This window comes from Gillisia lutea (assembly GCF_021568705.1).
Taxonomy (GTDB): Bacteria; Bacteroidota; Bacteroidia; order Flavobacteriales; family Flavobacteriaceae; genus Gillisia; species Gillisia lutea.
This window is the reverse complement of sequence record NZ_JAKGTH010000007.1, coordinates 230687-461372: the sequence shown is the minus strand read 5'-3', so window position 1 is coordinate 461372 and position 230686 is coordinate 230687. Positions and strand designations below refer to the sequence as shown.

At 36.6% G+C, this 230686-nt stretch carries 196 protein-coding genes, 1 tRNA gene, 1 other RNA gene and 1 pseudogene (2 of these 199 cut by a window edge); 104 read left to right on the top strand and 95 right to left on the bottom strand.

Translation table 11 applies throughout. The features are described 5' to 3' along the window. A protein-coding gene (locus tag L1I30_RS06405; protein WP_236133437.1) for a TonB-dependent receptor crosses the window boundary here: on the bottom strand, positions 1-1501 show its 5' portion. 980 nt of this gene lie to the left of the window's left edge; 1501 of the gene's 2481 nt are visible here — the first part of the coding sequence; the start codon lies at positions 1499-1501; the stop codon falls past the left edge of the window. A gap of 258 nt (positions 1502-1759) precedes the next feature. Here L1I30_RS06405 and L1I30_RS06400 point away from each other — a divergent pair, with 258 nt between their 5' ends. Next, positions 1760-2554, top strand: coding sequence for a Cof-type HAD-IIB family hydrolase (locus L1I30_RS06400; RefSeq protein WP_236133436.1), 795 nt, complete (start codon positions 1760-1762; stop codon positions 2552-2554). A gap of 40 nt (positions 2555-2594) precedes the next feature. Here L1I30_RS06400 and L1I30_RS06395 read toward each other — a convergent pair whose 3' ends face one another. Beyond that, entirely contained in the window at positions 2595-3533 is a 939-nt protein-coding gene (locus tag L1I30_RS06395) for a L,D-transpeptidase (protein WP_236133435.1), read from the bottom strand. Positions 3534-3867: 334 nt separating this feature from the next. On the opposite strand from L1I30_RS06395, the gene L1I30_RS06390 reads away from it, so the two are divergent. Continuing rightward, complete coding sequence (locus tag L1I30_RS06390; RefSeq protein WP_236133434.1) at positions 3868-4059, top strand: cold-shock protein; 192 nt, start codon at positions 3868-3870, stop codon at positions 4057-4059. A gap of 209 nt (positions 4060-4268) precedes the next feature. Next, on the top strand, positions 4269-4841 hold the full coding sequence (locus L1I30_RS06385; RefSeq protein ID WP_236133433.1) for a hypothetical protein: 573 nt from the start codon (positions 4269-4271) through the stop codon (positions 4839-4841). Positions 4842-4850: 9 nt separating this feature from the next. Here L1I30_RS06385 and L1I30_RS06380 read toward each other — a convergent pair whose 3' ends face one another. Continuing rightward, positions 4851-6374 (bottom strand): GH3 family acyl-acid amido synthetase, encoded by a 1524-nt coding sequence (locus tag L1I30_RS06380; RefSeq protein WP_236133432.1) that lies wholly within the window; start codon positions 6372-6374, stop codon positions 4851-4853. 112 nt (positions 6375-6486) lie between these two features. Then, positions 6487-8040: an NAD(P)/FAD-dependent oxidoreductase gene (locus tag L1I30_RS06375; protein WP_236133431.1), complete on the bottom strand. Its 1554-nt coding sequence runs from the start codon at positions 8038-8040 to the stop codon at positions 6487-6489. Positions 8041-8233: 193 nt separating this feature from the next. Between L1I30_RS06375 and L1I30_RS06370 the strand changes: the two genes are divergently transcribed. The 9 genes from L1I30_RS06370 (at position 8234) to L1I30_RS06330 (ending at position 16902) form a co-directional block, all read left to right on the top strand. Continuing rightward, on the top strand, positions 8234-8809 hold the full coding sequence (locus L1I30_RS06370; protein ID WP_236133430.1) for a carboxymuconolactone decarboxylase family protein: 576 nt from the start codon (positions 8234-8236) through the stop codon (positions 8807-8809). Positions 8810-8823: 14 nt separating this feature from the next. Continuing rightward, positions 8824-9690, top strand: a complete 867-nt coding sequence (locus tag L1I30_RS06365; protein ID WP_236133429.1) for a histidine kinase — start codon at positions 8824-8826, stop codon at positions 9688-9690. Continuing rightward, on the top strand, positions 9690-10049 hold the full coding sequence (locus tag L1I30_RS06360; RefSeq protein ID WP_236133428.1) for a response regulator: 360 nt from the start codon (positions 9690-9692) through the stop codon (positions 10047-10049). The genes L1I30_RS06365 and L1I30_RS06360 overlap by 1 nt, the downstream gene beginning before the upstream one ends. A gap of 42 nt (positions 10050-10091) precedes the next feature. Further along, positions 10092-10328, top strand: a complete 237-nt coding sequence (locus L1I30_RS06355; protein ID WP_236133427.1) for a DUF3820 family protein — start codon at positions 10092-10094, stop codon at positions 10326-10328. A 124-nt stretch (positions 10329-10452) separates the two neighbouring features. Further along, positions 10453-12096, top strand: coding sequence for a CTP synthase (gene pyrG / locus L1I30_RS06350; protein WP_236133426.1), 1644 nt, complete (start codon positions 10453-10455; stop codon positions 12094-12096). 63 nt (positions 12097-12159) lie between these two features. Beyond that, positions 12160-14016, top strand: coding sequence for a membrane protein insertase YidC (gene yidC, locus L1I30_RS06345; protein ID WP_236133425.1), 1857 nt, complete (start codon positions 12160-12162; stop codon positions 14014-14016). 199 nt (positions 14017-14215) lie between these two features. Beyond that, on the top strand, positions 14216-14626 hold the full coding sequence (locus tag L1I30_RS06340) for a lipocalin family protein (protein ID WP_236133424.1): 411 nt from the start codon (positions 14216-14218) through the stop codon (positions 14624-14626). Between the two features lie 133 nt (positions 14627-14759). Beyond that, positions 14760-15947, top strand: a complete 1188-nt coding sequence (gene mnmA / locus L1I30_RS06335; protein WP_236133423.1) for a tRNA 2-thiouridine(34) synthase MnmA — start codon at positions 14760-14762, stop codon at positions 15945-15947. Positions 15948-15960: 13 nt separating this feature from the next. Beyond that, on the top strand, positions 15961-16902 hold the full coding sequence (locus L1I30_RS06330) for an NAD(P)H-dependent flavin oxidoreductase (protein ID WP_236133422.1): 942 nt from the start codon (positions 15961-15963) through the stop codon (positions 16900-16902). On the opposite strand, the gene L1I30_RS06325 is transcribed toward L1I30_RS06330, so the two are convergent. The 4 genes from L1I30_RS06325 to guaA all read right to left on the bottom strand — a co-directional run bounded on the left by L1I30_RS06325 (position 16899) and on the right by guaA (position 21418). Then, positions 16899-17453, bottom strand: coding sequence for a DUF922 domain-containing protein (locus tag L1I30_RS06325; protein WP_236133421.1), 555 nt, complete (start codon positions 17451-17453; stop codon positions 16899-16901). The two genes, L1I30_RS06330 and L1I30_RS06325, sit on opposite strands and share 4 nt — an antisense overlap. A 4-nt stretch (positions 17454-17457) precedes the next feature. Beyond that, on the bottom strand, positions 17458-17859 hold the full coding sequence (locus L1I30_RS06320) for an OsmC family protein (protein WP_236133420.1): 402 nt from the start codon (positions 17857-17859) through the stop codon (positions 17458-17460). Positions 17860-17865: 6 nt separating this feature from the next. Beyond that, on the bottom strand, positions 17866-19818 hold the full coding sequence (locus L1I30_RS06315) for a LysM peptidoglycan-binding domain-containing protein (RefSeq protein WP_236133419.1): 1953 nt from the start codon (positions 19816-19818) through the stop codon (positions 17866-17868). Between the two features lie 67 nt (positions 19819-19885). Next, a complete protein-coding gene (gene guaA, locus L1I30_RS06310; RefSeq protein ID WP_236133418.1) occupies positions 19886-21418 on the bottom strand; it encodes a glutamine-hydrolyzing GMP synthase in 1533 nt (510 codons plus the stop codon). A gap of 80 nt (positions 21419-21498) precedes the next feature. On the opposite strand from guaA, the gene L1I30_RS06305 reads away from it, so the two are divergent. Then, on the top strand, positions 21499-22224 hold the full coding sequence (locus L1I30_RS06305; RefSeq protein WP_236133417.1) for an SIMPL domain-containing protein: 726 nt from the start codon (positions 21499-21501) through the stop codon (positions 22222-22224). Positions 22225-22238: 14 nt separating this feature from the next. Beyond that, complete coding sequence (locus L1I30_RS06300) at positions 22239-22784, top strand: pyridoxamine 5'-phosphate oxidase family protein (protein ID WP_236133416.1); 546 nt, start codon at positions 22239-22241, stop codon at positions 22782-22784. 73 nt (positions 22785-22857) lie between these two features. Here L1I30_RS06300 and L1I30_RS06295 read toward each other — a convergent pair. The 3 genes from L1I30_RS06295 to L1I30_RS06285 all read right to left on the bottom strand — a co-directional run bounded on the left by L1I30_RS06295 (position 22858) and on the right by L1I30_RS06285 (position 25006). Continuing rightward, positions 22858-22933 (bottom strand) — tRNA-His (locus L1I30_RS06295). Between the two features lie 59 nt (positions 22934-22992). After that, a complete protein-coding gene (gene bshB1, locus L1I30_RS06290) occupies positions 22993-23709 on the bottom strand; it encodes a bacillithiol biosynthesis deacetylase BshB1 (RefSeq protein WP_236133415.1) in 717 nt (238 codons plus the stop codon). Positions 23710-23833: 124 nt separating this feature from the next. After that, entirely contained in the window at positions 23834-25006 is a 1173-nt protein-coding gene (locus L1I30_RS06285) for a trans-sulfuration enzyme family protein (RefSeq protein ID WP_236133414.1), read from the bottom strand. 230 nt (positions 25007-25236) lie between these two features. Here L1I30_RS06285 and L1I30_RS06280 point away from each other — a divergent pair, with 230 nt between their 5' ends. From L1I30_RS06280 to L1I30_RS06255, 6 genes are all read left to right on the top strand, one after another. Then, positions 25237-26289, top strand: a complete 1053-nt coding sequence (locus tag L1I30_RS06280) for an NAD(P)-dependent alcohol dehydrogenase (protein WP_236133413.1) — start codon at positions 25237-25239, stop codon at positions 26287-26289. A 77-nt stretch (positions 26290-26366) separates the two neighbouring features. Then, positions 26367-26744 carry a PH domain-containing protein gene (locus tag L1I30_RS06275; RefSeq protein ID WP_236133412.1) on the top strand — a complete coding sequence of 126 codons (378 nt, stop codon included), beginning with the start codon at positions 26367-26369 and terminating at the stop codon, positions 26742-26744. Between the two features lie 81 nt (positions 26745-26825). Further along, positions 26826-28064 (top strand): imidazolonepropionase, encoded by a 1239-nt coding sequence (hutI, locus tag L1I30_RS06270; protein ID WP_236133587.1) that lies wholly within the window; start codon positions 26826-26828, stop codon positions 28062-28064. Next, complete coding sequence (locus L1I30_RS06265) at positions 28064-29059, top strand: formimidoylglutamase (RefSeq protein WP_236133411.1); 996 nt, start codon at positions 28064-28066, stop codon at positions 29057-29059. Before hutI ends, L1I30_RS06265 begins: the two co-directional genes overlap by 1 nt. Positions 29060-29065: 6 nt before the next feature. Beyond that, the gene (locus L1I30_RS06260) at positions 29066-29518 is read left to right on the top strand and encodes a GNAT family N-acetyltransferase (protein ID WP_236133410.1); all 453 of its coding nucleotides are present in this window, start codon (positions 29066-29068) and stop codon (positions 29516-29518) included. Positions 29519-29709: 191 nt separating this feature from the next. After that, positions 29710-30498, top strand: coding sequence for an alpha/beta fold hydrolase (locus L1I30_RS06255; protein WP_236133409.1), 789 nt, complete (start codon positions 29710-29712; stop codon positions 30496-30498). 68 nt (positions 30499-30566) lie between these two features. Here L1I30_RS06255 and L1I30_RS06250 read toward each other — a convergent pair whose 3' ends face one another. From L1I30_RS06250 to glyA, 3 genes are all read right to left on the bottom strand, one after another. Beyond that, a complete protein-coding gene (locus tag L1I30_RS06250) occupies positions 30567-30992 on the bottom strand; it encodes a response regulator (RefSeq protein ID WP_236133408.1) in 426 nt (141 codons plus the stop codon). Then, entirely contained in the window at positions 30985-33420 is a 2436-nt protein-coding gene (locus L1I30_RS06245) for a PAS domain S-box protein (protein ID WP_236133407.1), read from the bottom strand. The genes L1I30_RS06250 and L1I30_RS06245 overlap by 8 nt, the downstream gene beginning before the upstream one ends. A 211-nt stretch (positions 33421-33631) precedes the next feature. Continuing rightward, on the bottom strand, positions 33632-34903 hold the full coding sequence (glyA, locus tag L1I30_RS06240) for a serine hydroxymethyltransferase (RefSeq protein ID WP_236133406.1): 1272 nt from the start codon (positions 34901-34903) through the stop codon (positions 33632-33634). A gap of 109 nt (positions 34904-35012) precedes the next feature. On the opposite strand from glyA, the gene fahA reads away from it, so the two are divergent. Then, positions 35013-36302: a fumarylacetoacetase gene (gene fahA / locus L1I30_RS06235; RefSeq protein ID WP_236133405.1), complete on the top strand. Its 1290-nt coding sequence runs from the start codon at positions 35013-35015 to the stop codon at positions 36300-36302. Between the two features lie 67 nt (positions 36303-36369). Here fahA and ytxJ read toward each other — a convergent pair whose 3' ends face one another. Next, on the bottom strand, positions 36370-36810 hold the full coding sequence (gene ytxJ / locus L1I30_RS06230) for a bacillithiol system redox-active protein YtxJ (protein ID WP_308444050.1): 441 nt from the start codon (positions 36808-36810) through the stop codon (positions 36370-36372). Between the two features lie 193 nt (positions 36811-37003). On the opposite strand from ytxJ, the gene clpB reads away from it, so the two are divergent. Next, positions 37004-39607 carry an ATP-dependent chaperone ClpB gene (clpB, locus tag L1I30_RS06225; RefSeq protein ID WP_236133404.1) on the top strand — a complete coding sequence of 868 codons (2604 nt, stop codon included), beginning with the start codon at positions 37004-37006 and terminating at the stop codon, positions 39605-39607. Between the two features lie 66 nt (positions 39608-39673). Here clpB and L1I30_RS06220 read toward each other — a convergent pair whose 3' ends face one another. Beyond that, positions 39674-39859, bottom strand: coding sequence for a CsbD family protein (locus L1I30_RS06220; RefSeq protein WP_236133403.1), 186 nt, complete (start codon positions 39857-39859; stop codon positions 39674-39676). 118 nt (positions 39860-39977) lie between these two features. On the opposite strand from L1I30_RS06220, the gene L1I30_RS06215 reads away from it, so the two are divergent. The 4 genes from L1I30_RS06215 to L1I30_RS06200 all read left to right on the top strand — a co-directional run bounded on the left by L1I30_RS06215 (position 39978) and on the right by L1I30_RS06200 (position 43414). Next, a complete protein-coding gene (locus tag L1I30_RS06215; RefSeq protein WP_236133402.1) occupies positions 39978-41078 on the top strand; it encodes an esterase-like activity of phytase family protein in 1101 nt (366 codons plus the stop codon). A gap of 32 nt (positions 41079-41110) precedes the next feature. Then, entirely contained in the window at positions 41111-41647 is a 537-nt protein-coding gene (locus L1I30_RS06210; RefSeq protein ID WP_236133401.1) for a SixA phosphatase family protein, read from the top strand. A 69-nt stretch (positions 41648-41716) separates the two neighbouring features. Further along, complete coding sequence (locus L1I30_RS06205; protein ID WP_236133400.1) at positions 41717-42958, top strand: DEAD/DEAH box helicase; 1242 nt, start codon at positions 41717-41719, stop codon at positions 42956-42958. A 66-nt stretch (positions 42959-43024) separates the two neighbouring features. Then, positions 43025-43414, top strand: a complete 390-nt coding sequence (locus tag L1I30_RS06200; RefSeq protein WP_236133399.1) for a hypothetical protein — start codon at positions 43025-43027, stop codon at positions 43412-43414. A 100-nt stretch (positions 43415-43514) separates the two neighbouring features. Here the strand turns inward: L1I30_RS06200 and ettA are convergent, their stop codons facing one another. The 3 genes from ettA to L1I30_RS06185 form a co-directional block, all read right to left on the bottom strand. Continuing rightward, on the bottom strand, positions 43515-45206 hold the full coding sequence (gene ettA, locus L1I30_RS06195) for an energy-dependent translational throttle protein EttA (protein WP_236133398.1): 1692 nt from the start codon (positions 45204-45206) through the stop codon (positions 43515-43517). 115 nt (positions 45207-45321) lie between these two features. Continuing rightward, positions 45322-45798 (bottom strand): DinB family protein, encoded by a 477-nt coding sequence (locus tag L1I30_RS06190; protein WP_236133397.1) that lies wholly within the window; start codon positions 45796-45798, stop codon positions 45322-45324. Next, positions 45795-45974, bottom strand: a complete 180-nt coding sequence (locus L1I30_RS06185; RefSeq protein ID WP_236133396.1) for a CAL67264 family membrane protein — start codon at positions 45972-45974, stop codon at positions 45795-45797. The genes L1I30_RS06190 and L1I30_RS06185 overlap by 4 nt, the downstream gene beginning before the upstream one ends. A gap of 269 nt (positions 45975-46243) precedes the next feature. Between L1I30_RS06185 and L1I30_RS06180 the strand changes: the two genes are divergently transcribed. From L1I30_RS06180 to L1I30_RS06170, 3 genes are read left to right on the top strand one after another with little or no spacing between them, the layout of a single operon-like run. Further along, on the top strand, positions 46244-47872 hold the full coding sequence (locus tag L1I30_RS06180; protein ID WP_236133395.1) for an acyl-CoA carboxylase subunit beta: 1629 nt from the start codon (positions 46244-46246) through the stop codon (positions 47870-47872). A 3-nt stretch (positions 47873-47875) separates the two neighbouring features. Beyond that, entirely contained in the window at positions 47876-48769 is an 894-nt protein-coding gene (locus L1I30_RS06175; protein ID WP_236133394.1) for a hypothetical protein, read from the top strand. An 8-nt stretch (positions 48770-48777) separates the two neighbouring features. After that, positions 48778-50415 (top strand): M1 family metallopeptidase, encoded by a 1638-nt coding sequence (locus tag L1I30_RS06170; protein WP_236133393.1) that lies wholly within the window; start codon positions 48778-48780, stop codon positions 50413-50415. 68 nt (positions 50416-50483) lie between these two features. Here L1I30_RS06170 and L1I30_RS06165 read toward each other — a convergent pair whose 3' ends face one another. The 6 genes from L1I30_RS06165 to holA form a co-directional block, all read right to left on the bottom strand. Then, complete coding sequence (locus tag L1I30_RS06165; protein ID WP_236133392.1) at positions 50484-51581, bottom strand: AMP-binding protein; 1098 nt, start codon at positions 51579-51581, stop codon at positions 50484-50486. A gap of 65 nt (positions 51582-51646) precedes the next feature. Further along, positions 51647-52588 carry a CPBP family intramembrane glutamic endopeptidase gene (locus tag L1I30_RS06160; RefSeq protein WP_236133391.1) on the bottom strand — a complete coding sequence of 314 codons (942 nt, stop codon included), beginning with the start codon at positions 52586-52588 and terminating at the stop codon, positions 51647-51649. An 8-nt stretch (positions 52589-52596) separates the two neighbouring features. Then, positions 52597-53634 (bottom strand): o-succinylbenzoate synthase, encoded by a 1038-nt coding sequence (locus L1I30_RS06155; RefSeq protein WP_236133390.1) that lies wholly within the window; start codon positions 53632-53634, stop codon positions 52597-52599. 21 nt (positions 53635-53655) lie between these two features. Continuing rightward, positions 53656-54336: a metal-dependent hydrolase gene (locus tag L1I30_RS06150; protein WP_236133389.1), complete on the bottom strand. Its 681-nt coding sequence runs from the start codon at positions 54334-54336 to the stop codon at positions 53656-53658. A gap of 85 nt (positions 54337-54421) precedes the next feature. Further along, positions 54422-55324 (bottom strand): 1,4-dihydroxy-2-naphthoate octaprenyltransferase, encoded by a 903-nt coding sequence (gene menA, locus L1I30_RS06145; RefSeq protein ID WP_236133388.1) that lies wholly within the window; start codon positions 55322-55324, stop codon positions 54422-54424. A gap of 5 nt (positions 55325-55329) precedes the next feature. Next, complete coding sequence (gene holA, locus L1I30_RS06140; protein WP_236133387.1) at positions 55330-56334, bottom strand: DNA polymerase III subunit delta; 1005 nt, start codon at positions 56332-56334, stop codon at positions 55330-55332. A gap of 127 nt (positions 56335-56461) precedes the next feature. Here holA and L1I30_RS06135 point away from each other — a divergent pair, with 127 nt between their 5' ends. The 3 genes from L1I30_RS06135 to L1I30_RS06125 all read left to right on the top strand — a co-directional run bounded on the left by L1I30_RS06135 (position 56462) and on the right by L1I30_RS06125 (position 58872). After that, entirely contained in the window at positions 56462-56908 is a 447-nt protein-coding gene (locus L1I30_RS06135) for a type I restriction enzyme HsdR N-terminal domain-containing protein (protein ID WP_236133386.1), read from the top strand. A 55-nt stretch (positions 56909-56963) separates the two neighbouring features. After that, positions 56964-57956 (top strand): glycosyltransferase family 2 protein, encoded by a 993-nt coding sequence (locus L1I30_RS06130; protein ID WP_236133385.1) that lies wholly within the window; start codon positions 56964-56966, stop codon positions 57954-57956. A gap of 82 nt (positions 57957-58038) precedes the next feature. Then, the gene (locus L1I30_RS06125) at positions 58039-58872 is read left to right on the top strand and encodes an OmpA/MotB family protein (RefSeq protein WP_236133384.1); all 834 of its coding nucleotides are present in this window, start codon (positions 58039-58041) and stop codon (positions 58870-58872) included. 97 nt (positions 58873-58969) lie between these two features. Here L1I30_RS06125 and L1I30_RS06120 read toward each other — a convergent pair whose 3' ends face one another. Continuing rightward, positions 58970-59590, bottom strand: a complete 621-nt coding sequence (locus L1I30_RS06120; RefSeq protein WP_236133383.1) for an L-threonylcarbamoyladenylate synthase — start codon at positions 59588-59590, stop codon at positions 58970-58972. Positions 59591-59689: 99 nt separating this feature from the next. Beyond that, positions 59690-62014 carry an ATP-dependent helicase gene (locus tag L1I30_RS06115; protein WP_236133382.1) on the bottom strand — a complete coding sequence of 775 codons (2325 nt, stop codon included), beginning with the start codon at positions 62012-62014 and terminating at the stop codon, positions 59690-59692. 167 nt (positions 62015-62181) lie between these two features. Between L1I30_RS06115 and L1I30_RS06110 the strand changes: the two genes are divergently transcribed. From L1I30_RS06110 to L1I30_RS06095, 4 genes are read left to right on the top strand one after another with little or no spacing between them, the layout of a single operon-like run. Beyond that, on the top strand, positions 62182-62721 hold the full coding sequence (locus L1I30_RS06110; protein ID WP_236133381.1) for a DsrE family protein: 540 nt from the start codon (positions 62182-62184) through the stop codon (positions 62719-62721). 12 nt (positions 62722-62733) lie between these two features. Continuing rightward, positions 62734-64014, top strand: coding sequence for an amidohydrolase (locus L1I30_RS06105; protein WP_236133380.1), 1281 nt, complete (start codon positions 62734-62736; stop codon positions 64012-64014). 1 nt (position 64015) lies between these two features. Next, on the top strand, positions 64016-65635 hold the full coding sequence (locus tag L1I30_RS06100) for an FMN-binding glutamate synthase family protein (RefSeq protein WP_236133379.1): 1620 nt from the start codon (positions 64016-64018) through the stop codon (positions 65633-65635). A 6-nt stretch (positions 65636-65641) separates the two neighbouring features. Next, a complete protein-coding gene (locus tag L1I30_RS06095; protein WP_236133378.1) occupies positions 65642-66163 on the top strand; it encodes a DUF7935 family protein in 522 nt (173 codons plus the stop codon). Here L1I30_RS06095 and L1I30_RS06090 read toward each other — a convergent pair whose 3' ends face one another. From L1I30_RS06090 to L1I30_RS06080, 3 genes are read right to left on the bottom strand one after another with little or no spacing between them, the layout of a single operon-like run. After that, the gene (locus L1I30_RS06090; protein ID WP_236133377.1) at positions 66164-67087 is read right to left on the bottom strand and encodes a patatin-like phospholipase family protein; all 924 of its coding nucleotides are present in this window, start codon (positions 67085-67087) and stop codon (positions 66164-66166) included. Continuing rightward, complete coding sequence (locus L1I30_RS06085; RefSeq protein WP_236133376.1) at positions 67087-67989, bottom strand: patatin-like phospholipase family protein; 903 nt, start codon at positions 67987-67989, stop codon at positions 67087-67089. Before L1I30_RS06085 ends, L1I30_RS06090 begins: the two co-directional genes overlap by 1 nt. Then, positions 67990-70110 carry a M1 family metallopeptidase gene (locus L1I30_RS06080; protein WP_236133375.1) on the bottom strand — a complete coding sequence of 707 codons (2121 nt, stop codon included), beginning with the start codon at positions 70108-70110 and terminating at the stop codon, positions 67990-67992. It abuts the gene before it with no gap. Between the two features lie 167 nt (positions 70111-70277). Between L1I30_RS06080 and recG the strand changes: the two genes are divergently transcribed. Together recG and pheT are read left to right on the top strand one after the other, a co-directional pair. After that, positions 70278-72383 carry an ATP-dependent DNA helicase RecG gene (recG, locus tag L1I30_RS06075; protein ID WP_236133374.1) on the top strand — a complete coding sequence of 702 codons (2106 nt, stop codon included), beginning with the start codon at positions 70278-70280 and terminating at the stop codon, positions 72381-72383. Positions 72384-72517: 134 nt separating this feature from the next. Next, positions 72518-74944: a phenylalanine--tRNA ligase subunit beta gene (gene pheT / locus L1I30_RS06070; RefSeq protein WP_236133373.1), complete on the top strand. Its 2427-nt coding sequence runs from the start codon at positions 72518-72520 to the stop codon at positions 74942-74944. Positions 74945-75028: 84 nt separating this feature from the next. Here the strand turns inward: pheT and L1I30_RS06065 are convergent, their stop codons facing one another. Continuing rightward, a complete protein-coding gene (locus tag L1I30_RS06065; protein ID WP_236133372.1) occupies positions 75029-75604 on the bottom strand; it encodes a fasciclin domain-containing protein in 576 nt (191 codons plus the stop codon). Between the two features lie 188 nt (positions 75605-75792). Between L1I30_RS06065 and L1I30_RS06060 the strand changes: the two genes are divergently transcribed. The 3 genes from L1I30_RS06060 (at position 75793) to L1I30_RS06050 (ending at position 77020) form a co-directional block, all read left to right on the top strand. Continuing rightward, positions 75793-76518 carry a hypothetical protein gene (locus L1I30_RS06060; protein WP_236133371.1) on the top strand — a complete coding sequence of 242 codons (726 nt, stop codon included), beginning with the start codon at positions 75793-75795 and terminating at the stop codon, positions 76516-76518. A 75-nt stretch (positions 76519-76593) separates the two neighbouring features. After that, a complete protein-coding gene (locus tag L1I30_RS06055; protein ID WP_236133370.1) occupies positions 76594-76839 on the top strand; it encodes a DUF2007 domain-containing protein in 246 nt (81 codons plus the stop codon). Beyond that, positions 76829-77020: a hypothetical protein gene (locus L1I30_RS06050; protein WP_236133369.1), complete on the top strand. Its 192-nt coding sequence runs from the start codon at positions 76829-76831 to the stop codon at positions 77018-77020. The genes L1I30_RS06055 and L1I30_RS06050 overlap by 11 nt, the downstream gene beginning before the upstream one ends. Before the next feature lie 74 nt (positions 77021-77094). Here the strand turns inward: L1I30_RS06050 and L1I30_RS06045 are convergent, their stop codons facing one another. Beyond that, entirely contained in the window at positions 77095-78726 is a 1632-nt protein-coding gene (locus tag L1I30_RS06045; protein ID WP_236133368.1) for an ABC-F family ATP-binding cassette domain-containing protein, read from the bottom strand. Positions 78727-78906: 180 nt separating this feature from the next. Here L1I30_RS06045 and L1I30_RS06040 point away from each other — a divergent pair, with 180 nt between their 5' ends. After that, positions 78907-80328 carry a TlpA family protein disulfide reductase gene (locus L1I30_RS06040; protein WP_236133367.1) on the top strand — a complete coding sequence of 474 codons (1422 nt, stop codon included), beginning with the start codon at positions 78907-78909 and terminating at the stop codon, positions 80326-80328. Positions 80329-80405: 77 nt separating this feature from the next. Here the strand turns inward: L1I30_RS06040 and fsa are convergent, their stop codons facing one another. The 3 genes from fsa to ffs form a co-directional block, all read right to left on the bottom strand. Further along, positions 80406-81059 carry a fructose-6-phosphate aldolase gene (gene fsa / locus L1I30_RS06035; RefSeq protein WP_236133366.1) on the bottom strand — a complete coding sequence of 218 codons (654 nt, stop codon included), beginning with the start codon at positions 81057-81059 and terminating at the stop codon, positions 80406-80408. 54 nt (positions 81060-81113) lie between these two features. Then, positions 81114-81932: an SDR family oxidoreductase gene (locus L1I30_RS06030; protein ID WP_236133365.1), complete on the bottom strand. Its 819-nt coding sequence runs from the start codon at positions 81930-81932 to the stop codon at positions 81114-81116. Between the two features lie 41 nt (positions 81933-81973). Continuing rightward, positions 81974-82072: signal recognition particle sRNA small type (gene ffs / locus L1I30_RS06025), an RNA gene on the bottom strand. Between the two features lie 87 nt (positions 82073-82159). On the opposite strand from ffs, the gene L1I30_RS06020 reads away from it, so the two are divergent. Then, a complete protein-coding gene (locus tag L1I30_RS06020; RefSeq protein WP_236133364.1) occupies positions 82160-83215 on the top strand; it encodes a glutaminyl-peptide cyclotransferase in 1056 nt (351 codons plus the stop codon). Further along, positions 83212-83616, top strand: coding sequence for an acyl-CoA thioesterase (locus L1I30_RS06015; RefSeq protein WP_236133363.1), 405 nt, complete (start codon positions 83212-83214; stop codon positions 83614-83616). Before L1I30_RS06020 ends, L1I30_RS06015 begins: the two co-directional genes overlap by 4 nt. A 16-nt stretch (positions 83617-83632) precedes the next feature. Here the strand turns inward: L1I30_RS06015 and hemL are convergent, their stop codons facing one another. The 4 genes from hemL to L1I30_RS05995 are packed head-to-tail and all read right to left on the bottom strand — an operon-like array spanning position 83633 to position 87082. After that, entirely contained in the window at positions 83633-84919 is a 1287-nt protein-coding gene (gene hemL / locus L1I30_RS06010; RefSeq protein WP_236133362.1) for a glutamate-1-semialdehyde 2,1-aminomutase, read from the bottom strand. Between the two features lie 16 nt (positions 84920-84935). Next, positions 84936-85760 (bottom strand): glucosaminidase domain-containing protein, encoded by an 825-nt coding sequence (locus L1I30_RS06005; RefSeq protein WP_236133361.1) that lies wholly within the window; start codon positions 85758-85760, stop codon positions 84936-84938. Further along, positions 85750-86700, bottom strand: coding sequence for a 1-aminocyclopropane-1-carboxylate deaminase/D-cysteine desulfhydrase (locus L1I30_RS06000; protein WP_236133360.1), 951 nt, complete (start codon positions 86698-86700; stop codon positions 85750-85752). Before L1I30_RS06000 ends, L1I30_RS06005 begins: the two co-directional genes overlap by 11 nt. 52 nt (positions 86701-86752) lie before the next feature. Further along, positions 86753-87082 (bottom strand): hypothetical protein, encoded by a 330-nt coding sequence (locus L1I30_RS05995; RefSeq protein WP_308444049.1) that lies wholly within the window; start codon positions 87080-87082, stop codon positions 86753-86755. Positions 87083-87125: 43 nt separating this feature from the next. Here L1I30_RS05995 and L1I30_RS05990 point away from each other — a divergent pair, with 43 nt between their 5' ends. The 7 genes from L1I30_RS05990 to L1I30_RS05960 all read left to right on the top strand — a co-directional run bounded on the left by L1I30_RS05990 (position 87126) and on the right by L1I30_RS05960 (position 94225). Continuing rightward, positions 87126-87293, top strand: a complete 168-nt coding sequence (locus tag L1I30_RS05990; RefSeq protein ID WP_236133358.1) for a C1orf53 family protein — start codon at positions 87126-87128, stop codon at positions 87291-87293. A gap of 53 nt (positions 87294-87346) precedes the next feature. Further along, positions 87347-89389, top strand: a complete 2043-nt coding sequence (hutU, locus tag L1I30_RS05985; RefSeq protein ID WP_236133357.1) for a urocanate hydratase — start codon at positions 87347-87349, stop codon at positions 89387-89389. A gap of 26 nt (positions 89390-89415) precedes the next feature. Beyond that, complete coding sequence (locus L1I30_RS05980) at positions 89416-89961, top strand: DUF4136 domain-containing protein (RefSeq protein ID WP_236133356.1); 546 nt, start codon at positions 89416-89418, stop codon at positions 89959-89961. Between the two features lie 146 nt (positions 89962-90107). Continuing rightward, positions 90108-91868 (top strand): aromatic amino acid hydroxylase, encoded by a 1761-nt coding sequence (locus tag L1I30_RS05975; RefSeq protein ID WP_236133355.1) that lies wholly within the window; start codon positions 90108-90110, stop codon positions 91866-91868. A 26-nt stretch (positions 91869-91894) separates the two neighbouring features. Further along, positions 91895-93025, top strand: a complete 1131-nt coding sequence (locus tag L1I30_RS05970; RefSeq protein ID WP_236133354.1) for an amidohydrolase — start codon at positions 91895-91897, stop codon at positions 93023-93025. A gap of 106 nt (positions 93026-93131) precedes the next feature. Beyond that, positions 93132-93701 (top strand): hypothetical protein, encoded by a 570-nt coding sequence (locus L1I30_RS05965; protein WP_236133353.1) that lies wholly within the window; start codon positions 93132-93134, stop codon positions 93699-93701. A gap of 32 nt (positions 93702-93733) precedes the next feature. After that, a complete protein-coding gene (locus L1I30_RS05960; protein WP_236133352.1) occupies positions 93734-94225 on the top strand; it encodes a GNAT family N-acetyltransferase in 492 nt (163 codons plus the stop codon). Here the strand turns inward: L1I30_RS05960 and L1I30_RS05955 are convergent, their stop codons facing one another. From L1I30_RS05955 to alaS, 3 genes are all read right to left on the bottom strand, one after another. Beyond that, complete coding sequence (locus tag L1I30_RS05955) at positions 94226-94840, bottom strand: DUF4230 domain-containing protein (protein WP_236133351.1); 615 nt, start codon at positions 94838-94840, stop codon at positions 94226-94228. Between the two features lie 375 nt (positions 94841-95215). Next, positions 95216-96172, bottom strand: coding sequence for a GSCFA domain-containing protein (locus L1I30_RS05950; protein WP_236133350.1), 957 nt, complete (start codon positions 96170-96172; stop codon positions 95216-95218). 54 nt (positions 96173-96226) lie between these two features. Further along, positions 96227-98842: an alanine--tRNA ligase gene (gene alaS / locus L1I30_RS05945; protein ID WP_236133349.1), complete on the bottom strand. Its 2616-nt coding sequence runs from the start codon at positions 98840-98842 to the stop codon at positions 96227-96229. Between the two features lie 131 nt (positions 98843-98973). Between alaS and L1I30_RS05940 the strand changes: the two genes are divergently transcribed. The 5 genes from L1I30_RS05940 to L1I30_RS05920 are packed head-to-tail and all read left to right on the top strand — an operon-like array spanning position 98974 to position 102129. Beyond that, on the top strand, positions 98974-99951 hold the full coding sequence (locus L1I30_RS05940) for a M23 family metallopeptidase (protein ID WP_236133348.1): 978 nt from the start codon (positions 98974-98976) through the stop codon (positions 99949-99951). Then, a complete protein-coding gene (locus tag L1I30_RS05935; RefSeq protein ID WP_236133347.1) occupies positions 99951-100280 on the top strand; it encodes a MerR family transcriptional regulator in 330 nt (109 codons plus the stop codon). Before L1I30_RS05940 ends, L1I30_RS05935 begins: the two co-directional genes overlap by 1 nt. A gap of 1 nt (position 100281) precedes the next feature. After that, positions 100282-100878: a LemA family protein gene (locus L1I30_RS05930; protein ID WP_236133346.1), complete on the top strand. Its 597-nt coding sequence runs from the start codon at positions 100282-100284 to the stop codon at positions 100876-100878. 9 nt (positions 100879-100887) lie between these two features. Continuing rightward, positions 100888-101328: a TPM domain-containing protein gene (locus L1I30_RS05925; protein ID WP_236133345.1), complete on the top strand. Its 441-nt coding sequence runs from the start codon at positions 100888-100890 to the stop codon at positions 101326-101328. Beyond that, positions 101329-102129 (top strand): TPM domain-containing protein, encoded by an 801-nt coding sequence (locus L1I30_RS05920; protein WP_236133344.1) that lies wholly within the window; start codon positions 101329-101331, stop codon positions 102127-102129. A 120-nt stretch (positions 102130-102249) separates the two neighbouring features. Here the strand turns inward: L1I30_RS05920 and der are convergent, their stop codons facing one another. Next, complete coding sequence (gene der / locus L1I30_RS05915; protein ID WP_236133343.1) at positions 102250-103554, bottom strand: ribosome biogenesis GTPase Der; 1305 nt, start codon at positions 103552-103554, stop codon at positions 102250-102252. Positions 103555-103734: 180 nt separating this feature from the next. After that, on the bottom strand, positions 103735-105087 hold the full coding sequence (locus tag L1I30_RS05910) for an AGE family epimerase/isomerase (protein ID WP_236133342.1): 1353 nt from the start codon (positions 105085-105087) through the stop codon (positions 103735-103737). Between the two features lie 140 nt (positions 105088-105227). On the opposite strand from L1I30_RS05910, the gene L1I30_RS05905 reads away from it, so the two are divergent. The 6 genes from L1I30_RS05905 (at position 105228) to L1I30_RS05880 (ending at position 114219) form a co-directional block, all read left to right on the top strand. Beyond that, complete coding sequence (locus tag L1I30_RS05905; RefSeq protein WP_236133341.1) at positions 105228-107708, top strand: glycoside hydrolase family 9 protein; 2481 nt, start codon at positions 105228-105230, stop codon at positions 107706-107708. 15 nt (positions 107709-107723) lie between these two features. Further along, entirely contained in the window at positions 107724-108716 is a 993-nt protein-coding gene (locus L1I30_RS05900; protein WP_236133340.1) for a glycosyl hydrolase, read from the top strand. Next, positions 108694-110670: a glycoside hydrolase gene (locus L1I30_RS05895; RefSeq protein ID WP_236133339.1), complete on the top strand. Its 1977-nt coding sequence runs from the start codon at positions 108694-108696 to the stop codon at positions 110668-110670. The genes L1I30_RS05900 and L1I30_RS05895 overlap by 23 nt, the downstream gene beginning before the upstream one ends. An 81-nt stretch (positions 110671-110751) precedes the next feature. Further along, positions 110752-111831: an SGNH/GDSL hydrolase family protein gene (locus L1I30_RS05890; RefSeq protein WP_236133338.1), complete on the top strand. Its 1080-nt coding sequence runs from the start codon at positions 110752-110754 to the stop codon at positions 111829-111831. Between the two features lie 8 nt (positions 111832-111839). Further along, positions 111840-112838, top strand: coding sequence for an L-glyceraldehyde 3-phosphate reductase (mgrA, locus tag L1I30_RS05885; RefSeq protein ID WP_236133337.1), 999 nt, complete (start codon positions 111840-111842; stop codon positions 112836-112838). 1 nt (position 112839) lies between these two features. Next, a complete protein-coding gene (locus L1I30_RS05880) occupies positions 112840-114219 on the top strand; it encodes a sialate O-acetylesterase (protein ID WP_236133336.1) in 1380 nt (459 codons plus the stop codon). Between the two features lie 73 nt (positions 114220-114292). Here the strand turns inward: L1I30_RS05880 and L1I30_RS05875 are convergent, their stop codons facing one another. From L1I30_RS05875 to L1I30_RS05840, 8 genes are read right to left on the bottom strand one after another with little or no spacing between them, the layout of a single operon-like run. Further along, positions 114293-115264, bottom strand: coding sequence for a type I phosphomannose isomerase catalytic subunit (locus tag L1I30_RS05875; protein ID WP_236133335.1), 972 nt, complete (start codon positions 115262-115264; stop codon positions 114293-114295). 43 nt (positions 115265-115307) lie between these two features. Beyond that, positions 115308-117626 (bottom strand): beta-glucosidase BglX, encoded by a 2319-nt coding sequence (gene bglX / locus L1I30_RS05870; protein WP_236133334.1) that lies wholly within the window; start codon positions 117624-117626, stop codon positions 115308-115310. 1 nt (position 117627) lies between these two features. Next, on the bottom strand, positions 117628-118920 hold the full coding sequence (locus L1I30_RS05865) for a glycoside hydrolase 5 family protein (protein ID WP_236133333.1): 1293 nt from the start codon (positions 118918-118920) through the stop codon (positions 117628-117630). 21 nt (positions 118921-118941) lie between these two features. Then, positions 118942-120195, bottom strand: coding sequence for a glycoside hydrolase family 26 protein (locus tag L1I30_RS05860; protein WP_236133332.1), 1254 nt, complete (start codon positions 120193-120195; stop codon positions 118942-118944). Next, positions 120192-121385 carry an AGE family epimerase/isomerase gene (locus L1I30_RS05855; protein WP_236133331.1) on the bottom strand — a complete coding sequence of 398 codons (1194 nt, stop codon included), beginning with the start codon at positions 121383-121385 and terminating at the stop codon, positions 120192-120194. Before L1I30_RS05855 ends, L1I30_RS05860 begins: the two co-directional genes overlap by 4 nt. Next, the gene (locus L1I30_RS05850) at positions 121385-122572 is read right to left on the bottom strand and encodes a glycoside hydrolase family 130 protein (protein WP_236133330.1); all 1188 of its coding nucleotides are present in this window, start codon (positions 122570-122572) and stop codon (positions 121385-121387) included. Before L1I30_RS05850 ends, L1I30_RS05855 begins: the two co-directional genes overlap by 1 nt. A gap of 11 nt (positions 122573-122583) precedes the next feature. Next, positions 122584-124422: a sodium:solute symporter family protein gene (locus tag L1I30_RS05845; RefSeq protein ID WP_236133329.1), complete on the bottom strand. Its 1839-nt coding sequence runs from the start codon at positions 124420-124422 to the stop codon at positions 122584-122586. 15 nt (positions 124423-124437) lie between these two features. Further along, positions 124438-125565 carry a glycoside hydrolase family 26 protein gene (locus L1I30_RS05840; RefSeq protein WP_236133328.1) on the bottom strand — a complete coding sequence of 376 codons (1128 nt, stop codon included), beginning with the start codon at positions 125563-125565 and terminating at the stop codon, positions 124438-124440. Between the two features lie 209 nt (positions 125566-125774). Between L1I30_RS05840 and L1I30_RS05835 the strand changes: the two genes are divergently transcribed. The 6 genes from L1I30_RS05835 to L1I30_RS05810 all read left to right on the top strand — a co-directional run bounded on the left by L1I30_RS05835 (position 125775) and on the right by L1I30_RS05810 (position 135131). Beyond that, complete coding sequence (locus tag L1I30_RS05835; RefSeq protein WP_236133327.1) at positions 125775-126647, top strand: AraC family transcriptional regulator; 873 nt, start codon at positions 125775-125777, stop codon at positions 126645-126647. A gap of 11 nt (positions 126648-126658) precedes the next feature. Further along, on the top strand, positions 126659-127657 hold the full coding sequence (locus L1I30_RS05830; RefSeq protein WP_236133326.1) for a glycoside hydrolase family 5 protein: 999 nt from the start codon (positions 126659-126661) through the stop codon (positions 127655-127657). Between the two features lie 296 nt (positions 127658-127953). Next, the gene (locus L1I30_RS05825) at positions 127954-131118 is read left to right on the top strand and encodes a SusC/RagA family TonB-linked outer membrane protein (protein WP_236133325.1); all 3165 of its coding nucleotides are present in this window, start codon (positions 127954-127956) and stop codon (positions 131116-131118) included. A gap of 3 nt (positions 131119-131121) precedes the next feature. Then, positions 131122-132717 (top strand): RagB/SusD family nutrient uptake outer membrane protein, encoded by a 1596-nt coding sequence (locus tag L1I30_RS05820; protein ID WP_236133324.1) that lies wholly within the window; start codon positions 131122-131124, stop codon positions 132715-132717. 12 nt (positions 132718-132729) lie between these two features. Continuing rightward, positions 132730-133800 carry an IPT/TIG domain-containing protein gene (locus L1I30_RS05815; RefSeq protein ID WP_236133323.1) on the top strand — a complete coding sequence of 357 codons (1071 nt, stop codon included), beginning with the start codon at positions 132730-132732 and terminating at the stop codon, positions 133798-133800. A gap of 119 nt (positions 133801-133919) precedes the next feature. Continuing rightward, positions 133920-135131, top strand: a complete 1212-nt coding sequence (locus L1I30_RS05810) for a glycoside hydrolase family 27 protein (protein WP_236133322.1) — start codon at positions 133920-133922, stop codon at positions 135129-135131. A gap of 373 nt (positions 135132-135504) precedes the next feature. Here the strand turns inward: L1I30_RS05810 and L1I30_RS05805 are convergent, their stop codons facing one another. The 4 genes and pseudogenes from L1I30_RS05805 to L1I30_RS05790 all read right to left on the bottom strand — a co-directional run bounded on the left by L1I30_RS05805 (position 135505) and on the right by L1I30_RS05790 (position 139712). Further along, on the bottom strand, positions 135505-135720 hold the full coding sequence (locus L1I30_RS05805) for a hypothetical protein (protein ID WP_236133321.1): 216 nt from the start codon (positions 135718-135720) through the stop codon (positions 135505-135507). A gap of 122 nt (positions 135721-135842) precedes the next feature. Further along, positions 135843-137471: an ArnT family glycosyltransferase gene (locus tag L1I30_RS05800; RefSeq protein WP_236133320.1), complete on the bottom strand. Its 1629-nt coding sequence runs from the start codon at positions 137469-137471 to the stop codon at positions 135843-135845. Positions 137472-137595: 124 nt separating this feature from the next. Beyond that, positions 137596-138018, bottom strand: a pseudogene (locus L1I30_RS05795) (glycosyltransferase family protein); the annotation flags it as partial. Between the two features lie 116 nt (positions 138019-138134). Next, entirely contained in the window at positions 138135-139712 is a 1578-nt protein-coding gene (locus tag L1I30_RS05790) for an NADP-dependent glyceraldehyde-3-phosphate dehydrogenase (RefSeq protein WP_236133319.1), read from the bottom strand. 372 nt (positions 139713-140084) lie between these two features. On the opposite strand from L1I30_RS05790, the gene L1I30_RS05785 reads away from it, so the two are divergent. Beyond that, on the top strand, positions 140085-141317 hold the full coding sequence (locus L1I30_RS05785; RefSeq protein WP_236133318.1) for an exonuclease SbcCD subunit D C-terminal domain-containing protein: 1233 nt from the start codon (positions 140085-140087) through the stop codon (positions 141315-141317). Then, complete coding sequence (locus L1I30_RS05780) at positions 141314-144346, top strand: AAA family ATPase (protein WP_236133317.1); 3033 nt, start codon at positions 141314-141316, stop codon at positions 144344-144346. Before L1I30_RS05785 ends, L1I30_RS05780 begins: the two co-directional genes overlap by 4 nt. A 112-nt stretch (positions 144347-144458) precedes the next feature. On the opposite strand, the gene L1I30_RS05775 is transcribed toward L1I30_RS05780, so the two are convergent. Continuing rightward, complete coding sequence (locus L1I30_RS05775) at positions 144459-144857, bottom strand: hypothetical protein (RefSeq protein ID WP_236133316.1); 399 nt, start codon at positions 144855-144857, stop codon at positions 144459-144461. Between the two features lie 576 nt (positions 144858-145433). Between L1I30_RS05775 and L1I30_RS05770 the strand changes: the two genes are divergently transcribed. The 4 genes from L1I30_RS05770 to L1I30_RS05755 all read left to right on the top strand — a co-directional run bounded on the left by L1I30_RS05770 (position 145434) and on the right by L1I30_RS05755 (position 149374). After that, positions 145434-146228 carry a HipA family kinase gene (locus tag L1I30_RS05770; RefSeq protein WP_236133315.1) on the top strand — a complete coding sequence of 265 codons (795 nt, stop codon included), beginning with the start codon at positions 145434-145436 and terminating at the stop codon, positions 146226-146228. Next, positions 146206-146589 (top strand): DUF3037 domain-containing protein, encoded by a 384-nt coding sequence (locus L1I30_RS05765; protein WP_236133314.1) that lies wholly within the window; start codon positions 146206-146208, stop codon positions 146587-146589. Before L1I30_RS05770 ends, L1I30_RS05765 begins: the two co-directional genes overlap by 23 nt. 19 nt (positions 146590-146608) lie before the next feature. Further along, positions 146609-147181 (top strand): pentapeptide repeat-containing protein, encoded by a 573-nt coding sequence (locus L1I30_RS05760; RefSeq protein ID WP_236133313.1) that lies wholly within the window; start codon positions 146609-146611, stop codon positions 147179-147181. A 147-nt stretch (positions 147182-147328) separates the two neighbouring features. Then, positions 147329-149374: an LTA synthase family protein gene (locus L1I30_RS05755; RefSeq protein ID WP_236133312.1), complete on the top strand. Its 2046-nt coding sequence runs from the start codon at positions 147329-147331 to the stop codon at positions 149372-149374. Here the strand turns inward: L1I30_RS05755 and L1I30_RS05750 are convergent, their stop codons facing one another. The 5 genes from L1I30_RS05750 to L1I30_RS05730 form a co-directional block, all read right to left on the bottom strand. Then, entirely contained in the window at positions 149375-150529 is a 1155-nt protein-coding gene (locus L1I30_RS05750; protein ID WP_236133311.1) for a hypothetical protein, read from the bottom strand. Between the two features lie 2 nt (positions 150530-150531). Continuing rightward, positions 150532-151815: a YaiO family outer membrane beta-barrel protein gene (locus L1I30_RS05745; protein WP_236133310.1), complete on the bottom strand. Its 1284-nt coding sequence runs from the start codon at positions 151813-151815 to the stop codon at positions 150532-150534. Positions 151816-152018: 203 nt separating this feature from the next. Continuing rightward, a complete protein-coding gene (locus tag L1I30_RS05740; RefSeq protein ID WP_236133309.1) occupies positions 152019-152693 on the bottom strand; it encodes an ABC transporter ATP-binding protein in 675 nt (224 codons plus the stop codon). An 18-nt stretch (positions 152694-152711) separates the two neighbouring features. Then, positions 152712-153974: an ABC transporter permease gene (locus L1I30_RS05735; RefSeq protein ID WP_236133308.1), complete on the bottom strand. Its 1263-nt coding sequence runs from the start codon at positions 153972-153974 to the stop codon at positions 152712-152714. After that, a complete protein-coding gene (locus L1I30_RS05730) occupies positions 153971-155074 on the bottom strand; it encodes an efflux RND transporter periplasmic adaptor subunit (protein ID WP_236133307.1) in 1104 nt (367 codons plus the stop codon). The genes L1I30_RS05735 and L1I30_RS05730 overlap by 4 nt, the downstream gene beginning before the upstream one ends. A gap of 95 nt (positions 155075-155169) precedes the next feature. On the opposite strand from L1I30_RS05730, the gene L1I30_RS05725 reads away from it, so the two are divergent. From L1I30_RS05725 to L1I30_RS05710, 4 genes are all read left to right on the top strand, one after another. Next, the gene (locus L1I30_RS05725) at positions 155170-155556 is read left to right on the top strand and encodes a hypothetical protein (protein ID WP_236133306.1); all 387 of its coding nucleotides are present in this window, start codon (positions 155170-155172) and stop codon (positions 155554-155556) included. Between the two features lie 17 nt (positions 155557-155573). Next, entirely contained in the window at positions 155574-157976 is a 2403-nt protein-coding gene (gene ppsA / locus L1I30_RS05720) for a phosphoenolpyruvate synthase (protein WP_236133305.1), read from the top strand. Positions 157977-158470: 494 nt separating this feature from the next. After that, positions 158471-158863, top strand: a complete 393-nt coding sequence (locus tag L1I30_RS05715; RefSeq protein WP_236133304.1) for a DUF302 domain-containing protein — start codon at positions 158471-158473, stop codon at positions 158861-158863. A 92-nt stretch (positions 158864-158955) separates the two neighbouring features. After that, complete coding sequence (locus tag L1I30_RS05710) at positions 158956-159456, top strand: nicotinate-nucleotide adenylyltransferase (protein ID WP_236133303.1); 501 nt, start codon at positions 158956-158958, stop codon at positions 159454-159456. A gap of 107 nt (positions 159457-159563) precedes the next feature. On the opposite strand, the gene L1I30_RS05705 is transcribed toward L1I30_RS05710, so the two are convergent. The 9 genes from L1I30_RS05705 to L1I30_RS05665 form a co-directional block, all read right to left on the bottom strand. Further along, on the bottom strand, positions 159564-159944 hold the full coding sequence (locus L1I30_RS05705; RefSeq protein ID WP_236133302.1) for a hypothetical protein: 381 nt from the start codon (positions 159942-159944) through the stop codon (positions 159564-159566). Positions 159945-160068: 124 nt separating this feature from the next. Next, on the bottom strand, positions 160069-160374 hold the full coding sequence (locus tag L1I30_RS05700; RefSeq protein ID WP_236133301.1) for a hypothetical protein: 306 nt from the start codon (positions 160372-160374) through the stop codon (positions 160069-160071). Position 160375: 1 nt separating this feature from the next. Next, positions 160376-163567 carry an efflux RND transporter permease subunit gene (locus L1I30_RS05695; protein ID WP_236133300.1) on the bottom strand — a complete coding sequence of 1064 codons (3192 nt, stop codon included), beginning with the start codon at positions 163565-163567 and terminating at the stop codon, positions 160376-160378. 90 nt (positions 163568-163657) lie between these two features. Further along, entirely contained in the window at positions 163658-164731 is a 1074-nt protein-coding gene (locus L1I30_RS05690) for an efflux RND transporter periplasmic adaptor subunit (protein ID WP_236133299.1), read from the bottom strand. 13 nt (positions 164732-164744) lie between these two features. Then, positions 164745-166052, bottom strand: coding sequence for a TolC family protein (locus L1I30_RS05685; RefSeq protein ID WP_236133298.1), 1308 nt, complete (start codon positions 166050-166052; stop codon positions 164745-164747). Between the two features lie 90 nt (positions 166053-166142). Then, complete coding sequence (locus L1I30_RS05680; RefSeq protein ID WP_236133297.1) at positions 166143-167048, bottom strand: hypothetical protein; 906 nt, start codon at positions 167046-167048, stop codon at positions 166143-166145. A 56-nt stretch (positions 167049-167104) separates the two neighbouring features. Further along, positions 167105-167764, bottom strand: coding sequence for a DUF6799 domain-containing protein (locus L1I30_RS05675; RefSeq protein WP_236133296.1), 660 nt, complete (start codon positions 167762-167764; stop codon positions 167105-167107). Positions 167765-167894: 130 nt separating this feature from the next. Further along, a complete protein-coding gene (locus L1I30_RS05670; RefSeq protein ID WP_236133295.1) occupies positions 167895-169106 on the bottom strand; it encodes a metallophosphoesterase in 1212 nt (403 codons plus the stop codon). Positions 169107-169124: 18 nt separating this feature from the next. Next, positions 169125-169724: a CDP-alcohol phosphatidyltransferase family protein gene (locus L1I30_RS05665; RefSeq protein WP_236133294.1), complete on the bottom strand. Its 600-nt coding sequence runs from the start codon at positions 169722-169724 to the stop codon at positions 169125-169127. A 224-nt stretch (positions 169725-169948) separates the two neighbouring features. On the opposite strand from L1I30_RS05665, the gene L1I30_RS05660 reads away from it, so the two are divergent. From L1I30_RS05660 to L1I30_RS05650, 3 genes are all read left to right on the top strand, one after another. Beyond that, complete coding sequence (locus L1I30_RS05660) at positions 169949-170347, top strand: hypothetical protein (protein WP_236133293.1); 399 nt, start codon at positions 169949-169951, stop codon at positions 170345-170347. Between the two features lie 72 nt (positions 170348-170419). Then, a complete protein-coding gene (locus L1I30_RS05655; RefSeq protein ID WP_236133292.1) occupies positions 170420-174757 on the top strand; it encodes a CusA/CzcA family heavy metal efflux RND transporter in 4338 nt (1445 codons plus the stop codon). 10 nt (positions 174758-174767) lie between these two features. Then, positions 174768-175916 (top strand): efflux RND transporter periplasmic adaptor subunit, encoded by a 1149-nt coding sequence (locus tag L1I30_RS05650; RefSeq protein ID WP_236133291.1) that lies wholly within the window; start codon positions 174768-174770, stop codon positions 175914-175916. Between the two features lie 69 nt (positions 175917-175985). On the opposite strand, the gene L1I30_RS05645 is transcribed toward L1I30_RS05650, so the two are convergent. The 3 genes from L1I30_RS05645 to L1I30_RS05635 all read right to left on the bottom strand — a co-directional run bounded on the left by L1I30_RS05645 (position 175986) and on the right by L1I30_RS05635 (position 179402). After that, the gene (locus tag L1I30_RS05645; RefSeq protein WP_236133290.1) at positions 175986-177233 is read right to left on the bottom strand and encodes an NAD(P)/FAD-dependent oxidoreductase; all 1248 of its coding nucleotides are present in this window, start codon (positions 177231-177233) and stop codon (positions 175986-175988) included. 66 nt (positions 177234-177299) lie between these two features. Then, positions 177300-177965 carry a peroxiredoxin gene (locus tag L1I30_RS05640; protein ID WP_236133289.1) on the bottom strand — a complete coding sequence of 222 codons (666 nt, stop codon included), beginning with the start codon at positions 177963-177965 and terminating at the stop codon, positions 177300-177302. A 15-nt stretch (positions 177966-177980) separates the two neighbouring features. After that, a complete protein-coding gene (locus tag L1I30_RS05635) occupies positions 177981-179402 on the bottom strand; it encodes an MBL fold metallo-hydrolase (RefSeq protein ID WP_236133288.1) in 1422 nt (473 codons plus the stop codon). A 317-nt stretch (positions 179403-179719) separates the two neighbouring features. Between L1I30_RS05635 and L1I30_RS05630 the strand changes: the two genes are divergently transcribed. Next, complete coding sequence (locus L1I30_RS05630; protein ID WP_236133287.1) at positions 179720-182359, top strand: cation-translocating P-type ATPase; 2640 nt, start codon at positions 179720-179722, stop codon at positions 182357-182359. Between the two features lie 17 nt (positions 182360-182376). Further along, entirely contained in the window at positions 182377-184101 is a 1725-nt protein-coding gene (locus L1I30_RS05625; RefSeq protein WP_236133286.1) for an adenosylcobalamin-dependent ribonucleoside-diphosphate reductase, read from the top strand. Here the strand turns inward: L1I30_RS05625 and L1I30_RS05620 are convergent. The 3 genes from L1I30_RS05620 to L1I30_RS05610 form a co-directional block, all read right to left on the bottom strand. Then, a complete protein-coding gene (locus tag L1I30_RS05620; RefSeq protein WP_236133285.1) occupies positions 184098-184859 on the bottom strand; it encodes an SDR family NAD(P)-dependent oxidoreductase in 762 nt (253 codons plus the stop codon). The genes L1I30_RS05625 and L1I30_RS05620 overlap by 4 nt on opposite strands. A gap of 112 nt (positions 184860-184971) precedes the next feature. Beyond that, positions 184972-185925: a 1-phosphofructokinase family hexose kinase gene (locus L1I30_RS05615; RefSeq protein WP_236133284.1), complete on the bottom strand. Its 954-nt coding sequence runs from the start codon at positions 185923-185925 to the stop codon at positions 184972-184974. Between the two features lie 33 nt (positions 185926-185958). Continuing rightward, on the bottom strand, positions 185959-186813 hold the full coding sequence (locus L1I30_RS05610; protein ID WP_236133283.1) for an OmpA/MotB family protein: 855 nt from the start codon (positions 186811-186813) through the stop codon (positions 185959-185961). A 275-nt stretch (positions 186814-187088) separates the two neighbouring features. On the opposite strand from L1I30_RS05610, the gene L1I30_RS05605 reads away from it, so the two are divergent. Further along, a complete protein-coding gene (locus L1I30_RS05605) occupies positions 187089-187298 on the top strand; it encodes a dodecin family protein (protein ID WP_236133282.1) in 210 nt (69 codons plus the stop codon). A gap of 99 nt (positions 187299-187397) precedes the next feature. Here L1I30_RS05605 and L1I30_RS05600 read toward each other — a convergent pair whose 3' ends face one another. From L1I30_RS05600 to L1I30_RS05590, 3 genes are read right to left on the bottom strand one after another with little or no spacing between them, the layout of a single operon-like run. Continuing rightward, positions 187398-188030 carry a phosphoribosyltransferase gene (locus L1I30_RS05600; protein ID WP_236133281.1) on the bottom strand — a complete coding sequence of 211 codons (633 nt, stop codon included), beginning with the start codon at positions 188028-188030 and terminating at the stop codon, positions 187398-187400. Positions 188031-188037: 7 nt separating this feature from the next. Beyond that, entirely contained in the window at positions 188038-188688 is a 651-nt protein-coding gene (locus L1I30_RS05595) for a dienelactone hydrolase family protein (protein ID WP_236133280.1), read from the bottom strand. Positions 188689-188713: 25 nt separating this feature from the next. Next, positions 188714-189874: a hypothetical protein gene (locus L1I30_RS05590; RefSeq protein ID WP_236133279.1), complete on the bottom strand. Its 1161-nt coding sequence runs from the start codon at positions 189872-189874 to the stop codon at positions 188714-188716. Positions 189875-190111: 237 nt separating this feature from the next. Between L1I30_RS05590 and L1I30_RS05585 the strand changes: the two genes are divergently transcribed. Genes L1I30_RS05585 through L1I30_RS05570 form a run of 4 tightly spaced genes read left to right on the top strand, consistent with a single transcriptional unit; the run spans position 190112 to position 192187 of the window. Continuing rightward, positions 190112-190558 carry a hypothetical protein gene (locus tag L1I30_RS05585; RefSeq protein ID WP_236133278.1) on the top strand — a complete coding sequence of 149 codons (447 nt, stop codon included), beginning with the start codon at positions 190112-190114 and terminating at the stop codon, positions 190556-190558. A 46-nt stretch (positions 190559-190604) separates the two neighbouring features. Next, the gene (locus tag L1I30_RS05580) at positions 190605-190970 is read left to right on the top strand and encodes an arsenate reductase family protein (protein ID WP_236133277.1); all 366 of its coding nucleotides are present in this window, start codon (positions 190605-190607) and stop codon (positions 190968-190970) included. A gap of 47 nt (positions 190971-191017) precedes the next feature. Further along, positions 191018-191527, top strand: coding sequence for a hypothetical protein (locus tag L1I30_RS05575; protein WP_236133276.1), 510 nt, complete (start codon positions 191018-191020; stop codon positions 191525-191527). A gap of 24 nt (positions 191528-191551) precedes the next feature. Next, entirely contained in the window at positions 191552-192187 is a 636-nt protein-coding gene (locus L1I30_RS05570; protein WP_236133275.1) for a hypothetical protein, read from the top strand. A 53-nt stretch (positions 192188-192240) separates the two neighbouring features. On the opposite strand, the gene L1I30_RS05565 is transcribed toward L1I30_RS05570, so the two are convergent. From L1I30_RS05565 to L1I30_RS05550, 4 genes are read right to left on the bottom strand one after another with little or no spacing between them, the layout of a single operon-like run. Further along, entirely contained in the window at positions 192241-192690 is a 450-nt protein-coding gene (locus L1I30_RS05565; protein WP_236133274.1) for a DUF2267 domain-containing protein, read from the bottom strand. Between the two features lie 2 nt (positions 192691-192692). Next, a complete protein-coding gene (locus L1I30_RS05560) occupies positions 192693-194975 on the bottom strand; it encodes a glycosyltransferase (RefSeq protein WP_236133273.1) in 2283 nt (760 codons plus the stop codon). Position 194976: 1 nt separating this feature from the next. Then, positions 194977-196017 carry a glycoside hydrolase family 130 protein gene (locus tag L1I30_RS05555; RefSeq protein WP_236133272.1) on the bottom strand — a complete coding sequence of 347 codons (1041 nt, stop codon included), beginning with the start codon at positions 196015-196017 and terminating at the stop codon, positions 194977-194979. Between the two features lie 58 nt (positions 196018-196075). Continuing rightward, on the bottom strand, positions 196076-196498 hold the full coding sequence (locus L1I30_RS05550; RefSeq protein ID WP_236133271.1) for a hypothetical protein: 423 nt from the start codon (positions 196496-196498) through the stop codon (positions 196076-196078). 152 nt (positions 196499-196650) lie between these two features. Between L1I30_RS05550 and L1I30_RS05545 the strand changes: the two genes are divergently transcribed. Next, a complete protein-coding gene (locus L1I30_RS05545) occupies positions 196651-197484 on the top strand; it encodes a universal stress protein (protein WP_236133270.1) in 834 nt (277 codons plus the stop codon). 54 nt (positions 197485-197538) lie between these two features. Here L1I30_RS05545 and deoD read toward each other — a convergent pair whose 3' ends face one another. Then, complete coding sequence (gene deoD / locus L1I30_RS05540) at positions 197539-198240, bottom strand: purine-nucleoside phosphorylase (RefSeq protein WP_236133269.1); 702 nt, start codon at positions 198238-198240, stop codon at positions 197539-197541. Positions 198241-198274: 34 nt separating this feature from the next. Further along, entirely contained in the window at positions 198275-199114 is an 840-nt protein-coding gene (locus L1I30_RS05535) for an RsiV family protein (protein ID WP_236133268.1), read from the bottom strand. Positions 199115-199269: 155 nt separating this feature from the next. Between L1I30_RS05535 and L1I30_RS05525 the strand changes: the two genes are divergently transcribed. From L1I30_RS05525 to L1I30_RS05495, 7 genes are all read left to right on the top strand, one after another. Beyond that, entirely contained in the window at positions 199270-201144 is a 1875-nt protein-coding gene (locus L1I30_RS05525) for a sensor histidine kinase (RefSeq protein WP_262911026.1), read from the top strand. 11 nt (positions 201145-201155) lie between these two features. After that, positions 201156-202214, top strand: a complete 1059-nt coding sequence (locus L1I30_RS05520; RefSeq protein WP_236133267.1) for a response regulator — start codon at positions 201156-201158, stop codon at positions 202212-202214. 75 nt (positions 202215-202289) lie between these two features. Continuing rightward, entirely contained in the window at positions 202290-203111 is an 822-nt protein-coding gene (locus L1I30_RS05515; protein ID WP_236133266.1) for a universal stress protein, read from the top strand. A 118-nt stretch (positions 203112-203229) separates the two neighbouring features. Further along, positions 203230-204081, top strand: coding sequence for a universal stress protein (locus tag L1I30_RS05510; RefSeq protein ID WP_236133265.1), 852 nt, complete (start codon positions 203230-203232; stop codon positions 204079-204081). A gap of 12 nt (positions 204082-204093) precedes the next feature. Continuing rightward, positions 204094-204501 (top strand): hypothetical protein, encoded by a 408-nt coding sequence (locus tag L1I30_RS05505; protein ID WP_236133264.1) that lies wholly within the window; start codon positions 204094-204096, stop codon positions 204499-204501. 209 nt (positions 204502-204710) lie between these two features. Further along, positions 204711-205742, top strand: a complete 1032-nt coding sequence (locus L1I30_RS05500; RefSeq protein ID WP_236133263.1) for a c-type cytochrome — start codon at positions 204711-204713, stop codon at positions 205740-205742. Next, positions 205739-207088 (top strand): OprD family outer membrane porin, encoded by a 1350-nt coding sequence (locus L1I30_RS05495; protein ID WP_236133262.1) that lies wholly within the window; start codon positions 205739-205741, stop codon positions 207086-207088. The genes L1I30_RS05500 and L1I30_RS05495 overlap by 4 nt, the downstream gene beginning before the upstream one ends. Before the next feature lie 13 nt (positions 207089-207101). Here the strand turns inward: L1I30_RS05495 and L1I30_RS05490 are convergent, their stop codons facing one another. Both L1I30_RS05490 and serA read right to left on the bottom strand, forming a co-directional pair. Then, on the bottom strand, positions 207102-207938 hold the full coding sequence (locus tag L1I30_RS05490) for an alpha/beta hydrolase (RefSeq protein ID WP_236133261.1): 837 nt from the start codon (positions 207936-207938) through the stop codon (positions 207102-207104). Positions 207939-208062: 124 nt separating this feature from the next. Continuing rightward, positions 208063-209955 (bottom strand): phosphoglycerate dehydrogenase, encoded by a 1893-nt coding sequence (gene serA, locus L1I30_RS05485; RefSeq protein WP_236133260.1) that lies wholly within the window; start codon positions 209953-209955, stop codon positions 208063-208065. 315 nt (positions 209956-210270) lie between these two features. Here serA and L1I30_RS05480 point away from each other — a divergent pair, with 315 nt between their 5' ends. Continuing rightward, the gene (locus L1I30_RS05480; protein WP_236133259.1) at positions 210271-210432 is read left to right on the top strand and encodes a hypothetical protein; all 162 of its coding nucleotides are present in this window, start codon (positions 210271-210273) and stop codon (positions 210430-210432) included. A gap of 39 nt (positions 210433-210471) precedes the next feature. Here the strand turns inward: L1I30_RS05480 and L1I30_RS05475 are convergent, their stop codons facing one another. Then, positions 210472-211137 (bottom strand): NUDIX hydrolase, encoded by a 666-nt coding sequence (locus L1I30_RS05475; RefSeq protein ID WP_373314920.1) that lies wholly within the window; start codon positions 211135-211137, stop codon positions 210472-210474. Positions 211138-211391: 254 nt separating this feature from the next. Between L1I30_RS05475 and xylE the strand changes: the two genes are divergently transcribed. The 4 genes from xylE to L1I30_RS05455 all read left to right on the top strand — a co-directional run bounded on the left by xylE (position 211392) and on the right by L1I30_RS05455 (position 217636). Then, entirely contained in the window at positions 211392-212999 is a 1608-nt protein-coding gene (gene xylE / locus L1I30_RS05470) for a D-xylose transporter XylE (protein WP_236133257.1), read from the top strand. A 22-nt stretch (positions 213000-213021) separates the two neighbouring features. Next, positions 213022-214512 (top strand): xylulokinase, encoded by a 1491-nt coding sequence (locus tag L1I30_RS05465; RefSeq protein WP_236133256.1) that lies wholly within the window; start codon positions 213022-213024, stop codon positions 214510-214512. A gap of 2 nt (positions 214513-214514) precedes the next feature. Further along, positions 214515-215834 (top strand): xylose isomerase, encoded by a 1320-nt coding sequence (gene xylA, locus L1I30_RS05460; protein ID WP_236133255.1) that lies wholly within the window; start codon positions 214515-214517, stop codon positions 215832-215834. Positions 215835-215947: 113 nt separating this feature from the next. After that, positions 215948-217636, top strand: a complete 1689-nt coding sequence (locus tag L1I30_RS05455) for a glycoside hydrolase family 43 protein (protein WP_236133254.1) — start codon at positions 215948-215950, stop codon at positions 217634-217636. A gap of 73 nt (positions 217637-217709) precedes the next feature. Here L1I30_RS05455 and L1I30_RS05450 read toward each other — a convergent pair whose 3' ends face one another. Beyond that, complete coding sequence (locus tag L1I30_RS05450; protein ID WP_236133253.1) at positions 217710-219635, bottom strand: sialate O-acetylesterase; 1926 nt, start codon at positions 219633-219635, stop codon at positions 217710-217712. A gap of 5 nt (positions 219636-219640) precedes the next feature. Continuing rightward, positions 219641-220753, bottom strand: coding sequence for a glycoside hydrolase family 43 protein (locus L1I30_RS05445; protein WP_236133252.1), 1113 nt, complete (start codon positions 220751-220753; stop codon positions 219641-219643). Between the two features lie 266 nt (positions 220754-221019). Between L1I30_RS05445 and L1I30_RS05440 the strand changes: the two genes are divergently transcribed. The 3 genes from L1I30_RS05440 (at position 221020) to L1I30_RS05430 (ending at position 227403) form a co-directional block, all read left to right on the top strand. Next, on the top strand, positions 221020-224094 hold the full coding sequence (locus tag L1I30_RS05440; protein ID WP_236133251.1) for a SusC/RagA family TonB-linked outer membrane protein: 3075 nt from the start codon (positions 221020-221022) through the stop codon (positions 224092-224094). A 10-nt stretch (positions 224095-224104) separates the two neighbouring features. Continuing rightward, positions 224105-226048 (top strand): RagB/SusD family nutrient uptake outer membrane protein, encoded by a 1944-nt coding sequence (locus tag L1I30_RS05435; RefSeq protein ID WP_236133250.1) that lies wholly within the window; start codon positions 224105-224107, stop codon positions 226046-226048. 320 nt (positions 226049-226368) lie between these two features. Next, positions 226369-227403, top strand: a complete 1035-nt coding sequence (locus tag L1I30_RS05430) for a LacI family DNA-binding transcriptional regulator (RefSeq protein ID WP_236133249.1) — start codon at positions 226369-226371, stop codon at positions 227401-227403. Positions 227404-227411: 8 nt separating this feature from the next. Here the strand turns inward: L1I30_RS05430 and L1I30_RS05425 are convergent, their stop codons facing one another. The 4 genes in view from L1I30_RS05425 to L1I30_RS05410 are tightly spaced (each overlapping or abutting the next) and all read right to left on the bottom strand, a layout consistent with a single transcriptional unit that may run on beyond the window. Further along, positions 227412-228698, bottom strand: a complete 1287-nt coding sequence (locus L1I30_RS05425; protein ID WP_236133248.1) for a TRAP transporter large permease — start codon at positions 228696-228698, stop codon at positions 227412-227414. Further along, complete coding sequence (locus L1I30_RS05420) at positions 228698-229177, bottom strand: TRAP transporter small permease (RefSeq protein ID WP_236133247.1); 480 nt, start codon at positions 229175-229177, stop codon at positions 228698-228700. Before L1I30_RS05420 ends, L1I30_RS05425 begins: the two co-directional genes overlap by 1 nt. Further along, on the bottom strand, positions 229174-230148 hold the full coding sequence (locus L1I30_RS05415; protein WP_236133246.1) for a TRAP transporter substrate-binding protein: 975 nt from the start codon (positions 230146-230148) through the stop codon (positions 229174-229176). Before L1I30_RS05415 ends, L1I30_RS05420 begins: the two co-directional genes overlap by 4 nt. Beyond that, on the bottom strand, positions 230145-230686 hold the 3' portion of the coding sequence (locus tag L1I30_RS05410; RefSeq protein WP_236133245.1) for a bifunctional 4-hydroxy-2-oxoglutarate aldolase/2-dehydro-3-deoxy-phosphogluconate aldolase. It continues 130 nt past the right edge of the window; the window shows 542 of its 672 coding nt (coding positions 131-672); the start codon falls outside the window, past its right edge; the stop codon is at positions 230145-230147. The genes L1I30_RS05415 and L1I30_RS05410 overlap by 4 nt, the downstream gene beginning before the upstream one ends.

The window sequence follows — 230686 nt, the reverse complement described above, 5'->3', positions numbered from 1 at the left end:
TTACATTTTGAAGGCTGGCATTCCCGATGTAAATATTTCCGTTCCCTACATAAGCTGAGCTATTATCGATAGTCTTTCTATGAAAATAATCTACTCCTACTACCATACGGTTACGCAATCCTGCAATTTTAAAATCTCCTGTGAAATTTTGTTGTAGATCTGTAGTAAGTGTAGTAGAGTTTTGATCACTGGTATATCTACTGAACACTACTCCTTCATCTAAATTGGTTAATTCCCCTTCTACTTCATCTCTACCTTGATAGAATCTGGTAGTCTCGTATAGGTACGAATAGTAACCTTTAGTTTTTGCAACACCTCGAGAAAGCACAGTTTGAGAGTTCCAAGAATCAGAAAGCTTATAATTCATCTGGCCCTGTAAGTTAAAGGTAGGATTTTCAAGTACCTGATCGTTGCTAGTATACGAACGTTTATTATCGTAGCCCAATTCATCTATATTATGCACTCTTAAAGGAGCTCCCCTATCTACGAACAGCATGGTTGGGTTTGTACTTTTACCTGAGTAAATTTCAGTATTTATAAGAAAAGAAAGTCTATCATTTACCGTGTAGCTTAACGAAGGAGCAAAGAAAAATGATTTTTTGAATCCTGCATCCTGATAGCTGTTTTCGGTGTGGTATGCGGTATTTACTCGAAGAGCGATATTTCCTTGCTCGTCAAGAGGCGTGTTAACATCGGCTGTAATTCGATTTAATCCATAACTCCCCGCAGTATAAGACAAGGTTCCTCCAAAGTAATTATATGGTTTTTTTGTAGTGATATTAATTAAACCTCCGTAAGAAATTAAACTACTCCCGTACAAAGTTCCTGAAGGACCTTTTACAACCTCTATACGCTCAATATTGGCTGGATCGGGACTGGAATTTGTGATTCCCGGTAAACCATTCACTAAAGTAGGCTGAACTGGAAAACCACGTAGAGAGAAATATCCGGCTCCATCGCCCCCTCTACCTGTAGATTCCCAAAGCTTGGTTAGTCCAGGCGCATTTTTAATAGCATCATCAAAATTAGTTACCACCTGCTGTTCCAAAAGTTCAGCTGTAATTGTATTATAAACCTGTGGATTTTCTATGTTGCTTAATGGCAACTTAGCTACATGCTCGCTGGCAGCTCTGGTAAAGGTATTGGGGTTTCCATTTGCTTTTACCACGACCTCATCCAAGCTTTCTTGTCGGGTCTTAAGCACAATCGATTTCAAATCGTTTACTTTATTCTCTGTAATAACTATGCTCCTTTCTAAAGATTGGTAACCTACATACGAGACCTTTAAAATATAATTTCCAACCGGTATATTACTTAATTGAAATTCCCCTCTAAAATTGGACTCCGTTCCTAAGGATGTCCCCTCTAATTCCAAATTAACATCAGAAATAGGATTACCTACCGTATTTACAATAGTTCCTGTTAATGCTCCTGTTGACTGGGAATAACCCAATTGAAATAGCACTAAACATAAGCTTAATAAAAAGTATTTTTTATACATTTTGATTTTATATTTATTTAGACTGTGTTTAAATAGTGTTCAAAAGTATCAATAAAATCTCTTTTCAAGAACTCTATTTAGAATTAATTTAAATAAAATTAATATCGACATATATAACCTATCGAATGTCAGCACTTTATAATGTGATTTTTTTTTAAAAGGTTATAAGCTCAGACTATTTCATAAGAACTAAAAACAATTTTAATTTAACATCGACTCCATTTGAAACAGCTATATTTGACGTTTCAAATTTGAGATATGATAAAACTTATAGTTACCGACATGGATGGAACTTTGCTGAATGATGCACACGAGATCCACCCCGATTTTTGGAATATTGAAGAAGCGCTCTCTAAGAAAGGTATCATGTTCTCGGTTGCCAGTGGTAGACAGTTTTATAACCTGGAATCAAAGTTTGAAAGGATCAAAGACCGTATGATGTTCTTCGCTGAAAACGGTACCTACGTCGTTCATAAAGGAAAAGAAGTATTTGTAAATTCTTTGGATAGAGAAGCGGCAATGGGCTTTATAACTATAGGTCGACAATTACAACATACAGAACTTGTGCTTTGCGGAAAGAATTCGGCATACATAGAAACGAAGGATACCAAATTTTACACCGAAATAAAGAAATATTATGAGCGATTGGAAGTTGTGGAAGATATTACCAGCGTTGAAGACACTATTCTTAAAGTAACAGTTTGCAATTTCAACGGAGTTGAAGAAAATACGCTGCCACACTATAAAGAATATTCTGAAACCTATAAAGTTGCTGTGGCTGCCCACACCTTTTTAGATATTACCTCGTTGAATGCTAATAAGGGAAATGCTATTAGTGGCGTTCAAAAGGAGCTGAATATCTCTCCGGAAGAGACTTTGGTATTTGGAGATTATTTGAATGATCTTGAAATGATGAGGAATGCTAAATACAGCTACGCCATGAAAAATGCACATCCTGAAATTATTAGCAATAGCAGCTTTGTGACAAATTTTAGCAATAATGAAAATGGAGTTCTTAAAACTATTGAGGAATTAGGGATTCTAGATCAATAGATTTGGGGTAATAAAATCGTAAGCATTCTTAATTATAGCTTTATTGAATTAGAGAAAGTTCGTCTTCTTCTATCAAATCCTCCACTTTATTATTAGGATCTTCATTGTATTTTGCGACATACGATTTCAGAGTTTCAATTTCTTCTTCTGAAATATTATTGGAATCAGCATTTGTAGCTAGCTGCCTCCATGGATATGGATTTTTGTAATCATATTCTCCAAAAACCATGAAGGGTGTTCCATTTTTAGTTATGGCATGCCCGGAAAGTTCCCATTGCGTAGCCCAATCGTAAATATATTGTGCATCTTCCATATAAAGTCTTACACAGGCATGACTGGCAGGATAACCTGGTAGACTATACTGATGTACTCCTACTCCTTCAAAATTCATAAAATTAAAATAATAAGGGAGCAACCAGGAATCATTTACAGTACTTACCTTTTTCTTAGCCTTGTAATTGGCATAATGAAGTCCGTTAGGCGTAGGCGTAGATTTCTTTCCTGAACTCACTGGTCCCCATTTAACTAACTTTCCACGTTCATATAAAGCAAAACCCTGTACTCTTTGAGAAATTAGCAACGTTTTGGGCAGAGAATCTAAGATGGATAATTTTTCAGGAAATGGTGAATATTTTATAAGGTCTAGATCCAATGTATCGGGAATAACCACGGGAGACCCAATTCGTAGCCTTTTTGAATCCATTCTGTTAAGCGCAAAAATAAGCTTCTTTTGATTGTCTGTATAGCTATTCTGAAAACTGTCTATAGCTGCCTTATTACTTAAGGAATCTAACTTATAGTTTACAATTAATTTGGGTTTCTTATTCACTTTTTTGGCAGAAACAGTATCCTTTTGGGAAGCTTTAGGTGTTATAACTTCAGCTTCTGGCGACTTTTTCTCACAAGAGAATAGAACCATAAAAATTACTAGATATATTGATGCGTTTTTATATTTACTTAAGAAAGTAGTTGTTTTCAATGTAGATGGATGGTTAAGTTCGAATAATTAATTTAAATTATTGGTTGTACAAGTATTTAATTGAAAAGCGAAACTATAATTATCTATTATTTATACTGGTTAATGAATTCAGAAACATTTAATAAAATTAACTTAAAAGAGTATGAAAACATTCATCCTTATATCCATTATTATGTAGTAAATATTATTTAAGAGAAAATAATATTCAGCTTTAATATGATTTGAAAAATATTTACAAAAATTAATATTTCATTAAAATATTTTAAATAAACACTTTATATAATTATAAAGTCATTAATTATCATTACATTTGCACAAATTAAATTTATATATAATGAATAGAGGAACTGTCAAATTTTTTAATGACTCTAAAGGATTTGGATTTATCACAGAAGAAGAATCAAACAAAGAATACTTTGTACACGCTAATGGTCTAGTTGACGAAATTAGAGAGAATGATGAAGTAACTTTTGATCTTGAAGAAGGAAGAAAAGGATTAAATGCAGTAAACGTTAGACAAGCTTAAGCTTAGTTTATATAGTTACTATACTTATGAAAGTTGGAGCCTCGCACACTGTGTGAGGCTTTTTTATGTTTTAATGTTGTCGATTTTCATGAAGAGTATCGCTAAAGTGTGCACGGTTAGATTACTTAATTCTGGAAAAATAACGTTAATCTACTGTTATAGCTGGCAGATATCTTTTTCTAATTATTGGTTTTAGCTATCTTCATCATATGATTGATCAACCAAATTTTGAATTTAAAAATAAGAGCATACCTTCATCCATTCTAAAGGAAGCTAAAATAGCTCTTTCCTATTACCCCGAGTTAATACATACTCCAATCGAGTTTAAATTTAAAAAGAACATTAAAAGATCCTTCATGCAGGCTCAGCCGGCTTTTAAGGATCTTTTGAAAGGGAAAAAGCAGCGATCCTATTTTATAATGATTAGTGAAAGTATCCATATTGAAGATCAGGAATTCAATATGCAGGAAATCCCATCAGACGTATTGATTGGATGGTTGGGACACGAACTAGGACATATTATGGATTACCGGGAACGCAGCGGCTGGGATCTTATAAAATTTGGAATTCGTTATATCCTCTCTTCCACGCATATAAAAGAAGCTGAAAGAGCGGCAGATACGTTTGCGGTAAATCATGGAATGGGCGACTATATTCTTGCTACCAAAGATTTTATTTTAAGTCACGCTCATTTATCGACTGCTTATAAAGAACGCATTAAACGTTTGTATCTATCCCCTGCAGAGATATTAGAGCTCGTAGATGATTTGAATACTAAATAAAATAAGTTTTTACTTTTGTGTAGCGATAAAATCTTCCCATTCTGCAAATTTCTCCTCATTCATAACTCGTTCCATTTTTACCTGCCCACCTTTTTTCTTGTTCAAAGCATTCCATTCGTTAAAGAGGTTAGGATCTATAGTCTTTACCTTCACTCCTTTTAGAGCTTTGGAACGTGCTACTTTATAGTTTTTATTTGCTGCTTTTAACGACTCGTCCAGAGCTTCAGCCAGATCATCATCATTTAGCTTAGAGGTAGTTCCAAGATACCAGGAATGAAAGAACTCTCCATCTATTCTCACTGCAGCAAGTGTAAATTCAGGGATTTGAATATCAAATCTCTCTTCCAGCTCCTGGACTGCATCATTCATTTTGTTCACTGAAAGTTGTGAGCCAACTACATTCAGAAAAAATTTAGTCCTACCTGTTATTTTAATCTCATGCTTCTCGAGGTCGGTAAATTTAATGGTATCACCAATGAGATATCTCCAAGCTCCTGAAACCGTACTTATTAATAAAATATAATCCACTTCCTCTTTTACTTCTGAAAGTGGTACTACCTCGGCATCATCTGTAATAGATCCATCTTCATTAACATATTCTGCCTTCAAGGGAACAAATTCAAAATAAATCCCATTATCCATTACCAGCTTCATCGCATGAGTATCCGGCCTTTGTTGATATGCCAAAAACCCTTCAGAAGCTAAATATGTATCAATTACAGTAATTGGGTGCGCTAATAATGCATTAAAACTTTTTGAATAAGGCTCAAAAGCTACGCCACCAGAGGTATAGACCTGTAAATTGGGCCATATCTCATGGATATTTTCTGCATTGTGATATTCTATAACTTTTTTAAGCATAAGTTCCATCCAGGACGGAATACCGGAAAGAGCACCTATATCCCAATTCTTGGCATTTTCTGCAATACGTTGTATTCTATCATCCCATTCTTCAATTTTTGCAATATCTTCTCCCGGTTTATAATAACCACGAAACCAGAATGGAATATTACTCGCTGAAATACCGCTTATCTCTCCTTCCTGATGATCACCTTCTGTTTGTAGATCGGTAGAACTGCCGAGCATCATAATTTCTTTCTCGAAGAAATCTGCCGGTAAATCAAAATTACTTAAGGCGCTAACTTGTTTGATACCCGATTGGCGAATGGCATCAACCATATCTTCTGTTACAGGGATGCGCTTACTTGTTTTTCCCGTAGTACCAGAACTAAGTGCAAAATATGGAGGTTTTCCAGGCCATGTAACATCTTCCTTTCCTTCATGCATCTTAGACCACCATTGCTCATTGATCTTATTATAGTCGAAATAAGGCACTTTAGCTGAAAATTCTTTTTTTGGATCGTCAGATTCCAAGATATGCTCAAAATCGTAATTTTTACCAAATTCAGTATTTTTTGCTGTATTCAATAATTTTTTAAGGACTCCCAATTGTGCTTCTTCTGCATTTGGCTCCGAAACCATCTTATCTCTTAATTCAATAATCCCCTTTATTAATGAACCTATAATTGCCATATTTTTGCCGTTATTTTTAAGTATCTCGAAAGATAGCCAAAAGACAAAAACCTGAGTTTAGAGGGCTTTTAAATTATAAATTATTTAACCTTTATATCTATAGAATGCTCATTTATGATAATAATGCCACGCAACTCTCTATACATTTTTCACCATCAATAGCTGCTGAAATTATTCCACCGGCATAACCGGCACCTTCTCCACAAGGAAATAAGCCTTTAATTTGAATGTGCTCCAAGGTTTTTGGATCTCTTGGAATTCTTACAGGAGACGAGGTTCGAGATTCGGGAGCGTGAACCACGGCTTCATTCGTTAAATATCCATGCATTGTCTTGCCAAATTCTTTGAATCCTTGTTGAAGTGTGTTATGAATAAACCTTGGAAATACCTCTTTAAGATCGGCAGAGGTTACACCAGGCTTATAAGAAGTCTCAGGTAAATTGGCAGAGATCTTACCCTGGGTAAAATCCATCAAACGTTGGGCGGGAACTCTCTGGGTTTCTCCCCCTATTCTCCACGCAGTTTGCTCTATGCTTTTCTGAAAATACATTCCGGCTAGAGGCGAACTACCATATTGCTGAAAATCGGGAAGTCGAAGCTCCACCACAATTCCCGAATTTGCAGTGCCTTGATCTCGTTTGCTAGGTGACCAACCATTGGTTACAACTTCCCCGGGGCTCGTGGCGCAGGGTGCTATAACTCCTCCCGGGCACATACAAAAGGAATACATCCCCCTCCCATTTATTTGTTTTACAATACTATATGGAGATGGAGGTAGAAAATCCCCCCTATCATCACATTTATATTGAATTTTATCTATCAATTGTTGGGGGTGTTCTACTCTAACACCTAGAGCAAAAGGCTTTGCTTCAATTTTAACATTCTTGTTATGTAAGAGTTCAAATATATCTCTGGCAGAATGGCCAGTGGCCAGAATAATATTTTTAGTTTTAAAAAGCTCCCCTTTTAAGGTTTTAATACCTGCAATTTGATTGTTTTCAATCAAAATATCTGTCACACGGGTTTCAAATAGTACTTCTCCTCCGTATTCTATTATTTTTTCACGGATACTTGCTATAATAGCAGGCAGTTTATTAGTACCAATATGAGGATGAGCATCCACTAATATCTCCCTGGTTGCCCCGAAGGCTACTAGTAATTTAAGTATCCTGTTTACATCCCCCCTCTTCTTAGATCGTGTATAGAGTTTCCCATCACTGTAAGTTCCGGCACCGCCCTCTCCAAAGCAATAATTAGAATCTTCATTTACAATATGCTCTATATTCAAGGCTTTTAGGTCTCTTCTACGGGTTCTAACATCTTTTCCTCTTTCAATTAGCACCGGCTTTTTACCTAATTCTATGCATCGCAAAGCCGCAAACAAACCAGCTGGCCCTGCCCCTATTATAAAGATTTCTTCTTCTGTAGCTACATTTCGATAAATAGGAAGTTCAATAGGTTCGGACTTAAAATTCTCCTTTACATACACGTCAACCTGTAGATTCACTTTAACAGCCTTTTGTCTGGCATCTATGGATCTTTTTACGATTTCCACATGTGAAATATCAGCTTTTGGAATATCTGAATTTCGTGAAACTTCTCTTAAAAGCCATTCTTTCTTAGACGCTGCCTCGGGAGTGACCCGTAATTGAAAACGATATTTCATTTCTTTTTATTCTGGGATCAAAATTAACCTTTTCAAAATTTAATTTTATGAAATAATAGCAAGATCTTATAGTAGTATTGAAAAAACTGAGTTAAAATTAGAAACGCATCTTTAAAAAAGTATTTATTTTGTAAGTCAAAACTTGTATATTACAAGTTGATAAACAAACTCAGTCCCAAACACCCTTTATAATATGATGGATACAACTACCAGATTCCCTATGGTTTCCTATGACGATGCTACACCTGAAGTGCAAACAATTTACGATGACACTAAAAAAACCCTACAACTACCCTTTGTTCTAAACTGGTTTAAATGTCAGGGAGATAATGCTACATTACTCAAAGGAAACTGGTCTAAACTTAAAAACACGTTGATGGAAGGTGAAGTCCCCAATGTTTTGAAACAATTGATCATTTATAATGTCTCAAAAGAAAGAGGTTGTAACTACTGCTCTCACGCCCATGGTATTTTTGCGGATAGTATGAGTGCTATGATTAGTGAAGAAGAAGGTTTTAAAGCTACTGAAAGCATGAATTCCCCTTCTATGCCGGTAAGTTACAGAACCGCAGTAACCGTGATTACAAAAGCAGCATTGAATCATAATGAAATTACCGATAAAGATTTTAAAGAATTAGAAGACGCCGGGTTTAGCCGTAAAGAAATTCAGGAACTAATGGCTCAGGCCGATCTTGTTAATATGCTAAATACCATTGCTGATGTATCGGGAATAAAAATTGATAATGAGCTTTTGGAAACTTTAGATTAATCTGAGTTTTTTAGATGAGCCCCATCACAAAAAATCAATCTCAACTCTATCGAATAACTTACGAAGCTTATTCAAAATTTGCGAATGCAATAAATAGATGTAAAACTTTAAATGAGGTTGGAGAAATTTCCAAATCTCATTTAAAGTATCTACTTAATTTTCATATCATCCGATTATCCATTCAACAGGACGATCGTTTTTTTGTTTACAGCATTCACGGAAATGAAGCTCGTGAGCAATTGATTTCAGAAGATGAATTACTTCAGCATGAGTTTGAGCTGCTTCAAAATGGCATTCCATTTAAAACCTCTGAGCTTCCTGAGAAATATCTAATTGCAAATCCTTCCAGCAAGAATTTTAAAAATCCGGAAATGTGGGGCTGGTTACTTAATAAAAACAGCCGCAGCGTTATTGTAACTTTGATAACCGATGAAAACAAACCCTTCGCCATTGGGGATGTTGATATTTTGAAACTGGCCGTAGACTGCTTCGAGGCGAAGTTCCATGAAATATATCTGGCAATTCAGCTGGACAAAAAAAACAAATCGCTCTCGGATGCCTTATATACTATTCAGGAGAAGAATGAGGAGATACAGAAAATAGTAACAAATCAGCAACAGGTTATTGAAGCCAGAACAAGGGAAATTGTTGATAAAAACAAAAAACTCTTGCAAATTTCAGCAATGAATGCGCATAATGTTAGAGAGCCTTTATCACGAATTCAAGGACTAATTCAATTATTTGATTTTATAGATGACAAAGAAATGCGATTTGATATTATCCCAAAAATAACAAGCTCTGCCGAAGAGATGGATAAAGTTTTACAAGAAGTTATACAAATGGCAACTAATGAATTGGCCCAACTAAAAGCCGCAGAGTAATGAATTCAATTTTACTAATAGACGATCAACCCATCACCAATTTCATCACCAAGAAATTGCTGAGTTTAAAGGGTATAGAAATTCCTATTATAGATTTTACCAACCCTTTAGAAGCTTTGGAAAACGTAAAAAATAGTAAAGAATCTTTTATATTTTTAGACCTTAATATGCCAGAGATGACAGGATGGGAATTCTTAGATGAAGTGAAAAAACTTAATCTTAATCATAAAATTGTTATTCTAACTTCCAGTACAAGCGATCTGGACCTTGAAAAGGCGAGAGATTATCCTTGCGTGGTAGAATATGTTATAAAGCCTCTTTCTATAGATAAATTAAATGCTCTAAATAGCTTTTTTTAAGCCTAACCCATAATTTCCAGCATATAACCTGCCTTCCCTCCAATGGAATTACTACCAGATCCAAAAGCTTTAATAGCACTTGCTCACGCCAAAATGTACTTTGGAAAATATAAGGACAGATACCTTTCTGAAATACCTGAATATTATTTGATATGGTACCGCCAAAAAGGTTTTCCTGAAGGAAAATTAGGTGAACAGCTGGCACAAGTGACCGAATTAAAGGTGAATGGCATGGAACATATTCTTCGTAGTATTCGCATGAAATACCCTAAGTACTAAGCATTTCCGTTTTTAATTTCAATCTTTTCTAGTTCAAAATATTAGGTTTAAAATTGAAGGTGTTTTTATATTCTTCTTTGTAATTTAGCGCCCTGAATAAAACAACGCAACAAACACTTTTAAAATGGCCGAAACCAAGTATATTTTTGTTACCGGTGGCGTATCTTCTTCCTTAGGAAAAGGTATTATAGCTGCCTCTCTGGCAAAATTACTACAAGCCCGTGGGTTTAAAACCACTATTCAGAAATTAGATCCTTACATAAATGTAGACCCAGGAACGCTTAATCCTTACGAGCATGGAGAATGCTATGTTACAGAAGATGGTGCAGAGACAGATTTAGATCTGGGACATTACGAGCGATTTTTAAACGTAAATACTTCTCAGGCTAATAATGTTACCACAGGTAGAATTTACCAGAGTGTTATAGAAAAAGAGCGTCGAGGAGAATTCTTAGGAAAAACAGTACAAGTCGTTCCGCACATTACCAATGAAATTAAGGAGCGCATCCAAATACTTGGAAAAAGTGGTGAATACGATATAGTTATCACCGAAATTGGTGGAACGGTAGGTGATATAGAATCCTTACCATATATAGAAGCTGTACGACAGTTGAAATGGGAATTGGGGGACGATAATGCTTTAGTTATCCACTTAACTCTAGTGCCATATCTAGCCGCAGCCGGGGAGTTAAAAACAAAACCTACTCAGCATAGTGTTAAGACCTTAATGGAAAGTGGTATTAAAGCAGATATTTTGGTTTGTAGAACAGAGCATGAATTATCTGATGATATTCGACGAAAACTTGCCATTTTTTGTAATGTTCGTCAGGAAGCCGTTATACAGTCCATAGATGCATCAACCATTTACGATGTGCCAAATTTAATGCTGGAAGAAGGTTTAGATACTGTTGTTCTTAAAAAACTCATCCTTCCAGACAACACTATACCCGATCTTAAACAGTGGAATCAATTCCTGCAACGCCATAAAAACCCTAAATATGAAGTTCGCATAGGGTTGATAGGGAAATATGTAGAGCTTCAGGATTCCTACAAATCTATATTGGAAGCTTTTATCCATGCGGGTGCAGAAAATGAAGTAAAAGTAATTGTCGAGAGCATTCATTCTGAATTTATAAATGAAAACACCATTCAAAATAAAATTGCGCATTTGGATGGAGTTTTAGTTGCCCCAGGTTTTGGGGAAAGAGGAATAGAAGGTAAGATCGATGCAGTTAGATATGCTCGTGAAAACAAAATTCCCTTCTTCGGTATATGTCTTGGAATGCAAATGGCCGTGATAGAGTTTGCTCGAAATGTACTGCAACTTAAAAATGCAAATTCCACCGAGATGGATCCTCAAACCAATCATCCTGTAATCGATATTATGGAAGAGCAAAAGAATATCACCCATTTGGGAGGTACTATGCGTCTGGGAGCGTGGGAATGTAAATTGGAAGAGAATTCTATTGTAAGAGAGGTTTACAAAACTGATACTATTACAGAAAGACATCGCCATCGCTATGAATACAACAACAAATACAAGACCGAAATGGAAAAAGCCGGTCTAAAAAGTACCGGGATCAATCCGGATACCGGCCTTGTAGAAATTGTAGAACTGGAGAATCATCCTTGGTATGTAGGGGTACAATATCACCCAGAATATAAGAGTACTGTAGCAAATCCACATCCGTTATTTGTGGCGTTCATTAAAGCAGCGGTAACTTATTCGAAAGAAAAAAACAATGCCAAATTGACACAAAAACAATAAATGGTCGTTTTTTTGCCTAATTAAACAATATCTCTACGACACGTAGTTCATTTATATCAAAATATGGAAGAAAAAAAATTTGACGTCCAATCCCTTATCGGATTTTTTCTAATTGGTGGAATCCTATTATGGATGTTGTACAACAACTCTTTTGACGACAATAATAAAGAGGAACCAAAAGACAATATAGAACAAGTAGAATCAACGCCTGTTGATACTAATACTCAGGAAGCCCCTTCACAAAATGCACTTACCGATTCTACAGCTATTGCCGAAGCCAAAAAAAACCTAGGTGCTTTTGGATATTCAGCCACTTTAGATGCTGCTTCAGGGAAAACTACTACCATTTCTAACGATGTTCTTGAGCTTAAATTAGAAAATAAGGGGGGATATATCTCAGAGGCTAGACTTACTCAGTTTAAGACTTTCGATTCAATTCCCGTTTATATCATAAAAGACGGAAACGCTTCCTTCAATTTAAGATTCACCACAAATGATGGGCGAGTTTTAAATACCGAGAACATGTACTTTCAACCTAACGTAACAAGGAGTGGGGAAAATCAAGTACTTTCTATGAAATTAAAGGTGTCGGAAACTGAATTTCTGGAATATAGATATGTATTGAAACCAGGCGAATATATGCTTGATTTCAGTATTCGTTCCCAAGGTTTAAACCGAGTGATTAGTAGCTCGGAGCCGGTAAATCTTGACTGGAAATTGAAAGGTTACCGCCATTCAAAAAGTATTTCTTATGAAAACCGATATACAGAACTTTCATGGGAATATGACGGTGGCGAAGACGATTACCTAGGTCAAGGTGATTTAAAAGATGATGAAGCTGAAGATGTGACCTGGATTGCTTTTAAACAGCACTTCTTTAGCTCTATTTTACTTACTGACACTCCTTTTACCTCCGCAAAATTCATTTCTAAGAATTTGGTGCAAGACGAGGATGTAGATACACTTTACACCAAAGATTTTGCTGCTTCGATGCCTTTAGAATTGAAAGGTGGGGAATTGAATTATAATATGAACTGGTACTACGGACCAACAGATTATAAAATATTAAATGATTACGACCGTAACCTAGATGAAGTAGTACCGTTAGGATGGGGAATTTTTGGATGGATCAATAAATTCATCTTTATTCCTTTCTTCGCTTTTCTTGCTAGTTTCCTACCTAGTTATGGTATTGCTATTATCGTAATGACAATTATTGTTAGAATTGTTCTATCTCCCGTTACTTATAAATCTTATTTAGCGCAGGCAAAAATGAAGATTCTTCGTCCTGAAATGAACGAGATCAACGAGAAGTACAAGGATAACCCAATGAAAAAGCAGCAGGAAACTATGAAGTTGCAAAGTAAAGCAGGTGCCAGGCCGTTAAGTGGATGTTTACCAGCGCTAATGCAAATTCCTGTGTTCTATGCCCTTTTCCAATTTTTCCCAAGTGCATTCCAGTTACGCCAAAAAGGATTTTTGTGGGCAGATGATTTATCCAGTTATGATACTATTGCTGAATTACCATTTAAAATTCCTTTCTATGGTGACCACGTAAGTTTATTCCCTATCCTAGCCTCTATTGCTATCTTTGTTTATATGATGATGACAACAGGGCAAACCATGCAGCAAAATCAGCAGCCGGGAATGCCTAACATGAAATTTATTATGTATCTGTCTCCATTAATGATGTTGTTCTTCTTCAACAACTACGCGAGTGGATTATCTCTATACTATTTTATCTCGAACCTGATTACTATTGGTATCATGCTCGTAATTAAATATGTAATAGTTGATGAAGATAAAATTCATGCAAAAATTCAGGAGAACAAGAAAAAGCCTCGTAAACAAGGTAAGTTCGCCAAGAAAATGCAGGAAATGATGGAACAAGCTGAACAGCAGAAAAACGCTAAAAAATAGGTTCCCAATTAATTTTTTAAAAAGCCCGTTCTATTAGATCGGGCTTTTTAATTTACCTAAACAATATTTTATATTTAAAGGAGTTCTAAATTTTGGGGATCCGAAAGTTTTGAATTGATATTGGTTAAAGCTTTCCAAAACTGCAGTTCAAAACATTTAGGTTTCCTTATATTTACAAACCAAATCTTAATAATTAACCATGAAAAAGTATTTAGTATTATTTTTTAGTATCGCTGTATTAGCAGCATGTAGCAATGATGATGATAATGTTTCTGAAGAGAATGACCCAATCTTGGGAGTATGGTATGTTTCTGAATTGAACGCCAATGGAGCATTCACTCTAAGCGAGTGTAATAAAGAGTCTTTCATCAACTTTATGGCTGACAAATCTGCCAATTCTGAATTCTACGCAGAGTCTGATGGATCTTGCGAATTAGAAGATTCCGATTCTAGTGTTTGGAGTAACGAAGGAGATTCAACCTACAAATTTGTTATTCCGTTTGAAGGAATTGGAGCTCAAACAGGAAAAGTAGAATTTAATGGAGATGGTTCTTTCACATTCTCTCCTGTAGCATTACCAGGAAGTACAGTGGTATTTGAAAAGAGATAATTTTCAATTAGAGCTTAAAGTATATATAGGGTGGTTTTTACCACCCTATTTTATTTCGTAATTTTGCACCCGGCTTAGCGACCATTTCAAAATATAATGAAATAGCTATGCTATTTAGACGGAAGGAAGAATTATGAAAAAAGTAGTAGTTGGTTTATCGGGAGGTGTAGATTCTAGCGTAACCGCATATTTATTACAACAACAGGGATATGAAGTAATAGGCTTGTTCATGAAGAACTGGCATGATGATACTGTTACTATCTCCGACGAATGTCCTTGGCTGGACGACAGCAACGACGCCATGATGGTTGCCGAGAAATTGGGCATTCCATTTCAAACAGTAGACCTTAGCGAACAATACAAAGAGCGTATTGTAGATTATATGTTCCGCGAGTATGAAAAAGGCAGAACCCCAAATCCTGATGTACTTTGCAACCGGGAAATAAAGTTTGATGTTTTTATGAAGATCGCTCTTTCTTTAGAAGCCGACTATGTTGCTACAGGACACTATTGCCGTAAAGGAGAACTTGAAAAAGGCGGGAAAACCATCTATCAGTTACTAGCAGGAAAAGATGACAATAAAGATCAGTCTTATTTTCTATGTCAGTTAACCCAGGAACAACTATCTAAAACTCTTTTCCCTATTGGTGAATTACAAAAATCGGAAGTTCGTGCAATTGCTGCCGAGCAAAATTTAATTACCGCCAATAAAAAAGATTCTCAAGGACTCTGTTTTATAGGAAAAGTTAGATTACCAGATTTTCTTCAACAAAAATTAAAGCCGAAAGAAGGAGTAATTGTAGAAATTGAAGCTGATAAAGGTTTTTATCTTAATGAAACTCCCTCCTTCAATTCTAAATTAGAAGAACTTACGCATCTCTCTAAGAAATTCACCTATGAATTAAATGATGGAAAAGTTGTGGGACAACATCAAGGTGCGCATTATTTTACGAAAGGGCAACGTAAAGGCTTAGGTGTAGGCGGAACTCCGGAACCTTTATTTGTAATAGAAACCGATGTTAACGACAATATAATATATACCGGACAAGGAAAGGCTCACCCAGGACTTTACCGCAGAGCACTTATAGTGGCGCAAGATGAAATTCATTGGGTACGCACCGATCTTGCACTTCAATCGGGAGAAGAAATGAAGGTAATGGCGAGAATACGTTACCGTCAAGCTTTAGAACCTGCCACCTTATATCAAACTGAACATGGAATGTACGTTGAGTTTGAAAATCCGCAATCCGCTATTGCAGAAGGACAGTTCGTAGCCTGGTACCAGGAAGACGAATTATTAGGCTCAGGAGTTATTTCATAGAAAAAATTAAAATATGACCAATAGAATTACCAAGCTCTTTAATATTAAACACCCTATTATACAGGCTGGAATGATCTGGGCAAGTGGCTGGCGTCTGGCAAGTGCCGTTAGTAACGAAGGTGGTTTGGGAATTATTGGTGCCGGTTCTATGTATCCGGAGATCCTGAGAGAGAATATTCAAAAATGCCAGAAAGCGACCTCTAAGCCATTTGGAGTGAACGTACCAATGTTATATCCAAACCTGGAAGAGATCATGCAGATCATTATTGAAGAAGGCGTAAAGATTGTTTTTACCTCTGCAGGAAATCCAAAAATTTGGACAAAGCATTTACAGGACCATGGAATAACCGTGGTGCATGTGGTGAGTAGTGTAAAATTTGCTTTGAAATCTCAGGAAGCAGGGGTTGATGCTGTTGTTGCTGAGGGTTTTGAAGCCGGAGGACATAACGGAAGAGACGAAACTACAACTTTCACCCTTATCCCAATGGTTAAAGAACAATTGCAAATTCCGCTTATAGCTGCCGGGGGAATAGCAACAGGTAGAGGAATGCTTGCTGCTATGGTTCTTGGTGCAGATGCTGTACAGGTGGGTTCCAGATTTGTTGCCTGTGAAGAAGCTTCTTCTCATATAAATTTCAAGAATATGGTTGTAGAGGCAAAAGAGGGTGATACGCAACTTACTTTAAAAGAACTCGCCCCTGTAAGATTATTAAAAAACAAGTTCTTTGAGGACATTCAAAAATTATATACTACCAATCCTTCTAAAGAAGAACTTATCGCGCTATTAGGGCGTGCCAGAGCCAAAAAAGGAATGTTTGAAGGTGATCTGGTAGAAGGTGAGTTGGAAATTGGACAGATTGCAGGATTGATTCATGATATTAAACCTGCCGCTCAAATTGTAAGAGATATGCTGAAAGAATTTGAAGCAGCAAAAGTAGAGGTAGCCTCTTTTTAAGATTTGTAGGCTTCCAATTTCTTAAGTTCAAATTCAATATATTTTTCCCAGCGTGCTTCAACTCCTGTGTTGACACTGTGATTGGTATCTTCATCAAATTTCAACTGCATTTCTGTACGCTCCTGATCCACAACTTGATATAGATCCTTAAGCAGTTTACTGACTTCTTTTGGAGCTATTCCCGTTAAGGAAATTTCTTTCAGTTTTTTACGAAGATTACGAGCATGAATCTCAGAAATGTCAAAATGCGCCTGTTCATGCTTTAACAGGTATTCCGATTCCGATCCTTTGACAACCCATGAATTATCCACCACAAAGTAATTAATTACTTCATATTGTAGATCAATCTTATTATTACGAGCCGAAATTTTCCAAGAATAGGTTATTCCTGAATTTGTGGTAGCATGAAATTTTGAATCTTTTTGCGGCGTTCCTTGAAAATCTTCCCAAGTTAGTTTGCCATCTTTTTCCCAAACTATCTTGTTTAGGTCCATTTGCGCATACATGCTTAAATTCCCCAACATAAGAATCAACAGGAAAAAACTCTTCATCTTTCTACTTATAAATAAAACGGATGTTCTTTATAATATCGGGATGTATACTTTGAATAACAGGACATGTTCTGCCCGCATTTTCTAAAATTGTACGCTCCTTTTCATTAAGAGTGGAGCTCATATACATATCTACATCAATTTGAGAAATCCTTCTCGGGTCAGCCTTCATGTGCTTGGTTACTTCAGCATACACTCCAGTTATATCTACTTGCATGTCTCGGGCTTTAATTCCCATTATTGTAAGCATACAGCTTGCCATTGCGGTAGCAACAGTATCTGTAGGAGAAAAAGCTTCTCCTTTTCCCTGATTATCTAAGGGAGCATCTGTAATAATTATGGTCTTACTTTGTAGATGTTCGCATTCTGTGCGCAAATCTCCTTTATAGGTAACTTTTGATGTCATAGATATTTATTTAGCAACACTTAACGTTAGATCGTTATTGTATTGCATTATGTAAACAGCATCATTATAAAATCCGCCATTTGGTTTCATTTTATATAGAAACTTATTTTCAACATATTCAGTAAGGAAATTGGCCTCAACCGATTTTTCCAAGCTTCCCGCTGCTCCCAATCGCAACAACACATCTAAAGTTAGATCGTATCCTCTAACGGTGTATTTGTTAGGAATGTAGCCATACTTTTCTTTATATGCATCTATAAAATTATCTCTTCCGCTCTCATCGAATTCCTTATATTCTGAAGGAAAATGAAATTTAAGTCGGCCTAAATGTTCGTTTGAAAGCACATCACTCTCGAATGAATTATTCTTATCGGTAGTAAACAAAGTAATTTGGTTAGCCCGAGCCATTCTATTTAGCGCCGAGGTAACACTACTTAGTAAGGCCACACTTCCCGATTCTAAAATTACCCAGTTCTCTTTCCCTTTAACCAGGGAATTTCCTAAAGTTCCCTCATTAATACTATGCGCTCCGGGACTTACAATTTTCGCCTGTGGTAAAGCATCCATCAGCATGCTTTTAATTTTACCGGAAGAGGCATCAGCAATAATTATTACATTTTTTCCTGTAGAATGTTCCTGAAGATAGGTTATCATTGCGTCTCTTAACATATCATCACTTGGTCTGGCCTGATATAAGTTAGGCAAAGATCTCAATTCTCTGTTTGACATAGGAGAGATTACGGGGACATTTAAATTTGAAAGTCTTGCCGCAGCTTCTTCTGAAGTCGCCTGTAATAAAGGTCCAATTACCGCATCAACATCATTAAAATTATTAGAATTGATGGTCCCCGCAACTTTCGATGCTTGCTGCTGTGTATCAAAAATTCTCAAATTTGTTGATATTCCCAATTTCTTAGCTTTTTCAACAGCCATCATTGCCCCGCTATAGAAATCTAAAGAGATTCTCATTACGCGATCCTTTTCTAGTACTTCCTTAGAATTTGAAATTGAATCTTTTCTAAGGCTATTCAAATTATAAGGCAACATCAATACAATATTCTTAGTATTGAAATTGGTAAGTCTATTTTCTAGAGTGGCGTTGATTACGTCAACTTCTTCTCTTTCTATAGGTTCTTCTGCTATATCGTTAAGTTCTCTTCCTCTGGCATCTTTGGTAGGAACTTTCAATATCATTCCAGACTTAAGTCCATCTTTAAGAGCAGGATTCAAAGCCATAAGTGAATCTTTTTCTACCTGAAATCTCCTGGTTAAACTAAATAGCGTTTCTTGTGGTTGTACTTCATAAAACCTAAAAGCATCAGTAGTAATTATTACCGGTTCATCCAAAACATCTGTCCCTACTCTTAACATGATACCAGGTTGTAATACATTTACTGTAGGATTTAAATCTTCCAGTTCTTTCACGGTCATACCATACTTTCTGGCAATACCATATTTGGTTTCCTTCGGAAGAATTATATGCTCTCTTGTCTTTTTATCTTGAACAACTGTTCTGCTAGGACTTGAAACCGGAGCTTTTGGTTGCTCTACCCTCACATCAACATTAGCAAATACAGGGATTTGTATTATTTCACCCTTTTGAAGTTCCTTTGAATAAAGTTGTTTGTTATACTTCTTTATTTCCTCTATATCTACATTATACTCTTTAGAAAGACTATAAAGCGTTTCTTTTCTGTCAACTTTGTGAGACTGGAAACTTACCGGCGCATTGGTATCTGCCATTTTCTCCTCTACTGGAATTACCAACTTTGCCCCCACTTCTATCCCATTCTTTGCGTCTGGATTGTATTTGAAGATAGCCTCCTGGCTAATACTGTATTTTTGTGCGATCCTAAAAACATTCTCTCCCGGAGCTACTGTGTGGTATTTAAAGGCCTGACCAAATGCCGCTGTTGAAAGCACTTGGAAAAACAAGCATATAACAATTAAATATTTCATCTGTTTCAATGTATTTATTTTTAAGGATGCTTCCTACAGCATTAAGAAGGCCGGTTTAATTTAAAAACTATTCCCACTCTATAGTTGCAGGCGGCTTAGAGCTTATATCGTACACTACTCTATTAACGCCTTTTACTCTATTTATTATAGTATTTGATGTCTTTTGAAGGAAATCGTACGGTAAATTCACCCAATCTGCCGTCATTCCGTCTGTAGATTCTACTGCTCTTAAAGCTACTACTTTTTCATACGTTCTTTCATCTCCCATTACTCCTACCGAGTTTACCGGCAGTAAAATAGCTCCTGCTTGCCAAACTTTATCGTAAAGTTTCCATTCTTTAAGCCCATTTATAAAGATAGCATCCACCTCTTGAAGAATTCTAACTTTTTCTGCGGTTACATCTCCCAAAATTCGAATTGCAAGGCCGGGCCCCGGAAAAGGATGTCTTCCTAATAGCTCTTGTGCAATCCCCAATTCAGCTCCTACTCTTCTCACCTCATCTTTAAAGATCATTCGTAAAGGCTCCACGATCTTCAACTTCATAAAGTCTGGCAAACCACCAACGTTATGATGTGATTTTATAGTTGCTGAAGGTCCGCCGTTAACAGAAACCGATTCAATAACATCAGGATAAATGGTTCCTTGAGCAAGATATTTTACATCTTTAATTAAATGCGCTTCATCATCAAACACCTCAATAAACGCATTTCCAATCTTCTTTCTTTTGGCCTCAGGCTCTGAAACTCCAGCAAGAGCTTCCAAGAAGCGTGCCGAAGCATCTACTCCTTTTACGTTCAAGCCCATATGTTTATACTGATCTAATACGCTTTCAAATTCATCTTTACGCAAAAGACCATTGTTCACGAAGATACAGTACAGGTTTTTTCCTATTGCTTTATGAAGTAACACTGCCGCGACTGAAGAATCTACTCCTCCACTCAATCCAAGTACAACCTTATCGTCTCCAATTTTTTCACGAAGCTCATTTACCGTCATATCCACGAAAGCTTCCGGAGTCCAGGTTTGCGCTACACCGGCTATTTTAACAAGGAAATTTTCCAATAACTGTTTCCCGTCGGTAGAATGATATACTTCAGGATGGAACTGAATAGCAAAGGTCTCTTCTCCTTCAATTCTGTAAGCTGCATTCAATACATCTGTAGTACTCGCAAGTCTTACTCCGTTACTTGGTAATTCCTTAATAGTATCACTATGGCTCATCCAAACCTGAGAATTCTCTGTGATATCCTCAAATAAAACTTCAGCATCTTTAATAACCGAAAGATTGGCACGGCCATATTCCCTGGTTTCTGAAGCTTCTACTTTCCCTCCATGGAAATGAGCCAAGTACTGAGCTCCGTAACACACGGCTAATAACGGCAGTTTTCCTCTAATTTCAGATAGATCCGGATGAGGAGCATCTTCTCCTCTTACCGAAAACGGACTTCCAGAAAGGATGACGGCTTTAAAATCGGAAAGATCTTTTGGGGGGTTGTTATATGGGTGAATTTCGCAGTAAATATTGAGCTCTCTAACTCTTCTTGCAATAAGTTGCGTATACTGCGATCCAAAGTCTAAAATAAGTACGTTCTGTTGCATGCGCAAAAGTAAGAATTTGAACTAATATGGGCATAGCCGTTTTATAATTTTATATCTTTAATAAAATTTGAAATTCTGCCATGAAATATATAAGTGCTATTATTTTTTCGATCGCTATTGTACTTGCTGCCTATTTTTTAGGAAATGCTTACATAGAAAGAGCTACTCCAAAAGGTTCCATCTCGGTCACGGGCTCGGGAAGTGAGAATTTCACATCCGATCTTATTGTATGGGAAGGACAATTTAATGCTGTTAATCCAGATTTAAAACAAGCTTATGAAGACCTAGATGCCGATAAAGAAACCGTTCGTGGCTATTTAAGCGAAAAAGGCATTGCTCCCGAAAATATCGTTTTCAACTCAGTCCAAACAAATGAACAGCGCGATAATCAATATCAAAATGGAAATTACGTTGGGAGCATTTTTAGGGCATACGAGCTGGTTCAATCGGTGAAAATCGAATCTACAAATGTGGAACTTATAGAAAATGTATCTCGTGAGATCACTGAATTATTAAATAGCGGAGTACAATTCAATTCTACCCCACCCCGATATTACTATACTAAAATAGCCGATCTCAAAATTGAAATGATCTCGAAAGCTACTGAAGATGCCAGGGTAAGAGCCGAGAAAATTGCTGAAAACAGCGGAGGGTCTTTAGGAGAATTGCATAGCGCTAATATGGGAGTTTTCCAGATAACGGGACAAAATAGCGGTGAAGATTATAGCTGGAGCGGAGCTTATAATACACAGGATAAAAAGAAAACGGCATCAATAACCATGCGGTTGGAATATGAAATAAAATAGGAAGTGATTTAATTATGTTGAACGATATTTTCAAAGAAATATGGCAGGAATTGAAAGATGCCTCAGAAATAAAAGGACACCCCTTTCGCTTTTGCAGTCTGGCAACAGCCGAAGACAGAACTGGGATCCGACAACGAACCTTGGTTTTAAGATCTATAAGCGATAAGGGAAATCTACTTTTCTATACCGATGAACGATCAGATAAGGTAAAGGAGATTACCACCAACCCCCAGGGAAATATTCTATTTTATAATTCTGAAAAGCAACTACAGGTAAGCTTAAGCGGTAGCCTTCAAATAAACACCAATAGTATTGAATGGGAAAGACATAAGGCTAAAATTGAAGGAAAAGCAGTAAATGATTACAACAGTAAATTACCACCCGGAAAACCTATAAAGAATCCTGTTCGCATTAATAGAGTTGAAAAGCTAAATTTCGCATTACTCGAATTTATACCAACTACGATTGAATATTTAAAATTAAAATCGGACGCCAATCATTTACGTGCAAGATTTGAAATGGAAGAAGAAGCTTGGAGCAAGACCTTTTTAATTCCTTAACTCCCACTCCTACTACATCTCATCTAAATCTAAAGCATAAAAAAACTCCTTAGTTTCCTAAGGAGTTTAAAAAGGGTGGAAGACCGGGTTCGAACCGGCGACCTCCTGAACCACAATCAGGCACTCTAACCAGCTGAGCTACAACCACCATTTGTTAGCGGATGCAAATGTATATTTTTTCTATTATTCAACAAAGAAAAAAATGAAATTAAATTAGATCAAATATGGAATCTACTGCTGCATAGCGCTCTACATTGAAACCTTCTGCATGATCTTTTCCTATTAATCGCCCTAAATCCCTAGCACGATAGTTTATACTGTCTAAAAAGTTGTTGCTGGAGATAGGAGTTACCGGCTCTTTACTACTCTCATCATAAAATTGAGTGCGATATGCTTTCACGGCATTCATCTTAACATCTATATATCCGGAAATATCTACTACAATGTCGGGTTGCAAGTTTTTCCATTGTATATAATGATACACATGCTTAGGCCTCCATGCTTCCTGCGCTTCGCCATCATATTCAGTCTCAATTCTTATTAGTCCGCTTAAAAAACAAGCGTCACTCACCAGCTTAGAGCCTTTTCCATGATCGATGTGCCTATCATCTATGGCATTGCAAAATACAATCTCGGGCTTATATTTTCTTAAGATCTTAATGATCTCCATTTGATGTTTCTCATCATTTTGAAAGAAACCATCCTTAAATGCCAAATTTTCCCGAATGCTTAATCCTAAAATTTTAGCAGCATCTGCAGCTTCTTTATCTCTTATTTCGGCAGAACCTCTCGTTCCCAGTTCTCCTCTTGTTAAATCTAATACTCCTACTTTTTTACCTCTGGCAACCTCTTTTGCAATAGTCCCGGAGCAACTTAGTTCTACATCATCCGGATGGGCACCAATGGCCAAAATATCTAATTTCATATATAAATGTTTTTCATTTCGTTGAAATGAACTTTAAAATAATAATTTTTATAAAATCTCATTGAACAGGAAGTCGTTAACGGTTCCCTAAACTTTCAGAAGCTTAAATCTACTCGGTTTTCCATTAAGATAGTGTCACCTCTTTTGCTTTTAAAGCTTTTAAAGCCTGTTCTATATCGGCTCTTAAATCTTCCCTTTCCTCTATTCCTACTGAAAAACGGAGCAAACCATCCCTTATCCCCTGCTTCTCTCTTTCTTCAGGAGTTAATAATGCATGCGAGGTAAGAGTTGGAGATAAAATTGTAGATTCTACTCCTGCTAAGCTCATAGAGGGTTTTATCAGTTTTAATTCTTTCTGAAATTGAGATGCATCTAAACCTTCTTTTAATTCAAATGAAAGCATTCCACCGAATCCATGCATTTGAGATTTTGCCAAAGCATAGTCAGGGTGCGACTTTAATCCTGGATAATACACCTGAGAAACATCCTCATGCGCTTCCAGAAACCTTGCCAGCTTCTTAGCATTTTTATTTTGAGCTTTCACTCTTAATCCCATCGTTTTAAGACTTCTTTCCAACAACCAAACAGTATAATCACTAAGACTTCCTCCAAAATTCTTGGCAAGCTGAAAAATGCTATCTATATGTTTTTCGGAAGCTATCACCGCACCAGCTAGAATATCACTATGACCTCCCATATATTTTGTTGCTGAATGTATAACCACATCTATTCCAAAATCGATAGGGTTTTGATTAACGGGCGAAGCAAAGGTGTTGTCTATCATACTCACCAAATTATGGGTTTTGGCTATCTCTGCAACCGCTTTAATATCGGTAATGGTAAGTAAAGGGTTAGAAGGGGTTTCAATATAAATCACCTTAGTGTTCTCTTTTATTTGAGCAACAAAACTTTTTGGTTTTAGATCTTCGGTAAAAGAATATTCTATTCCAAATTTTTCAAATTCTTCCACAACCAAATTACTTGTTCCTCCATATAAAGTGTTTTGAAGCACCACATGATCTCCACTTTTCAAAAATGCCAATAAAGCAGTGCTTATAGCTGCCATACCGCTCCCAAAAATCAAAGCTGCTTCCCCATGTTCTAGTGCAGCTATCTTCTTTGCTAAGCCAACTTGATTGGGAGTATTGAAATAGCGCGGGTATCGCTTTACCTCAACATCTTCAAAAGCATAAGAAGTAGACATATACAAAGGTGAAATTGCTCCTTTATACTGAGTGTCCTTCAGCTCTCCAATATGGGTGCAAATAGTGTTAATTCCAGGGTGACTTTTACTCATAATATAGATGACTTAATTGATATAATATTGCGACAAGTTAAAAATAATAAATATAAAAAATACGTGCTTAAAAGTTCATTGTAATAAGAAGTCTCATTAAAGTAAAATCTCTCATAACTTCATATTATGAGCCGTTGTCTCCAAGGAACGTTAAACTTCCTTTAAAGTCTGCAAACCTCCCTATTCCCCCCTCTAATTTCATTAATTTTAATCTCCAAAAAAATAAAACTATGACAGAAGTAAAAGCATATGCTGCAACATCTAGTACTGCAGATCTTGCTCCATTAGATATTAAAAGAAGAGACACTACTACCCAAGACGTAGAAATAGATATTTTATATTGCGGAGTATGCCACAGCGATATACATACCGCCAGAAATGATTGGAAAGGCTCTAAGTACCCAGTAGTACCGGGTCATGAAATTATTGGTCGCGTACTAAGTGTGGGAGACAACGTGAGTAAATTCAAAGAAGGAGACCTTGTAGGAGTTGGTTGTATGGTAGACTCCTGCCAAACTTGTAACTCCTGTAAAGAAGATCTGGAACAATACTGCGAGAATGGAGCCACCTTTACGTATAACAGTCCAGATAAACACCTAGGCGGTCAAACCTATGGGGGATATTCTGAAAAGGTGGTCGTTGATGAAAAATTCGTTTTAAAAGTACCGGAGAATATAGATCTTAAAGCAGCTGCCCCACTTTTATGTGCAGGTATAACAACCTGGTCTCCCTTAAGACATTGGAAAGTAAAAAAAGGAGATAAAGTTGGTGTAATTGGTTTGGGCGGACTCGGCCATATGGGTGTTAAATTTGCTCACGCTCTTGGTGCGCATGTAGTAATGATAACCACCTCCCCTTCAAAAACTTCTGATGCGAAAGAACTGGGCGCAGATGAAGTGTTAATTTCTAAAGACAGCGAGCAGATGAAGGCGCATGCTAATTCCTTCGATTTTCTTTTGAATACCATTCCTGTGGGGCACGATACAAATCCTTACATAGGTCTGCTAAAAAGAGATGCTTCAATGGTAATGGTAGGCGCTATTGAACCTTTAGACCCCATTCATGGCGGCGGATTAATTGCAGGGCGTAAGCGTATTGCCGGCTCTATAATTGGCGGTATTAAGGAAACTCAGGAAATGCTGGATTTTTGTGGGGAACACAATATTGTTTCAGATATTGAAATGATTAAGATGCAGGATATCAACAATGCATACGAGCGCATTATAAAATCGGATGTTAAATACCGTTTCGTGATCGACATGAAGTCTTTAAAAGAAAGTTAGTCCGTGATACAGCATTTTAAATCAACAGGGAGGGCTTAAAATCCCTCCTTTTTTTATTCATGAAAAATTAAAACATTATGGGAATATTCTCCTCACTTTTGGGAAACGCTGGTACTATAGAAAAATCGGTACTGGAAACTCAATATTCAAAACTTCTTATCCCTTCTGAAACTATTGAAGTTGGCTTTAAGCTTATAAGAGATACTTTTATTTTCACTAATAAACGCCTGATTCTTATTGATGTTCAAGGTCTAACCGGCAGAAAGACCGAATATTTTTCGGTGATCTACAAAAGCATTTCAAGATTTAGCGTAGAAACTGCAGGTAGTTTTGATCTGGATGCCGAACTGAAGATTTGGATTTCGGGCGAGCAAAACCCGTCTATTTCAAAACGTTTCAACAAAAACGTGGATATTTATGAGGTGCAAACAATATTAGCCCAATACACCCTATAATTGAAAAAATCAGGTTAAAATTTATTCATGGATTTCGGAGATTCCTCCATTAAAACCTCTTCAGTTTTTTATCTTTACCCTATGAAATTACTGTTTATAAATATTAAGGAGCTATTACAGGTTAGGGAAACCAGCATAGAAAAACTTTCAGGTAAAGAGATGAAATCATTGCCAAGCTTGAACAACGCCTGGTTATTGGTTGACAATAAAACAATTATTGACTATGGCAGTATGGATAACTTACCTGAACTGGAAGTGGATGAAACAATTGATGCTACCGGAAAAATGATAATGCCAACCTGGTGCGACTCGCATACACATTTAGTTTATGCCGGAAACCGAGAACTGGAATTTGGGCAACGCATTAAAGGAATGACCTATGAGGAAATTGCCAGTAAAGGTGGTGGAATTTTGAACTCTGCTAAAACCTTACAAGAAACTTCAGAAGAGGTTATCTACGAACAATCGGTAGTGCGATTAGAAGAGGTGATGAGATTAGGAACCGGGGCGATAGAAATCAAATCGGGTTACGGACTTACAAAAGAAGCTGAATTAAAAATGCTTCGGGTTATAAAAAAATTAAAGGAAAATTACACCCTTCCAATAAAAGCCACTTTTTTAGGGGCTCATGCTTTGCCATCAGAATATAAAGAAAAGAAAGTAGAATACATTGACTATGTTATCAATGAGATTCTGCCAGAAGTTGCTGCTCAGGGTCTTGCAGAATATATTGATATTTTTTGCGAAAAAGGTTATTTTACGGTAGAAGACACCCAGAAACTTTTAGCCGCAGGAAAGAAATACGGATTAAAACCAAAAATTCACGTAAATCAATTCAATGCAATTGGTGGCGTGCAGACTGGTATTGAAAATGATGCCCTTAGTGTAGACCATTTGGAAGAAATGCGACCGGAAGATATCAATTCCCTCAAGAACTCAACAACAATGCCTGTGGCATTACCGGGCTGTTCCTTATTTTTAAGTATTCCCTATACACCGGGCAGAAAAATGATAGATGCAGGTTTACCGCTTGCACTTGCCACCGATTTTAACCCGGGAAGTTGCCCAAGTGGAAATATGAACCTTGTTGTATCATTAGCCTGTATAAAAATGAACCTTACCCCAGAAGAAGCCATTAATGCAGCAACTATAAATGGAGCTTATGCGATGGAGCTTAGCAAAACCCATGGTTCCATTACTAAAGGAAAAATTGCTAACCTGATAGTTACTAAACCCATTCCCTCTTATACTTACCTGCCATATTCCTTTGGCAGTAACAATATAGATTCGGTTTACATCAATGGAAAAAAATTAAAATAATGGAAGGCATCAAACTATATACTTCACGAAGTATAGCATCGTATATATCTACCCGGGAAGGGGAAACAAAATTTGGAGAGAAAGTGAATTTCATCTCAAATTTGGAAGAACTAAAATCCTCTAAAGCTAAATATGTACTTTTTGGAATTCCTGAAGATATAGGGGTTCGTGCAAATCTAGGAAGACCTGGAGCGGCTAATGCCTGGAAATCCTGCTTAAAATCACTATTAAATGTACAGGCAAACCAGTACACTAAACCCGAAAAGTTAGTACTGTTGGGAGAAGTGGATTGTAATGAATTAATGAATAAAGCCAGTAATATTGCCATTGAAGACCCCAATTATATAGCTAAATTAGGAGATCTTGTAAAGCAACTGGATACTACTGTAAGTCAGTTAATACAATTTATTATAAGCGCAGGTAAAATACCGATTATTATTGGGGGGGGACATAATAATGCCTACGGAAATATTAAAGGTGCCTCTTTGGCTCTAAAAAAGCCATTAAATGTTCTAAATATTGATGCTCATACCGATCTAAGAACTACCGAATATCGCCATAGTGGTAATGGATTTAGCTTTGCTCGAAACGAAAAGTTACTGGGCAAATATCGTGTCTTTGGACTTCATCAAAATTATACTCCACAGTACATCTTTGAAAACATGAATACCTCGGCAAACGATAATTATAGATTATTTGAGCATCTTATTTTAAAATCATCTGAGCAAATTGTAAAAGCGTTTAGAGAAGAGCTGGAATTGGTTGCTAATGAAGATTTTGGAATGGAACTGGATTGTGATGCCATAAAAGGTTTCCCGAGCAGCGCGCAAACCCCTAGCGGATTTGCCATTAACATGGTGAGAAATTTTATTAGAATTGCTTCAGAAGAGGAACATTTAAAATATTTGCATATTTGCGAGGCGGCCCCTACCGAACAATCGGAAATAAAAGTAGGAAAAACACTTAGTTATTTAATTACAGATTTTATTCATTAAAGAATTATGAAGATCATTTCATACGATCCCGCTTACAGGGAAGACTTTAAAGACCTTAACTTGGCATGGCTTAAAAAATACTTTTATGTGGAGCCCCATGATGAAGAAGTATTAGGAAACCCGGAGAAATACATTTTAAGTTCGGGAGGAAACATTTTTTTTGCTAAGGAAGCAGATACTATTTTAGGGACCGTTGCTCTTATGTATATGGAAGACGGCGTTTTTGAACTTACAAAAATGGCTGTCACCCCAGTAGCACAAGGCAAAAAAATAGGCCAACAATTAATGGAACATACCATTCAATACGCAAAGCAGCAGGGCTATACTTCGCTTGTTTTATTTTCTAACAGGAAATTGGAAAATGCTATTTATATCTATTCCAAGTTTGGATTTAAAGAAATTCCTATAGAAGCAAGTCCTTATTCTAGAGGCGATATTAAAATGGAGTTGAAGTTATAAATTGATATATAAAGGCAGTTGAATAAGAATAGATTTTCTGTCTTTTTCAATTTAAAGGTTAGAGTTCTATTGGTTATATTTATTCACTTCATTACTATTTATTTATAGCATTGAAGTCTATCAAACTGCTAGCAGGCTTTTTAATTCTGAGATTTCAAAAAATGGTGTATTTTTACCAGCTGAAATAAAAATTGCTAAACTACACCACATACAAGCATTCTACCAGTAAAGAATGGGTCACTTTTGTTCATGGAGCAGGAGGAAGTTCTTCTATTTGGTTTAAACAGATACGAGCTTTTAAAAGTAAATATAATGTACTCATTCTGGATCTAAGAGGCCACGGAAACAGCAAACCTGTACTAAAGGATGCTTTCAATCCAAAATATACTTTTGATGCCGTAACTCAGGACATTGTAGATGTTATCAATTATTTAGAAATAACGAAATCTCATTTTGTAGGCATTTCATTAGGGACAATCCTTATTCGAAACCTGGCCGAATTACATCCAACACGTGTGGAAAGCATGATTATGGGTGGGGCAATTATGAAATTGAATTTTCGATCTCAGTTGCTTATCAAGCTGGGAGTCCTCTTCAAATCGGTTGTTCCTTACATGTTACTTTATAAATTCTTCGCATTTATAATTATGCCTCGTAAAAATCATAAACAATCTCGATTGCTATTTGTAAGGGAAGCCAAAAAACTCTACCAGAAAGAATTTATACGATGGTTTAAGCTCACATCAGAGATCAATCCATTACTAAGTTTTTTCAGAGCTAAGGACATCCAAATTCCCACGTTATATGTAATGGGTGAAGAAGATTATCTCTTTCTTCCCGCTATAAAAAAGATTGTTGCTACTCATAGCTTTTCCAATCTTCATGTTGTAACCAATTCCGGCCATGTAGTGAATGTAGAGCAACCTGAAACTTTTAATAGAACTTCTCTAAATTTCCTGAACAGTTTAAACCAATTTTAAAAAGGTTCCATAAAAAAACTCCCATCTTAGAGGATGGAAGTTTTACACTATTTTAGGTATTTACTCAATTACTTTTGCTCAACCTTGCTCTTTTCTTCAAGAGCTACTATAATTTCTTTGATAGCATCTGGAGTTACGGGCTTAATTATATAATCGGAAATCTCACTAATTTTCTTGGCCCTGTCCAAATCTACAGGATCTACCGAGGAGCTTACCATATAAAGAGTTATCTGCTTGGTTAGTCTGGGTTTAAGATTCACATATTCTTCAAGAAATTCCCATCCATCCATCACCGGCATATTGATATCCACAAAGATAACATCTGGTACATTTTCGTTATCTGCTATATTATCAGACAAGAATTGGAGTGCCAATTCTCCATCAGAAAACACCAATATCTTCTTAGCTAATTTTTGCGCGTTAATACTTCTGGTAACGGTAAACTGATAAACTTCATCATCATCAATGATACATACAATAAATGGCTTACTCATAATTGCTATTCTGTTTATTAAATGTTATTTTAAATATTGTTCCTTTATCTACTTCGCTTTCAGCACTAATACGGCCTCCCATAGCTTCCACCTGTGTTTTAGTAATAAATAAGCCTACTCCTTTCGCCTCGGAATGCCTATGGAATGTTTTATTTAAACCAAACAGTTTTTTTCTATGCCTCTTCATATCTATTCCTAAACCATTATCACTTACTAAAAGGCTAATTTCCTCCTCTTTTCGCTTTGTTTCAAAATGAATCTCGGGGATTCTTTCAGGCGATCTGTATTTTAATGCATTTGAAAATAAATTAAGCATAATGCTTTCCATATAGGATTTAGAATATTCTATGCTTTCAGCTTCTGTAAAATTAAAAGTGATCTTTGCGTTGGTTTCCATAATATTCCCAACAAAAGTCTCATTAATCTTTTTGAAGATATCCTGAAATTTAACCATTTCTACCTTCTGACTTTTATCTTCCTGAATTTTTAAAGCTTCAATAAGCTCATTTAATGTTGAAGTAAGATGATTTATCACCGTTTCAAATTTTGTGAACAACATCTCCTTATCTTCTACACTAGTACTTTCCTGATAAAAATGCATGAGTGAATTTAAATTGCTCACCGGAGACCTTAAATTATGAGAAGTTATATGGGCAAAGTTGAGCAATTGTGAATTCTGCTTTTGAAGCTGATTGGTTAATATCTCCAGATCATACTTGGCCGAATTGAGATCGGAAATATCTGATGCTATACCCAAATACCCGGTAATGGTTCCATACTCATCCTTAATGGCGGTAAACACTAGTTGAACAGGAAAAGTCTCTCCATTCTTTTTAACGAATAGCCACTCTTTTGATTCATGCTTTCCCTGCTTTGCAAACTCTACAAGTGCATCAAAACCATTAATAGGTTTTTTATATAGTTTTGATAATTCTTTTCCTCTCGCACACAATTCCTCCTGAGTATGGAAGATGGTTGGCTTTTCTATTCCTATTACCTCTTCCTCTTTATAACCCAACAAAAATTCGGCTCCCTTATTAAAATGAGTAATAACTCCATGAACATCTGTTTCAATAATAGATACAGAGGCCGAATTAAATACAGCCCTAATATTTGCTTCTGCCTTTTTCAGCAAAGTAACATCGGTAGCCATTCCACATAGAGCATAAATGTTATTGTACTCATCAAATAATGCAAATTTATTGATGAGTAAGACCGACTCTCCATCAGCACCTGGAGCCACCACCTCGTATGTTGTAGATTTTCCTGAACTAAAAATTTCGGGATCTTCTGCCGTCAGTTTATCTGCAAGTTCTTCCGGGAACAAATCGTAAGCGGTTTTATCCTCCAGCTTCTCATCACCATTTATGTATTTTGAAGTGAAAGTATTATTAGCCATTAAATAATTCCCCTGTTTATCTTTCACAAATATTGTAGACGCAGCATTATTGATCACCCCCTTTAAAAGCTGTTCACTTTTCCATAGTGTAAGTTCCTTCTCTTTTAGCTTTTCAACACTTTGTGTGAGCTCGGATGTTCTTAAACTCACAATATTCTCCAGATTATTATAACTTTTTTTCAATTCGTTCTCGGCAAACGTCCTTTTCTGATCAAGATTGTTAAGTAATTGGGCGGTATCCCAAATTAGAAATAAGCCCACCACAATCCCGGAAATTACAAATAATGCGATACCGGAATCTACGCTCACCAGCATAAATCTGTGAGCTACCACTCTTATAAAACCAAGAGCCAAAAGCGTTAGTAAGAATGTCGGAAATATTCTTCTCGCCATTTTATTCCCAATCCTATTACCTGTAAAGAGGCCTGCAACCAGAACTTTCGGGTTTAATAGAGAGGCCGCTGCCGAAAAGAAGAACAAGGCTAAAGATGTATGTATAGCCATGGATGATAATACTGCTATTTTATCTAAAGGAGATATTCTATATAAATATCCAGTAATACCAATAAAAGCTATAAGAGATACCATATGCAGCATGAACTGTCCAGCTTTAACCGATCTTTTACTAAGAAGAAGTAAAAAAGCAACACTTAATAAAACGAAAGAAAGCGCTGTAGTCAAGGCCATTCTGCCGGGAGAAGAATTTACATTCTCTATATAACTAGTATCTTCTATAAATAATTCGTCTATGCCTAAATTAAAATTAAAAACATCCTGAGATAGCGTACTTAAGCTAAATATTAAAAGGAGTAGCGATACATACCTGGCAATTTTTGAAAGTTTTTTAACAGCCAGAAAAAGGATCATACTGCTAATTATAAATGAAATAGCAGTGTTTGCCACCATACTGGTATAACCTGGAAGTACCGTTTTTAAAATAGAAATATTAAAAAACCAGCCAAACAAAACTAATACCCCAAGCACAAATGTTAAAACGCTGATTTTTAGTAGAACACTCTTAAACTTCATTATGGTAATTAAAATATCTTAAAAAAGAGTTAAAACTAAAAAAATATATTCATAATTAAAGATGTTTTTTAGAGAAAATTTAAAATATACTCAACAAAACACAGCAATCTTAAATTTTCCAAAACAATTTAAAATCCTCATTTTGTAAGTTTTCAAATAAAAAAAAACCGCTTAAAAGCGGTTTTTTTTTTATTTGAAACAATAGGTAATCTTAATTGAAAAGTGGTCTACCTTTCATTAATTTTATAACTTGTGTTTTCACTTCTTCTATCTTTTCTTCATCTTCAAAATTACAGATAACCGTATCTATAAAATCAACAATTGTAGGCATATCTTCCTCTTTTAATCCTCTGGTTGTAACTGCAGGAGTTCCAATTCTTATACCTGAGGTAACAAATGGGGACTTATCATCAAAAGGAACCATATTTTTGTTTACAGTAATTTCTGCTTTCCCTAATGCTTCTTCAGCCTGTTTTCCCGTAATATTCTTATTTCTGAGATCTATAAGCATCATGTGATTATCGGTTCCACCGGAAATAACATTATAATCTTTATCTATAAAAGCACTGGCAAGCGCCTTTGCATTTTTCTTTACCTGTACCGTATAATACAAGAACTCATCCGTCAGTGCTTCTCCAAAGGCTACCGCTTTTGCTGCGATTATATGCTCTAAAGGCCCTCCTTGATTCCCCGGAAATACTCCACTATCTAATAAAGAGGACATTTTTCTCAGGCTACCATTTTTTAAAGTAATTCCAAAAGGGTTATCAAAATCTTTCCCCATCATTATTACGCCACCTCTGGGCCCCCTTAGGGTTTTATGAGTTGTTGTTGTTACTACATGACAATGAGGTAAAGGATCACTCAATAATCCTTTTGCTATTAACCCGGCAGGGTGGGCAATATCAGCAAATAAAATCGCACCCACACTATCGGCTATTTCTCTAAATCTTTTATAATCTATCTCTCTTGAATAAGCAGAAGCACCTGCTATAATCATTTTTGGTTTTTCTTTTTCAGCAATCTCAGCAATAACATCATAATCTAACATGCCGGTCTTTTCATCTACACCATAAAAAACAGGCTCATACAATCTACCCGAAAAATTTACTGGAGACCCATGAGTTAAATGCCCACCATGAGAGAGATCAAACCCTAAGAATTTATCTCCCGGTTGCAAACAGGCGTGAAATACTGCCGTATTAGCTTGTGAACCTGAATGGGGCTGAACATTGGCATACTCTGCATTAAATAGCTCTTTCAAGCGTTCTATAGCAAGGTTTTCAACCTCATCTACCACTTCACAGCCACCGTAATAACGTTTTCCGGGGTATCCCTCAGCATATTTATTTGTAAGTACCGATCCTGCTGCTTCCATCACTTGATCACTTACAAAATTCTCACTTGCAATTAGTTCTAAACCGTTTGTTTGCCGGTTTCTTTCGGCTTCTATTAAATCAAAAATTTCCGTGTCTCTTTGCATGTTAAATTTTTACGTTAAATTATCCTCAAAAGTAATAATTCCAATCGGTTAATTGCTGGAAAATAATATATTTGAAAACATTACTTTTAAGAATTATAAAAAAAACTATATGCCTATTACAGCAAATGATCCTAAAAGAAAAACGTGGCTGGATACGTCTAAGGATACAGATTTCCCAATTCAGAACATTCCGTTCGGGGTATTTCTTACCAGAGACGATATCATTACCATAGGTACAAGAATTGGAGATTATGCCATTGATCTTGGCGCACTTCACCAATTGGGATACTTTGAAGGAATACCATTAACAGACGATATATTTTTACAGGATACCTTAAACGATTTTATCTCCGACGGAAAAAAGACGTGGCGTCTGGTGAGAAATAGAATAGCAGAGGTATTCGATGCTAATAACTCTAAGTTAAAGAATAACGAAGATCATCGTAAGATAGTGCTTTTTACGCTTGATGAAATAGAAATGCAACTCCCTGTACAAGTAGGAGATTACACCGATTTTTATTCAAGTAAAGAACATGCAACAAATGTAGGAACCATGTTTAGGGATCCCGATAATGCGTTATTACCTAACTGGCTGCATATTCCTGTTGGATATCATGGAAGGAGCTCTTCAATTATTCCAAGTGGAATCCCGGTTCACCGCCCGCAAGGACAAACTCTTCCGGCAGGTGCAACAGAACCGGTCTTCGGCCCTTCAAAATTAGTAGACTTTGAATTGGAAATGGCTTTTATAACTACCGATGCGAATGCCTTAGGTGAACCTATACCAATTGAAGAGGCTGAAGATTATATCTTCGGACTTGTCTTGTTCAATGATTGGAGTGCCAGAGATATTCAAAAATGGGAATATGTTCCCTTGGGTCCGTTCTTAGCTAAGAATTTTGCTTCATCAATCTCTCCATGGATTGTGACTTTGGATGCTTTAGAACCTTTCAGAACTAAGGGGCCAGAGCCTGAAAAAGAGCTACTTCCCTATTTACAATTTAAAGGAAAGAAGAGTTTCGACATCCATTTAGAAGTAGCTATTAAGCCTGAAAGCGCAGAGGAGACCACCATTACTCATTCCAATTTCAAATATATGTATTGGAATATGAGTCAGCAACTGGCACATCATACTATTAATGGTTGCCCTGTGAACTCTGGAGATATGATGGGATCAGGGACAATTTCGGGACCAACTCCAGACTCATATGGCTCTATGCTTGAACTTTCATGGAGAGGTGAGAAACCTGTAAAATTAAAGGATGGATCAGAACGAAAATTCATTCAGGATAACGACACTGTAATAATGCGAGGGCATTGTGAAAACAAGGAAATAAGAATTGGTTTTGGAGAAGTGAGTACGAAATTGCTACCGGTATACGAACCAAAGAAAAAATAACATAACATTCATAAATTAAAAAGCCTCCAAAAAATTTTGGAGGCTTTTTAATTTTATACTAATTTATTTATGCAACTAAGTCCTTTAATTTTTCTGATGAAATTTCATTGTGTGAAGCATCATAGATCGCTTTTCCTTCTCTGATCACTATTAATTGAGGACTCTCATGAGGCACATTAAACTTAGAAGCAATTTTATTTGAAATCTCTCTATAATTAAGCAAATCAAGAAAATACAGCTTCACCTCATCTCCCTTTAAACTGTAAGATTGCTCAAACTGTCTTAACACCATTCTGCTAATCCCGCAACGTGTAGAATGTTTTAAAATTGCTACAGGATGTTTAAAGGATATTTCTTCTATCTCATCCAGGGCTTCCATAGTGGTCAATTGATTCCAGGGCACCCTTACCACCTCTTCTCTATCTGCTTCTTTTTCGCTTTTAAATATTTTATCAAAAAGTCCCATATCATTTTTATTAAGGCTGTAAAAGTAAGCTTTCGATTTCATAATTACCTACCCTCAAATATTAAAGTTTTTCTAAGATATACCTTACCTCCTTTATAAATGATTAACTTTATAACACTCCAAATTTACACAGGTCAAAAAGTCATCATTTACTGCGTTTGCCATGCCATTTTGACACTTCCCTCGCTCAGGTATATAATTTGACTATACAGTTTTGTACTAAATATTCGATCATATGAACTTTAATAATTTTACCATAAAATCACAGGAGGCTATACAGCAAGCGCAACAGCTCGCTCAGGAATTGGGTCATCAACAAATAGAGAACGAACATATTTTCAAGGCTATAACTATGGTCGACGAAAATGTAACACCTTTTTTATTAAAGAAGCTGAATATAAACACAGCGCTCTTCACCCAGATTTTAGATAAAACTTTGGAAAGCTTCCCTAAAGTTAGCGGAGGCGAGATCATGCTTTCTCGTGAAGCTTCTAAAACAGTAAACGAAGCAGCTTCCGAAGCAAAAAAAATGAATGATGAGTATGTTGCCATTGAACATCTCATTCTCGCTATTTTTAAGTCTTCTAGTAAAGTAGCGCAAATCTTAAAAGATCAAGGGGCGACAGAAAAAGGTTTAAAACAAGCTATAACTGAACTTAGAAAAGGAGACAGAGTAACTTCTCAAAGCGCAGAGGAAACCTATAACTCCTTGAATAAATACGCTAAAAATCTTAACAAATTAGCTGAAGAGGGGAAACTCGATCCGGTTATTGGGAGAGATGAGGAAATTAGAAGAGTGCTCCAAATTCTCTCTAGACGAACCAAAAATAACCCTATGCTTGTGGGAGAACCAGGAGTAGGAAAAACCGCTATTGCTGAAGGTCTAGCCCATAGAATTATAGATGGAGATATCCCTGAGAACCTAAAGAACAAGCAGATATTTTCTTTAGACATGGGAGCACTTATTGCAGGTGCTAAATATAAAGGAGAATTCGAAGAGCGACTAAAAGCTGTAATTAAAGAAGTTACAGAAAGTGAAGGAGACATCGTACTTTTTATAGACGAGATCCATACGCTGGTAGGAGCCGGGGGCGGACAAGGAGCTATGGATGCCGCAAATATCTTGAAGCCAGCTCTGGCTCGAGGAGAATTGAGAGCCATTGGAGCTACTACTCTAGATGAATACCAAAAATATTTTGAAAAAGATAAGGCTCTGGAAAGACGCTTTCAAAAAGTAATTGTAGATGAACCTGATACAGAAAGCGCTATTTCCATTTTAAGAGGAATTAAAGAAAAGTATGAAACCCATCATAAAGTAAGAATCAAAGATGAGGCTATTATAGGAGCTGTGGAATTATCTCAACGTTATATCACCAACCGATTCTTGCCAGATAAGGCTATTGACCTTATGGATGAAGCGGCATCAAAACTAAGAATGGAGATCAATTCTAAACCTGAAGAATTAGATGTTTTAGACAGAAAGGTTACTCAGCTGGAAATTGAGATCGAAGCCATAAAAAGAGAGAATGACGAAACTAAATTGAAATCACTAAGTGCTGATCTCGCCAATCTTAAAGAGGAACGTAATGAACTGAACGCTCGCTGGAAGAACGAAAAAGAAGTGGTAGATAATATACAAACCGCAAAATCGGATATTGAGTATTTTAAACTGGAAGCCGAAAGAGCCGAAAGAGAAGGCGATTATGGAAAAGTTGCCGAGATTCGTTATGGAAAAATAAAGGAGGCGCAAGAACGCTTAGAAGTTTTACAGAAACAATTAGATGAGAATCAGGATAGCTCTTCCCTTATTAAAGAGGAAGTGACTTATGAGGATATTGCAGAAGTTGTAGCTAAATGGACCGGAGTACCGGTTACTAAAATGCTGCAAAGCGATCGTGAAAAGTTATTGAAACTGGAAGATGAACTTCACAAACGAGTGGTAGGTCAGGAAGAAGCTATAGAAGCGGTAAGCGACGCTGTAAGAAGAAGCCGCGCCGGCCTTCAGGATCAAAAGAAACCTATTGGAACCTTCCTTTTTTTAGGAACCACAGGAGTAGGTAAAACAGAGCTTGCAAAAGCTCTTGCTGAATACCTTTTTGATGATGAATCTTCAATGACCAGAATCGATATGAGTGAATATCAGGAAAGACATGCTGTAAGCCGCTTGGTTGGTGCACCTCCGGGATATGTGGGTTATGATGAAGGCGGTCAGCTTACAGAAGCCGTGAGACGAAAACCCTATTCTGTAGTACTACTTGATGAGATCGAAAAAGCACATCCCGATACGTTCAACATCCTCCTCCAAGTGTTGGATGAAGGTCGATTAACCGATAACAAAGGTCGATTAGCGGATTTCAAGAACACTATTATTATTATGACCTCCAATATGGGAGCTCAGATTATCCAGGAAAAGTTTGAAACTATTAAAGATGTTCATACCGCCATGGAAGGTGCAAAAACTGAAGTACTTGGATTATTGAAACAAACGGTAAGACCGGAGTTCATCAATCGAATAGATGATATTGTGATGTTCACTCCCCTTTCGGAAAAAGACATTCGTAAGATCGTGGAGCTGCAACTTAAAGGGGTTAAAAAAATGCTTTCTCAACAAGGCATTGTAATGGATGCTACGCAAGAAGCCATAAGTTATTTAGCATTGAGAGGATTCGATCCCCAATTTGGAGCACGTCCGGTAAAAAGAGTGGTTCAAAGAGAAGTATTAAACAAGCTTTCTAAAGAGATCCTCTCTGGTGCCATTAATACCGAAAGCATCATATTACTTGATGAATTTGATGACACCTTAGTGTTCAGGAATCAGGAACAGGTGGTAGAAAGTTAATGTCATAAACTTAAATAAAAAAGGCTCCATAAATTATGGAGCCTTTTTTATATTAGATGATTTCAACTACCATCGGTCAATTTCATCTTTTATTTCTTCTTTAGTCTTTCCGGTCTTTTCCTGAAGTCTTCCAACCATTTCATCAAATTTTCCTTCAGAATAAGTTACATCATCATCGGTTAATTTTCCATATTTCTGCTTAAAATCACCTTTGATCTGCTTCCATTTTCCTTCTAATTGATCATTATTCATAATTTTGATTTTTATTGGTTTATAATAATTTAAAAGTACCAGCTTACCCTTTCAAAATCTCTCAAAGAACTCCTATTTTTCTCTTAAGGATTTGTTATTTTTACCTTTTATCCTTTCAATGAAAAAAATAGTATCGCTCCTCTGCCTTAGTTGTTTGTTAATCTCTTGCAGCGCTTCTAAAAACATTAGCAACTCCAAAGTTAAAATCACTTTTCTGGATGATTATATAATTCCTGAAGATCTTGAAATTAAAAATACCAGAGTTGGCGGATTATCAGGAATAGATTTTTACAACGACACCTATTATATAATATGTGATCATCCTTCTAACCCCAGATTCTATACTGCATCCATATTTATAAATAAAAACAAGCTCGACACCGTTATTATATCCAATGTTGTAAAGCTTGATAGAACTAATGAAACCCTCAAAAACAACACGATGGATATGGAAGCTATTAGGTTCCATACTTCCAGAAATAACTTCTTAATTACTAGTGAGGGTTCTATTTCGAACGGAAAAGATCCCGGGATTTATGAGATCACGAAAGAAGGAAAATATCTCTCCCACTACTCTCTTCCAGATTATTTCAAAGCAGCAGGCACACAAAAACCCAGAAATAACGGAGTTTTTGAGGGATTAAGCATTAGCTATAACAATTCAGGATTTTGGTCAGGAATGGAATTACCATTGGTAGAAGATGGACCTAAACCAAAACTCTTTCCTACCCGCTCCTATATAAGGATCACAGAATTTAAAGATGCTACCAAAGAGGCTGAATTTCAATTTGCAATGAAATTAGGCGGCATCAAAAAAATTCCCTGGAAATATTTTGCGGTTAACGGACTTACTGAGTTACTGGAATATGCCCCAAAACAGTTTATTGTATTAGAAAGAGCTTTTTCGGCAGGACATGGAAGTAATGGGAACACAGTGAGATTATTTGATGTAAATGCAAATAAAGCTACTAATACCCTGACTTACAACAACCTAAGGAAAGAGGATATCAGACTGGCAGAAAAACAACTGATATTTGACTTTAAGTCGATAAAGAAGCAGCTAAAAGAACAGATAATTGATAATATTGAAGGGATGACCTTTGGCCCTGATCTGCCTAACGGAAATAAAAGTTTACTTTTAATTTCAGATAATAACTTTAACAGCATGGGTAAACAGATCTCTCAACTTATTCTTTTAGAAGTTGAATTCAAAAAATAAAATCATTTTTATACTAATAAAACTTTGCCAAGATGAAATATCTATTGCTCCTACTATTCCCTCTCCTCACTATTTGTGGCCAGAATTCCAACGAGAATCAGCAGGCAACTTTAAATCAGGATGAAACTTCAGGAATCACTACATATTATCTTATTCGTCATGCCGAAAAAGATAGAAGTGATGCGAAAGAAAAAGATCCCGTTTTAAATGCAGAAGGGTTAAAAAGAGCTGAAAATTGGGCCAACGTCCTTAAAGATATTCCTTTAGATCTTATTTATAGTACCAATTATAAAAGAACAAAGGCTACTGCTGCACCTACTGCGAAGTTAAAGCTGTTAGAGATAAAACTATATGATCCGAAAAAGTTATACAACTCAGATTTCAAGAAAGCAACTAAAGGAAAAAACGTACTGGTAGTTGGGCACAGCGACACCACTCCCGCCTTTGTAAATGCCATTTTGGGTAGCAAAAAATATCTGGATTTCGATGATTCAGAAAACGGCGCTCTATTTATTATCACTGTAAATGCCGATGGAAATACCACTAGTCAGGTTCTCTATATCAATTAATAGGCATAAACGAAAGTGAATTCTATTTTCACTTAAAATATGGGTATCTTTGCGGCTTAATCTCTGTTTATGTTATTTGAAGATCTACCCTTATCACAACCAATTCAGGAAGGAATTGCAGCAATTGGACATACCAATCCTACTCCTATTCAGGAAAAAGTAATTCCTGAAGTACTTCGTAGAAATGACGTAATAGCCTGCGCACAAACGGGAACCGGAAAAACAGGAGCTTTTGCCATCCCTCTTTTAAATCTTTTAAATAAAAAAATAGGAGATTCTACAGATTTTAAAGATCCTAGCGTATTGATTGTAAGCCCTACCAGAGAGTTGGCTGTTCAGATAGATCAAAATATTCAAGCCTACGCAAAATTTACGAATGTAAAATCTGGAGTTGTATTTGGTGGTGCTTCTATGCAACCCCAAATAAACTTATTAAAAAGCGGATTGAACATTTTGGTGGCTACCCCTGGAAGATTGTTAGATCTTCGCAAGCAAGGCTATATCAATTTAGAATTAATTTCGGTTCTGGTATTAGATGAAGCTGATCTTATGTTAGATATGGGATTTATAGATGAAGTTCAAAAGATTATAAGACTGTCTCCAAATTTGGAACAACGCCTCATGTTCTCTGCAACTATTCCTCCAAAAGTGCAGGATCTTGCTAAAACCTTATTACAAAATCCTGAAAAAATAGAACTTACCACCAACTCTTCTGCAGCACCTTCTATCGCTCAGAAGTTGTACATGGTACCAAAACCGGATAAGACAGAATTACTGCTCTATGTTATGCGAAATGTGGTAAAAGATAAATCAGTATTAATCTTTAGACGTACCAAATTCGGGGTGGAGAAAGCACTTCAGTCTTTGCTGAAAAATGGATTTAAAGCCGAAGAACTTCACGGAGATAAGAGCCAGACCGATAGAACCACTGCTTTGTCGCATTTTAAGAATAAAGAAGTAAATATACTGGTAGCCACAGATCTAGCTGCCCGCGGTTTAGATATAGATGCTTTAGATTTTGTGATCAACTTTGATATCCCAAATATGCCAGAGGTCTATGTGCATAGAATTGGACGAACCGGTAGAGCTGGAAGCGTAGGAAACTCCATCTCTTTTTGCAGCGCCGATGAAAAGAACTACATAAGATTCATTGAAACGTTAATTGGAGAAAAGATCCCCGTAGAAGAGAACAACCCTTATCCATTAGAGAAAAATGCAGAACCTGTAGTTCATAAGAAAAAAGGAAGTAAGCATAAAAAAGGAAGAAAAGGAAGCGGTTCTAAAGCCAACAAAAAACGCTGGTATAAATAAAATACCTTTTTAAGGTAAAATATTCAGCATATGCTTTCTTTGATTTTAATATTAATTTGAAGTATTATGAAAAAACTCCTTCTAATTTTAGCCCTAATAGGAACAGTATTATCCTGTACCGATGATGATATTTCAACAGATCCGGAATTAAGCGGAAATTTCTATCTCACTGATATCAGTTGTTTTTGTGGATTTAATCCTGAGATAGATTTTAAGGATTTTAAACTCCAATTCAGTTCGACAAATAACTCCTTTACACTCATTAATCCTACAGAAGATTATTTTTATATTGGAAGCTCGGGAACCTATAATTATGAGCTTGACGATACTATTTTGAAGGTTGAAGGTGCCGCCTCCTACATTTATAGCTTTGAAGGAAATAAGCTAACCTTAACACTTCTGGACGACCCTATGGTTGCAGATGATGAACTTGTCTTAACTTATCAAAAAGAATAAGGTTTTCTTCCTTTAAAATTTTATTTTCATTCATTTCAAAAAACAAAAAACTCCGAAGAAATAATCTTCGGAGTTTTTTTTATGTTTAAAAGTCAACTTGTTAACGAGTTAATTTCTTGTATTTAATACGCTTCGGCATTAAATCGCCACCTAAACGTTTTTTCTTATTTTCTTCATATTCAGAAAAACTACCTTCAAAGAAATATACTTGAGAATCTCCTTCAAAAGCAAGAATATGCGTACATATTCTATCCAAGAACCATCTATCGTGAGAGATCACAACCGCACAGCCAGCAAAGTTCTCCAAACCTTCTTCCAGTGCACGCAGGGTGTTCACGTCAAGGTCGTTGGTTGGCTCATCCAGTAATAATACGTTTCCTTCTTCTTTCAATGTCATGGCAAGGTGTAAACGGTTACGTTCCCCTCCAGAAAGCATACTCACTTTTTTATTCTGTTCTCCTCCCCCAAAGTTAAAGCGGCTTAAATAGGCTCTGGAATTTACTTGTCTTCCTCCCATATTTATAAGCTCTTGCCCGTCGCTGAAGTTTTGCCATATAGTCTTTTCAGGATCCATGTTTGAGTGACTCTGATCTACATAAGCGATCTTTACCGTATCTCCAACTTCGAAGTTTCCCTGATCGGGCTGCTCTTCTCCCATGATCATTTTAAAAATAGTGGTCTTTCCGGCACCGTTCGGTCCAATTACACCTACTATACCTGCTTGTGGCAAATTGAAGTTCAGATTTTCGTATAATAACTTGTCTCCAAAAGCTTTGCTTACTCCTTTGGCTTCAATAACATTTGTTCCCAAACGCGGACCATTAGGAATATAAATCTCCAGCTTTTCATCCATTTGCTTTTGATCCTGACTTAATAACTTATCATAGTTATTTAAACGTGCTTTCTGCTTACTTTGTCTTCCTTTAGGCGACATGCGAGACCATTCTAATTCTCGTTCTAAGGTCTTTTGACGTTTGCTCGCCTGCTTTTGCTCCTGTGCTAAACGTTTCGATTTTTGATCTAACCAGGAAGAATAGTTCCCTTTCCATGGAATACCTTCGCCTCTATCTAGTTCAAGGATCCAACCAGCAACATTATCAAGAAAATATCTATCGTGGGTAACTGCAATTACAGTCCCTTTATATTCAGATAAATGATGTTCTAACCAGTGTACAGATTCTGCATCCAAGTGGTTGGTTGGCTCATCCAATAGCAACACATCTGGTTCTTGTAATAATAATCGGCATAAAGCAACACGCCTTCTTTCCCCTCCAGACAACACTCCAATTTTCTTATTAGGTTCGGGAGTACGTAACGCATCCATTGCGATCTCTAGCTTGGTATCTAATTCCCATGCATTCGATGCATCTATTTGATCTTGCAAAGCTGCTTGCTTATCCATCAGCTTTTGCATCTTATCGGCATCCTCATAAACTTCAGGAAGACCAAACATATCGTTAATCTTATTGTATTCATCTAGAACAGCAACGGTTTCTGCAACCCCTTCTTTTACAACTTCAAGCACTGTCTTCTCGTCATCAAGTTGTGGTTCCTGCTCAAGGATTCCTACGCTATACCCGGGAGAAAATACCACATCTCCCTGATAGTTCTTTTCCATTCCGGCAATAATCCTCATCAAGGTAGATTTCCCCGATCCGTTCAAACCTAAGATCCCGATCTTAGCACCGTAGAAAAAGCTTAAGTAAATATTTTTAAGTACCGGGGTATTTGCTCCCGGATAGGTTTTTGTAACTCCCGACATGGAGAAAATTACCTTATTATCATCTGCCATTATAAGTGTATTTAATATTATTTGAATCTCGACATCTCTTGATACCGAACTTAATTTTTTTCGCTTTGCAAATATCATAATTTTAAAAATCATCTGCACTGCCATATCTAATTATTTATGAGTGATGTAAACCCAAACTTCTAAGCACAATTAAAAGTTGCCCTGTATGATAGGCATTATGTTCAATTACCAATAGTATCTCTCGCATTAAAGTATGATCTGTATCCTTTTTCAGCTTTTTGGTTAGCATGGTTTCAGGATCTAAGACTAGCTTTTGAAACCGTTCTCTTTCACTTTTAAAAGACAATACCAAATCTTCCCATTCCTTAGTTGAAGCGGGAGCCGATTTTAAAGGCCAATAATCTTGAGGCCATTTGTGAGGTTGATATTTCGTAGCAATACAATATTCTAAAATGTCTTTTTGAGCAAACTGCATATGATAAAATAGCTCATAAAAAGAATAAGGCAACTCCTTTGGGCGTATTCCAAGTTGAGAAAATGGAATCTCTTTTAACATCTCGTCTACCGTTAGAAATGCTTCCCCACCTGCTATATGCCTTGCCAATTGCTTTTTTATTTCTATATCTCTCATACTCGTCCTTTTAAAGCATTAAACACCCAGGACATAATAAAGAAACCTATGCCGGCAGTAGAAAATCCAATAGCATAATCGGGATATTTCAACACCCCTAATAGTACCAATGCGATTCCCACCAACAGGGTAAAAAAAGAAGCCCAGCCAAAAATGGTATTTTTATTCATTCCCATACAAATAAGTATTTATCGGGCGCCTGCTGCAATGGCAGCACTGGGCTTTTCGCTATATGCCCTTGCGTTTTACTGCAGGGCGATGCCGCTACAATCCCTTGCGCAGTCTTAACAAATATCGCACATTTAAATGATTTAATTCTCTTATAAAATTGCTTCGTTTTTGTATTTTAGCCAGAATACTGAGGCTTAAATAATTCTTTGATGCTATTTAAGCCATATTTTTAAAATATCGGCATTAAACCCGAACAATCCATAAAATTGCTACTATGAATATCAACTTCAATAAAAATGAAGATCATAACAAATTATTACTCTCCAGCCTTAAGCATAAGCTTGCCAAGATAAAACTGGGAGGCGGTGAAAAACGCATTGCAAAACATCACGAGAAAGGAAAAATGACTGCTCGCGAACGCATAGATTATCTTTTAGATGATTCACAAAAAGCAATTGAAGTAGGAGCCTTCGTGGGAGATGAAATGTATGAAGAACATGGAGGTTGCCCAAGTGGTGGTGTAGTTGTAAAGATTGGACATGTAGCAGGAAAGCAATGTATTGTAGTGGCAAATGATGCTACTGTAAAAGCAGGAGCCTGGTTTCCTATTACTGCGAAAAAGAACTTGAGAGCGCAAGAGATCGCTATAGAAAATAGATTGCCTATAATTTACCTAGTAGATAGTGCGGGGGTTTATCTTCCTCTACAAGATGAAATATTCCCAGATAAAGAACATTTTGGAAGGATTTTCAGAAACAATGCCGTAATGAGTAGCATGGGAATAACCCAGATATCTGCTGTTATGGGAAGTTGTGTTGCCGGGGGTGCATACTTACCTATTATGAGCGATGAAGCCCTTATAGTTGATAAAACGGGAAGTATATTTCTGGCAGGAAGTTACCTTGTAAAAGCTGCCATTGGTGAATCTATAGATAACGAGACCTTAGGAGGTGCTACTACTCATTGTGAAATAAGCGGCGTTACCGATTATAAAGCCAAAGACGATAAAGATGCCTTAGATACCATTAAGAATATCATGGATAAAATTGGTGACTATGATAAGGCAGGTTACAATAGAAAAGAAGCAAAGAAACCAAAAGCTGACCCCCAAGAGATCTATGGAATCCTTCCAAAAAAGAGAAGTGATCAATATGATATGCATGAGATCATCAACCGCCTGGTAGACAATTCGGAATTTGATGAATATAAAGAAGGTTACGGACAAACAATAATTACCGGCTATGCAAGAATTGATGGTTGGGCTGTGGGAATTGTAGCCAATCAGCGGAAAATTGTAAAAACAAAAAAAGGTGAAATGCAATTTGGAGGAGTGATCTATTCCGATTCTGCCGATAAGGCCACAAGATTCATTGCTAACTGTAATCAGAAAAAAATTCCCTTAGTGTTTTTACAAGACGTCACCGGATTTATGGTAGGTAGTAAAAGTGAACATGGGGGCATCATAAAAGATGGTGCAAAAATGGTAAGTGCCGTGAGTAACTCGGTAGTCCCAAAATTTACCATCATTATTGGAAATTCTTATGGTGCTGGTAATTATGCAATGTGTGGAAAAGCTTACGACCCCCGATTGATAGCCGCCTGGCCAAGTGCCGAACTTGCAGTTATGGGAGGAACTCAAGCCGCAAAAGTACTGGCTCAAATTGAAACTGCATCTATGGCTAAAAAAGGAGAAACAGTAGATAAAGCTAAGGAGAAAGAAGTTTTTGATAAGATAAAAGCCAGATATGATAAACAAACTTCCCCTTACTACGCAGCAGCAAGACTGTGGACAGATGCAATTATAGATCCCTTAGATACCCGAAAATGGATCTCTACCGGAATTGAAGCTGCTAACCACGCTCCCATTACAAAGGATTTTAATCTGGGAGTAATACAAACCTAATCTATGCGGTACATTATACTTATTTTCATTTTACTGTTTGGATTTAATATGTTCTCTCAGGACACCTCAGCAGTAAATGGGATTTCCAAAACTTATATTAATATTAAAACCTATAAGGAAAAAGGAGAAACTCTAACCAAACAGGACAGCCTCAATTTTATGATTGAGGGAAAAGACACTTTGGTATTGGTAACTCAAGAGTTTATAAAACAGCTTAGAAAGGGAAATGGTAAAGAGGTTCGCGTGAAATATGAACCCAAAGATTCTACCTTCCTTGAAACTTATAAGAATATTGTTTTTGGTAAAAAAGACAACTCAAAATCTACATTAAAAATATGGAAAGATAAGATAAGAATCTATTTTGATGCATCCGTACCTAAAAAACATACTATAGCTTTAATGGATTTTGCAGAAGGACTCTCTGCAGCGGTAGATTCATTAAATATTAAACAGGTTGACACTAGAGAAGAATCCAATTATCTGGTTTATTATATAAACAATGAAAATGATGAAGATTTTGAGCCAAGAATAAATAATGAGAACTCCGGATATTACGTCTCTTGGAATGGCAAGCAACAGTTAACTCAGGCCTCTCTTAAAGTGAACACTTTAAATATAAAAAGTGGAACTTATCAAATTGCACATTTAAAATTCAACTTCTTTAGAACATTAGGTTACTTTGGTGACAATGTCTCCTTAACCTGTCAAAGTTATCTATCAAAATGTCCCGTTATAAGAAGTCTCACCCCTATAGACATGGAAGTTCTGAAATATCATTATACCTATGGAATTTGTAAAGGAACTAATCGAGAAGACTTTGAAGCAATTCATACCAACATGAAAAAAACCTTAAAAACTCATCCCAACGCACAATTATTTATCGTGCATACTCTCTAAGCTTATTTATGAAATATTTATTTATCTTAACAGTAATTTCAACTCTTAGCCTGCATTCAGGCTTTGCGCAAGTCCTTAGCAACAAACAACAGAATTATACAAAAGCCGATACCTTAAGAGGCTCTTTACGGCCAGAGCGTAATTTTGATGTGCTAAAATATCACCTAAAATTAAAAGTAGAGCCCGAAAAAAGATTTATATCAGGTTCGAATACCATCACTTTTACGCCTGAAGAAAATCTTTCTATCATGCAAATCGACCTTTTCGAGAATATGAATATTGATTCTATTATTCATAAAAATCAAAAACTAAAATACTCGAGAGCTTACAATGCAGTCTTTATCAAATTTGAACAAGCTTTAAAAGCTTCCGAAAAAGATTCTATTCAGTTCTATTATTCAGGAAATCCTATAGTTGCTAAAAATGCACCATGGGATGGAGGTTTTGTTTTTGATAAAGATGAGGATGGAAATCACTTCATCGCTGTAGCGGTTCAAGGTACTGGAGCAAGTTTATGGTACCCGAATAAGGATCACCAAAGTGATGAGCCAGAAGAGGTACTAACTGAAATTGCTGTTCCCAACGGACTCATGAATGTTTCCAACGGTCGATTTGTAGGACAAAAAGATTTGGGAGATGGTTATACCCAGTGGAGCTGGAAGGTTGTTAACCCAATCAATAATTACGATATTATCTTGAATATTGCTAACTATAGCCACTTTCACGACACCTACAAAGATCTGGACCTCGATTATTACGTGCTTCCCTATAATTTAGAAAAAGCTAAAAAGCAGTTTGAAGAAGTTAAACCTATGATGGATTGCTTTTATGAGAAATTTGGAGAATATCCTTTTAAAGAAGATGGCTATAAATTAGTTGAGGCACCTCATTTGGGAATGGAGCATCAAAGTGCCGTAGCTTACGGAAATCAGTATCAAATGGGATATTTAGGAAGGGATCTTTCAGGGACCGGGGCTGGATTGAAATGGGATTTTATAATTATTCATGAATCGGGACACGAATGGTATGGGAATAGTATAACCGCTAAGGATATTGCCGATATGTGGCTACATGAGGGCTTCACCTCTTATTCTGAAGCTGTATATATTGAATGTAACTGGGGAAAAGAGGAAGCCCTGAAGTATTTACAAGGAACTCGTAAGAATATCAGAAATACCTCGCCAATAATAGGTGATTACGGAGTAAATTCAGAAGGCTCTGGAGATATGTATCCAAAAGGAGCTAATTTGCTCAATAACATTAGAAGTATTTTTAATGATGATGACCTGTGGTGGAAAACTTTAAAGGATTATACCGAAACTTATAAACATCAGACCATAGATACTCAAACTGCTGAATCCTTCTTCGATAAAGCTACGAGGGTAAACTTACAACCTATATTCGATCAGTATTTGCGATACTCCAACCTGCCTGTGCTCCAGTTTAAACAGGAAGGAAAAAAGCTTTTTTATAGATGGCAGGCTGATGTGAAGGATTTTAAAATGCCGGTAGATGTATTCATCAATAATAAAGAAGTGCGCATAAACCCTACCACACAATGGAAGAAATTCGATAAAAAATTAAGTAAAGAGGATATTCAAGTACATGAACCTGAATTTTACATACTCACTCAGTTTCTGAACTAACAACACCTTACCAAAAACTAAAAAAGGCGATAATTATTTATTATCGCCTTTTTTATGCTTGAGACACTCTATTTAACTTTACTCTTTACAGTGTGTTCTCTATGAATTTTACCATTGGGGGTCTCCTCGAATTTTTGAATGAGATAGACTTTTTTAGGAACTTCATATTTATCCAAAGATTTTACAGAGGTTACTTTTTGTTTTAATTCTTCCAATAGTTCTTCCGAAAAATCGGCTTCTACAAACAACACCAATTTTTCACCTAACGCATCATCCGGCATTCCGGTTACAAAAAAACGATGTTCAATTACCTTATTTAATTTTTTTTCAATTTCTTCAGGAAAGAGTTTAATACCACCAGAATTTATAACATTATCATATCTTCCCTTCCAAATAAATTTTTTGTAGGTAAGTATTTCTACCACATCATTAGTAACAATGGTTTCATCGGCTACCATAGGAGCTTTTATCACCAAGCAACCTCGTTCATCTTTTGAAATATGAACTTTTGGTAATACCTTAAACGGCGTAGGTTTCTTTTTCTTTTTTTTAGGATTAAGTCTTTTGGCTGCTATGTGTGAAACTGTTTCGGTCATCCCAAAAGTTTCATACACCTTAGTTTTCATCCCTTGCACCATTTCCTGTAAATTTGGAGCCACAGCTCCCCCACCAACGATCAATTTCTTGATAAGGTGCAACCTTCCAATAGAATTATCCAGCTGAAAAGGAGTCATTGCACAAAAATCATAAGTTTTAAAAACCTGGTCTAAAGGATTTGAAGAGGGTGGTACCAGATCCAGTTCCCAGCCTAATACCATGGCACGAACCAGCATCATTTTACCTGCAATGTAATTTGCAGGCAGGCACATAAGAGCGGTTGATTTCTCCGGTAGTTCAAAGAATTTTGCAGTTGCCAGAGCAGAATTTATCATATGCTCTTTCTTTACCTTAATGCGTTTAGGTTTCCCGGTAGAACCGGAAGTACTGACTTCCAAAAAAGGCGAGGGTTTAAGCCAATCTAAAAGAAAGTCTCCTATACTTCCCTCGTAAGGTTCCCCTTCTTTTATAAGATTATAAGCAACTTGCTTTAAATCGGAATTAGTGAAATGTAACTTGTTTAATTTAAAGTTATGATGTGTTTCAGGAATTCGATTTTTGTCGTTCATATTATAAAAAATATAGCCGTTTTTTTTTACTGAATTCCTAAATTTAACAAATTACTGCTTCATTCCTATGAATCGGACAAATGATTTAACATTCTAGGCTTTTCTACCCTTCCAAAAAGTTTTTGTTTCCAATTGCTCCAGCCATATTTTTTCCCCATTATATAAAGGAAGATAGGATAAACTATAAATACCGGGATTATCACGTTCCAGCCTGCTGTGGGTTCAGAAATATCTTTTAGTATTGAATTTGTTTGAAAAGCAGTCCAGTCTGCCGTTACAAGTAATGCTGTAATTAAATTATTACCGGCGTGAAAGCCCAGAGCCAATTCCATACCTTCATCCATAAGAGTCATAACTCCTAACATGAATCCTGTGCCTATATAATAGATCATTATTATATTTCCCAGCTTGGTAACTTCAGGGTTGAAAAAGTGCAGACTTCCAAATATTACTGAAGTTAAAATAAGTGGTAGCCATTTATTTTTAACGAATACCCCAATCCCTTGCATTAGATAGCCTCGAAACAGATATTCCTCAAAACTGGTTTGTAAAGGCACCATTACGATAGCTATAACTACTAAGATGAGAAATGGTACCAGTTGAAAATTAAATAGGTAATTTTCCGGGTTAGCCAAATAATCTAATAAAGTTGTAGCAATAGCAAAGATTGCTACCAATCCAAATGCAAAGAAAAAGCGGCGCCAATCTATTTTTTTTCTAGTAGTAGTTAGACCTTTTATTGGCTGGTTATGTAACACCTTACTCACAAAGAATACACCGCCCAAGCCCACTGCAAAAGTTAATAACATTAAAAAGAGAGAAAGATTGGAATCTAATACTTGCATCATTTCGGTCTCTGTGAGTTTACTTACGCCTATTCCCTCCTTTAAAAACAAAGCTACTCCAAAAGGAATTTGCCCAAGTATTACGGCAATAAAAATTATTATAACTCCAATAATATAGCGCCAAAACTGGTATTGATAATTGAATGCCTGCTTAATAAACATAAAAACTGTTATAAATTGAAATTCCAGGAAATTTCAGGGTTGTATCTAATAGTGCCATTTTTTACTTCTAATGGACTTTCAAAGTTATTCGTATAAAGTGAACCTGTTCCTAAACCTTGTGGCATAGGCGAATTTTTAGTGTACGCCCACTGGCTAATAGCATTAAGGCCCACATTGCTCTCTAACGCACTGGTCACCCACCATCCAATATTATTGTCTTCAGCAATGTCTAACCATTGCTGAGTGCCTTTATAACCACCTATTAAACTTGGTTTAAAGATCACATATTGCGGATTTATATTTTGTAATAACTCTTTTTTCTTTTTCACATCAGCAATACCAATCAACTCTTCATCCAGAGCTACAGGCACTGGAGTTTTAATGCATAATTCAGCCATTAATTCTGTCTGTCCTGGTTTAATTGGTTGTTCAATGCTATGTAATTGATATTCACTTAAACGTTTCAATTTTTCTAATGCTTCGGAAGGTGAAAATGCACCATTGGCATCTACCCGAAGTTCTATTTCATCCGATGAGAACTCAGATCGAATGTATTTAAGAAGATCTAATTCAGTTTGAAAATCGATAGCACCAATTTTCATCTTTATACACTTAAAACCACTTTCAATTTTTTCTACTATTTGAGAGCGCATGAATTCTTTCTCTCCCATCCATACCAATCCGTTTATAGAAATTTCAGCCTTACCAGAGGTAAAATTAGAAGGGTGTAATATAAACGGATCTTGTGCTTGTAAGGATCTAAAAGCCATTTCTACTCCAAACTGAATGGAGGGAAATTCACTCAACTCTTCCCAAAGAAAATCACTACCAAGATGGATATTTTCACAAACCCACTTTAATTTCTCCTCATAATTCGGTCGGTCATCTATACTAAGACTTCGCAAAATACCGCATTCTCCAATTCCAATATTTCCATGCTCTTTAAGTATCAGGAACCAGGTTTCTTTAGTATTAAGAACGCCCCGTGAAGTTCCACTGGGGCGCTTAAACTGTAGAATATATTTTTTATAGGTAGCTTGAAGCATCTTTATATTTCAGGAAATCTATTAAAGTTCTATGCTTTCTCCAATTTCTAATAACATGAGATCTTTTCCTTTTTCATAGAATTTGCGTTTTGCTTCTTCATGATCTATTTCTATATAACCAAAGGTATCGTAATGGCAACCCAAAATCTTATCACATTCTATAAAGTCGCTGGCTATAATAGCATCACCTACTCCCATTGTAAAATTATCGCCAATTGGCAAAACTGCCAGATCCAGCTTGGTTTGTAAAGGAATAAGTTTCATATCCATTGTAAGGGCAGTATCCCCGGCAATATAGATATTCTTGTGCTCACTTTCAATTACAAAACCTCCAGGCTGACCACCATAACTTCCGTCAGGAAAAGATGAAGTATGAATGGCATTCACATATTTTAAACTTCCAAATTCAAAATCCCAGCTTCCTCCATGATTCATAGGATGTACTTCTAAACCTTTAGCTTCATAATAGTTAGCAATCTCAAAATTACTTACTATTACCGCGCCGGTATTTTTCGCTATGGCTTCCGCATCTAAAATATGATCCTGGTGTGCATGTGTAAGCAAGATATAATCGGCTTTAAGATCATAAATATCTATTTTATCCTTAGAAAGATCGTTTCCGCTTATAAAAGGATCTACTATAATATTGATATCTCCAATTTTAATTCCTAGTGAATTTTGTCCGTAAAAAGTGATTTTCATAATCTGATATTTTAATGGAGTATAAAATTAAACATTGTGAAAATATTATAAGTTCAGGGGAGTATATAGTTTTGTTAAAACTAGCTTATATAAGCAAGCCTAATCCGAACAGAATAGAAATAAAAAAGGTTGTAAGTGCTAAGACTTTTAATTCAGGATCGAGTAATATAGGTTCCTTATTTTGGTCCACCCTTTTTAGATGAAGGAGCAAGGGAATAAATGCTAAAACATATATAAAATCATTAAAACTTTCTAAGGTGAGTACCGTATATATAAGTAAAAATAAAATGGCTCCAATTATAAGAGTATAGTGGTAATTCTTTGCTCGAACCGGGCCTAATTTTACAACGAATGTTATTTTCCCTGCCTTTTCATCAGGTATGCGATCCCTCATATTATTCAGGTTTAGAACACCTGCGCTTAGAAATCCTATAGCACATGCCGGAAGGATAACTACCCAATTCCAGTCAAGGGAATATAGGAAATAAGACCCGTACACTCCTACTAAACCAAAGAACAGGAAAACAAAGAGATCCCCCAACCCCCTATAACCATAGGCATTATTACCGACCGTATATTTAATTGCAGCTGTTATTGCTGCAATTCCCAGCAAAACATAGAGAATTGCATAACCAAAATTATTCTTTCCGAAGGAAGCATAGATAAGTAACAGTGCTAATATTAAAGTTGCAACTGCTGTTATTACAATACCTTGCTTCATTTCCTTATGGGAAATCAACCCACTTTGAATAGCTCGCATAGGGCCAATTCTATCCTCATTATCTGTGCCTTTAACACCATCTCCATAATCGTTTGCAAAGTTGGAAAGGATTTGTAAACCTAAAGTTGTGGCCATAGCTAAACTGAATATAACAATACTGAAATACCCATCTCTCACCGCTATGGTAGTGCCAACCACAATGCCGGAAATTGATAATGGTAAGGTTCTTAATCGGGCTGCACTTACCCAGGTTCTAAAATTCCCCATCTTTATTAATGCATTATTTTTACTACAAGTTCCTTCAGCAGGTCTCCCTGAGACACGTTAGCAGCCCCTACTCCTTTACCTTTAACATCAGCCTCTCTTAAAAGCCCTATTATCTGACTAACTTTTTTCATGGGATAATTTCTGGCAGCCACTACATAATCATTAACAAAATATGGGTTTATCTTCAAGTACTTAGCAACATTAGGCTTAGATTTATCAGCGAGACCATGATATTGCATTATTTGAGAAAAATAGGCAAAAAGCAACGAAACCGTTACTACCATAGGATTATCCTTAGGATTTTGGGAAAAGTAATTAATGATGTGATGCACCTTTAATTCGTCCCTCACCCCAATAGCTTTTCTAAGTTCAAAGTTATTGAAATCTTTACTTATCCCTATGTTCTCTTCTATTAGTTCGGGTGTAATATCGGTTCCTTTAGGAGAGATCAATTGTAATTTTTTCAATTCATTATCTATCTTACTCAAATCTATTCCTAAAAATTCAACCAACATTTGGGATGCTTTTGGTGAAATAGTGTAGCCTCGTGATTTCATGGATTTCTGAATCCAATCTGCTACCTGATTATCGTACAAGCGTTTGCTTTCAAACATCAACCCGGTTTTAGCAACTGCCTTGTAAAGTTTTTTACGTTTATCTATTTTCTTGTATTTATAACAAAAAACCACCACTGTAGTAGGCTGAGGATTTTCAGCATATTGTTCAAACTTATCAATACTTCTTACAAGGTCCTGAGCTTCTTTAACTATTATCAGCTGTCGTTCAGCCATCATTGGATACCGCTTAGCATTGCTTACAATATCATCAACACTGGTATCTCGCCCATATAATACCATTTGATTGAATCCTCTTTCCTCCTCTGGCATTAAGTTATCCTCAATATAGTCGGCAATCTTGTCGATATAATATGGTTCATCTCCCATTAAAAAATAAATGGGTTTAATCTGTCCATTTTTTATATCGGTAACTATTTTAATTGCTTCATCCATATATGTAACGGCAGTTGTTTGATATTCTTAATAAGTTAGGGCTGGTTTTGAATTAAAAGCTTACCAATAGCAGCCAATAAGTGATCTAAACTTGAAATATCCCCGGGTTATTCGTTAATTTGAACCTATGCAGAAACTGAATTTCCCCAATTACTCATTTCGGTTCAAAAATAGCGAAAATAAAATAGCTGTTTTTGATGAAATCAGGAAAAAGTTTGTCATTCTTACGCCAGAAGAATGGGTGCGTATACATACCGTCCAATTTTTAATGGACATAAAGCAGTTTCCTAAAAGTCTTATTAATGTTGAAAAACAGCTTATGGTAGGCAAAATGCTGAAACGTTATGATATTGTAGTATATACTTCTACAGGTAATATTCACGTAATAGTTGAATGCAAAGCGCCCAACATAAAAATAACTCAAACAACTTTTGATCAGATAGCTCGTTATAACAAAAGTCTAAATGCAAAATACCTTATGGTAACAAATGGCATCGATCATTATTTTTGCAAAATGGATTATGAAGAGGAAAAATATAGTTTCCTACCAGATCTCCCTTCCTACACTAATTAAGGAGCACAGAAAAGTAAAACGGCAGTAATAGCCTTACAGAATTATTGAAATTTAAATGAAAATAGCAGTAGTTATATTAAACTGGAATGGAGTGGAACTTCTTAAACAGTTCTTACCAACAGTTTTAGATTATTCGGCACATGCTAAGGTGTACGTAGCAGATAATGCTTCCACAGATACATCTGTAGAATATGTTACACACAATCATCCAGAAGTTGCCATAATTCAAAACAAAGTAAACGGAGGCTTCGCCAAAGGTTATAACGATGCACTTTCCCATTTAACCGAAGATATCCTAATATTATTGAATAGTGATGTACAGGTAACTCCTTATTGGCTGGAACCTATTAAGGAAATCTTTGAGAATGAAACAGATGTAGCAGCAGTACAACCTAAGATCCTGGATTTTAAAAACCCTGAATGTTTTGAATATGCCGGGGCAGCTGGTGGATTTATAGACAAATTTGGGTATCCATATTGTAGAGGGAGAATTTTTGATAGTATTGAAAAAGATGAGGGCCAATATGATGATGAAGTTGATATTTTTTGGGCTAGTGGAGCGTGTTTAGCTATAAGAAATACAGTATACAGAGAAGCAGGAGGATTAGATGAAGATTATTTTGCACATCAGGAAGAAATCGATCTTTGCTGGCGCATACATAATTTGGGATACCGAATAAAATACACCTATAAATCGGTAATTTATCATGTTGGAGGAGCAACGTTAAGTACTTATAACCCAAAAAAGACCTATTATAATTTTAGAAACAGTCTTTATAATCTCGTAAAAAATGTTCCCTCAAACCAAGTGCTCTTTGTGGTGATTTGCCGTATGATCTTGGATGGAATTGCCTCTCTTAAATTTTTGTTAAATATTGATTATGAACATTTTAAATCTGTATTTAAAGCGCACATAGATTTTTATAAAGAACTCCCAAAACTTCTTAAAAAGCGAAAAAAAATAGCGAATAAGGTGGATTATTTTTCAAAATTTTCCGTTGTTTGTACTCACTATTTAACAGGAGTAAAAAAATATTCCGAATTATAATTTTTTGAAGGTACTAACCATTCATTTGGCATTAATTTTGGTAGCTTTGGAAAATTCTAACAATTAACAATTAAAACAAATTATGAAGAAAATCATGCTTTTATCGGCCACAGCGGCACTTTTGCTTTCTTCTTGTGTTTCACAGAAGAAATACTCTGAATTAGAAACTTTACAAAAAGAGACTAAAGATCAATTAAATACTGCAACCGTTAAATTGAACTCTTGTTTAGACGAGAAAGAAAGATTTAACGAACAAATTAAGGTTTTAAACAACCAGAATGCAGCATTGCTTAACAACGTTGGAAACTTAGCTACTCTTTCTACAAAAGAAGCTGCTAACTTAGAGAAATCTTTAGAGAGCATTAAAGAGAAAGACATGAAGATCCAACGCATGCAAGATGCCATCACCAAAAAAGATTCTGTAACGCTTGCTTTAGTTACAAGTTTAAAAGGTGCATTAGGAAATCTTAATGATGAGGATATCCAAATCAACGTTGAGAAAGGTGTTGTTTATGTTTCTATCTCAGACAAATTATTATTTGACAGCGGACGTTATAACGTAAGTGCTCGTGCTAAACAAGTACTTGGTAAAGTTGCTACTGTTGTAAAGAACAAACCAGAGATCGAATTTATGGTAGAAGGTCATACTGATGATCAGGCTATTAAAACTGCGGTTCTTGAAGACAACTGGGATCTTAGCGTGAAACGTGCTACTTCAGTTGTAAGAGTTCTTCAAAATGAATTTGGTGTGCCACCAGAAAGAATGACTGCCGCTGGTAGAAGTTACTACATTCCGCTTGCAACCAATGCGACTGCTGAAGGACGTGCTCAAAACAGAAGAACGCGTATCGTTATCTTACCTAAATTAGATCAGTTCTACAACCTGATTGAAAGCGGTATGAAAGAAGCTAAATAATTTTAAGCTTATACATAATAGGAAAGCCTCGCAATAGCGAGGCTTTTTTTATTTCTGAACGCATTTAAAAATTGCTCAAAAGCTTTAACTATAGGAATTACATAATATCTATGGTTCCTTTGCCTTCTCTAATAACTTCGGGTATACCTGAAGTCATATCTATTACTGTTGATGGAATATTATCGCCATAACCGCCATCCACTACAATATCCACTAATTTATCCCACTTCTCGAGAATAAGTTCCGGATCGGTAGTATACTCGATCACCTCATCCTCATCTCTAATAGATGTAGACACCACGGGGTTTCCAAGCTCCCTTACTATGGCCTGACAAATACTATTATCAGGCACCCTGATTCCTACTGTTTTCTTTTTCTTAAAAACACTTGGTAAATTGTTACTTCCGGGAAGTATAAAAGTATAGGGTCCGGGTAAACAACGTTTTAATATTTTAAAAGTTTGATTATCAATTTGCTTTACATAATCGGAAAGATTGCTAAGATCTTCACAAATAAACGAGAAATTAGCTTTTTCCAACTTCACACCTTTTATCTGTGCAATTTTTTCCAAAGCAGAGGTATTGGTTATATCGCAGCCTAGTCCATAAACCGTATCGGTAGGATAAATTACCAAGCCCCCCCGTCTTAGTACATCAACAACTTTTTTTATATCTCTCGGATTAGGATTCTCTTCATAAATTCTAATTAAATCTGCCATATTTATAAAATTTAAAACCTCTGAAAATTTACAATATTTCAGAGGTTCTATCTACTTTTTATAATTAAATTAATGTTTGTTATGTTTACCACTCACTCTTTATGAGAGAACCTTCAGCTTAGCGAATCTCAATAAGAGTTTTTTTAATCCGCCATTCTCAAAATTTATTTCAGCTTTTTTATCCTGTCCCACACCCTCTATTTGAATCACTTCACCTTTCCCAAACCGAATATGCTCTACTTTATTCCCTACCATTAAAGCTACGGTGTCTTTTATTGAAGCAGTTTCTGAAGCGCCTGAAGCGGGTCGCAACTTCCTAAGTTTCCGAAGTTGCTCTTCACTTGGCTTATGCGCCGGTGGTGGTGTTCCTCGTGAAGGCTTTGTTTGCCTGTATTTACTTTTATCTACCTCTCCAAAAATATCTGCATCAATAAGGGGCTTATATTTATAATCGTCCTGCGGGATCATATAGTCCATATATTGAGTATCTATCTCTTCAATAAATCTACTCGGCTCTGCATCTACCAGTTTTCCCCAACGATATCTAGACTGAGTATACGTTAAATAAGCTTGTTTCTCGGCCCTGGTTAATGCCACATAAAATAACCTTCTTTCTTCCTCAAGCTCAGACCTGGTATTCATACTCATTCCCGAAGGAAATAGATCTTCTTCCATCCCAACAATGTATACGTAAGGAAATTCCAGCCCTTTCGCTAAATGTATGGTCATTAATGCCACTCTATCCTCATCTCCTGTATCTTTATCTGAATCGGTCGCTAAGGCCACATCTTCTAAGAACTCAGCTAAAGAACCGGTAGTATCGGCCAGTTCTTTCTGTCCTTCCACAAAATCCCGTATCCCGTTCATTAGCTCTTCGATATTCTCTATTCTGGCCACCCCTTCAGGAGTTGAATCTTTTTTAAGCTCTTGGATTAAACCTGTTTTTTTTGCTACGGTATCGGCTACGGTAAAAGCATCAGCATTCTCACTTAAAATGGTAAAACTTTTAATCATGTTCACGAAGTTCGTAAGCTTCGCCCTTGTTCCGCTATTTATCTTAAGGTCTAAATGATCTAAATGCTCAATCACCTCAAAAATAGACTTGCCATATTGATTTGCTGTAATAGTAAGCTTATCTATCGTGGTTTGCCCAATTCCCCTCGCCGGATAATTTATTACTCGCTTTAAAGCTTCTTCATCATTTTGATTGATAAGCAATCTTAAATAATAAAGCACATCTTTAATTTCTTTACGCTGATAGAACGATAAGCCTCCATAGATCCTGTAAGGAATATCTCTTTTTCTTAACGCATCTTCCATGGCCCTACTTTGGGCATTGGTTCTATAAAGAATAGCAAAATCTCCGTTAGATAGCTGCTGTTGCATTCTGTTCTCAAAAATGGAACTCGCTACATATCTTCCTTCATCCCCATCAGTAAGCAGCCTGTTTACAATAATCTTTGGTCCATCATCATTTGCCGTCCAAACCACTTTCTCTAGTTTGGTCTTGTTTTTATCGATTATTGAGTTGGCGGCATTTACAATATTTTTGGTAGATCGGTAATTTTGCTCCAAACGGTACATTTGCACATTGTCGTAATCCTTCTGGAAGTTCAGAATATTGTTAATATTCGCTCCTCTAAATGCATAAATACTCTGCGCATCGTCCCCTACCACGCATATATTCTGAAATTTATCAGAAAGCGCTTTTACAATTAAATACTGAGAGTGATTGGTATCCTGATACTCATCTACCAGAATGTATCGGAATCTATTCTGATATTTTTGAAGTACTTCCGGAAAACGATTCAACAATTCATTCGTCTTCAGCAATAAATCATCAAAATCCATTGCTCCGGCTTTAAAGCATCTATCAACATAATTTTTATAGATCTCTCCCAAACGCGGTTTCTTAGACATGGCATCAGCCTCCATCAATTCGGCATTCTGGAAATATGCCTTTACCGTAATAAGGCTGTTTTTATAAGATGAAATACGGGAATATACCTGTTTGTATTTGTATACATCTTTATCCAGTCCCATTTCTTTAATAATGGTAGAGATAAGTCGTTGCGAATCCTGAGTGTCGTAAATGGTAAAGTTTGACGGATAACCTAATTTATCGGCTTCCATTCTCAACATCTTTGCAAAGATGGAATGAAAAGTTCCCATCCATAAATTCTTGGCTTCACTGTTTCCAACAATTTGAGCAATACGTTTCTTCATTTCACGTGCTGCCTTATTGGTAAATGTGAGCGATAAGATATTGAAGGCATCTACCCCCAAACTCATCAGGTATGCAATTCTATAGGTAAGTACTCGTGTTTTACCGGATCCAGCTCCCGCAATCACAATCATTGCTCCGTCTTTTTGGAGTACCGGCGCCCTTTGCGCATCGTTTAATTCAGCTAAATATGATTCCAATTTCCCTCTTTCTTTTAAGGCGTGAATTTAACCAAAAACCATGTAAACTAAAACCCGATTCAGTCTTACTTTTAAACAAATCGGTTCCAGGTTATGTCATGCCTAATATTTTAAATATCTTTAGCTCAATAACAGCCTAGGTTATACTGTAAATGAACGTTACTATCATGAAAAACATCTTTTTTCTACTTTCTTTATTACTGTCTCAATTACTTTATTCTCAAAATACTACACAGGAAAGCCCCATCCAGGCATATGGCTCTTTTTATGAAGTTGAACAAACCGATTTTAAAACAGATACATCGCATCCACTAAAAGTGGTTTTTGAGGTTGGTCGAAGTTTTGACGACGCTTCAAAACCCAATCCTCTTATAGAAACCGCTGCCCGTTATATCAACATGCATTATAATGCCGGTGTAGCTTTAAAAAACCTTGAGGTAGCTTTAGTTATTCATGGAAGTGCTTCTAAGGATATTTTAAAAGATGAAAAATATGCTCAAAAAAATGATGGTATAAAAACAAATTCCAATACAGCCTTAATAACAGCTCTGGCTGAAAAAGGAGTTAAAATTATTCTTTGTGGTCAAACCGCAGCCTATCATAACATTACAAAAACTGAGACTTTACCGGAAGTTGAATTTGCACTTTCAGCAATGACAGCATTAGTGCAGTTACAAAATGATGGATACAGGCTAATTAGCTTCTAATTAAACTTAATTATGAAAAAACTATTTCTAGCTATTTTCAGCTTATTTTCTATAGCATTATGTGCTCAGGAAATAGATACCGATATCAACTCTGCTGCTGAAAAAATTGAAGATCAGGTGATAAAATGGAGAAGAGATTTCCATGAGCACCCCGAACTATCTAACAGAGAGTTTAAAACCGCTGAAAAAATTGCGGCTCATTTAAAAAGTTTAGGCTTAGAGGTACAAACGGAAGTTGCAAAAACAGGTGTCGTTGCAATTTTGAAAGGAAACCAAGCGGGAAAAGTAGTGGCACTTCGGGCAGACATTGATGCTCTTCCCGTTACCGAGCGAAATGATCTGCCTTTTAAATCGATGGTTACTTCAGAATTCCTAGGAACTAAAACCGGCGTAATGCATGCCTGTGGGCATGATACACATACTGCGATTTTAATGGGAGTCGCTGAAATTCTATCTCAGCATAAGGATAAGATAAAAGGAACGGTAAAATTCATTTTTCAACCTGCAGAGGAAGGTCCGCCTCCGGGAGAAGACGGTGGGGCATCACTAATGATTAAAGAAGGAGTGCTTACAAATCCTGAAGTAGATGCCATCTTTGGCTTACATATTAACTCAGGAACGCCTGTAGGAACAATTCGATACAAACCGGAAGGTACCATGGCAGCGGTAGAGCGTTTTGTAATTAATGTTGAAGGCAAACAAACTCACGGTTCTGCCCCTTGGAGTGGTGTAGATCCAATCCTTATTTCGGCTAAAATTATTGATGGCCTCCAAACCATTATTAGCCGTGAGGCGAAATTAGTAGATGCTGCTGCAGTTATTACAGTAGGTAAAATAACCAGTGGAGTACGCTTCAATATTATTCCTGAAACAGCTGAAATGATTGGTACAATTCGCACGCTAGATCCGGAGATGAAAGAAATGATACTTCGAAGAATGCGCGAAATGGTACCTGCTATAGCTTCAGCTTACGGTGGGAAAGCCACTGTAGAAATTCAGAATAACACTGCTATCACTTACAATGATCCTGAACTTACCCAACAAATGCTTCCAACCTTACAAGCTATAGCAGGGAAAGATCATGTAGAACTGGTAAAAGCCACTACCGGTGGAGAAGATTTCTCATTTTTTCAGGAAAAGATTCCTGGTTTCTATTTCTTTTTAGGCGGACAAGCATTAAATAGCAAAGAAGCTGCACCTCATCATACTCCCGATTTCTATATTGATGAAAGCGGACTGGTATTAGGAGTAAAAGTGATGTCTCAATTAGCACTAAATTATTTAAACCAATAAAATGGAGCAAGTGTTGAATATATTAAGCATGATCCCTTGGTGGGGATGGATCCTCATTCTTCTTCTTATAATAGCCATTCGAGATATTTTCTTCAATAAAAGGCATATTATAACCCATAATTTTCCAATTGTGGGACATATAAGATACGCCCTGGAAAGTATAGGACCCGAATTAAGACAATATATAGTTGCGAGTGATAGAGAAGAACTTCCTTTTAACCGCAATGAACGGGGTTGGATCTATGCTTCAGCAAAAAATCAAAATAATTATGAGGGCTTTGGAACCGATGAGGATATCTATAAAACCAATTATATCTTCATTAACAACTCCATGCTTGCCTATAAATTAGATAAATCACATTACAATTACGAAAACCCTTATTTTATTGCATGTGCAAAGGTAATGGGGCAATTCACCAATAGGAAAAGACCATTCCGTCCGGCATCTATTATCAATGTCTCTGCTATGAGTTTTGGATCGTTATCTGCAAAGGCCATAGAATCTTTGAATGTAGGTTGTAAACAAGCAAATGCTTATCATAATACCGGAGAAGGCGGATTATCACAATATCATAAAAAGGGAGCAGATGTGATCTTTCATTTTGGAACAGGATATTTTGGAGTGAGAGATGACGATGGGAATTTCTCGCTGAAAAAAATGGTAAAATTGGTAAAAGAAAATCCGCAGATTAGAGCTATTGAAGTAAAATTATCTCAAGGTGCCAAGCCCGGGAAAGGCGGGGTACTTCCAGCGTCAAAGATCACTAAAGAGATCGCCGCAATTAGACATGTTCCTTTAGGAAAAGATATTCTATCCCCACCAACACATTCGGCCTTCAGCGATATCCCGGAGTTGGTAGATTTTGTGGAGGAAATTGCAAATGCCACAGGCTTACCTGTTGGAATTAAATCGGCTGTAGGCCAGATAAAGCAATGGGAAGAATTGGCAACCATCATGAAAGATACCAACCGCGGGCCCGATTTTATTACCGTTGATGGTGGTGAAGGTGGCACAGGTGCCGCACCTCCAAGTTTCGCAGATCATGTTTCTCTACCTTTCATTAATGCCTTTACCGATGTATATAGAGTATTTGAAGATAAGGGAATAACCAACAGGATTGTTTTTATTGCCAGTGGAAAATTAGGTTTTCCTGCAAAGGCCGCGATGGCATTTGCCATGGGAGCAGATTGTATAAATGTGGCCCGGGAAGCTATGATAAGCATAGGATGTATTCAGGCACAATCTTGCCATAATAACACCTGTCCTACTGGAATAGCAACACAAAATAAATGGCTGCAAAGCGGAATAAACATTGAAGATAAAGCAGAAAGAGTAAACTATTATTTTACAAAATTCAAGAAAGAATTCTTAGAGATCACTCATGCATGCGGATATGAACACCCGGCTCAATTTGCAATGGATGATGTTGACATTAACCTTAGTGATAAAAATATCACAAAAACTTTAGCTTCCACTTTTGGATATATAAAAACCAAAGTACCTTTCACCTCTGTTGAAGACATCAAAAATTGCCCGCATTTAGGAGGAACCTATGGTGCCGAAAAGAAAGTTAAAACCAAAGAAGTAGAAACCGAAGATACTTCAGTTTCAAAACAATAATATATTATGAATGACTTAAATTTAGTGCAGCTTTTATTTTTTATTCTACCGGCCGTAATTACCGGAGGAGTAGCGTTCTATTTCTTTAAGACCTATACCGATAATGAAAATAAGAAGCGCCTGCATCAGCTAAGATTAGAGAATCAGAAAACTTCACTCCCACTTCGCTTACAGGCTTTTGAGCGAATGACCTTGTTCTTGGAGAGAATCTCCTTGGGAAAGTTATTGATTCGCATAAAGCCGGAAGACTTTTCAAAAGAAGAATACGAACAACTTTTAATACTTAATATCGAACAGGAATTTGAACATAATTTGGCGCAGCAAATCTATTTTTCAAATGAATGTTGGAATTTCATCAGAACTTCCAAAAATGCAACTATTGCAATAATTAGAAAGACAGCGGCTAAAAAAGAAATTGAAACCGCCTCTAACCTACGTGAGGTAATACTAACAAATTTAATGGAGCAAACAGCGCCTACCGAAGCCGCCTTAGATTATATTAAGAAAGAAGTGAAAAGCTTTATTTAATTATAAAAGAGTTTTAAATGAAAGGTTTTGCTCTCCCTTTTTTTGAAGTCCTCTATCCATAGCATAATCAAAACCTTGTTGCCACCAGGCAGTCATCGCTTTTTTGTTGAACACGAGTGAATTCTCTGTGAGTTGTACAGGAGTATAATAGGTATTGAGCTTAACATCTTTATTCATGGCGGCAAGTTTCCCTTCTACCACATCATGATACTCTACCTGATCTAATAAAAATCCAAAAAGGTTAATCATCAAGGAAAAAGGATTCTTACCCAGCACCTTATTATATTCCATATTTTCAGCTTCCAGAATAATTGCATCCACCTCGGTAGCTCCCCGCTTGATGGCTTCCCTAATAGGCACCACGCAGCCTAATCCACCATCGGCATACTCGTAGCCATTTTTGGTAGCAAGACTCATAAATGGGATATAATTACAACTTATCCAGATCCAATCGCAGAAATCTTCATATGAAAAATCTCTAATCGATTTATATTCTACCCTGTTTTTAGAAAGGTTTGAAACTGTTACCACTACATCCTTAGCATTAAGCTTTACAGAATTGAAATTCTCTTCTGTAAAATGACGCTTAATATGTTTCCTTAAATTCTTGCTTTCTCCAAAAGTCCGTTTCTTTTTCACGAACTGCCAGAACATATTGAAATAGTTAATGGTAACATATTCGCGGCCATCTTTCTTTTTTACCACAAAAGGATTCAGGCTGAATATTTTACGCTGGTTAACATTGGTATAAATATCATAGATCTTTTTGATATTACCATCTGCCAAATGAGGAATTAGCAGGCTCCCGGTAGAAGTACCCAAAAAAAGATCATACTTTTTCCCTTCTTCTTCCATTAAATATTGTGCCACTCCTCCGGCAAAAGCGCCTTTACTTCCTCCTCCTGATATTACCAGTGCTCGCATTAAGGTTCTATTTGATTAAGTTCTTCATTTTTATATTTTGCAAAGCTATAACCGCTTTCCCACCATTTTTCCATCTTCACCTTATCAAAAATAAGTGAATTGGTGGTTAATACCGTAGGGGTGTAATAGAAATTAATGATCACATCCTTGTTTGCCGCAGCAAATTTTCCAATTCTAATATTTTGAGTTTCTATTCTATCTAGCATGAAACTGAATAAATTAGTGATTAAAGAAAAAACATTTTTAGAAGGCATCCTGTTAAAATAGGTGACTTCCGTTTGTAGTATTATAGCATCAATTTCAGTAGCCCCTCTTTTAATAGCTTCTTCTATGGGTACCATAGAGCCTAAGCCACCATCAGCATATTCACATCCATTTTTAAGCACCAAACTCATAAAAGGCGTGTAATTACAAGAAATCCATATCCATTCACAAAAATCTTCGTAGTTATAGTCCTTGATAGATTTATACTCCACTTCATTCAAAGATAGATTAGAAACGGTTACCACAATATCTTTAGGTCCGGCTTTTAATTCTTCAAATTCTTCTTTGGTTATAGTTTCTTTGATAAGCCTTTTAAGATGTAGGCTTTCGCCAAAGGTTTTTTTTCCTCTTAAAAAATTACGTAGCACTTTTAAGTGGTTGATCGTGATTTGATCGTGACCATGTTTCCTCTTAATATCAAATGGTCTATTGCTAAAAATACTGTGCTGGTTAACCGAAGTATAAACCTCCTTTATCTTTTGGGTTTTATTAAGAGCTAGATGAGAGATCAACAAACTACCGGTGGAAGTACCAAGGTAGAGATCATATTCATTTCCCTGTGCCTCTTGTAAGTATTGTGCTACGCCACCTGCAAAAGCGCCTTTACTTCCCCCACCTGAAATTACCAATGCTCGCATTTATATGTTGAGCTTTTTGTTTAAATACTCACGGTTCAAACCGCTTAATTCTTCTTTTAAAGCTACATATTTTCTACGATATTCTTCGTTTTCGAGCAATCTATCTAATAATTTTCTACAAAAATCTCTATACCTGTAAGTGTGATGCGAGGTGCTTTGTGCTAGGTCCAATAAATTTTCATCGGTAAAGACGTCTAATTGGTAGAGGTATCCAAAGGCATTTTGCCTTACATAAAAAGGCATATAAGGTCGGGTGTATTCTGAAAGTTCTTTGAAATACACTGGTTTTTCATCGGGTTTATAGTTTGGGTCAACAAGCGCAAGGGATAGCCAAAGCATTCTAAAGCTCTTATCAGGAAAGCCTTGTATACTTTCAGTTTCATTCAACACTTCTTGAGTATCTTCGGGAAATTGTGTCCAAATCTTTTGTAATGCCGCCTCTTGCGTAATATATGAATCATCAAAAAGAAGTCCTTTAAAATCTTCTTTTAATTCTTTGGGAATTATTTGCATACTTACAGCTATAGCCTGTCTAACATACACATTACCACTTTCAAAAACTTTTTTATATAGAGAAATCGTTTCTGGCCCTGTGTTTCCAGAAATCTGATACACCGCTTCCTGACCTATATAATCGTTAACAGGAAAATTAAAAGCTTTCGATAAAGCTTCTTTTTTATTTGTAAATGGAATTTCTCTCAGCGCTGCCAATTCCATATAATCTTTTATAAACTGAGATTTCTTTAAGGAGTTCAAAGCCTGAATTCCTTGGAATGCCGATTGTTTCAACCAGTTATTTGCAAAATCAGTAAGATCCATTCCAGAGCTCTTTTCAATTTCCGAAATAAATTTAGCGGTAGAAACATTGGAATAGGCATATTTTCTAAGGTAATTTCTCACCCCTTCTTTAAAAGCCTTCTCTCCTACGCGTTCTTTTAATATATGCAATGCCCAGGCCCCTTTTTGATAATAAGTAAGAGAACTTGATTTTGCACGTAGTAAGGCTTCACCTTGCCCACTGTCGCTCATTTCCTTTAACTGCTCAGCCGACTGATAAAGTTTCCAGTAGTAATAATCATCTCCAAAAATCTCTCTCTCAGCCAGTAATGCGTAATAGGTGGCAAAACCTTCATGAAGCCAATGATGCTCGCCAGTTTTCTCGGTAACAAGATCCCCAAACCATTGATGTGCCAGCTCATGAGCATTTACATTCACGTAATTTTGATCTTTAAAAGAGATCGAATCTATCATCAAGGCGCTGGAGAAAATAGTCATTCCCGTATTCTCCATTCCACTATATAAAAAATCCTGAACAGGAATCTGTTTGTAATTCTGCCAAGGATAAGCATACCCTATCTCTTGCTCCAGAAAATCGAAGATCCTTTTTGAGTGTCTATATGTAGGTTCTACCAGCAGGGAATCTTTTGGCAGATAATATAATTCCAAGGGAATACCTGAGGTAGCTACCAATTCTTTTTTCTCGTAAATTCCTGCAGCAACTGCTACAAGATAACTACTCATGGGTTTATCCATTTTATAAACCCACTTGGTAATAGAATCGTTAATCGCTATTTTCTCTTCCAATTCTCCATTGGCAATAACATTAAAGCCCGATTTAAATTTAAGTCCGATCTCAAAAACGGCTTTTTCACGCATATCATCAAAACTCGGTAACCAATAAGAAGTGTATTTTCCTTGGCCCTGAGTAAAAACCTGAGAAGGTGCATTTATTTCCTTCTCCAAGTTCCAATTTATAAAATACATGGCTTGCCTGGGAGCTGCCGAATACTTTAGTTCTAAACTATATTTTTGCGCTGCTTTAAAATTACTCTTCAGCCAAAGTCGCTTCTTATCGTTTCTAAATCTTATGGATTTCCCGTTGATGCTCACGTTTTCAAACTCCATATCCTTGGCGTCTAAAAATATTGAATCGGTATCCTTTAAAATCTTAAATTCATAAGTAACAACTCCGGTAACTTTTTCATCTTTTGGAAGTATTGAAATATCCGTTTTCACTTTTTCAAAATCGACTTTATTGATCTGATCGAGTTTTGGATCTATCTGACTATAACTGCTTAAAGAATAAAACAGTGTAGAGAGTAGCAGAAAAAGGTACTTCATAAAGATGAGTTGTTAATGCTAGCAAATTACGAAATACCCGCTTTACTACATAGAAATATTAGACTTATAAGGTACTACTCGCACTTTTTCAGAAATTGTTTTCATTCTTTAAAAGAAATAATATCCCTAAAAGTAAAGTTTAAATTGGGATTTAATATCTTCGTTTTATGAATGCAAATCTTCTGCAAACTCCCATCGATTATTTAAAAGGTGTTGGCCCGAATAGAGCAGAACTTCTTCGGAAGGAAATGGGCATTCACACCTACCAGGATCTCATCAATTTCTTTCCTAATCGATATCTTGATAAAACTCGTTTTTATAAAGTTAAAGAACTTTTACCCAGCAATGCCGAAGTGCAAATTATAGGTAAAATAGTTGGCTTTAAGACGGTAGAACAAAAAAGAGGAAAGCGACTGGTAGCCGACTTTATTGATGATACCGGCCGTATGGAGCTGGTTTGGTTTAGAGGCCATAAGTGGATTAGGGAGAACTTAAAGGTCAATACACCTTATGTGATTTTTGGAAAGACCAATAACTACGGAGGCATCTTTAGCATGGCACATCCAGACATGGAGCTTCTGGAAGAGCATGAAAAAAGCTTACGAACGGCGATGCAGCCTATTTATCCTTCTTCTGAAAAACTGACAAATAAAGGTATTACCAATAGAGTTGTAAATAAGTTGATGCAGCAGCTCTTTATTGAAACCAGAGGTAGATTTTTTGATACGTTAAGTGAAGATATTAAAGGGAATCTTTCCCTAATTTCCAGAGCCGATGCTTTGTTCAATGTGCATTTTCCTAAAAGTCAGGAACTGTTAGCAAAAGCGCAATTCCGACTGAAATTTGAGGAATTATTTTATATCCAGATGCAGCTTCTCATCAAAAATATGATGCAGAAGCAGAAAATAAAAGGTTTTGTTTTTGACAAGATAGGACACTATTTTGATGATTTTTATAAGAACCACCTCCCTTTTGAACTTACAGGAGCACAAAAAAGAGTAATTAAAGAAATACGCAGCGACCTGGGCAGCGGAGCGCAACTTAACAGACTTCTACAAGGAGATGTAGGTTCTGGAAAAACCATCGTTGCCTTAATGTGTATGCTTATTGCTTTAGACAATGATTTTCAGGCTTGCCTTATGGCACCTACAGAAATTCTGGCTACACAGCATTTTCAGGGTCTAAAAGAACTTTGCGAAGGTCTCGACATCAATATTGCACTTCTTACCGGTTCAGTGAAAACTGCTCGCCGTCGCGTGATACACGAACAGCTGGAAGATGGAACACTGAATATCCTTATTGGAACCCACGCCCTTCTGGAAGATAAGGTGAAATTCCAGAATCTTGGTCTGGCCATTATAGACGAGCAACACAGGTTTGGAGTAGCACAGCGCGCTAAATTATGGCATAAGAATCATCTCCCCCCGCATATTCTGGTAATGACCGCCACTCCCATTCCTCGAACTCTGGCTATGAGTTTGTATGGAGATCTCGATGTTTCAGTGATAGATGAACTTCCACCGGGGAGACAACCTATAAAAACCGTACATCGGTATGACAGCAATCGGCTAAAAGTATTTCGTTTCATAAAAGATGAAATTCAAAAAGGAAGACAGATATATATCGTGTATCCGCTAATACAGGAATCTGAAAAAATGGATTATAAAGATCTGATGGATGGTTACGAAAGTATTGCGCGCGAATTCCCAATGCCAGATTACCAGATATCTATCGTTCACGGGCAGATGAAACCAGCCGATAAAGATTATGAAATGGAGCGCTTTGTAAAGGGAGAAACACAGATAATGGTTGCGACTACGGTAATTGAAGTAGGGGTAAATGTTCCCAATGCCAGTGTAATGATTATTGAAAGTGCCGAACGATTCGGTCTATCTCAACTTCACCAGCTAAGAGGAAGAGTTGGCCGAGGAGCAGAACAGAGTTATTGTATTTTAATGACCTCGCATAAACTATCGGAAGAAGGTAAGACTAGGTTACAAACCATGACCGCTACCAATGATGGCTTTGAGATCGCGGAGGTAGACTTAAAACTTCGCGGGCCCGGAGATCTTATGGGAACTCAACAAAGTGGGATATTGAATCTAAAGATAGCCGATATTGTAAAGGATAATCAGATCCTGAAGGTAGCGCGGGATTTTGCTAAAAGAGTACTTAGTGAAGATCCCGAGCTGAAAATGGAGAAGAATAAGATGATCAGGTATACCTATCAACAACTTGCCAAGCATAAAAATATTTGGAATTACATCAGTTAATTTTTCATCACAATCAATTCTTCGTCCACTGATTTCGATGTTTTTCAGCATTTATACAAAATACCGAAAAACGAATTTCAAATTATGTCAAAACCATCCGTAATGCTATCTTTGCAGCTTGTAAAAACGATTCGATGAAAATTTCATATAACTGGCTTAAGCAATTTATAAAACTCCCTAATAATCCTGAAGAAACAGGAGTACTCCTTACCGATCTTGGATTGGAAGTAGAAGGAATTCATAATTTTCAAAGTGTAAAGGGTGGCTTAAAAGGAATAGTAACCGGGCACGTACTTAGCTGTGTTCAACATCCTAATGCTGATAGACTTAAACTTTGTAAGATTGATGTTGGAAACGGAAAGGTTTTGCAAATTGTTTGTGGAGCACCTAATATTGCTGAAGGTCAGAAAGTGCCTGTAGCTACAATAGGTACTACCCTTTATGATGAAAAAGGAGAATCTTGGGAGATCAAAAAAGGAAAGATACGCGGGGAAGCCAGCCATGGGATGGTATGTTCGGAAAGCGAATTGGGACTTGGAAGCAGCCACGATGGTATTATGGTATTAAAAGATGATCTTGCTCCCGGAACTCCGGCAGCCGAGATCTTCAATATTGAAGACGACCAGGTATTTGAAATAGGCCTTACTCCTAATCGGGCCGATGCTATGAGCCACTGGGGAGTTGCTAGAGACCTAAAAGCAGGATACCAACAAGAAGACCTAAGTTTAGAACTTATTACTCCTTCGGTAAGCAGTTTTCATGTAGACAGCAGAAGCAATAGAATTCCAATTCATGTAGAAGATTCCAACCTTGCACCTAGATATTGTGGAGTGACCATGAATGGAATTAAAGTGGAAGAATCTCCAAAATGGCTTCAAAACAGATTGAAGGCTATTGGAATTAATCCTAAAAACAATATTGTAGATATCACAAACTATGTGATGCATGAATTAGGACAACCATTACACGCTTTTGATGCCGATAAAATAAACGGAAATGAAATTCATGTAAAGACCCTTCCGGCAGGAACGAAATTCACCACTTTAGATGAGGTAGAACGCGAATTGCACGAAGAAGATTTAATGATATGTGATACCGAAAAACCTTTATGTATTGCAGGGGTTTTTGGCGGAATTACTAGCGGAGTATCTCAAGGAACTACCAAATTATTTATAGAGAGTGCTTACTTCAATCCTGTAAGCATTAGAAAGACAGCAAAAAGACACGCTTTAAATACCGATGCTTCTTTTAGATTTGAAAGAGGGATCGACCCATCCATTACTGAGTATGCTTTAAAAAGAGCGGCTTTACTTATCAAGGAAATTGCAGGAGGAGAAATAACCAGTGATATAGATGACCTTTATTTCAAAAAAATTGAGGATTTCCAAGTGTTCTTAACCTTCGAGAAGGTAAACAAACTTATTGGGCAAAACCTTGAAGAAGAAACTATAAAATCTATACTTGCCTCTTTAGAGATACGTGTAAACAATGTCACTGAAAGCGGAATGGGACTGACCATTCCTTCTTACAGAGTTGATGTGCAGAGGGAAGCTGATGTAATTGAAGAGATCTTACGTGTGTACGGATACAATAATATTGAATTTGGCACTAAAATAAATGCTTCTGTTTCTAATTCTTCAAGATTTGAAGATTATAAACTGCAAAATCATATTGCCAATCAGCTGGTAGGTCAGGGTTTCTTTGAGACCATGGCAAATTCATTAACTACTCCGGTTTACACTAAACTAAGTGAGCAGTTAAATGAGGACTATAATGTTGAAATGCTTAACCCGTTAAGTCAGGATCTTTCAGTGATGAGACAATCCTTATTGTTCTCCGGATTGGAAGCAGTAAGTTATAACATCAATAGAAAGCAGGCAGATCTTAAATTATTTGAATTCGGAAAGACCTATCATAATTATTCCAGTGGCCGTGTAGAAGACAAGCACCTAAGCTTGTTCGTTACCGGAAATAGAAGTGCGGAAGCATGGAACAGTGCACAACACACGGGGAATTTCTTTTATATTAAGGGAATAATAGAACGTATTTTTGAACGACTTGGAATTAACAATCTGAAATCGGGAGATATAAAATCGGATGTATTTTCTGAAGGTATATCAATAAGCTCTGGGAAATCTAAGCTTGTAGAATTTGGAGTCGTGAAGAAATCTGTATTGAAACATTTTAGCATTCAACAAGAAGTTTTGTATGCCGATTTCAATTGGGATCTGGTTATTGAAACCGCCAAACTTCAAAAGACGAAGTTTACTCCAATTCCAAAATTTCCGGCCGTACGTAGAGATTTCGCTTTGCTTTTAGATGCTTCAATTAACTATCAACAAGTACAAGATATAGCGCTTCAAACAGATAAGAAACTGCTAAAAGCTGTGAATTTATTCGATGTGTATGAAGGTAAAAATCTACCAGAAGGTAAAAAGAGTTATGCGGTGAGTTTTAAATTCCAAGATGAAAATAACACCTTGACCGACAAGCAAATCGATAAAATAATGAGCAAGCTACAACACCGCTTTGAAAAGGAGTTGAATGCAGAATTGAGATAAGAGATTTCAATTTATAAAAATAAAAAGGTCATTTTCAACTAATTGAAAATGACCTTTTCTAATTTAAAGGGGGCAAAAAAAGAATTATTTAGTAGGTAGTAACACAGTATCTATAACATGTATCACCCCGTTCGACTGGTTTACATCACCAATAGTAACCGTTGCAACATTTCCTGCTGCATCCATTAATTTCAATTTTTTACCATCCATCATTGCTTTTAACTCAACACCTTGAACAGTTTTAAAAGTAGCAGTTCCCTTCGCATTTTTAATAGCTGCCATAATATCTGCAGCTTTAAAGTTACCAGCAACAACATGATAGGTTAGCACGGCTTGCAAGGTTTCCTTATTTTCAGGCTTCAATAAATTTTCAATAGTTCCTGCAGGTAACTCGTTAAAAGCTGCATTTACCGGTGCAAATACTGTAAAAGGTCCTTCACTTTGCAAAACCTCTACAAGATCGGCTGCTTTAACCGCGGCAACCAAAGTAGTGTGATCTTTAGAGTTCACCGCATTTTCAACGATATTCTTGCTTGGGTACATAGCAGCTCCACCAACCATTGTAGTAGCTTCTTTAGACATTGTTTGAGCTTGTACATTTCCACCCATTGTAAATGCTGCAAAAATTACAGTAAGTGATAAAAATTTCAAATTTTTCATAATAGTTTAATATTTAGTTCTGCTTAATAAACGGCTTAAAAGAAACCGCGGTTTTAAAAATTAGGTGATTTGGGAGTTATTTAACAGATAATAATGCGATGAAAAATGTCTATATAATAGAGAAATTTTAACAAAAATGCTGGTTGTTAGTTCACTATCAATTAATTAAATTAGTAAAAGATAAGACCATGAAGATGAAGCTAGCACGAACCCATATCCCCAAGAAAATAGTAAGAGCCCGAAATAAGCGCACTTCTGAAGAAGCTATTTTGAATGCTGTTCAGGAAATCCTTGCAGAAGATTTTATAAAAGATGAAATAATAGCGGCTACATTGGCTAATGGCCAACAAGATTTTCAGAATAATTTTAATGTAGATTTATTAGAAACCGGGAAGATCTTTCATCTTTCAGATATTGAAAAGATGTGCATAGAATACAGGTTGAGATTTTTGGACAGTAATTATTATAAAGCAGCACTACCCTATGAAGCAATCTCCAAAATCAAGGCGCTAGAAAAAGAGCATGATCTGGAAATTAAAAGATTTAAGATAATGGCCCCAGCGAAAGCCTTTAAATTGAAAAATGCAGACGATCCTCTTCTCTTCGCGCCTATGGGAAATAATTATCACTATCTGATACATTCCTGGGGACGAGACTTACATCCATTTAGAAAACTACTGATGTGGCCTTTTAGACAACTGGAAAATTTTATTTTCTTTTTGTTGATGATAAGTCTGCTTCTTACCAGCCTTGTACCGGAAGGCTTATTTAGTTACAAACAAACCACCTCAGAGTTTTTCATGATTCTCTTCTTCATGTTCAAATGGGTAGCAGGAATGTCAATTTTCTACGGTTTTAAAAAAGGAAAGAATTTTAGTGCCGATAGCTGGCAAAGCACATATTATAATGCTTAGAAAGTTAAACTCTTTAAAAAATACTCAAACTATTTCTAACTTCTATGTACCTTAATAGTGTTAAAACAGCTACCAATGACAAAAGAAAGTTATGAACGGGTTTACACGGGGCCGGAGACCAATGTGCAATACTTATTGGAACTATTCAAGAAAGCAGGATTTTCCTCCAGAGTTAGAAATGATTTTGACTCCGGACTTAGAGCCGGATTTGGTGGTGGTTTGCCGGGACAGGTTCAATTATTTGTGGAAAAGCCACATGTAGAAGAGGCAATTCAGTTAGCTAGAGTTACATTTCCTGAAGATTATAGCGATGCAGAATAACACGCCACGAAAGATAAATATATGGAATTTAGTACTGGGAATACTCTTTCTAGGCTACGGTTCTTACAAATTGTATATGGTAACAACAGGAGCTCCAGACAGCACGTTTGGAATACTATTAGCCGTAGCTTTTATTATTTTTGGTATTTACGACCTTTATAAATATTTCAAAGGATTATAAAAAAAGCCCCCTTACCTAATGATAAGGGGGCTTTTTTTGAATACTATAGTTATAGAATCTAACTTTGCATATCATTATTTTTTAGAGGGATACATGCTAGTTCTTAATTCCTTGATTTTAGGATCTTCCATATACTCATCGAATGTCATATATCTATCTATAACACCAGATGGGGTTAATTCAATTACTCGGTTAGCGACAGTTTCTGCAAACTCATGATCGTGAGTAGTGAACATTACAGTTCCTTTAAAATTCTTCAGTGAATTATTGAAAGCGGTAATAGATTCAAGATCCAAGTGGTTAGTAGGCTCATCTAACATAACAACATTGGCACGCATCATCATCATGCGACTTAACATACATCTTACCTTTTCTCCTCCAGATAAAACTTTTGAAGTTTTTAAAGCTTCTTCCCCACTAAAAATCATTTTTCCAAGAAATCCTCGAATGTATACTTCTTCGCGTTCCTCTTCTGTTTTAGCCCATTGTCTCAACCAATCAACCAAGGTAAGGTCGTTATTAAAGAACTCTGAATTGTCTAAAGGCAAATACGATTGTGAAGTTGTAATACCCCAAGAAAATTTACCGGCAACAGGTTTCTGCTTGTTATTGATGATTTCATAGAACGCTGTGGTAGCTCGTGAATCTCTAGAATAGACCACGACTTTATCACCCTTTTTAAGGTTGATATCTACCCCTTTAAACAGGGTTTCTCCTTCAATAGAAGCTTCCAGTCCTTCAACATTTAAGATCTGATCTCCAGCTTCACGCTCTCTTTCAAAAATAATTGCCGGATATCTTCTGCTTGAAGGTTTAATTCCTTCAATGTTTAATTTGTCGATCATCTTTTTACGAGAAGTCGCTTGCTTAGATTTTGCCACGTTCGCACTAAAGCGCATAATAAATTCCTGCAATTCCTTCTTCTTTTCCTCTGCTTTCTTATTTTGCTGAGAACGTTGTCTTGCTGCTAATTGAGAAGATTCGTACCAAAAAGTATAGTTCCCGCTAAAGTGATTGATCTTACCAAAATCGATGTCAGAAATATGCGTACACACGGCATCAAGGAAGTGACGGTCGTGAGAAACCACTATCACTGTATTGTCATAATTTGCCAAAAAGTTTTCCAACCATAAAATTGTTTCGTAATCCAGGTCGTTAGTTGGCTCATCCATAATTAGCACATCTGGACTCCCAAAAAGCGCCTGTGCCAATAACACCCTTACTTTCTGTTTACCATCCAGATCCTTCATTAAAGAATAATGTAGATCGGCACTTATCCCAAGATTTGATAACATAGCAGCTGCATCGCTGTCGGCATTCCAGCCATTCATTTCTTCAAATTCCACCTGTAACACCCCTACGCGCTCTCCATCGGCATCATTGAAATCTTCCTTAGCATATATCTCGTCCATCTCCTTCTTGATCTTGAATAAGGGTTGATTACCCATTATTACAGTTTCAAGAACCGTATGCTCGTCATATAAATTGTGATTTTGTTCCAAAACCGACATTCTTTTTCCCGGTTCCAGAAAAACCCGCCCACTTGTTGGCTCGGTTTTCCCCGAAAGAATGTTTAAAAAAGTAGATTTTCCGGCCCCGTTAGCACCTATAATTCCGTAACAATTCCCCTGTGTAAAGGAAGTGTTTACCTCGTCAAATAGAACTCGTTTACCAAACTGTACCGAAAGATTTGAAACTGATAACATATAAATTATTTTTCTTGTGTAAAATTTCTGCAAAAATAGCTAATATTGCCCGGTTGGTGAAACATTAACGTTTTAATTATTTGTTTTAACGCTCGATTAACATATAGCACAATTACCAACATATATATTTGTTCAAATCTCTGAATTCCAGAGAGGAAAACGTTATTTTGATTACCCTGAATGAAATACAAGATTATACTTCTATCGCTGTTTTTAGTCGGCCTTACTGCATGCAATGAGGAGAAAGATGATTCGGAGGATATTTACGTAAGTGGACAAATTGCAAACCCCAGCAGTAAGTATGTGATAATTTCCAAAGATGATATTGATCTGGATACGCTACTCCTTAACTCTTCCAACCAATTTCACGGGGTACTTAAGAATCCTGGAGCCGGACTGTTTGTTTTTAAGCATGCTCCGGAAAATCAAATTATGTATATGGAACCCGGGGATAGTATTCTGGTTTGGGTAAATACCTTAGCTTTTGATGAATCTATAAATTTTAGTGGAAAAGGTGCCGAGAAAAGTAATTTCCTAACCAATATGTATTTGCTTAATCAGCAAAATAATGATCTAATACTTTCCTACTACAAGTTAGAACCTTCCAAATTCGCAGCGAAAACCGATTCCATAAAAGCTTCAAGATTAGAAGAGTTAAAACAATTGGAAGAAAAAAACGATTTTAGCGATGACTTCTATGAGTTAGCACATTCTAGTATTAATTATGAATATTATGATCTTAGAGAACGTTACGCATTTTTAATTCGAAAGTATTCCAGAGAATATGTAGATAACATTCCTACAGATTTTCATGCCTACCGAAAGGATATTTCATTTAATGATCAAAAATTAGCCGATTATTATGTCTACTTAAACCTGATAGACGACTACCTTAGAAACAAAGCTTTAGACTATTGCGATAAAAACGATATTACCGATAAGAGTTGTTACAACCTTAATGATTACAACAACATTAAAAGAAGGATCATTTTAATAGATTCTTTAATTCAAAATAAAAATATACGTAACACCTTTTTAGATAGACTGGCTGCCCAGGGAATAATCTATTCTCAAAATAAAGAAGACATTCAGGCCATATTAAATTTATTGGAAGAGATTAAATACACCGGCAATCTGGAAGAGAGCATTCAGGATCTGGCAAGAATTCAAACAGAATATTTACCCGGAAACTCATTAGGCGATCGAAAATACCTGAATATGAAGGGAGAGACAGTACTGCTAAGGAATATTTCCAGAAAACCCATGATCTCCTATCGCTGGTCAACAGCATCACAGGCACATCACAAATGGCAGCACGAGATAATAGATGATCTCAGATTTAAATACCCTGAAATTGATTTTATAGGAATTAACCTTGATAAAAATCAGTTCGAAAATTGGACAACGGCTATTGAAAACTATTCTTACGACCCGAAGTTTGAATATAAAGCTACCCTACTTAGAGTGGATCAAAAATTACTTAAGAATTATTTGAATAAATTGATCTTCATGGATGCCTCAGGGAAGATCATAAAAGGAGACGTTAGACTTGACAGTCCGGACCTGGAAACTAAGATCTTAGAATTTCTGAGTCAGCAATAAACTTTAGACATATTATAATTAAAAAGGGGGCTGAAATAAATTCAGTCCCCTTTTTCTATAGTATCATTCAGGATTCTTTAGTTTCCTTTATTATAATCTTCTAAGAATTTAGCCAAACCACTATCTGTAAGCGGGTGTTTTAATAAGCTTTCGATAGATGACAGTGGTCCCGTCATTACATCGGCTCCTATTTTAGCACATTCCAAAATATGCATACTGTGTCTTACTGAAGCTGCAAGAATTTCAGTTTCAAAACCATAATTATCATAAATTAATCTAATATCAGCGATAAGGTTTAATCCATCTGTAGAGATATCATCCAGTCTTCCAATAAATGGAGAAACATATGTGGCACCGGCTTTAGCAGCTAGTAAGGCTTGTCCTGCAGAAAAAACTAATGTACAGTTAGTACGAATTCCTTTATCACTAAAATATTTAATAGCTTTGATACCTTCTTTTATCATTGGCACCTTCACTACAATTTGATCATGAAGTTTTGCAAGCTCTTCTCCTTCTTTAATAATTCCATCAAAATCTGTAGCAATTACTTCGGCGCTTACATCACCATCTACAATCTCACAGATTTTTTTGTAGTGATTAATAATGTTTTCCCTTCCAGTAATTCCTTCTTTAGCCATTAAAGACGGATTGGTAGTTACCCCGTCTAAAACTCCAAGATCTTGAGCCTCCTTAATTTGATCTAGGTTTGCAGTATCAATAAAAAATTTCATAATGTTGTTGTGTTTATTCTTTTGTTGGTTGTTTTTAATAAGACTTGCACAAAATTACAATTTATAATGTTTAAGCAACATTTTCTCGTAAACTTTATCTGGTAAAATACGCTTTAGGGCAATAGAGAACTTTTGGAGTGGCTCTCCCACTTTATAATGGCCTCTAGGTTCTTTGGTTTGGATAATCTTGTAAATTGCCTTGGCCATCTCCTGCGGGTCTTTCCCTCCCGATACATGCACATTCATAAGATCTAATGTATTCTTATAAGCTCTTTTATAAGGAGAATCTTCCAAAACCGGAGCATGATATCTTCCAGCAGCTATGTTGGTAGCAAAGTCTCCTGGCGCCACATTGGTCATTTTAATATTGAAGTCTTTTAACTCCATTCTAAAAGCTTCAGTAGTCAATTCTAAAGCACCCTTAGTAGCCGAATAAATACCGCGATATGGCAACCCCATATACCCTGCGATACTGGTAACATTTATTATTAATCCGCCACCCTGCTTACGCATAGTTGGCAATACCGCCTTTGTAACATTTAAAGGACCGAAGTAATTGGTATCAAACGCTTTTTTGATCTCCTCATCGGGAGTTTCTTCAATAGGGCCGGTAATTCCAACTCCAGCGTTATTGATAAGAATATCGATCTTACCTTCCTTTTTTACAATTTCCTGAATAGCAGAAACAATTGTTTCTTTCTTGGTAACATCAAGCGCTACAAGTGGAAATGAGTTTGTTGAATTATTTTGAGGGTTTCTACTTGTTCCATATACCTTAAAATTTCTCTGCAAAAGAAATTCTCCGATAGATTTTCCGATTCCTGAGGAACCGCCGGTAATTAGAACAACTTGTGGGGAAGCATCTGTTTTCATAGATCACAAAGATGCGATAAAATTTAAATATCAGATACAAAAAATGGCAAGCTACCCACATCACACCGCTACGACCGCTTACCCTTGCTGCGTTCCCGCCCTGGGGGAGTCAGCAGGAGCTGGTTGTGTGGGACTTGCCGGTGCAAATATACAATCTTTGATACATTTAGCAAGTATTTTTTGGCTTGAATTAATTAAATTAGCCTCTATTAAAACTCGCATTTTTCATGAAAAAACTTAACTTCCTATTACTCATTATTTTAAATACGCTTCTTATTTCCTGCGGAAGTAATTCAGATAAAAAAACAAGCGATTTTTCTTTAAAAATTTCTAATTCTAAGGACTCTTTTCAGCTTGGAGATACCATAAAACTCAATATAGAGAATGCAAAAGATCGAAAGATAGACGCTATAAAATTCAAAATAGATGAAATCACTTCTGAAGTAAAAAACGGAGAAACCCAAACTGAATTCATTCTACAAGATCAAAAATTAGGAAATCAAGTTATTGAAGCCTTAGTTTATTCAGAAGAAAAAGTAGATACGCTTCTTATTCCTGTAAAGATACATAATGATGTAGCGCCAGAATTTTACACCTATAAGATTGTGAACACCTACCCTCACGATATAAATGCCTACACCCAAGGTCTGGAATTCTTAAATGATACTTTATATGAAAGCACGGGTCAATATGGAAACTCATCCTTGAGAAAAACAGACTTTAAGACCGGTGAAGTACTTCAAAAAGTAGACTTAACAAAAGATTATTTTGGAGAAGGACTTTCCATTTTAAACAACAAGATCTATCAGCTTACCTGGCAGGAAGGTGAAGGTTTAATATATAACCTTGATAAGCTTGAAAAAACGGGTAGTTTTAAATTCAATCAGAGTAAAGAAGGTTGGGGTTTATGTAACAATGGCAAGCAATTTTACAAAAGTGATGGCACCGAGAAGATCTGGATCTTAAATGCCACAACACTTGCCGAGGAAAATTACATTCAGCCAACTACCAATAAATCGATCTCTACTCAATTAAATGAGCTGGAATGGGTGGAAGGAAAGATCTATGCCAATACCTATCAAAAAGACGGTGTAGCTATCATAAACCCAACAAATGGCGCTATTGAAGGGTTGATTGATTTTAGAGGATTAAGAGAGCAAGTGACCCAACACCCAAAACTGGATGTTTTAAATGGAATTGCATACAATCCTACTACCAAAAAATTATATGTTACAGGAAAGAATTGGGATAAACTATTTGAAATAGAAATAGTTAAAAAATGAGTTTTACTCCCGAAATATTCGAACAAAGTATCAAGGTAAGCAAAGAGGATCTTGATGAAAATGAGCATGTAAATAATGTGAGATATGTGCAATGGATACAGGATATCGCTAAAGCACATTGGGAAACTCGTGCTGATGCAGTTATACAGGAGAATTATTTTTGGGTGGTAATTCGGCACGAAATAGACTATAAGCAACAAGCTTTTTTAGATGATGAACTACTCATACAAACCTTTGTTGCGGAACATACTCATGTAACTTCCCAGCGTATGGTGAATATATTAAATAAAAAAACCAGAAAAGTTTTGATACAGGCAAAATCTACCTGGTGCTTGATGGATTCAAAAACCAAAAAACCCGTAAAGATCTCGGAAGAACTGTTACGGGTTTTCTATAAATAAGAATTCACTTTTTCTTCTACAATGTTTTAGCGACTGCTTCTACAGCTTTTATAGTATTATCAAGATCGTGATAAGTTAAAGCTTCAGTAATAAACCAAGTTTCAAAAGCACTTGGTGCTATGTAGATTCCGTTGTCCAACATTCCGTGGAAGAACTTTTTAAAGGTATCATTATTAGCATTGGCTGCACTTGTAAAATCTGTTACCGGTTCTTCAGAAAAATGAACAGAGATCATAGATCCTAATCTGTTAATAGTATGAGGAATATTATTAGCAACCAACACTTTTTCCATACCTTGATGTAAATAAGCCGTTTTCTCCTCGATACTTTTGAAGATCTCTCTTTGCTCATCAAGTTCGGTAAGCATTGCCAATCCCGCAGCCATTGCCAGAGGATTACCGCTTAGCGTTCCTGCCTGATAAACCGGACCAATTGGGGCCAAATAATTCATGATTTCCTTTCTTGCAGCAAAAGCGCCAACAGGAAGTCCCCCTCCAATAACTTTACCAAAAGTAACTATATCAGCAGCTATGCCCATACGCTCCTGTACGCCTCCGGGAGCAAGCCTGAAGCCCGTCATCACCTCATCAAAAACCAACAAGATGTCATTTTGATCACACAAGCTTCTAAGTCCGCCTAAAAATCCTTCGGCGGGAGGAATACATCCCATATTTCCGGCGACAGGTTCTAAAATAATACAGGCAATCTCGCCTTTGTTTGCTTCAATGAGGGCAGCTACATTCTCTAAATTATTATAATCTGCAAGTAAAGTATCCTTTGCGGTACCCTTTGTCACTCCGGGACTATTAGGACTTCCAAAAGTAACTGCACCACTCCCCGCCTGTATAAGAAAGGAATCGCTATGCCCGTGATAACAACCTGCAAATTTGATGATCTTTTCTTTTCCTGTAAATCCTCTCGCCAGTCTAACAGCGCTCATACAAGCTTCTGTCCCAGAATTCACGAATCTGATCTTGTCGATATTCGGCACCATTTTCACTGCTAATTCTGCGATCTTGGTCTCTATTTCTGTTGGCGTACCAAATGAAGTTCCTTTTTTTGCTTTCTCTACCACAGCATCAACCACTGGCTTATGAGCATGCCCTAGTATCATTGGCCCCCAGGAATTGATATAATCTATAAACTTATTACCATCGGCATCATATAAATAAGCGCCTTCGGCCTTTTCGATAAAGATAGGATCTCCTCCCACCGCATTAAATGCTCTTACAGGAGAATTTACTCCTCCCGGTATTACTTTTTTTGCAGCTGTAAACAGCTCGCTACTTCTCTTATAATTCATATAAATATATACTTCTTTATTGTGCAGGAGTTACTACCAGTTCCTGACCAATACTAATGGTATTTCCCTGAATATTATTGTAACGTTGCAACATTTCTACTGTAGTATTAAATCGTTTAGAAATAGAGTACAGCGTATCCCCTTTTTGAACGGTATACGTGTTACCTCCATCTCTGGCAGCAATTGTTCTACTACTTCTATTACTTTTTCTTTTTCCCAGAGTTTCTTCATCAAACTTATAAAGACTATATCGCTCTATGAGATCTATTAGTTTATCTGGGTATTTTCTATCTGTAGCATAACCCGCTGCTCTTAAGCCTTTAGCCCATCCCTCATAATCATCAGTATCCAAATCAAAAAGGCCTGCGTATCGCCTGCGCTCACTCAAGAAAAGAGAATGATCACGATAAGAATATTTAGCATTGTTATACTTTCTAAAACATTCTTGAGATCTGTCATCATCATGATATACTTTATCTCCTTCCCAATCGTGACATTTAATTCCGAAGTGATTATTAGCATTACGGGATAAGGTGCCTCTTCCCGCTCCAGATTCAAGAATTCCCTGAGCCAAGGTAATACTTGCCGGAATCTTATATAAACGCATTTCCTCTTTTGCTATTTCTGCAAAATCAGCAATATATTCTTCTACAATATCGGCATAAGACCCGGAAGGGGTGGATTTCTTAACTGTATTATTAACTTTAGCTGGAACATCATTCCTGCTAGAAATGCTGCGTTCAGTTTTCGCCTTCTTTCTGGAAGCGATCTTTTTTTTACTTCCGCAAGAGGCAGTAAAGATTACTGTAATAACAAGAATAATTAGATGCTTATAATTCATTCCAAAAATCGATTAAAGGCTGGTTCCTTTTAGTTAATTGAGCATTCATTCCGGGAATACCCTGAAGCCCTCCGGTATGGATGGCTAAAATACGAGAATTTTGAGGAAATGCAGATTTTTCGATCATATCAAAAAGACCATAAAACATTTTTCCCGTATAAATAGGATCCAACGGGATTTGATAGGTTTTATAAAAAGTGTTGATGAATTGTATAAGCTCTTCAGAAACCTTGCCATAGCCACCAAAATGATACTTTGAAATGAGTTCCCAATTAGAACTTGAAGTATTCATAGCAATTTCATCTTTTAAAAAATCACCTTTTAAGGCTGAAAAACCAAGTATTTTTTGAGTTTCAGAAGTACTATTGATTATTCCAGAAATTGTTCCTCCCGTTCCTACCGAAACGCCAACAAAATCAAACTCTTTATCTTCTTCAGATAAAATTTCCTCACAGCCTTTTATAGCCAACAAATTGGTGCCTCCTTCCGGGATGAGATAAAATTCACCAAATTCCTTTTTTAGTTTTTCAATAAGTTCGGGACTTGTTTTCTCTTTATAAGAAGTTCTTGAAATAAATTTCAATTTCATACCACAGGAAACTGCAAAGCGTAAAGTGGCATTCTCTTTCAAGGTCTTTTCAAGATTAACTGCAAGCTCCTCCCCTCTTATTAATCCAATTGTTTCAAAGTTATAAGCTTTTCCTGCAGCTGCCAGAGCCGCAATGTGGTTAGAGAATGCCCCTCCGAATGTGAGTAAAGTTTTTGCGTCAACCTCTTGCGCTTTCTTTAAATTATATTTCAGCTTTCTGAACTTGTTCCCGGAAACCTCAGGATGTAAAAGATCTTCACGCTTAATATATAATTGAATTCCAGATTCCTCAAATTTCTTCACCAAGTAATTAGGAGAATATTGAAGACTGAAATCGATCGCTTTGCTCATGCTGCAAATATTCAAAAATTAGCAGGAGAAAGCGAAATACATACTTGCTTATTTATTTTAAAATCTTATGAATGTATTTATAAAAATTCCATGACCTTCGATTTTTACAATATTCCAAATTGCCCTCATTTGCATAAGCCTCCCTTTCAAAAGAAATATTTCTATATGCTAAAAATCGATGTTTGTATTGATATAACCTGTAGAAGTACTCCAACCCATACCAGATGTAGAAACCCACAATTAATAATTCCTGTTGTTGTTTTAAATGAATACGTTCATGATTAAGGAAAACAGGATCATTTTTAAGAGAAGGATGTTTTAAAACTATAAAAGGCCAGAGGCTTACTCCATTATAACCTTTTGCAAGTAAATATTTGTTCACCAATACAATCATTGGTTGAAGATAAGAATTGTATTTTTGCTATATGAGCACTTTTAATAAAAAGATCCCTTTGGAAGATGGTGATTATTACCTAACCCCTGAAGGATACAAATGTTTCACAGAGCAATACCATCTAAAGCGAGGCTATTGTTGTGAGAGCGGTTGCCGCCACTGCCCTTACGGTTATAACAAGAAAACAAATACTATATAATTTCAGATTACTGAAAGCTTTCATTAATCTTCTATAAAACACATAATACCTCTATGGATTTTAAAGAACAGATCTCACAAGGGATTCCTGATAAACTCCCAGCTGTTAAAACCTACGACCTATCAATCAATCACGCTCCCAGGCGAAAAGAAATTCTAAATTCTGAAGAAAAAAAGCTAGCACTACGAAATGCGCTTCGTTATTTTAAAGCGAAACATCATGCATCTTTGCTTCCTGAATTTAAAGAAGAATTAGATAAGTTTGGCAGGATCTATATGCATAGATTTCGACCTGATTATAAAATGTATGCCAGACCCGTAGAAGAATATCCGGGGAAATGTACCCAAGCAAAAGCTATTATGCTCATGATTCAGAATAATCTGGATCCAGCAGTAGCACAACATCCACATGAGCTAATTACCTATGGCGGGAATGGAGCGGTATTTCAGAACTGGGCACAATACCTCTTGGTGATGCAATATCTTTCTATGATGGAAGAAGACCAAACATTGGTAATATATAGTGGTCATCCTATGGGGTTATTTCCTTCCAATACCAATGCACCCCGTGTGGTCGTGACCAACGGAATGATGATTCCTAATTATTCTAAACCAGATGATTGGGAGAAATACAATGCTTTAGGAGTTACCCAATATGGACAAATGACGGCAGGTAGCTATATGTACATCGGTCCGCAAGGAATTGTGCACGGAACCACTATTACTGTCCTAAATGCAGGGAGAAAAATAGCGTCCAATAAAGAAAGTTTGGAAGGAAAACTCTTTGTAACCTCCGGACTTGGAGGCATGAGTGGTGCGCAACCCAAAGCCGGAAATATCGCCGGATGTATTACAGTATGTGCTGAAGTCAATTTGAAAGCAGTTCAAACCAGACATTCTCAAGGCTGGGTAGATGAAGTAGTAAGTGATCTAGAGAAACTGGCAGAACGAGTTACACAAGCCAAAGAATCCAAAGAAACCGTTTCTATAGCCTTTCATGGGAATATTGTAGAGGTTTGGGAATATTTTGACAGAAAGAATATTTACATAGACTTAGGAAGCGATCAAACATCTTTACACAACCCCTGGGCAGGAGGTTATTATCCTGTAGGACTTAGTTTTGAAGAAGCCAATGTAATGATGGCTAAAGAGCCAGAAAAATTTAAGGACAAAGTTCAGGAAAGTTTACGCCGACAAACAGATGCTATAAATAAACATACGCTAAAAGGAACCTATTTCTTTGATTATGGCAATGCCTTTCTTTTAGAAGCCTCGCGGGCAGGAGCTAAAATTCACTTAAACAATAAACAGGAGTTTGTATCGGCAAATAGCTTAGACCAAGAGCAAGATAAAAACGCGTGTTTTGCCTACCCTTCTTATGTACAAGATATTATGGGCCCTATGTGTTTTGACTTTGGTTTTGGCCCTTTTAGATGGGTGTGTGCATCCGGAAAAGAAGAAGATCTCAAGAAAACCGATGCCATTGCCACAAAAGTACTGGAAGAACTGAAAGCTGAAGCTCCCGAAGAAATCCAATCTCAACTTCAAGATAATATACAATGGATAAAGAGTGCCATGGAGAATAAACTGGTGGTAGGATCTAAAGCAAGAATATTATATGCCGATGCTATCGGAAGAATAGAAATTGCAAAAGCCTTTAATGATGCCATTGCTAAAGGTGAACTAGGCACGGTTGTTTTAGGTCGTGACCATCATGATGTATCCGGAACCGATTCCCCTTTTAGAGAGACCTCCAATATTTATGATGGTAGTCAATTCACTGCAGATATGGCTATTCAAAATGTGATTGGAGATAGCTTTAGAGGAGCCACCTGGGTAAGCATTCACAACGGTGGTGGAGTTGGCTGGGGAGAGGTTATAAATGGGGGATTTGGTATGGTTCTTGATGGTTCTAAGGGGTCGGAAACTCGCTTAAAATCAATGTTATACTGGGATGTGAACAATGGTTTAGCAAGACGTTCCTGGGCTCGAAATAAAGAAGCTATTTTCTCTGTTGAGCGCGCTATGGAACAAGAGCCTAAACTAAAGATCACTCTACCAAATTTAGTTGAAGATTCGCTGTTTTTAGACCTATAGACCACAAACCTTAAAACTTTAATTCTATGAAATTTCTAAAAATTACCAGTGCGCTGATTTTATTTCTTGCTGTTATGACCTCTTGCAGCACGGTGAGAGTAGCTTCCGATTACGATCAGCAAGCAGATTTCACGAAATACAGTTCTTTTGCTTTCTTCAAACCCGGAATAGATAAAGCAGAAATATCCGACCTTGATAAAAAAAGAATTTTACGAGCTATAGAGAATGAGATGCTAGCCAAAGGCTTCACAAAATCAGAAGACCCGGATCTTTTAGTAAGCATTTTCACCAAGACCAATGAAAATATCAATATCTATCAGAATAACCGATTTGGATATGGATATGGTTGGGGATGGTATCCTTGGTATTGGGGTGCGGGTGCTAATACTATAAGCACTACCAGTGAAGGTACTTTATACATAGATCTTATTGATGCAGAGGGAAAAGAACTTGTATGGCAAGGTATGGGAACAGCAGCCCTTGCAAAAGAAGTGAACCGCAAACAGGAGCGTATCAACGAGATAGTTAAAAAGATCTTAGAGAAATACCCCCCCGGCGCAGAAAAGAAATAATTAAAAGAGCACCTTCCCCACAAGGTGCTTTTTTTTAAATCTAATTAGTAAAATAAACTAGCACAACACATTAAAACCCTTTCTTCAGTTTTCCACATTTCGATTGCTATTTTGTATCTTTATAAACCTGTTAATACCGCTACACTATGTTGGAAAAAATAGAATCGAATGAAATTTTGGATAGGCTTCCGGCCCATTTAAAACAATTTATAAAACCGCAAGATTATTCAGAGTACACAGCCATCAATCAGGCAGTATGGCGCTATGTTATGCGCAAGAATGTAGATTACCTAAGCAAGGTTGCACATAGCTCTTACTTAGAGGGTTTAAAGCAAACAGGTATATCTATAGAAAGTATTCCAAACATGTATGGAATGAATAGGATTCTGAAGGAGATTGGCTGGGCTGCAGTTGCTGTAGATGGTTTTATCCCTCCTGCAGCTTTCATGGAATTTCAAGCTTATAACGTACTTGTAATTGCAAGTGATATCCGTCAGTTAGAACATATTGAATATACACCTGCGCCTGATATTATTCATGAAGGGGCAGGTCATGCTCCTATTATTGCTAATCCCGAATATGCCGAATATTTACGAAGATTTGGAGAAATTGGCTGTAAAGCAATTTCCAGCGCCAAAGATTATGAAATGTATGAAGCAATTAGACACCTATCTATCATAAAAGAGGCTGAAAACACCCCTGAAGAAGAAATTAAAAAAGCAGAAGAAAAGGTAGCGTATCTTCAAAATAATATGGGAGCCCCTAGTGAAATGGCACAAATAAGAAATTTACACTGGTGGACCGTAGAGTATGGTCTTATAGGAACTCTTGAAGACCCTAAAATATATGGTGCAGGTTTGCTTTCATCAATTGGTGAGAGCGCTTGGTGCATGACCGATAGCGTTAAAAAGATCTCGTATTCTATAGAGGCTGCGAAGCAGGAATTTGACATTACAAAACCCCAGCCGCAATTATATGTAACCCCAGATTTTGCTTACCTAAGTCAGGTTTTGGAAGAATTCGCAAATACTATGGCGCTTAGAAAGGGCGGGCTCGAAGGAATTCAAAAGCTAATTAATTCTAAAAGCCTTGGTACCATAGAGCTTAGTACCGGAATACAAATTTCAGGACATTTCACCAAGGTGATAGAACACAATAATAAAGCGGCATATTTTCAAACTACTGGAAAAACAGCGCTTTCATATAGAGAGAAAGAACTAGTAGGACACGGGACACATAACCATCCAAATGGATTTGGCTCTGCCTTAGGAAAATTAAAAGGAATCAATCTGGCTATTGAAGATATGAGTCCGCGTGATTTAAGAGCTTATGATATTTATGAAGGTGAAAATATTCGTTTTGAATTTGAGGGTGGTGTCGTTGTTCAAGGAGAAATAATAACAGGCACAAGAAATCTTCAAGGAAAGATCATATTAATAAGCTTAAAAAATTGCACAGTAACCTATAACGATGAAATACTATTCCAACCAGAATGGGGTAATTATGATCTTGCTGTAGGAAAAAATATTATCTCTGCATTTGCAGGACCGGCCGATCCACTATCTTTCGATCTAATAACTCACACTCCCTCTAGTACCACCATTAAGAGCAAGAAGACGCCGGAGCGCTTAGAACTGGAAACTTTATATAAATCGGTTAGAAATAGCCGAGAGGGTAAGGACACCAAATTTTCTTTACAAGCAGCTTTTGATCTTGTTAAGAAATATCATTCTAAAGACTGGCTTTTATCTATAGAGATCTATGAATTAGTTAAAGATACAGACGAAAATTTAACTAAGGAAGTAAAAGCTCATTTAGAAGAATTAAAATTGCGCCGACCAGATGTAGCTCATTTAATAGATGGAGGCTTACAACTTTTAGAACATCCCGTTGTTGAAAACCATTAAATTCTTTTTTTAAGCAACACGGTTCTATGCTTTCAAAAATTCAAAATTTAAGAAAGGAACTTCATCAATATCCGGAGCTTTCCGGAGAGGAAATGAATACTGCAAAGCGAATAAAAGATTTCATCATAAAAAATCATAACACCCAAATTATTGAAAATCTTGGGGGAAATGGTGTTGCCGCAGTTTATAACTTTTCCAATAATGGTTTAACCATTATAATTAGGTGCGAGTTGGATGCTTTGCCTATTCAAGAAGAAAACATTTTTAAGCACAGGTCTAAGATTTCGGGAGTATCACATAAATGTGGTCATGACGGCCATATGGCTATAGTTGCCGGGTTGATATTCTGGGTTAAAAAGCAAAACTTTCAAACAGGAAGACTTATCCTTCTATTTCAGCCTGCTGAAGAAAATGGTAAAGGCGCACAGGCTGTGCTCAACGATGAAAAATTTAAAACATTCAAGCCAGACTATATCTTTGCCCTTCACAATATTCCCGGGGAACCTTTACATTCAATTATAACAACACCCAATAATTTTTCTGCCACTGTTCAAAGTTTGATCATTTCTTTAAATGGAAAAGAATGCCACGCTTCAGAACCTGAAAAGGGAATTAATCCTGCTTTAGGAATAGCAGAACTCGTAAAGCAAATTACATCGCTAAATGTAATGAATACCGATGATCCCAATTTTTCCGTTCTAACACCAGTTCATATAAATATGGGGCAGAAATTTTATGGCATTTCTCCCGGAACAGGGGAACTACATTATACTTTGAGAACCTGGAGCGTTCCTGTCATGAATAAATTGTATGATGAACTTTCTAGAATCGTTGGGAAAATATGTAAAGATTTTTATTTAGAATATAAATTTGAAACGCTCGAATATTTTCCAACCACGATAAATTCCCCTTTCTGCAATAAACTTATCACAGAGGCTGCAAAAGTGAATAATTTTACTCTTCTTGAAAAACCGACTTCGTTTAGATTTGGAGAAGATTTTGGTTGGTTTTCCCAAAAATACAAATCGGCTATGTTTGGAATTGGCGCAGGAATAAATTCACCGGCGCTGCATCATTCCAACTATGATTTTCCCGAAGATATTATCGATACAGGAATGAAAATGTTTGAAACAATAATTAGCAAATTACTTAAATAGCAAAGTCGATCTTCAGTAACTTAATTTAATCCATTAATTTAAACAACATTCTCCCAAAAATCCTTTCAAATTATCTTAACTTTCCATGTATATAGCAAAGTAGAACATGGATGCTAACAATCAAAATAAAGGATCCTTTACCTCTAATCTTAAAGACCATAATTCTCTAAGAGAAATAAAAATGTGGTTCGATTCTTATAACGATCTTTTTTCTGATTTTGATCCTAATCCGTATTCCAATCGAGTACTCTCTGATGATTTCCTTTTCCAATTAAAAAAGGTTACCAAAACATCTACAAAAGAATCTATTAGATTAAATTTTCTCTTTCCTGATAAGCTACGAAATAACAATGATGAACAAAATATTGCTGAGCGCCTCCAAACTTTTTTTAATCTGAATAAGAACCTTTTAATACAACAACGCAAAAGAAGTATCAACAAAGGGATTAGGCTGTCTTCAATAGGCATTATTTTAATGATAATTGCCGGGTACATTTCCTTCCTTAATCCTAATAGCTTCTATATTCATTTAATTCTTATACTATTTGAACCGGCAGGATGGTTTTTGCTATGGATGGGACTGGAAAGAGTACTTAATTCTTCCGGAAAGACTAAAAAAGAACTTAGTTTTTATTCAAAAATGGCTGATACAACCATTGAATTTAGCAGTTACTAATTTTAAAAAAAAATGAATTTAAATCTATTCCATTGAAAACAGATCGATTAAATATAGAACTATATACAAAAAATGATGAACTCGAAGCATTGCAAATGTTCAGGGAGAAAGATATTTTTAAATACATACCACATCTAAACAATAAGAAAGATAAAGAGTATTTGGACTTTTTAAGCTTAAAAGAAAAGCAAATTTCTGATGGTTCAGGTTTTTACTGGACCTTAAGAAGCAAGTTTAATAATGACTTTATTGGCGCAGTGAACCTCACTCCAATTATGGATACCGGTGAAATGCAAATTGGATGGGTTATAAAAAGTGAATTTCGTAAAAAAGGATTTGCTTTGGAGGCTGCACAGCAAATAATGAATTTCGCTGTAAACAGTACCGATTACCATCCCATTTACGCTTTATTCAACAAACAAAACATAGCTTCCAAAAAGATTCTTGAGAAGTTAAACTTTACACTCTTTGAAGTATTGTCATCTAAAGAAGAAACAGTTATTAAGTACGTTTATAAAAGTTAATTACAACTTAATAGCTTCCATAGCTGAGTTGCTCTCAATAGTATTCCCATTATACTCTAAAGTCCAGCCCATAGAATTAGTGAGGATATAGATTTTCTGAAGTTCACTTACCAACCTGTTTTGAGCGTTTGATTTTAATGAGGACTTTTCAATTTTCTCTTTAAGTGAAGCCTGAATACGTTTCTGAATTTTATTATAATCTTCGGCCTCGAATTGATTTAAATAATCCTGAGTAACATCATAATATTGAATATTAGGATTAATTGAAATCTCTTCCTTAGGAATGTAAGTAATACGAACAGTTTTTTTCTTAGCATCTACCTCTGTTTTCAGCTTACTAAGGTCGTAAGCTACACTAACCTTCGCATTTACCACTATCAAGGCCTTTTTTCGGGCTGAAAAAATATCTAAATAAAACCGTTTAGAGTCTTTGTATGAAAAAACCTGTGCAAAAGTGCCTTCTATAACCACTAATTTACCAACATTTTTGAGCTGCTTTTCAATAAGCTGGGTGCTTTCTTCTAACTGGTCACGCTCACTTTCCCGAGATTGATAATAGGTATAACCAAAAAACAGCAGCAGAAGTACTGCTATTAAAAGTAAGGCTCTTTTCATCGTAAAGTTTTGAACTAAGGTACAAAGGCGAAGAGGAAGTGAGAGTTAGGAAAATCTTAAAAATGTAAATGGACGGCCCCACCCGTCCATTTACTTAAATTCTAAAATCTACCCCAACAAATTTTAGAAATTTGTAATTGACTTAAAATAATAAACGATTAAACCCTTAATATCTCAGTTTCAATTCCATTATAAATGTACAAAAAATATGTTTTCAACATATGAATTTTGAACATTAATTTATTCTTACCAGAATGTTAATCAATTATTTAAGATGCAATAACCAAAATAAAATTAACGTTTTCACGTATGATTTACCAATTAAAAAACTATTCTAATACGAATCCTATATTATAGAAAATATAAGATTTTTAGTTAAAATTGAATATGAGAGTATTCGTTTTGGAGTTTTTCAATTTTTATTTGAAGATCATCTAAAAATTTTTGATGAGCTGTAGAAGTTTCATTGAAAGCTTTGTGTGAGAGTCCACGTTGAATGGTTTCAACTTTTTTAAGAGTATTGGTGGCCGTTTGAGAAAACCAGATTTCAATAAATTTCTCCCATATGTAATTAATGGCAACAACATTGGGATGAAGCAAATCTTCTGCATAAAATCTATAATCCCGTAAATCGTCCATCATTATTTCATAAGATGGGAAATAATGTAGGTGCTTTACATTTCCTTCGGTATTTACCACTTGGTGAATAGCTGCAATGAGATGTGCTTTACTTAACTGGTTTTCCACTATCCCATCTTTGAGATGTCTTACGGGAGAGACTGTAAAAATAACAGTTATTTCAGGATTTAGTTTCTGCACTGCTTCTAGTAACAAATTTAAAGAAGTGATGATTTGATCTATTTTCAACAGCTTCTTGTTAAAATGTTTTTGCGGAAACTTATGGCAATTCGCAACAGATTCGTTATTCTCAATAAGCTCATAATACCAGGCTGTTCCTAAAGTAATTATAAGATGAGAAGCAGTTTTCAAATATTTTAAAGCGTTTCCCAAATTGGCATTTAAACACTCTAATAATTGGTTCTTATCTGAATTGCTCAGCTCGGAATGTGCGTCAAAACAGTGCCATCGCTCGTTATGAAAAAAGATATCATCTTCAGTATACCTTTCTTCATTAACAGCCTTCAGAATAAACTTTGAAATAGCCAAAGGATGATACAGAATACCGAAGGGATTTCTACGATTTCGCAACTTATAATAATCCAGTTTCTCCCCTATATTCTCCACAAAGCAAGAACCCAAAAGCAAGATATCTGACTGATATCCTATTTTTGGGCTTTTTTCCTGTAATGGTATTTGAGTTCTAAATTCCATCTTTTAAACCTGATTAAAATTTCCTGCTAAAATCTGGAGAAGTTACCTATTCTATTATTGAATATATTGTTTTGCATTTTCCAGGGCTTCTTCAATTCCGCCAGGATTCTTTCCACCAGCTGTGGCATAAAAAGCCTGTCCGCCTCCTCCACCTTGAATATATTTTCCAAGTTCTCTTACTACTTTTCCGGCATTAAGGTCTTTATTAGCAACAAGTTCTTTAGAAATATAACAAGATAAAATCGCTTTCCCTTCCTGCTCTGTAGCAAATAATAAGAATAGATTATCAGCCGTTTCCCCAAGTTGAAAAGATAGATCCTTTAAACCCCCAGCATCAAGATCTACTTTCTTTGCTAGAAATTGAATCCCGTTAATGCTCGTGATCTCAGCCTTTAATTCTTCCTTTAGATTCTTAGCCTTATCTTTCAATAAAATTTCCAATTGCTTCTTTAGACCAGCATTCTCATCTTGCAAGTTTTGAATAGATCTAACCGGATCTTTAGCGTTTTTCAATTCAGCTTTAACAGCATCCAGAGTAGTAATTTGGTCATCAAAAAATGCCTTTACAGCATCTCCGGTAATCGCTTCTATACGGCGTATTCCGGCGGCTACAGCTCCTTCAGAGACAATTTTAAAATACCATATCTCTCCTGTGTTTTTTACATGTGTTCCACCGCAAAGTTCCTTAGAGTCTCCAAATTGAATAGCGCGTACCTTATCTCCGTATTTTTCTCCAAATAATGCCATTACTCCCTGGTCTAATGCATCCTGAAATGCCAAACTACGTTGCTCATTTATAGCAATTTGATCTCCAATCTTAGTATTAACAAATGCTTCAACTTGATTTAACTCTTCGGATGTAAGCTTGCTGAAATGGGAAAAATCAAATCTTAAGTACTCACTATTTACCATAGACCCCTTTTGTTCTACATGAGTGCCCAAGATACTTCTTAGGGCCTGATGTAATAAATGGGTAGCCGAATGATTGGCTTGTGTTTGTTTGCGTTTATCCGCATTTACTACAGCCTTGAAAGCTACCGACAGGTCCTGCGGCAAAGTTTTAGAAAAGTGTATGATAAGGTTATTTTCCTTTTTGGTATTAAGGATTTTGATCTTTTCACCACTTTCAGAAATTAGCACCCCTTTATCTCCTACCTGTCCACCACCTTCAGGGTAAAATGGGGTTTTATCTAATACCAACTGGTACATTTCACCTTCTTTCTTACCTTCAACTTTTCTGTATCTGGTAATTTTAACGGCGGCTTCTAAATGATCGTAACCTATAAAGTTCTCAGCTTCTTCCTCCCCAATTACTTGCCAGTCTCCGGCAGTAATTACGGAAGCTGCTCTGGATCTGTCTTTTTGTTGTTGAAGTTCGGCATTGAATTCTTTTTCATTCAAATCTAAACCGCGCTCCCGTAAAATAAGAGCGGTAAGATCTATAGGAAACCCAAATGTATCATACAACTCAAAAGCCTTTTGGCCTGAAATGGTATTGCCCTGAGCTTTTTCAATAATATTTTCAAGTAGAACAAGTCCTTGATCTAAAGTACGTAAGAATGACTGTTCTTCTTCTTTGATAACATTTTCGCAAAGGTTTTGCTGAGCTTTTAGCTCCGGGAAAGCTTCTCCCATTTGCTGACTAAGAGTTGCAACAAGTTTATAAATAAACGGTTCTTTTGTATCTAAAAATGTAAAACCGTATCTAATAGCTCTCCTTAAGATCCTTCTAATAACATAACCTGCACCCGTATTCGAAGGCAATTGCCCATCGGCAATACTAAAGGCAACGGCTCTAACATGATCGGCAATTACACGAATGGCAATATCAGTCTTTTCAGAAACACCATATTTTGAATTGGTAACTTTTTCAATTTGGCTGATAAGCGGTGTAAATACATCGGTATCGTAATTAGATTTTTTATCCTGTAACACCATACAAAGACGCTCAAAGCCCATTCCTGTATCTACATGCTGCGCTGGAAGTTTTTCTAAAGAACCATCGGCTTTACGGTTGTATTCCATAAATACGAGATTCCATATTTCTACTACCTGAGGATGATCGGCATTTACCAGATCTCTACCCGAAATTTTTGCTTTTTCTTCTTCCGTACGTAAATCCACATGAATTTCAGAACTTGGTCCGCACGGACCTTGATCCCCCATTTCCCAGAAGTTATCTTTCTTATTTCCGAAGATGATCTTATTTTCAGGAACAATCTTTTTCCAAAGATCATAAGCTTCCTGATCCATTCCCAACTTATCGCTATCGGTACTTCCTTCAAAAACCGAAACGTAAAGAATATCTTTATCTATCTTAAAAACCTCTGTTAGAAGTTCCCATGCCCAGTGAATAGCTTCAGTTTTAAAATAATCTCCAAAGCTCCAATTCCCTAACATCTCGAACATGGTATGATGGTAGGTATCCATTCCCACTTCTTCCAAATCGTTATGTTTTCCGCTTACTCGCAAACATTTTTGAGTATCTGTAGCTCGGGAAAATTTTGGCACGGTATTTCCAAGAAAATATTCCTTAAATTGGTTCATTCCAGCATTGGTAAACATCAAGGTTGGATCGTCCTTTATCACCATAGGTGCAGACGGAACAATAGTATGTGATTTTGATTTGAAAAATTCTAGGAATTGTGAACGGATCTCTTGAGATTTCATATAGCCAAAAAAGGTCTAAAAATTATTAAATTATGTGGGTGAGAAAACAATTTTTATATTTGTTCGTTTCTCAGTACCAGTTGCAAGATTTTTGCAGCATTATACCCGCAAAAATAGCATATTTTTAATTTATGTCGAAGGTTAAATATTATTACGATAGTGACACGCTTTCTTATAAAAAGATAGAGCGTAAAAAAGGTAGAAAATTAGGTATTGCTTTTGTAAGTGTACTTGGTGCTTTTCTTGCCGGATTCATCCTGTTATTGATCTATTTGAACCTGCCGCAAATAGAGACTCCCAAGGAAATGGCCCTAAAAAGGGAACTTCAGAACATGCAGTTGCAGTATGCTATTCTCAACAAAAAAATGGATCAAATCCAGAATGTACTTGCCAATGTAGAAGATAGAGATAATAACATATATAGATTATACTTTGAATCAAACCCTATTCCCGAAGAACAAAGAAAAGCGGGTTTTGGAGGTATAAACCGCTATAAGAATCTTGAAGGTTATGATAACTCTAAATTGATTGTTGAGACCAACAAAAGAATGGATATTTTGAGTAAGCAAATTGTTGTACAATCCAGATCACTAGACGAGATAACCGATCTAGCAAAAGAAAAGGAAAGTTTATTGGCAGCAATACCAGCTATTCAACCTGTAAAAAACGAAAATTTGAAGAGAATCGCCTCTGGTTACGGGTGGAGGAGTGACCCTTTTACCAAGGTGAAAAAATTCCATTATGGAATGGATTTCACAGCACCTAGAGGTACTCCTGTATATGCAACGGGAGATGGCCGTGTTGAAAGAGCTGATAACCGTTCTACAGGATATGGTAATCATATTAGAATAGATCACGGCTATGGCTATACAAGTTTATTTGGCCATTTATACAAATACAATGTTCGTGTAGGCCAGAAAGTAAAAAGAGGAGATGTTATTGGGTTTGTGGGAAGCACCGGAAGATCGGAAGCACCACATTTACATTACGAAATTTTTAAGGATGGGGAGCGCATTAACCCTATCAATTTCTACTATGGAAATCTTTCTCCTGAGGAATTTGATCTTGTCTTAACCAAAGCACAACAAGAAAACCAATCATTAGATTAATGCATATCAACCTACCCGAGAAACGATATTATGCAATAGGCGAAGTAGCTGAAGCATTTGGGGTTAACACCTCCCTGATCCGGTTTTGGGAAAAGGAATTCGACGTTTTGCAACCTAAAAAAAATGCAAAAGGAAATAGATTGTTCACCCCTCAGGATATCAAGAATTTGGAACTAATCTTCCATCTTGTAAAAGAACGCGGTTTCACCCTTGAAGGAGCAAAAATCCATTTAAAAGAGGAAAAGAAGAAAACTCTCACTAACTTTGAAATAATTCGAAAACTGCAAAGTGTAAAAGCAGAACTAACTAACATTAAAAACCAACTATAATATGAAAAAGTGGCTCATTCCGTTAATTGTAATTGTTGTATTAGGTGTTATTGCCTATTCCAGTTTGAAAGGATTCAATAATAAAGCGGTCGTTAAACAAGAAGATGCAAAACTCTCATGGTCTAACGTCGAAAGTTCCTACCAGAGAAGGAATGATCTAATTGGAAACTTAGTTAAAACTGTGCAAGGAGCTGCAGATTTTGAAAGAGGAACTCTAACAGATGTTATTGAAGCAAGAGCGAAAGCAACCCAGGTAACTGTAGATCCGGCAAATATCACTCCGGAGCAAATGGCGCAATTTCAACAAGCACAAAGCGGAGTTTCCGGAGCCTTATCCAGATTATTGGTAAGTGTAGAAAGATATCCTGATTTAAAGGCTAATCAAAACTTCCTTCAGTTACAATCTCAATTAGAAGGAACTGAGAATAGGATTAATGTTGCCAGAGATCGTTATAACGAGTCGGTTACAGATTATAATAAATACATAAGGATATTTCCTAATACTATTTTTGCAGGTTGGTTTGGATTCGATCCAATGGTGAGATATGAAGCAGATGCAGGATCGGAAAATGCTCCTGATGTAGATTTTGATTTTTAAAAAACAATTATGAGTAAAGTGGAAGATTTTCTTACCGCAAAGGAAGAAGAACAAGTTGTAGATGCTATAAGAATTGCTGAAAAAGAAACTTCAGGAGAAATTAGAGTACATATAGAAAATTCACATGGATCTACAGATATCTTTGAACGTTCTATGGAAGTTTTCCACCTGTTGAAAATGGACAATACGCAACAAAAGAACGGAGTTCTTATCTATGTTGCCGTCGCCGATAGAGACTTTGTTATCTATGGGGACAAAGGTATAAACGATGTAGTTCCTTCCGATTTTTGGGAAAGCACCAAAGATGCAATTGTTGCCCAATTCAAAAATGGCAATTTTAAACAGGGATTAATAGATGGGATTCTTCGAGCCGGAACTGAACTACGAAAACATTTTCCATGGAGCGAGGACGATGTAGATGAACTTTCCAATAATATATCAAAAGGATAAATGCTAAAATTAAGACCACGTTTTTCAATTACATTAATTTTCATCTTAGCCTTCTGTCTAACAGGTTATGCACAACGGGATATTCCCGAAAAACCCAGTTTAGCTACCAGTGTATATGATGAAGCCGATATACTTTCGTCTTCTGAAGAACAAATGTTAGAAAGAAAACTGATTAATTACGCCGATACTACTTCCACTCAAATAGTAATAGCCACCATAGAATCCTTAAATGGAGAATATATTGGCTTATATGCTCCAAAATGGGCACACGAATGGGGTATTGGTCAAGCCAAAGAAGATAATGGTCTACTAATCCTCATTTCTAAATCGGATAGAAAAATATGGATCACTACCGGTTATGGTTTAGAAGAATACTTGACCGATGCTACTACCAAAGATATTATTGAAAATATTATTCTACCGGAATTCAGAAATAATGATTATTACGCCGGCTTGGATAAGGGTACTTCAGCCATTTTTGAAGTATTAAATGGAACCTTTAGCGGCTCCAGACCGAAATCTAACGGGTCGGGAGGAATTCCTATTCAGCTTATTATCTTGGGAATCATATTTATAATATTCATGATCTCCCTGAGTAAGAAAAATAGGCATGGCAACAATGGTGGTCGTGGTAAAGGCAGCACTCCTTCTCTCTTAGATGTAATTATTTTGAGTAGCTTAGGTCGTGGAGGCTTTGGCGGTGGCGGAAGCTCTGGCGGTGGCTTCGGTGGCGGAGGCGGATTTGGCGGCGGCTTCGGTGGCGGTGGCTTTGGCGGTGGAGGTGCCGGAGGAAGTTGGTAACACCTCTTTTTATTTCCATTGCTAAAATGAAAAAATCAAAAAGATCCCATCAATATTAAACTTGATGGGATCTTTTTTTATTCTAAAAATTGAGTAAACTACTTACTCTCTTATCTATTTTTATTTCTTTCTGAAATATACCGAAATTGGAACTCCTGTAAAGTCAAATTCCTCTCTAAGTTTATTTTCTAAATACCGCTTATAAGGCTCCCTAACATATTGCGGAAGGTTACAGAAAAATGCGAATTGAGGTTGCGGTGTTGGCAACTGCATACAAAACTTGATTTTCACATACTTCCCTTTCCAGGCAGGTGGAGGATAGCTCTCAATAATTGGCAGCATAACATCATTCAGTTCGCTTGTTTTGATCTTCTTGCTTCGGTTCTTAAAAACCTCAACAGCAGTTTCAATAGCCTTAAAAATACGTTGCTTATTAAGCACAGAAATAAATACCATTGGCACATCTGTAAACGGCTCTATTTCTCTTCTTATTTTTTGTTCATACTCTTTTAGAGTGTTGGTCTCTTTATCTACGAGATCCCATTTGTTCACAAGAATAACTATCCCTTTTCTGTTACGTTGCGCCAGCCAGAAGATATTTTGAACCTGCCCATCGAACCCACGAGTAGCATCTAAAACAATTAGACACACATCACAATTCTCAATAGCACGTACCGATCTCATTACTGAATAAAATTCAAGATCTTCTTTTACCTTAGATTTTCTTCTAATCCCCGCAGTATCTACAAGGTTAAATTCAAATCCAAATCGGTTATATTTAGTATCTATAGAATCACGAGTGGTCCCGGCTACATCTGTAACTATATATCTATCTTCTCCAATTAATGCATTGATAAAAGAAGATTTTCCTGCGTTTGGACGTCCTACTACTGCAAAACGAGGCAATTCAGTTTCTTCTTCATATTCTACTTCAGGAAGAATTTCAACCAGCTTATCTAATAACTCTCCTGTTCCACTACCGTTGGTACTGGCAATTGGAAAATAATTACCTAAACCAAGATTATAGAATTCTACAGCATTTTCCAAACGCTTAGAATTATCAACTTTATTCACAACTAAGAGAACGGGTTTCTTTTGTTTACGCAGTAAATTAGCTACATCCTCATCCATCCCTGTAATACCAGCTTCCACATCTACCATGAAAATGATAGCATCTGCTTCATCAATTGCCAATTCTACCTGCTTATCGATCTCAGATTCGAACACATCATCGCTTCCCAGAACATACCCACCGGTATCAATAAGAGAAAAATTCTTCCCATTCCATTCCGATTTTCCGTAGTGTCTGTCACGAGTTACCCCACTAACTGAATCAACAATTGCCTCCCGGCGTTGGATTAGTCTATTAAAAAAAGTGGATTTCCCTACATTTGGCCTTCCCACGATGGCTACAATATTGCCCATATTAACTTCAATCTTTTATTAAGTTGCAAAATTAGTGCTTTTTACATTAATAACAGTATGAAAGTCTACTTCTCCTTAAAGGCTTAATTATAGAGGCTTAACCCTTAATATTCAATTATCAAATAGCAACATCAACCTTAAACCCATAAGGTCTTCATCAACTAAATCGCAATCTTGTTTTTAAATTTGTTGTTTTAGTTGATTTATACAGTTGGTCAATGCTCTAAAATTATGATAAGCGGCTTTCCATATATGCCCTTTTAAAGCTGTTTTAATTTCCGGTTGTTTATCTAATCCCCATTCATACCATCCACCATTAACATCATCCATAAAATAGGTTTTAGTGTACACCCAAAGCTTATCAAAATAAGATCTGTATCTTATACTGTCTTGAGGAAAATAATGATCCATAATTAACAAACTGTTCAAGCCTTCTGCCTGCGCCCACCAGTTCTTCTCATCATTAACAATACTTATTTCCTCTTCTCCACTGAAGTAATATCCACCATCATAAAATCCACCTAATTTAGTATCCCATCCTGTTTTTAAAGCATGATCTACCATTTTCTTACCTACATGCAGTGTTGTGGTATCGTTTTCCCAGCCAAGTGCATGAGACGCCTCTAACATTAAATACGCAGTTTCTACATCGTGCCCAAAAGAAACATGATCTAAGTAATATTGTCCTTTAATTTTTTCCTTTGAGGAATCTTTAAAGGAAACGGGAGTCCAGTCTCTTTCAAAGAATAAAGTCATATATCCTTTATCGGTTACAATGGTATCTCTAATAATAAGTAATAGTTCTTCCAAACGCTGAGCTAGTAATTCGTCCGGCCATACTTCATATAAAGTTGTAAATGCTTCCAATAAATGAATAGAGCTATTTTGATCTTTATAACCTACTTCTGAAGCAGATGAAAATTCTGGGCTTCTAACTATTGGAGTCCCATCTAGTTCCAAAGATTGGAAATAGCCTTTATACTCTGGATCATGACTGTGTTCTTCCAGCCAGTAAAACGTTTTTTTGGCGAGATCAAGAGCTTCTTCATTTCCCGATGCTGCAGCATAAGCTGCTAAACCATAAATAGCAAATGAATTACCGTAAGCTGTTTTTTCTTCTCCTTTTTTATGAATAGGTGCTCCTTGTTTAGTGACCAAATTATAAAATCCGCCATTCTCTTTGTCCCACATTACATCTCTAAGAAACACAAATCCGTGATTGGCATACTGTAAATAAAGTTTTGCTTTTTCCGGATATAATTGTGCTGCCTTTGCATTAGCCCAAATATGCCTTGCCTGAGTTACAATCATTTTATCATGTCGCTCTCCTACTTTAAAATTATAGGTGATATCACTATAATAACCACCATCTTCATTATCTAAAGCTAAAGGATACCATTTATCCATGAGATCATCTGTTGCGGCTGTTTCCATTTCAGCTATAATCTTCTCATTTTTAATCTGTAATGACGGTTGTGAAAATGCGTACGACACTAAAAACAAGAATGCCCATACAATTGATTTACGTTGCATAAATTTCATATTTAATAGAATAAATATATAATAATAGCCTGATTTTAAATGATGTTGAAAAAATGATATAGTAAATAGATAAAATAGTATTAAGCCTTGTTTGAGGCATTAGCATAATTTTATTAGTTAATTTCTACCATATGAAGTCATATTTATATCTGCTGTTTTTTCTCTTAGTTTTAAACATACAAGGACAAAACAGAAAAGATTCCACCGAAGTTTTCACTATTAACGATCAAGAATATTTAGAAATGCGAGGTGCAAATGTGATGCTTGCTCACGATTTCTATCCTGAAAGTCATCAAGGAGGAGTAGGAATAATACAGAATGGTATTCGAGTAGCCACCAATGGCGACCTAAGATTGGAACCAACACCAGGACAATGGCAGCCTGTTCCAAAAGTAGGCGAACGCCAAGTAGACTGGGACACTCAAGAAATTAGCGTTAAAATGGCCTACCCAGATATTTCAAAAAAAACTGGGTTTAATCCAATTATATATCCAGATTTGGAACTTTCGTACACGCTTAAAGTTGTTCCCCAAGGAAAATCTTTCAAAATTATTGTAGATCTAGACCAACCTCTTCCCGAAGAGTGGGTGGGTAAAATAGGAATGAACATTGAATTATTTCCTGGGGATCTATTTGGCAAGTCCTATTATATGGACAATTCCTTTGGAATTTTTAACAATCAGGCCAATGGGCCCGGGTTTTACGATCAAGATGATGAATTTCAACTAACTCCAATGGCTTCAGGAAAAGAGTTAGTGATTGTACCTGAAAATGAAAAACAAACCTTAAGCATTAAAAACCTTCAAAACAATAATCTAGAACTAATTGATGGTCGTGCAAAACACAGCAATGGCTGGTTTGTAGTAAGGTCGCTTGTTCCTGCTAGTGCCACTAAAAATGCCATTGAATGGCTTGTTACTCCTCACACAGTAGAGAATTTCACATACAGCCCAGTAGTGCAGGTTTCTCAGGTAGGGTATCATCCACACCAAGAAAAAATAGCAGTAATTGAAACTGATAAGAATGATAATGATTTACAATCAGCAGTACTGCTACGTATTAATAATAAAGGTGGCTTCACCGAAGTACTTTCTCAAACCCCTAAAGATTGGGGAGATTTCCTTAGGTATAAATATTATCAATTTGACTTTTCTGAAGTTAAGACTCCGGGAATGTATATCGTTAAATATGGGGCATTCAGTACCCGACCATTTCAAATTAACAAAGATGTTTATAAGAGAGATGTTTGGCAACCAACTTTAGAATATTTCTTACCCGTTCAAATGTGCCACATGCGAATAAATGATCGTTATAAGGTGTGGCATGGCCTATGCCATATGGACGACGCAAGAATGGCTCCCGTAAATTACAATCACTTTGATGGTTATTTACAAGGAGCTGAAACCTTAACTCAATTCAAACCCGGAGAGCATGTCCCCGGAATTAATATTGGAGGTTGGCATGACGCCGGAGATTATGATCTTAGGGTAGAATCTCAAGCTTCAACTGTAGAAGGTCTTTCCCATATTTACGAAATATTTGATATACAGTATGATAATACTAGTATTAATCAAGATACAAGAGTGGTAGAAATACTTCAACCAGATGGAAAACCTGATATCTTACAACAAATTGAGCATGGTGCCTTATCAATTGTTGGAGCATATAAATCTATGGGGAGATTCTATCGAGGAATTATAGTACCTACCAAAAGGCAATATGTTCTTCTTGGAGATCCGGTAAATCACAGTGATAACGAAATTTTCTCCAATAAGTTAGAAGACGAAAACATTGCAATGGGCCAACCTGGAGCTCCCGATGATCGATGGGTTTTTACTGAGAACAACCCTTATAGAGAAGTAAATACCGCAGCCGCGCTCGCTGCAGCCGCTAGAAGTTTAAAAACTTATAATAGCTCATTAGCCGATGAGTGCTTGAAAATTGCCGAAGAAATTTGGAATATTACTCAAACCGAGTCCCCTCTTCAAAAAATCAGTCTTGCGGTAGAACTTTTAAGAACTACCAAAGAAAAGAAGTATGCCGATTTCCTAGTAAAGAACACCGATCAAATAGCTTCAAAAATTGATGAAACCGGTTGGGTAGTTGGTCCTGCCCTTCCTTTAATAAAGGACTCTAAATTTAATTCAAAAATACGCGCAGCTGTCAAAGGATATTTAGCCAAGGTAAACGAGCTAGAAAAGAAAACTCCTTATGGAATGCCTTATGAACCGGACATTTGGGGAGCAGGATGGGGTATTCAAAATTTTGGGGTCCGTCAGTATTATTTCCATACCAGCTATCCAGATATTTTTCCAAAGAAGTATATGCTAAGTGCAATGAACTTCATTTTAGGAGTACATCCTGGAGTTAATACTTCTTCATTTGCTTCAGGAGTAGGATCCAGATCATTAATTCAAGCTTATGGTGTTAATCGTGGAGAAGCTTCTTTCATTCCCGGGGGAATAGGTTCTGGAACTGCATTAATTCGCCCGGATTTTCCTGAACTTTTGGAATGGCCTTATTTATGGCAACAAACCGAGTACGTTTTGGGAGGAGGAACCACAGACTATCTATTCTTAGTATTAGCAGCCGATAAATTATTAAATCAATAAAAATCAACTTCTTAAATGAAATATTTACTCTTACTATTTATAGGCTTTACAACAACTTCGGGCTTTAGTCAGCAGCTTCCGGTAAACAAGAACGCAAGTCCAGAGGCAGCAGCACTATTAAGTTATATATCATCTCTAGGTAAGGACATTCTGTCCGGACAACATAGTTATAACGAGCATCCCAGTCAATTCTATAATGAAGCTCAGGAATTAGGCGGTAAATACCCTGCTGTTTGGGGAACCGATTTTTACTGGAATGGTGAAAATGATCCCGGAGATCGAATTGTAAATGCTGCTATAGAAAAACATAAAGAAGGTAGTATTATCACATTAATGTGGCATGTAGGAAAACCTACTGACGATGCTCCATTTGATTGGAAGACTAGTGTCCAAGACGATTTAACCGATGAGGAATGGAAAGAATTGGTCACTCCTGGCACCGAGATCAATATAAGATGGATTTCACAAATAGATCAAGTTGCAGAGCATCTTAAAAAATTACAAGCAGCAAACGTCCCTGTACTTTGGAGACCTTATCATGAAATGAATGGAGTTTGGTTTTGGTGGGGAAACAAAAAAGGCGAAGAGGGATATATCAAACTTTGGAAAATGATGTACCAAAGGTACGTAAACCATCATAAACTCAATAACCTGATTTGGGTTTGGAATGCCAATGCACCAAGAGATATTCCGGAAGATGAAGCTTTCGATTATAAGGATTTCTACCCGGGTAGTGAATGCGTAGATATTCTAGCTACAGATGTGTATCATTATGATTACGAACAAAAGGATTATGAGCAATTACTGGAACTCGCCAATGGAAAAGCAATTGCCCTTGGAGAAGTAGGACAACTTCCTAAAACCAACATCTTAGAAGTACAACCAAAATGGTCTTGGTTCATGGTATGGTCTAATTGGCTTCATACCGCTAATACCCCAGAAAGAGTTAAAGAAGTTTATGAATATAAAAACACAATTACAAGAGATGAGCTTGACATTAAAAAATAATCCTAGAAGACAGCTAAAGTTTGGCCTTTCTTTTTTCCTTCTCTGCCTTTTGTGTCCATTGACTAATTATGCTCAGACAGAATTTTCAACCTGGGGAAATATTACAGGGATACGAGTAGACAACCAATTGATGGAGTTCAACACCAATTTAGTGGTTATAGATAAAGAGAATAAAGAAAGGAAGACCCGAAGAGAAGGCCAGAAAAACGACTTTCAACGGCAAGATTCCAAAAAGATCTTTAGCTATGAAATGGGAAAATTGGACTGGAAAAATAGCATTCAGTCTTTTGAGAATGGAAGATCTGAAATATCCATTGAATTTTCTTCGGAGGTCGACACGCTTATAAATGGCGCATATTTTAGAATTAGTTTACCGGAAATTTATAATGCGGCTACAAAATTTAAGATCACCACCCCTGAAGAGCTTTCCTTTAAAGATATAGCTGCCAAAGTAAAGGATATTGCATACAAAGCTCCTGCAACGGCTATTCGAATTGAAACTCCAACCAGACAATTGGATATTACATTTGAACACCCTACAGAGATCTTTATTAAAGCTTTGGATTCCTTGAACCCTCAATTTGAAATTAACTTTTTGATGGCTGCAGAAAATATTCCTGCCGGTAAAACATTCAGTAATAAATTCAGTATAAAAGCTTCAGGAGAAATTGATAAATCTCCAGCGAATCTAAAAATTTTCCCAGAACAAGAAGGGAATCCCTTTGATGGCATTGGAGGAAATTTTCGCTTACAAAATCCGAATGCCGATCCACAAGTAATAGATTACAGCTTAAAGAACTTAAGAGTTGCCTGGTCTAGGGTTGAAATGCCCTGGCGACAATGGCATCCAGATCTAGAGAAAGATCCTGCTTTAGAAGCAAAAAAAGGAAATTTAGATCCAAAAGTTAAAGCAGCTATGGAAATGGCACAGCGACTTGATAAAATGGGAATTCCCGTTATACTAGCAGGTTGGTTTGGACCAGATTGGGCCATTATAGGGGAACGTGCAAGAGGTGTTAATCTAGATGGCTCGAGAGGAAACCCTTTAGACCTTAGCAAGAAGAAAGAAATTTACAGTTCCATTACATCTTACATTAAATATTTAGAAGAAAACTATGGAGTGAAAGTGGCTATGTTCTCTTTTAATGAAGCCGATCTGGGTATCGATATAAGGCAGACCCCTGAAGAGCACAATGAATTCATAAAAGAATTAGGTGCTTATTTTAAATCTCAAGGTTTAGATACCAAATTTTTATTAGGTGATACTGCCGATGCGAATGGCTGGCCTTTTGCCACTCCGGGGTCCAGAGATCCTGAGAGTAAAGCATATATTGGAGGGGTTTCTTTTCATTCCTGGCGAGCATGGACAGATGAAAATCTGTTAGAATGGGCGGCTATCACCAATCGGGTGAAAGCTCCCCTTTTTATTGGAGAAGGAAGCATAGATGCACAAGCTTGGGGATATCCGCAAATATTTGAAGAACCCACCTATGCATTAGATGAAATTGAAGTTTACATTAAAATCCTAAACGTTGCACAACCTCTTACCATTTTACAGTGGCAACTAACTTCAGATTATTCGGTTCTTTCGGGAGGGGGAGTTTTTGGTAACACAAAAGAGAAGTTACACCCAACCCAACGTTTTTTCAATTTAAAACAACTGGGAGAAACTGAGAAAGGCTTATTTGCAATTCCAATTACCTCCAATAAAGAAGGGCTTACCTGCGCTGCATTTGGAGATTCTAAAAAAGGAAGTTATGCCATTCATATAGTAAATAAAGGTGCTACCAGAAAAGTGGAGTTAAGTGGTTTGCCTAAGAATATAAACACAATGGAGGTGTTTCTAACCAATCAGGAAAATTCATATAAAAAGATCAAAACCCTTAATGTGACAAATGGTCAATTGAGTTTTCAACTGGAAGGCGCCAGTTATGTTAGCTTAACAACAAAATAAATCTAGAAATTAAAACGAGATTCATAACTTTATGCTTCTCGTTTTTTATTTCATATCATCCATATTAAAAAATAATACAAAATGTCATATAAACTCCTTGTCTTATTTGCGCTCACGTTAATCTTCGGATGCAAAAATGCTGAAACAAAACAAACTAAGAAGTTCACTGCTGGAGATTCTTCCTACGTTTATTCGGGAAGGATTGAAAAAATGGGAGATTCTGCAGTGGCCTTGATCAACTCTGCAGCAGCGGTTAAAGCCTTAGTAAAGGGAGACAGTTGTATTATAGATATTCAAAGTGGAGCCGATGCACATTTATATGCTGCAGTGGAATTAAATGGAAAATACTTAGGGAGATATAAAATTGATAGCATCCCGCTTAAGTTCGATCTAGTTGATAGCATGGAGAACAATGCCTTAGCAATCTATAAAATAACCGAAGCTTCTAATGGCCCTATATTCTTTAAAGGGATTACTGCTGAAAATATTTCAAAACCAACAGAAGAAAACAAGCCCAAAATTGAGTTTATTGGAAATAGTATTACTTGTGGAATGGGTGCCGAAATAAAAGACATTCCGTGTGGAGAAGGAGAATGGTATGACCAACATAACGCCTATCTAGCTTACGGGCCAAGAGTAGCAAGAGCTTTAAATACCGATTTTGAACTTAACTGTGTCTCCGGAATGGGAATGTATCGTAATTGGAATGATGAAGATATGCCGGTGATGCCGGATGTATACGAGAATTTATATTTAAATATTGATAGCATTAAAAAAGCAGATTTTAAAGATGTTCCTGATATTGTAAGCATTGCATTAGGCACAAACGATCTATCCTTAGGAGATGGCGAAAAAGAGCGAAGTAGTTTCAGCAAAGAGAAATTCACACAAAATTATATTGGCTTTGTAGAAGGAATATTTAAACGTTATCCAGATACTAAAATAGTGCTATTAACTAGTCCTATGATTGGTGGTGAGAATAATATGACATTATTGGAATGTTTAAAAGATGTGCAGACCCATTTTAATGAAAAAAATATCTCGATATTTGAATTTGAAGCCATGACAGCACATGGTTGTACCGGACATCCCGATGTTGATGATCATCAAAAAATGGCCGATCAACTTATTCCCTTTTTTAAAAAATTAATGACAAAGTAATTACGAGAATGAAAGAATATACAGCCTCACAAGATAGATATCAAACTATGCAATACCGCCGTTGCGGAAAAAGCGGAATCATGCTTCCACTTATTTCCCTTGGGCTATGGCATAATTTCGGACATCAAGATGATTTCGAAAATGCAAGAAATATTTTAAGAACCGCCTTTAATAATGGGATCACTCATTTTGATCTGGCCAATAATTACGGCCCTCCATATGGTTCTGCTGAAGAGAATTTCGGGAAGATATTCAAAGAAGATTTTAAAAACTATAGAGATGAGCTTATAATATCCACAAAAGCAGGATGGGATATGTGGCCCGGACCTTACGGAAACTTTGGATCTAGAAAATATCTTATTGCAAGTTTAGATCAGTCATTAAAAAGAATGGGGCTTGAATATGTTGATATTTTTTATCACCATAGACCAGATCCCGATACTCCCTTGGAAGAAACCATGAGAGCATTGGACCACATTGTACGTCAGGGAAAAGCCTTATATGTTGGTATCTCCCAATATTCAGCAGAAGACACTGCTTTGGCTGCCGATATACTAAAGAGTTTAGGCACACCATTCTTGATACATCAGCCTCGATACAACATGATGGACCGCTGGGTGGAAAACGGTCTTCTCGACACTTTGGAGCAGGTGGGAGTTGGAAGCATTGTCTTCTCCCCTCTTCAACAGGGAATCTTAACATATAAGTATTTAAATGGAATTCCAAAAGACTCGAGGGCTGCTACTGAAGGAAGTTATTTAAATGAATCTCAAATCACCCCACAGATTATAAAACAAGTAAAAGAACTCAATGAAATAGCTCAAAAAAGAAATCAGAGCTTAGCACAAATGGCTGTAGCATGGCTGCTAAAGGACAGTAGAGTTACTTCTGTGCTAGTGGGAGTTAGTAAGGTCTCACAGTTAGAGGATAATGTTGCCTCTTTAAAGAATTTAGATTTCTCTGAAGACGAACTTAAAAAAATAGAAGAAATACTTAAATCAGACTAATATGAAATTATTCCGCTCACTTACGCTTTTACTATTTCTTATGCTTACTACACAATGTTTTTCAAATGTTAGTCTCCCATCCATCTTTTCAGATAACATGGTTTTACAACGCAATGCTGATGTAAAGATTTGGGGATGGGCAAAACCCGGGGAAGAAATAAAAATAAAAGTGAGTTGGGATGAAAAAGAGTTAACTACCAAACCATTAAAAACTTCTTACTGGGAAATCATTTTAAGCACTCCTGATATTCGAGGGGCTCAAGAAATTACGATTTCCGGTTACAACGAAGTCAAGCTTAAGAATGTGTTATTAGGTGAAGTTTGGCTGGTTTCCGGGCAATCCAACATGGAATGGAGTGCTAATTCAGGAATTGATAATGCGGAAGAAGAAATTGCCAATGCACGTAACAACCAGATAAGGTTTTATACCGTTGCTAATAAAACAGCTGAGTGTCCGCAACAGGATTTAGATGGAAACTGGGAAGCCAGCACCCCTCAAACGATGAAATATTTCAGCGCGATCGCTTATTTCTTCGGAAGAAAAATGAATGAAGAATTAAATGTTCCCATCGGGCTAATTAATTCGACTTGGGGAGGAACCCCTGCTGAAGTTTGGATGCCGGAAGAGATCATCAAAAATAATGAAACCTTAAGTAAGGCTGCTAAACTTATTCCAGATGTAGAATGGGGACCTCGAAAACCCGCCAGCATTTATAACGCTATGATAGCTCCTATTATCCCATTTAAAATAAAAGGAATCCTGTGGTATCAGGGAGAGAGCAATACCGACAATGCCGATTATTATGAAACCATATTTTCTTCTCTTATAAACAGTTGGAGAGAAAAATGGAATGAAGATTTACCATTCTATTATGCTCAAATAGCACCTTATGATTATGGTGAAGGATTTTCAGGAGTAAAAGTGAGAGATGCACAGCGACGCGTATTAAAACTACCTAATACCGGAATGGTAATGACTAGTGATATTGGAAATATCAAGAACATTCACCCAAGCAATAAAATAGATGTGGGCCTTAGGTTTGCGAACCTTGCTTTAACTGAAAGCTACGGAAAGAAATTGCATCCATATGCTCCACTTTTTGAGCGAGCAGAAGCGGATGGTAAAAACCTGAAGATCTATTTTAAATATAATGAAAGATTATATCTAGATAAGCAAAATACTAATTCTCAATTTGAGATAGCGGGAACCGACAGAAAATTCTATCCGGCAAAAGTTTCTATTAAAAATGATGTGGTGGTCTTAAGATCTTCTAAAGTGAAAAAGCCAATGTATGTGAGATATTCATGGGGAAACACCAGCACTTCCAACATATTTAACCACGTGGGGCTACCTGCTTCCAGTTTTACTACAGAATATTAATTTTACTTTGTTTCCAAAAAAACTCCTGTGCTCTCCACAGGAGTTTTTTGTTATGAATACAATGTTCTATAAATTATTTCACATACACTTCTAAAAGCTCACAACCAGGAGAAGAGATTAACACTTCTTTATTTTCAGCAGGAATAAGTATGCTCTGTCCTTGCTTTATAGCTTCAGCATGTCCGTTTACTGTAATTGCCGCATTCCCATCCACACACATATAAATTATAAAAGAATCGGTATTGCTATAATCCTTTTTTAGATTTCCTTTTACAGGCAAGTAATTAGTTGTGAAATACTCACAACTTGCAATATTGGAAGACTCATTTTCAACTTTATCATAGTTCAACTTAAAATCATCTTTCTTCTCAAAATCTATTGCATCCAGTGCAAGATCGGTATGTAATTCACGCGCATTTCCATCATTATCTGTTCTATCCCAGTCATATATTCTATAGGTAATATCAGAAGTTTGCTGAATTTCTGCCAAGAGCACACCGGCACCTATGGCATGTACTTTTCCGGTATTTATGAAAAAACTATCACCTTTATTTACATCTTCAAAATTAAGAACTTCAGTGATCTTGTTCTCTTCAAGATGCTTTATATAATCTTCTTTGCTAATTGTCTCTTTAAAACCAACGTTGATATTAGCATTTTCATCAGCCTGCATTATATACCACATTTCGGTTTTCCCAAAAGAATTATGGCGCTTTTTAGCCAGCTCATCTCCAGGATGTAATTGTACAGACAAGGCAGTTTTAGCATCGATATATTTGATTAACAAAGGGAAATCTTTTCCAAACTTTTTATAGATCTTTTCTCCTAAAAATTTGCCCTTATATGTAGCAATAAGTTCGTTTAAATTAGTTCCTTTTAATGAACCGTTTTCAACTACCGAAATATCTCCACTCACTCCAGATATTTCCCAGCTCTCCCCAAGATTTTCCTGATTAGAATCTTTATTGAGTATTTCCCTTAATTTATTACCACCCCATATTTTTTCTTTTAAGATAGGAGTGAATTTTAATGGGTAGTTAAGCATTGCGTTGATTTTTAAATTAGCTCATAAAATTAAACATTTATAGTTATAATTTTGAATCTAACAACGTAAATGAATCTTGTAATTGTGCATCAGAGCTTCCACCAACAAAAACCTTAAAATCACCAGGCTCAACAACATACTCGCCTTCAGCATTATAAAAACCTAAGGTTTCCTTATTCAGAATAAATTGAATAGTTTTTGTTTCTCCTTTTTTCAGGGCAGCAAGTTCAAAGCCCTTCAGTTCTCTTACCGGTCTTACCAGACTTCCATAAAGGTCTCTAATATAAAGTTGCACAACCTCTTTCCCATCATAATTACCAGTATTAGTAACATTTACTGAAACTTTAACCTCTTCAGAAACTCCATAGTTTTTTTTATCCAGTTTCAAATTGCTATAACTGAAATTTGTATAGCTCAATCCATATCCGAAAGGATACAAAGGAGTGCTTTTTACATCTGAATAATGAGACCAAAACACCATATTTGCTCCCGGCTCTGGATCTATCGGTCTCCCGGTATTTTTATGATTATAATAAACAGGAATCTGACCAACATTACGAGGAAAGGACATAGGAAGTTTCCCGCTAGGGTTATAATCTCCATATAAAACCTGTGCAATAGCATTCCCACTTTCAGTTCCCAATTGCCAAGCTTCAACTATAGCCGGAATATGATTGGCTGCCCATTCTATTGCTAATGGTCTACCATTGTTTAAAACCAATACCACATTAGGATTAACTTCATACATTTTTTCCATTAGCTCTTGCTGTACACCCGGAAGATCCAAATTTGTTCGACTTCTCCCCTCTCCACTCTGGAAACCGTGTTCTCCCAGAACCAACACCACTACATCTGCTTTTTTAGCTGCTTCTATGGCTGCTGGAAATCCGCTTTTATCTGAAGTATTGAAATTAAGCTCATTTATAAATGTGGGAGCCTGTGTTAATAGATCGGCACCTTTTTCAAAAATCAACTTATTATCTGTATATTTTTTCATTCCTTCAAGAACAGAAACTGCTGTATTATCATCAGAAGCAATTCTCCAGCTCCCTAAAGGACTATTATCATCGGAAGCCAAGGCACCAATTAATGCTATCGTTTGCCCCTTTTTCTTTAAAGGCAATAAACTGTTTTCATTTTTAAGAAGTACGATAGATTTTTTTGCCATATCCAGCACTGCTTCATGATTTTCTTTACTTCCAACTACTACTTTCTCTCTAGCTTTGTCACAATATTTATAAGGATCATCAAATAAACCTAGCTCAAATTTAACTCGCAAGATCCTTCTAACTGCATCATCTATTACCTCTTCGCTAACAGTTCCGTCTTTTACCAAACCTACTAAATGCTTAATATAAACACCAGATTCCATATCCATATCCACACCTGCTTTTGCAGCTAATTCTGCGGCCTGATTATCATCTTTAGCGTATCCATGAATGGTCAACTCTGCTATAGAAGCCCAATCGGAGATCACAAAACCTTTAAAGTCCCATTTATCCTTTAATATGTCTCTTAGTAAAAGTTTACTGCCAGTTACCGGCACTCCATTAAGCTCGTTGAAACCATTCATAAACGATCTTACCCCAGCTTCTTTAGCAGCCTTAAAAGGTGGTAAAACAATATTATAAAGGGTAGCTGTACCAATATCTACTTTATTATATTCCCTACCTGCTTCTGCAAACCCATAAGCGGCAAAGTGCTTGGCAGTGGCAGCAATGGTATTTATTTTTGAAAGATCATCCCCTTGAAAACCTTGCACTCTTGCCATGGCAATTTTGCTTCCTAAAAATGGATCTTCCCCTCCACCTTCCATAACACGACCCCATCTTGGGTCTCTAGATACATCCACCATAGGAGCAAATGTCCAGTTAATTCCGGATGCGGACGCCTCTGCTGCTCCAACCTCAGCCGATCGTTTTATAGCTTCCATATCCCAGCTGGCAGATTCAGCCAAGGGAATAGGACTTAAGGTTTTATACCCATGAATAACATCAAAACCAATAATTAACGGAATTCCCAGTCGGCTCTCTTCTACAGCAATTTTTTGTACTGCCCTAACTTCTTTGGCGCCGCGAACCGTAAGCATAGAACCCACCCAACCTTTTCGTAGATGTTCCATTTTAGTTTCAGCATCACCTCCTTTTGGAGTTGGTCCCGTTACATCCCACGAACCATTATATTGATTCATTTGGCCAACCTTTTCTTCAAGAGTCATTAACTGCAGTAATGAATCTACTTTTGCTGTAATGGTATCATTTCCTGTATTTTTAACTGACATATTCCTGTTGGTATTTATATTGAAACCAGTAATTGTGAAAATAGACACAACTAAAACGGGAAGAAAAATATATTTTTTCATTCTATCTTTTATTTACAATATCGTTATACTCTTTAATAAGCTTCAAAGTTGACGTATCTTTTGAAAACACTGAATTTAAACCTTGAGGTTCTTGTGGAGGATCTGCCGTAAAATCGTCTCCAGTTTCCCACTTTCCTTTTACTTCATCGGTTTTAGCAATTCCAGCATACCCCCAAAAGTTAACTCCAGCCAGTACACCTTGCTGCTTGTAGCTATCTTCCAATCGTTGAAATAAGGCCTTATAGAATGTATTTCTGTTTTCTACAGAGGCATTTAAAGATAAACTTTCTTTTTCCCGCGGGAAACCAAATTCAGAGAGCACTATTGGTTTTTTAAGGCTTTCAGCAACTTCAATATGTTCATCTATATATTGATATGCTTTCTCTATGGATGTTTTTGTAGAACCCGCTTCATCATCAATAGAATACCACTGCCAGTTCTTAGGCCACATGTGCATGGTTAAATAATCGATATTAGGGTTTGCATGCAACATTTTATAGGTCTCAATTTCCTGCAGATAACTGGCTTTCCCTTCTGCTCCTGTAGAAATTAGAGTATTTGGATCTAGTGTTTCTAACAGATCTACTACTTCATCTAACCAATCTTTAAAAGGTTCACGGTCGTCTTCTGTGAAAATTCGGGGCTCATTTGCAACCTGCCAAGACATAATAGTATTATCCTTGATGTATTTTTTTCCATTATATGAATTTGTTCTCCCTACAATAAATTTCACGTGATCTTTAAAAGCTTCACGACAAGGAGTACAGGTATGGAATTGCTGGGTATAATTGAAATAATCTTCCCAGCTATATTTCTCTAAAAAAGGATTTGCAACTTCTCCATATCCGTTCCAGTTCAGATAAGCAGACATTCCACCAGACCAGATCCAGTTATTATTTAAATAAAGAACCGCATACATATCTCTCTTTGCCATTTCAGCAAGTAAAAAATCCAGACCATCTAAAAGATCCTGATTATATTCCCCTTGTCTAGGCTGTAAAGCCGGTTTTACTTGAAAATCCTCATTTCCTCCCTCAGCTCCCACCAAAATCCGCAGGTTATCAATTCCCAAAGCTTTCATTTCATCCAATTCCTGAATTAAACGGGAGCGATCTCCAATATTCTTTGCGGCTATTAAAGGCCCGTACCAATAATTTGCTCCTACAAAGTAATAAGGTCGATCTCCTTTATAAAATTTCCCCTCCTTTACCGTTATTGGCTTTACAGTACTACAAGAAGCAAATAACAGCAATAAGACAATTTTTATAAAGTGTATTTTTTTTAGGTATCGCATGGGTTTATAGTTTTTAATGTTTTACTGAATGCTATACATTGAAGGCATATCATTTAATAAATAGGTTTCCTCTTTTTCTACAAAGTTCAGAAAGTCTGATTCTCCAGGCATTCCTGGAGTGGGTACGGTATAGGAATCTGAATAATTCTGCCAGAACATCATAAACCCAACCTGAACATCACTATCGGTTAAAACATTATAAAGATTTTTTGAATAGAAATTTGGAGGCAAGGTACTTGATGAAGGAGTTACAAAATATCCAGTTTCACTTAAAGCTGCTATTTTCACCTTTTCTATAGCTATATCTGACACTACTTTTAATTTCTGATTGGCAAGATTCAAACGTGCCCCATCCTGACTAGCCAGATCGCCATAATTATCCATACCTACTATGTCTACATATTCATCACCGGGATACCTTTCAAGGTATCCGGCCTCTGTTGTATAGCTGTTATCTGGAGAAAAGGCATATAAGATATTGTGTACATTTAATTCATCTCGTAAATATTCAACTGTAAACCTCCACACGGTTTTAAACTCTTCTGGAGTACTGTAGGGAGCTCCCCACCAGAAGAAATCTTTGTCGAACTCATGAAAAGGACGAAAAATAAGAGGAGAAAGACTTCCATCCTGCCCTATAAGACCTTTCGCTATTTCTGCTACTTTTTGAAGTTTCTCCTTGTAATACTCATGATTTTCTCCTCCTGGTAAAATACTTTTGAAAGCATTCCCTTTTTGAAACTCTGTCATTTCTGAAGTATAAAATGAATTCCCTTCAAAAGGCTCACGAAAATGCCAACAGAAGATGTTAAGCATTCCATTATTATACGCCTTAATAGCATTATTACGAATACCGCTCTCTTGTTGGTAGAACCAATTATTTGAAGAACCATCATTTTGGTCGTCGGTAATGAACATAAAGTCCGATCCTAACATTCCTGGATCACTGCCGGTTGTCTTTTTCATATCAGAATCTCCTGCTATATCATTATAAAAAGCCGAAAAAGCATCTTGCTGCCCCACTACAAAATGAGAATCAGATAAGGTCTTTAAATTATAGAAAAGCGCCACTGTTTCATCTGTAGCGGCAGCATCCACCATATAACTTCTGGCTTCTTCCGGTTGTAGAATAAAACCTTGTGGAGTTTCTTCCGGAGTTTCAGTAGGAGTTTCTTCTTTTGGAGGTGTTTCCGGATTAAAACCTTCTTCATCTTTACTACAACCAATTAGAAGACTAAGGCTCATTAAAACAGAGAGGAAGGTAATTTTTTTCATAATTGTGATTTAAGTAATACAATGCATGCACGTGAATTATGGTAAGGGCATTTCCACATTCCTAATTTATTTTCATTTTTGTAGGGAATATAATTCTCATCAACTCTAAAGAACCATTCTCCATTTTTATGATCTATAATATGCTCTGTGGTAAATTCCCAAATATCCAGTAAAGCGTTTGCGTATTTATTGTTTTTGGAAAGTTTATAAGCATAAAAAAGTCCCACCATGGCTTCTGCCTGCGGCCACCAGTGCCTATCGGTATCTACCTCTCCTGAAAGGCGATCCTCCTCGTTTAGAACTCCTTTTCCTTTGATATAAGCTTTGGCCAAAAAACTATCAGCTATGGGAATAGCCACAGCTTCAGTTTGCTTTAAAAGTTCTTGATTCCCTGTAACTTTAGCTGCCTCTATAATTAGCCATAACGCTTCTATATCATGTCCGAAAGAAATGATATCACTTTGTAAGTTCCAATCGTCATCAAAGAACAATTCAAAATTATAATCGGAGTTCAGGAATTTCTCAAGAAATAACTCCACAAGATTTTCTAAAGCTGCTTTAAGTCTCACTTCAGGATAGATCTTATAAAGTGTGGTATAAGCTTCCAATACATGTAAATGTGTATTCATAGTTTTAGAAGCATTCTTATCTTTATTGCTAAGGCGCATATCGTTAATTGGCGACCAATCTTCTTGAAAGGCCTCAATATATCCTCCCTTTTGCTTATCAAGCGCATATTTTTCAATCAGTTCAAAAAGGGAAATAGCCCATTTTTTAGCCTCTTCATTTTTAGAATACAAATAGTATTCTGAAAGACTATAAATAGTAAATGCCTGAGCATATACTTGCTTCTTTTTATTTACCGGTTGTCCTTTAAAATCCAATTCCCAATAAACCCCTCCGTATCTTTTGTCTCTGAAATTATCTTTTAAATAGGTATAGGACCGTTCCAGCATGGGTACTAAATTGAAATTTTCTGAATAATTGGCTATTGCAGAAAACGACCATAGAATCCTGGAATTCAAAATTATTCCCTTATTAGCATTTACTACAAGATTATTGTAATGATCCCTTTGTCCCACAAAGCCTCCATTTTCTGAATCTACTGCGTTTAGTTCCCAGTACTGGGTGATCACACTGAGTTCTTGCTCCAGTTCTTTATAGAAAATTGTGGGAATTACTTTGCTCATTATAAGCTGTTATTTTTTTCGATTTGCTTAATAATTGTATCAACAGAACCCCTTGATGTGAACTGATCTTTGGGAGTATTCTTAGTGTAATCCAAAAGCTTTTCAACAGTAGACACAGCTACATGTGTTCTAGTATCTGATGAAGCATAATAGATATATACTTTACCATCATCATCCTTTATCCATGCACTACAGAAAAGCACGTTTGGAACATCCCCCACAGTTTCTTCATAATTAGGAGCCATAAAATACCCTGCCGGTTGATAGATCACTTTTGAAATATCATTTAGATCGGTCATAAACAGATAAAGGGTATATCTTAATCCGCCCGCGGTGTTTCTAACCCCGTGAGCAAGATGCAACCATCCTTCTTCCGTTTTAATAGGAGCCGGTCCAAGGCCATTCTTCATTTCATAGATAGTGTGATATACTTTTTCATTGATTATCTTTTCATCTTCCAAAACAGGATTGGTCATATCCTTAACATATCCTAAACCAATTCCTCCACCTTGCCCTACTTCAATAAATCCATCCTGTGGTCTTGTATATAAGGCATATTTACCATTTACAAATTCTTCATGAAGCACAACGTTACGCTGCTGCCCGGAAGTTGAAATAAGATCTGGTAAGCGCTCCCAATTCAGAAGGTCCTTAGTTCTTACTATTCCCGCATTTGCTACCGCTGCGGTGGTATCATGAGGATTGTTCATGTCCTTTCTTTCCGTACAAAAAATACCATATATCCAACCATCCTCGTGCACGGTAAGCCTCATATCATACACATTGGTATCAGGCACTTCGGTTTGAGGTAATTGTATAGGCTTTTCCCAAAATTGAAAATTATCTACTCCGTTAGGACTCTCCGCCATTGCAAAAAATGACTTTCTATCATTCCCTTCTACTCTTACGGCAAGCACATATTTCCCTTTCCATTTAATTGATCCTGGATTAAATGTGGCATTAATCCCAATACGTTCCAAACCTAAGGGATTTGTCTTTGGGTTTAGATCATACCGCCAGTTTAAAGGCACATGAGCCGCAGTAACTACCGGATTTTCATATCGGTTATACACTCCATTTGAATATTCAAGAGGCTTGTTAGTTCTTTTTAGTAATTCCCTATGATTCTTTGCAAGGCAGTCGTAATTAGGGATACTATGCAATGTGTTCTTTTCTTTAAAGTCCATATTGTAATGAATTAATGATTGTCGTATTGTGATTCTTTTTTAATCTTATCCCACCAGTTCTTCTTTAAAATGACCAAACAAATAATAAGTATCACTGTTGAAATCATAACCGGGATATTTTGATGTAAAATGAGGTAAAGCGGTATCACCACTAATAAAGTCTGAGCCAAAACACCAATAACTACGTTGAACATATCTCGGGTAAAAGCATCATTCTTCTTGAAATCTGGATCTTCTTGTAAAAGCCTTTTATGTATTGGCTTCCAAAAACCCCATGGTCTAGTGTTCTTATAGAAATCCATAAGTACCTTTTCGTTTGTGGGCGGTGCAGAATAAGTTCCTACAATACTTCCTACTATTGAGATCAATAAGATGATTGGGAAATAGTACAGATCTAAAGTGTCTATGAAAAGCGGAAAAATTAGCGCAGGTATTATCCCCGAGAGCATACCCCAGAAATATCCTTCCCCATTAAACCTCCACCAGTGCCATTTTAATACATTAGATACTACGTAGCTTCCGTATAATGCTGACACTATCCACTGTAATATTGAATTAACATCCATTACAAAGAATCCTAATACTATACTTATTAGCACTACGGTAATTCCACTTGCATAATTCATCCTCTTAATTTTTGAAGATGTAGCTTCCGGATTGTAATGTTTAAGGTAAATATCGTTCACTAAATATGCTTGGGCAGCGTTTAAAGTACCTGCAAACGTGGACATAAATGCGGCTAAAAGCCCAGCTAATAACAATCCTAATAATCCAGCAGGAACAAACTGCTCTATTGCAGCGGGAAGAATCTTCTCAAAATCTATTATCCCTCCGGTGCTCAAATTCAATTTATCATAAAATAGGATGGCTAATACAGAAAAGCCACCAACCATTAAATATCTTGTAGGAATTAAAGCTGCTATAGAGAATGCACTCATTTTAGCTGCTTCAATAGGAGATTTTGTGGAAAGTATCTTTTGCATATCATAATTAGGCGCAGGACCCGCAATACTTGATAAGATTCCTTTAAAAACCATCAGCATGAAAAATATACCAAATAAGGAATATCCATCAGAGGCAATTTTAGAATTGACTTCATCAACGATTCCCGTCCAATCCATATTCAAGTTCCAATCAAAAAATGGATTGAGCCAGCCTTCCGGTATATTTAGCGTGTTTTCACCCATGGCTTGCCAAGCGATGACCGCAATAGCAATAGATGACACAGTCATGATGGTATATTGCAGCAAATCTGTCCATACAATCCCAGACATCCCTCCTAAAACGGAATAAAAGACAGCAAATAATGTAAAAATAATACCATAGAAGTGCGGAATATAGGCAACCGGAATATCAAAAGGAATATAGGCTCCTACTATTTCCCAAGGAATGAAGATTTCAACAAACTTCCCTAAACCAATAAAACCATACGCCAAAAATCCTAAGCAACTTAAAATTGCAAAAACTACGATAATGGTATGAGACCATTTCCCTCCTTTACCATTATCAAAACGGAATAATATCCATTCTGCTCCCGTAGTTACATTGGAACGTCTAAGCCAAGTAGACAAATACACCATTAAGAATACCTGATTAAAAACCGGCCATAACCATGGGATCCAGATACTTTTAAACCCATAAACGAAAGTAAGCGTAACCAACCACATGGTTCCTGAAATATCAAACATCCCTGAAGCATTTGACAAGCCTAGCATGTACCATGGCAGATCCTTCCCTCCCATCAAATAATCATCCTTACTTTTCTGAGCTTTTTTCCTTAGAGCAAGACCAATTATAATGGTCCCAATTAAATAAAGTAAAACAATTGCAATGTCTAAGCCTTGTAGCATATTATGGTTAGGATTTTAGTAAGAGATCTTTTTAACCTCATTTAAAAATAAAATTTCTTCTAGCTGTTCAAATTCTTTAAAATCATTGGCACTAGCCTCCTGTTTGTAAGTAGAAAAATAATGAGATACTCGGGCGTTTCTCCAAAGGAGAACCCAGGCAATACCGCTATCCTTTATTCCAGGATATAAGCCTTCCGACCACCATTTAGGATTTGAGCCTGCCTTTACATTCCCACTTTCGGTAAGAGCATAGGGTTTTTTAGCCAGTTGAGCTTTTCGTTTTATAATTTCAAGATTATTTTTAAGGGTATTAGTGAATGCTTCATCACCACTGTGATTGTAAATATCAACACCTAAAATATCTACATACTCATCCCCGGGATAGTATAAATCGAAGTCTTGTTCAGAATTTAAGGTATTAGGAGAAAATGCATAAAGTACGTTATGCACATTATTAGATTTTAACAAGCTTAAGGTTTGTCGCCATAACTCTTTGTATTCCTCCGGAGTACAATTTCCTGCACCCCACCAAAACCAACCTCCATTCATTTCATGATAAGGTCTAAAAACCACAGGAATAGCATTGTTATTTTTATCCTTTAAAGAATTTAAAAACTGAGATAATCTACGTATCCATAACTCGTATTTTTCTCGTTCACTTCCTCCTTTTAAAATCTCTGCAACCGCAGGCGTACTATCCCAAGAATCTTTATTAGTTACAGGATTATCTAAATGCCAACTGAAGGTAATAATCGCACCTTTTTTATGCATTTTAACAATATGATCTTTCATCAGCGAAAAAGAGACAGTATCCAAATTGGTGGAATTCCCTAACTCTATATGGCCTAAATCAAAACCTTGAACAGCTGGAAACCTACCCGAAACCTCCTTAATATCACTTCTTAATTTCTTAGAATTTTCGTTATGCTTCCACCCAATTCCGTAAGCCGTGGCATCTTGATGACCAAAGGCAATACCTTTTTTTGCGATATTTTGTATTCGAAGGTATAAAGCTTTTGTTTGATTACTTGCATTATCATCAGCAAGCTTAATGTCTTTAAAATTAGCTGTCGAGAGCGATTTACAAGCCTGCATTAGAAATAATATTGATAAAATTGCCGATATTTTGATAAAATACTTCATATAAAAAGACAAAATTTGCACATCGTTGATAAAATATTTTAATATTAACTAAATCTTATTTTATATTTAACCTATGAAATTTGTTAAATACATTTTTTTGAGTGTGAAAATTTAAAGAATTCCAAAAATACCACGCTGCATTTTATTAAATTAATATGATTTTATCATTTGTTGATAAGATATTTTCTAAACACTAATTTATTATTACCATGTACAAAGATATTCATCGAGAAATCACCCCATTAGCCCCGGAAGATAGCTTTTTAGTTTTCGACAGGATGAAGGACGATTTTGACTTCCCTATTCATTTTCACCCTGAATTCGAACTAAATTTTGTTTTAAATGGAAAAGGGGTACGAAGAGTGATTGGAGATAGCATGGAAGAAATAGGCGATATAGAACTAGTATTAGTAGGGCCAAATTTGCAACATGGTTGGGAGTTACATAATTGTACGCAAACTAAAATTCACGAAGTAACCATTCAGTTTCATAATGATCTATTCGACGCAAAATTATTAGGGAGGAGAATTATGAAACCTATAAAGGACATGTTTGAAAGATCTACTCATGGAATTTTATTCTCCCGAAAAATATCAGAAGAGATAAAACCAAAAATATTGAGACTTTCAAAGATTGACAGCATCGATTATTTTATGGAATTAATCTCTATCCTTCATGATCTTGCAAATTCAAGAAACCAACGCCTGCTCTCCACCTACACCTCTAATAACAAGAATTTTGAGAATAGCGATAAAATAAAAATCATCTACGAGTATATTCAGGAAAATTACCAGAACAAAATTTCACTTTCTGAAATTTCAAATCTTGTGAATATGAGTCCTGTATCTTTTAACCGCTTTATAAAAAAACGGACCGGTAAAACATTTATAGAATATGTAAATGACACTCGTATTGGATATGCCGCAAGATGGTTAATTGAAAAAGAATTCAGCATTGCTGAAATTGCCTTTAAATGTGGCTTTAACAATATCGCCAATTTCAACAGGGTATTTAAAAAGAATAAGAACTGCACTCCTAGTCAGTACCGTGATGAGTTCAGCGGAATTAAGAGAGTACTTTAAATATTGACAGAATGAAAAAATCCTCTTCTTTTCTCTTTATCATCATTTTAAGTTTTTTGTCAACTCTAAAAATAAGCGCTCAGGAAATCATCACGAAGACACCTTCTCCGGTAACCATCAACGGTCAGCTAAATATAGAAGGAAGGTATTTGCTAAATGAAAAAGGAGAACAGACCCAACTAAGAGGGATGTCTCTCTTCTGGAGTCAGTGGCAACCGCAATTCTACAACTACAAGACTTTAGCACTTTTAAAAAATACATGGAATATAGATGTAGTTAGGGCTGCAATGGCTGTTGAAAATAACGGGTATTTAATAAATCCTGATCTAGAAAAACAAAAAATAACAAGAGTGATCGATGCAGCCATCGAGTTGGGTCTTTATGTGATTGTAGACTGGCATGATCATCACGCTGAAGATCATACAGAGCAAGCCAAGCTCTTTTTTAGCGAAATTGCTCAGCAATATGCCGGCTATCCTAATATTATCTATGAAATTTACAATGAACCTTTACAGGTATCTTGGACAGAAACGCTGAAGCCGTATCACGAAGAGCTTATTGCCACCATTCGCAAATACGATCCCGATAATATCATTGTTTGTGGTACTCCAAATTGGTCCCAAAGAGTAGACCTAGCCGCTTTGGATCCTATTAGTGGAACTAATATAGCATATACCTTGCATTATTATGCAGCTACTCATAAACAGGAACTAAGAGATATTGCGCAAATTGCAATTGATAAGGATCTCGCTTTATTTGTAACCGAATTTGGTACCTCACCTGCATCTGGCGACGGAATGATTGACAAAGAGGAATCAAACAAATGGTGGGATTTTCTGGATAAAAATAAACTCTCCTGGTGCAATTGGTCTCTCGCATCAAAAAATGAATCTTCAGCCGCATTTCTTCCTGGTACTAAACCTTGTCAAATCTCAAAAGACAGCCATTTATCAAATTCAGGAAGACTAGTAAAAACCAAGTTATTCGAAGTCTGTAAAATGAATAATTAATAGTAAGTGTAAAGATTTTAATATTGCTCATTATTTATGAAATTGGCAATAATGATTATTACAATCCTATTCATTTTAGGTATAAATTAAATTAAACACCCCTTTTTTTTCAAAATAACATCGAGTTCGAAAAAATATCATTAATAAATGATAAAATAAGATTAACAAAAACTTAACCTTATTAATATTTTTGGATATAACAATAACTTACTCTCATATTTACTATAAACAAGAAGTTATTGATGAATCTCACAATTCATAATTGTTTTGACCAATCTCTAAAACATTCATTTATTATGCACAAAATTCTAGGTAAAAGCAAATCCGGTATTTACCGCTACAACAAGATCTTCTTTCTACTGATCTTTGGTTGTATAGCTCAGATGAGCTATGGACAGAAAGTAGTTACTGGAAAGGTTTCCGATGTTAGTGGACTTCCGTTGTTAGGAGTCAATGTAATCGAAAAAAATACTACTAACGGAACCACTACAGATTTCGATGGGAATTTTGAAATCCGAACGGGCAATGATGCCGTAATTGTTTTCAGTTTTGTAGGTTTTATAACAAAAGAAGTAAGCGTAAAAGGCTTAAAAACACTGAATATTCAATTAGAGGAGAACACTGAGAATCTCGATGAAATTGTATTAATTGGTTATGGAACCCAATCTAGGCAAGATGTAAATGGCTCGGTCTCCAGTATTGATGCAAAAGAAATTGAAGATATTCCGCAGGTGAGTATCGATCAGTTAATGCAAGGGCGTGCGGCTGGGGTTACTATAACCCAAAATTCTGGACAACCCGGAAGTTCGGTTTCCGTAAAAATACGAGGTGTAACTTCAATTACAGGTTCCAACGAACCCCTGTATGTAATTGATGGTGTGCCTGTTTCTGGAGATGCCAATAACACCAGTACCAGTGGGAGAAGCCCTGTAGGTTCTGGGGGACAACAAGATACAGGAGTGAGCCCTTTGGCAGCATTAAACCCTAATGATATAGCTTCAGTAGATATCTTAAAAGATGCCTCTGCTACTGCAATATATGGTTCACGTGGAGCCAACGGGGTTGTAATAATTACTACTAAAAAAGGTAGAAAAGGAGAAGGTAAACTATCTTATAATTCTTATCTGGCAATTCAAGAGCCAACAGAACTTATAAAAATGATGGACTTGCCAACTTATGCAAGGCTCCAAAATCTATTCTCTGACCTTACAGGAACTGAACCTAGAATAGAGTTCGCAAATATTGAACTGTTAGGTTCTGGAACAAACTGGCAAAAAGAAATATTTGATCGTGCTATCATGCAAAACCATCAGTTGTCTTTTTCCGGTGGGAAAGAAAATGTAGATTATTTCATTTCTGGAGGATATCTGGATCAAGAAGGTACAGTAATTGGCTCCGGATTTGACAGGATAAGTTTAAGAACCAACGTAAACGCACAGGTTAAAGATTGGGTGAAAGTTGGAATTAGCTTAACAGGCAGTAGAACTAAAGATGATGTTACCATAAACGGAAATCGCGACGGGGTAGTAAGTTTAGGTTTACTTCAAACACCAGATGTGGCTGTTTATAACCCTGATGGCTCTTTTGCAGGACCTATTGATGATGATGGTTTAGGATCTTTAAATCCGGTGGCATTGGCTTTAAGCATCAAAAACAAATTGACAAGAAATAAGCTTTTAGGAAATGTGTTTGTAGAATTTGATCTGGCTGAAGGATTAAGTTATAGAACTGAATTTGGAGGGGACTTCAATTTCAATAAAAATCACAGATTTACTCCAACTTATGCCTGGGGACGTTATGTTAACGAGCAAAATGTTTTGAACATAAGAGAGGAAAACAGTGTTTTCTGGATTATTAAGAACTTTATTAATTATCACAAGAATTTTAACAACAAGCATGATCTTACCCTTTTGTTAGGACATGAAGCACAGGAATCTACTTGGGAAGGTACAATTGCAACTGCTAGAGGTTTCCTGACCAACGATATTCAGACCTTGAACTTAGGGGATGCTGAATTTGCAGCTAATGATGCATACAAAGGGAGTCAGGCACTGCAATCCTTCTTTGCAAGGGTATTATATAGTTTTGATAACAAATACGGCATAACAGCTTCATTTAGAGCCGATGGATCGTCTAAATTCGATCCGCTTGGAGATAATCAATGGGGTTATTTTCCATCAGTATCTGCTTCTTGGAAAGTATCTAACGAAGACTTCATGAGCAATTTTAATGCTCTTCAGGATATCCGACTTAAAGTTGGTTACGGGGAAACAGGAAATCAAAATATACCAAATTACCGATATGGTGCTACCTTAACAACCTTTAATACAGGCTTAGGAACCGGATTTGGTTTATCTAACATCGCCAATCCAGATCTAAAATGGGAATCGGCCATACAAACAAATATAGGTTTAGAGTTTGGAGCTTTTAAAAACAAACTTCAAACAACCATAGAATTGTATGAGAAAACATCAAAAGATTTCCTTTATCAGTTACCACTTCCCGATTATTTAGTAGGTGTAGATCCTTACAATGGCGGTGTTGGAGCTCCTTTTGTTAATTTAGGAGAGATGAGAAACAGAGGTGCCGACTTGACATTATCTTACAATACTGGGGTAAACGACTTCTCTTGGAACTCTACCTTAACCCTTTCTCATTATAAAAATGAAGTAATTGACCTTCCAAGCGGATTGGTAATAACAGGAGAAACAAACCTAAATGGAAACTCTCCAATTGCTCCCACAATTACAAATGTTGGGCAGCCAATAGGAATGTATTACGGGTATAAGGTAATTGGCATATTCAATGATGCAAATACTATTACCGATCAGCCAGTGCAATTTGGAACTGCATTTTCTGCGGAAGACGGTGATACGTGGCTTGGAGATATTCAGTATGCCGATGTTAATGGAGATGGTGTTGTAAATGCAAATGACAAAACCATCATAGGGAATCCTCATCCTGATTTCACTTACGGTTTCAGCAACTCTTTCAAATATAAATCATTCGACCTATCCCTATTCTTACAAGGATCTTATGGAAATGATGTGATGAACTTAACATGGTTGAATACTTCATCATTAAATGCACGCTATAGAAATCAGACGCAGGAATCTGCAGACTACTGGACTCCTGAAAATACCGATACAGATATTCCAAGACCGGTAGCCGGTGACACTTTCAACAATGAAATTTCAAGTAGAGTTGTTGAAGATGGTTCCTATTTAAGAATTCAAAACCTGACATTTGGTTATAGCCTGCCTAGCAGCTTGATGGATAAATTGAACATAAATAACATCAAAGTTTACGGTAGTGTTCAAAATCTTTACACGTTCACAAACTATAGAGGTTACGATCCTGAAATTGGTTCCTTTAACCAAGATGCTTTACTTATGGGAATTGACAACGGGCGTTATCCAACTCCTAGAACATTTACATTCGGTTTAAATGTGGATTTATAAAAAATGAAAAAAGAAATAACATATAGAATAATGGTTATGAAAAGATTTTCTAAAACATTTTATCGCGCATCAGCATTTACTTTCCTGTTGCTATTCATTACTTCTTGTGAAAAGGAATTTTTAGATAGACCACCAGAAGATGCTTATAGTTTAGATGAATTCTACTCTTCAGAAGCTCAAGTAAATGCAAGTACTAACATTTTATATAATGCTCCGTGGTTTCAATTTGCCAACACTCCTATGTGGGCTATAGGTGAATTATCCTCTGGTAATGCCAGAACTTGGGATGACAATTCTGCCGATTTCATGAAGTTTACCGTTACAAACAGAAAAAATCACCTTGCGAACGGCTGGTCTTCACTTTGGTCTGTAGTAGCACAAGCAAACGCAGTTATCAATTTCTTACCAGATCGAGTTGATGCATCTGTTAGTCAACCGGTAATTGATAATGCCATTGGTGAAGCTAAATTTATGAGAGCAATGGCATATTTTTATCTTGTAAGAATTTGGGGACCTGTGCCTATTATTGAGAATAATTTAGATTATGTATATAATCCGCAAATAAATACAAACCCTGTAGATGACATCTATACCTTTATGGAAAATGATTTGATGTTTGCTATAGATAATTGTTACTCAAAGAATAGAGGTAGCAATTATTCAGATAACGGTCATATTTCCAGCGGATCGGCTAAAGCTTTACTTGCCAAAATATATCTTTATCAAAGGGACTACTCTCAGGCAAGAGCCTATGCTGAAGAAGTAATTAATAGTGGTGAATTCAAATTATTTGGATTAGAGGTTCCAGGATCTTACAACGACTTGTTTGATACTAAAAACAATAACAATGAAGAATCCATAGCAGCTATACAATGGTCGAACACCGGAGAATACGGACAAGGTAATCCTCTACAGGCAATGTTTGCTTTCACAACAGCATTAACAGGAACGGGAGATGGCTGGGGAGCCGTATCTCCATCTATAGACCTTACCCAGTCATATGAAGATGGGGATTTAAGAAGATATGGAACCATAATGGAAGAAGGGAATGAATATCCTAACTTAAATGGAGGTTATGTGGTACCAGAAAACCCTGGAACACAAGGAACCAATGTTGCTATTAAAAAATATGTTGTAGGAAAACCGGAATACAACGGTGGAGGATCAAGCCAGAATGCAGCAAACAACACTTATTTACTAAGATATGCAGATTTATTACTAATTCATGCCGAAGCAATTATGGCTGGAGCAGAAAGCACGACTGATGGCGCTGCATTAGCTTCTGTTAATAAAGTAAGAGAACGAGCTGGATTAGAACCATTGGAAGTTCTTACAAAAGAGCAACTATTACATGAACGACGTGTAGAACTGGCATTTGAAGGAGAATACTTCTATGATCTTGGAAGGCTAGACCGAAGTGAAGCTATCGCAATTATTAGCGCACAAGAAAGAGGAACATATAGCAACGATGATCCACCAGTAATTTACTCTGAGAACTTCACCCCTTCTGCAGATGATTTTACTTTTGCCTATCCTCCTGTTGAAGTTCAAAAGAACCCATTATTAGAAGCAGATCCAGTACCATATAATTTTAATTAAAAAAATTGAATAATGGAAAACATATTTAAAAACAAAGCGCTATTTAAAACAGCATCGTTTTGTATAGTCCTGTTATCTTTAATTACGATAACATCTTGTACAGATGTGAGTGATCCTATGCCGGTAGCTTCAGGGCCGCCAGAAATTATAAATGTAAGCAAAGCCGAAAATGATTCGCTTACAACAGTAGGTATTCGTGAGAATATGTACATAATAAGAGGGGTAAATCTTGCTACAACAACTCGTATTTATTTCAATGAATATGAAACATATTTCAACCCAACTTTAGTAAGAGATGATAACATAATTGTTACAATCCCCAAAGATGCACCTTGGTTTGAAGTTCCTAATACTTTAAAGGTAGTGACCTTAGGTGGTGAAGATGTATATGGCTTTTCAATCTCTCAACCTAAACCGGAATTGGACAGCTTTAATGCAGAAACTGTAGACGGAAGGGTTATTGTAACCATTAACGGAGATCTATTTCAAAATCTTACTGCAGTTAGATTTGGAGATGTAGATGCCGAAATTATTTCAGCAACAGAGTCTCAAATACAAGTTTATTTGCCGGATGGAATTTCACAAGCCTATATTTTTGTAGAAACACCTGGAGGAATCGTGCAGTCTGAAGCCGCCTACGGATTTAAATATACTATTTACGGAGAAGGACTTTCAGAAGAGTTTGATGTTACAAATGGTTTTGATTATTGGGGATGGAACAACGCAAATGACTGGATGAATACCGAAGTAGTAAAATCGGGAGATTTTTCTCATAAAGCAACTTTTGGCGGAAACTGGGAAGGTATTCAATATGGAGGCGGAAGCTTAGATCTTTCTGAATATGAAGTAATCAACGTTTCTATTTACGGTGGAGAAAATTCAGCAAAAGTGAACCTTGTTCTTAACGGAGGCTGGGACTCAGCATATGCATTAGATCTAGTTGAAGGAGCGTGGACAAATTTTGTAATTCCCTTATCAGCATTTGGATCTCCAGCAAGCCTAACCGAGATCGTATTTCAGGAATCCAGTGGAAATGGTCTTTCTCCAATTGTAATTTATATAGATGATTTTGGATTCAATTAAAAAGTTTGAATTAGCCTAAATTCTTAAAACATACCTCAAGAATATTTTCTTAAGGTATGTTTTAATTTTAAAGATCTATTGGTTTAACAATAAACTTAACTTCACTAAAATTTAAAAAGATGAAAAATAACCCACTGCTTATATTACTACTCTTAACTTGCTCTATAGTCTATTCGCAAAAATTTGAAAATCTTGCCCAAACTCCTCCTATGGGATGGAATACTTGGAACAAGTTTGCCTGCAATATAAATGAAGAAGTTATTAAAAGTGCTGCAGATGCAATGGTATCTAGTGGGATGAAAGATGCAGGCTACGAGTATATTGTTATAGACGATTGCTGGCATGGGGAAAGAGATGCAAAAGGCTTTATTCAAGCTAATAAAGAACATTTCCCATCTGGCATGAAAGCTTTGGTAGATTATGTGCACTCAAAAGGTTTAAAATTCGGAATATACTCTGATGCAGGAGATAAAACTTGCGGGGGCAAACCGGGAAGTCGCGGGAGAGAATATCAAGATGCACTTACTTATGCAGAATGGGGTGTAGATTACCTAAAATATGACTGGTGTAATACCGATGGAATAAAAGCCGAAGGTGCTTATACCACCATGCGGAATGCACTTTATGAAGCTGGCCGACCTGTTGTTCTTAGTATTTGTGAGTGGGGAGACAACAAGCCTTGGGAATGGGCCAGAGATATTGGGCATTTGTGGAGAACTACCGGAGATATCTACCATTGTTGGGATTGCGAAGAAGATCATGGCGATTGGTCTTCATGGGGAGTGTTAAGAATTCTTGATATGCAGGATGGTTTAAGAAAGTATGCCGGACCTGGCCATTGGAACGATCCTGATATGATGGAGGTTGGTAATGGGATGAGCGTAAGCGAGGATCGTGCGCATTTTACCATGTGGTGTATGCTTGCAGCTCCTCTTATGGCCGGGAACGATCTTGATAAAATGAGCGCTGAAACCATAGAGATTCTTACTAATAAAGAAATGATCGCTATAGATCAAGATCCATTGGGAGTACAGGCCTTTAAGTACAGTGCTGAAGATGGTTTGGAAACTTGGTTTAAGCCCTTAGAAAATGGAGACTGGGCAGTAACTTTTTTGAATCGTTCAGATGATGTTCATGATATTGAATTTAACTGGAAAGAACACCTAGTTATCGATCCTGATTTTGATTATAAAACAGATTTTGAGAATATCACTTATAAGGTTAAAAACTTGTGGGATGATAAAAAGGAAAAGAATACAGACAAAACCTTGAAGAATAAGCTGAACCCTCATGATGTGTTGAGCTTAAGATTGACCAATATCAACAAGTAATTTCAATAGCACATGAATAATAGCTCCGCATTCAAGAAAGGCCATTTTAATGCGGAGCTATCTTTAAAATCTATACCGAAATTCCAGTAAGGCTCTCCCCTATTCTCATCTGTAAAGGTTAGTTCCATGCTATTCTTGATATGGAATTATAAATATAAGAATGCTACCTATCCCTACCACAGCCCCAGCTAATATATCCTAACCATAATGCTTTTCAGCATTTATTAGGCTGAAAGCAGTATATCCCGCCAAGAAATATGCAAGTATACTATATTTAAAACCATAACGCTTATGAATGAACGAGGCACTTTGGAAGGTGGTTGAAGTGTACCTTGATGGAAAAGCATTATCTACATTATTTTTTGGTCGGTGTTTATTGAGAGCCACTTAAGCCAAACGTTACAGCCCGATTTAAATTAAAACCTTTTGTGAACTGCCAGGTCCCTTTTTTATCTTTTAATAATAGCATGGTTGTAAGTGCTGAGGCGGGCATTGCAAATAACAAAATATCTCCTGACGTTTCTATTGTCTCGTTGTTATTTTCAGCCAGTTGAGAATATCCTACGGTAAAATTTAAAGAGAATAACAAAAAACGAGATCCTTAGTAATTGGATATTTTCTACGGGATATATAAGCTTCACAAATCTTTTACAGTCTATTAAAAGCTATAATAGAAATTAATTCTCAAGTAAAACTTAAGTGGAATATACATTAATAGTGAATTACCCACTTCCCCATTTCTTTTACATTTTTAAAATTGTTTAGCAGATACTGAAGTGAATCATTTAAAGGAGTCTTTTTTCGATAAATAAGAACGTTATTCTCGTTCTTCAATAAGTTTTTGAATCTATCTAAATCTTTTGGTCTATTATATTCGAGATAATTTGATTTATAGAGCGTATCTCTTTGAAATTTAGTTTCTCTTTTAGCATTGAAATTAGTGTTGTATACCGTAATAATATCCTCATTTAAATAAAAAGAAGCAGAGGGTAACAAGTAATCGTACACCACAAATTTATCGAGTTGCTCGCCTTTTTCATCTTTTAGGTATTGGACAACCTCTTTAATTGAATTAATTTTATCTGGGTTTTCTGCACCAAATAGCGCATAAGTAAGCAACAAACTAATACTAAAAAATATTCCTAGATATAGCAAGCGGAAAAATGTATTTAAATTGGAATATTCCATAAAGTAGAAGCCGGAACCTACAATTAAGAATATCAAAGGAATTGCTAATCTTAAATCGATAGCAATTGTATCTAAAAAGCCTATAACTATTAGTCCTAACAATAGTATTCCGAATAATACACCGTATATTTTTATATAAAGATTTTTATGTGATTCCGGGAACCGCACCAGGACATATCCACCCAGAAGAGCAATAAATGGATAAATTGGAAGTATATATAGAATGAGCTTTGATGAGAATACTGAAAACAACACCAATAATGTGCCTATTGTATAAAGCAAAATACGCTCTTCCTTAACCCTCTCTAATTTCAGTTTATATTTTTTTACATATCCAATACTCAGAAAAACGATCCAAGGCATTCCTAAAGCAGGAGCAAATGCCAGATAATACCAAAAAGGTTCACTTCTATGGAATTGCTCTGCATTCATACTTCGGTTCACTATCTGGTCTTCAATAAAGTAATTCCATAATTGGGGTTGATCTATTATGATTGCTATAAACCAGGAAGCGGAAATACCTATAAATAATAGCAGGCCTAACACACTATGTATTGAAAATTGGAATTTCACCCTATTCATTAATTTCCAACACCCTATAAATACTAGAACAGGCAGTATTACAACCGGTCCTTTTGTTAAAAATGCTAAGCCCAGCATGAAATAGAAACCGTAGAAATACCATACCGAATTCCCCTGTTTAAGTTGCAACCAGAAATAAATGCTCCATAATATGAAGGTGGTGAGATAAGAATCGGTCGTTAAGTTTCTTGCAGCTATAAGAGCAAGGGGGAAGGAAAAATAGATCAGGCCACTGGCAAAAGCTATCTTCTCATCTTTGAAAAAGAGTTTCGCTATTTTAAAGATCAATAAAATTTGTAACGTAAGCGCCAACGATAGAAAAAATCGAGCTCCGAATTCATTTATTCCAAAAATTTTATATCCCGCAGCCGTAATATAATAAGTCATTGGGGGTTTATGATAATGTTCTATTCCCAAAAGTTGTGGATGAAGATAATCACCGCTCAAAACCATTTCACGGCTAATTTCGGCGTACCGAGCTTCACTGCTTTCTGTAAGCCCCCAACTTCCTAAACCAATGTTTAAGGATATAAAAATGATTAAAAGAACTACGTAAAACTTAGTTTTCATCTATTTCAGGAAAAAATGAAAGGTATTGGAAGGTGCATCTTAAGTTCTAGTCTCTTATTTCCAAATACACCATCTAATTTAAATCAATATTTTTTAAAGGAAAGTCTTTCTACACAAATGTATCTTACCCCCTACTTTCAACTTTATAATTAAGGTATTTCTTACGCATCCATACATAAGCGAAACAATCTAACAAAGGCCCTATCAAACGATTGGATAATCAAAACTTTGAAGCTCCTGCTATTCTCGAAAAATGTTTTACCGGAAATTGCTTAATTTTCTCATTTTGCAATAAGACCATTGCAGGGAGAAACCTGTGCAACCTTTAAACATAGGGATTTGTCTTTACTATTTTTAAAGGGCATTCTGTATCGTCCATCCCCTCATTGGTAAAAACTCTTCGAATGGTGTTTGCAATTAGAGAAGACATGTTCTTTAGAAATGGATCTTTTCGATTGGATCTAATCCCGGTTACAAGATCGTACTCTCCTATGTGTTCCAACAACAAGTTTTCAGGATCGGTTTGTATATTGGAGTCAATAAACCCAGTAAATGTAACAAGGAATTCTAAATTAGAGTTTTAAAAATATTACTAGCTTGGATATAAAGCAAAAAAACGACAGGTATTGCTACTGCCGTTTTTAAAATAAAGAAATACTTCTTCTATAAAATGTAATCGGTACTTACAAAATTTGAGGTTTTTGTTTCCAATAATTTCTTAAGGATCTCATTATTGTAGGCGTTATCCTTTGAAGCTACGAAAGTTCTTATAGAGAAAGAACGCAGCGCATCATGTACACTTAACGTTCCAACTGCAGAATCTTTTCGGCCGGTAAAAGGAAACACATCTGGCCCGCGTTGACAAGCTGAATTAAGATTTACTCGACATACCAGGTTCACCAAGGTATCTATAAGTGGCGCGAGTTCTTTAATATCACTTCCAAATAAACTCACTTGTTGTCCGTAATTAGAATCGGCAATCTCATTTAACAGTTCTTGTATATCGGTAAATTCCTTTACCGGTATTACAGGCCCAAACTGTTCTTCTTTATAAATTCTCATTTCTTGAGTAACCGGGAACATCACTGCCGGAAATATAAAATTATCGGTGGTGTTCCCTCCTTTTTCATTTAAGATCTTAGCCCCTTTTTCCTGAGCATCATCAATAAGCTCCTGAATATATTGGGGTTTATCTGCTTCCGGTAACGGAGTAAGTTTCACTCCTGTTTCCCAGGGATTTCCAAATTTTAATTCATCTACTCGTTTTGCAAAGCGCTTACTAAATTCTTCCCGAACGGCTTCATGAACATATACAATCTTTAACGCAGTACAACGTTGCCCATTAAAAGACAAAGTCCCCGAAAGACATTCTTCAATAGTTAGATCCAAATCGGCATCAGGAAGAATAATGGCTGGATTCTTAGCTTCCAAACCAAGCACCAAACGCAACCGGTTCTTATGTGGATGTTGATCTTGCAAAGCAATGGCCGACTTGCTATTTCCTATTAATGCCAAAACATCTATTCTTCCAGAGGCCATTATAGGTGCAGCGACTTCTCTACCTCTACCATAAATAATATTCACTGCGCCCTTTGGAAAACTATCCCTAAAGGCTTCTAATAATGGAGAAATAAGCAATACTCCATGCTTAGCAGGCTTAAAGATTACTGTATTTCCCATGATAAGAGCTGGAATTAACAGTGCAAAGGTCTCATTTAAAGGATAATTATATGGACCTAAACACAACACCACCCCAAGCGGACCTCTTCTTATATGAGCATTCACGCCATCTCTTTTAGAGAATTTGGCGCTATTCCGGTCCAGTTGTTTATAATCTTCAATAGTATCGTTTATATATTCCACCGTACGGTCAAATTCCTTTTGAGAATCGCCTAATGATTTTCCAATCTCCCACATAAGCAATTCCACAACCTCTTCGCGTTTGGTGCTCATTTTTGCGACAAATTTATCCATACATGCAACCCTGTCAGACACTTTCATGGTTGGCCAACTTCCTTGGCCTTTTCCATATGCCTTGCATGCCACATCCAGGACATTCATGGCTGCTGCTTCATCCATATGCGGAATGCTCCCCAATAAAGTTGGTTTATATTCGGGTGTAGATGAAATGGTGGAATAAACATTATCGGTCTTACCCGTCCATGCTATCAATTCTCCATTTGCTAAATAGGTTTTTTGATGCAACTGCTCAATACTTCTTAATTCTGACGGATTATTCATTATGATTTATTTTACTTAAAAATACATTTTTACAGATATCTGCTGACGAAAAATAACTCTGAATATTCAATAAAAATGTTAATTTGAAACTATTCAAGAAAGCAACAAAATTTTATGTATAATTTGAACAATTCATACATTTCCGTTATTTCTATAATGGAATTGATAAGTTAAATAAGCAGCAGACAATAGAGCTAGAATTAATATTCGTTTTTAATAGCCTGGCTTATAATTTGTAAATAAAAAACAAGAGCAAACCTGGCAGAATCCTACCTTAAAAGAAGCGCGTATTAAATAGCATTTTCTTAATTTCGAAAGATGAAATTATCCTGTTATATTCAGGGACTTCACCTGCTATAAATCTCAACTAAAATGAAAATTCTACATACTGCCGACTGGCATATTGGTAAGAAATTACATAAAAATGATCTTATTCAAGATTTTGACCTTTTTATAGAATGGTTATGTCAAACCGTAGAAAAAGAAGAAATAGAATTATTGCTTATTTCCGGTGATGTTTTCGATCTTGCCAATCCTTCTTCGGAAGCTCGAAAACAATATTATCGGGCACTCATGAAGTTGAAACGCTATAATTGCAAGATCATTGTTACCGGAGGAAATCATGATTCTCCAGCAATGTTAGATGCCCCAAAAGAGATATTACGAGAGTTGGAGATGCATATTATTGGAGGTTTACCTGAAAACCTCGATGATGTGATCATTCCTATTCTCGATAAAACAGGAAAACCCGAATTAATAATAGCCGCTATCCCATTTTTAAGAGACTCAGATCTTAGAACTGCAGGAGAAGCCAATACATTTGAAGCTAGGCTGGAAGCCATTCGTCAGGGAATTCAGGATACCTTTTTGAAAGCAGCTACCATTTGTGAAGAACGCTATCCTGAGGTTCCTGTAATTGCTATGGGCCATTTATTCGCTGCCGGTATGGAAACCTCAGAGAGTGAGCGGGATATTCAAATTGGAAATCAGGCAGCATTCCAAGCCTCTCAATTTGGAGATTATTTCAAATATATCGCTTTAGGGCATATACACAAACCGCAACGGGTAAATACTGCTGTTCCTACATTTTACAGCGGTTCTCCAATTCCATTATCTTTTAGCGAACGTAAAGACGAAAAGCGAATATTAATAATAGATAGTAACAAATCCTGGCTTCCGGAAAGTATTTCTATTCCTATTTTTAGAAGATTATTGAAACTGAATGGGACTTTGGAAGAACTTCGAAGTAGATTGGAAACTCTGCAGGAACATACCCAATTAAATAGCTTAATTGAAGTGGAGCTTCAAGAAGAGCAATACGATGCCACGAAAATATATGAGCTGGATGCGCTGATTCAGAATTTTGAAAAGCCGGGATTCGAGATCGTAAAACATCGAGCCACATTCGCCAATAAATTAAAAGGAGCTAGCGAGGTTTTTAAAAATGCGAAACAATTAGAAGACCTAAAACCAAAAGAAGTATTTCTGAAACTGATAGAAAATCATGAATATGAAGAAGTGGTGCAAAAAGAAATAGTAAGCGCCTTTGATGAGATTTTAGAGGAAGTTCAACATGACACCTCCGTTTTACCAGACAGTTTATGAAGATCCTAAAAATAGAATTCGAGAACATTAATTCCCTTCGTGGGAAACACAGTATAGATTTTGAAAAAGCTCCTTTTACAGGAAGTTCGTTATTTGCAATAACAGGACCTACCGGTAGTGGTAAAAGCACTATTTTGGATGTTATCTCCCTGGCTTTGTTCAACCATGTACCAAGATTAGGAAAGATCTCAAAAAATGAGATCCTCGCAACTGGAGCCATTTTAACCCGAAATCAAGATCATGCCGGGGCCAGTATCACTTACCAGTGTAATTCTGGTATTTACACTTCTACATGGAATATTGAAACCGCAAGAACTGGAAATCTCAAGGATTACCACATGAGTCTTTTTGATCTTGCAAGCAATAAAGCATTCGATCTTAAGAAATCAGACGTGCCGGCTAAGAATGAAGAACTAATAGGACTTAATTACAATCAGTTCATAAAATCGGTAGTGCTTGCACAGGGAGATTTTGCACAATTTCTACGAGCCAAAAAAGATGAGCGTGGAGAATTATTAGAAAAGATCACCGGTACAGGAATTTACCGCCAGTTAGGAATGAAGGCTTTTCAAAAACACAAAGCGGTAAGTCAGGAGATTAGTTTACAGCAACAAGCCAGAGAGAATTTTAAAATTGAGCTTCTTGAGGAGGAAGAGTTGTTTAAAATTACGCAAGAACTGCAAGAAAAAGATGCGGAGTGTAAACTTTTAGATGCAAGTATAAAAGCAACCGAGGCCAACATCAGCTTAAAAAACACTCTTAAGAAGCAGCGGGAAGAAATTGATATTTTAAATAAACAAAAGCAAACAACAACAGACCGCTTAAATAGCTTTATTGAAGAAAATGGAGCAATTCTGGAAGCCCATGAAAAGGTGCAACCTTTTGGAGAGGAGATTAGAAAATGGGCTTTAGTTCAAAATAATCTGAAGGAACACACCAAAGAACTACAAAGTATAGATGCTGCAATACAAACAAATAAACAGCAGACTTACAATTGTTTAAAGGAAGTAGAATCCCTAACCGGTAAAATCTTGGAAGATGCTTCTTTGGAGAATGAACTACATAGTTTCACCGAAAAAGTTCGAGATTTAGACAAACAAAAATCGGATAAGTTAACCGAATACAACTTTTTGATAACTCAATTGAAAGCCGAGATTAAGGAGCTGGATATTAAAATTAATGAAAGAGATCTTCCCAAAGATCTTGAAATTTTCAACCAATTAAAATCTACATCATCAAATCAACTTAGGTATTATGAAAATGAATTAGCTTCCATTGATCTTAAAAATCCGGATGCCGAAAAATCCCGTTTGGAGCAACAGCTTGAAAACACACGAAAAGCAGGAAATCAAGCACAAAAAATTCAGCAGTTATCTAAAGAATTTAAAAAGCTAACTTCAGAAGAGGAAAAGAATACTCCTGATTTAGCAGCGCTCCCTCAGAAAATAGACCTGAGCAACACCAAGATCTCCTTTTTCAAGGAACACCTGAAAAACCTAAATTTAGAAAAGCAGAATCAATTATTAACGGCCAGTTTAAAAGAGCACCGCTCCACCCTAATAGACGGAAATCCTTGTCCCTTATGCGGAGCGACCCATCACCCTTTTGCTGATAATTTACCGCAAAAAAATGGTGAGCTAGACGAAAAAATAAGTGCGACTACAAAAGAATTAGAAAGTTGGTCTCAGCAAAATACCGAAGAGAATACCCATTTTAAACAATTACAAAAAAGAATCAGCGAGATTCGTTCAGAAAAAGAATTACTGCAAAATGACTTATCAGATTTGAAACTTCATTTTGAAACCCATTTTAAAGATATTTCTTTTGAAAAAAGCGAAGAAGATTGGGAAGTTCTTTTTGATAAACAAAAACGGCAAATTCAGGAGTTGGAGAGTTATCAAAAAGAGCTAAGGATTTACAGCCGTGTTTCTAATGGAATTCCTATCCTGGAAAAGATCATAGATGTTCTGGAACAAGGGAAGAATCTAAAAAAAGAATTAGATGCTATTTATTCAGGTGATAATATCAACAATGATTTCCAAAGGTTACAAAAAGGCTGGACCCAACTAAAGGCGCAAGCCAAAAATCTCTTGGAAAATAAGGCTCTCTTGGAGAAAAAAATAGCCGTTGCTCAAACTCAGAATAAAGAGCTGGAACTAAGCCTGCAACCTCTATTACTTGAAATCAATTTCAAGGATATCGCCTCGGCACAGAACGCCCTTATGCTAGAAACCGATTATTTAAAATTGCGGAATCAACGAGAGGAGATACTTAAAAATGCCCAAAACATTCAAACTTCTTTGCAAGTATTAACCAAGCAGTTGCAGGAAACCAGTGAAAGCGATGTGCCAGAAAATATCGAGCAACTTAATACACTGCTAGATTCACAAACCTTTAATTATAAAACCAACTCTACAGCATGTGAAAATTTAAGACGCAGCTTATTTAATAACAATCAACTGAAGGAACGGATAAAAAAGATAGATGAAGAAATCCAGCAAAAGGAAGAGTTTACTAAACGCTGGCGCTTGTTGAATGAGCTTATTGGTGATGCTCAAGGCAAGAAATTCAATGAGTTTGCTCAAGACCTCACACTTTCTCAACTCTTGTATTTAGCAAATATCCGTTTGAAGGACCTTAGTGACAGGTACAAGCTCGACAAACCTGAAAATGAAGAAGATAATGCACTTATTGCTATTGACGAACATATGGGTGGCCAACGCCGATCTGTAAAAACACTTTCCGGGGGAGAAACCTTTATTTTAAGTTTATCGCTAGCACTGGCATTATCTGATCTTGCATCCAGAAACGTAGAGATCAATAGTCTCTTTATAGATGAAGGTTTTGGAACGCTGGATCCTGAAACCTTAGATCAAACACTGGATACCTTGGAAAAACTCCAGTCAGAATCCTCCAAGACCATTGGAATTATAAGTCATGTAGATTCTTTAAAAGAACGTATTGCAACACAAATTCAATTAAAACGAAACGGGCAAGGCTATAGTTCATTAGATATCGTTCCCAATTAAAGTGGAAATGAATTATAGAAACCAACGGCAATTTAAAACATCAAAATAAGATAGCGGAGAAAACATAGCATGGTTTCTCCGCCTCTTCTTAACAACACTTAAACTAAAAAAATTAAAATTCTATATCGTGAAAATTGATCTTCAACAGGTGTTTCACTGTAGCTTTATATTCCTTCTTATTCCCTGTTTGATCGGGCCAGAAGGTATAGTTATAATGATGCATAAGATCTAACACATCTCTGTATTTGGTTAGAAGGATATCCAAATATTTCTGGTAGCGTTCTATACAATAATATTTCTGATCGAAAACCTCAACGCCCCCATCGGTTTTTCTAGTTTTAAAAGGAAAGCCGTGTACCTGGTAATTTTTTGCCTGGCAATAATCAGAAATTATTTCAATTACTGCAGTTTCATAAATCTCGGCCATTTTGAGGTCTTCTGAACTATCTCCCAAAACTTCCCAATCCTTATGAATTTCAGTAATATGTTCCTTAATGGTATTTATATTCAATGCGTATGCTTTATAGGTTAATTGATAGTTGGGGCATCAATATTTGTATATATAGTACTATAAAGTTTCCAGTTGCCAGCCCGCTTTTCATTAAAAGCGTCGCAAATAGATATAACACACCTGTTTTAAAATCAAAATATCGCATTTAGAAAAATTGTTTTCCATGCGAATCAAATTCATTATAATACTATATACATTTCTAGAACTCACATTTATAGCAATTTAGACTATAAACTACGTCTCTTGTAGGGATAAGACATGAATAATTCCAGAGTGTTCTGAGCTTTTCCTCAGAAATATCGAAGCTAACAAATCTTAACTGTTTTATAAAAAAATTAGTAAATAAATATTCAAAAAATAATATCGTCATAAAAGATGCCTGTTTTCAGTTGTTTTATCACGAAATCAGTAATTTCCAAGTTGTGAATACTAAATGTATTTAACCTTTCTAAAAGCATATCAAAAACTAAAAAAACTATTAACGGTATAGCTTATATTATTACGCTATTTGATAGCTATTACTTAAATTATTTACTTCTTACATTAATACCTAAATTTGTCATCCATTAAAGAACTATGTTAAAAAAGCTTGAACTGCGTACCGTTACGGTTACCAGATATATTACTGCCTTACGGGAAGGAGGCTCCTTGCCTGCCTTAGCCGAAGCTGATGATGATTTTAAATATGTGCTTAAGTTTAAAGGAGCCGGCCATGGTGTAAAAGCGCTTATAGCCGAACTTATTGGCTGTGAGATAGCAAGAGCACTTGGATTAAAAGTACCTGAAGTGGTATTTGCCAATTTAGATGAAGCCTTTGGAAGGACTGAAGCCGATGAAGAAATACAAGATCTTTTGCAAGGAAGTAAGGGATTGAATTTAGCTTTGCATTTCCTATCTGGCGCCATTACCTTTGACCCTGTTGTTACTACCGTGGATGAACGTACCGCTTCCAAAATAGTATGGTTAGATGCGTTAATTATTAATGTTGACAGAACCTTTAGAAACACCAATATGCTTATATGGCATAAAGAGTTATGGCTAATAGATCATGGTGCTGCTTTTTATTTTCATCATTCATGGGTAAATAGAGAGAAACATGCTAAAAGTCCGTTCACGTTAATAAAAGATCATGTTCTCTTACCACAGGCTACTCTCTTGCAAGAGGTGGATGCCGAGTGTAAGGCACTACTAACAGAAGAGAAAATAAGGGAAATTGTAAATCTTTTACCGCAAGAATGGTTAACGTGGGAAGATATCGATGAAACTCCCGAGGAAATCAAGGAAGCTTATATTCAATTTTTATTGATACGATTGGAACATTCAGAAATCTTTATAAAAGAAGCCCAAGATGCAAGAAAAGCACTTATATGAATATGCCGTGATTCGTGTCCTGCCACGAGTTGAAAGAGAAGAATTCTTAAACGTGGGGATTGTATTATTCTGTAAAAGACAAAAATTTCTGAAAGTCTTATTTCAACTTGATGAAGAAAGATTAAAGTGCCTTTGTGATGATTTTGATCTTGAACCTGTAAGAAATAATTTAGAATCTTTTGAAAAGATATGTGCCGGAGCTAAAAACGGCGGACCTATTGCACAATTGGATGTTGCATCTAGATTTAGATGGCTAACCGCGGTAAGAAGTTCTTCTATTCAAACTTCCAGACCCCACCCGGGCTTATGTGAAGATATAGAAGTTACCTTGCAGCGCTTGTTCAAAGAATTAGTACTTTAATGTCACATACTCTTAATAAATGGATTTAGAATATATAGAAAGTAAGGTTTTTAAAACTGAAAATTTTACGGAAAGCGCTTTGCCAAAAGCTGAATATGACACCTGCCATTTTGAAGATTGCACATTTACAGGTGCAAGTCTATCGGGAATTACCTTTGCAGAATGTGAATTTAGAAATTGTGACCTTAGCAACGTGCAGCTTAAGGGCACTACCTTCCGGGAAGTTTCCTTTCATAATTGCAAACTCTTAGGTTTGCGATTTGATGAATGTGATCCATTTTTACTTTCTTTCAATTTTGACGATTGCATCCTAAACTTTTCGTTTTTCTATAAATTAAAATTAAAAGGAATTCGGTTTATCAATTGTAAATTACAGGAAGTAGATTTTTCTGAGGCTAATTTAATGAGGGCCAATTTTCATAATTCTGATCTGGGCGGGGCAATATTTGACAATACCAATTTAGCAAACGCCGATATGCAAACCGCCTATAATTTTTCTATAGATCCAGAAAGAAATCAGTTGCAAAAATCAAAATTTTCCGGTGAGAACATCAAAGGACTTTTGGATAAGTATAAGTTGATAATTAAGTGATCCTTTAAATCAAAAAATACATAGTATCGTCTAAAAAACAGAAAGTTAGTTTAAGAACTCCTCCTAAATTTACGATATTAGCATGCAAAAATCGCCCTTAATATAATTAGCGCGAACATACCTACTACTAAGTTAACAGCTTGATCTATGACAAACCACGAAACTCCAAATTACCTCACGTTTTCTCAAAAATTAAGAGCGGCTACTACTTCATTTGCGGGAATAGCGATTGTTTGGTTGGTATTGATATTATTATTTAGTCTCCTGGAAATTGGATTATCTGGATACACACATGGGTTGCCCTCAGGTTTTTTCACTCTGACCATCTGGAGCTGGTTTTCTGACATCCTTTTTTGGTGGAAATGGTTATTCTTATTATTTATAATCTATATACCTCTTTATATCCTTTCCTCTGTTATTGCAAAAGTTGCTTTTAAAAGTTTTATAGTTTTCTTTTTTATAGTCCAAATTGGCCTTATCAATTACTTCAATACTGCCTTGGTGCTTTTAGGAGCCGATATTTTTGGATATTCATTACAAGAAATACAACAAACCGTTGGAGCTTCGGGAGGAGTAAGTCTTATGTCTGTACTGGTTTTCAGTATTTTAATAGCACTAACAGTTCTTATCCTGAAATTCTTACCCAAGAAATTGAACCTTTCAATCTATACTTCGGCTATACTACCATCTATTTCCTTTCTAATTTTCATTTTTGGGATTTCACCCAGTCTCAGGTTAGGCAGTCTGCAGTCAGATTTTGCTAATAATTTGGTAGTTAATAAGTCAGATCACTTTTATCAGGCTTCCTATAATCACTATTTCCCTGAAATATATGAAACCGATATCTATGCCGATAGTTACATTGGAAATTACGGAGCTAATAACACCAACACTATTGCTTTTGAATATGTAGATGAGACCAATTACCCTTTCCTCCATAAAGAAGTTACAGGAGATGTACTTACTCCTTTTTTAAATCAGGCCGAAACCCCTCCAAATATCGTGATCATTTTAGTAGAGGGATTGGGACGGGCTTTTACAAACGAGGGAGCTTATTTAGGGAATTTCACACCATTTTTAGATACGCTATCCGCCGAAAGTTTGTACTGGAAAAACTTTTTAAGCCAAGGAGGTAGAACCTTTGCAGTATTGCCTTCCCTTTTAGGTTCGCTTCCTTTTGCCCAGAATGGTTTTCTAGGTATGGGACAGGAAATGCCACAACAGCTTTCCCTTCTCAACATCCTTCAAAAAAATGGATATCACACTTCCTATTATTACGGTGGAGATGCGAGTTTTGATAATATGGCTTTGTATTTAAAGAACAATAATATTAACGAGCTTAATGATGGAGGGGCCTTTCCACAAGGTTACAAAAAACTACCTGCTAATAACGGATTCACCTGGGGATATGGCGATAAGGAAATGTACAGGTATTATATGGCTTCACGCCCTGTAAATAAAAAACCTCAACTAAGTGTGCTACTTACAGTGGCTTCCCACAGTCCGTTTCTTATTGATGATGCTCCAAAATATGCGGCTAAATTTGAAGAGCGCATGAGTGTTCTGGGCTTTAGTGAAGAAAAAAAGGATGCTTACCGAAAATACCAAAACATCTATTCCAGTATTTTATATACCGATGATGCTTTAAAAGGTTTCTTTGATGATTACAAAAAAAGAGCAGATTTCAACAATACGATTTTTGTTATTACCGGAGACCATAGAATTCCCGAAATCCCTATGAGCACCAAAATAGACAGATACCATGTGCCATTAATAGTATATTCTCCTTTACTAAAGCGCACAGCTGAAATAGCTTCTATTTCTACACATTTTGATATTGCTCCCAGTTTGATTAGCTATCTTAAAAACAATTATGATATAAAATCACCTGAACTAACTACCTGGATGGGACAGGGTTTAGATACTACCACAGCGTTTCAAAATTTACATCATGCCCCGCTTATGCAAACAAAAACAGATATGATCGATTTCATTTCCGGGGAATATCATTTAAATGGTGATGCTTTATTTAAGATAACCGAAGGAATGGGAGAAGAACCTCTACAGGATGAAGACAAAAAGAATCAGCTGTTAAGTGAGTTTAATAAATTCAAGATAAGAAACAGTCAATTTATTAAAGAGAAAAAAATGATTCCTGACTCTTTATTTACTTCCTATACGCTTCAGAAATAGTTATTTTTCTCCATTGCTATAATTCTCCAAAATATTGGTGAGCATAGGGCGATAGAACTTCCAAAAGAAGCTGGCTCTCTCAATGGGGTTATCTTCATTATAGAAAAACCCTTTGAAGAAGCTTATTCCTTTAAAATAGGATGAAGTGATACCTATAGGGTTATCGCAAAAATCACCTGAAAAATAATAGAACTTATACTTATCCCCTTTATTTTTGGTAACCGCAGGAAATTCAGTTGGGATTCCATTCTTCTTTAATTCTTCAACTCCATTCTTATTAGTACTTATCTTATAGCTTGCAACTTCATTATTAATAGTTCTATCCAGCACCATTATATCAAACCAAAAAGGGTATTTTATCTGTGTGGGTAAACCAAGGTTTTCTTGTCCATAAGAAGTGCTGTGTATAAATGGCATGGGATTATCCAAATGGGTTTCATCTTCCAGAATAACCACTTGCCCACTAATGTGCACAAAAGCAATACCTGCCTTTTTAAAAGGCCATTTCCCGTCATGTGCATTCTTATAGCTTTCTATAAGCCAGGCTGGTAATTCTTTATTTACATCAAGATCAAAATTATCGAAATATCTGGCTGTCCACCCAGACCATTCCAATCCGAACATTTCCTCGAAACGCTTCCTATTCTGAATATTTGTAGGAGAGCCAATGGTATTAAATTCGGTGATGATCAATTTATTCTTCTGTTTCATCAAACTCAGCAATTCCAGATCTCTATCGCTCAAACCGCCGTATAACATCCCGTACTTTTGCTCCTTCCCTTTCAAATACCATTCGTTATTATAGATTCCATAAGTGTCAGTAAAATATACCATATCGGCATCTTCACTTAGTTGATTTAACTGGGGGGATGAAAAACGCTCTAAGCCTTTTAGTTTGAATTTTTCATCCTCAAGAGGGTGAAATCCAAAATAATCTTCACTAATTTGATACGGTTTATTAGAAGTCTTAGAGTAGCGCTCATGGTTGAGAATCCAGTTTAGGGAAATATGCTCCTGCCCTTCTCTGGTGATTGCTGTTTTATCTACAATAGCAGCCACCATTTTAGTGTTTGGCGTAAGCAACCAGGCTAGCCACATCCATAGGGGCAGTAATAATATTGCTATAAGTACCCCGAGAAAGATCTTCTTTCGCATGTTTAAAATCTTTTATTATACCCTACACTCACAGTCACTTGATTTCCTTTTGTACCTTGAGCATATTCCTGATTTTCCAAACCTGCTGAAAAAATAAGAATGTTGGTAAGATTAATGGATTTTCTATACCCTATCGAAATATTATTCGATTTAAGTTTATAAGTGTCTCCATTATTATAAAGGATATTATTAGCTTCATTATCTGGAGACAACCCGGTACCAATCCCGAAACTTAGAAAATCATCAGCCCCTGCTAGATAATACCGAACATTTAAGGAAAACGATTGGGAAACAGCGTTATTTGAAGGGGTAAGATATGTGCGTAAATTGAACCAATAATTCTTATAGTATTTTCCAACTGATGCAGTGTATATCCAGGTTTCATCATCGAAACTCAACATCCTGAATCCGGCTTCACCTTCGAAAGCCAAAGGCAGGTTAGCATACAAGGAAAATCCCGCTCTATATCGAGGAAATATCCCATCCTTTTCGGCAATTCCCCCGCTTACATACGCATAGAATACATCTGAAATTCTGGGATACGCATCTAGCTCAAATTGAGCTCCATTGGTGGTAAACCTATTGGCATAATTAAAACGTGCCGATATAGAACCAAACTTGGTTTGTCTCCCGTAGTCCACACTTGCCAGATGCCAAGGATCATCGAATCGCTTGTCGAAATAAACAAAGTCATAGCTAACTCCTACCTGATTCTTAGAAGACACATTTTTGATCTTTTCTCTATAAGCACGTGCATCTGCATGATTAGGATTAACAGCAAGTAATGTATTGAGCACATTGGTTGCTTCGTCATATTTTTTAAGATCGTTCAATATTTTAGCATCCAGATATAAGAGTTCTTCCGATTCTGGATGGTATTTTATACCCTCATTTACAATTTGATGAGCCCTTTCAGAATTATCATTCCAATATTCCAGGCTTCCATACGCTAAGGAACCATCCTCATGACCGGGATCTATTTCCAATACCCTATCAAATTCCACACGAGCACTATCAACCTTATCGGTCCAGGTATATAATCTCCCTAAAAAAATACGTATATCAGCATAATTAGGACTTATTTGCAAGGCTTGTTTTGAAAGATCAATAGCTTTCGGGTAGTTATCTTCATCGAACGCAGCAGCTCTGGCCTTGGTAAATAATTCATCTGAAGATAGGTCTTCCTGAGCGTGGGTAGAATGAACTGAAAAAAATAAGAGAAGGACGGTAATAACAAAGAGGTTAGTATTTTTTGCGCCCATCACATTAGTAAGAGATCTAATCACAAAGTAGGTTTTTAATTTGAGGTTTAAAAAGCAGCTAATTTACTGAAAAATAAATGATTGTTATTTATTTGGAATATAACAATCCTTCTGTTTCATAAGGTTTAAAGATATATAATTTTAGAATGCTGGCAAGCATATGGAAATATACAAAAATGAGGGCTATTAACGGTGGTTAGGCTTATATGGCAACCTATTTTGTAAGGTTAACCAATAATCTCTCCATCTCCCATTTCTATAATCCTATCGGTCTTATCGGCAAAATCCTTGTCATGAGTTACCACCAGTAAAGATAATCCCTGGTTATCACTTAAATCCTTAAAGATATTGAAGACATTCTCGGCATTGTAGCTGTCCAGGTTTCCTGTAGGCTCATCCCCCATTATAATTACAGGATCGTTTATTAATGCCCTAGCAATAGCTACTCGTTGTTTCTCTCCTCCCGAGATTCGAGAAGCTCTTTTTTGAGCGATATGTTCTATTCCCAAAATTCGTAATTTTTCCATTGCAGCCTCTTCAATTTGTGACGGAGACTTTTCACCTAACTTCTTTGCCGGAAGCATAACATTTTCTAGCACAGAAAATTCGGATAGTAAATAGTGAAATTGAAAAACAAAACCAATATATTTATTTCTAATATGGGATAACTTCTCTCTATTCTCTCCCGTGACCAGTTCTTCATTTAAGAATAATTGTCCTTCATAATCGGTATCCATAGTAGAGAGTATATACAGCAAGGTAGATTTTCCACAGCCTGACTTCCCCATAATAGACACAAACTCACCTTGCCTCACCTTAAAACTTATGTTCTTCAGTACATGAAAAAGTACAGGCTTTTTAAAGTACTTATTAATATTTCTTGCTTCAAGAACAGTTTTCATTGCAGGTTGATAAAATGGTTATTGACTTCTAATTATATCTACAGGATCTATTTTTTTAGCTTTTTGAGAGGGCAGATATCCCGCAAAAAACGTAGAGACCATTGCAAAACTTATCCCTACCATATAATAGAAAAAATCGAAATTTATAGGGTAGGTCTTAATCAAGGGGAGTGCCTCTGTTTCAAAAGGAACATTATCTATAACCGATGATAGTATGAACCCCAGAATAAGGCCTAAAATACCTCCTACTATTCCAATTATAACTGCCTGGCTCATAAATATCAATTGCACATCCTTGCCGGAAAAGCCCGTGGCTTTTAAAATTGCAATGTCGTTCATTTTCTCATAGATAAGCATATTCAAAATGTTGTATATACCAAAACCCGCTACAATGAGCAATGTTATGGAAACAGCATATGTTATAAGATTCCTAATGTTACTACCGGTTTCAAATTGCGCATTGGCGGTGTTGATATCTATGGCCTTTAACTGGAATTGTTGTTCTATTTTTTGAGCAAGCGGAAGAGCATCTTCAATAGTATGAAGCTTCACATTGATATCGGTAATATAATTCTCAGCTTCTCCTAAAATTCGCTGCACTGTTTTAATATTTGCAAAACTTTGAATGTTATCCAGATCGGCAATACCACTTTGGTAGAGTCCAACAATTTTAAGGGGGAAGATCTCCCCGCTAATGGTACTTATTTGTACCCTGTCGCCAATTCCCAGCGACATTTTCTCGGCTATTCCAGAACCCAGCAAGATGCCGTTATTAGTATTCTTTAAAGCTTCGGGCGTTCCTTTTACCACATAGTCCTTGAAATTAAAGAATTCTACTTCCTGCATAATATCTATCCCGGTAAGGTTGCCACCTATTTCTATAGAGCCGGCTATATAGAATATCTGTGTTTTTATTTGTGGAAGCGCTCCCCGCACATGTTCGTTCTTTTCCAAATAATCTATTATTGGCAGGGCATTATGAATTTTCTTCTGACTCTGTTTCGGTTTTATTGAATGAACCACATTAAAGGAATTTTTAAATTCCTCATAAAAAGCGATCGGCTGCTTTTTTGAAGGTTCAATTTCATTATAAATATGAACATGTGGAGTTTGATTAAGTATCAGGTCGTCCAGCATTTTATTAAGTCCCGTCATAAAACTCACCAAGGTAATATATGAGCCAATTCCAAAGGTTACTCCTAAGGCAGCTATAGCCGTTTGCTTAATTTTAGTAAGCAAATGCGTCTTGGCTATATTTAATATCACTTTCCAGTTTATCATTCTTCAGGTTTGTATAACCAGGTTTCGGCGGTGATTCCTGAGAGCACTTCCACCGTGTCCATGCTTTGCAATCCTATTTCCACCTCAACAATTCCATTTTCGGTTCTTACCTTATTTTCGTCTATTAAATACTGTTTTGGGATGGTTAGGGCCTCTTCTTTCTTGGCTATAACGATATTTGCTTCTCCAGACATACCGGGGTATAATACCTCGGGACCGTTTTCAAAAAAGCCTTCTACCATAAAGGTTTGATTACGCTCATCTTTTCTAGGGTATATCTTGCTCACTTTTGCATTGAACAGCGTAGTATTATAGGCATCTAAAGTAATAAGCACCAGTTGCCCTACTTTAATTTTCACAATATCTACCTCATCTACTAGCATCTCTATTACAAACACATTTGCGCTCCCAACAGCTGCCAGTGGCTCCACCGTATTTATAATTTCTCCCGGATTCTTATTAAGGGCATATACCTTCCCGTTAATTTTACTGCTTATAGTAAAATCTTCAGTAGTGACTTTAGAGGAATTATAGTTGTTTTGTGCCCGTCTTAATTCAGTTAATAGTGAATTTTCTGTTTGTTCATATTTAGTTTGAAGAAGTTTTAAAGAATTAGAAGCGAGTTCATATTTCAGTTTCTTAGAATCGTATTCTATTTTAGATCCAATTTTTTGATTCCACAGGTTCTTCTGTCTGAAATAATTAATTGAATCATTTTTTAACTGAAGTTTTGCAGCATTTATCTCCTCCTGGATCCCCTTTAAAATAGCTGCATTCCCGGCATAATTTGTTTGAGCCAGTTCAAGAGCCAATTTTGCATTTTCCCTATTTAGCTGTGGATTGGTATTAATTATTTGGGCAAGTAAGTCTCCTTTACGAACGATATCCCCTTCTTCTACCAAATTCCTTTCTAAAATCCCATTCACCGATGCAAACACCTTATACAAGCTATCGGGTTGTATGGTTACAGAGGAGTATACCAGCTCGGTTATCTGCGTTCGCATGGGTTGAACCCGCTCTTCTTCGTTATTACAGGACTGCATCAATAATACTAGCAATACCCAATATCCATACCTGTACATATTCTTGTCTTTGCTCAAATTTCTTTGAAATTTCCTGCTTTCGGAATGACAATTATCATATTTAATGCGGAATAATGCAGGTACTTTTATTGTGAGATTAAAAGTATAGCACCATGGATACATCACTATTTCTAGCCAAATTCTGGGGTTGGTATCTCCTCATTTTCTTCTTTATTCTAAGTTTTAATCCCGGACGGATAAAACAAATATTTGAAGATCTTAAAGATCAGAAATTCCTTATTCTAATTTCCTTTATCGCCATAGTGATTGGCTTGCTAAATATTCTTTTTCATAACGTATGGGAGCCAGACTGGAGGTTTGTAATTACCGCCATTGGATGGATTGCCCTTTTTATGGGATTGATGCTTTTTACTTTTCCTACCCGAACCACCGACTGGTTAGAACTGATTAATGTAAAATTGGTGCAGGTAATCTATATTCTATTGTTTCTGGTAGGAATATTTCTGCTTAACATGGGATATCAAATAGTTCTAGCATAATTTCTATAAAGACCGCCATGGAAACATTCATAAAATTCTTTACTCAAATAAGTATTTCAGATATACCACTAGTTGGAGGTAAAAATGCTTCTTTGGGCGAGATGTACAATGAGTTGTCTTTAGAAGGGGTAAGAGTTCCTAATGGTTTTGCAACAACTGCACGCGCATTCTGGCTTTTCTTAAGAGAAAATGAATTGGAAGACCCACTGCGATCACTTTTAAAGGAATTGGACCGAACAACCTTTAATAACCTTTCCGAAATTGGTTTGAAGGCCAGAACACTCATTCTTCAAGGTGTTTTTTCTGAGGAATTTTCTAAGGCTATTATTGAAGCCTATAATAAGCTGGGGGATAAGAAAGATATTGAAGTGGCAGTAAGAAGCAGTGCTACCGCCGAAGACCTACCCAGTGCCAGCTTTGCCGGACAACATGAAACATACTTAAACATTCAAGGCACACAAGCCCTATTGCTTGCTGTAAAAAAGTGCTTTGCTTCCTTATATACCAACAGGGCCATTAAATACCGAGAAGATAAAGGTTTCTTACATCATGAAATTGCTTTATCTGTTGGGGTTCAAAAGATGGTGCGATCAGACAAAGGTTGCTCTGGGGTTGGCTTTACTTTAGAACCTGAATCTGGTTTTAAAGATATTATTCATCTTTCCGGGGTTTGGGGATTAGGAGAAAACATTGTTCAGGGTATGGTAAATCCCGATGAATTCCTTGTTTTTAAACCCACTTTAAAAAAAGAAAAAAATGCCATCGTTCAAAAAAAATTGGGAGATAAAGCACTCACGATGATCTATGCAGAATCTAACGGGCACTCCTCTACCGTGAATATCGATACCAAACTTTCAAAACAAGAAGAATATGTTCTTACCGATAAAGAAGTTCTCACTTTGGCAACATGGGCGTTAGCTATAGAAGAACATTATAAAAAACCCATGGACATTGAATGGGCCAAGGACGGTATTACAAATGAACTTTTTATAACACAGGCAAGGCCAGAGACCGTTCATCATGCCAAAGCCGAACATATTTATTACGAATATAAATTAAAGGAAAAAAGCAATGTATTAGCATTTGGAAGTGCTATTGGAAATAAAATTGCTGTTGGTACAGCCCGGCTGCTATCATCTCCTTTAGAGGCTTCCAGGCTTAAAAAGGGAGATATTATAATTACCGACACCACCAGCCCCGACTGGGATCCGTTGCTTAAAAATGCTGGAGCAATCGTCACCAACCGAGGTGGCAGGACCAGCCATGCTGCAATTGTAGCTCGTGAGCTGGGCGTTCCAGCTGTGGTAGGTACCAATACTGCCACCAACGCCATCAAGGATGGCGACCTTATTACTATTTCATGCGCCGAAGGGAAAACAGGATTTGTATATAGTGGGAAACTGGATTTCGATACTGTAAAAATCGATTTTTCTACATTTAAACTTCCTAATACCGAGGCAAAGTTCATTCTTTCAGATCCCGAAAAAGCATTTCAGTATTCCTTTTATCCTAATAACGGAATTGGTTTGTTGCGTATGGAATTTATAATAACTCATACTATTAAGATACATCCCATGGCTCTCATAAAATTTGATGAGATTAAAGACCTTTCAGTTAAAAATCATATAAAAGAATTAACCCGAAATTACGCAGATAAGGAATCTTACTTTATAGATAGGTTAGCCCAAGGAATTGGCACCATGGCCGCAGCCTTCTATCCAAAAGAGGTAATTGTAAGAATGAGCGATTTCAAAACTAACGAATATGCAAATCTTCTTGGCGGAACCCAATTTGAACCTAACGAAGAAAATCCCATGCTTGGTTTTAGAGGAGCGTCCCGATATTACAGTCCGTTATACAAAGACGGATTTCTACTGGAATGCAAAGCAATTAAAAAAGTACGGGAAGAAATGGGATTGGAGAATGTAAAGGTCATGATCCCATTTTGCAGGACTATTACTGAAGCCGAAAAGGTAATAGATGTTATGTCGGCCAACGGATTAAAGCAAGCTGAAAATGGATTAGAGATTTACATGATGGTAGAAATACCCAGTAACGTAATTTTAGCAGAAGAATTTGCAGAATTATTTGACGGTTTCTCTATTGGCTCCAACGATCTTACACAACTTACTTTAGGTATAGACAGAGACTCCGAGCTTATGGCTCCTATTTTTAATGAGAATGATGCCGCCGTGAAACAAATGATTGAAATGGTGATTTTAAAAGCGCGTAAGACCCAAACCAAGATTGGCTTATGCGGTCAGGCTCCAAGCGATTTCCCTCAGTTTGCATCGTTTCTGGTGAACGCAGGCATTAACAGCATTTCCTTTAATCCCGATGCTTTACTAAATGGCATTAAAAACATTAATAAAGCGGAAGAAAAAAATCGGAAAAAATTTTCAGAAAAAATTAAAAACTGACATATATCATATTTTTTATACATGCATCGCCGTACTTTAGTATTCTCTTAAAAAAGATACGTTCATTCACATATTAGAAGGCAAAGATTTAGATTGTAGTTTTACGGTCTAGATCCTGTGGAAATAGTAAAGGTATTTGTAAACAGGGTGATTTTGTAAGTTGTCTTAGCATTAGACACTTGCAGGATATATCTTGATTTACTCATAAACTCACTATTTTCAAAGAATAGGGCTAGCGTTTGTTAGCCCTATTCTAAACTTCATATCATAGGTTTTTGTTGTAGAAATATAACAAGAACTGAATTGAAGAGATTGAAGATATTTTTACTCTCAATAGATTGGAAAGTTTATGTAGCGATAGATGAATTTGAAGGTTTGTTGTTATAAAAATAAAATTGACCTCTTTGAGGGAACGGGTAGGCTTTTGCTTACCCGTTTCTATTTTATAAAACTTCTACTCTCTAACTCTCCCGTATAACTAAAAGCTAAGCACTATGAGTTATTATTTTTCCACCTCTGTAAAGAATATAACGTTTAACGATGCCATTTCCCAAGTGACTGAAGCTTTAAAAGATGAAGGTTTCGGAATATTAACCGAGATAGACATAAAAGCTACTTTAAATAAAAAACTGGATGTAGATTTTTACAATTATACAATCCTGGGTGCCTGCAACCCTCCTTTTGCTTATAAAGCCTTACAGGCCGAAGATAAAATTGGCACAATGCTCCCCTGCAATGTTATTGTTCAGGAAAAGGTGCCTGGCACTATAGAGATCTCGGCGGTAGATCCCGGGGCATCTATGGTAGCTGTAAACAACAAAGAACTGGAGAACATCGCTGAAGAAATAAGAGACCGCCTTAAGAGGGTCATTAAAAAGTTAAAATAAGCAGTATTCAATATCGTTTAATCATGACATCGGTCATTTTATCTACTATGTTTTAAAGGTACTTTTATATATAACTTTTAAACTTTTTAGATATGAAAAATTTAATATTAGGTTTATTTCTATTTGGATTAACCACCCAATTATTCGCACAAGTAATTCCATTGCCAGAAGTGAAAATTGAAGCCGTAAATTATAAATATCTTAATACTGTAGATACTGAAGATACCGATTTATCGGTTAAAATGCTCCAAGAGATGGTGGCCAAGTACGACATTAGAGATGCAGAAATTTATAGCGATGAGTACGAAACCTACACCGTTTCCTTTTTTATTCCTGATGGGAAAATTCTTGTTGCGTACGATAAAGATGGGAATATCTTAAGAACTATAGAGCGTTTCAAAAATGTAAAATTACCAATGGCCGTAAGCAAAGCCCTGGTTGCTAAATTCCCTCAATGGACAGTTTCTAAAGATATTTATAAGGTAACTTATAACGATGCTAGTGGTATGGCTAAAAAAATGTATAAATTAAAACTTACAAATGCCGGAGAAACCATTAGAGTAAAAACAGATGAGGAAGGTAATTTTTTATAGACCGCTTTCCGAATATAAAAAACTCGCTTCCTACTCTTGAAAGCGAGTTTTTTATTATTGAAGCTAGTGTAATCGGTTAATCCTGCTAATGGTCTTTTCTTAAGAACTTACTTATCTCTTCTGTTCTTCACATTACTTCTACCTCTATTATAAGTTTCCCTGTGGTACTCCCTAATATTATCACCATAATAATCTCGAACTCTTACATATTTACTTTTCCTTAGGTTGATCGTACTAAATCGAGACGGTAAAACACTCGCTGATAACCAAACCCCATTGTCCAGATATATATAATTTCTAAAGGTAACATCATAATATATTTGATAATCTGGAAAGTACACATAGCGCATAGTTTCTACTCTATTAGGATAGAACCATGAAGGTGGCGGAACATTTGGCCGGGAAGAAACAAGCACCGGACCACAACTGGAGAGCGTAAAAAAAACGGCAAGAACAACCAGCCATTTACTGTGAAATAGATTTTTCATGACCTTTCATTTTAATACTACAAAGCACGTGAACAGTATTAAAATAGGAAATGATATATCTCATAAATAGCAGATAGCAGTGCGAAACCTATTTATGTGTACTAAATACTACTTCATTATTTACCTATATATACTTTTCAATAGGAACAACCACCGCCTTAATTGGGTTATTGAATGCCGATTCATGATTAAATGTTTCAATCAATTTAAATAGCTCATCAATCTTATCATCTTCAGTAAAAGAAAAGAATAAACTGGATTCGACCCCACCTTGTTCACCGGGAAACCAGCTGGAGGTTAATAGTAATGAGGCCGGATTTTTATACCCATCGATATCCGATCCGCTAAATGCTTCAATATGCGCACTTTTCAGGATATGGAGCACATCTTTTTCAAACTGTTCTACAGCAGTAATTATTAAGAGTTTCATTTTACTTATGTTTTTTACGTTCTATTAAATAATAAATCAAGGGAATCACTAACAAGGTTAGAATTGTTGATACAATAGTTCCACCCATTAAGGAAATTGCCAATCCTTGGAAAATAGGATCGAACAGGATCACGAATGCTCCTATTACAACTGTTCCGGCCGTTAGTAGGATAGGTGTGGTACGCACGGCACCGGCTTCAATAACCGCTTGTTTTAGAGGAACATCTTCGGCTATCCTTAAATTAATGAAATCGATGAGCAGTACCGAGTTCCTGACCATTATTCCTGCCAGAGCGATCATTCCAATAAATGAGGTTGCTGTAAAAAATGCACCAAGTAACCAGTGTCCTAAAACTATTCCCACTAAAGATAACGGAATAGCTACCATCATGACTATTGGAGCTTTAAAGTTCTGGAACCACCCTACAATCAGTATATAGATTATAGCAATTACCCCAATAAAAGCGATTCCCAGATCTCGAAACACCTCTAAAGTTATTTGCCATTCGCCATCCCACTTAATGGTATAATCATCTTCAAATTCGGGGGGAGTTATATATAGTTCATTTAAAGAATAGCCAGCGGGAAGTTTTATTTCTTGTAGTTTATTGGTCATCCCTAGAATTGCATATACCGGGCTTTCTAATTTCCCGGCCATATCGGCTACCACATAGACCACTCGTTTTTGATTTTTACGATAGATGGTCTTTGCGCGAGTTTTCTCTTCAATATTAACAAGGTCACCTATTGCTATCATATTTCCCTGTATGGATTTAACTTTAAGCTGAAATATATCCTGAATGCTTGACCGCTCTTTTTCATCTAAGGTGAGCACCAATCCTATTTGATCTAGCGCATTTTCATCATATAAGAAGCTAATGGGCCTTTCTGATAATACCATGTTCATGGTATAGACGATTTGTTGGGGAGTTATTCCATATAACATGGCCTTAGTTTTATCTACTACAAACTCATATTCCTTTTGATCAGCTTCCACCATCCAATCTACATCCACTACATCGGGAGTAGTATTCAGAATACTTTTCAACTGATTACCAATATCAATTTGAATATCATAATTTGGCCCGTAGATCTCTGCAACTATGGTAGACAGAACGGGAGGTCCGGGCGGAACTTCCACTATTTTCACATTCGCATTATATCTTCTGGCAATATCCTGAATTGGTTTTCTATAAGAACTGGCTATTTCGTGGCTTTGCTGGTCCCTCTCCTTTTTATCGGTAAGATTTACCTGTATGTCGGCAGTATTACTTCCACCCCGAAGATCATAATGCCGTACCAAACCATTAAATGTTATTGGTGCCGAAGTACCAACATAGCTCTGATAGTTTACTACCTGAGACTGATCGTTCAAGAACTGAGCGATCTCCTGCGTAACTGCTGCTGTTCTTTCTAATGTTGTTCCCTCAGGCATATCAATTACCACCTGAAATTCATTTTTATTATCAAAAGGCAACATTTTCACCGCCACCCATTTTGTGAAGAACATCCCTACAGAGGCCAATAGTAATACAAAGGTGATTCCCAAGAACAACCAACGTATCTTTCTGTTTTCTAATAAAGGCATTTCAAACCTCTTATAGGTGCGGTATATATAAGTTTCTTCCAACTTCTTCTCTGGAATCTTTGATTCTTTTTTATCCTTTTCACGTAGAAAGATATATCCCAAATAAGGGGTTATGGTCAAGGCCACAAAGAGCGATAACAACATGGCTATGGAAGCTCCAATAGGCATAGGAGACATGTATGGCCCCATTAAACCTGAAACAAATGCCATTGGCAAGACAGAAGCAATCACGGTAAAAGTTGCTAAAATTGTAGGATTTCCAACTTCGTTAATGGCATATAATGCAGCCTGTTTAAAAGGTAAACGCTTCATCTTAAAATGCCGATGCATATTCTCGGCTATAATAATGGAATCGTCTACCACTATCCCTGTTACAAATACCAAGGCAAATAAGGTTATTCTATTAAGCGTATAGTCTAAAATGTAGTAACTAAGTAATGTCAGGGCGAAAGTTATGGGCACCGAAAGAAATACCACCAAACCTCCTCTCCACCCCATTGCTAACATCACTACAATGGTTACAGCCACAATTGCACCTATAAGATGCATGAGCAATTCTGACACTTTATGAGAGGCCGTTTCCCCATAATTTCTAGTAATTTCCACATGAACATCATCGGGAATAAGACTGGTCTTTAAGTTTTCGATCTTATTTAAAATGATCTCTGAGACCTTCATGGCATCTGCCCCTTTTCTTTTAGCTATTGAAATGGTAACTGCCGGATATTCCGATTTAAATGCAGTTGATTTTTCACTTGCCATACCAAAACCTAAGGATACATAATTAACAGGCAATTCGGGTCCATCTACAACACTGGCTACTTGTTTTAAATATACAGGTTGATTGCCATCTATTCCCACTATTACATTTTCAACATCTTCTTTATTGCTAAGAAAATTCCCTGCGCTCACTAAAAATTCGGTGTCATTTTGTGTGAATTTGCCTGAACTTAATTGAATATTATTTGCTTTCACCATCCGGGAAACCTCCAAAAAATCGAGATTACTGGCTGCAAGTTTATCTTTATCCAGAATCACTCGTAAAACTCTATTTCTTCCTCCTATATTTTTTGTGGTAGAAACTTCATTCACTTTTTCTATTTCATCGGTTAGCTCCTGGGCAATTTGTTTTAATTGATAATCATCATAAGTTTCGCTCCATAACGTAATTCCCAATACTGGAACATCATCTATAGCACGGGTTTTAACCAATGGAGGAGTCACCCCCATTGGCATTTGGTCCATATGCTTATTAATTTCGTTATACAATTTCACAAAAGAGCGTTCAATATCCTCCCCAACATAAAATTGTACGATAAGCATTCCCTGATCCTGCATCGATGTCGAATACACATATTCCACACCTTTTATATTGGAGATTAATTTCTCTAAGGGTTTTGTGACCTTAGACTCTACTTCTACCGGACTTGCACCAGGGTAACCTACAAAGATATCGGCCATTGGCACATCTATTTGTGGCTCTTCTTCCCGTGGTATCAAAAACGAGCTGTATACTCCAATCACCATAAAAACGATCATTAGAAGCACCGTAAGTTTAGAGCTTATAAAAATTTTGGCAATACTACCTGCTAAGCCTTCTTTCATGAGAATATTTTTTTTAAGGTCTTTTACTCCTGAAATAATTGATTATTCGTTGAATGTTATTTGAAACACTTATAATCTCCAATTCCCTGATTATTCAATTCTAATGGTTGCGCCGTTATATAGCTTTCCTTCAGCAGAAATAATAAAAGGTTCGTCTGCTGAAAGACCCGCTAACACTTCAACTTTATCATTAAATGATCTTCCCAATCGCAACCATCTTAATACGGCGGTATTATTCTGACTAACAGTATAGATTCCCTCCAACTGACCTTTACTAACTACCGCACTTTTAGGTATTAATATTTTTGCTGAAGGAGTTCCCTGCTCCACAGGAAACTGCACGCTAGCATACATTCCTGATAACAGCTCTGCTTTTTCTTCCTGAAGGCTGATCTTTACCAGATACTGGCTTCCCGTATTTCTTGAAGAGGGACTTATTTCTATTATTTCCCCAGCAACTGATGTATTTAAAGAATTAATAAAAATCTTCACTTTAGCCCCAGTCGAAAGTTGTGAAATTTCATTTTCCGGAACCATAGCTACTACCTGATAATTCCCTAAAGATTCTAAGGCTACTAAAGGTGCACCCGGGTTTGCCATTGCTCCTTTTTCTATAAATTTATCGGTAACTACTCCTTTAAAAGGTGCACGTATGTTGCTGTAGGAAAACTGCGATGCCACTTCATTTTCCATTTGCTTCGCTGCTTCTAGGCGGGCTTTAGCCATTTCAAATTGCGCGGTAACATCGTCGAGTTCTTTTTGCGTAGCACTGGCACTTGCAAATAAGTTAGTATATCGCTGGTAATCTTTAAATGCATTATTGTAGGCTGCGGTAGCCTCTACAACCCCGGCAGATACTTGAGCCTTTTTAGCCGATAATTCGGTATTATTAATAACTACCAATAATGCTCCTTTTTGTACAGTATCGCCAACCTTAACCTTTATATCGTTTACAAAACCCATCATTCTTGTGCTCAAATTGGCGCTGTTGGCTGCCTCTATTTTTCCACTTGCTGTGAAATAACCCCCTCCACTTTCCTGGGCAATAGACCCTACTTTTACTGAAACGACAGGCCCAGCTTGCTCTTGGGAAGTTGTTTCTTTAGAATTACAACCCAATACAAATAATATTAAAAAGGTGCTAAATAGATATATAGTTTTCATGACAATTCCGTTTTCAATTCTTAGTTAAAAACACAACATATAAGTTTGTGTAGTTTTGCTGATAAATGGCGTTATAATAGTCCAATTGTTTTTGAGCATATTGAGTTTCTGAAAGCAGCAGATCTGATGTTCTTTCTAGTCCTTCCTTAAATCGATTACTTCGAATTCTCAAAGATTCTTCAGCCTGTTCTAATGCCAACTTTGTCAATCGCAAATTATTTTCAGCATCTAAATACATGCGTTTCGCCTTGTTGATTTCCAGCTCACTTTCCGACTTATATTTTTCGTACTCGAACTTAGATTTTTCAAGATCGGCCTTACTTTTTTGAAGCTTTCCAAATCGTTTTGAACCTTCTAAAATTGTCCAGCTCAGTTCTGCACCTAGCACATACCCGTTTGCAGCTCCCTGAAAGATGTTATCGTCATACAACTCATAACTTCCAAATGCATTCAGCCGGGGTAAAAATGTCATTTTATCGGCCCGATAATTTTGTTGAAATGCTTTGGTAGCAATTTGCATAGCCTGCAGATCTGCCCTGTTTTCTGAAAGCTTTAGGTCTAAGGCTAGATTTATAGGAAGGGGTACTAAAGAATCTGTAGGCTTTAAGGTTACCGTTACGGGAGCAGCCATTAACACCGACATATAATTGGACGCATTTTCAATCTCACTTTTTGCATATTGCAGCTGATTTTCTACTTCAATAAGTCGTACCTCCACCATGAGCAAATCGGGCTTCTGAAGATAACCTTGATCGAACCTATCTTGGGAAAACCTTAAATTCTCCTGAACGGTTCTCCTGGTAATTTCTAATACATCCAAGGTTTTATAGGCTAGTTGCAGTTGCATGTAGGCCTTTTCTATTTCCAATTCTATATAATCTTCTGCTCTATTTAACTTGAATTGAGTTGCTGTAACTATCGATCTGGCAGCCTGACGTTTGAAGATGCCATCCAAATTAAGCAGAGGCTGTTGGATCTCAAATTTAGTAGCGTAATTCTCAATTCTGGAGGGATTATTTAAGCCGTTAGGATCAAAATCGGTTTGTGTTATTATTTCCTGATTGAGTTTAGAACCAAATGCCATCAAGGGGTTGGTTGTGGTAATTGCAGTATGTGAGGCTTTTAAATTAGGCAGAAAAATAGCATTGGTCTGATTATAATCGGCCTTTGCCATAATAACTTCCTGTTCCAGGATCTTCAGGTGCAGGTTGTTTTCCTTTACTTGAGTTAGAACTTCCTCTTTGGAAATCAATTCTATTTGCTGTGCCTGCATAAAACTGCAAAACAAAAGAGTGTATGTAAGAATAAGTATCTTTTTCATCTTATTATATTATTCCTGAAAAGGAAGAGATCCCTGTAATTTTATATCATTGAAAGTAATTAGGGTAGCTCTGTGAGATTAAAAAATAGATCAATTTTTAGCAGTGTTAAACCAATAGCTTATTCCTACCGATACATAAAAAATATCATCCAGATCTTCGGTAAAAACCTGATCTTCTGTAGTAATTGTCGAGCTAGTTTGTGGAAAGGACCAATAGGGAGCAATCGAAAAAATAAAGGAGTTATGATAATACTGAAAAGGAAGGCTGAGCTCTACATTTAGAATATTAAATTCTGAAGCTTCATCTATACTAATACTAGAACTCACTGTATTTATTGCACCACCACTTCCTTGCCCTGTTCCTTTTCCCTTTCTATTACCCAAGCGGCTGGTATTATAATATTCTTCATAGAAATATTGTGACCCCATATACATGGAAACAGATGGGGAAATGAGAAGCTTATTATCCATACCATAGAAATTGTGAGCTAGCATAAGCCCTCCAAAAAAATCAGCAGAACTTCCGTCATTAAAATAGCTGCTCGCTATTACTGATAATTCAGCCACCTCAAAATCGTAGCTCAAAAATCCTGTAAGGTTTCCCTGAGTTTCAGATTGCACATTGTAACTATCATCATTAAAGAAATATTTAGTTGCTGCTATTCCTCCACCTAATTTTCCCACATCAAAAAGATATCCTGCACTTACTAAAAACAAGTCTACCCTGTTCTCTTCTGATCCAACTAAATAAGAAGCCGAAGCATCCGCATAAAAACCGGATTTATCGTAATAACCTATAGACGGCATTATATAAGGTGCTTTTATGGAATCGCGCCTTCCCATAAATACGGCATCCGAGATATAACTAACATCGGTAAGTATATACGATTTGCTGCTGTCTGATTCTTTTTTAGCCGAATTATTAGTGTTTTGAGCAGATATATTTGCAAAAATTACCGCCATCAAAAACACTCCAATTGTTAGACGTATATTCATTTTAACTAGTTTAAAAAGAAAGGAACTCTTCTTTGTAAAGCTCCTTTCCTTATTAATTATATACCGCCATTTTTATTCTTTTTCTGAACTTTTGGTTTTGCAGGCATTTTTTTCTGGATTTTATTTTTCTGAAGTATCATTTTTCGTTGCTGCATGGTATTCTTAAATACCTTTCCATCCATGTTAATACATCCCCCGTCCTGAAGCTTAAGTTGCTTCCGGTCACGAGACTGGTAGGTACCGTCGGGGTTTACCACTACTCCATCTCCCAAATTCATTTTGTTTTCCAATCGGTTCTGACTTTGGTTTCTAACCTGCATCATTTCACCATCAACAAAAATGTAATGTACTCGTTGCTGATTTCTCTTCTGGATCTGCGCCTGGGTCAGTCCTTTGTTCTCCTGCTGAACTTTGTATCGATATTGATATTCATTGCGGTATTTAACGCCATCACTATCTAAACATTCACCATCTCTTAATCTCAGTTGATCCCTGTCTCTGGTTTGATAAGTACCATCAGGATTCACAACTGTGCCATCGTTCAAGGTAATTTTATCTTGTAATCGAGTTTGATCTCGATCCCTTATTTGAAGCATGTCACCATCTACCAACATAAGTCGAACCTGATCGCGATCCTGATCCTGAACCTCATCTTGTGCTGTTAGCGAAGTGATATATAAAACCACAAGCGCTAATAACAAAAACACTTTTTTCATAACAATGCATTTATAAATTAATACAGTATAAAAGTACCATGTAGACGTAGCTCTAAAAATGACATTTATCAGTATAATCACTTGTTAGGTAGCGCGGTTATTCTTCATTAAAACCGAAAACAAGATGAATTCATTCAAATTCAATTAACGTAATTTCAGGGCGCATTCCCAATCTGCCGGGAAAGCCCAGCCAGCCTAAACCCCGGTTAACATATAGATATTGGCCTTCATTATTATATAGCCCGGCCCAATGCTTATACTTATATTTTATAGGGCTCCACTCTTTAGATCTCATATTAATTCCTGCCTGCATTCCATGGGTATGCCCGGAAAGCGTGAGCAAGATATCAGTCTTACCAACTACCTCTTCACTCCAATGGGAAGGGTCGTGAGATAAAAGGATCTTTAAAGGAATACTATCAACATTTTTAAGCGCTTCCTTTAAATCTCCATATTGTTTAAAGGGAGGGGATCCCCAATTCTCCACCCCAACGATTGCTATTTTTTCTTGCTGAATGCTAACAATTTCAGCATCATTCAGCAATAACTTAAAACCGGTATCCTTATGAAACTCTTTTAAAATATTGAAGTTCTCCTCCTTGCTTTGTGTAGTTTCCCAATGGCTATAATCGCCATAATCATGATTTCCAAGAATAGAATACTTCCCATGTTTAGCTTTTAGTTTACCTAAAATCTTCTCCCAGCCTTTTAATTCCCATGCATAATTGTTGACTAGGTCTCCCGTAAAAAAGATGAGATCTGGTTGTAACTGATTTATAAGCTGTATAGCCCTGTCTAGAATGTGATACCTAAAATTAAAGCTTCCCAAATGCAAATCGGATATCTGTACTATTTTAAGCTTGCGAAGTTTATGTGATGATTCCTTTAGCGGAATATGCAGATGATGGACTTTAAATCTATATCTGGACCTAAAAATTCCATATACTATTACAAAAAATGGAAGAAAACCGGAGAGTAGTCCTAGCAACGAAATGGTGATTATAGATACTTCTTCTGAAAAGATATAGTTTGTATAATAAAGGATACTAATAATAAGAACAAATAGGAGCTTCGGAATAAAGGAGGATACAGATAGCCCATATAAAGAAGAGATTAATAAATGCTTTCTTTGAGGGACTATGGTATCCAGGCGAACTTTCAATATCAGGATGGAAGTGATCAATCCAAATGTAAAAATCCAGAACAACGCATAAATAATATTTTTGAGTATAGAGGAAGTAAGAAGTTGAGTGATAAAACTAAGCCAGTAAAATGCAATTATATCTACCAATAGTATGGCAAAGCATAATATAAGTATAGTAAAGAGTGAATATGAACGCATGGCCTACACATATTAGTTTCAATCTCCTTTCGTATTGTTTAGTATTCTCCTTTTGTCTTTAAATGCCCAAAATATTCCTTTAACCCCGGCAACCCATTTTTTGTACATAAATATTAAAATGATCTCCTCGATAGTTTCAATAAGGCCAATAATTATCATAAAATAGAAAAGCCAGTAAATTGGTTCAAAGAACAGGAACCAGAGAATGAATATTCCCTGTGTTATTGCAGAGAGCTTAGCCAGGTAGGTATGAAAAGCCGTGGCTTTTCCATATTTTATAACGGCCAGAAACATTTGCAGCATATAAGGGATTAATACCATGAGAATGAGTAAATAATTTTCTCTTATAAAATCATTCTCAAAAATCCATATCCCTATCAGTCCGATTACAAAAGTTACCTGGTCTCCAAAGGAGTCTAATTGTGATCCCCTTGCACTAGTTATTTTAAGCTTTCGTGCTAAATATCCATCTATCATATCTGTGCTGTAGCTTATCAATAAGAACCAGGAGAATAATTCCCGAAGGTTAAACCACAAAAGAACCAATAGAAAAGGGGCGGCAAAAACGCGATAGAAGGAAAACCAGTCAGCGATATTATAGTTTTTAAATGTTAGCATTTAATTAGTGAGTTGGGTTCGTTTATCTGAATTAAAAAGTAACACTAAAGCTAATTGTACTTAAGGGCTAATACAATGAGAATTATCATGTTTCATGTATTTTGCCATGATGCGGGCAAGTACTAGTTAATAATCTAAGTTTGTCTTTGCTCATATATGTTTTTCACGCTATGTAATAAATGTTACTGATAGAATAACTTTTTTCATTAATTTAGCAATGCCTTATGTTAAAAGTAGTTTCCATATTTCTCGCATTTCTCACGCTCTCCAGCAGTGTGAATTTTGACATGGATGATGTTTTACAAATGGATAAACTTGTAAAACATGTGCAACTGCATTCTGAAAAATATGGAGATTCATTAGTGGTTTTCATATCCAAACATTATGGCAGCTTAAAAGAAAAGCATGCTAATGAAAATAAAGAAGAGAAACAGGATCATGAACAACTTCCCTTCAATCATCATATGTGTGCTCACGCCCCTACATTATTTGTAGTAAACCAAAGCATTTCACCAAGTTACACACCGAACCAGGTATCTCATACTGTAGTTAACTTTTTTTATAATAATTCGTACTCTTTCCTGGAGAATTCTTCGGTTTTTCAACCGCCAAAATTCGCATAATTCATATCTGATCTAAGTCATTTTTTCATAAGCTATTTAAACATAGCTTACAACACTTATATTCAATGAGTTATGCTCTCAAATATTATAAAATTCAGCTTAAAGAATAAGTTTATTATTCTCCTATTTACCGTATTTGTAATTGGGTTTGGTTCCTATTCCCTTACTCAAATACCTATTGGTGCTGTTCCCGATGTAACCAACAATCAGGTACAGGTTATCACCACTTCTCAAAACCTTTCCACTCAGGATATGGAACAATTCATCACCTATCCTGTAGAGCTGGAAATGGCCAATTTACCTGGAGTAATTGAAATACGTTCTGTTTCAAAATTTGGATTATCTGTGGTAACCATCGTTTTTGAGGAAAAAATAGGAACCTATTTACCAAGACAACTAATTGCCGAGAAAATTAAATCGGCTTCACAAAAGATTCCTGAAGGTTTCGGTACTCCCGAAATGGGGCCAATAACCACAGGCTTAGGAGAAATATATCAGTATGTACTAGATACCAAACCTGGTTATAAGGATAAGTATTCGGCTATGGACCTGCGTACCATACAGGATTGGATTGTGAAACGTCAGCTTTCCGGCATACCCGGAGTTGTAGAAGTAAACACCTGGGGAGGATATTTAAAACAATATGAGGTTGCCATTAATACCGAAAGGCTTAATGCAATGAATATTACGGCAAGTGATGTTTTTACCGCCTTGGAAAAGAATAACAGTGTAACGGGAGGAAGTTATATAGAAAAGGTGAACCAGGCCTATTTCATTCGCGGAGATGGTTTAGTTTCTTCTCTGGAAGACATTAGAAATATTGTTGTTAAAAACCACCAGGGTATTCCTATTCTCATAAAAGATATTGCTGAAGTTGGTTTTGGAAGCGCCATCAGGTTTGGAGCTATTACTGGGAATGGTGAAGGCGAAAAGGTATTGGGGCAGGTAATGATGTTGAAGGATGGTAATTCCAAAAAAGTTATTGATGCTGTGCACGAACGCGTAGAAAGCATTTCAAAATCGCTACCGGAAGGGGTTTACATAAATCCTTTTCTAGACAGAAGTGTTCTTATAGGCAAAACCACTTTTACAGTTGCAGAAAACCTCATTTTAGGATGTTTGATCGTGATTTTTGTAGTTGTACTGCTACTTGGAAATTTACGATCCGGGCTTGTGGTAGCTTCGGTAATACCCTTATGTTTACTCTTTGCCCTGTCGTTTATGTATCTGTTTGGAGTAGATGCCAATTTAATGAGTCTGGGTGCTATAGATTTCGGGATAATAATAGATGGAGCAGTAATTATAGTTGAATTCATAGCGTTTCAAATTACCGCGAAAAGTACAGAACTAGCGGCTTCTACTCCTTCTCAAAAACAACATATTACCGACGATATCACTTTTAAAAGTGCCTCAAAAATGATGAATTCTGCCATCTTCGGGCAGCTTATCATTCTTATTGTATTTATCCCTATTCTATCATTAAGCGGTGTAGAGGGAAAAATGTTCAAACCTATGGCCCTTACCTTCAGTTTTGCTCTATTTGGTGCCATGATCTTTTGTTTTACCTATGTTCCAGTAGTAGCTTCCTTATTCTTAAAGCCATCAAAAGCTTCAGAAAAGAATATTTCTGTGCGCCTAATGAAATTCTTGAATAGGTTATATGAACCAAGTATTCGTTGGGCATTAGCAAGTAAAAAGTTAGTATTAAGTATTGCAGTACTACTTTTAGTTTTTTCGGCTTATCTGTTTTCTACCATGGGAGGAGAATTTGTTCCTACTCTAGACGAAGGAGATTTTGTAATCCAACCTGTGCTAAAAACCGGAACATCTTTAAGCAATACAATAGCTATTACCACTAAAATTGAAAAAATCCTTCTTGATAAATTTCCGGAAGTAGATCAAGTGGTAAGCAGGATTGGTGCGGCTGAAGTTCCAACCGACCCCATGTCTATGGAAGAAAGTGATGTAATTATAACCCTTAAACCTAAGAAAGAATGGGTTTCAGCAAAAAGTAAGGATGAGCTGGCCGATAAATTTAAAGAAGCTTTAACTGAAATTCCAGGTATGGAGGTTGAATTTACGCAACCTATAGAAATGCGTTTTAATGAGCTGATAACCGGAGTTCGAGCCGATATTGCCATTAAAATATTTGGTGAAGATCTGGAGATACTTAACAAAAAAGCTAATGAAATTAAGCTACTTATTGAAAATGTGGAGGGTGCTGCAGATATTACGGTAGAAAAAATTGCAGGATTACCGCAGATGAATGTGAAGTACAACCGTGCTAAAATTGCTCGCTACGGACTCAATATTGCCGACATTAACGATCTTATTTCTATGGGATTTGCCGGAAAAGCATTGGGAAGTGTTTTTGAAGGAGAAAAGAAGTTTGATCTAGTATTGCGCTTAAACAAAGACGAACGTACAGATATCTCTAATTTACGCAATATGTATATAGATATACCTGCGGGAGGAAAAGTGCCATTAAGCGAACTGGCAGAGATCACCTATACCAAAGGCGCAGCCAAGATCTCCCGCGACGATACCAAACGTAGAGTTGTAGTGGGAATAAATGTTAGGAATCGAGATCTCCAATCGGTGGTAGACGATGTTCAACAGCGTATAGAAACTAATTTAAAATTACCTGCAGGCTATTCTATTACCTATGGCGGACAATTTGAAAATCTACAAAGCGCGAAAGAGCGGTTAAAAGTAGCTGTACCAATAGCTTTGGTACTTATTTTCATATTGCTGTATTTTGCATTCAATTCCATTAAAGAAGCTCTTATAATCTACTCGGCAATCCCATTATCGGCAGTGGGAGGCGTATTGTTATTATGGCTTCGCGACATGCCTTTCAGCATTTCGGCGGGTGTTGGTTTTATAGCCTTATTTGGAATTGCAGTACTTAATGGAATTGTACTTATTGAGCATTTTAAAGAGCTTAAAAAAGAAACCAACACCAAAAGTAAAGATGAGTTAATTGTAAAAGCAGCGCAAAGTAGATTACGGGCTGTACTGTTAACAGCTACTGCGGCCGCCCTCGGGTTCTTGCCAATGGCAATATCTACCAATGCAGGTGCCGAAGTACAACGACCATTAGCTACCGTGGTTATTGGTGGTTTGGTAACCTCAACACTATTAACATTAATTGTTTTACCGGTACTATATTCAATGTTCCATAAAAGGCTTGCTAAGAGTTCTAAGAGTAAAACAAAAAAAGGAATAGCCGGAGTAAGCATTTTACTATTATTCTTTTCCATTCAAAGTTTTGGCCAGCAGTATGGATTAAATGTAGAAGAGCTACAGCAAATGGCCATACAAAACAATAAAGGGCTAAAAGCCTATTCACTGCGAACTCAAGAAGCAGAGGCTTTTGTAAATAGTGCCTTTACTGTTGATAAAACCGAAATCTACTACAATTACGATGAAAGTAATATTGCTGTTAACAATGAGGTCCTGAGCACTTATGGTGTCCAGCAGAACTTTCTGTTTCCAACAGTATATTTTGCCGGCAAAAAGATAAACAAAGCTGCAGTTAATGTTGAAATGAGTGCGTATGAACTTCAAAAGAAACTTTTAAAGGGAGAAGTAGCTTCGGCTTTCTATCAATATCAGTATGAGAAGGAAAAGGAAAAAGCTTATAAATATCTGGATAGTCTCTATCAAAAATTTGCACATGCCGCTGCACGCAGGTTTGAACTTGGCGAAACGAATTATTTGGAGAAGATAACGGCAAAAGCCAAACAAAAACAACTGCAAACCTTTTATAAACAAACTCAGGAAAATGTACTTGTGGCTTTAGAAAAATTGAAGCAATTGGTACAAAACAACGCCCCATTTAGCGTTGCGGTAGTTCCCCTGGATAAACTGGAGCTTACGGCTATGGGAATCGAAGAAAATCCGGGCATTGCATTTCACGAGAACAGAAAATCTCTGTTAAAAGCAAAGCAGCATTTTGAAACACAACAACTTCTACCCGATATAAGTTTACAGTACTTCCAATCCACCAATGCCTCCTTGAACACTAATTTAAAAGGATATCAAGTAGGCTTAAAATTTCCTTTATTCTTTGCAGGGAAAACCTCGCATATTAAAGCTTCAAAAATTGCTACCCAGGTAGCGATAGATGAAGCTGATAATTATAGAATTCAACTCAATTCAAAATATCTTCAATTATTATCTCAACTTAAAAAGTATGAGGAAGCTTTATCTTATTACGAAACTGAAGGGAAACACCTTTCAGACGAGATCTTGAAAACTGCTACCGTAAGTTATAACAACGGAGAAATAGATTTTTATCAATATATACAAAGCCTGGAAAACGCTAATAGCATTGTGCTTTCCTACCTGGATGAACTAAACGCTTATAACCAAACACTTATCCAGATTAATTACTTAACTCTATAAAATAATTTCAATGACACGTACTCTATATATAATATCTGTATTAACATCGGTTTTTCTATGGACTGCTTGTGGAGATGCCGAAAAAGATGCTAAAACACCTTCCGAAAATAATGTAATTATACAGGAAGAACTAAGGCTTACTCAAACTCAGTTTGAAAGCAATGAGATGGAATTAGGTAAACTTAGTGAACAGGAATTTCCATCTATAACTCAGGCTACTGGAATGATAGACGTTCCTCCACAAAACAAAGCTGTAGTAAGCACTTTTATGGGGGGCTATATTAAAGATACACCCTTGTTAATTGGGGATGCTGTAAAAAAAGGGCAGTTTCTGGTGAGTATTGAAAATACCGATTTTGTGCAAATACAACAGGAATATCTGGAGGTGGCAGAACAGCTCAGCTATTTAAAATCGGAGTTTCAACGACAAAGAACTTTGCTGGATGAAAACATCACTTCTCAAAAGAACTACCTTAAAGCAGAGAGTGATTACAAAAGAGCTTTGGCCATGTATAACGGATTGCACAAAAAACTTACTATGCTCTCTATTGATCCAGCGAATGTGGAAGCCGGTAATATTACTTCCGTAGTTCGATTATATGCTCCCATAAGCGGTAGTATTACTAAGGTAAATGTTAGTAGGGGAATGTATGTTTCCCCAGCCGATAATATCCTTGAGATCATCAATATAGATCATATGCATTTGGAACTGTCTGTTTTTGAAAAAGACATTTTAAAATTGAAAAAGGAACAGGAAATTATCTTTCGAGTACCTGAAGCTTCCAACGAAACATTTAAAGCCAAAGTCCATTTGGTAGGAACTGCTGTAGATGAAAATTCGAGAACACTAAAGGTTCACGGTCATTTTGAAAATGATAGCGATCTTAATTTTGCCGTTGGAATGTTTGTTGAAGCTCAAATTGTTACCAATAAGAACATGGCAAAAGCACTGCCCGATGAGGCCATTGTCGCAATAGATAACAAAAGCTATGTCCTAAAACTGGATAAAAAAACGGATGGAACCTATTTCTTTTCTAAAAACGAAGTGAAAATAAGGGAAGAGTACAATGGTTTTACGCGTATTGAAAATACAGACAGCTTTAATGATACCGATGAGTTTTTAACCAAAGGAGCTTTCAATATAATTAGCGGAGAATAGTAGCTTATAAATAAGGCGAGATTACGGTAACGTAACCTTGCCTTATTAAATTATCGTGAAAAATGTACTTTAAACCTCAGCCCCCTTCAACATTTTATTCCAGTATAAATAGGGTAGAATATATTTTTTCAATATCCATAATCGCCAGTGCTCTTTTGAAGAATCGCCAATAAGCATTAATTTCAATTTAGGATCTGGTGTAAATTTCTTGCTATAATCAAATTCGGCCAAGACCATTTTCCCATATCCGGTTACAAAGGGACAAGATGAGTAACCATTATATTTTTTAGAACTTAGTTTCCCCACTGCTATAAGACTAAGAATATTATTTACTACTACTGGGGCCTGTTTTCTAATAGCCGCGCCGGTTTTTGATGTAGGAAGATTGCTAACATCTCCAAGGCTAAAAATATTGGGATACCGGGTATGTTGAAGTGAATATGGATCTACATCTACCCATTTGGTTTCATCTACTAAAAGTGAATTCTTTATGAAATCTGGTGTAGTATTAGGAGGTACCACATGCAGCATATCATACCTTATACCAACCAATCCTTTTTCTTCAAGTTTAGGAAGTATTACGGGATTATGATCTACACTATTTAAACTTACTTCGAACCAGGCAATTTTCTTCTTACTATCTACTTTTTTAAGCTCATGACTAAACTTCACATTTATTTTTTTTCTATCTACCACCTTCATTAAGGTCTCTGCAATTTCCTTTACGGAAAAGATGATATCTGAAGAGGTAGCAAATATGATCTTTGCTTTATCTCTAACTCCCGACTTCCTAAAATGATCATCTGCCAGATACATTATTTTTTGAGGAGCTCCCCCGCACTTATATGGTTTTGGGGGCTGAATGAACAGTGCCGTACCACCTTTAAACTTTTTTAAAACTTCCCAAGTGTGATTAGGGTTGGTATAATTGCTACAAACTACTTCGGTATCCATAGCCTCCGTTAAACCCTCTACTAAAGTTGGATCCAGTTTTAAACCGGGTGCAACCACTAAATAACCGTAAGTGAGACTACCATTCGCTTCAGTAATCACTGAATTGTCTTCAGGATTAATAGACACCACTCTGTCTCTAATCCAGGTAGCTCTTTTAGGTATAACGGAGGCCATAGGCCTTTTTGTTTTCTCATAATTATAAGTACCAGCGCCCACAAGGGTCCAGGCAGGTTGATACCAGTGGCTTTCAGATGGTTCCACGATACCAATCTCCAAACTCGAATTTTTTCTAAGCAAACTGCTGGCCGTCATTATTCCCGCAGTGCCTCCTCCAATAACCAAGATTTGATAATGTGTTTTCATCTGAAGGTATTTTTTAAAGATTTAGAATATTTCTCCAGATATATTAAGAGAACATTCCCAACACTGCTAGTGGATTTTTAAATCTTTTTTTGCCAGGTAAAAATCTATCTTTTCACAAGAAGTGTCTTTAATTCTATTTTCCATTTGCTCCAGGGTTTTAGGCGGCGGAACAATTACTTTATCTCCTTTTTTCCAGTTAAGAGGGATGGCAACTTTATATTTATCAGAAACCTGTAAAGCTTCCAAAGCCCTCAATATCTCATCCATATTTCGGCCAACATTTAATGGATAGTACATTATGAGGCGTATCTTCATATAAGGATCTATAAAGAAAACTGCTCTAACCGCTGCCGTCTCACTTTCATTGGGTTGTAACATCCCGTAAAGTTTGGCTACCTTCATATCTATGTCGGCAATAATGGGAAAGTCCAGATAAACACCCGTTTTCTCATGTACGTTGTTTACCCATGCCAGATGTGAGTGGATGCTATCTATACTTAATCCAATAAGTTTTGTATTTAAGGCTTCAAATTCCTCCTTCCTTTCTGCAAATCCGCTTAGCTCGGTAGTACAAACAGGCGTAAAATCGGCAGGATGAGAGAAAAGTACTACCCACTTATCTCCTCCAAATTCAGAGAAGATAATTTTACCCGCGGTGGTTACCGCTTCAAAATCTGGTGCATCATCGCCAATTCGTGGCATGATACTAAATTCTTTTTCTAAGTTTTCCATGATCTTAACTATTATTTACAACAATGTTGATGGTGCCATGTATTGTGTAAGTTTAAATTTATTCGAGTCTTTAATAGCATTCATTCCTCCCTGCACATCTATAATGTTTTTGTAACCTTTACTTCTTAAAATAGATGCAAAGACCATAGATCGGTATCCGCTTCTACAGTGGGCATAATAGGTTTTATCTGGATCGATATTCTTAACACTATCAGTTAAATAATCTAATGGAGTATTCTCGGCATCTACAATATGTTCACTGTTGTATTCGCTATTTCTGCGCACATCCAGAATAATAACAGGCTCTTTCTTGGAAATAGCTGCCAGTTCATTGGCAGTTATAGATTTAATACTATCTAACTCTTTCCCTTCTGCTTTCCAAGCTTCAATACCACCTTTTAAATATCCCAGTAAATTATCGAAACCTATTCTTGCCAATCGAGTGGCAACCTCTTCTTCCCTTCCTTTATCTATAACAAGAAGTAGAGGTTTTGTAACATCTATTATCGTAGTGCCTACCCAATTAGCAAAGCTGCCATCTATACCAATATTATAAGAGCCGGGTATAAATTCTTTAGCAAAGCTTTGCGCCTCTCTGGTGTCTATAATAATCGCATTTCCACTATGCACTAAAATATCGAATGCGCTGGGAGTTAAGGCTTTGGTTCCTTTCTTAATCACCTCATCAATACTTTCATATCCTCTAATATTCAGCAACACATTCTGCGGAAAGTATCCTGGAGGTGGTGTTAAGCCTGTTAAAACAGCATCGACAAATTCTTCCTGTGTCATATCTTCACGCAAAGCATAGTTGGCTTTCTTTTGATGCCCTAAGGTATCAGTGGTTTCGTCGCTCATCATCTTTCCACATGCGCTTCCTGCACCATGCCCGGGATAAACAATTATATCATCAGGCAATGGCATGATCTTATTTCTTAACGAATCGTATAAATGAGCGGCCAGCTTTTCCTGTGTAAGTTCGCTTAATACTTTTTGAGCCAGATCTGGGCGTCCAACATCTCCAATAAACAGGGTATCTCCCGTGAACAGGGAGGTTTCTTTTCCATTTTCATCTATTAGTAAATAACAACTACTTTCCATGGTATGCCCGGGGGTATGCAATAATTTAATGGTAGAATTTCCCAATTTGAACTCCTGCCCATCTTTTGCTATTATAAAGTCGAATCCGGTTTTCATGGTAGTAGGTCCATATACGATATCTGCCCCTGTTTTCTTTGCAAGATCAATATGCCCTGAAACAAAATCGGCATGAAAATGTGTTTCAAAAACATATTTAATTTTCGCATTTCTTTGTTTGGCCATTTCAATATATGGCGCTACTTCTCTTAAGGGGTCTATAATAGCTGCCTCTCCGTTACTTTCAATATAATATGCTCCTTGAGCAAGACAACCAGTATAAATTTGTTCTACTTTCATGATATTTTTTTGAGTTTTAAGTTTTTAAAATTAAACAGCACCGGAAGGTTCCACAGTAACCTATGTTACCAAGTGCACGCATAATCACCTCTATAAGTAAGGTTTAGCACAAAAGTATCCGGCTCAAGTATGGAATACAATGACATTTGTCATCTTTTATCCCTTCCCCTATTTATACTTTTAATTGATCTTTTTAAGCTGAAAATGTTGATGGAAGAATCCTGTTTTACTATTGATTCTAAGCAAAAACGGTTTTATGAGCTACTATTTTCAGCTGAAGAATATTACTAAAAATATAACCCGGGATAATAACTTATATGATACCCATCCAAGAACCATATAATAAAACTGTTACCGAAGTAATTTCACAATTGGAGGTAGACCCGGCGCGGGGTCTTTCCACAATTGAAGCAAAACAACGCTTAAAGCTTTACGGCCCCAATACGCTTAGTGCCAAAGCCCCAAAAAGTCTTTGGCGCATCCTGCTGGACCAGTTGCTGGATCCAATAATTTATATCCTTGCATCAGCAATGATCCTGACCTTTATTTTTGATGAGTGGCTGGAAGGTATTACCATTTTGGTAGTAATTATAATTACCGCTTTTATTGGTTTTTTTATGGAATGGCAAGCCATAAGATCTGTAGAATCTCTTCAAAAGCTCACCCGGGCGAACGCGTATGTTTTAAGAAATGGAATTTCTAGGAAGATCAAAGCTCATGCCCTGGTTCCCGGAGATATCATCCATCTTCATTCCGGAAATATTGTACCGGCCGATGCACGAATAATTTCCCATCAGGGATTGGCAGTCAAAGAAGCTATTTTAACCGGGGAAAGCAATCAAATTCAAAAAAACATAGCTCCACTTCCAGTAGAAACGCCCTTGGCCGAACAACTTAACATGGTATTTAAAGGAACTACCATAGAAAAAGGCAATGCCGTAGCTGTGATAGTAGCAACAGGAGATGAAACTATGATAGGACAGGTAAATATTCTAACCCAGGAAGCCGGTAAAGAGCGACACCCCTTAGAACATAAACTCAATAAACTGAGTGGGCGATTAATATGGCTAACCTTAGTTCTGGTAATTATTATAACTATAAGTGGCTACCTGCAAGGAAAGGAACTTATACCCATGATAAAAATAGGCATAGCCCTGGCCATTGCTGCAATTCCTGAAGGTCTGCCTATTGTTGCTACTATTTCTCTGGCTAGAGGGATGGTAAGACTTTCCAAACAAAAAGTGATTATTAAAAAGCTGGAAGCCGTGCAAACATTAGGAGAAACCGGGATTATTTGTACCGATAAGACCGGTACGCTTACTGAAGATAAAATGGCCGTGCATACTTTAGTGGTTTTTAATAAAGAATGGAATTTTAAAGAAGAGAGAAGTGTAATATCGAAAACAGATTCTCTCTTATATCAAATAGTTGAAATTGGTGTGTTATGCAATAACAGTAGCATTCTGGAAGATGGTAAAAATGATGATTCCATTGAAATTGCACTGCTAAACTTTTCCCAGGAAATGGGATTTGATATCTCTACAATTAGAGCATCCCATCCCGAGCTGGAAGAAATTCCCTTTGATGCCGAAAACAAGATCATGGCAACTTTACATCAGGATAAAGATGCATTTTTGGTTTGTGTTAAAGGCTCGTTTGAAAATGTAATAAATTCTTGTACCCGGGTATTAACCTACGAGGGAATCATTTCATCAATAGATAGAAAAAAATGGGAGCTAGCTTCCAACACCATGGCTTCTCAAGGGTTAAGAAATCTTGCTTTTGCCTTTAAAAACACAACCTTCAAACCTGAAAATAATCAACTAATTAGTGATCTAATTTTTGTAGGAATCGTTGGATTTCTTGACCCACCAAGAGAAGACGTAAAACAGGCTATTCAAACCTATAAAGATGCAGGCATAAAAGTTATAATGATGACCGGGGACCATCCCGGAACCGCTAAAAAAGTAGGTGAAGAAATAGGGCTTTTACCCGAAGACACTTCTATTAAAAGTGTAATTCATGGGGCTTCTATAACTAATTTAGAGCAGATTTCGCCCGAGTTAGAAACACAAATCCTACAGGCAACAATTTTTGCACGAGTGGTTCCCAAGCAAAAGTTAGAGCTTATAAATTTCTTTCAGCAGCATAATTTTATTGTGGGAATGATTGGAGATGGTGTAAACGATGCCCCTGCCCTAAAAAAAGCAGATATTGGAATAGCTATGGGAATACGTGGATCTGATGCTGCACAGGAAGTGGCAGATGTTATTTTAATGGATGATAAATTTACCTCAACCGAATTAGCAATTCGTCAGGGTAGGAATATTTTTGACAACATTCGGCACTTCGTCGTTTTCCTTTTATCCTGTAACCTGGCAGAAATCATTGCTGTGGCCATCGCTGCCGTTTCAAATTTGCCTTTGCCCCTGCTTCCACTGCAAATATTGTTTCTCAATTTCGTTACCGATGTTTTTCCCGCCCTGGCTTTGGGAATGGGTCGAGGAGAGATATCTATCATGGAGCGGCCTCCTCGAGACCCGGAAACTCCCATTATCACCGGTACTTTATGGTTATCTACTGTTATATACGGACTTTCCATAACGGCTGCCGTAATTGGAATAACGGTTTATACCAGTACCTATCTAAAACTATCGCCCATTATTGTGAATAATATGGCCTTTTATACACTTGTACTGGCCCAATTGCTCAATGTATTTAATATAGCCTCCCGAAAAGTCTCTTTTTTTAAAAATGAAATCACCAACAATAAATGGGTGTGGGCATCTTTGTTATTTTCTATTCTTATAATGCTGGCAGTATATAACACCCCCATATTAGCCCGAGTATTATCTCTGGATTCTCTCAATTTAGAGCAGCTTTTAACCATTATTATCTTTGCGATAGGCTCTTTGGTGCTAACGCAAATTTTGAAACGTCTTAAAATTTCCGATTAATATCAAATTGTATAACCATGATAGGCTTCACTAAAAATGCTTTGGAAATTATATCTCAACGCTATCTTTTAAAAGATGCACAGGGTATGGCTATAGAAACCCCTAAGCAACTATTTGAGCGCGTAGCCAAATGCGTAGCCGTTGTAGAAAAAGAAGATTTTATGCTTTGGAAACAACGCTTTTATAAGCTAATGAGCAATTTCTATTTTCTGCCAAATTCCCCCACTCTCATGAATGCGGGAACCCGGGACGGGCAGCTGAGTGCATGTTTTGTTTTACCGGTAGAAGATAGTTTAAATGGTATTTTTACAAGTCTTAAAAATGCTGCGTTAATCCATCAAAGCGGTGGTGGAACAGGTTTCAATTTTTCAAAATTACGCCCAAAAGGAAGTTGGATAGATGCTTCTGGAGGTACTTCTTCGGGACCTTTGGCCTTTATTAAAATATTTGATGTTGCTACCGAATATGTGAAACAAGGAGGAAAACGAAGAGGCGCTAATATGGGGATTTTAAATGTTGATCATCCCGATATTGAAGAGTTCATTACATCTAAATCTAATTCTGATGCTATAAAGAACTTTAATCTTTCTGTGGGAATTACCGATGCTTTTATGCTGGCTGTTCAGGAAAATAAAGATTGGAAATTGCTTGATCCGGCATCCAAAGAGGTTCGAAAGACAGTAAAGGCAGCATATCTATGGCAGGAAATCGTAAATCAGGCCTGGAACTCAGGCGATCCGGGACTCATTTTCCTGGATACTATCAATAAACACAATCCGCTTCCAAAATCAGGAGAAATACAATCCACCAACCCTTGTGGGGAAGTGCCCTTATTAGATTATGAAAGCTGCAATCTTGGATCTATCAATCTTTCTAAGATGATTAAGATAGTGAATGGTATCTCGAGTATAGACTGGGAGAAACTTGCTGAGACCACACGATTGGCAATACGATTTTTAGATAATATTATTGATGCCAATTATTATATACTGCCCGAAATAGAACAAATTACTAAAGCACACAGAAAAATTGGATTGGGAGTTATGGGCTGGGCCGAAATGTTACTCTTATTAAAAATTCCTTATGCCAGTACCAAAGCACTTTTACTTGCTGAAGAGCTCATTAAATTCATCCAGGGGCACAGCTATAAATCATCTCATGACCTGGCCATAGAAAAAGGAGAATTCCCCGAATTCAGAAAAAGCAGCCATCCCCAAACATTTCTTTTAAGGAACGCCACCTGCAATAGTATTGCTCCTACAGGATCTATAGCAGTTATTGCCGATGCTTCCTATTCTATTGAACCTCTATTTGCACTGGCATACAAACGAGTAGGAATTTTGAATGGAATAACCCAAACCGAAATAAATACCCCATTTATTAATACTATGAAACAGGAAAAGCTTTGGAACAAAACTCTTAACGAGGAAGTGCTTAAAAAAGGCAGCGTTCAGCATATAAAAGGTGTTCCGGAAGAGTTGAAACACTTGTTTAGAACCAGTTTAGAGATTCCCTGGAAATATCATTTATTACACCAAAAAGCTTTTCAGAAATTCACTGATAATGCTGTTTCCAAAACCATCAACCTTCCCGAAAACACGACTCCCGAAACCATTTCTGATATATATATGAATGCCTGGAAATATCAGCTAAAAGGAATTACCATTTACAGATATGGCAGTAAACCCGGGCAAGTTCTTCAAAAATGCGGGCCCGATACCAATTTGAGCTGTGATATCTAAGCTATGGTCATACCGCCATCTACCACCTGTGTAGTCCCGGTAATATATTTACTTTTATCGGAAGCTAGAAATAATACCATTTCCCCAATTTCCTTATTTTCAGCATAACGTTTTAGCGGTACTGCATCTTCAAAACTTTTTTGCGCGATTTGAGGTTTAGAGGGAGATATCCCTTCTTCTATAGAACGCATCATCCTATTGTTTACAGGTCCCGGGTGCACGGTATTCACACGAATTTTTCTTTCTGCAAATTCCAAAGCAGCAACACGCATTACGCCCACCACGGCATGTTTACTTGCTACGTAAGCTCCCAATCCTTGAAAGCCTTTTAATCCGGCTACCGATGAAGTTATAATTACACTACCTCCATCTTCCATTTTTGGCATAACTTTTTGGCAGCCCAGCCACACTCCTTTTAGGTTGACTGCAATTACTTTATCAAAAACCTCTTCAGAATAATCAGCAAGCGGCATAAATTTGCCCTCGACCCCGGCATTATTGAAGAAAATATCAATCTTTTTAAATTTTTTGAGGGTTTCGGCTACGTATTTTTCTACTTCAGTTGTTTTGGAAACATCTGCCTGGCAATAGGATACGTTTGATGTATTTAAGTCTTTAACCGTCTTTTTTAATTGCTCTTCATTTTTATCCACTAGCATTACCTGGGCTCCTTCCTTCAAAAACAACTGGGCTGTAGCTGTACCAATACCACCTGCTCCACCAGTAATTATAGCTACTTTATTCTTTAGATTGTCCATGACCTTGTATTTTAAAAGTTATACTATTTTAATTGAGTAAAGGGGGATTTGTCTTTATAACAATTGATATTTAGATTTATTTCTAGTTGAGTAATTTCTAAAGCGAAGCCGTCTAGCTCTTCCTATTAATCGTTTTATTTGCTGTTATCCAGTTGTAAAGTCTATTAGCATCTTCCCGGGTACAGAGCTGAGTTCCGGGACTAATGGTAGCTGCGGTCCCACAGGCTACTCCGTATTTTGCCATTTCTGAATATGATTTTCCTAAGGCAAGACTGTATACCATTCCTGCAACCATACTATCTCCGGCACCAATCGTGCTCTTTTGATGCACTGTTGGAGCTGCTATATATTCAACTTCTTTAGCAGAGACCAATACGGCTCCTCTTGCCCCCATAGAGACAACAATTACTTCGCTAACCCCTTTATTTATTAATTGTTTTGCTAATTCCTCCACCTCTAAACCTGCTACGCTCTCTACTCCGGCCAAGGTGCATAATTCTTCTAAATTGGGTTTTAATAGGAAAACCCCGGTTTCAGCTCCTCTAATTAGAGCACGCCCGGAAGTATCTAAAATTAATTTAACCTTATTTTTCTTTGTCAGTGAAGCAATAGTAGTAAAGAACTCTTCAGGTATTCCCGGTGGTAAGCTTCCACTGGCCACTAAAAAATCTACTTCGGGCAGTAGTATTTCCAGCTGCTTTAAAACCTCTTGCCTTTCTTTTTCACTTACTGTCGCGCCGGGCATCCCAAATCTATATTGTAAGTTATTAGAGGTATCCATAACCGCTAGATTTTCCCGTACCCACTCTTTTATTGGGATTACCCGTTGCGTGATTCCTTCTTTTTTAAGTAAGCTAATTAAATGAACGCCGCTGGATCCTCCAGCTAAAAAAACGGCTAAAGAACTACCTCCCAGATTATTTATAACTCTGGAGACATTTATCCCACCGCCACCGGCTTCGTAAACGGGGACAGCACACCGCAATTTACTATTGGGTTTAATTCCGGCTACTTCTGTACTTTTATCGATAGCCGGGTTTAAAGTAAGTGTCAGGACCCTTTTCATAGTAAATTTTTGAACTTTACACCTTCCTTAACCTTAGTTTGAATTATTTAGAGGTGGCTCCAGTAATTCAAAGAACTGATCCAGTTTTGGAAGGATCACGATCTCTGTTCTTCTATTTTTAGCTTTACCTTCCACTGTTTCATTTGTTGCCTTAGGTATATATTCTGAACGGCCCCCCGCAGTCATTCTAGCCGGTTGCACTCCAAATTTGATTTGCATTAGCCGTACAATTGATGTTGCTCTTTTTGCGCTTAAGTCCCAGTTATCTACCATACATTCGGTAGAAATGGGAACATTGTCGGTATGCCCCTCTACTAATATGTCCAGTTCTTTATGGTCATTCACAATCTTGGCTATCTTTCCTATTACTTCCTCGGCCCTGTCACTAATTCTGTAGCTACCAGATCTAAAAAGCATTTTATCGGAAATTGATATATAAACCACTCCTTTTTTAACTTCAATATTTATATCCTCATCATCAAAATCATCTAAAGAGCGTTTTAAATTCATAACCAGTACCAGATTGAGAGAATCTTTTTTACGCATAGATGTAGTAAGATCCTTTATATATCGGTTCTGTTCATTTAAAGCCTCAAGAGATTTTTTTATATTTTCGGCACCCGACTTACTTACCACGGCAAGATCAGATAATCGTTCTAAAAGGTTGGTATTGGTTGTTTTGAAATAATCGACTTGCTGCTCTAAATTTTTCACCTTATTACTTTTATTAGCAAGACTGGTTTCCATAACAATTAGCTCCCTTTGCTTTGATTTCAAATTATCTTCACACGCCTGAGAGCGGGTTTGCAGTTCGGTATATTTCTTCTGACTCACACAGGAGCCAAGTAATAAGCCCAAGCCTATAACTATAAATTTTAAACTTTTCATGATTAGAATATTTCAAATTTTAAAGCAGTTACATCTACAAATAACTTTACAAAAAAAGAAATATAAAATGATATATATCATACTTTAACCTGCCTGATCTTCAACTTTTTATATCATATAAAATTCTAATTTTTAGCACAGCTATGCATTCAACAAGGGTGTTTTTAAATTTTCAAGTTTCCAATTCAGAAATTTTTGAAAAATGATTTATATCATTTTTTTAACCTAAGGTCTCAAGTATCTTCGCCTAAGTATTAACCTTCAAATTAGAGATTATGTCTGTATTAAAAGTTATTGAAATACTGGGGAACTCGACAGTTAGTTTTGAAGATGCAGTTCAAAATGTGATCAATGAGGTGTCTAAAAGCGTGAAGAATATTAAATCTGTGTACATACAGGATATGCAAGTTTGTGTAGGTAATAATAAGATCAAAGAATATCGTGTAAACACAAAAGTATCTTTTGGGATATTAGACGACAATTAGTTAGTTGGGGTAGCTAACTTGGGGTGAGGTAATCCCGGTAATCTAGGTTATCGGGATTATCTTTTTTTAAAATCTAGCTATGTGTTCATTATTTAAAAATTAAGGCTCCACACTAAATTCTTCCAGAATACGTATGGCCTCTTTATCGGTCACCGGGTCGAAATCATCATAAAATTGTCCTATCGCCCTAAAATAATAAGGGGTTTGTAAGCATATAACTTCACTTACAAATGGAGAGTCTTCAAGTTTTTGTATAGCATCTGCAGGGGCAACGGGGGTTGCAATTACGATGGCTTTTGGAGATTTCTTTTGTACTAAGGCTACAGTAGCTAAAATAGTGTTCCCGGTAGCAATGCCATCATCAACAACAATTACCAGTTTATCTGTAAGATCTTGGGGTTTACTTTTCTTGTAATACTGCTTATAGCGTTCATTAAGCAGGTTTCGTATGCGTAAGGTTTCACTCTCTATATAAGAGGAAGGAATCCCTTCACTAGGTGCTAATATCCTGTTTTCCATACTTACTGCACCAATTGCATATTCCTTATTGGTAGGATGTCCTATCTTTTTGGTGAGCACCACATCCAGCGGTACATTTAATTCTCTAGCAACGATGGCTCCTAAAGGTAAACCTCCTCGTGGAATTGCCAATACCACGGCATCTTTATCTTTGAATTGTTTCAATTCTTGTGCTAATTGAAGTCCTGCATCTATTCTATCTTTAAACATCATGCTCCATTTAAGTTGTAAACCATTTTATAAACCATTTGGCAGAGAGGTGTGCTACTTTTTCCAGTTTTCCCGGTTCTTCAAATAAATGGGAAGCCTCGGGTACGATTATAAGTTCCCGTTCACACTCTAATTTACTATATGCCAACTTGTTAAGATCTATCACAAAATCGTCCCATCCCCCAACAAGAAATAAGGTGGGAGCCTTCACTTTATGCAACTCCTGCATAGCCAGGTCTGGCCTTCCCCCTCGAGAGACCACCGCACTAAGTTTATCGCCCAATACCCCGGCAGCTCTAAGTGCTGAAGCGGCCCCTGTGCTGGCGCCGAAATATCCTATTTTAAGATCTTTAGTTCTGGGATCGGTTTGTATCCACCGGGTTACTTCAATTAACCTCTTGGTTAAGAGGTCTATATCAAAGCGCCTTTCATACACCTGGTCTTCCTCTTCGGTTAGCAGGTCGAAAAGCAGGGTAGCCAAGCCGTGTTGCTGTAATATACTGCCTACATATTTATTTCTTGGGCTGTTCCTGCTACTACCGCTTCCATGGGAGAATATAATAATTCCCAAATTATTTTCAGGAATTACCAGATTTCCCTGTAAACGCACATCTTTTAAGTCAATAGAAATTGATTGATATTTTTCTTTGAACGCTGTCATCTTTTAAATCATTTATTACTGAACTTTATTTTCGTGAGATATTGATGAGAATGAATCCGTATGCCAGTGCAATGGCGACTATTGATGCAAGCCATCCAATAATTGGAATTAGGAATATAATTTGTAGCACTGCGGCAACTCCAAGGGCAATAAAAACTATAGCCCAGAAACTCCAACCTCCACCCTTTCTGTGATCCATGAAATGGGTAATAAGCAGTGCTACTACCAAATGCCCGAAGAATAGGCTAAACACATATAAGAAAAGTAGGAATAAACCAATTGGGATACCTATTACACTTACCATTAGCAGGAAGATTATTAGGGGCATCCCCAATAAATATAATGCTCCAATCCCAATGCTTTTTAACACATCTCTATTAAACAGTATAGCCACTCTTGAGAAGAAAGCCTTGAACAGCATATTGAGAAATAAGATCACCAAAAATGCTGAAAGCATATATAACACCCAAAGCACAAGTGCAGTCACTCCAAAATATTTCCATGAAAAGCCTTGCCTGTCTGCTCCCAGGTCTTCACTGTATGTAGCTTTAGAATTTATCAGAGACGATTTAAAATCTACTTCCCCTGTTTCTGTCCAATAGGCTACATCATTATAGAACTTGGCATTAGTTCCAATGTTTAGCACCTCTGCTGCTAATTTTGATTTCCCCCGTATTTCTCCGTTAAGATCTAACTCCCCTCCATATATTACAGCATCCTTGGCTACGGTACCATTCATTTTGATATTCCCACCGTACATTTTCACCATTCCCTGTACATTCCCATCCATTCTTACATCTCCTGCAAAGCAAATGAGATTACCATGAATAATACTATTTCTGGTAATCTCCACCTCACCACCAAAGATCATGAGATCATCTCCAATTTCTGTGTCTATGGTGAGAGTTCCCCCGGCAACACGCAAATCATCTCCCACCATGCCGTTAACCACAATTTCTCCTCCGGCCGCTGTAAGATCGGAAGAAATGGAATCGTTAATTTGTATGTTTCCTGCTGCTGCCACAACATCTCCGGTAACAGGAGCATTAAGAGTAACCGATTCTCCAGACAGATAGATATCGTCTTGCTGCTCCTGAGAGATCACTACATTCTCGCCAGATTCAAACTGGGCCATCATTAAAAATGGGCATAATAGGGTGTAAAGTAATATCGCTAACTTTTTCATAATACTCTGATTTTTACTTACATCATATAAAGTACCTAAGAATGAAGCATATAAATAATGACATTTATCAACTCTCAGCCTAATTTCTCGGCTTTCGATGCTTTTTTAGGAGTTAGAGGACAACCGGGAGGATATTTCGATGATTATTGAAGTTTGTATGACTTATGTCATTTTTTTTTGAAGGGATCTCATGTAATTTTAATTCACTAAGTAAGTATTTCTTTTAAACTTGTTATTATGAATGTTTACAGAACCAGGCCCAAAGGGCAGTTTATTCAGGAAGCAAATTGGAGTGAACTCTACACATTAACCAGTCATTGGAAGTCAGATCTGGAATTTTATCAGGATGACGCCCGTTTTTTACATCATCTTATAGATAAATATTTTATATGGATAACAAAAGATGAAAACTTAAAAATGGTGCAAAACCTTAAAATGAATCTGGAGAAAGTTGAAAAAACCTGCAAAGATCTACTTACCAAAGTAGCAGTTCATCACTTAAAACTTGGGAAACTTATAGAGCGTACCGATGAGAATGCACGTCTTTTCAGAATTGAACATGAACATTTAGAGGATGAAATTGCCGATTTTGTAAAAGCTTTTAGAGCTAATAGAAAGAAGGTTTTCAATATCACTACCTACATCGTAGACAGCGAAAAGCTTATCCAATTACTGGAAACCTAACACAGCCTATTAAGATTGAAGCAGGCAGCTTATAAAATGTACTAAAATGGGAGAGATAGCAACATCCAGAAGGCAAATAACCCTATTCTTTAATCCGGAATCTATAAGGGCTAAAAAAACATTGGCCCTGGCTAAGGCAGAAGGTTTGCCAATTCAGGAAGTAAATTTGCTAAAAACCACGCTTACCGGAACCCAGATTTCAGAACTTGCGGGTAAACTGAATTTAGAAGTACGAGATCTTATAAATCAACATCACCCTTCGTATCATTCCCGGTTTGAGCATCACGAATTCTCAAGTGAAGACTGGATAAAAATGATTAAACATCAGCCCCAGATAATGAAACAACCCATTGCTTTACGGGGAGACATTGCCATTTTAGTGGAGACTCCAACCGACATTATAAAGATCTAATTTTCAATACATGAAACTTCGGTCTTGCTAATTATAATTTGAATATCATGAGATTATCAAGCAAATTCAAAGCCGTTGTATTTTTCATGTTTCTTTTCTTCGGAATTTTTCTTGTTTGGTATACAGTAGAATATTCTATGGAGAAAGCCGAGGAATATGAAATAAACTCCTCTAAGCTTCCAAATAGAATATTAATAGCAACCCAGGGAAGTGAATTTAAGAATGCCCTTACCATAGAGCTCGTAAAAAAACTGAAAAATGATAGTGTATTCATTAAGGTAATAGATATTTCCTCTTTAAAGGGCACCCAGCCAGAATCTTATAATGCTATTGTGATAATACATACCTGGGAGAATAGAAAGCCTCCTAAAGCGGTTGCCGATTTTGTTGAGATAGCAGAAACTACCAAACTTGTTGTTGTAACTACATCGGGGCAGGGCGATTCTAAGATGAAAGGAATAGATGCCATTACCGGTGAATCCAGATTGGAGGATGCACCCATAGTGGTTGAAAAGATAAAACTGAAGCTTGAAAAAATTCAAGGTAAACTTCCCTAGTATTTAACTAAAAAATTAAACGTCATGAAAAAGATCCTACTAATTTTAAGTCTGTTTTTTCTAGCTTCTTGCTCTTCTACACAATTTGTAGATAGCTGGAAAAATGAAGAAATGCCTGCCTTTAAACCCCAAAAAATGCTGGTATTAGGGATAACTCAAAACCTTACCGCCAGGAAAATTTTCGAAGAGCATTTGAAAAAGGAATTTCTAAAACGTAACATTAATACCTATGAAGGTTCCACGGTAATAGATGCCTCTTTTACAGGTTCAGAAAAAAGTGAACAGGAAATTAATGAGATGATATCCGGCTTAAGCAAAAAAGGTTTTGATGCCATTGTATTAACCGCTGTTAAAGGGGTACAGGAAGAAAGGAATTACGATCCCGGATATTATACGGTAGGTTATAGATGGACTAGGTTTGGAAGGTACTATTACAGATATCAGGATATTTATTACAACCCTGCTTATTACAATGAATATAAGGTGTACCATGTAGAAACTTCCATTTATACCCTAGAGCAGGATGACGATAAATCCCTTGTTTGGGTTGGAGCCTTTAATATTGTGAATCCTGAAAATATTTCAAACTCAGTAAAAGATTATGTGCAGGCCATAATAAAGAAATTGGAAACCGACGGAGTGATCTCCAAAGCTCTATAAAAAAAGGTATAACAAAACATAACCTGCATTTCCTTAAAAATGCAGGTTATTAGTTAATAGAATATATGATTGTAGATCATATCTTTCAAGCGTTTGGGCAGTTCATCCCTAATATCTTCTAATTCTCCCCGGGACACATAACTTCGTAAAAAGTGAAAAGTGGCATGAATATATTGTTCTGCATTTTCATCCGATTCAAAATCGTATACCGATGTGGTTCCATCTAAGGTCCTAACCAGATCTATGAATTGCGGCATATTTTTGATCTTATACTTTTTCATTTTTGTAGACCACCCATTCACATATACCGCCTTTAAGAACATTGGAAGCTGGGCAATAAATTGCAGGGATTCTTCTACAGTAATTATTTCTCGCAACCCATGGAAAATAGCGGTTAAAATTCTACCTGCCTTATCTCTATCATCGGGTATTTCCAACTTCTTGGCATATTCCTTTAAAAAGCGATTACCCTCGGCCGAATATTGTTTAAAATTAAGAGCCATAATTATAATTTTATATGTTGAGTTCTTAGTATTCTTGAGATCCTACCATTAAACCTCCCTATTTCTTCTAATACATTGTGATTTTTATTGCGTTCCATAATAAGCCTGGCCATTAGATAACAAATAGTAGATTCGGCTCCCTGATTAAGGTTGACATTTTCTTTCTCCAGACCGTCATTGCAACCGCCTGTAAGCGGATTGTATATAATTTGTTGGAGATGATTTTCCCCTAGAAACCAGTCGAAGGCTTTTTCCATCATGATCTTATAGGTGGGAATGCCAAAGGTTTTATAAAATATTTCCAGGCTTTGAATAGTATAGGAAACATCAATAGGTTGCTCTCCAAATCTCTTGGCTTCTACATCCTTTTGATGCCAGCCCTGGTTTGAAATCACTCTAAACTGTGCGTCAACAAACATTTTTGATAATAAGAAATCGAAAGATTCTAAAGCCACTGTTTTGTAACTCTCCTTTCCGGTTGCCAGATAAGCGTATAGCATAGCTTCTGGTAAAATGCTGTTAGCATAGGTCATATATTCTTCAAACCATTTCCAGTCTTTTTCCTTAACCAGATCATATTGGGTTATCAAATTTTTAGCTAAAGCTTCAATTTCTTCTTTAATATATCTTTCCGGTTGAGATTTTTGATAAAAATACAATCCCTTTATTGTAAACCCAATAGCCCTTGGAGACATTATACCAGGCAACCAACTGCGGCAGCTCTCAAAACATTTTAATGCCCTGTTTTGAATAGCTATAGGCAGAATATCCATGATTGAAATAGTAACTCCAAGTGCCCATAGTGCTCGGGTATTAGAATCTTCAAGATTTACATAGCCATTTTTAATATGTACTTCATCGTGAAGATCTATATAATTCACAAAATTGCCCTGTTTGGTTTGGCAGCGCTCAATAAAATTCAAATAAATGTCTATATACTTCAGGTCTTCTTCACTTCTGTATAACTCATAATGCATGCAAAAGGTAATGAGTGCTCGGGCATTATCGTCTAACGTATAACCCGAAGTAATATCGGGAATACATATGTTAGAAAACTGAATAACTCCTCTGGAAGTTGTCATTTTCTTCAGGTGATCCATTTTTACCGCTGGATAATCGTAAGTAAGATTTCCAGAGAGGTAAACATGTTTATTATATATTTTCACATGTTTAATGGCCGAGTTTTCCCATGCCGATTCTCTGGTCTTTTGAAATGCATTAATACTCATTCGTTCTCTTTGCGAGGTGTTAAACAAGAGTTTTATAGTTGCATTTGCAATTGCCTGGAAATCTTCGATCTCTACTAGAACTCCAAGTTCTTTATTTAATATTTCACGAGTATGAGGTATTGAAGTTGCTATAATGCTACAGCCACAGCTCATGGCATACGAAAAAGTACCGCTTACCGCCTGGTTTGGATCTTTTGAAGTAAACAAATAGATGTCGGTTGCTTGCAGTAATTTCAGCAGTTCAGGGAGAGCCAAATACTTATCTATAAAGATTACATGATCCTCTATAGAAAGTTCTTCCACAAGGCGTAATAAGTATTCTCTGTATTCATCTTTATTATTCCTTATATTATTAGGATGTGTTTTTCCTATAACTAAATACAGCACATTGGGAAACTGAGCTATTATTTTAGGCATGGCCTTTAAACCTGTTTCAATACTCTTCCCTTCACCTAAAAGTCCGAAGGTGGAAAGCAACATCCTATTTCCAAAACCCAGGCTACGTTTAATCGTTGTTTTTTCATTCCATTTTACAAGATGTGTCCCATGAGGAATGCATGTTAAAAGCTCCTGGTTTATAGCATATTCTTCCATGAGGATCTTAACCGATTGTTGTGTCATCACAAAAATACCGGAAGCAAAAGCAGCGAGAGTTTGAACCAGCTTTTTTAATTCCTCATTTGGGTTAGGAAGCACTGTATGAAATGTGAAGAGTATAGGCTTATTCACTCTGCTTAAAAATTCTAATAAGTAATTTCCATTAGTACCCCCAAACAATCCAAATTCATGTTGAATATGAATAATATTGATACTATTATCCCGGTTCACCTGCGCGGCTAACCGGACATAATCTGCCTTAATTTTGGGATTGAGGCTATATGCACTCTGCGAGGCTTGCCCACCATCATTAAGCTCGCATCTCTCACATATAAAAGTTTGATTGAATTTCCCTGAAATAGCCCGTATAAGATCGGTGGTGTAGGTTGCAATCCCGCAGGCTACCGGTGGAAAACTCGAAATATATAATATCTTAGATCTTAAAGCAGGCCTTTTCATATCATTCATTCTTTAATTCATTCAACAATGTTTTTAATTTAATGGAAGCCACCGCAATCCTGCAATCTGCAGCTCCATAATAGATATATAGATCTTCCCCAAACTGTGCGGTACCGGTAGGGAATACTACATTATTTACTATTCCTTCCTTTTCCCAAGAGAAGGTTGGAGAAAAGAGCGGTTCTTTTAGGCGGCCCAATACTTTGGTGGGATCTTCCTTATCTAATAGAGCTGCAGAGGCATGATAAATAAGTCCCTCTTTAGTGTTTTCGGCAGTATGGTATATTATTATCCACCCCTCTTCAGTTTCAATAGGAGGGCATCCTGCACCAATGTGACTGCATTCAAAACTATATTTAGGCAATAGCACTATAAAATCACTTAAATTAAGCACATACTCCTTCCAAAATTCAGGTGTTAACTCTTCCTTTTTATTGAAATAGAATACCTGTATAGAAGGGTATAACCTATGTAAAGCTGCAATTTTGCCTTTAATCTTTTTTGGGAAGAATACCAGATTCTTATCCCATACATAGGGGATGCCTTTCATCATCTCCCCCAATTTATACCTTACAAACAGATCGTAGAACAACAGATGCTTTTCACTTATCTTTTCAAAGTTCTCTCTTATCAATTTGGAATACTCATCAAATGTGAATTTAGGAGTGATAACTCCTTGTCTTTCAAATTTTTTTAGATCTGTGGAAGTGGCATAGGCACCAAATACATTTACCCCATCGAAGGCGGTATAGCTAAGGTAAAAAGTGTCTTCAATCTGAGTAATTCTCGGGTCTTCTGTGCCCTTGAACTCATAGCTTTTTTCCGGATAGAAAACCGGGGTTTTATTACGCTGCACCACATTAAGTGGCCCGTACATCAGACAATATCCAATAGTGGAAAAATTTCCCTCTCTTACAGCCCTATAAAACAAATGGACCTCATCTCCTACTTTTATTACTGCCGGATTAAAAACCCCTTCATTCTCAAAACTGTTATCGGTTCTTTCCAGTATTATGCCGTGCTTCACAATATTTTCAGACATCTCTTACAGTTTTAAAGTTCCATTCCTCAGTTTTAAGAAGGTTTTCTATCCAATATTTCTATTTGCTATTCTGCATTTTTCGTTGCCGCATCATTTGCATACAGTTCTGCATACCTTCATCGGTCATTATCCCCTGTTCTATCATAATACTCATCATATTCTTCATAGCGGTAGTATCTTTAGCCATCATGCCCATCATATTTCTGAACATGGGCCTGTTTTTCATGAATTGTTTCATCCCATTTTTCTGCATAAGATCTTCCATTAATTTTGGGTCTTTTCTTAGCAAAGCCATGGCTTCTTCATTCTGTCTAACATCAAATATGAATTCCGACATTAGATCTTTATCCTCAATGATCTTTTCAAATAGGGATGCCCTTAATTCGACGTCGCCTAATATATGATCCATCCTTTGCGGTTGGTTACAGGAGATAAATGACACCAACAGCATCATAGTTAAAAGTGCTTTAAAATGTTTCATAATAATTTGATTTTAAGTTCCTTAAATCTCACATAAATGTAATTTTCAAAAAGCTGCCATCATATGACATATGTCATATTTAAATTTTTAACAGCCTCCTACTTTTGGAAGTATAATAATTAACCGTAAGCATTAATTTAAACCACCTCGTCATGAAAAAAATTTTAGTTCCCGTAGATTTCTCTAACTATTCTGAATATGCTTTAGAAATAGCAGCTCAAATTGCCCGAGAAAAAGATGCAGAGATAGTTGTGCTACACATGATGGGGTTAACCGACACCAGTTTAAAAATAGAAGAAAGCAGAAAGGTTTTTGAAGCTATTTATCACCTAAAACTTACCGAAACCAGGTTTAGAGAATTCTTAGACAAAGAATACCTCAAAGGCCTAAAGGTTACAGATACCGTACAGAATTATAAGATATTTAGTGAACTGGACCAGGTAGCAGAAGAACTTGGGGTAGACCTGATTGTTATGGGTTCCCACGGCAGCAGCGGCTTAAAAGAAGTTTTTGTAGGTTCTAATACCGAGAAGGTGGTGCGAACCTCCCGAGTTCCGGTCTTGGTAGTAAAACATCGAAACCCTAATTTCAAGATGGAAAAAGTAGTTTTTGCCTGCGATTTTAATTTAGACCTGATAGCACCCTTTAAAAAAGCATTAGATTTCTTTAATTCCTTTGGAAGTGAGGTGCAATTGCTATTTGTAAATCTTCCTGAAAAATTTATGAGCACTCAGGAAATGGAAGCCCAGGCCAATAAATTTATGAATGAGGCAGAAATCTATGATGTCGAACTTTTTCAAAATATTGTGCACTATAACGACTATACGCTGGAAGACGGAATTTACAGCTTTAGCAATAGTTATAATGCCGATGTTATTGCGCTTCCAACCCATGGCCGAAGAGGACTTGCCCATTTCTTCTCTTTAAATGTAGGAGAAGCCATTGTAAACCATACCGATCTTCCTATAATTACTTTTAAAATGTAGCTATTAAACCATCAGATTAGTTATAGCCTGCTTTTTATAAGCAGGCTAAATTTATTATGCTAACGTGTTTAGAGCAATTTCCATCATTTTTCCAAAAGTACTTTCCCGCTCTGATGCTGAGGTTTTTTCTTTTGTTACTAAAGAATCTGATACCGTAAGAATAGCCAAAGCTTTCACATTAAATTTTGCTGCTATGGTGTATAGGCCAGCAGCTTCCATCTCTACGCATAGTACTCCAAATTCTGCCCACTTCTTATAACTTTCAAAATCATCCTCATAAAATTCATCAGAAGAAAGAACATTCCCGGCTTTTATAGGGATTTGATGCTCTTTGGCATAAGAAACCGCTTTCATGAAAAGCTCAAAATTTGCAGTAGGTGCATAATCGGCATTGATAAATCTGGAATTATTGATCCCCGATGTTGAGGAAGCAGACATAGCAATTACAATATCTCTTAATTTAACATCTGGCTGGTAGGATCCGGTTGTTCCAACGCGAATTAAACTCTTAACTCCGTAATCGTTTATAAGTTCATGACAATAAATTAAAGCTGAAGGAATTCCCATACCGGTGCCCTGTACCGAAATACGCTTTCCTTTAAAAGTGCCGGTGTACCCAAGCATAGCGCGAACATCGTTATAACAAACCGCATCTTCTAAAAAATTCTCGGCAATCCATTTTGCACGTAAAGGATCTCCCGGCAGTAGAACAGATTCGGCGATCTCTCCTGGTTTAGCTTCTAAATGTATACTCATAATTATATTTTTATTTTATCTTAAAAAGTTTATTCTATCTTAATATTTGGTCCATATAATATTTCTTTAATACAGGACGCAGCATTTCAAAAGGTATTTTAATGGAATAGGTGCCGGTATAAGATGGGCAAATAATATAGTCATCAAAATAGAATTCTATAGAGGTGTTATCCAGCACAAAATTATTCTTGAAGTTATAAAAATCATTTCTGGAGATCTGCCAGCAGTCGTAATAGATATCTCCAGACGCGATTTTTTCAGTAAAATATTTGTTGATGATCTCTCTTAGTTCTTCTTCGGAACCTGTAATAAACACATCTTCATAATCTAAAAAACCGCCTGTAGTAAGATTAAAATTCAGGCTTCTGAAACTATAGGTTGGATGCAAGATTCCTTTATAGAAATTCTCCTGGTAAAAAAGCATGCTCACCACCTCATCGTTGACATTATAGATTTTATAATTCATGGTTCGCTTTTCGGGAAGCTTACTTGGAAGAGAATCTCTTTCTTTCACGTTTAACAATTCAGATTTTATATAATTATTGAAATTTTCATAGGCAGGTTTAAGGCTTTCATTTAAATAAGGATATTTAAAATCGAGAATAATATTCTTATCCTCTCTATACAGTGCTCTGGAAGAAATCAAACCCTGCATTTTTACGGCATCATCCTCCTTCTTTAAAAGCTCTTCTCTTTTTAATAGGAAAGACTGTTCTTTCTTAAAATCAAGAGGGGTTTCCAGAGCAGGAAAACTGTCGGTTAAAATTTCCAGGCTATCTTCATTCAAAATAACCCGGACATCATTTGGCTCGGCTTTATCACGCTTACAACCCGCCAGCACAATCACAAATAAAATAGATATAAAACTTTTCATTACAATCCTTTTGAAAGCCTATAAAACTATGGGGATTTGAATGAATAAAATATGATAATGCTCATTAGAACAAAGAAAATATGTATAAGAAACTTCCTGCATTTCTGGCAAGAAATTGATTAGATAAAACCATTGGAAATCACTATTTTAGATGGATGAAAGTTTTCGAAAAGAACAGTAATATTTTCAAACTACTTTCTGAAGCAGTTTCAGAAGGAATTATTGTTGTCAACGAAAAACAAAAGATTGTGGAGGCCAACGGTTCTGCCAATGCCATGTTTGGTTATGAACCCGGGGAATTGGTAGGAAAACATCTTAATACTTTAATCCCTGCGCAATACCATCAGGCTCATAAAAAACATATTGAAACCTTCATGCACAATAGTGGAAAGAGGCAAATGGGTCATGGCCGGGATCTCTTCGGAATTAAAAAAAATGGTACCCAGTTTCCGGTTGAAGCAGGACTCAATCCTTTCGAAATATATGGGAACAAATTGGTGATGGCTCTAGTAACCGACATCTCTGAGCGTAAGGAGAATGAAAGGAGCTATAAAATAAAGAGTGAGGCCTTACAATCTACCACTAATGGCATTATTATTACCGATGCACGACAAAAAGACAATCCTATAATTTATTTTAATCCTGCTTTTCAGGAACTCACCGGGTATAATGAGGAAGAGATATTAAACCAGAATTGCCGTTTTTTACAGGCTGATGACAGAGATCAGAAAAGTGTTGCACTCATGCGAAAAGCGGTAAGAGAAGGTAAAAGTTGCCATGTGGTGCTGCGTAACTATAGAAAAGATGGTAGTTTGTTCTGGAACGACCTGCATATTACCCCTATTAAGGACGCTAATGGAACTGTTAGTCATTATATTGGTATTCAATTAGACGTTACTAAACGTAAAGAAGCCGAAGAAGAGCTCAACCACTGGTTTCAAATATTTGATGAATCTTTAAATGAGATTTATGTTTTTGATGCCCACAGCCTAAAATTTATCAACGTAAATTATGGAGCTCAAAAAAATATAGGCTACACGTTGGAAGAGCTTAAGAAAATGACTCCATTAGATATAAAACCCAATTTCACAGAAGCTAGTTTTAGAGAAGCCATAAAACCTTTAACCAATAATGAAGTTGAAAAACTTCAGTTTGAGACTACACATACCCGAAAAGATGGTACTTCCTACCCGGTCGAAGTACACTTGCAACTATCCACCATTGGAGACAGAGAAATGCTGGTGGCTATTATTTTGGATATCACCGAACGAAAAGAATATACCGAAGAGCTTGAAAAGAAGGTAAAGGAAAGAACCCTTCAGCTCACCGAAGCTCTTAACAAAGAAAAGGAGTTGAACGATTTGAAAACCAAATTTCTTTCCCTGGTATCTCACGAATTCAAAACCCCGCTTAGCGGAATATTAACCTCTACTACCCTAGCTGGAAGATATATACATACAGAGCAACAGGAAAAAAGGGAAAAACATTATAACACCATAAAAAATAAGGTGAAATATTTGAATAATATTTTAAATGATTTTCTTTCCGTAGAAAGGCTTGAGAGCGGAAAAGTAAATTATAAATTCAACAATTTCCCCATAAGCAAGGTGATAAATGAAGTTATCTACGACGCCAACATGCTGCTTAAAAATGGTCAAAGAATAAATTACCCCGCCAATATAGATGATATTTTTATCGACTTTGATGAAAAGATATTAGAACTTATATTAACCAATCTTACCAGCAACGCAATAAAATACTCCCCGGAAGATACTACCATAGATATTAATGTCGTTAAGAAAGAAAAAGAACTTTATATTGAAGTAAAAGACCAGGGAATGGGCATTCCCGCCGAAGAACAAAAGCATATTTTCAATCGTTATTTTAGAGCCGAGAACGCATTGCTTAACCAAGGCACCGGCATTGGATTGAATATTGTGAAAAGTCATTTGGAGAATTTAGGTGGTGAAATCTCCTTTGTAAGTGCAGAAAATGAGGGGAGCACCTTTACTATTAAATTTCCTGTTTAAAATTTTTAATTATGAAGACAATTCTAATTATTGAAGATGACACTGCGTTGCGGGAGAACATCGCAGAATTGTTGGAACTTGAAAACTACAAGGTTCTTACCGCTTCCAACGGAATTACGGGAATAGAAAAGGCCAAAAGTGCGATCCCCGACCTTATTATATGCGATATAATGATGCCAGAAGTAGACGGGTACGGAGTGTTAGAGACCTTAACACAAAATGACGACACGAATAGAATTCCATTTATCTTCTTATCTGCCAAAACCGAGCATTCTGAGATCAGGAAGGGAATGAATTTGGGAGCCGATGATTATCTCACCAAACCATTTGAGGAAGAGGAATTGCTAATTGCAATTAAAAGTAGACTGGCGAAATCAGATATTATCACACAATCATTTTCGCAACACCCTCATGGAAGTGGCTATAATAAAGAGACCTTACTACTAAAAAACATCGATGAGCTTAAAAATCACTTCTACGATCATGGCGAGCTATATGATTATAAAAAGGGTGAACTCATTTATAAGGATGGAGAGCACTCCAATAAGATCTTCCTAATAATTAAAGGTGTTGTAAAATGCCATAAAATGGACGAAAATGGCAAAGAACTAATCACCGAACTCCATAAAGCCGATGATTTTTTAGGCTTTACCTCCTTTATAGATACACTGCCCTATCAGGAATCGGCCACTGCGGTAACAAAGGTACAGCTAGCCGGGATCTTGAAACAGGATGTAATGGAGGTGCTTAGTAAAAATCAACATGTATCGTTGGAATTAATAAATATTCTGGCCACCAATATTTCTGAAGTAAAGGTCCAGCTATTGCAAATGGCCTATAGTTCTGTAAGAAAGAAAACGGCACAAACAATACTTCATTTTGCTGAAACACTCAATAAAGGTGTGGAAGAAACCATAAAGATCTCCAGAAAGGATCTTGCCAGTGAGGCAGGAATTGCAACCGAGAGTTTAATTAGAACTTTATCTGGTTTCAAAAAAGAGGGTATAGTTAAAACCGAGGGGTGTACCATTAAAATTTTGAACGTTAATAAACTTCGCTCTATAGAATGATACCCTAAAACTGATTTTTATCATTATTTAAAAAGTATCACCCAAATACATTTGTATTATTACAATGTATTTTAAATGAAAAATATTCTAGTACCTACAGATTTTTCGAAAAACTCCTGGAATTCACTAATGTATTCTATGTCTTTTTTCAAAAATGTAAACTGTAAATTCCATATACTTCATGTACTTCCCCCAGAAAACACTATAAAAGGGGAGCTATTAAAAGATATAGAACAGTTGAATACCATACGTATGTCCAAAAAACAAACGGTGCAATTATGTCAAAACACCGTTTTACCAAGTTTTCCAAAACATAATTTCCTCTATTTTGAAGAACGCAATCTTCTAATTGATGCCATACGAAAACATGTTTTTGAAAAAAAAATAGATCTTATTGTCATGGGGACCAAGGGAAATTCGGGCGCCAAAGATGTTTCAGTAGGTCGAAATACCATCGATGTAATAACTAAAGTTAAATGTCCGGTTTTGGTAATCCCCGAAAAAGCAAAATATAAAAAAATAAGAAATGCCGCCTTTCCCACCGATTATAATAGTGCATTTAATAATAGAGTTATAAGCACTATTTGTGAAACCATAGATCTTCATAATGCCAGGCTTCGAATAGTACACCTTAGAAAAACAGAACGAGAATTAACAAATTTTCAGAAAGAAAATAAAAGCTTATTAAAGACATCCATCGAAAAGAAAAAAATAAGTTTCCACGACCTTAATGATAAAACCCCTACTGCAATAGGCTCTTTTGTAGTGTCTGATAACATAGACCTTATTACCATGTACGCCAAGAACCTCAACTTCTTCCAATGTTTATTTTTCACGCCTACGGTGGCATCGGCAAGCTACCATAGTGAAATTCCAATGCTGGTACTTCATGAATAGTATTTTTTACTATTAGCTGAAAGCGTTTACAAAGGCAATACCGGGAAATTGATAATTATCATAGTTTTTAATTTTTATAGCATCTAACTTCATGTTGTAGAACTTAAAAAATACTGTAATGAAAAAGAAAATTTTATTGCCAACAGATTTTTCTGACAATGCATGGAATGCTATAAAATATGCTACTGCTTTGTACAAGAATGTAGAATGCCAATTTTATGTTTTAAATGCATTTACCACTACATATTTCACTACAGATAGTATGTTAATACCCGAACCCGGGGAAAAGTTTTACGACATAGCCCAAGAGAAGTCGGAAAGATTCTTGAAAATAATGGTAGATAAGCTAAATGAGGAAAATAAAGATTATAAGCACATTTTTACTGCTGTCTCTCAATACAACTCTCCGGTAGAAGCTATAAAAGAGGTGGTAGACGAGAAAGATATAGAATTGGTGGTAATGGGGACCAAAGGGGAAACCGATTCCAAAAACACCATTTATGGCAGTATTACAGTTTCGGTGATGGAAAAAGTTAGGAACTCTCCCGTTCTCATGATTCCCGGTGACGTTACCTATAAAAAATTAAATGAGGTCGTTTTTCCTACCAGTTATAAAACTCCCTTTAAAAAGCGCGAACTCAACTTTTTGGTGGAGATCGTCAAAATAACCAAGGCACCAATTAGGATCTTTCATATAAATAAAGAAAATGCGCTCAGTGAACGTCAGATTAACAATAAATACTTACTGGAAGAATGTCTGGAAGATGTGATCTTCACTTTTCATTGGATGGATCACGAAGATGTTATAGAAGGCTTGCATGAGTTTGTTCAAAAAAGAGAAAGTGATATGATAGTTTTCATCAATAAAAAACATGCCTTTTTTGGAAGCATTTTCACCAGACCTATGGTAAAAGTCTTGGGGTATAACTCGCACATCCCTGTTTTGGTATTACACGATCTTAAAAATTAAAAATCAGATATTATGAAAAAAGTTGGAATTTGGATAGATAAGCGTAATGCACATATCCTCTCACTGGACGGTGAGGGAAATGAGCATTTTGAGACCGTACTACATGATGTAGAATCGCAAGACGTTATTAAAGCTTTTAGAGATAAAGATAAACAGGGGCCCAATGAAATTATAAAAGATAAAAAGGTGCTGGAAACCGAAAAACATGATCTTAAAAATTATCTTGATACAGTGATCCCGCATATAAGTGAGGCTGGGAAGATAGTGATATATGGCCCTGCAGAAATGCCACAAAAACTGGAAACCGAACTCAAAACTCACTATAAAGATGTATACGATAAAGTGAAAGATGTTCTTAAAGCCGATAGTATGACTCAAAATCAGTTCAAAGCTTTGGTGAAGAATTATTATAATATGTAACTACCAACCTTTTATCGAGAGGAAGGACATTCAATTTTATATACTTCTTATTGTAACAATTGTTACAATAAATTCAACTCGCTCGTCTTAAGTTTGCAGGAAAGCTTTTCTAACTAACTCTTAAAATATACTCTTTTAAGTAAATGAAGAGCCTTGTTTTACATGTATAACAGGAGTCTTCCCAAAGCCTATACTTAGTACTTAGCGATATGAACACTTTTAAACAATTGATAAAAGCTCTCTTTTACTTATTTAGTTTAAGTCTGGCATTTTTTGTTATTCTCTTTATCGCATTGTTTATATATAACAATAACCCCTCTTTATTTAAAAAAGAAGAAATTGCTGCTGCACAGTGGATGCCCAAAGATATTGAAGCCGCTTTAGAAAATAAATCTATGACCAAAGAGGTGGAATATGGTTACAGGTTAGTGGCACAATCCCCTGAATATATGGGACCCACTGCCACCGATCCTGCTATGCATTTAACAGGAAACAATTTAGCCTGTGTTAACTGTCATCTCGAAAATGGTACTAAACCGGGTTCTGCATCCTGGGTAGGTGTAACCAATAGATTTCCACAATTTTCAGGAAGATCTAATAAAGAAGGAAGTATAGAAGATAGGATAAATGGCTGTATGGAACGGAGTATGAATGGAAAAAAACTTCCAAAGGAATCGGATGCCATGAAAGCCATTGTAGCCTATATGGAATGGCTAAGCGAAGACGTACCTGAAGAAAGAGAAGCAGAATTTAAAGGTTTCCCACCGATTAAAATTCCGGAAATAGCAGTAGATCTTGAAAAAGGGAGATCTTTATATACCATAGAATGCCAGGTATGTCACGGGGAAAATGGACAGGGAGTACGACTTGCCGATACCACCAAAGGTTATCAATATCCTCCTTTGTGGGGAGAAGACAGTTATAATCATGGAGCAGGAATGCATAGAGTAATTACTGCGGCAGAATTTATAAAGGGAAATATGCCATTTGGACAAGCCACCAGAGAAAACCCTAAACTAACCGATGAGGAAGCTTATCATTTGGCGGGATACATAAATAGCTTTAGCCGACCTATCAAACCCGGGACGGAAAAGGATTATCCCGACCTTAAGCTTAAACCTGTTTCTACGCCTTACGGCCCTTGGGCTGATGATTTTAGTGAAAGCCAACATAAATTTGGTCCATATCAACCAATCATCGAATTTTACAAAGAAAAATACGACCTAACCAAAACCAAATGAGTTTAAAGCAACTTCTTTACTCCTTCCTTTTTATATGTTCCTCTCAAGTTTCTTATAGCCAAAATGATACAGATACGTTAAAGAAGCACGATCTCTCCGGAGCATGGAGAACCTATTTTATGAATACGGCAAACAACGGCAATTTAAAAGATTTCACTGCTTTGGCCACGGGAGGAAATATAAAATATGAATTTGCTCTCAACAAAAATCTCAGCTTCGGCATTGCCGGGTACACCTCTATCAATTTGGGTATTCAAGATCTGGAAATTGCAGATGCAGCTACAAATAAATTAAGCCGATATGAAGAAGGACTTTTTGATAGAACCAATCTTGATCATAAATTTCTATTCTTATTAGGTGAATTATATGTAAACTATAAATTTCGTAAACAGGAGATCAATCTGGGAAGAATGAAATTAAATTCGCCTTTCGTAAACGGACAGGACGGAAGAATGATTCCCACCTTAGTACAAGGAGTTTGGTACAAGAATGCTGAAAATAAGGATATAAAATTACAAGCAGGAATTATAAATGAAATTGCCCCTAGGTCTACAGGTGAATTTTATAAGCTTGGAGAAAGTATAGGAACCTATGCCGTAGGCCGTAATCCTGATGAAAGCAATAGTGGCTATGCTGGGAACACTCATAGCAACTATATGGCAATTGCCAATACTAATGTTTCATTTTCAAAATCTATTAAGGCAGAAATGTGGAATTATTTTACTCATAATATATCCAACACCTTTTATATAAAACCTGCTTATAATATTACCCGATCCTCAAAACTTGAGCTAGAATGGTTACATCAAAACCGAGTGGGAGATGGCGGTAATAAAATAGATTCTTTAAGATATTTTTCCAACTCGACCGCCGATATCCTGGGTATTAAATTACAACAGGAATTTCCAATAGCTACTGTTTCCCTCTCTTACAATCGAATTTTTAGTAATGGACGCTTTCTTTTTCCCCGGGAATGGGGAAGGGAATTCCTGTTTAGCTTTCAAAAGAGAGAGCGCAGTGAAGGTTCTGCCAATAATCATGCACTTGTAATGTATATAGATAAAACGGTTGTTTTGGGAAAAACCTCTAATCTAAAATCTATTTTAAGTGTAGGACATCATTGGAAAGCATCGGTCTTGAACCCTGAAGATAATAAATATGCTTTTCCAGATTACAAACAAATCAACTTAGACCTTTTCTTCAATTCAACAAAATTGAAGAATTTGAAACCCGAATTATTATTGGTAAGTAAATTTTCTAATGGAGATATTCCAGATAATCCCAATTTCATTATAAACAAAGTAGACCTGTTTCATGTGGATTTCATCTTAAACTATTATTTCTAAGAAGCTTAAATTTTTATTCTGTATTGCTATCCATAAACTCTATAATCTCATCATAACGTTTATTCCAAGGCCATAAGTATTGGGTGATCATAGGAATATGTTTTTTATTTACTCGTTGAATACTGGCCTCGGGCTGATACTTCTGAAGTTCCCATAAAAAATCCATATTCCCTTGTTTTATTGCAGGATAGGTCTTTTTTCCAACATACATCATTATGGGTGGAGTATCTTCATTTAGAAAATAGATAGGTGACGCCTGTTTCCAATTTTTAGGATCGGCACTCCAGGTGTCGAGATAATTTTCATTACTGGTGGGCGGATTCTTCTGCAAATACTTATACATATCTAAGGCCCCGGCATCGTTCAAAATAATTCCTGCTACAGTATTGGGAGCAATTCCATATTTTGGATTCACAATTGCCAAACTCACTAGATGGGCTCCGGCAGAATGTCCCGTTACAAATAGTGTTTCAGCTTTCTTATTATAATTTTCAATATTTCTCTTGGTCCATTTTATAGCATCAGCTACCTCTTGGGTCATCTCTTCATAACTGGCATTGGGACTCAATGTATAATCAATTATCACACAGGTAATCCCCTTTCGGGCAAAATTCCTTCCAAAAAAATTGTACCAATTCTTGCTACCACTGTTCCAATTTCCTCCATGCACAAATAGCAGGACCGATGACTTCTTATTATCGGGATCTTTGGGAGAAAAGATATTTAATGTAGGTTGCTCTTTAGAGGAATTAGGATTTTCGAGATAAGGGATATCCTTATATTTTTTTACAGCACAACTACTTAAAAGTACACTGATAATAACAAAAATGTAAAAAAACTTTTTTCCCATTTTTACAACTAAGATACATGAAATGAGATTTTTACAAAAAACCTATATAAATATTAAGAAACAACTTCAAAAAAAAAAGGATACCCTAATCTCTCGGATATCCTTTTTAATACTCAGTCTTATTTTAATATAAGACTCTAAATTTTATAGTGTTCTCAATCCCCTTTAATTCTTTGATCATTTCTGAATTATATGCTTTATCAATATCGGTAATCACATATCCAATCGTCTCGTTGGTCTTTAAATGTTGGCCTACGATATTGATGTCATGCGCCGCCAAGATTCTGTTTATATGGGCTATAATACCAGGTTTATTTAAATGAATATGAATAAGCCTGTGCGCATTTTCAAGAATTGGCAATTGTAAATTAGGGAAGTTAACCGAATTTGTAGTACTCCCGGTATTGATATATTCGATGATCTTCCCTGGTACAAAATTCCCGATATTTACCTGCGCTTCTTCAGTACTTCCACCTATGTGTGGGGTAAGAATCAAGTTTGGTAAATTTCGTAAGGAAGACTGAAATGTTTCTTTGTTGGTTTTAGGCTCTTCCGGAAAAACATCTATTCCGGCTCCTCTAACTTTTCCACACTGAATATTCTTTTGAAGCGCCTCGATATCTACCACATGTCCCCTACTCAAATTAAGAAAGACAACCCCATCCTTCATTTGATTGAATTCTCTTTCGCCTATTAAATTCTTATTTTCTCTGCGACCATCCACATGCAAACTCACAATATCAACTTTTCCTAGAAGTTCCTGTAAACTGCCACATTTGGTTGCATTACCCAAAGCAAGTTTTTCTACAAGATCGTAGTAATACACATCGAAGCCAATAGCTTCAGCAAGTATGGAGAGTTGCGAACCAATGTTACCATACCCCACTATTCCTAATTTCTTCCCTCTAATCTCGTAACTCCCCGTGGCCGATTTATCCCAGTTGCCTTCATGCATCTTAGAAATCTTATCGGGTAAATTACGCATAAGCAGTATTATTTCACCTATTGCAAGTTCTACTACAGAACGTGTATTGCTATATGGCGCATTGAATACCGCCACCCCTTTTTTAAGACATTCCTCGAGGTCTATTTGATTAGTACCTATACAAAACGCTCCCACCGCAATTAAGCGCTGCGCATTATCGAGTACTTTTTTTGTGAGCTGAGTTTTTGATCGAATACCCAATACAGAAACATCCTTGATCTTTTCGGCAAGTTCCTCCTCATCCATAGCTCCAGAATGGGTAGTAACATTATATCCTTCGTTCTTTAAGATATTAAGGGCATCGGGATGAATATTTTCAAGCAAGAGCACTTTAATTCTATTTTTTGGATAAGAAATAGCTTTGTTCATTTTATGCATGTATAAGAATTCATCTAAACTCGGAGTAACATGATCTGCCTTTTCGGTAACACTATCACGCTCTACATTTTCAGTAAAAGCGTAAAATTTATTGGCCAGACCTGAAGCTTTTATCTCATAATCTGTATAACCATCGCCAATTACATACACATCACCCTTAAGGTCTAAAGATTTTAATTGTTCTACCTTTCCATTATTAGAAGAAAGTACGTTATTCTTATCGAAGCCTATGATATTATCCTGCTCATCAAATTCGAAATTATTAGCAAACACATTCTCTGCTTTAATTCCAAGTTCCTGCACTATCGGGACAATGAACTCACGAAACCCATTTGAAATAATATAGATATTATCTTTATTTTCCTGTAAAAAAACTTCATTCCGTACGAAGGAGGTAGATATCTTGTTCTTTAAAGAATCTATCAAGGGCTCTAAATGTCTTTTTTTAGCATTCAGTAAATCCAGACGCAAACGTAACGAATCCCGAAATGAAAGTCCGCCCTCCATCCCTCTGTCAGTGAGAGATTTTAGTTCTTTCAATTTTTCATCTCGATTGGAGTCTTCTGCCAAAGAAATCTCTCCCAAAACATCCAGTGCTTCCACCTTTGTAAAGGTGCTGTCAAAATCAATTACGTAATGTCTGTTAATGTCCATAGTATTTATAAAATCATCGTATTAAATGAGAATCTAAAACTAAGATTTTTACTACAAAATATAAGGTTTAGAACGTACAAAATATCACCGATTATCGAAAACGAAATAGAGAGAACATCTATTGTGATAATGATATTTAAAACGCTTTATTTTACTAAAAACATATTTTAAGCTGTAAATTTTTAACAAAATTGAATTTAGCTAACATGGCATTCGATTATAAGGTGAAACTAAAGGAAATTAAAAAGGAATATATTTGTGAAATTAATTCTAAAGATTTTAAGGAACCAATGCTGACTATTAATTAATCGAAAAATGGCAAAAAAAGGAGTACAAAAAAATAGTGCTAATAAGGCCAAGCATACCAAGCTTTTAAAACGTAAAAAAGATAAAATACGCAAAGAGAAAGAAGCTAACAAAGAAAAAATAAAAGCTATTTTATTAAGGGCAAAAGAGGAAGAAAAGAAACCGGAATAAGCTTAATAAATAGATACTGACTTATCAATTCTCACTAGTTTAAAATTCAAAATTAAATCCTTTATCGGTTAACTTCTTGTAAATCTCAGAATCAAAATTATATAATTTTGCGGCCCTGTGCGAAACATCCTTTTGCTTTTCATTTATATCTACCAAAAGTTTCATTTTTAGGAATTTACGCCTGAAGTTTGGCTTATCCATTTCCACATTTAAGATCTCTTCATATAATTGCATGAGTTGTAATAAAGTAAATTTCTCAGGCAATAAATTAAATCCAATGGGAGCTTGGCGTACCTTATTTCGCAAATTTTTTAAACTAAAAGCGAAGATATCGTTATGGTCATAAATTAGATCGGGAACATCTTTGATCTTGAACCACTTTGCATCAGAAGCCGTAAAGCCGGCTTTCACATTGTAATCTTCACGTTTCACCAAAGCATAGTAGCCTATGGTTATAACTCGCCCCAACGGGAAACGATTGGGATCTCCAAAGGCTTTTAACTGTTCTAAGTAGATATTATTTAAACCCGTTAACTCTCTTAGTAATCTTTGGGCAGCTCCATCTATGTGTTCATCTTCCTTTATCCAACCACCTGGCAGAGCCCATTTACCTTTACTTATCCCTTCAGCATGTTCAACTAACAGCACCTCCAAACTTCCTTTATCAAAACCAAATACTACACAATCTATAGTTATGGAATTCATCACAGTATGCTCTACGATCTTTCCAGATTCCTTCTCAAAAACTTTTTTCACTTCTTTTTTCACATTTGATGGCTTATCGGGCATGCAATATTAAAAATTTTAAATTAAATAGAAATAGCAAGTAAATTCTCAAAATGAATATAGCTTAATAATGATAATAGTAAATTTTCACCTTATTTAATTGCTAAATCGTGAATTAATGAATATACTTGTAGTCAATACTACCATTAGCTAATTGTTAATCTGACTATAATATGTTCTTAAAAAATAAAAGTAGCGTTTTTCTTATTACCGCAGTAGCAAGTTTAGGAGGTTTACTCTTTGGTTATGATACCGCCGTAATATCTGGAGCCGTTGGCGCTTTGGAAAATCATTTTATAACAGCCTTAGAAGATAATCCGGCTGAGGCTGTTGCCTCCATCTTTCAGTTCAAAATCATTCTGAGTATTTGCATTTTTGCAATAGCTATTTTATTTGGTTCTTTTATGCTGAAACTTTTCAAAAACAGGTTCAGTTACGCAATCGTTATAGGCTTCTTATTGCTTGGAGCCGGAATTTATTACTTCCAGTTTCTAACCTTACCGGGCATACTTACCGAAAACCTGAAAAATTCAATTTTAGGCTTTATGGTAAGTAGTGCTTTGGTTGGGTGTATCATGGGAGCATCTATGGGAGATAATATCGCTAATTCAATAGGCCGCCGGAACGGATTAATTATTTCGGCCTTTCTATTTATATTATCTGCCTGCGGATCGGCATATCCAGAAGCCATGAACATTTTCTTTGGAGATAAACTTACTTCCTTCATTCTCTATCGAATCTTAGGTGGTATGGGTGTGGGACTGGCAAGTATGTTAGCCCCCTTATACATTGCAGAAATGGCTCCAGCAAATATTAGAGGAAAACTGGTTTCCTGGAATCAGTTTGCCATTGTAACAGGAATGCTTGTGGTCTATTTCGTGAACTATTTTATAGTAAAAGGTCAAACTGAAGAATGGATAAATACCGTAGGCTGGCGAAACATGTTCTTTTCAGAAACCATCCCTGCTGCTGTCTTCTTTCTCTTTCTATTATTAGTTCCTAAAACTCCGCGTTTTCAGGTTATGAAAGGAAATAAAGACAAGGCTATGGAAGTTCTAACCCGTTTAAACGGACCTGAGAAAGCAACTAATATTTTAAAAGAAATTGCCGCTTCTTTTAATCATAAAAAAGAACCTTGGTTATTTTACGGGTGGGCGGTTGTAATTATAGGACTTTTACTTTCCATATTTCAACAATTTGTGGGTATAAACGTGGTATTATATTATGCCCCCCAAATTTTTAAAGGTATGGGAATGGAAACCGATGCTTCTATGCTCTTAACCATAGTGGTGGGAGCCATAAATATGCTCTTTACAGTACTGGCAATATTTACGGTTGATAAATTTGGAAGAAAAAAATTAATGATAATTGGTAGTGTCGTAATGGCTATAAGCATGATTGGCTTAGGTACCGTTTTATATAATGAGTCAAGTGGGTTACCAGCCTTAATCCTTATGCTTCTATACATTGCTGCTTTCGCAATGTCCTGGGGACCGGTTACATGGGTGTTATTATCAGAAATATTTCCTAATAAAATTAAAGGTGTTATGGCATTTGCAGTCGCAGTACAATGGTTAGCCAACCTAATGGTGTCGTGGACCTTCCCAATGATGAACAATAATGTACGATTAACCGAAATGTTCAACCATGGATTTTCATATTGGATATATGGTGGAATGGCGATACTCTCCGGAATATTTATCTGGAAGTTCGTTCCTGAGACCAAAGGTAGAACATTAGAAGAAATGGAAACCTTATGGAAGCCGGAAACAGAAGTGTAAAAATTAAATTTAAAAGAGCAAAATGTACTTTTTAGGAATAGATTTAGGAAGTTCTTCAATTAAGCTATCGGTACTCGATGCAGAAAAAGGAGTTTCTATATGTGATATAAACGTTCCCGAATTTGAGATGGATATCAAAGCTCCAGAATTTGGCTGGGCAGAGCAAGATCCAAATGATTGGTGGAATTATACTAAACAGGGAATAAAGATTTTAGCTACCAAACATCATATTGATATAAAAAAAATTGCTAGCATTGGTATCTCCTATCAAATGCATGGATTGATTCTAGTAGATAAGAAGCTCAACCCTGTTCGCCCTTCCATTATATGGTGTGATAGTCGGGCAGCATCTATTGGAGATGAATCTTATGATAATTTGGGTCATGACTTTTGCAAAAGGACCATTTTAGGAAGCCCAGGGAATTTCACAGCTTCAAAGTTGAAGTGGGTTAAGCTTAATCAACCAGATATATATGCCAAGGCTGCACATATGATGCTTCCCGGAGATTTTATTGCTGCAAAACTATCAGGCGTTGCTCAAATAAGTATTTCGGGATTATCGGAAGCCGCCCTCTGGAATTTCAAAAAAGGTGCGTTAGCTATTGAGGTCTTAAATGAAATGGGAATCAAGGAAGAGCTAATTCCTGAGATCGTGCCAAACTTCGACCATCAGGCAAGCATTAATAAAGAGGTAGCAGAAGAATTAGGTTTAAATCCCAGCACTAAAATCACCTATAGAGCGGGAGACCAACCAAATAATGCCCTATCGCTTAATGTACTAAACCCTGGAGAAATTGCAACTACTGCAGGTACTTCAGCGGTAATATATGCGGTTAGTGATAAAGATAATTACGATGAGAATAATAGAATCAACACCTTTTTGCACGCAAACAATTCTGAAGCTGAAAAACGAAATGGAGTAATGTTGTGTATTAATGGCTCAGGAATATTATACCAATGGCTACGCAAAATAATGTCGGATAATGAAAAAAATCTTATCTCCTATGAAAAGTTGAATGCTGAAGCCGCCAAAGTAAACCCTGGTAGTAAGCATTTGCGATTTTATCCTTTTGGAAATGGAGTGGAGCGAATATTCAACAATAAGAAAGTTAATTCTGGTATTGAGAACCTTAACTTCAACATACATCAAAAAGGACATGTAATTCGTGCAGCCTGTGAAGGTATTGTTTACGCAATGAATTACGGCTTTGATATTATGAAATCGGTGGGGGTTTCCGGAAACATTGTTAGAGCCGGAAATGCAAATCTTTTTTTAAGCCCTGTTTTTAGAGAGATATTTACAAATACCACTCAAACCACTTTAGAACTTTTCAATACTTCAGGAGCAGAAGGAGCTGCCCGAGGTGCTGCATATGGCTATGGTTATTACAAAAAATTAGAAGAAGCTTTTGGAGGTTTAAAATGCATAGAACGCATAGAACCTACAAGTACGCTAACTTCTCAATATCAGGAATTATATGAAGAATGGAAAAATCACATAAATATTGAATAATTATGACAAAATCTAAATCATTTTTTTCGAACATCGATAAAATCAAATTTGAAGGTAGAGAAAGTAAGAATCCGCTTGCTTTTAAATGGTACGATGAGAATCTTGTAGTTGCTGGAAAGACTTTAAAGGAGCACCTACGCTTTTCTATGGCTTACTGGCACACATTATGTAACAAAGGAGGTGATCCGTTTGGTGCAGATACCGAAACATTTGAGTGGGATAAGAACGAAGATGTAATTTTAAGAGCTAAAGACAAAATGGATGCTGCTTTCGAATTTATGAGCAAATTAAGTATCCCCTATTACTGTTTTCACGACCTGGATGTAGTAGACGAAGCTCCCACATTAGCTGAATTTGAAAAAAGAGTTCAGGCACTTGTAGAACATGCTAAACAAAAGCAAAAAGAAACTGGCATCAAATTACTATGGGGAACTTCAAACCTGTTCAGTAACCCTCGTTATATGAATGGCGCTTCTACTAACCCCGATTTTGATGTTCTGGCATATGCAGGAGCTCAGGCCAAGATCGCTATCGATGCTACTATTGCCTTAGGCGGAGAAAATTACGTATTCTGGGGAGGTCGAGAAGGATATATGAGTCTTTTGAATACCGATATGAAACGCGAACAGGAACATTTAGCAAAATTCCTGACCATGTGTAGAGATTATGCTCGAAAACAAGGTTTTAAAGGCACTTTTCTAATTGAACCTAAACCTATGGAACCTACCAAACATCAATATGATTTTGACGCGGCTACCACATTAGGTTTTATCCATAAATACGGGCTCGAAAAAGATTTCAAACTTAATCTGGAAGTTAATCATGCTACTTTAGCAGGTCACACCTTCCAACATGAATTACAAGTAGCGGTAGATGCCGGCATGCTGGGAAGTATTGATGCCAATAGAGGTGACTATCAAAATGGATGGGATACCGATCAGTTTCCAATAAACATCTATGAGATCACACAAGCCATGTTGGTTATTTTAGAAGGTGGCGGAATTCAAGGGGGTGGAATTAATTTTGATGCCAAAATGCGTCGAAACTCTACAGATCTTGAAGATAAATTTATCGCCCATATCTCGGGAATGGATTCTTTTGCCAGAGGATTAATATGTGCAGATAATATTTTGAAAAATACCGATTATAAAAAACTTCGCAAAGAGCGCTATCAATCATTCGATCAAGGTAATGGGGCTAAATTTGAAAAAGGAGAATTATCTCTGGAAGCAATAAGTGAAATTGCCAGAAACAATGGAGAACCTCAACAAAGAAGTGGAAAACAAGAGCTTTTTGAACAAATTATAGCAAACGCTTATTAAGCTTAAATTCTATTATATGTACCAATAAAAATATCGAAGCTAGCCAGCTTCGATATTTTTTTACCTAAAAAACGCTTGACAATTTAATTTCATTTTATAACATATTAATTATCATGGATTTAAAACTAAATACACAACATAAATTCCTCTGTATTTTTATCTTTTCTGTACTATTTTCTACAAATAAGATATTTGGTCAACACACCTATCAAAATCCAATTTTAGCAGGATGGTATCCCGACCCGAGTATTACCGATGATGGAAAAGGAAATTATTATATGGTTCATTCTACCTTTGCTTTCTTTCCCGGAATACCCATTTTCCATAGTAAAGATCTAGTAAATTGGACTCAAATCGGGAATGTTCTGGATAGACCAGAACAATTAGATTTGGAAGGTTTTGGTGTTTCCAGAGCTATTTTTGCTCCAGATATCAGTTATAATAAAGGTGTTTTTTATGTTACATGCACTGTTGTTGATGGTCCAGGAAATTTTGTTGTCACTTCTAAAAATCCAGCTGGACCATGGTCCAATCTCGTTTGGCTTCCCGAAGTTAAAGGAATAGACCCGGGTTTATTTTTTGATGAAGATAAATCATACATAGTTTATAACGGGGATGCTCCCAATAACAAACCCGAGTATGATGGACATCGAACTATTAGAATGTTTGAATTTGATCAAAAAAAATTGACGGTTAATGGGGAGAATAGAATACTTGTGAACGGTGGGGTCGATTTTTCTAAAAAGCCAATTTGGGCGGAAGGGCCCCGTATTTACAAACTCAATGGCTATTATTATCTAATGACAGCCGAAGGGGGAACCGCAGTTAATCATTCTGAAATGATTTATCGAACGAAAGACATAAACAGCAAGTTTATCCCTTATAAAAATAACCCAATACTTACGCAAAGGCATTTAGACCCTGATAGAAAACACCCAATTACCTCAGCCGGACATGCAGATCTCGTTAAAAGTCCTAATAATGAATGGTATGGTATCTTTCTGGCAGTGCGACCTTATGCGGGGGATTTCTATAATACCGGTAGAGAAACTTTTCTTGCTCCCGTAAAATGGGAAGAGGATTGGCCAATTTTTGATCTGGGAGGAGAAGAAATAAAATACAACTACCCATTACCTGCAGGCACAAGCATTAATAAAGACCTATTTCCTTTTAGTGGAAATTTCACCTTCACCAAAAATTTTGAAAATGAAACGCTGGGATTTAATTGGCTCTTCTTAAGAACTCCTCATAAAAAATGGTTCGATCTTAAAAATGGGATGCTGATAATGAAAACTCGTCCCGAAACTATTCGTGGTACTTCCAACCCAAGTTTTATTGGTCACAGACAACAACATTTGAAAGGGGAAGCTAGTATCGAATTAACTTTTGAAGCCAATTCTGTAAATGAAAGTGCCGGGATAGTTGCTTTTCAAAATGAAACACATGCCTACTATTTATGTAAAACTCTTGATAATACCGGATCTGTTATTCAATTGCGCAAAATGAATGAGCAAGGCTTTGAAGTATTGGCATCTGCGAAAATAGCAAACTGCAATACTCTAGGGCTTAAAATTTCATTTGATGGAAATAAGTATTACTTTAAATATGCCCTAGAAAGCGGGAATTGGAAGGATCTAATTAAAAATGTAGATGGTTATTACCTCAGCACTCGAACAGCCGGTGGATTTGTAGGCACTACGCTCGCTATGTATACCACTTCTGAAGGTGAGGAGTCAGATAACATTGCTAAAATAGATTGGTTTGAATATTCAGGAGATGATGATGTTTACAAAACAGAGTAATAATAAAAATTATAGTATAAAAAATGCCAGAGTTATCTCTGGCATTTTTTTATTTATTAATAATCGGGTTGGTCTACCAGTTATCTGTTCTAAAAGGTGAAGCGGGAAGCCCTTGCTGGTTGTAAAGATTAGCTTCATCGGGATTATTTGCCCATGCATAACGAACTGCGACAGGGTTTTTAATTTCAGGACTAGAAACTATTACTTTATTACCCACCATTCGGGCATTGGCCCATACAAAATTCCTGTCTTCTCCCGCAATTGCAAACTCTTTCAACTCTTCGCCTCCTTTCATCATCAATGATTTTCCTACATTCTTAAATTCAATTATTATAGAATCTCCTTTAATTTTATAAGAATCCACTATTGGACCACTGGGCAATACATCTTCTTTGTAGGCCACTTTCTTGGCTGCTTGGGCTAATCTATCCCCTACAGGTTTTTTGTTTAATGGATGTATATCATTCCATTCTCCAACATCTATAGTAACCGCCATTCCAGTTTCTGGAAGCGCCAGGGTTTTAAGTTGAGATTCCCTTAAACGAGCCCAATTGCTATCGGTGGGATGGTCGAAAGATTCCATAAAATTAGCTAGCTGAACAAATAAGAAAGGAAAATTCTTCGGGTTTTGATTCCATTTGCTTCTCCAGTCCTGGATCATAGAACTAAAAAGTTGCTGGTATTCTTCAGGCTTAGCAGTATTAGATTCTCCCTGATACCATATCGCTCCTTTTATGCTATAATTTGTCAGCGGATTTATCATCGCATTAAACAATCCTTCAGGCTTTCGCTGGTAAGAAACCGATGGCTCTAAAGAGGTCATCTTAACACCTAAATTATACTTCCAAGATCCTTTTAAATCAATAGTAGTTTCACCTATGTTCAATTCATAAGGTTTATCGGTAATAAAACCACCTTTTCCTCTTTCATTAATAATCTTAACACTAATAGTATTAGTGCCTTTTTTTAAAATGCCCGGGGGAATGGTATATCGTCTTGGCGGGTATTGATAGGTGGTGTTTCCTATAAATTCCCCGTTCACAAATACAGAATCGGCATCCACGATTCTACCCATCAAAAGTTTGGCTGCCTTACTGTCTGGTGTTTTTGATAGTTCAAAGTTTTTTCTAAACCATACTACACCATTTACCTCACCCAAATCAGAATCTGACCAATAGGCTGGAATATCCAGCACTTTCCATTGGCTGTCATCAAAGTTCTCTGATTTCCAGCTTTCCCTAATCCCTTTGTCTTCAGCATTTATTTGTGCATACCAGTTGCTACCTCTATCTCTATCAATTTTCTCAAGACTGTCAACAACTCCCTGGGGTCTCAATCTATTTACTTCTGCCAAATATTCGGGAAATTGCATCAAAGACTCTTCACTCAGCCAAGCCTCTACGGGCGAACCTCCCAAACTGGAATTGATCAAGCCTATTGGAACATTATAGGTCTCATAAAGATTTTTAGCAAAAAAATAAGCTACAGCTGAGAAATGCTCTATGTTCTGTCGATTTACGGCTTCCCATTTCCCTCCAGATAGCTCTCTTCTGGGTGCCACAAGATCATAATCTTTAGGCACTTCAAAATACCTGATATATTCATTATTTGCTGAATCTATTTCTTGTTGATACAAGGGAGCTACACGAGACATAGGAGTTTCCATATTCGACTGTCCAGAACATAGCCAAACATCGCCTACATAGACATACTTGATTTCTATTTGGTTCTTTCCGGAAATCATCATATTAAAAGGTCCGCCCGCCTGCAGGTTAGATAAGTTCAAACTCCAGTTACCTTTATCATCAGCCTTAGTTTTTAAGGAAACCTCACCAAACTCAAGTGTAATTTCTTCTTCCGGTGAAGACCATCCCCATATTTTAATTTTTGCATCCCGTTGAAGTACCATGCCATCATCTACCAATTTAGGCAACCTAATTTGAGCTAATAATGTAGATGGTATAAAAACAAAGAAAAGAAGACCGAGCAAATATTTCATACTTATTACTTTATTCCATCGTTAGAAACCATCGCATCTATAGTACGAATACTACCATCATCATTAAATTTCAATTCTGTCATTTTAATACTTCTTAAATAGGTCTTTCCGCCAGAAAGTGAGCTATCATGATAGAATAGATACCATTTTCCCTTAAACTCTACAATAGAGTGATGATTGGTCCAACCCAATACAGGCTTTAAGATTACTCCCTTATAAGTAAAAGGTCCATATGGGCTGTCTCCTACAGCATAGGCAATATTATGTGTATCCCCTGTTGAATATGACAAATAATATTTACCATTCATCTTATGTACCCAGGCCGCTTCAAAAAATCTTCTTTCATTATCACCGGTAGTAAGCTCTTTACCATTTTCATCCAAGATCTGAATATCTCGTGGAGTTTCTGCAAGACTCACCATATCGCTGTTTAGTTTCGCGATTTTTGGCTTCAAGGCAGAAGCTGTATCAGCTGGGTAAGCATCTTCCATTTCAAATGTGTCATTCTGCCAACGCTGAAGTTGTCCTCCCCAGATACCTCCAAAATAAAGATAATATTCATTATCGGAATCCTTAAAAACCGCAGGATCTATGCTGAAGGTATTCTCTATTGGTTCTGGAAGCGCAACAAAAGGACCACCAGGATTATCGGATGTTGCAACCCCTATTCTGAAGATATCATCCTTATCTTTTGCTGGAAAATACAGATAGTATTTACCATCTTTTTCTGCAGCATCGGGAGCCCACATTTGTCTTTTGGCCCATTTTACATCCTTAACATCTAGTGCAACACCATGGTCGGTGATCTTCCCTCCTACACTATCCATGGAATATACATGGTAATCTCTCATATTAAAATGGCTACCTAAATCATCTTCGGGAATACCGGAATAATAATCATGAGAAGGGTATATATATAACTTGTCTTGAAATACATGGGCTGATGGATCAGCAGTAAAATTATCTGTAATTAATGGTTCTGAACTAACATTTAATACCTCAGCTTCGCTTTGGGGTTCAACAGGAAAATCTTCAACTTTTTCTTGTTCATTTTTACAGGATATAATCCCTAGTACCCCCATGGTAAGTATTCCGAATTTTAGATAAAATTTAGCCATAATTATATTTTGATATTAAGATTAAACCTTACTAAAATAGAAAAAATTTTACTCAATCGTATTTGTAAATTGTATAATAACATAAAAGATTAATTATCAACTCATTATAAACTGACTTAACATTAATTTTAATTTTTTTGAAGAAATTTTACGCAACCGATTTCGTAATAATAAATTTTACCTATATTTATCATAATAACAATTATACTATTGTTTTTTTATGCAAATAACATTATTCCGTGTTAAGAATTAAAAACCACTAACAAATGATCTTAAAAATTCCACTTAGAAAAAAAAGCGTTTCAAAGAGCTTTCTGCTGATGCTTTTTCTAACCCAATCTTTATTTATTTACGCGCAATCAAATATCAATGTATCCGGTCATGTAAATGATGAAAACGGATCTTTGTTAGGCGTAACAGTTATTGTTAAAGGCACCAATAAAGGGACAACAACCGATTTTGATGGAAATTACACTATCTCAGATATTCCTGCTAACTCAGTCTTACAATTTAGTTACGTTGGCTATACCACTCAGGAGGTAGCAGTTAACGGCAGAACTTCACTTAACATTACACTACAAGTTGATTCTGAAGCTTTAGACGAAATCGTTGTAGTGGGTTATGGTACACAACGACGAGAGGCCGTTACGGGGTCTGTTGCCTCATTAGATGGGGAGAGCTTACGAGAAGTTCCTTCAGCAAACGTCACTGAAGCCTTACAAGGTCGGTTACCAGGGGTGCAGTTAAATCAAACTTCCAGTAAACCGGGATCGCCCCTTCAAATTAGAATTAGAGGAACACGCTCATTAACCGCTAGTAACGACCCATTAATTGTTTTAGATGGTATTCCTTTTTCAGGATCTATTACTGATATAAGTCCGAATGATATAAAAAGTATAGATGTTCTTAAAGATGCTTCGGCTACAGCTATTTACGGTTCAAGAGGAGCTAACGGGGTAGTTTTGATCACCACGAATGGTGGCCAACGTAATCAGGAAGCTACATTTAGTTACAATACCTACACGGGATTACAGGAAGTATTTTCAAAATATCCAATGATGAGTGGACCTGATTTCGTTGCTTTACGTGCGGCTGCAGGACAATTCACAAATGGCGTTGATGAATTTGATGATGTTGATACCGACTGGCAAGATCTATTCTATAGAACAGGAATAGTGACTAATCATGATGTAGGTTTAAGAGGAGGTACCGAAACCGGTAGTTATAATTTCGGATTAGGATATTATAAAGAAGAAGCCGTTTTACCCGGACAGGATTATGAGCGTATATCTCTTAGAGGAAGTATCGATCAGGCAGTTGGTGATTATTTTCGTTTCGGAATTTCTACATACAATAATTACGCTATCAATAACGGTAACAACTTAGGTATGTATGGAGTATTGGCAAGCTCTTCCATAGCGAACCCATATAATGAAGATGGCTCACTTAAAAGAGTTATTTCCATGGCAGCCGATGATCAGTGGGTTTACACGGAAGAGTCTATTAATAATCTAGGAGACCGCTGGGTTGACAAAACGAAGGCTTTTGGCTCATATAATAATATCTATGGTGAAGTTAAAATTCCCGGAGTTGAAGGTTTAAAATATAGAATCAATCTTGGTTTAAATTATAGAACTAGCAATAGTGGTAACTATACAGGACAAGGAGTGTTTAGTGCAACAGCAACTACTCCTTCCACCGCCTCTATTGGGAATTCTCAAACCACACGTTGGGTTGTAGAAAACATCCTAAGTTACGATCGACAATTCGGAAAACATAGTATCAACTTAACTGGTTTATTTTCTTCTGAACAAACTAAGTTTAATAGTTCATCTATCCAAGCCAGAGATATTCCTTCCGATCAATTTCAGTTTTACAACTTAGGTCGTGCTACTGGAGAAATAACAATTAATCCTGATAATCAGGGATATTATATTAGCGGACTCCAATCTTATATGGGTCGTGCGATGTATGAATACGACAACCGGTACTTCCTTACTGCTACGGTGCGATCTGACGGTTCATCGAGGTTAGCAAAAGGTTACCAGTGGAACACCTATCCGGCTGTATCGGCGGGATGGAATATCAAAAATGAAAGTTTCATGGAAGATGTGGAATTAATTAATTCTTTAAAGCTTCGTGCAGGATACGGGGAGACCTCAAATCAGGCGGTAGATCCATATCAAACTCTTGGTCTTTTAGCTACCAGACCTTATAATTTTGGAGACGATAATTATTCTATAGGATATTATGTATCACAACTTCCTAACCCAAATCTGGGATGGGAATACTCTACTACCTGGAATTACGGACTGGATTTCTCACTATTGGATCGTAGATTATCAGGTACTTTAGAATATTATGTTACTAACACCAAAGATTTACTATTAAGTGTAGGCTTACCCCCAACTTCGGGTGTAGGAAGTGTAACTCAAAACGTAGGGGAAACTCAAAACAAAGGAGTAGAAGTTTCTCTTAACGGCTTAATAATTGACAATCCTGATGGTTTCTCATGGGAAGCAGGAATTAACTTTTATGCCAACGATAACAAACTGGTTTCACTTGCTTCCGGTCAGCAACGAGACGAAGCAAACGCTTGGTTTGTTGGCTCTCCTATCAACTCTATATTCGATTATGAATATGAAGGTTTATGGCAGGAAGGTGATCCATATTTGGATATTTTGGAACCAGGTGGAAATGTTGGTATGATCAAGGTTAAATACACCGGTGATTATAATGCTGATGGTACTCCGGTTCGAGCAATTGGACCTGAAGACAGACAAGTTCAGAGTATAGAGCCCGATTTTCAAGGAGGTTTCAACACACGCTTATCATATAAAGGTTTCGACCTAACTACTGTGGGAGCTTTTCAAAAAGGAGGTATTTTAATTAGCACTTTACACGGTTCTTCTGGTTATTTAAACTTACTAAGCGGTCGCCGGGGAAATGTTGATGTAGACTATTACACTCCTCAAAACACCGGTGCCAGGTACCCTGCTCCAGGAGGAATTGCAAGTGGAGACAATCCAAAATATGGTTCTACGCTTGGTTATTTTGATGCCTCATACCTAAAGATTAGATCCATTACGCTTGGTTATAATTTTGAGCAAGGCCTTGTAGATAAATTAGGTATGGACAGGTTACGTTTGTATGGAACCGTTCAGAATCCATTTGTTCTATTTTCCCCCTTTCATAAAGAGTCTGGCTTAGATCCAGAAACTAACTCCTATGGAGATGAGAACGCCGCAATCACTACTTCTTATCAAAGAAGATTACTTACAGTAGGTACCAATACGCCCGCAACAAGGAACTATCTACTTGGGCTTAATTTAACTTTTTAAAAAATAGATTATGAAGAGAATTGTTAATTCAAAAAAGTTCATAGGAATCTTACTCATGACCTTATTTTTAGCTTCCTGTGCTGATGATCTTCTTGATGAAAAGCCAAGAAGTGTTTACGAACCCGGCTTTTTTCAAACTGAAGAAGGAGTATATGGCGGATTGACCGCAATGTATGCGCACCTGCGTTATATTTACGGCCAAGCCTATTTCTATAATACTACTTTAACAGGAACAGATGAGGCAACCTATGCTCAGAGTGCCGACCAGAACTTCAAGGTAATGGATGTTTCCGGAGAAGGTAAAATTACCGCACAAGATAGCCGGGCAGATGTGTTATGGGGAGCAGCTTTTCCCAATATCAATACTGCAAGTGGTATCATAGAAAATGCCTCTGAAGTTGGAATTGAAGATGCCTTAATAGCTGAGGCTCGTTTTTTTAGAGCTTTTGATTATTTCATGCTAGTACAAACATTTGGAGGAGTTCCTTTAGACTTAGGAGCAGGAGAACTTAAATTCAATACAAATCCTGTACGAACTTCTGTGAGAAATACTGTACCTGAGGTTTATACGAGAGGAGTATTTCCCGATTTGGTAACCGCCGTAGCAGATCTGCCGGATAGCCCCAGAGTTACAGGAGGTGCAACCAAAACCTTAGCACGCCTCTATTTAGCAAAAGCTTATTTAACCTATGCTTGGTGGCTGGAAAATCCCAACAACATTCCAACCTATCCTGAAACCTCTCGAACCGATCCAGATGGACATGATGCTCAGTGGTATTTCCAGCAAGCTTACGATGTTGCTACAACTGCTATTGCTAATCCCGGTCCTTTTGGTTTACAGGATACTTTCTATGATCTTCAGGTAGCTTCAAACGATCGAAATAACGAACAACTACTATATGCTGATCATACCGAAACCAGCGAATATTATAATGTATCAAGCTTAACTTATTCCAACGGTGGCGCTCCTGATAATTTTGCAGTTTGGATGATGACGTGGAACTATACTGTTATTAGAAGCGGTTTAACACCGAATTTCAGTGAAACAGTAAGTTCTGTTCAAAGAGAAGCCGATCAAAAATTAGGACGACCATGGACACGTATGGCACCGCCAATTGGAGTGATCGAAAATACCTTTGATGAAAAGGTTCAGGATTCAAGATTCGACGGTACCTTTACAAGTGTTTACCGTGGAAACTGGAAAAAAGGAGGAGTTGAAGCAGATGTTTTATATAATGCCAATAACCTGCCTGTAAATTCCGGAGATCCAATTTTAACTTTCTTGGGAGAAACTCCAGCAACTGCAGTTAACTATCCATCTGATGCCGGAAAAAGTAATATCGGTGCCGGAGAATTACCTGGAAGATCCGATTTTGTTATCGCTCCACGTGGTATTAGCAGAGTAGTTTATCCCGGATTATGGAAACTTGGTGTATATAGAACTAATGATGGCGACGGACTAGGGCAACCTAATGCTGCCAGCACAAGACCTTTTGTTATTGCTAAATTCTCTGAACTCTATTTTATTGCTGCGGAAGCCGCTGTAAAAGGAGCGAACCCTACCAATGGAACTGCAAGAGATCTAATTAATGTAATACGTGCGCGTGCCGGAAAATGGACTTGGGACAATAGCGGGAATATAGCTAGAACTGAAGATTTTAGTGCCGATATGACTGCCGAAACCCCAGCTGTAATAGATATAAATTATATTCTGGCAGAACGTTCCCGAGAATATTTTGGGGAAGGTTACAGATGGTATGATCTTATACGCACTCAGAAATGGGAAGAAATAGCAGGAACTTATGAAATTGCTGGTTCTGCCTATGGCGATCACACACCGCAAACCATAACTCGTGAGATTGAGCCATACTTGTATTTAAGACCAATACCCCAGTCTCAATTGGATGCCCTGGAAGGTGAAACTGCTTCATATCAAAATCCTGGATATAACTAGGAAGATGAAGTTCGAACAAGTATTCCCAGTTAGCTTTCAATTGCTTAGTGCCAGCTAACATATCCTTTAATCAAATTAAAAAGCCACAGTATTATTACTGTGGCTTTTTATCTTAACAAAGATCAATCAGCCTCCAGTTTTATTAAGGGTAAATAAGATATATCTATATTCTTCTTTTTAATACTAATTAAAAGGGTGTAAACAGATTTTAACAAAAATAATAACTGATAGTCTGGGTAAGGATTCAAATTGTTATCTTTGCAACCTCTTAAAATTCGGGAAAACGAACTGAGTTGAATTGAGCCTCAATACTTTACTTAATGAAGAAGAATAAAAAAGAAGTTACTATTTACGATCTGGCAAAAGAGCTGAATTATTCGCCTTCAACAATTTCCCGTGCTCTTAATAATCATAAGAGCATCAGTAAAAAAACCACAAAAGAGATCCAAAAAGTAGCTAAGAAAATGGGGTACCGCCCCAATACGATTGCTGCCAGTCTTAGAAGCAATAAAACCAAGACCATTGGTATAATGATTGCCAGAATCAATCGTCCATTCATTTCTTCCTTAATAAGCGGTGCAGAAAACACAGCACGAAAAGCTGGCTACAATATTTTAATTAGTCAATCTAATGACAAGTATGAAAATGAGGTAAGTAATGCGAAAGCACTTTATGATAGTAGAATTGGTGGCCTAATAGTTTCATTAGCTATGGAAACTAAAAATTTGGATCATTTCAAGCTATTTATCGATCAGAATATACCAATTGTTTTTGTAGATCGTGTACCGCTGGAGTTTAACTCTTATCGGGTAATAATCGATAATTATTCGGCAGGTTTTAGAGCAACACAACATCTTATAGATCAAGGCTGTAAAAGAATTGCTCATTTTGCGGGAGCTCAACATTTGAATATTTACAATTTACGTAAGAAGGGATATTTAGATGCTTTAAAAGAGAACGGACTTGAGGTTGATGAGGAACTAATAATGGATCTGGAGACCATGAGTTTTGAAGAGGGAAAAGAAGCGACAGATCAACTTCTGAATATGGACAATCCACCGGATGGAATTTTTTCTTCAAATGATACAGCCGCAGTGAGTGCTATCTTATGTGCAAAGGAAAAAGGAATAAAAATACCTGAAGAACTTGCCATTATCGGATTTAACGATGATCCTATTTCATCAATTGTAGAACCTGCTTTATCAACCATTTCTCACCCTGCAATGAAAATGGGAGAAATATCAGCTCAGAAGATCTTAGAACATTCCGTTAAAAAACTAGACTCTAATATATCGGAAATCACCATGTTAGATACAGAAGTAATTGTACGTAATTCCAGCAATAGACAGAAATAATTCTTCTCCTATAGATCAAAAAGCTTAGGCAACCACAGGCTCAAGCTCGGGAATAGGATCACTAAAATAAGAGCAGCCAGCATAGCAACATAAAAAGGCAGTAAGGGTTTTATAACTTTTTGAATACTCGTATTTGCCACTCCAACTCCAATAAATAAGACCGCTCCCACCGGCGGAGTGCATAAACCTATACATAAATTAAGCACCATAATCACTCCGAAATGCACAGGATCAATTCCAAGTGCGGTAACTACCGGAAGGAATATTGGCGTAAAGATGAGAACCGCAGGAGTCATATCCATAAAGATTCCGATAAACAAAAGAATCAGATTAATTAAAATCATGACAATTATGGGATTATCGCTAATTGCTAATAATGCGGTGGTTATTTCCTGGGGTATGTTTTCGTAAGACATGATCCAAGACATGGCAATAGACATTGCTATTAAAAGCATGACCAAAGAAATGGTTCTGGCCGATTCGATCAACACCTCTTTAAGACCATTTAAGGTCATTTCCTTGTATAAAAAGGCAAGAATTAAACAATAGACTACTGCTACCGAAGAAGCTTCTGTAGCAGTAAATATACCACCCACAATTCCGCCGATTATAATAAATAGAAGAAACAAACTGGGTAAAGCAGCTATGAAAGATCTATATACCTGAGAAAATGAACTTCTTTTTGCCGCTGGAAAATTTTTCCTTTTCGCCCAAATAAAAGCTATTAGCATTAATAATACTCCGGTAAGAATACCGGGAATATATCCGGCAAGGAATAAAGCTCCAATACTTACCCCACCACTGGCCAAGGAATAGATAATAAAAATATTACTGGGCGGAATTAATAATCCTGTGGTTGCAGAGGTAACGTTTACGGCTACTCCAAATTCTTTGGTATACCCCTCCTTTTCCATTCTTTCCGACATAAAGCTGCCTATGGCAGCTGCAGCAGCACCAGCTGAGCCTGCTATAGCACCAAACAACATAGCAGCAACAATATTCACGTGAGCTAATCCGCCGGGTAAAGAACCTACCAGAGATTTTGCAAATTCAATTAAACGTTTCGCAATGCCCCCTCTATTCATAATGTGTCCGGCCATTATAAAAAACGGAATAGCCAATAAGGAAAAGCTATCCAAGCCGGTGACAACTCTTTGAGAGATCGTGGTAAAAGCCGCAATAGATTGTATGCTCAATAAAATGGTAAGTAGGGAGGAAATCCCAATACTCCACGCCACAGGTACTCTGATACCTACTAAAATAATGAAGCTGAGTATGAGGACAAAAATTTCCATTATTCTATTAATTTTAATTTGCGGTTAGCATGAATGGCATCGAATATTTTATAGTAGATGACGATTACTCCAGCAATGGGCATTACCAAATAAACATATCCCATTGGTAAAAATAAGGCCGCCGAAGCTTGTCCCAGTTTGAAGGAAATATATACATACCTGCTTCCGCCAATTAAAAAAACAACAAACACAAATACGCTGATTATTATTGCACAGAGAATTTCTAATTTTAATTTGGTTCTTATTGAAAGGGATTGTGGAAGAAGATCGATAGCAATATGTTCGTTCTTACCGGAGATATAAGCTGCTCCTAAAATGCTTACCCAAATCAGCATAAATCGCGCAAGTTCATCAGTCCAGGAACTTTGATTTGCAAAAATATACCTACTAACCACGCCCCATAGCACGCTTAAAAGCATAATAGATAGAAGAAAAACTACCATCCATTCCAGGAGCTGATTCAATTTTTCCTTTATCATTTAATTTCTCTGATTTGTTTTACCAAATTATAAATAGCTGTATCATTCTCCTTAAGTTCTGAAATAATTTCTATGCTTTGCTCTTTAAATAGATTCTTATTGGGATACGTGATTTTTACCCCAGCCTTAGATATTTCAGCTAAAGCTTCTTTTTCGGCTTCTTCCCATAATTCTCGCTGTTTTACAGTAGCTTCCTTTGCGCTATCATCAATCCATTTCTTTTCTTCTGCAGTCAATTTTTTATAAACTGAAGAACTTATCACTAAAATATCCGGAATGGAGGTATGCTCATCTACAGAAAAAAATTTACAGATTTCATAATGTTTTGAAGAGTAGAAACTTGGAAGATTATTTTCGGCGCCATCTACAACCCCTTGCTGCAAGGAAGTGTAAAGTTCTCCCCATGAGACAGGTGTTGCGGCTCCCCCAAAACTTTTTATCAGGCTTATGGCGGTAGGACTTTGCATCACTCTTATTTTCATTCCCTTTAAATCTTCAGGAGATTTAATTTCTTTATCCTTTGTATAAAACGACCTACTTCCGGCATCAAAATAAGTAAGTCCTCTCAACCAGTACTTCTCTCCATCTAAGAGCAATTCTTCCCCCAGTTTACTATCAAAAACATGATAGCGATGGGTTTTATCTTTAAACAGGTATGGATATCCAAATACCTTAAGTTTTGGTGAAAAATTTTCCATCACCGCCGAAGAAACTTTGGTCATATCCAAACTGCCAATTTGAAGGAGTTCCAGACATTGTCTTTCTGACCCTAATTGACTGCTCGGATAAATTTCAATGAGTAGTTTTCCTCCTGATTTTTCTTTAACTCTATCTGCAAAATACTCCATAGCAACATGTACCGGATGAGTAACTCCCAGACTATGCGCTAATTTCAATGATTTTACTGGTTCTTCTTTATAGCAAGAAGAAACCATAACTAGTAGAAATAAATATATCAGTGCTTTTTTCATCTACTTCGGAGTTCTCTAATAACATCCATCACTTCAGAAACCTTTTGCTCTAGAGCTCCAAAATCACTGTTTTTTACTAATTCCTTAGTAATGAGAGCAGATCCCATCCCAACACAAGTAACCCCAGCTTCAAACCAATCTTTTAAATTCTCTTTTTCTAATGTAACTCCTCCACTAGGCATTATAGAGGTCCAGGGTTGAGGTGCTAATACCGCTTTAACGAATTCCGGCCCATAGAGTGCTGCAGGAAATAGTTTGACAATTTCACACCCCCATTCTTCTGCTGTACAAATCTCTGTTAAACTACCACATCCCGGGAGGTATAAAATTTTCCTTCTGTTACAAACAAGCGCTATATCTTTTCTGAAGACCGGACTCACCACAAATTGAGCTCCCATAGATAAATAGAATGAAGCCGAAGCAGCATCTGTTACAGATCCTACTCCTAATACCATTTCAGGGCAATTAACTCTAGAATATTTTATTACTTCTGCAAAAACCTCATGAGCGAATTCACCACGATTTGTGAATTCAAAAA

Coding starts and splice junctions, on each gene's coding strand:
- L1I30_RS05810 (WP_236133322.1), top strand. CDS start 133,920: ATGAAAAATAACCCACTGCTTATATTACTACTCTTAACTTGCTCTATA.
- L1I30_RS06380 (WP_236133432.1), bottom strand. CDS start 6,374: ATGGCAATTATAGGTTCATTAATAAAGGGGATTATTGAATTAAGAGAT.
- L1I30_RS06180 (WP_236133395.1), top strand. CDS start 46,244: ATGAATATCAACTTCAATAAAAATGAAGATCATAACAAATTATTACTC.
- L1I30_RS05935 (WP_236133347.1), top strand. CDS start 99,951: ATGCATATCAACCTACCCGAGAAACGATATTATGCAATAGGCGAAGTA.
- L1I30_RS06245 (WP_236133407.1), bottom strand. CDS start 33,420: ATGAAGTTTAAGAGTGTTCTACTAAAAATCAGCGTTTTAACATTTGTG.
- ppsA (WP_236133305.1), top strand. CDS start 155,574: ATGGAAACATTCATAAAATTCTTTACTCAAATAAGTATTTCAGATATA.
- L1I30_RS05895 (WP_236133339.1), top strand. CDS start 108,694: ATGAGCTTGACATTAAAAAATAATCCTAGAAGACAGCTAAAGTTTGGC.
- L1I30_RS05970 (WP_236133354.1), top strand. CDS start 91,895: ATGCTTTCAAAAATTCAAAATTTAAGAAAGGAACTTCATCAATATCCG.
- guaA (WP_236133418.1), bottom strand. CDS start 21,418: ATGCAACAGAACGTACTTATTTTAGACTTTGGATCGCAGTATACGCAA.
- L1I30_RS05520 (WP_236133267.1), top strand. CDS start 201,156: ATGAAGACAATTCTAATTATTGAAGATGACACTGCGTTGCGGGAGAAC.
- L1I30_RS06200 (WP_236133399.1), top strand. CDS start 43,025: ATGAAAAAACTCCTTCTAATTTTAGCCCTAATAGGAACAGTATTATCC.
- L1I30_RS05725 (WP_236133306.1), top strand. CDS start 155,170: ATGGATACATCACTATTTCTAGCCAAATTCTGGGGTTGGTATCTCCTC.
- L1I30_RS05740 (WP_236133309.1), bottom strand. CDS start 152,693: ATGAAAACTGTTCTTGAAGCAAGAAATATTAATAAGTACTTTAAAAAG.
- L1I30_RS05665 (WP_236133294.1), bottom strand. CDS start 169,724: ATGCTAACATTTAAAAACTATAATATCGCTGACTGGTTTTCCTTCTAT.
- L1I30_RS06365 (WP_236133429.1), top strand. CDS start 8,824: ATGAGCCCCATCACAAAAAATCAATCTCAACTCTATCGAATAACTTAC.
- L1I30_RS05650 (WP_236133291.1), top strand. CDS start 174,768: ATGACACGTACTCTATATATAATATCTGTATTAACATCGGTTTTTCTA.
- L1I30_RS06125 (WP_236133384.1), top strand. CDS start 58,039: ATGAAGAAAATCATGCTTTTATCGGCCACAGCGGCACTTTTGCTTTCT.
- L1I30_RS06060 (WP_236133371.1), top strand. CDS start 75,793: ATGAAGATGAAGCTAGCACGAACCCATATCCCCAAGAAAATAGTAAGA.
- L1I30_RS05825 (WP_236133325.1), top strand. CDS start 127,954: ATGCACAAAATTCTAGGTAAAAGCAAATCCGGTATTTACCGCTACAAC.
- L1I30_RS05490 (WP_236133261.1), bottom strand. CDS start 207,938: ATGGGAAAAAAGTTTTTTTACATTTTTGTTATTATCAGTGTACTTTTA.
- L1I30_RS05920 (WP_236133344.1), top strand. CDS start 101,329: ATGCTAAAATTAAGACCACGTTTTTCAATTACATTAATTTTCATCTTA.
- L1I30_RS05700 (WP_236133301.1), bottom strand. CDS start 160,374: ATGAAACTCTTAATAATTACTGCTGTAGAACAGTTTGAAAAAGATGTG.
- L1I30_RS06280 (WP_236133413.1), top strand. CDS start 25,237: ATGACAGAAGTAAAAGCATATGCTGCAACATCTAGTACTGCAGATCTT.
- L1I30_RS05835 (WP_236133327.1), top strand. CDS start 125,775: ATGTACAAAGATATTCATCGAGAAATCACCCCATTAGCCCCGGAAGAT.
- L1I30_RS06100 (WP_236133379.1), top strand. CDS start 64,016: ATGGAGCAAGTGTTGAATATATTAAGCATGATCCCTTGGTGGGGATGG.
- hutI (WP_236133587.1), top strand. CDS start 26,826: ATGAAATTACTGTTTATAAATATTAAGGAGCTATTACAGGTTAGGGAA.
- L1I30_RS05605 (WP_236133282.1), top strand. CDS start 187,089: ATGTCTGTATTAAAAGTTATTGAAATACTGGGGAACTCGACAGTTAGT.
- L1I30_RS06000 (WP_236133360.1), bottom strand. CDS start 86,700: ATGAGCAAAGCGATCGATTTCAGTCTTCAATATTCTCCTAATTACTTG.
- L1I30_RS05710 (WP_236133303.1), top strand. CDS start 158,956: ATGAAAAATTTAATATTAGGTTTATTTCTATTTGGATTAACCACCCAA.
- L1I30_RS06050 (WP_236133369.1), top strand. CDS start 76,829: ATGCAGAATAACACGCCACGAAAGATAAATATATGGAATTTAGTACTG.
- L1I30_RS05965 (WP_236133353.1), top strand. CDS start 93,132: ATGGATGCTAACAATCAAAATAAAGGATCCTTTACCTCTAATCTTAAA.
- L1I30_RS05900 (WP_236133340.1), top strand. CDS start 107,724: ATGAAATATTTACTCTTACTATTTATAGGCTTTACAACAACTTCGGGC.
- L1I30_RS05420 (WP_236133247.1), bottom strand. CDS start 229,177: ATGATAAAGGAAAAATTGAATCAGCTCCTGGAATGGATGGTAGTTTTT.
- fsa (WP_236133366.1), bottom strand. CDS start 81,059: ATGAAATTTTTTATTGATACTGCAAACCTAGATCAAATTAAGGAGGCT.
- L1I30_RS05955 (WP_236133351.1), bottom strand. CDS start 94,840: ATGAAAAGAGCCTTACTTTTAATAGCAGTACTTCTGCTGCTGTTTTTT.
- L1I30_RS05845 (WP_236133329.1), bottom strand. CDS start 124,422: ATGCTACAAGGCTTAGACATTGCAATTGTTTTACTTTATTTAATTGGG.
- L1I30_RS06055 (WP_236133370.1), top strand. CDS start 76,594: ATGACAAAAGAAAGTTATGAACGGGTTTACACGGGGCCGGAGACCAAT.
- yidC (WP_236133425.1), top strand. CDS start 12,160: ATGGAAGAAAAAAAATTTGACGTCCAATCCCTTATCGGATTTTTTCTA.
- L1I30_RS05880 (WP_236133336.1), top strand. CDS start 112,840: ATGAAATTATTCCGCTCACTTACGCTTTTACTATTTCTTATGCTTACT.
- fahA (WP_236133405.1), top strand. CDS start 35,013: ATGCCTATTACAGCAAATGATCCTAAAAGAAAAACGTGGCTGGATACG.
- L1I30_RS06095 (WP_236133378.1), top strand. CDS start 65,642: ATGAATGACTTAAATTTAGTGCAGCTTTTATTTTTTATTCTACCGGCC.
- L1I30_RS05440 (WP_236133251.1), top strand. CDS start 221,020: ATGATCTTAAAAATTCCACTTAGAAAAAAAAGCGTTTCAAAGAGCTTT.
- L1I30_RS05760 (WP_236133313.1), top strand. CDS start 146,609: ATGGATTTAGAATATATAGAAAGTAAGGTTTTTAAAACTGAAAATTTT.
- L1I30_RS05615 (WP_236133284.1), bottom strand. CDS start 185,925: ATGAAAAGGGTCCTGACACTTACTTTAAACCCGGCTATCGATAAAAGT.
- L1I30_RS06305 (WP_236133417.1), top strand. CDS start 21,499: ATGAAATATATAAGTGCTATTATTTTTTCGATCGCTATTGTACTTGCT.
- L1I30_RS06135 (WP_236133386.1), top strand. CDS start 56,462: ATGCAGAAACTGAATTTCCCCAATTACTCATTTCGGTTCAAAAATAGC.
- L1I30_RS06315 (WP_236133419.1), bottom strand. CDS start 19,818: ATGAAATATTTAATTGTTATATGCTTGTTTTTCCAAGTGCTTTCAACA.
- L1I30_RS06170 (WP_236133393.1), top strand. CDS start 48,778: ATGAAATATTTATTTATCTTAACAGTAATTTCAACTCTTAGCCTGCAT.
- L1I30_RS05905 (WP_236133341.1), top strand. CDS start 105,228: ATGAAGTCATATTTATATCTGCTGTTTTTTCTCTTAGTTTTAAACATA.
- L1I30_RS05910 (WP_236133342.1), bottom strand. CDS start 105,087: ATGCAACGTAAATCAATTGTATGGGCATTCTTGTTTTTAGTGTCGTAC.
- L1I30_RS06330 (WP_236133422.1), top strand. CDS start 15,961: ATGACCAATAGAATTACCAAGCTCTTTAATATTAAACACCCTATTATA.
- L1I30_RS05525 (WP_262911026.1), top strand. CDS start 199,270: ATGAAAGTTTTCGAAAAGAACAGTAATATTTTCAAACTACTTTCTGAA.
- L1I30_RS05850 (WP_236133330.1), bottom strand. CDS start 122,572: ATGGACTTTAAAGAAAAGAACACATTGCATAGTATCCCTAATTACGAC.
- L1I30_RS05560 (WP_236133273.1), bottom strand. CDS start 194,975: ATGAAAAGGCCTGCTTTAAGATCTAAGATATTATATATTTCGAGTTTT.
- L1I30_RS05790 (WP_236133319.1), bottom strand. CDS start 139,712: ATGAATAATCCGTCAGAATTAAGAAGTATTGAGCAGTTGCATCAAAAA.
- L1I30_RS05830 (WP_236133326.1), top strand. CDS start 126,659: ATGAAAAAATCCTCTTCTTTTCTCTTTATCATCATTTTAAGTTTTTTG.
- L1I30_RS05735 (WP_236133308.1), bottom strand. CDS start 153,974: ATGATAAACTGGAAAGTGATATTAAATATAGCCAAGACGCATTTGCTT.
- L1I30_RS05505 (WP_236133264.1), top strand. CDS start 204,094: ATGAAAAAAGTTGGAATTTGGATAGATAAGCGTAATGCACATATCCTC.
- alaS (WP_236133349.1), bottom strand. CDS start 98,842: ATGAAATCTCAAGAGATCCGTTCACAATTCCTAGAATTTTTCAAATCA.
- L1I30_RS05610 (WP_236133283.1), bottom strand. CDS start 186,813: ATGAAAAGTTTAAAATTTATAGTTATAGGCTTGGGCTTATTACTTGGC.
- bshB1 (WP_236133415.1), bottom strand. CDS start 23,709: ATGAAATTAGATATTTTGGCCATTGGTGCCCATCCGGATGATGTAGAA.
- L1I30_RS05695 (WP_236133300.1), bottom strand. CDS start 163,567: ATGAAAGAAGGCTTAGCAGGTAGTATTGCCAAAATTTTTATAAGCTCT.
- L1I30_RS05715 (WP_236133304.1), top strand. CDS start 158,471: ATGAGTTATTATTTTTCCACCTCTGTAAAGAATATAACGTTTAACGAT.
- L1I30_RS05855 (WP_236133331.1), bottom strand. CDS start 121,385: ATGAGCAAAGTAATTCCCACAATTTTCTATAAAGAACTGGAGCAAGAA.
- deoD (WP_236133269.1), bottom strand. CDS start 198,240: ATGAGTATACATTTAGAAGCTAAACCAGGAGAGATCGCCGAATCTGTT.
- L1I30_RS06210 (WP_236133401.1), top strand. CDS start 41,111: ATGAAATATCTATTGCTCCTACTATTCCCTCTCCTCACTATTTGTGGC.
- L1I30_RS05750 (WP_236133311.1), bottom strand. CDS start 150,529: ATGCGAAAGAAGATCTTTCTCGGGGTACTTATAGCAATATTATTACTG.
- L1I30_RS05770 (WP_236133315.1), top strand. CDS start 145,434: ATGTTAAAAAAGCTTGAACTGCGTACCGTTACGGTTACCAGATATATT.
- L1I30_RS05815 (WP_236133323.1), top strand. CDS start 132,730: ATGGAAAACATATTTAAAAACAAAGCGCTATTTAAAACAGCATCGTTT.
- L1I30_RS05675 (WP_236133296.1), bottom strand. CDS start 167,764: ATGAAAAAAGTGTTTTTGTTATTAGCGCTTGTGGTTTTATATATCACT.
- L1I30_RS06400 (WP_236133436.1), top strand. CDS start 1,760: ATGATAAAACTTATAGTTACCGACATGGATGGAACTTTGCTGAATGAT.
- L1I30_RS06165 (WP_236133392.1), bottom strand. CDS start 51,581: ATGAACGACAAAAATCGAATTCCTGAAACACATCATAACTTTAAATTA.
- L1I30_RS05500 (WP_236133263.1), top strand. CDS start 204,711: ATGAACACTTTTAAACAATTGATAAAAGCTCTCTTTTACTTATTTAGT.
- L1I30_RS06390 (WP_236133434.1), top strand. CDS start 3,868: ATGAATAGAGGAACTGTCAAATTTTTTAATGACTCTAAAGGATTTGGA.
- L1I30_RS05635 (WP_236133288.1), bottom strand. CDS start 179,402: ATGAAAGTAGAACAAATTTATACTGGTTGTCTTGCTCAAGGAGCATAT.
- L1I30_RS06375 (WP_236133431.1), bottom strand. CDS start 8,040: ATGAAATATCGTTTTCAATTACGGGTCACTCCCGAGGCAGCGTCTAAG.
- L1I30_RS05545 (WP_236133270.1), top strand. CDS start 196,651: ATGAAAAAAATTTTAGTTCCCGTAGATTTCTCTAACTATTCTGAATAT.
- L1I30_RS05820 (WP_236133324.1), top strand. CDS start 131,122: ATGAAAAAAGAAATAACATATAGAATAATGGTTATGAAAAGATTTTCT.
- L1I30_RS05445 (WP_236133252.1), bottom strand. CDS start 220,753: ATGGCTAAATTTTATCTAAAATTCGGAATACTTACCATGGGGGTACTA.
- L1I30_RS05535 (WP_236133268.1), bottom strand. CDS start 199,114: ATGAAAAGTTTTATATCTATTTTATTTGTGATTGTGCTGGCGGGTTGT.
- L1I30_RS05495 (WP_236133262.1), top strand. CDS start 205,739: ATGAGTTTAAAGCAACTTCTTTACTCCTTCCTTTTTATATGTTCCTCT.
- L1I30_RS05600 (WP_236133281.1), bottom strand. CDS start 188,030: ATGATGTTTAAAGATAGAATAGATGCAGGACTTCAATTAGCACAAGAA.
- L1I30_RS05630 (WP_236133287.1), top strand. CDS start 179,720: ATGATACCCATCCAAGAACCATATAATAAAACTGTTACCGAAGTAATT.
- L1I30_RS06185 (WP_236133396.1), bottom strand. CDS start 45,974: ATGGGAATGAATAAAAATACCATTTTTGGCTGGGCTTCTTTTTTTACC.
- L1I30_RS06090 (WP_236133377.1), bottom strand. CDS start 67,087: ATGCGAGCACTGGTAATATCAGGAGGAGGAAGTAAAGGCGCTTTTGCC.
- clpB (WP_236133404.1), top strand. CDS start 37,004: ATGAACTTTAATAATTTTACCATAAAATCACAGGAGGCTATACAGCAA.
- L1I30_RS05510 (WP_236133265.1), top strand. CDS start 203,230: ATGAAAAAGAAAATTTTATTGCCAACAGATTTTTCTGACAATGCATGG.
- L1I30_RS05930 (WP_236133346.1), top strand. CDS start 100,282: ATGAAAAAGTGGCTCATTCCGTTAATTGTAATTGTTGTATTAGGTGTT.
- L1I30_RS05595 (WP_236133280.1), bottom strand. CDS start 188,688: ATGACAGCGTTCAAAGAAAAATATCAATCAATTTCTATTGACTTAAAA.
- L1I30_RS05980 (WP_236133356.1), top strand. CDS start 89,416: ATGAAATTTCTAAAAATTACCAGTGCGCTGATTTTATTTCTTGCTGTT.
- L1I30_RS06205 (WP_236133400.1), top strand. CDS start 41,717: ATGTTATTTGAAGATCTACCCTTATCACAACCAATTCAGGAAGGAATT.
- L1I30_RS05625 (WP_236133286.1), top strand. CDS start 182,377: ATGATAGGCTTCACTAAAAATGCTTTGGAAATTATATCTCAACGCTAT.
- L1I30_RS05840 (WP_236133328.1), bottom strand. CDS start 125,565: ATGAAGTATTTTATCAAAATATCGGCAATTTTATCAATATTATTTCTA.
- L1I30_RS06130 (WP_236133385.1), top strand. CDS start 56,964: ATGAAAATAGCAGTAGTTATATTAAACTGGAATGGAGTGGAACTTCTT.
- L1I30_RS05640 (WP_236133289.1), bottom strand. CDS start 177,965: ATGGAAAACTTAGAAAAAGAATTTAGTATCATGCCACGAATTGGCGAT.
- L1I30_RS06285 (WP_236133414.1), bottom strand. CDS start 25,006: ATGAGTAAAAGTCACCCTGGAATTAACACTATTTGCACCCATATTGGA.
- L1I30_RS05480 (WP_236133259.1), top strand. CDS start 210,271: ATGGCAAAAAAAGGAGTACAAAAAAATAGTGCTAATAAGGCCAAGCAT.
- L1I30_RS05590 (WP_236133279.1), bottom strand. CDS start 189,874: ATGAAAAAGTTAGCGATATTACTTTACACCCTATTATGCCCATTTTTA.
- L1I30_RS06265 (WP_236133411.1), top strand. CDS start 28,064: ATGGAAGGCATCAAACTATATACTTCACGAAGTATAGCATCGTATATA.
- L1I30_RS05455 (WP_236133254.1), top strand. CDS start 215,948: ATGGATTTAAAACTAAATACACAACATAAATTCCTCTGTATTTTTATC.
- L1I30_RS05430 (WP_236133249.1), top strand. CDS start 226,369: ATGAAGAAGAATAAAAAAGAAGTTACTATTTACGATCTGGCAAAAGAG.
- pheT (WP_236133373.1), top strand. CDS start 72,518: ATGAAAATTTCATATAACTGGCTTAAGCAATTTATAAAACTCCCTAAT.
- L1I30_RS06040 (WP_236133367.1), top strand. CDS start 78,907: ATGAAATACAAGATTATACTTCTATCGCTGTTTTTAGTCGGCCTTACT.
- L1I30_RS05680 (WP_236133297.1), bottom strand. CDS start 167,048: ATGAATATACGTCTAACAATTGGAGTGTTTTTGATGGCGGTAATTTTT.
- L1I30_RS06260 (WP_236133410.1), top strand. CDS start 29,066: ATGAAGATCATTTCATACGATCCCGCTTACAGGGAAGACTTTAAAGAC.
- L1I30_RS05990 (WP_236133358.1), top strand. CDS start 87,126: ATGAGCACTTTTAATAAAAAGATCCCTTTGGAAGATGGTGATTATTAC.
- L1I30_RS06385 (WP_236133433.1), top strand. CDS start 4,269: ATGATTGATCAACCAAATTTTGAATTTAAAAATAAGAGCATACCTTCA.
- L1I30_RS06015 (WP_236133363.1), top strand. CDS start 83,212: ATGAGTTTTACTCCCGAAATATTCGAACAAAGTATCAAGGTAAGCAAA.
- glyA (WP_236133406.1), bottom strand. CDS start 34,903: ATGCAAAGAGACACGGAAATTTTTGATTTAATAGAAGCCGAAAGAAAC.
- L1I30_RS06355 (WP_236133427.1), top strand. CDS start 10,092: ATGGAATTACTACCAGATCCAAAAGCTTTAATAGCACTTGCTCACGCC.
- L1I30_RS05575 (WP_236133276.1), top strand. CDS start 191,018: ATGAGATTATCAAGCAAATTCAAAGCCGTTGTATTTTTCATGTTTCTT.
- L1I30_RS05435 (WP_236133250.1), top strand. CDS start 224,105: ATGAAGAGAATTGTTAATTCAAAAAAGTTCATAGGAATCTTACTCATG.
- L1I30_RS05690 (WP_236133299.1), bottom strand. CDS start 164,731: ATGAAAACTATATATCTATTTAGCACCTTTTTAATATTATTTGTATTG.
- L1I30_RS06120 (WP_236133383.1), bottom strand. CDS start 59,590: ATGGCAGATTTAATTAGAATTTATGAAGAGAATCCTAATCCGAGAGAT.
- L1I30_RS05570 (WP_236133275.1), top strand. CDS start 191,552: ATGAAAAAGATCCTACTAATTTTAAGTCTGTTTTTTCTAGCTTCTTGC.
- L1I30_RS05660 (WP_236133293.1), top strand. CDS start 169,949: ATGTTAAAAGTAGTTTCCATATTTCTCGCATTTCTCACGCTCTCCAGC.
- L1I30_RS06190 (WP_236133397.1), bottom strand. CDS start 45,798: ATGAGAGATATAGAAATAAAAAAGCAATTGGCAAGGCATATAGCAGGT.
- L1I30_RS06275 (WP_236133412.1), top strand. CDS start 26,367: ATGGGAATATTCTCCTCACTTTTGGGAAACGCTGGTACTATAGAAAAA.
- mnmA (WP_236133423.1), top strand. CDS start 14,760: ATGAAAAAAGTAGTAGTTGGTTTATCGGGAGGTGTAGATTCTAGCGTA.
- L1I30_RS06250 (WP_236133408.1), bottom strand. CDS start 30,992: ATGAGTAAGCCATTTATTGTATGTATCATTGATGATGATGAAGTTTAT.
- L1I30_RS06160 (WP_236133391.1), bottom strand. CDS start 52,588: ATGTTTATTAAGCAGGCATTCAATTATCAATACCAGTTTTGGCGCTAT.
- L1I30_RS06045 (WP_236133368.1), bottom strand. CDS start 78,726: ATGTTATCAGTTTCAAATCTTTCGGTACAGTTTGGTAAACGAGTTCTA.
- L1I30_RS06105 (WP_236133380.1), top strand. CDS start 62,734: ATGAAAAAACTATTTCTAGCTATTTTCAGCTTATTTTCTATAGCATTA.
- serA (WP_236133260.1), bottom strand. CDS start 209,955: ATGGACATTAACAGACATTACGTAATTGATTTTGACAGCACCTTTACA.
- L1I30_RS06300 (WP_236133416.1), top strand. CDS start 22,239: ATGTTGAACGATATTTTCAAAGAAATATGGCAGGAATTGAAAGATGCC.
- L1I30_RS06340 (WP_236133424.1), top strand. CDS start 14,216: ATGAAAAAGTATTTAGTATTATTTTTTAGTATCGCTGTATTAGCAGCA.
- menA (WP_236133388.1), bottom strand. CDS start 55,324: ATGGGGAATTTTAGAACCTGGGTAAGTGCAGCCCGATTAAGAACCTTA.
- L1I30_RS06320 (WP_236133420.1), bottom strand. CDS start 17,859: ATGACATCAAAAGTTACCTATAAAGGAGATTTGCGCACAGAATGCGAA.
- L1I30_RS05515 (WP_236133266.1), top strand. CDS start 202,290: ATGAAAAATATTCTAGTACCTACAGATTTTTCGAAAAACTCCTGGAAT.
- L1I30_RS05925 (WP_236133345.1), top strand. CDS start 100,888: ATGAGTAAAGTGGAAGATTTTCTTACCGCAAAGGAAGAAGAACAAGTT.
- L1I30_RS06175 (WP_236133394.1), top strand. CDS start 47,876: ATGCGGTACATTATACTTATTTTCATTTTACTGTTTGGATTTAATATG.
- L1I30_RS05565 (WP_236133274.1), bottom strand. CDS start 192,690: ATGGCTCTTAATTTTAAACAATATTCGGCCGAGGGTAATCGCTTTTTA.
- L1I30_RS05555 (WP_236133272.1), bottom strand. CDS start 196,017: ATGTCTGAAAATATTGTGAAGCACGGCATAATACTGGAAAGAACCGAT.
- bglX (WP_236133334.1), bottom strand. CDS start 117,626: ATGAAAAAATATATTTTTCTTCCCGTTTTAGTTGTGTCTATTTTCACA.
- L1I30_RS06325 (WP_236133421.1), bottom strand. CDS start 17,453: ATGAAGAGTTTTTTCCTGTTGATTCTTATGTTGGGGAATTTAAGCATG.
- L1I30_RS05765 (WP_236133314.1), top strand. CDS start 146,206: ATGCAAGAAAAGCACTTATATGAATATGCCGTGATTCGTGTCCTGCCA.
- mgrA (WP_236133337.1), top strand. CDS start 111,840: ATGAAAGAATATACAGCCTCACAAGATAGATATCAAACTATGCAATAC.
- L1I30_RS05425 (WP_236133248.1), bottom strand. CDS start 228,698: ATGGAAATTTTTGTCCTCATACTCAGCTTCATTATTTTAGTAGGTATC.
- L1I30_RS05705 (WP_236133302.1), bottom strand. CDS start 159,944: ATGAAAAATCTATTTCACAGTAAATGGCTGGTTGTTCTTGCCGTTTTT.
- ytxJ (WP_308444050.1), bottom strand. CDS start 36,810: ATGAAATCGAAAGCTTACTTTTACAGCCTTAATAAAAATGATATGGGA.
- xylA (WP_236133255.1), top strand. CDS start 214,515: ATGACAAAATCTAAATCATTTTTTTCGAACATCGATAAAATCAAATTT.
- L1I30_RS05780 (WP_236133317.1), top strand. CDS start 141,314: ATGAAGATCCTAAAAATAGAATTCGAGAACATTAATTCCCTTCGTGGG.
- L1I30_RS05655 (WP_236133292.1), top strand. CDS start 170,420: ATGCTCTCAAATATTATAAAATTCAGCTTAAAGAATAAGTTTATTATT.
- hutU (WP_236133357.1), top strand. CDS start 87,347: ATGGATTTTAAAGAACAGATCTCACAAGGGATTCCTGATAAACTCCCA.
- L1I30_RS05475 (WP_373314920.1), bottom strand. CDS start 211,137: ATGAATTCCATAACTATAGATTGTGTAGTATTTGGTTTTGATAAAGGA.
- L1I30_RS05865 (WP_236133333.1), bottom strand. CDS start 118,920: ATGCGATACCTAAAAAAAATACACTTTATAAAAATTGTCTTATTGCTG.
- L1I30_RS05465 (WP_236133256.1), top strand. CDS start 213,022: ATGTACTTTTTAGGAATAGATTTAGGAAGTTCTTCAATTAAGCTATCG.
- L1I30_RS06220 (WP_236133403.1), bottom strand. CDS start 39,859: ATGAATAATGATCAATTAGAAGGAAAATGGAAGCAGATCAAAGGTGAT.
- L1I30_RS05415 (WP_236133246.1), bottom strand. CDS start 230,148: ATGAAAAAAGCACTGATATATTTATTTCTACTAGTTATGGTTTCTTCT.
- L1I30_RS05685 (WP_236133298.1), bottom strand. CDS start 166,052: ATGAAAAAGATACTTATTCTTACATACACTCTTTTGTTTTGCAGTTTT.
- der (WP_236133343.1), bottom strand. CDS start 103,554: ATGGGCAATATTGTAGCCATCGTGGGAAGGCCAAATGTAGGGAAATCC.
- L1I30_RS05450 (WP_236133253.1), bottom strand. CDS start 219,635: ATGAAATATTTGCTCGGTCTTCTTTTCTTTGTTTTTATACCATCTACA.
- L1I30_RS06080 (WP_236133375.1), bottom strand. CDS start 70,110: ATGAAGTACCTTTTTCTGCTACTCTCTACACTGTTTTATTCTTTAAGC.
- L1I30_RS05860 (WP_236133332.1), bottom strand. CDS start 120,195: ATGAAAAAAATTACCTTCCTCTCTGTTTTAATGAGCCTTAGTCTTCTA.
- L1I30_RS06085 (WP_236133376.1), bottom strand. CDS start 67,989: ATGCGAGCATTGGTAATTTCAGGTGGGGGAAGTAAAGGCGCTTTTGCA.
- pyrG (WP_236133426.1), top strand. CDS start 10,453: ATGGCCGAAACCAAGTATATTTTTGTTACCGGTGGCGTATCTTCTTCC.
- L1I30_RS06005 (WP_236133361.1), bottom strand. CDS start 85,760: ATGAATTATAAGCATCTAATTATTCTTGTTATTACAGTAATCTTTACT.
- L1I30_RS05755 (WP_236133312.1), top strand. CDS start 147,329: ATGACAAACCACGAAACTCCAAATTACCTCACGTTTTCTCAAAAATTA.
- L1I30_RS05585 (WP_236133278.1), top strand. CDS start 190,112: ATGAATGTTTACAGAACCAGGCCCAAAGGGCAGTTTATTCAGGAAGCA.
- L1I30_RS05645 (WP_236133290.1), bottom strand. CDS start 177,233: ATGAAAACACATTATCAAATCTTGGTTATTGGAGGAGGCACTGCGGGA.
- L1I30_RS05800 (WP_236133320.1), bottom strand. CDS start 137,471: ATGAAAACTAAGTTTTACGTAGTTCTTTTAATCATTTTTATATCCTTA.
- holA (WP_236133387.1), bottom strand. CDS start 56,334: ATGGATGAAGCAATTAAAATAGTTACCGATATAAAAAATGGACAGATT.
- recG (WP_236133374.1), top strand. CDS start 70,278: ATGAATGCAAATCTTCTGCAAACTCCCATCGATTATTTAAAAGGTGTT.
- L1I30_RS06155 (WP_236133390.1), bottom strand. CDS start 53,634: ATGCTTCAAGCTACCTATAAAAAATATATTCTACAGTTTAAGCGCCCC.
- L1I30_RS06150 (WP_236133389.1), bottom strand. CDS start 54,336: ATGAAAATCACTTTTTACGGACAAAATTCACTAGGAATTAAAATTGGA.
- L1I30_RS05785 (WP_236133318.1), top strand. CDS start 140,085: ATGAAAATTCTACATACTGCCGACTGGCATATTGGTAAGAAATTACAT.
- L1I30_RS05940 (WP_236133348.1), top strand. CDS start 98,974: ATGTCGAAGGTTAAATATTATTACGATAGTGACACGCTTTCTTATAAA.
- L1I30_RS05890 (WP_236133338.1), top strand. CDS start 110,752: ATGTCATATAAACTCCTTGTCTTATTTGCGCTCACGTTAATCTTCGGA.
- L1I30_RS06110 (WP_236133381.1), top strand. CDS start 62,182: ATGAAAAACATCTTTTTTCTACTTTCTTTATTACTGTCTCAATTACTT.
- L1I30_RS05950 (WP_236133350.1), bottom strand. CDS start 96,172: ATGGAATTTAGAACTCAAATACCATTACAGGAAAAAAGCCCAAAAATA.
- L1I30_RS05580 (WP_236133277.1), top strand. CDS start 190,605: ATGGGAGAGATAGCAACATCCAGAAGGCAAATAACCCTATTCTTTAAT.
- L1I30_RS06360 (WP_236133428.1), top strand. CDS start 9,690: ATGAATTCAATTTTACTAATAGACGATCAACCCATCACCAATTTCATC.
- L1I30_RS06030 (WP_236133365.1), bottom strand. CDS start 81,932: ATGAAAACAGATGCTTCCCCACAAGTTGTTCTAATTACCGGCGGTTCC.
- ettA (WP_236133398.1), bottom strand. CDS start 45,206: ATGGCAGATGATAATAAGGTAATTTTCTCCATGTCGGGAGTTACAAAA.
- L1I30_RS05620 (WP_236133285.1), bottom strand. CDS start 184,859: ATGGACAATCTAAAGAATAAAGTAGCTATAATTACTGGTGGAGCAGGT.
- L1I30_RS06215 (WP_236133402.1), top strand. CDS start 39,978: ATGAAAAAAATAGTATCGCTCCTCTGCCTTAGTTGTTTGTTAATCTCT.
- L1I30_RS05875 (WP_236133335.1), bottom strand. CDS start 115,264: ATGCTTAACTACCCATTAAAATTCACTCCTATCTTAAAAGAAAAAATA.
- L1I30_RS06020 (WP_236133364.1), top strand. CDS start 82,160: ATGAAAAAACTTAACTTCCTATTACTCATTATTTTAAATACGCTTCTT.
- L1I30_RS05975 (WP_236133355.1), top strand. CDS start 90,108: ATGTTGGAAAAAATAGAATCGAATGAAATTTTGGATAGGCTTCCGGCC.
- L1I30_RS05550 (WP_236133271.1), bottom strand. CDS start 196,498: ATGAAACATTTTAAAGCACTTTTAACTATGATGCTGTTGGTGTCATTT.
- L1I30_RS05670 (WP_236133295.1), bottom strand. CDS start 169,106: ATGCGTTCATATTCACTCTTTACTATACTTATATTATGCTTTGCCATA.
- hemL (WP_236133362.1), bottom strand. CDS start 84,919: ATGAATTATAAGAGAAGTAGCGAGCTGTTTACAGCTGCAAAAAAAGTA.
- L1I30_RS06065 (WP_236133372.1), bottom strand. CDS start 75,604: ATGAAAAATTTGAAATTTTTATCACTTACTGTAATTTTTGCAGCATTT.
- xylE (WP_236133257.1), top strand. CDS start 211,392: ATGTTCTTAAAAAATAAAAGTAGCGTTTTTCTTATTACCGCAGTAGCA.
- L1I30_RS06370 (WP_236133430.1), top strand. CDS start 8,234: ATGATGGATACAACTACCAGATTCCCTATGGTTTCCTATGACGATGCT.